The 213,200-nt window shown below is 64.6% G+C and carries 217 protein-coding genes, 6 tRNA genes and 2 pseudogenes (1 of these 225 only partly in view); 128 read left to right on the top strand and 97 right to left on the bottom strand.

Going from position 1 to position 213,200, the window contains the following annotated elements:
* The 19 genes from BLQ74_RS12595 to BLQ74_RS12505 all read left to right on the top strand — a co-directional run.
* On the top strand, window positions 1-156 hold a 156-nt coding region (locus tag BLQ74_RS12595; RefSeq protein ID WP_170842794.1), incomplete at its 5' end, for a phosphatidate cytidylyltransferase.
* Window positions 153-1,343, top strand: a complete 1,191-nt coding sequence (gene ispC, locus BLQ74_RS12590; protein ID WP_090262892.1) for a 1-deoxy-D-xylulose-5-phosphate reductoisomerase — start codon at window positions 153-155, stop codon at window positions 1,341-1,343. The genes BLQ74_RS12595 and ispC, both read left to right, overlap by 4 nt.
* A gap of 15 nt (window positions 1,344-1,358) precedes the next feature.
* Entirely contained in the window at window positions 1,359-2,711 is a 1,353-nt protein-coding gene (gene rseP, locus BLQ74_RS12585; RefSeq protein ID WP_090262891.1) for a sigma E protease regulator RseP, read from the top strand.
* Between the two features lie 72 nt (window positions 2,712-2,783).
* Complete coding sequence (gene bamA / locus BLQ74_RS12580; RefSeq protein WP_090262890.1) at window positions 2,784-5,147, top strand: outer membrane protein assembly factor BamA; 2,364 nt, start codon at window positions 2,784-2,786, stop codon at window positions 5,145-5,147.
* Between the two features lie 48 nt (window positions 5,148-5,195).
* On the top strand, window positions 5,196-5,699 hold the full coding sequence (locus tag BLQ74_RS12575) for an OmpH/Skp family outer membrane protein (protein WP_090262889.1): 504 nt from the start codon (window positions 5,196-5,198) through the stop codon (window positions 5,697-5,699).
* Entirely contained in the window at window positions 5,699-6,760 is a 1,062-nt protein-coding gene (gene lpxD, locus BLQ74_RS12570) for a UDP-3-O-(3-hydroxymyristoyl)glucosamine N-acyltransferase (RefSeq protein WP_090262888.1), read from the top strand. The genes BLQ74_RS12575 and lpxD overlap by 1 nt, the downstream gene beginning before the upstream one ends.
* 48 nt (window positions 6,761-6,808) lie before the next feature.
* Window positions 6,809-7,249, top strand: coding sequence for a 3-hydroxyacyl-ACP dehydratase FabZ (fabZ, locus tag BLQ74_RS12565; protein ID WP_015476269.1), 441 nt, complete (start codon window positions 6,809-6,811; stop codon window positions 7,247-7,249).
* Window positions 7,246-8,022 (top strand): acyl-ACP--UDP-N-acetylglucosamine O-acyltransferase, encoded by a 777-nt coding sequence (gene lpxA, locus BLQ74_RS12560; RefSeq protein WP_090262887.1) that lies wholly within the window; start codon window positions 7,246-7,248, stop codon window positions 8,020-8,022. The genes fabZ and lpxA overlap by 4 nt, the downstream gene beginning before the upstream one ends.
* Before the next feature lie 2 nt (window positions 8,023-8,024).
* Window positions 8,025-9,167, top strand: a complete 1,143-nt coding sequence (gene lpxB, locus BLQ74_RS12555) for a lipid-A-disaccharide synthase (protein ID WP_090262886.1) — start codon at window positions 8,025-8,027, stop codon at window positions 9,165-9,167.
* A complete protein-coding gene (gene rnhB / locus BLQ74_RS12550) occupies window positions 9,167-9,778 on the top strand; it encodes a ribonuclease HII (RefSeq protein WP_090262885.1) in 612 nt (203 codons plus the stop codon). The genes lpxB and rnhB overlap by 1 nt, the downstream gene beginning before the upstream one ends.
* 107 nt (window positions 9,779-9,885) lie before the next feature.
* Complete coding sequence (gene dnaE, locus BLQ74_RS12545) at window positions 9,886-13,413, top strand: DNA polymerase III subunit alpha (RefSeq protein WP_090262884.1); 3,528 nt, start codon at window positions 9,886-9,888, stop codon at window positions 13,411-13,413.
* A 116-nt stretch (window positions 13,414-13,529) separates the two neighbouring features.
* The gene (locus BLQ74_RS12540) at window positions 13,530-14,480 is read left to right on the top strand and encodes an acetyl-CoA carboxylase carboxyltransferase subunit alpha (RefSeq protein WP_090262883.1); all 951 of its coding nucleotides are present in this window, start codon (window positions 13,530-13,532) and stop codon (window positions 14,478-14,480) included.
* A gap of 82 nt (window positions 14,481-14,562) precedes the next feature.
* Window positions 14,563-15,876: a tRNA lysidine(34) synthetase TilS gene (gene tilS / locus BLQ74_RS12535; protein WP_090262882.1), complete on the top strand. Its 1,314-nt coding sequence runs from the start codon at window positions 14,563-14,565 to the stop codon at window positions 15,874-15,876.
* A gap of 169 nt (window positions 15,877-16,045) precedes the next feature.
* Window positions 16,046-17,674 (top strand): CTP synthase, encoded by a 1,629-nt coding sequence (locus BLQ74_RS12530; protein ID WP_090262881.1) that lies wholly within the window; start codon window positions 16,046-16,048, stop codon window positions 17,672-17,674.
* A 2-nt stretch (window positions 17,675-17,676) separates the two neighbouring features.
* Entirely contained in the window at window positions 17,677-18,522 is an 846-nt protein-coding gene (kdsA, locus tag BLQ74_RS12525; RefSeq protein WP_090262880.1) for a 3-deoxy-8-phosphooctulonate synthase, read from the top strand.
* Between the two features lie 47 nt (window positions 18,523-18,569).
* On the top strand, window positions 18,570-19,859 hold the full coding sequence (gene eno, locus BLQ74_RS12520; protein ID WP_090262879.1) for a phosphopyruvate hydratase: 1,290 nt from the start codon (window positions 18,570-18,572) through the stop codon (window positions 19,857-19,859).
* 60 nt (window positions 19,860-19,919) lie between these two features.
* Window positions 19,920-20,213 (top strand): cell division protein FtsB, encoded by a 294-nt coding sequence (gene ftsB / locus BLQ74_RS12515; RefSeq protein WP_090262878.1) that lies wholly within the window; start codon window positions 19,920-19,922, stop codon window positions 20,211-20,213.
* Entirely contained in the window at window positions 20,210-20,923 is a 714-nt protein-coding gene (ispD, locus tag BLQ74_RS12510) for a 2-C-methyl-D-erythritol 4-phosphate cytidylyltransferase (protein WP_090262877.1), read from the top strand. Before ftsB ends, ispD begins: the two co-directional genes overlap by 4 nt.
* A gap of 24 nt (window positions 20,924-20,947) precedes the next feature.
* Window positions 20,948-21,490 carry a hypothetical protein gene (locus BLQ74_RS12505; protein ID WP_090262876.1) on the top strand — a complete coding sequence of 181 codons (543 nt, stop codon included), beginning with the start codon at window positions 20,948-20,950 and terminating at the stop codon, window positions 21,488-21,490.
* A gap of 3 nt (window positions 21,491-21,493) precedes the next feature.
* Here the strand turns inward: BLQ74_RS12505 and yedF are convergent, their stop codons facing one another.
* The 3 genes from yedF to BLQ74_RS12490 form a co-directional block, all read right to left on the bottom strand.
* Window positions 21,494-21,742: a sulfurtransferase-like selenium metabolism protein YedF gene (yedF, locus tag BLQ74_RS12500; protein ID WP_090262875.1), complete on the bottom strand. Its 249-nt coding sequence runs from the start codon at window positions 21,740-21,742 to the stop codon at window positions 21,494-21,496.
* Window positions 21,696-22,934 (bottom strand): selenium metabolism membrane protein YedE/FdhT, encoded by a 1,239-nt coding sequence (gene yedE, locus BLQ74_RS12495; RefSeq protein WP_090262874.1) that lies wholly within the window; start codon window positions 22,932-22,934, stop codon window positions 21,696-21,698. Before yedE ends, yedF begins: the two co-directional genes overlap by 47 nt.
* Window positions 22,935-23,003: 69 nt before the next feature.
* Window positions 23,004-23,894, bottom strand: a complete 891-nt coding sequence (locus BLQ74_RS12490) for a LysR substrate-binding domain-containing protein (RefSeq protein WP_090262873.1) — start codon at window positions 23,892-23,894, stop codon at window positions 23,004-23,006.
* A 208-nt stretch (window positions 23,895-24,102) separates the two neighbouring features.
* On the opposite strand from BLQ74_RS12490, the gene BLQ74_RS12485 reads away from it, so the two are divergent.
* The 8 genes from BLQ74_RS12485 to rpoS all read left to right on the top strand — a co-directional run bounded on the left by BLQ74_RS12485 (window position 24,103) and on the right by rpoS (window position 31,157).
* Window positions 24,103-25,215 carry an S-(hydroxymethyl)glutathione dehydrogenase/class III alcohol dehydrogenase gene (locus BLQ74_RS12485; protein WP_090262872.1) on the top strand — a complete coding sequence of 371 codons (1,113 nt, stop codon included), beginning with the start codon at window positions 24,103-24,105 and terminating at the stop codon, window positions 25,213-25,215.
* A 48-nt stretch (window positions 25,216-25,263) separates the two neighbouring features.
* Window positions 25,264-26,121, top strand: coding sequence for an S-formylglutathione hydrolase (gene fghA / locus BLQ74_RS12480; RefSeq protein WP_090262871.1), 858 nt, complete (start codon window positions 25,264-25,266; stop codon window positions 26,119-26,121).
* A 59-nt stretch (window positions 26,122-26,180) separates the two neighbouring features.
* The gene (gene ispF / locus BLQ74_RS12475; protein WP_090262870.1) at window positions 26,181-26,654 is read left to right on the top strand and encodes a 2-C-methyl-D-erythritol 2,4-cyclodiphosphate synthase; all 474 of its coding nucleotides are present in this window, start codon (window positions 26,181-26,183) and stop codon (window positions 26,652-26,654) included.
* Window positions 26,651-27,709, top strand: coding sequence for a tRNA pseudouridine(13) synthase TruD (gene truD / locus BLQ74_RS12470; protein ID WP_090262869.1), 1,059 nt, complete (start codon window positions 26,651-26,653; stop codon window positions 27,707-27,709). The genes ispF and truD overlap by 4 nt, the downstream gene beginning before the upstream one ends.
* A complete protein-coding gene (gene surE, locus BLQ74_RS12465; protein WP_090262868.1) occupies window positions 27,697-28,455 on the top strand; it encodes a 5'/3'-nucleotidase SurE in 759 nt (252 codons plus the stop codon). The genes truD and surE overlap by 13 nt, the downstream gene beginning before the upstream one ends.
* Before the next feature lie 22 nt (window positions 28,456-28,477).
* Complete coding sequence (locus BLQ74_RS12460; RefSeq protein WP_090262919.1) at window positions 28,478-29,113, top strand: protein-L-isoaspartate(D-aspartate) O-methyltransferase; 636 nt, start codon at window positions 28,478-28,480, stop codon at window positions 29,111-29,113.
* 65 nt (window positions 29,114-29,178) lie between these two features.
* Window positions 29,179-30,057 carry a peptidoglycan DD-metalloendopeptidase family protein gene (locus BLQ74_RS12455; RefSeq protein WP_090262867.1) on the top strand — a complete coding sequence of 293 codons (879 nt, stop codon included), beginning with the start codon at window positions 29,179-29,181 and terminating at the stop codon, window positions 30,055-30,057.
* 95 nt (window positions 30,058-30,152) lie between these two features.
* Complete coding sequence (gene rpoS, locus BLQ74_RS12450) at window positions 30,153-31,157, top strand: RNA polymerase sigma factor RpoS (protein ID WP_090262866.1); 1,005 nt, start codon at window positions 30,153-30,155, stop codon at window positions 31,155-31,157.
* Window positions 31,158-31,585: 428 nt separating this feature from the next.
* Here the strand turns inward: rpoS and fdxA are convergent, their stop codons facing one another.
* Both fdxA and mutS read right to left on the bottom strand, forming a co-directional pair.
* Window positions 31,586-31,909 carry a ferredoxin FdxA gene (gene fdxA / locus BLQ74_RS12445; RefSeq protein WP_009616706.1) on the bottom strand — a complete coding sequence of 108 codons (324 nt, stop codon included), beginning with the start codon at window positions 31,907-31,909 and terminating at the stop codon, window positions 31,586-31,588.
* Window positions 31,910-31,975: 66 nt separating this feature from the next.
* The gene (gene mutS / locus BLQ74_RS12440; protein WP_170842793.1) at window positions 31,976-34,549 is read right to left on the bottom strand and encodes a DNA mismatch repair protein MutS; all 2,574 of its coding nucleotides are present in this window, start codon (window positions 34,547-34,549) and stop codon (window positions 31,976-31,978) included.
* Between the two features lie 85 nt (window positions 34,550-34,634).
* Here mutS and BLQ74_RS12435 point away from each other — a divergent pair, with 85 nt between their 5' ends.
* From BLQ74_RS12435 to recX, 3 genes are all read left to right on the top strand, one after another.
* Window positions 34,635-35,147, top strand: a complete 513-nt coding sequence (locus tag BLQ74_RS12435) for a CinA family protein (protein ID WP_090262865.1) — start codon at window positions 34,635-34,637, stop codon at window positions 35,145-35,147.
* Window positions 35,148-35,233: 86 nt separating this feature from the next.
* Window positions 35,234-36,295, top strand: coding sequence for a recombinase RecA (recA, locus tag BLQ74_RS12430; RefSeq protein WP_090262864.1), 1,062 nt, complete (start codon window positions 35,234-35,236; stop codon window positions 36,293-36,295).
* 8 nt (window positions 36,296-36,303) lie between these two features.
* Window positions 36,304-36,768: a recombination regulator RecX gene (gene recX, locus BLQ74_RS12425; RefSeq protein WP_090262863.1), complete on the top strand. Its 465-nt coding sequence runs from the start codon at window positions 36,304-36,306 to the stop codon at window positions 36,766-36,768.
* A gap of 211 nt (window positions 36,769-36,979) precedes the next feature.
* On the opposite strand, the gene BLQ74_RS12420 is transcribed toward recX, so the two are convergent.
* On the bottom strand, window positions 36,980-38,053 hold the full coding sequence (locus BLQ74_RS12420) for an LOG family protein (protein WP_090262862.1): 1,074 nt from the start codon (window positions 38,051-38,053) through the stop codon (window positions 36,980-36,982).
* Window positions 38,054-38,137: 84 nt separating this feature from the next.
* Complete coding sequence (locus tag BLQ74_RS12415; protein ID WP_090262861.1) at window positions 38,138-39,559, bottom strand: MBL fold metallo-hydrolase RNA specificity domain-containing protein; 1,422 nt, start codon at window positions 39,557-39,559, stop codon at window positions 38,138-38,140.
* Between the two features lie 122 nt (window positions 39,560-39,681).
* On the opposite strand from BLQ74_RS12415, the gene BLQ74_RS12410 reads away from it, so the two are divergent.
* Complete coding sequence (locus tag BLQ74_RS12410; protein ID WP_090262917.1) at window positions 39,682-42,087, top strand: phosphoketolase family protein; 2,406 nt, start codon at window positions 39,682-39,684, stop codon at window positions 42,085-42,087.
* A gap of 7 nt (window positions 42,088-42,094) precedes the next feature.
* On the opposite strand, the gene BLQ74_RS12405 is transcribed toward BLQ74_RS12410, so the two are convergent.
* Entirely contained in the window at window positions 42,095-42,310 is a 216-nt protein-coding gene (locus BLQ74_RS12405) for a DUF3820 family protein (RefSeq protein WP_090262860.1), read from the bottom strand.
* A 13-nt stretch (window positions 42,311-42,323) separates the two neighbouring features.
* Window positions 42,324-42,731, bottom strand: a complete 408-nt coding sequence (locus BLQ74_RS12400) for a quorum-sensing-regulated virulence factor family protein (protein WP_090262859.1) — start codon at window positions 42,729-42,731, stop codon at window positions 42,324-42,326.
* Window positions 42,732-42,938: 207 nt separating this feature from the next.
* On the opposite strand from BLQ74_RS12400, the gene BLQ74_RS12395 reads away from it, so the two are divergent.
* Window positions 42,939-43,655 (top strand): tRNA-uridine aminocarboxypropyltransferase, encoded by a 717-nt coding sequence (locus tag BLQ74_RS12395; RefSeq protein WP_090262858.1) that lies wholly within the window; start codon window positions 42,939-42,941, stop codon window positions 43,653-43,655.
* 3 nt (window positions 43,656-43,658) lie between these two features.
* On the opposite strand, the gene BLQ74_RS12390 is transcribed toward BLQ74_RS12395, so the two are convergent.
* The gene (locus BLQ74_RS12390) at window positions 43,659-44,549 is read right to left on the bottom strand and encodes a DMT family transporter (RefSeq protein ID WP_090262857.1); all 891 of its coding nucleotides are present in this window, start codon (window positions 44,547-44,549) and stop codon (window positions 43,659-43,661) included.
* Between the two features lie 235 nt (window positions 44,550-44,784).
* On the opposite strand from BLQ74_RS12390, the gene erdR reads away from it, so the two are divergent.
* Together erdR and BLQ74_RS12380 are read left to right on the top strand one after the other, a co-directional pair.
* Complete coding sequence (gene erdR, locus BLQ74_RS12385; protein ID WP_090262856.1) at window positions 44,785-45,435, top strand: response regulator transcription factor ErdR; 651 nt, start codon at window positions 44,785-44,787, stop codon at window positions 45,433-45,435.
* A gap of 83 nt (window positions 45,436-45,518) precedes the next feature.
* Window positions 45,519-45,890 carry a diacylglycerol kinase gene (locus BLQ74_RS12380; RefSeq protein ID WP_090262855.1) on the top strand — a complete coding sequence of 124 codons (372 nt, stop codon included), beginning with the start codon at window positions 45,519-45,521 and terminating at the stop codon, window positions 45,888-45,890.
* Window positions 45,891-45,911: 21 nt separating this feature from the next.
* On the opposite strand, the gene BLQ74_RS12375 is transcribed toward BLQ74_RS12380, so the two are convergent.
* The gene (locus BLQ74_RS12375; RefSeq protein ID WP_090262916.1) at window positions 45,912-46,838 is read right to left on the bottom strand and encodes a LysR family transcriptional regulator; all 927 of its coding nucleotides are present in this window, start codon (window positions 46,836-46,838) and stop codon (window positions 45,912-45,914) included.
* Between the two features lie 233 nt (window positions 46,839-47,071).
* Between BLQ74_RS12375 and fpr the strand changes: the two genes are divergently transcribed.
* Window positions 47,072-47,848: a ferredoxin-NADP reductase gene (gene fpr, locus BLQ74_RS12370; RefSeq protein WP_090262854.1), complete on the top strand. Its 777-nt coding sequence runs from the start codon at window positions 47,072-47,074 to the stop codon at window positions 47,846-47,848.
* Between the two features lie 813 nt (window positions 47,849-48,661).
* Here the strand turns inward: fpr and tsaA are convergent.
* Complete coding sequence (gene tsaA / locus BLQ74_RS12360) at window positions 48,662-49,363, bottom strand: tRNA (N6-threonylcarbamoyladenosine(37)-N6)-methyltransferase TrmO (RefSeq protein ID WP_090262852.1); 702 nt, start codon at window positions 49,361-49,363, stop codon at window positions 48,662-48,664.
* An 84-nt stretch (window positions 49,364-49,447) separates the two neighbouring features.
* Complete coding sequence (locus BLQ74_RS12355) at window positions 49,448-50,218, bottom strand: SDR family oxidoreductase (protein ID WP_090262851.1); 771 nt, start codon at window positions 50,216-50,218, stop codon at window positions 49,448-49,450.
* Between the two features lie 218 nt (window positions 50,219-50,436).
* On the opposite strand from BLQ74_RS12355, the gene BLQ74_RS12350 reads away from it, so the two are divergent.
* Window positions 50,437-52,035 (top strand): ArnT family glycosyltransferase, encoded by a 1,599-nt coding sequence (locus tag BLQ74_RS12350; protein WP_090262850.1) that lies wholly within the window; start codon window positions 50,437-50,439, stop codon window positions 52,033-52,035.
* Here the strand turns inward: BLQ74_RS12350 and BLQ74_RS12345 are convergent.
* Complete coding sequence (locus BLQ74_RS12345; protein WP_090262849.1) at window positions 51,988-52,449, bottom strand: YehS family protein; 462 nt, start codon at window positions 52,447-52,449, stop codon at window positions 51,988-51,990. The genes BLQ74_RS12350 and BLQ74_RS12345 overlap by 48 nt on opposite strands.
* A 65-nt stretch (window positions 52,450-52,514) precedes the next feature.
* Window positions 52,515-53,837: a 30S ribosomal protein S12 methylthiotransferase RimO gene (gene rimO, locus BLQ74_RS12340; protein WP_090262848.1), complete on the bottom strand. Its 1,323-nt coding sequence runs from the start codon at window positions 53,835-53,837 to the stop codon at window positions 52,515-52,517.
* A 245-nt stretch (window positions 53,838-54,082) separates the two neighbouring features.
* Here rimO and BLQ74_RS12335 point away from each other — a divergent pair, with 245 nt between their 5' ends.
* Entirely contained in the window at window positions 54,083-55,987 is a 1,905-nt protein-coding gene (locus tag BLQ74_RS12335; RefSeq protein ID WP_090262847.1) for a potassium transporter Kup, read from the top strand.
* Window positions 55,988-56,059: 72 nt separating this feature from the next.
* Here the strand turns inward: BLQ74_RS12335 and BLQ74_RS12330 are convergent, their stop codons facing one another.
* The 5 genes from BLQ74_RS12330 to BLQ74_RS12310 form a co-directional block, all read right to left on the bottom strand.
* The gene (locus tag BLQ74_RS12330; protein ID WP_090262846.1) at window positions 56,060-56,623 is read right to left on the bottom strand and encodes a cytochrome b; all 564 of its coding nucleotides are present in this window, start codon (window positions 56,621-56,623) and stop codon (window positions 56,060-56,062) included.
* Between the two features lie 145 nt (window positions 56,624-56,768).
* Window positions 56,769-58,043, bottom strand: a complete 1,275-nt coding sequence (locus BLQ74_RS12325) for a virulence factor family protein (RefSeq protein WP_090262845.1) — start codon at window positions 58,041-58,043, stop codon at window positions 56,769-56,771.
* A 1-nt stretch (window position 58,044) separates the two neighbouring features.
* Window positions 58,045-60,678, bottom strand: a complete 2,634-nt coding sequence (gene mprF / locus BLQ74_RS12320; RefSeq protein WP_090262844.1) for a bifunctional lysylphosphatidylglycerol flippase/synthetase MprF — start codon at window positions 60,676-60,678, stop codon at window positions 58,045-58,047.
* A 163-nt stretch (window positions 60,679-60,841) separates the two neighbouring features.
* Window positions 60,842-60,918: transfer RNA gene (locus BLQ74_RS12315), tRNA-Met, on the bottom strand.
* 115 nt (window positions 60,919-61,033) lie between these two features.
* Window positions 61,034-61,110 (bottom strand) — tRNA-Met (locus tag BLQ74_RS12310).
* A gap of 363 nt (window positions 61,111-61,473) precedes the next feature.
* Here BLQ74_RS12310 and dinB point away from each other — a divergent pair.
* A complete protein-coding gene (dinB, locus tag BLQ74_RS12305) occupies window positions 61,474-62,532 on the top strand; it encodes a DNA polymerase IV (protein WP_090262843.1) in 1,059 nt (352 codons plus the stop codon).
* A gap of 93 nt (window positions 62,533-62,625) precedes the next feature.
* On the opposite strand, the gene BLQ74_RS12300 is transcribed toward dinB, so the two are convergent.
* Genes BLQ74_RS12300 through BLQ74_RS12285 form a run of 4 tightly spaced genes read right to left on the bottom strand, consistent with a single transcriptional unit; the run spans window position 62,626 to window position 67,264 of the window.
* Window positions 62,626-63,027 carry an META domain-containing protein gene (locus BLQ74_RS12300; protein ID WP_090262842.1) on the bottom strand — a complete coding sequence of 134 codons (402 nt, stop codon included), beginning with the start codon at window positions 63,025-63,027 and terminating at the stop codon, window positions 62,626-62,628.
* The gene (locus BLQ74_RS12295) at window positions 63,024-63,464 is read right to left on the bottom strand and encodes a hypothetical protein (protein WP_090262841.1); all 441 of its coding nucleotides are present in this window, start codon (window positions 63,462-63,464) and stop codon (window positions 63,024-63,026) included. Before BLQ74_RS12295 ends, BLQ74_RS12300 begins: the two co-directional genes overlap by 4 nt.
* A gap of 36 nt (window positions 63,465-63,500) precedes the next feature.
* Complete coding sequence (locus BLQ74_RS12290; protein WP_090262840.1) at window positions 63,501-64,490, bottom strand: 2-hydroxyacid dehydrogenase; 990 nt, start codon at window positions 64,488-64,490, stop codon at window positions 63,501-63,503.
* Window positions 64,491-64,498: 8 nt separating this feature from the next.
* Window positions 64,499-67,264 carry an ATP-binding protein gene (locus BLQ74_RS12285; RefSeq protein WP_090262839.1) on the bottom strand — a complete coding sequence of 922 codons (2,766 nt, stop codon included), beginning with the start codon at window positions 67,262-67,264 and terminating at the stop codon, window positions 64,499-64,501.
* A gap of 142 nt (window positions 67,265-67,406) precedes the next feature.
* On the opposite strand from BLQ74_RS12285, the gene BLQ74_RS12280 reads away from it, so the two are divergent.
* From BLQ74_RS12280 to mazG, 6 genes are all read left to right on the top strand, one after another.
* Window positions 67,407-68,114 (top strand): response regulator transcription factor, encoded by a 708-nt coding sequence (locus BLQ74_RS12280; RefSeq protein WP_090262838.1) that lies wholly within the window; start codon window positions 67,407-67,409, stop codon window positions 68,112-68,114.
* Between the two features lie 6 nt (window positions 68,115-68,120).
* Window positions 68,121-69,500 carry a sensor histidine kinase gene (locus tag BLQ74_RS12275; RefSeq protein ID WP_090262837.1) on the top strand — a complete coding sequence of 460 codons (1,380 nt, stop codon included), beginning with the start codon at window positions 68,121-68,123 and terminating at the stop codon, window positions 69,498-69,500.
* Window positions 69,501-69,579: 79 nt separating this feature from the next.
* Complete coding sequence (gene cysM, locus BLQ74_RS12270; protein ID WP_090262836.1) at window positions 69,580-70,479, top strand: cysteine synthase CysM; 900 nt, start codon at window positions 69,580-69,582, stop codon at window positions 70,477-70,479.
* A 2-nt stretch (window positions 70,480-70,481) separates the two neighbouring features.
* Window positions 70,482-71,846 carry a 23S rRNA (uracil(1939)-C(5))-methyltransferase RlmD gene (gene rlmD, locus BLQ74_RS12265; protein WP_090262835.1) on the top strand — a complete coding sequence of 455 codons (1,365 nt, stop codon included), beginning with the start codon at window positions 70,482-70,484 and terminating at the stop codon, window positions 71,844-71,846.
* 94 nt (window positions 71,847-71,940) lie between these two features.
* Window positions 71,941-74,199: a GTP diphosphokinase gene (gene relA, locus BLQ74_RS12260; protein ID WP_090262834.1), complete on the top strand. Its 2,259-nt coding sequence runs from the start codon at window positions 71,941-71,943 to the stop codon at window positions 74,197-74,199.
* Complete coding sequence (mazG, locus tag BLQ74_RS12255; RefSeq protein WP_090262833.1) at window positions 74,192-75,025, top strand: nucleoside triphosphate pyrophosphohydrolase; 834 nt, start codon at window positions 74,192-74,194, stop codon at window positions 75,023-75,025. The genes relA and mazG overlap by 8 nt, the downstream gene beginning before the upstream one ends.
* Before the next feature lie 44 nt (window positions 75,026-75,069).
* On the opposite strand, the gene BLQ74_RS12250 is transcribed toward mazG, so the two are convergent.
* The 3 genes from BLQ74_RS12250 to BLQ74_RS12240 form a co-directional block, all read right to left on the bottom strand.
* Entirely contained in the window at window positions 75,070-76,038 is a 969-nt protein-coding gene (locus BLQ74_RS12250; protein WP_090262832.1) for a sulfotransferase family protein, read from the bottom strand.
* Entirely contained in the window at window positions 76,026-76,829 is an 804-nt protein-coding gene (locus BLQ74_RS12245) for an aspartyl/asparaginyl beta-hydroxylase domain-containing protein (protein WP_090262831.1), read from the bottom strand. Before BLQ74_RS12245 ends, BLQ74_RS12250 begins: the two co-directional genes overlap by 13 nt.
* 127 nt (window positions 76,830-76,956) lie before the next feature.
* Window positions 76,957-77,886, bottom strand: a complete 930-nt coding sequence (locus BLQ74_RS12240; RefSeq protein WP_090262830.1) for an aspartyl/asparaginyl beta-hydroxylase domain-containing protein — start codon at window positions 77,884-77,886, stop codon at window positions 76,957-76,959.
* 162 nt (window positions 77,887-78,048) lie between these two features.
* On the opposite strand from BLQ74_RS12240, the gene BLQ74_RS12235 reads away from it, so the two are divergent.
* Entirely contained in the window at window positions 78,049-78,588 is a 540-nt protein-coding gene (locus BLQ74_RS12235) for a DUF2058 domain-containing protein (RefSeq protein WP_090262829.1), read from the top strand.
* 60 nt (window positions 78,589-78,648) lie between these two features.
* Here BLQ74_RS12235 and BLQ74_RS12230 read toward each other — a convergent pair whose 3' ends face one another.
* Genes BLQ74_RS12230 through purM form a run of 3 tightly spaced genes read right to left on the bottom strand, consistent with a single transcriptional unit; the run spans window position 78,649 to window position 81,087 of the window.
* Window positions 78,649-79,365, bottom strand: a complete 717-nt coding sequence (locus BLQ74_RS12230) for a DUF3108 domain-containing protein (protein WP_090262828.1) — start codon at window positions 79,363-79,365, stop codon at window positions 78,649-78,651.
* Entirely contained in the window at window positions 79,358-80,026 is a 669-nt protein-coding gene (purN, locus tag BLQ74_RS12225) for a phosphoribosylglycinamide formyltransferase (protein ID WP_090262827.1), read from the bottom strand. The genes BLQ74_RS12230 and purN overlap by 8 nt, the downstream gene beginning before the upstream one ends.
* Window positions 80,026-81,087: a phosphoribosylformylglycinamidine cyclo-ligase gene (gene purM / locus BLQ74_RS12220; protein WP_090262826.1), complete on the bottom strand. Its 1,062-nt coding sequence runs from the start codon at window positions 81,085-81,087 to the stop codon at window positions 80,026-80,028. Before purM ends, purN begins: the two co-directional genes overlap by 1 nt.
* Window positions 81,088-81,303: 216 nt before the next feature.
* Between purM and BLQ74_RS12215 the strand changes: the two genes are divergently transcribed.
* Together BLQ74_RS12215 and hda are read left to right on the top strand one after the other, a co-directional pair.
* Complete coding sequence (locus tag BLQ74_RS12215; RefSeq protein WP_090262825.1) at window positions 81,304-82,341, top strand: DUF2066 domain-containing protein; 1,038 nt, start codon at window positions 81,304-81,306, stop codon at window positions 82,339-82,341.
* Window positions 82,342-82,633: 292 nt separating this feature from the next.
* Window positions 82,634-83,341, top strand: a complete 708-nt coding sequence (hda, locus tag BLQ74_RS12210) for a DnaA regulatory inactivator Hda (RefSeq protein ID WP_090262824.1) — start codon at window positions 82,634-82,636, stop codon at window positions 83,339-83,341.
* 44 nt (window positions 83,342-83,385) lie between these two features.
* Here hda and BLQ74_RS12205 read toward each other — a convergent pair whose 3' ends face one another.
* The 3 genes from BLQ74_RS12205 to arsC are packed head-to-tail and all read right to left on the bottom strand — an operon-like array spanning window position 83,386 to window position 84,752.
* Entirely contained in the window at window positions 83,386-83,805 is a 420-nt protein-coding gene (locus BLQ74_RS12205) for a DUF2069 domain-containing protein (RefSeq protein WP_090262823.1), read from the bottom strand.
* Entirely contained in the window at window positions 83,806-84,402 is a 597-nt protein-coding gene (gene wrbA, locus BLQ74_RS12200) for an NAD(P)H:quinone oxidoreductase (RefSeq protein ID WP_090262822.1), read from the bottom strand.
* A complete protein-coding gene (arsC, locus tag BLQ74_RS12195) occupies window positions 84,399-84,752 on the bottom strand; it encodes an arsenate reductase (glutaredoxin) (RefSeq protein ID WP_090262821.1) in 354 nt (117 codons plus the stop codon). The genes wrbA and arsC overlap by 4 nt, the downstream gene beginning before the upstream one ends.
* A gap of 123 nt (window positions 84,753-84,875) precedes the next feature.
* On the opposite strand from arsC, the gene BLQ74_RS12190 reads away from it, so the two are divergent.
* A complete protein-coding gene (locus BLQ74_RS12190; protein WP_090262820.1) occupies window positions 84,876-86,105 on the top strand; it encodes a YihY family inner membrane protein in 1,230 nt (409 codons plus the stop codon).
* A 159-nt stretch (window positions 86,106-86,264) separates the two neighbouring features.
* Window positions 86,265-86,465: a hypothetical protein gene (locus BLQ74_RS28025; protein WP_090262915.1), complete on the top strand. Its 201-nt coding sequence runs from the start codon at window positions 86,265-86,267 to the stop codon at window positions 86,463-86,465.
* A 3-nt stretch (window positions 86,466-86,468) separates the two neighbouring features.
* Here the strand turns inward: BLQ74_RS28025 and BLQ74_RS12180 are convergent, their stop codons facing one another.
* Together BLQ74_RS12180 and BLQ74_RS12175 are read right to left on the bottom strand one after the other, a co-directional pair.
* On the bottom strand, window positions 86,469-86,867 hold the full coding sequence (locus tag BLQ74_RS12180) for a hypothetical protein (protein WP_090262819.1): 399 nt from the start codon (window positions 86,865-86,867) through the stop codon (window positions 86,469-86,471).
* A 184-nt stretch (window positions 86,868-87,051) separates the two neighbouring features.
* Window positions 87,052-88,455, bottom strand: coding sequence for a PilZ domain-containing protein (locus BLQ74_RS12175; RefSeq protein ID WP_090262818.1), 1,404 nt, complete (start codon window positions 88,453-88,455; stop codon window positions 87,052-87,054).
* A gap of 33 nt (window positions 88,456-88,488) precedes the next feature.
* Here BLQ74_RS12175 and BLQ74_RS12170 point away from each other — a divergent pair, with 33 nt between their 5' ends.
* Window positions 88,489-88,959: a TlpA disulfide reductase family protein gene (locus BLQ74_RS12170; protein ID WP_090262817.1), complete on the top strand. Its 471-nt coding sequence runs from the start codon at window positions 88,489-88,491 to the stop codon at window positions 88,957-88,959.
* Window positions 88,959-89,234, top strand: coding sequence for an acylphosphatase (locus BLQ74_RS12165; protein ID WP_090262816.1), 276 nt, complete (start codon window positions 88,959-88,961; stop codon window positions 89,232-89,234). The genes BLQ74_RS12170 and BLQ74_RS12165 overlap by 1 nt, the downstream gene beginning before the upstream one ends.
* 31 nt (window positions 89,235-89,265) lie before the next feature.
* Here the strand turns inward: BLQ74_RS12165 and BLQ74_RS12160 are convergent, their stop codons facing one another.
* The gene (locus BLQ74_RS12160) at window positions 89,266-90,222 is read right to left on the bottom strand and encodes a hypothetical protein (protein ID WP_090262815.1); all 957 of its coding nucleotides are present in this window, start codon (window positions 90,220-90,222) and stop codon (window positions 89,266-89,268) included.
* A gap of 8 nt (window positions 90,223-90,230) precedes the next feature.
* Window positions 90,231-91,946, bottom strand: coding sequence for a proline--tRNA ligase (locus BLQ74_RS12155; RefSeq protein WP_090262814.1), 1,716 nt, complete (start codon window positions 91,944-91,946; stop codon window positions 90,231-90,233).
* 110 nt (window positions 91,947-92,056) lie between these two features.
* Between BLQ74_RS12155 and BLQ74_RS12150 the strand changes: the two genes are divergently transcribed.
* Window positions 92,057-92,464 carry a PaaI family thioesterase gene (locus BLQ74_RS12150; protein WP_090262914.1) on the top strand — a complete coding sequence of 136 codons (408 nt, stop codon included), beginning with the start codon at window positions 92,057-92,059 and terminating at the stop codon, window positions 92,462-92,464.
* A 72-nt stretch (window positions 92,465-92,536) separates the two neighbouring features.
* Here BLQ74_RS12150 and BLQ74_RS12145 read toward each other — a convergent pair whose 3' ends face one another.
* On the bottom strand, window positions 92,537-93,865 hold the full coding sequence (locus BLQ74_RS12145) for an OprD family porin (RefSeq protein ID WP_090262813.1): 1,329 nt from the start codon (window positions 93,863-93,865) through the stop codon (window positions 92,537-92,539).
* Between the two features lie 710 nt (window positions 93,866-94,575).
* Here BLQ74_RS12145 and BLQ74_RS12140 point away from each other — a divergent pair.
* Both BLQ74_RS12140 and BLQ74_RS12135 read left to right on the top strand, forming a co-directional pair.
* Window positions 94,576-95,001, top strand: coding sequence for an HIT family protein (locus BLQ74_RS12140; protein ID WP_090262812.1), 426 nt, complete (start codon window positions 94,576-94,578; stop codon window positions 94,999-95,001).
* Window positions 95,002-95,004: 3 nt separating this feature from the next.
* Window positions 95,005-95,211: a SlyX family protein gene (locus BLQ74_RS12135; RefSeq protein WP_090262811.1), complete on the top strand. Its 207-nt coding sequence runs from the start codon at window positions 95,005-95,007 to the stop codon at window positions 95,209-95,211.
* Between the two features lie 53 nt (window positions 95,212-95,264).
* Here the strand turns inward: BLQ74_RS12135 and BLQ74_RS27015 are convergent, their stop codons facing one another.
* Complete coding sequence (locus BLQ74_RS27015) at window positions 95,265-95,534, bottom strand: cold-shock protein (protein ID WP_139199059.1); 270 nt, start codon at window positions 95,532-95,534, stop codon at window positions 95,265-95,267.
* 66 nt (window positions 95,535-95,600) lie between these two features.
* Window positions 95,601-95,858, bottom strand: a pseudogene (locus BLQ74_RS27930) (cold shock domain-containing protein membrane protein); the annotation flags it as partial.
* A 467-nt stretch (window positions 95,859-96,325) separates the two neighbouring features.
* Here BLQ74_RS27930 and BLQ74_RS12125 point away from each other — a divergent pair.
* The 17 genes from BLQ74_RS12125 to nadA all read left to right on the top strand — a co-directional run bounded on the left by BLQ74_RS12125 (window position 96,326) and on the right by nadA (window position 109,975).
* Window positions 96,326-96,595 carry an FmdB family zinc ribbon protein gene (locus tag BLQ74_RS12125; RefSeq protein WP_090262809.1) on the top strand — a complete coding sequence of 90 codons (270 nt, stop codon included), beginning with the start codon at window positions 96,326-96,328 and terminating at the stop codon, window positions 96,593-96,595.
* A 43-nt stretch (window positions 96,596-96,638) separates the two neighbouring features.
* The gene (gene aspS, locus BLQ74_RS12120; protein WP_090262808.1) at window positions 96,639-98,414 is read left to right on the top strand and encodes an aspartate--tRNA ligase; all 1,776 of its coding nucleotides are present in this window, start codon (window positions 96,639-96,641) and stop codon (window positions 98,412-98,414) included.
* Between the two features lie 67 nt (window positions 98,415-98,481).
* Window positions 98,482-99,228, top strand: coding sequence for a YebC/PmpR family DNA-binding transcriptional regulator (locus BLQ74_RS12115; protein WP_090262807.1), 747 nt, complete (start codon window positions 98,482-98,484; stop codon window positions 99,226-99,228).
* Window positions 99,229-99,312: 84 nt separating this feature from the next.
* Complete coding sequence (ruvC, locus tag BLQ74_RS12110; protein WP_090262806.1) at window positions 99,313-99,837, top strand: crossover junction endodeoxyribonuclease RuvC; 525 nt, start codon at window positions 99,313-99,315, stop codon at window positions 99,835-99,837.
* 26 nt (window positions 99,838-99,863) lie between these two features.
* A complete protein-coding gene (ruvA, locus tag BLQ74_RS12105) occupies window positions 99,864-100,469 on the top strand; it encodes a Holliday junction branch migration protein RuvA (RefSeq protein ID WP_090262805.1) in 606 nt (201 codons plus the stop codon).
* 10 nt (window positions 100,470-100,479) lie between these two features.
* Window positions 100,480-101,538, top strand: a complete 1,059-nt coding sequence (gene ruvB, locus BLQ74_RS12100) for a Holliday junction branch migration DNA helicase RuvB (protein WP_090262804.1) — start codon at window positions 100,480-100,482, stop codon at window positions 101,536-101,538.
* A 52-nt stretch (window positions 101,539-101,590) separates the two neighbouring features.
* The gene (gene ybgC, locus BLQ74_RS12095; RefSeq protein WP_090262803.1) at window positions 101,591-102,037 is read left to right on the top strand and encodes a tol-pal system-associated acyl-CoA thioesterase; all 447 of its coding nucleotides are present in this window, start codon (window positions 101,591-101,593) and stop codon (window positions 102,035-102,037) included.
* A 1-nt stretch (window position 102,038) separates the two neighbouring features.
* On the top strand, window positions 102,039-102,734 hold the full coding sequence (gene tolQ, locus BLQ74_RS12090) for a protein TolQ (protein ID WP_090262802.1): 696 nt from the start codon (window positions 102,039-102,041) through the stop codon (window positions 102,732-102,734).
* Between the two features lie 23 nt (window positions 102,735-102,757).
* Window positions 102,758-103,222 carry a protein TolR gene (tolR, locus tag BLQ74_RS12085; protein WP_090262801.1) on the top strand — a complete coding sequence of 155 codons (465 nt, stop codon included), beginning with the start codon at window positions 102,758-102,760 and terminating at the stop codon, window positions 103,220-103,222.
* Window positions 103,222-104,286 (top strand): cell envelope integrity protein TolA, encoded by a 1,065-nt coding sequence (gene tolA, locus BLQ74_RS12080; protein ID WP_374441995.1) that lies wholly within the window; start codon window positions 103,222-103,224, stop codon window positions 104,284-104,286. Before tolR ends, tolA begins: the two co-directional genes overlap by 1 nt.
* Window positions 104,283-105,584, top strand: coding sequence for a Tol-Pal system beta propeller repeat protein TolB (gene tolB / locus BLQ74_RS12075; RefSeq protein ID WP_090262799.1), 1,302 nt, complete (start codon window positions 104,283-104,285; stop codon window positions 105,582-105,584). The genes tolA and tolB overlap by 4 nt, the downstream gene beginning before the upstream one ends.
* Before the next feature lie 52 nt (window positions 105,585-105,636).
* Window positions 105,637-106,143, top strand: coding sequence for a peptidoglycan-associated lipoprotein Pal (gene pal / locus BLQ74_RS12070; RefSeq protein ID WP_090262798.1), 507 nt, complete (start codon window positions 105,637-105,639; stop codon window positions 106,141-106,143).
* A 6-nt stretch (window positions 106,144-106,149) separates the two neighbouring features.
* Complete coding sequence (gene ybgF / locus BLQ74_RS12065; RefSeq protein ID WP_090262797.1) at window positions 106,150-106,989, top strand: tol-pal system protein YbgF; 840 nt, start codon at window positions 106,150-106,152, stop codon at window positions 106,987-106,989.
* Between the two features lie 202 nt (window positions 106,990-107,191).
* On the top strand, window positions 107,192-107,839 hold the full coding sequence (gene queE / locus BLQ74_RS12060; protein ID WP_090262913.1) for a 7-carboxy-7-deazaguanine synthase QueE: 648 nt from the start codon (window positions 107,192-107,194) through the stop codon (window positions 107,837-107,839).
* Window positions 107,840-107,873: 34 nt separating this feature from the next.
* Entirely contained in the window at window positions 107,874-108,548 is a 675-nt protein-coding gene (gene queC, locus BLQ74_RS12055; protein WP_090262796.1) for a 7-cyano-7-deazaguanine synthase QueC, read from the top strand.
* A gap of 59 nt (window positions 108,549-108,607) precedes the next feature.
* Window positions 108,608-108,683 (top strand) — tRNA-Lys (locus tag BLQ74_RS12050).
* Between the two features lie 233 nt (window positions 108,684-108,916).
* A complete protein-coding gene (gene nadA / locus BLQ74_RS12045; protein ID WP_090262795.1) occupies window positions 108,917-109,975 on the top strand; it encodes a quinolinate synthase NadA in 1,059 nt (352 codons plus the stop codon).
* Window positions 109,976-110,036: 61 nt separating this feature from the next.
* Here the strand turns inward: nadA and BLQ74_RS12040 are convergent, their stop codons facing one another.
* Window positions 110,037-111,473, bottom strand: coding sequence for a M48 family metalloprotease (locus BLQ74_RS12040; RefSeq protein WP_090262794.1), 1,437 nt, complete (start codon window positions 111,471-111,473; stop codon window positions 110,037-110,039).
* Between the two features lie 239 nt (window positions 111,474-111,712).
* Between BLQ74_RS12040 and BLQ74_RS12035 the strand changes: the two genes are divergently transcribed.
* Together BLQ74_RS12035 and BLQ74_RS12030 are read left to right on the top strand one after the other, a co-directional pair.
* Window positions 111,713-111,964, top strand: coding sequence for a sulfurtransferase TusA family protein (locus BLQ74_RS12035; protein ID WP_090262793.1), 252 nt, complete (start codon window positions 111,713-111,715; stop codon window positions 111,962-111,964).
* A gap of 51 nt (window positions 111,965-112,015) precedes the next feature.
* Window positions 112,016-113,089: an AI-2E family transporter gene (locus BLQ74_RS12030; RefSeq protein WP_090262792.1), complete on the top strand. Its 1,074-nt coding sequence runs from the start codon at window positions 112,016-112,018 to the stop codon at window positions 113,087-113,089.
* 58 nt (window positions 113,090-113,147) lie between these two features.
* On the opposite strand, the gene BLQ74_RS12025 is transcribed toward BLQ74_RS12030, so the two are convergent.
* Window positions 113,148-113,621 carry a peroxiredoxin gene (locus BLQ74_RS12025; protein WP_090262791.1) on the bottom strand — a complete coding sequence of 158 codons (474 nt, stop codon included), beginning with the start codon at window positions 113,619-113,621 and terminating at the stop codon, window positions 113,148-113,150.
* A gap of 10 nt (window positions 113,622-113,631) precedes the next feature.
* Entirely contained in the window at window positions 113,632-114,189 is a 558-nt protein-coding gene (locus BLQ74_RS12020) for a glycine cleavage system transcriptional repressor (protein WP_090262790.1), read from the bottom strand.
* Between the two features lie 173 nt (window positions 114,190-114,362).
* On the opposite strand from BLQ74_RS12020, the gene dapA reads away from it, so the two are divergent.
* From dapA to BLQ74_RS11990, 6 genes are all read left to right on the top strand, one after another.
* Window positions 114,363-115,241 carry a 4-hydroxy-tetrahydrodipicolinate synthase gene (gene dapA, locus BLQ74_RS12015; protein ID WP_090262789.1) on the top strand — a complete coding sequence of 293 codons (879 nt, stop codon included), beginning with the start codon at window positions 114,363-114,365 and terminating at the stop codon, window positions 115,239-115,241.
* Between the two features lie 16 nt (window positions 115,242-115,257).
* Window positions 115,258-116,454: an outer membrane protein assembly factor BamC gene (bamC, locus tag BLQ74_RS12010; protein ID WP_090262788.1), complete on the top strand. Its 1,197-nt coding sequence runs from the start codon at window positions 115,258-115,260 to the stop codon at window positions 116,452-116,454.
* The gene (locus tag BLQ74_RS12005; protein ID WP_090262787.1) at window positions 116,393-117,151 is read left to right on the top strand and encodes an MBL fold metallo-hydrolase; all 759 of its coding nucleotides are present in this window, start codon (window positions 116,393-116,395) and stop codon (window positions 117,149-117,151) included. The genes bamC and BLQ74_RS12005 overlap by 62 nt, the downstream gene beginning before the upstream one ends.
* Window positions 117,152-117,181: 30 nt before the next feature.
* Window positions 117,182-117,892, top strand: a complete 711-nt coding sequence (gene purC, locus BLQ74_RS12000) for a phosphoribosylaminoimidazolesuccinocarboxamide synthase (protein WP_090262786.1) — start codon at window positions 117,182-117,184, stop codon at window positions 117,890-117,892.
* Between the two features lie 94 nt (window positions 117,893-117,986).
* Window positions 117,987-118,076, top strand: a tRNA-Ser gene (locus BLQ74_RS11995).
* Between the two features lie 166 nt (window positions 118,077-118,242).
* On the top strand, window positions 118,243-118,929 hold the full coding sequence (locus BLQ74_RS11990; RefSeq protein WP_090262785.1) for a PIN domain-containing protein: 687 nt from the start codon (window positions 118,243-118,245) through the stop codon (window positions 118,927-118,929).
* Here the strand turns inward: BLQ74_RS11990 and BLQ74_RS11985 are convergent.
* From BLQ74_RS11985 to BLQ74_RS11930, 12 genes and pseudogenes are all read right to left on the bottom strand, one after another.
* The gene (locus tag BLQ74_RS11985) at window positions 118,909-119,907 is read right to left on the bottom strand and encodes a phage integrase (RefSeq protein ID WP_090262784.1); all 999 of its coding nucleotides are present in this window, start codon (window positions 119,905-119,907) and stop codon (window positions 118,909-118,911) included. The genes BLQ74_RS11990 and BLQ74_RS11985 overlap by 21 nt on opposite strands.
* Complete coding sequence (locus BLQ74_RS11980) at window positions 119,907-121,199, bottom strand: hypothetical protein (RefSeq protein ID WP_090262783.1); 1,293 nt, start codon at window positions 121,197-121,199, stop codon at window positions 119,907-119,909. Before BLQ74_RS11980 ends, BLQ74_RS11985 begins: the two co-directional genes overlap by 1 nt.
* Window positions 121,200-121,341: 142 nt before the next feature.
* Window positions 121,342-122,535, bottom strand: coding sequence for a zonular occludens toxin domain-containing protein (locus BLQ74_RS11975; RefSeq protein WP_090262782.1), 1,194 nt, complete (start codon window positions 122,533-122,535; stop codon window positions 121,342-121,344).
* Between the two features lie 12 nt (window positions 122,536-122,547).
* Window positions 122,548-122,874: a DUF2523 domain-containing protein gene (locus BLQ74_RS11970; protein ID WP_090262781.1), complete on the bottom strand. Its 327-nt coding sequence runs from the start codon at window positions 122,872-122,874 to the stop codon at window positions 122,548-122,550.
* The gene (locus BLQ74_RS27695) at window positions 122,874-124,298 is read right to left on the bottom strand and encodes a virulence factor TspB C-terminal domain-related protein (protein WP_244507184.1); all 1,425 of its coding nucleotides are present in this window, start codon (window positions 124,296-124,298) and stop codon (window positions 122,874-122,876) included. Before BLQ74_RS27695 ends, BLQ74_RS11970 begins: the two co-directional genes overlap by 1 nt.
* 145 nt (window positions 124,299-124,443) lie before the next feature.
* A complete protein-coding gene (locus BLQ74_RS11960; RefSeq protein ID WP_090262780.1) occupies window positions 124,444-124,674 on the bottom strand; it encodes a major capsid protein in 231 nt (76 codons plus the stop codon).
* Window positions 124,675-124,685: 11 nt separating this feature from the next.
* Window positions 124,686-124,901 (bottom strand): hypothetical protein, encoded by a 216-nt coding sequence (locus BLQ74_RS11955; RefSeq protein WP_090262779.1) that lies wholly within the window; start codon window positions 124,899-124,901, stop codon window positions 124,686-124,688.
* 98 nt (window positions 124,902-124,999) lie between these two features.
* Window positions 125,000-125,419 (bottom strand): DNA-binding protein, encoded by a 420-nt coding sequence (locus BLQ74_RS11945; RefSeq protein ID WP_425287489.1) that lies wholly within the window; start codon window positions 125,417-125,419, stop codon window positions 125,000-125,002.
* A 227-nt stretch (window positions 125,420-125,646) separates the two neighbouring features.
* Complete coding sequence (locus tag BLQ74_RS11940; RefSeq protein ID WP_090262777.1) at window positions 125,647-125,877, bottom strand: hypothetical protein; 231 nt, start codon at window positions 125,875-125,877, stop codon at window positions 125,647-125,649.
* Between the two features lie 3 nt (window positions 125,878-125,880).
* Window positions 125,881-126,213, bottom strand: a complete 333-nt coding sequence (gene pflM / locus BLQ74_RS11935) for a lysogeny maintenance protein PflM (RefSeq protein WP_244507183.1) — start codon at window positions 126,211-126,213, stop codon at window positions 125,881-125,883.
* 22 nt (window positions 126,214-126,235) lie between these two features.
* Window positions 126,236-126,361, bottom strand: a pseudogene (locus BLQ74_RS27925) (Arc family DNA-binding protein); the annotation flags it as partial.
* A complete protein-coding gene (locus BLQ74_RS11930) occupies window positions 126,358-126,573 on the bottom strand; it encodes a DNA-binding protein (protein ID WP_090262775.1) in 216 nt (71 codons plus the stop codon). The pseudogene BLQ74_RS27925 and the gene BLQ74_RS11930, both read right to left, overlap by 4 nt.
* 118 nt (window positions 126,574-126,691) lie before the next feature.
* Here BLQ74_RS11930 and BLQ74_RS11925 point away from each other — a divergent pair, with 118 nt between their 5' ends.
* Together BLQ74_RS11925 and BLQ74_RS11920 are read left to right on the top strand one after the other, a co-directional pair.
* On the top strand, window positions 126,692-126,958 hold the full coding sequence (locus BLQ74_RS11925) for a DNA-binding protein (RefSeq protein ID WP_090262774.1): 267 nt from the start codon (window positions 126,692-126,694) through the stop codon (window positions 126,956-126,958).
* A gap of 51 nt (window positions 126,959-127,009) precedes the next feature.
* The gene (locus tag BLQ74_RS11920) at window positions 127,010-127,582 is read left to right on the top strand and encodes a hypothetical protein (RefSeq protein WP_090262773.1); all 573 of its coding nucleotides are present in this window, start codon (window positions 127,010-127,012) and stop codon (window positions 127,580-127,582) included.
* A 724-nt stretch (window positions 127,583-128,306) separates the two neighbouring features.
* Here the strand turns inward: BLQ74_RS11920 and BLQ74_RS11915 are convergent.
* Entirely contained in the window at window positions 128,307-129,701 is a 1,395-nt protein-coding gene (locus tag BLQ74_RS11915) for a hypothetical protein (protein WP_139199058.1), read from the bottom strand.
* 1,319 nt (window positions 129,702-131,020) lie between these two features.
* Here BLQ74_RS11915 and BLQ74_RS11910 point away from each other — a divergent pair.
* From BLQ74_RS11910 to BLQ74_RS11895, 4 genes are all read left to right on the top strand, one after another.
* Window positions 131,021-131,302, top strand: coding sequence for a DUF3303 domain-containing protein (locus BLQ74_RS11910; RefSeq protein ID WP_090262771.1), 282 nt, complete (start codon window positions 131,021-131,023; stop codon window positions 131,300-131,302).
* A 267-nt stretch (window positions 131,303-131,569) separates the two neighbouring features.
* Window positions 131,570-132,271 carry a YoaK family protein gene (locus BLQ74_RS11905; protein ID WP_090262770.1) on the top strand — a complete coding sequence of 234 codons (702 nt, stop codon included), beginning with the start codon at window positions 131,570-131,572 and terminating at the stop codon, window positions 132,269-132,271.
* Window positions 132,272-132,406: 135 nt separating this feature from the next.
* Window positions 132,407-132,901: a DUF1543 domain-containing protein gene (locus BLQ74_RS11900; protein WP_090262769.1), complete on the top strand. Its 495-nt coding sequence runs from the start codon at window positions 132,407-132,409 to the stop codon at window positions 132,899-132,901.
* Window positions 132,902-133,040: 139 nt separating this feature from the next.
* Window positions 133,041-134,096 (top strand): diguanylate cyclase, encoded by a 1,056-nt coding sequence (locus BLQ74_RS11895; RefSeq protein ID WP_090262768.1) that lies wholly within the window; start codon window positions 133,041-133,043, stop codon window positions 134,094-134,096.
* Here BLQ74_RS11895 and BLQ74_RS11890 read toward each other — a convergent pair.
* Together BLQ74_RS11890 and BLQ74_RS11885 are read right to left on the bottom strand one after the other, a co-directional pair.
* Window positions 134,084-134,470 (bottom strand): hypothetical protein, encoded by a 387-nt coding sequence (locus tag BLQ74_RS11890; protein ID WP_090262767.1) that lies wholly within the window; start codon window positions 134,468-134,470, stop codon window positions 134,084-134,086. The genes BLQ74_RS11895 and BLQ74_RS11890 overlap by 13 nt on opposite strands.
* Before the next feature lie 68 nt (window positions 134,471-134,538).
* Entirely contained in the window at window positions 134,539-135,021 is a 483-nt protein-coding gene (locus BLQ74_RS11885) for a GreA/GreB family elongation factor (RefSeq protein WP_090262766.1), read from the bottom strand.
* A gap of 140 nt (window positions 135,022-135,161) precedes the next feature.
* On the opposite strand from BLQ74_RS11885, the gene BLQ74_RS11880 reads away from it, so the two are divergent.
* A complete protein-coding gene (locus BLQ74_RS11880) occupies window positions 135,162-135,632 on the top strand; it encodes a hypothetical protein (RefSeq protein ID WP_090262765.1) in 471 nt (156 codons plus the stop codon).
* Between the two features lie 33 nt (window positions 135,633-135,665).
* Here BLQ74_RS11880 and BLQ74_RS11875 read toward each other — a convergent pair whose 3' ends face one another.
* A complete protein-coding gene (locus BLQ74_RS11875) occupies window positions 135,666-136,100 on the bottom strand; it encodes an RcnB family protein (protein WP_090262764.1) in 435 nt (144 codons plus the stop codon).
* Between the two features lie 238 nt (window positions 136,101-136,338).
* Between BLQ74_RS11875 and codA the strand changes: the two genes are divergently transcribed.
* On the top strand, window positions 136,339-137,580 hold the full coding sequence (gene codA / locus BLQ74_RS11870) for a cytosine deaminase (protein ID WP_090262763.1): 1,242 nt from the start codon (window positions 136,339-136,341) through the stop codon (window positions 137,578-137,580).
* Window positions 137,581-137,708: 128 nt separating this feature from the next.
* Window positions 137,709-137,918 carry a hypothetical protein gene (locus BLQ74_RS11865; protein ID WP_090262762.1) on the top strand — a complete coding sequence of 70 codons (210 nt, stop codon included), beginning with the start codon at window positions 137,709-137,711 and terminating at the stop codon, window positions 137,916-137,918.
* 113 nt (window positions 137,919-138,031) lie between these two features.
* On the opposite strand, the gene BLQ74_RS27010 is transcribed toward BLQ74_RS11865, so the two are convergent.
* Entirely contained in the window at window positions 138,032-138,301 is a 270-nt protein-coding gene (locus BLQ74_RS27010; RefSeq protein ID WP_139199057.1) for a hypothetical protein, read from the bottom strand.
* Window positions 138,302-138,340: 39 nt separating this feature from the next.
* Here BLQ74_RS27010 and BLQ74_RS11860 point away from each other — a divergent pair, with 39 nt between their 5' ends.
* Entirely contained in the window at window positions 138,341-139,816 is a 1,476-nt protein-coding gene (locus BLQ74_RS11860; protein ID WP_090262761.1) for a DNA recombination protein RmuC, read from the top strand.
* 89 nt (window positions 139,817-139,905) lie between these two features.
* Here the strand turns inward: BLQ74_RS11860 and BLQ74_RS11855 are convergent, their stop codons facing one another.
* The 3 genes from BLQ74_RS11855 to BLQ74_RS11845 form a co-directional block, all read right to left on the bottom strand.
* Window positions 139,906-141,252: an NAD(P)/FAD-dependent oxidoreductase gene (locus tag BLQ74_RS11855; protein WP_090262760.1), complete on the bottom strand. Its 1,347-nt coding sequence runs from the start codon at window positions 141,250-141,252 to the stop codon at window positions 139,906-139,908.
* Window positions 141,253-141,340: 88 nt separating this feature from the next.
* On the bottom strand, window positions 141,341-142,297 hold the full coding sequence (locus tag BLQ74_RS11850; RefSeq protein ID WP_090262759.1) for an alpha/beta fold hydrolase: 957 nt from the start codon (window positions 142,295-142,297) through the stop codon (window positions 141,341-141,343).
* A gap of 353 nt (window positions 142,298-142,650) precedes the next feature.
* The gene (locus tag BLQ74_RS11845) at window positions 142,651-143,907 is read right to left on the bottom strand and encodes an MgtC/SapB family protein (protein ID WP_090262758.1); all 1,257 of its coding nucleotides are present in this window, start codon (window positions 143,905-143,907) and stop codon (window positions 142,651-142,653) included.
* Between the two features lie 135 nt (window positions 143,908-144,042).
* Here BLQ74_RS11845 and BLQ74_RS11840 point away from each other — a divergent pair, with 135 nt between their 5' ends.
* Both BLQ74_RS11840 and BLQ74_RS11835 read left to right on the top strand, forming a co-directional pair.
* On the top strand, window positions 144,043-144,798 hold the full coding sequence (locus BLQ74_RS11840; protein WP_244507182.1) for an AraC family transcriptional regulator: 756 nt from the start codon (window positions 144,043-144,045) through the stop codon (window positions 144,796-144,798).
* 112 nt (window positions 144,799-144,910) lie between these two features.
* Complete coding sequence (locus BLQ74_RS11835; protein WP_212633137.1) at window positions 144,911-145,819, top strand: alpha/beta hydrolase; 909 nt, start codon at window positions 144,911-144,913, stop codon at window positions 145,817-145,819.
* Between the two features lie 6 nt (window positions 145,820-145,825).
* Here the strand turns inward: BLQ74_RS11835 and BLQ74_RS11830 are convergent, their stop codons facing one another.
* Complete coding sequence (locus tag BLQ74_RS11830; RefSeq protein WP_090262756.1) at window positions 145,826-149,305, bottom strand: PAS domain-containing hybrid sensor histidine kinase/response regulator; 3,480 nt, start codon at window positions 149,303-149,305, stop codon at window positions 145,826-145,828.
* A gap of 259 nt (window positions 149,306-149,564) precedes the next feature.
* On the opposite strand from BLQ74_RS11830, the gene BLQ74_RS11825 reads away from it, so the two are divergent.
* The 3 genes from BLQ74_RS11825 (at window position 149,565) to BLQ74_RS11815 (ending at window position 153,030) form a co-directional block, all read left to right on the top strand.
* Window positions 149,565-150,134, top strand: coding sequence for a GNAT family N-acetyltransferase (locus BLQ74_RS11825; protein WP_090262755.1), 570 nt, complete (start codon window positions 149,565-149,567; stop codon window positions 150,132-150,134).
* A 7-nt stretch (window positions 150,135-150,141) separates the two neighbouring features.
* Window positions 150,142-150,984 carry an AraC family transcriptional regulator gene (locus BLQ74_RS11820; protein ID WP_090262910.1) on the top strand — a complete coding sequence of 281 codons (843 nt, stop codon included), beginning with the start codon at window positions 150,142-150,144 and terminating at the stop codon, window positions 150,982-150,984.
* Between the two features lie 171 nt (window positions 150,985-151,155).
* Window positions 151,156-153,030, top strand: a complete 1,875-nt coding sequence (locus BLQ74_RS11815) for an MFS transporter (RefSeq protein ID WP_090262754.1) — start codon at window positions 151,156-151,158, stop codon at window positions 153,028-153,030.
* Window positions 153,031-153,076: 46 nt separating this feature from the next.
* On the opposite strand, the gene BLQ74_RS11810 is transcribed toward BLQ74_RS11815, so the two are convergent.
* From BLQ74_RS11810 to rdgC, 4 genes are all read right to left on the bottom strand, one after another.
* Window positions 153,077-153,286, bottom strand: a complete 210-nt coding sequence (locus BLQ74_RS11810; protein WP_090262753.1) for a cold-shock protein — start codon at window positions 153,284-153,286, stop codon at window positions 153,077-153,079.
* A gap of 195 nt (window positions 153,287-153,481) precedes the next feature.
* On the bottom strand, window positions 153,482-153,796 hold the full coding sequence (gene sugE, locus BLQ74_RS11805; RefSeq protein WP_090262752.1) for a quaternary ammonium compound efflux SMR transporter SugE: 315 nt from the start codon (window positions 153,794-153,796) through the stop codon (window positions 153,482-153,484).
* Between the two features lie 146 nt (window positions 153,797-153,942).
* Window positions 153,943-154,893 (bottom strand): bile acid:sodium symporter family protein, encoded by a 951-nt coding sequence (locus BLQ74_RS11800; protein ID WP_090262751.1) that lies wholly within the window; start codon window positions 154,891-154,893, stop codon window positions 153,943-153,945.
* A 62-nt stretch (window positions 154,894-154,955) separates the two neighbouring features.
* Entirely contained in the window at window positions 154,956-155,876 is a 921-nt protein-coding gene (gene rdgC, locus BLQ74_RS11795) for a recombination-associated protein RdgC (protein WP_090262750.1), read from the bottom strand.
* Window positions 155,877-156,056: 180 nt separating this feature from the next.
* Here rdgC and BLQ74_RS11790 point away from each other — a divergent pair.
* From BLQ74_RS11790 to BLQ74_RS11760, 7 genes are all read left to right on the top strand, one after another.
* Window positions 156,057-156,132: transfer RNA gene (locus BLQ74_RS11790), tRNA-Val, on the top strand.
* A 20-nt stretch (window positions 156,133-156,152) separates the two neighbouring features.
* A tRNA-Asp gene (locus tag BLQ74_RS11785) sits at window positions 156,153-156,229 on the top strand.
* Window positions 156,230-156,462: 233 nt separating this feature from the next.
* The gene (gene bamJ / locus BLQ74_RS11780) at window positions 156,463-157,194 is read left to right on the top strand and encodes a BamJ family beta-barrel-assembly machinery protein (RefSeq protein ID WP_090262749.1); all 732 of its coding nucleotides are present in this window, start codon (window positions 156,463-156,465) and stop codon (window positions 157,192-157,194) included.
* A 369-nt stretch (window positions 157,195-157,563) separates the two neighbouring features.
* Window positions 157,564-157,989 (top strand): YkvA family protein, encoded by a 426-nt coding sequence (locus tag BLQ74_RS11775; protein WP_090262748.1) that lies wholly within the window; start codon window positions 157,564-157,566, stop codon window positions 157,987-157,989.
* Between the two features lie 188 nt (window positions 157,990-158,177).
* Entirely contained in the window at window positions 158,178-158,492 is a 315-nt protein-coding gene (locus BLQ74_RS11770) for a helix-turn-helix domain-containing protein (RefSeq protein ID WP_090262747.1), read from the top strand.
* Entirely contained in the window at window positions 158,489-158,854 is a 366-nt protein-coding gene (locus BLQ74_RS11765) for a hypothetical protein (protein ID WP_090262746.1), read from the top strand. Before BLQ74_RS11770 ends, BLQ74_RS11765 begins: the two co-directional genes overlap by 4 nt.
* 59 nt (window positions 158,855-158,913) lie before the next feature.
* Window positions 158,914-159,330 carry a sel1 repeat family protein gene (locus BLQ74_RS11760; RefSeq protein WP_244507186.1) on the top strand — a complete coding sequence of 139 codons (417 nt, stop codon included), beginning with the start codon at window positions 158,914-158,916 and terminating at the stop codon, window positions 159,328-159,330.
* A 1-nt stretch (window position 159,331) separates the two neighbouring features.
* Here the strand turns inward: BLQ74_RS11760 and BLQ74_RS11755 are convergent, their stop codons facing one another.
* Both BLQ74_RS11755 and BLQ74_RS11750 read right to left on the bottom strand, forming a co-directional pair.
* Window positions 159,332-161,080, bottom strand: coding sequence for a bifunctional diguanylate cyclase/phosphodiesterase (locus BLQ74_RS11755; RefSeq protein ID WP_090262744.1), 1,749 nt, complete (start codon window positions 161,078-161,080; stop codon window positions 159,332-159,334).
* Window positions 161,081-161,175: 95 nt separating this feature from the next.
* The gene (locus BLQ74_RS11750) at window positions 161,176-163,260 is read right to left on the bottom strand and encodes a carboxy terminal-processing peptidase (RefSeq protein WP_090262743.1); all 2,085 of its coding nucleotides are present in this window, start codon (window positions 163,258-163,260) and stop codon (window positions 161,176-161,178) included.
* A 151-nt stretch (window positions 163,261-163,411) separates the two neighbouring features.
* Between BLQ74_RS11750 and BLQ74_RS11745 the strand changes: the two genes are divergently transcribed.
* The gene (locus BLQ74_RS11745) at window positions 163,412-164,374 is read left to right on the top strand and encodes an NAD(P)H-quinone oxidoreductase (protein ID WP_090262742.1); all 963 of its coding nucleotides are present in this window, start codon (window positions 163,412-163,414) and stop codon (window positions 164,372-164,374) included.
* A 60-nt stretch (window positions 164,375-164,434) separates the two neighbouring features.
* Here the strand turns inward: BLQ74_RS11745 and BLQ74_RS11740 are convergent, their stop codons facing one another.
* The 6 genes from BLQ74_RS11740 to BLQ74_RS11715 are packed head-to-tail and all read right to left on the bottom strand — an operon-like array spanning window position 164,435 to window position 169,637.
* Complete coding sequence (locus BLQ74_RS11740) at window positions 164,435-165,088, bottom strand: HAD family hydrolase (RefSeq protein WP_090262741.1); 654 nt, start codon at window positions 165,086-165,088, stop codon at window positions 164,435-164,437.
* Entirely contained in the window at window positions 165,088-166,083 is a 996-nt protein-coding gene (locus BLQ74_RS11735) for an ABC transporter ATP-binding protein (protein WP_090262740.1), read from the bottom strand. Before BLQ74_RS11735 ends, BLQ74_RS11740 begins: the two co-directional genes overlap by 1 nt.
* Complete coding sequence (locus BLQ74_RS11730; RefSeq protein ID WP_090262739.1) at window positions 166,080-166,889, bottom strand: ABC transporter permease; 810 nt, start codon at window positions 166,887-166,889, stop codon at window positions 166,080-166,082. The genes BLQ74_RS11735 and BLQ74_RS11730 overlap by 4 nt, the downstream gene beginning before the upstream one ends.
* On the bottom strand, window positions 166,873-167,715 hold the full coding sequence (locus tag BLQ74_RS11725; protein WP_090262738.1) for an ABC transporter permease: 843 nt from the start codon (window positions 167,713-167,715) through the stop codon (window positions 166,873-166,875). The genes BLQ74_RS11730 and BLQ74_RS11725 overlap by 17 nt, the downstream gene beginning before the upstream one ends.
* Window positions 167,712-168,521, bottom strand: coding sequence for an alkaline phosphatase family protein (locus tag BLQ74_RS11720; RefSeq protein ID WP_090262737.1), 810 nt, complete (start codon window positions 168,519-168,521; stop codon window positions 167,712-167,714). Before BLQ74_RS11720 ends, BLQ74_RS11725 begins: the two co-directional genes overlap by 4 nt.
* Window positions 168,522-168,578: 57 nt before the next feature.
* Window positions 168,579-169,637, bottom strand: a complete 1,059-nt coding sequence (locus BLQ74_RS11715) for an ABC transporter substrate-binding protein (RefSeq protein ID WP_090262736.1) — start codon at window positions 169,635-169,637, stop codon at window positions 168,579-168,581.
* Between the two features lie 349 nt (window positions 169,638-169,986).
* On the opposite strand from BLQ74_RS11715, the gene BLQ74_RS11710 reads away from it, so the two are divergent.
* The gene (locus BLQ74_RS11710; protein WP_090262735.1) at window positions 169,987-170,703 is read left to right on the top strand and encodes a UTRA domain-containing protein; all 717 of its coding nucleotides are present in this window, start codon (window positions 169,987-169,989) and stop codon (window positions 170,701-170,703) included.
* A gap of 95 nt (window positions 170,704-170,798) precedes the next feature.
* Here the strand turns inward: BLQ74_RS11710 and BLQ74_RS11705 are convergent, their stop codons facing one another.
* The 6 genes from BLQ74_RS11705 to minC form a co-directional block, all read right to left on the bottom strand.
* Window positions 170,799-171,200 (bottom strand): GFA family protein, encoded by a 402-nt coding sequence (locus BLQ74_RS11705; RefSeq protein WP_090262734.1) that lies wholly within the window; start codon window positions 171,198-171,200, stop codon window positions 170,799-170,801.
* 24 nt (window positions 171,201-171,224) lie between these two features.
* Window positions 171,225-172,514 (bottom strand): M18 family aminopeptidase, encoded by a 1,290-nt coding sequence (locus tag BLQ74_RS11700; protein WP_090262733.1) that lies wholly within the window; start codon window positions 172,512-172,514, stop codon window positions 171,225-171,227.
* Window positions 172,515-172,585: 71 nt separating this feature from the next.
* Complete coding sequence (locus BLQ74_RS11695) at window positions 172,586-173,221, bottom strand: RluA family pseudouridine synthase (RefSeq protein ID WP_090262732.1); 636 nt, start codon at window positions 173,219-173,221, stop codon at window positions 172,586-172,588.
* A 66-nt stretch (window positions 173,222-173,287) separates the two neighbouring features.
* On the bottom strand, window positions 173,288-173,542 hold the full coding sequence (minE, locus tag BLQ74_RS11690; RefSeq protein ID WP_043253957.1) for a cell division topological specificity factor MinE: 255 nt from the start codon (window positions 173,540-173,542) through the stop codon (window positions 173,288-173,290).
* Window positions 173,539-174,354: a septum site-determining protein MinD gene (gene minD / locus BLQ74_RS11685; RefSeq protein WP_090262731.1), complete on the bottom strand. Its 816-nt coding sequence runs from the start codon at window positions 174,352-174,354 to the stop codon at window positions 173,539-173,541. The genes minE and minD overlap by 4 nt, the downstream gene beginning before the upstream one ends.
* 60 nt (window positions 174,355-174,414) lie before the next feature.
* The gene (gene minC / locus BLQ74_RS11680; RefSeq protein WP_090262730.1) at window positions 174,415-175,224 is read right to left on the bottom strand and encodes a septum site-determining protein MinC; all 810 of its coding nucleotides are present in this window, start codon (window positions 175,222-175,224) and stop codon (window positions 174,415-174,417) included.
* Between the two features lie 158 nt (window positions 175,225-175,382).
* Here minC and BLQ74_RS11675 point away from each other — a divergent pair, with 158 nt between their 5' ends.
* Together BLQ74_RS11675 and BLQ74_RS11670 are read left to right on the top strand one after the other, a co-directional pair.
* Window positions 175,383-176,312, top strand: coding sequence for a lipid A biosynthesis lauroyl acyltransferase (locus BLQ74_RS11675; protein ID WP_090262729.1), 930 nt, complete (start codon window positions 175,383-175,385; stop codon window positions 176,310-176,312).
* A 106-nt stretch (window positions 176,313-176,418) separates the two neighbouring features.
* Window positions 176,419-177,612: a patatin-like phospholipase family protein gene (locus BLQ74_RS11670; protein ID WP_090262909.1), complete on the top strand. Its 1,194-nt coding sequence runs from the start codon at window positions 176,419-176,421 to the stop codon at window positions 177,610-177,612.
* A 53-nt stretch (window positions 177,613-177,665) separates the two neighbouring features.
* Here the strand turns inward: BLQ74_RS11670 and BLQ74_RS11665 are convergent, their stop codons facing one another.
* From BLQ74_RS11665 to BLQ74_RS11645, 5 genes are all read right to left on the bottom strand, one after another.
* Window positions 177,666-178,523, bottom strand: a complete 858-nt coding sequence (locus BLQ74_RS11665) for a pirin family protein (RefSeq protein WP_090262908.1) — start codon at window positions 178,521-178,523, stop codon at window positions 177,666-177,668.
* Window positions 178,524-178,640: 117 nt separating this feature from the next.
* Window positions 178,641-179,462, bottom strand: a complete 822-nt coding sequence (locus BLQ74_RS11660) for an MlaA family lipoprotein (RefSeq protein WP_090262728.1) — start codon at window positions 179,460-179,462, stop codon at window positions 178,641-178,643.
* Complete coding sequence (locus tag BLQ74_RS11655) at window positions 179,463-180,809, bottom strand: alpha/beta fold hydrolase family protein (protein ID WP_090262727.1); 1,347 nt, start codon at window positions 180,807-180,809, stop codon at window positions 179,463-179,465.
* 146 nt (window positions 180,810-180,955) lie between these two features.
* Entirely contained in the window at window positions 180,956-181,441 is a 486-nt protein-coding gene (locus BLQ74_RS11650; protein ID WP_090262726.1) for a GNAT family N-acetyltransferase, read from the bottom strand.
* A gap of 65 nt (window positions 181,442-181,506) precedes the next feature.
* Entirely contained in the window at window positions 181,507-182,061 is a 555-nt protein-coding gene (locus BLQ74_RS11645) for a hypothetical protein (RefSeq protein ID WP_090262725.1), read from the bottom strand.
* A gap of 108 nt (window positions 182,062-182,169) precedes the next feature.
* Between BLQ74_RS11645 and BLQ74_RS11640 the strand changes: the two genes are divergently transcribed.
* The gene (locus BLQ74_RS11640; RefSeq protein WP_090262724.1) at window positions 182,170-182,538 is read left to right on the top strand and encodes a hypothetical protein; all 369 of its coding nucleotides are present in this window, start codon (window positions 182,170-182,172) and stop codon (window positions 182,536-182,538) included.
* On the opposite strand, the gene BLQ74_RS11635 is transcribed toward BLQ74_RS11640, so the two are convergent.
* Window positions 182,529-184,148, bottom strand: coding sequence for a glycoside hydrolase family 17 protein (locus BLQ74_RS11635; RefSeq protein WP_244507180.1), 1,620 nt, complete (start codon window positions 184,146-184,148; stop codon window positions 182,529-182,531). The two genes, BLQ74_RS11640 and BLQ74_RS11635, sit on opposite strands and share 10 nt — an antisense overlap.
* Window positions 184,149-184,423: 275 nt before the next feature.
* Between BLQ74_RS11635 and BLQ74_RS11630 the strand changes: the two genes are divergently transcribed.
* The 9 genes from BLQ74_RS11630 (at window position 184,424) to BLQ74_RS11590 (ending at window position 192,404) form a co-directional block, all read left to right on the top strand.
* Complete coding sequence (locus BLQ74_RS11630; protein WP_090262723.1) at window positions 184,424-185,281, top strand: glycine betaine ABC transporter substrate-binding protein; 858 nt, start codon at window positions 184,424-184,426, stop codon at window positions 185,279-185,281.
* Between the two features lie 194 nt (window positions 185,282-185,475).
* On the top strand, window positions 185,476-185,787 hold the full coding sequence (locus BLQ74_RS11625; protein WP_090262722.1) for a DUF485 domain-containing protein: 312 nt from the start codon (window positions 185,476-185,478) through the stop codon (window positions 185,785-185,787).
* Entirely contained in the window at window positions 185,784-187,439 is a 1,656-nt protein-coding gene (locus BLQ74_RS11620; RefSeq protein WP_090262721.1) for a cation acetate symporter, read from the top strand. The genes BLQ74_RS11625 and BLQ74_RS11620 overlap by 4 nt, the downstream gene beginning before the upstream one ends.
* Window positions 187,440-187,514: 75 nt before the next feature.
* Window positions 187,515-189,305 carry a DUF294 nucleotidyltransferase-like domain-containing protein gene (locus BLQ74_RS11615; protein ID WP_090262720.1) on the top strand — a complete coding sequence of 597 codons (1,791 nt, stop codon included), beginning with the start codon at window positions 187,515-187,517 and terminating at the stop codon, window positions 189,303-189,305.
* Window positions 189,302-189,928 carry a 3'-5' exonuclease gene (locus tag BLQ74_RS11610; RefSeq protein WP_090262719.1) on the top strand — a complete coding sequence of 209 codons (627 nt, stop codon included), beginning with the start codon at window positions 189,302-189,304 and terminating at the stop codon, window positions 189,926-189,928. Before BLQ74_RS11615 ends, BLQ74_RS11610 begins: the two co-directional genes overlap by 4 nt.
* A gap of 88 nt (window positions 189,929-190,016) precedes the next feature.
* Window positions 190,017-190,322 carry a hypothetical protein gene (locus tag BLQ74_RS11605; protein ID WP_090262718.1) on the top strand — a complete coding sequence of 102 codons (306 nt, stop codon included), beginning with the start codon at window positions 190,017-190,019 and terminating at the stop codon, window positions 190,320-190,322.
* A 128-nt stretch (window positions 190,323-190,450) separates the two neighbouring features.
* Window positions 190,451-191,263 carry an SDR family oxidoreductase gene (locus BLQ74_RS11600; protein ID WP_090262717.1) on the top strand — a complete coding sequence of 271 codons (813 nt, stop codon included), beginning with the start codon at window positions 190,451-190,453 and terminating at the stop codon, window positions 191,261-191,263.
* A gap of 350 nt (window positions 191,264-191,613) precedes the next feature.
* Entirely contained in the window at window positions 191,614-192,054 is a 441-nt protein-coding gene (locus BLQ74_RS11595) for a hypothetical protein (RefSeq protein WP_090262716.1), read from the top strand.
* A 20-nt stretch (window positions 192,055-192,074) separates the two neighbouring features.
* On the top strand, window positions 192,075-192,404 hold the full coding sequence (locus BLQ74_RS11590) for a YnfA family protein (RefSeq protein WP_090262715.1): 330 nt from the start codon (window positions 192,075-192,077) through the stop codon (window positions 192,402-192,404).
* Between the two features lie 34 nt (window positions 192,405-192,438).
* Here the strand turns inward: BLQ74_RS11590 and BLQ74_RS11585 are convergent, their stop codons facing one another.
* The 4 genes from BLQ74_RS11585 to BLQ74_RS11570 form a co-directional block, all read right to left on the bottom strand.
* A complete protein-coding gene (locus BLQ74_RS11585) occupies window positions 192,439-192,663 on the bottom strand; it encodes a YheU family protein (protein WP_090262714.1) in 225 nt (74 codons plus the stop codon).
* A 72-nt stretch (window positions 192,664-192,735) separates the two neighbouring features.
* A complete protein-coding gene (locus BLQ74_RS11580) occupies window positions 192,736-193,485 on the bottom strand; it encodes a sulfite exporter TauE/SafE family protein (RefSeq protein WP_090262713.1) in 750 nt (249 codons plus the stop codon).
* 45 nt (window positions 193,486-193,530) lie between these two features.
* On the bottom strand, window positions 193,531-195,495 hold the full coding sequence (mnmC, locus tag BLQ74_RS11575) for a bifunctional tRNA (5-methylaminomethyl-2-thiouridine)(34)-methyltransferase MnmC2/FAD-dependent 5-carboxymethylaminomethyl-2-thiouridine(34) oxidoreductase MnmC1 (protein WP_090262712.1): 1,965 nt from the start codon (window positions 195,493-195,495) through the stop codon (window positions 193,531-193,533).
* 96 nt (window positions 195,496-195,591) lie between these two features.
* Window positions 195,592-196,080, bottom strand: a complete 489-nt coding sequence (locus BLQ74_RS11570) for a DMT family transporter (protein ID WP_090262711.1) — start codon at window positions 196,078-196,080, stop codon at window positions 195,592-195,594.
* 94 nt (window positions 196,081-196,174) lie between these two features.
* On the opposite strand from BLQ74_RS11570, the gene BLQ74_RS11565 reads away from it, so the two are divergent.
* On the top strand, window positions 196,175-197,101 hold the full coding sequence (locus tag BLQ74_RS11565) for a LysR family transcriptional regulator (protein ID WP_090262710.1): 927 nt from the start codon (window positions 196,175-196,177) through the stop codon (window positions 197,099-197,101).
* An 87-nt stretch (window positions 197,102-197,188) separates the two neighbouring features.
* On the top strand, window positions 197,189-198,679 hold the full coding sequence (gene pap / locus BLQ74_RS11560; protein WP_090262709.1) for a polyphosphate:AMP phosphotransferase: 1,491 nt from the start codon (window positions 197,189-197,191) through the stop codon (window positions 198,677-198,679).
* A gap of 44 nt (window positions 198,680-198,723) precedes the next feature.
* Here pap and BLQ74_RS11555 read toward each other — a convergent pair whose 3' ends face one another.
* Together BLQ74_RS11555 and BLQ74_RS11550 are read right to left on the bottom strand one after the other, a co-directional pair.
* Window positions 198,724-199,125 (bottom strand): YbaN family protein, encoded by a 402-nt coding sequence (locus BLQ74_RS11555; RefSeq protein WP_090262708.1) that lies wholly within the window; start codon window positions 199,123-199,125, stop codon window positions 198,724-198,726.
* A 10-nt stretch (window positions 199,126-199,135) separates the two neighbouring features.
* On the bottom strand, window positions 199,136-199,723 hold the full coding sequence (locus BLQ74_RS11550) for a UPF0149 family protein (protein ID WP_090262707.1): 588 nt from the start codon (window positions 199,721-199,723) through the stop codon (window positions 199,136-199,138).
* 163 nt (window positions 199,724-199,886) lie between these two features.
* On the opposite strand from BLQ74_RS11550, the gene recQ reads away from it, so the two are divergent.
* The 9 genes from recQ to BLQ74_RS11505 all read left to right on the top strand — a co-directional run bounded on the left by recQ (window position 199,887) and on the right by BLQ74_RS11505 (window position 209,786).
* The gene (recQ, locus tag BLQ74_RS11545; protein WP_090262706.1) at window positions 199,887-202,025 is read left to right on the top strand and encodes a DNA helicase RecQ; all 2,139 of its coding nucleotides are present in this window, start codon (window positions 199,887-199,889) and stop codon (window positions 202,023-202,025) included.
* Between the two features lie 100 nt (window positions 202,026-202,125).
* Window positions 202,126-202,338: a hypothetical protein gene (locus BLQ74_RS11540; protein WP_090262705.1), complete on the top strand. Its 213-nt coding sequence runs from the start codon at window positions 202,126-202,128 to the stop codon at window positions 202,336-202,338.
* 119 nt (window positions 202,339-202,457) lie between these two features.
* A complete protein-coding gene (locus BLQ74_RS11535; protein WP_090262704.1) occupies window positions 202,458-203,615 on the top strand; it encodes a GGDEF domain-containing protein in 1,158 nt (385 codons plus the stop codon).
* A 95-nt stretch (window positions 203,616-203,710) separates the two neighbouring features.
* On the top strand, window positions 203,711-204,727 hold the full coding sequence (locus BLQ74_RS11530) for a DUF2804 domain-containing protein (protein ID WP_090262703.1): 1,017 nt from the start codon (window positions 203,711-203,713) through the stop codon (window positions 204,725-204,727).
* 90 nt (window positions 204,728-204,817) lie between these two features.
* Window positions 204,818-205,252 (top strand): transcriptional regulator SlyA, encoded by a 435-nt coding sequence (gene slyA, locus BLQ74_RS11525; protein WP_090262702.1) that lies wholly within the window; start codon window positions 204,818-204,820, stop codon window positions 205,250-205,252.
* A gap of 286 nt (window positions 205,253-205,538) precedes the next feature.
* On the top strand, window positions 205,539-207,632 hold the full coding sequence (locus tag BLQ74_RS11520; RefSeq protein ID WP_090262701.1) for a FimV/HubP family polar landmark protein: 2,094 nt from the start codon (window positions 205,539-205,541) through the stop codon (window positions 207,630-207,632).
* Between the two features lie 132 nt (window positions 207,633-207,764).
* On the top strand, window positions 207,765-208,049 hold the full coding sequence (locus BLQ74_RS11515) for an Rdx family protein (protein ID WP_090262700.1): 285 nt from the start codon (window positions 207,765-207,767) through the stop codon (window positions 208,047-208,049).
* Between the two features lie 112 nt (window positions 208,050-208,161).
* Complete coding sequence (gene rfaD / locus BLQ74_RS11510; protein ID WP_090262699.1) at window positions 208,162-209,157, top strand: ADP-glyceromanno-heptose 6-epimerase; 996 nt, start codon at window positions 208,162-208,164, stop codon at window positions 209,155-209,157.
* 125 nt (window positions 209,158-209,282) lie between these two features.
* The gene (locus BLQ74_RS11505) at window positions 209,283-209,786 is read left to right on the top strand and encodes a hypothetical protein (RefSeq protein ID WP_090262907.1); all 504 of its coding nucleotides are present in this window, start codon (window positions 209,283-209,285) and stop codon (window positions 209,784-209,786) included.
* A gap of 147 nt (window positions 209,787-209,933) precedes the next feature.
* Here BLQ74_RS11505 and BLQ74_RS11500 read toward each other — a convergent pair whose 3' ends face one another.
* The 3 genes from BLQ74_RS11500 to BLQ74_RS11490 all read right to left on the bottom strand — a co-directional run bounded on the left by BLQ74_RS11500 (window position 209,934) and on the right by BLQ74_RS11490 (window position 212,026).
* Window positions 209,934-210,797: a DMT family transporter gene (locus tag BLQ74_RS11500; protein ID WP_090262698.1), complete on the bottom strand. Its 864-nt coding sequence runs from the start codon at window positions 210,795-210,797 to the stop codon at window positions 209,934-209,936.
* Window positions 210,798-210,855: 58 nt separating this feature from the next.
* A complete protein-coding gene (locus tag BLQ74_RS11495) occupies window positions 210,856-211,197 on the bottom strand; it encodes a tRNA-binding protein (RefSeq protein WP_090262697.1) in 342 nt (113 codons plus the stop codon).
* 64 nt (window positions 211,198-211,261) lie between these two features.
* Window positions 211,262-212,026, bottom strand: a complete 765-nt coding sequence (locus BLQ74_RS11490) for an AraC family transcriptional regulator (RefSeq protein WP_090262696.1) — start codon at window positions 212,024-212,026, stop codon at window positions 211,262-211,264.
* 124 nt (window positions 212,027-212,150) lie between these two features.
* Here BLQ74_RS11490 and BLQ74_RS11485 point away from each other — a divergent pair, with 124 nt between their 5' ends.
* A complete protein-coding gene (locus BLQ74_RS11485) occupies window positions 212,151-212,963 on the top strand; it encodes a UDP-2,3-diacylglucosamine diphosphatase (RefSeq protein ID WP_090262695.1) in 813 nt (270 codons plus the stop codon).
* Window positions 212,960-213,200, top strand: partial view of a glycosyltransferase family 4 protein gene (locus tag BLQ74_RS11480; RefSeq protein ID WP_090262694.1) — the start only. The gene runs 791 nt beyond the window's last position; 241 of the gene's 1,032 nt are visible here — the first part of the coding sequence; its start codon is at window positions 212,960-212,962; its stop codon lies off the right edge, out of view. The genes BLQ74_RS11485 and BLQ74_RS11480 overlap by 4 nt, the downstream gene beginning before the upstream one ends.

Here is a 213,200-nt window from a genome sequence, read left to right as displayed (position 1 = left end):
CTGACCGAGAGCATGTTCAAGCGTGAGTCCGGCATGAAGGACAGCAGTCACCTGCTGCCGGGGCATGGCGGTGTTCTCGATCGCATCGATAGCCTCACCGCGGCCATCCCGGTATTTACTGTGCTGCTCTGGATGAGCGGTTGGGGGACGCCATGAGTCGTCCTCTGCAGGTGTGCGTATTGGGTGCGACCGGCTCCATCGGTCTCAGTACGCTGGATGTGCTTGCGCGACACCCGCAGCGCTATCAGGTGTTCGCCCTGACCGGACATTCGCGCCTCGCCGAGCTGGAAGCCTTGTGCCTGCGCCATCGTCCGCAGTTCGCCGTGGTGGCGACCGCTGAGCAGGCGCGCCATCTGCGCGGTGGTCTGCAGTCGGCTGGCCTGGCGACCCAGGTACTGGTTGGCGAGCCGGGCCTGTGCGAAGTGGCCGGGCACGCCGAGGTCGATGTGGTGATGGCGGCCATCGTCGGTGCCGCGGGCCTCAAGCCGACCCTGGCGGCGGTGCAGGCCGGCAAGCGCGTATTGCTGGCCAACAAGGAGGCGCTGGTGATGTCCGGCGCGCTCTTCATGCAGCAGGTGCAGGCCAGTGGCGCCCAATTGCTGCCGATCGATAGCGAGCACAACGCCATTTTCCAGTGCATGCCCGGCGATTACGCGCGCGGGCTGTCCAGTGTCGGTGTCCGGCGCATTCTGCTGACGGCCTCTGGCGGTCCGTTCCGCGAGACTCCTCCGGAGGCTCTGCACGACGTTTCGCCGGAGCAGGCCTGCGCGCACCCGAACTGGTCGATGGGGCGGAAGATTTCCGTCGACTCGGCGAGCATGATGAACAAGGGGCTGGAGCTGATCGAAGCCTGCTGGCTGTTCGATGCGACGCCGTCGAAGGTGGAAGTGGTCATCCACCCGCAGAGCGTGATCCATTCGCTGGTCGACTACATCGACGGCTCGGTGCTCGCGCAGTTGGGGAACCCCGACATGCGTACGCCCATCGCCCACGCCTTGGCCTGGCCGGAACGTATCGATTCCGGGGTGTCGCCGCTGGATCTGTTCAGTGTCGCGCGCCTCGACTTCCAGGCCCCCGACGAGCAGCGTTTCCCTTGTCTGCGCCTGGCGCGCCAGGCGGCGGAAGCGGGTGGCAGTGCGCCGGCCATGCTGAACGCGGCCAATGAAGTGGCGGTCGCGGCATTTCTCGAACGGCGGATTCGCTTCACCGAGATCGCGGTTATCATCGACGAGGTTCTGAACCGCGAGGCGGCGGCGCCTGTCGAAAGCCTCGATGCGGTGCTCGCGGCCGATCAGCGCGCGCGCGAGGCCGCTCAGGCCTGGTTGCGTGGGCGTGATCGATAAGCCCTGGAGGTAGCGATGAGTGCGCTTTATATGGTCGTCGGGCTGGTGGTTGCGCTTGGCGTCCTGGTGACGTTTCACGAGTTCGGCCACTTCTGGGTGGCTCGCCGTTGTGGCGTCAAGGTGCTGCGCTTTTCGGTTGGCTTCGGTACGTCGCTGCTGCGCTGGCATGATCGCCATGGCACCGAGTTCGTCGTAGCCGCCATCCCGCTGGGCGGCTACGTGAAAATGCTCGACGAGCGCGAGGGCGAGGTCCCTGCCGATCAGCTCCATCGTGCTTTCAATCGAAAACCGGTGTTCCAGCGCATTGCCATCGTCGCCGCCGGCCCGGTCGCGAACTTCCTCCTTGCCATCCTGTTCTTCTGGGTCCTTGCCATGCTGGGTGGCCAGCAAGTGCGTCCGGTCATCGGTTCGGTGCTCGCCGACAGTCCGGCTGCGCAAGGCGGCCTGGCCGCCGGCCAGGAGGTCGTCGCGGTGGATGGCGAGGCCGTGGACGGCTGGGGCGCGGTCAATCTGCGTCTGGTTCGGCGTCTGGGTGAGACCGGTGAACTCGCTATCGCGGTCCGTGAGCAGGGCTCCACTGCCCAGGTGCTGCACAAGGTACCGATCAAAGCCTGGTTGAAGAGTGTCGATAATCCCGATCCCATCGGTGGGTTGGGTATCCAGCCGTGGCGTCCGGCGCTGCCGCCGGTGATTGCCGAGCTGGACCCCGAGGGCCCGGCCAAGGCCGCTGGCCTGGCCGTTGGTGACCGCCTGCTGCGGGTTGACGGCCAGCCGGTGGATGACTGGCAGCAAGTGGTCGACAAGGTTCGGGCGCGGCCCGGGAAATCGGTACTTTTCGTCCTGCAGCGCGATGGCCAGGAACGGGAGCTGACGCTGACCCTGGCGGCGAAAGGCGAGGGCAAGGCGCGCACCGGCTACCTGGGCGCCGGTGTCGCAGGTGGCGAGTGGCCAGCGGACATGCTTCGTGAAGTTCGCTACGGGCCGGTGGCCGCGGTAGGTGAAGCGCTCTCCCGAACCTGGTCGATGAGCGTGCTAACCCTGGATTCTCTAAAGAAAATGGTGCTGGGCCAGCTCTCGGTAAAAAACTTGAGTGGGCCGATAACCATTGCTAAAGTGGCGGGCGCTTCGGCCCAGTCCGGCGTAGGGGATTTTCTGCACTTCCTCGCCTATCTGAGCATTAGTTTGGGGGTTCTCAACCTGTTGCCGATTCCTGTCCTCGATGGCGGGCATCTGCTGTTTTACCTGGTCGAGTGGGTGCGTGGTCGCCCATTATCCGAGCGGGTCCAGGCTTGGGGGATGCAGATCGGCATCAGCCTTGTCGTTGGGGTCATGTTGCTGGCCTTGATCAACGACCTGAGTCGACTGTAGCTGCCATTGGTTTTCGGATCTGCCGCCTTATGCGGCAGATTCTTTATTTGTCAGTTGGAATAAAAGGACTCCATGAAACGCTTTCTGCTACCCGCGGCAGTGTCCGCGCTGATGATCGCCCAGGTTCACGCCGAGTCCTTCACAGTTTCCGACATTCGCGTCAATGGCTTGCAGCGGGTCTCCGCCGGTAGCGTGTTCGCCGCGCTGCCGCTCAACGTTGGCGATCAGGCCGATGATCGCCGTCTGGTCGATGCGACCCGCTCGCTGTTCAAGACCGGTTTCTTCCAGGACATTCACCTCGGCCGCGACGGCAGCGTTCTGGTCATCGATGTAGTCGAGCGTCCTTCGATCTCCAGCATCGAGATCGAGGGTAACAAGGCAATTACCAAGGAAGACCTGATGAAGGGCCTGAAGCAGTCAGGCCTGGCGGAAGGCGAGATCTTCCAGCGGGCGACGCTGGAAGGCGTGCGCAACGAGTTGCAGCGTCAGTACGTGGCCCAGGGCCGCTACTCGGCGACCATCGAGACCCAGGTCGTGCCGCAGCCGCGCAACCGCGTCGCGCTGAAGATCACCATCAACGAAGGCACGGTCGCCGCCATTGCCCACGTCAACGTGGTCGGCAACACCGTGTTCTCCGACGAGACCCTTACCGGTCTGTTCGAGCTGAAGACTACCAACTGGCTGTCCTTCTTCAAGAACGACGACAAGTATTCCCGTGAAAAGCTGTCCGGTGACCTGGAGCGTCTGCGTTCCTACTACCTGGATCGTGGCTACATCCACATGGACATCGCCTCGACCCAGGTTTCCATCACCCCGGACAAGAAACACGTCTACATCACCGTCAACATCAACGAGGGTGAGAAGTACAAGGTTCGCGAGGTGAAACTGACCGGCGACCTCAAGGTGCCGGAAGAGGAAGTCAAGAAGCTCCTGCTGGTCGAGCCTGGCCAGGTCTTCTCGCGCAAGGTGATGACCTCCACCTCCGACCTGATCACCCGCCGTCTGGGTAACGAGGGTTACACCTTCGCCAACGTCAACGGCGTGCCGGAAGCCCATGACGACGACAAGACCGTGTCCATCACTTACGTGGTCGACCCGGGCAAGCGCGCATACGTCAATCGCATCAACTTCCGTGGCAACACCAAGACCGAAGACGAAGTGCTGCGCCGCGAGATGCGCCAGATGGAAGGCGGTTGGGCCTCCACCTACCTGATCGACCAGTCCAAGCAGCGCCTGGAGCGCCTGGGCTACTTCAAGACCGTCAACGTCGAGACCCCCGCAGTTCCCGGCACCGACGACCAGGTCGACGTCAACTACAGCGTGGAAGAGCAGCCTTCCGGCTCGATCACCGCCAGCGTCGGCTTCGCCCAGAGCGCGGGCTTGATCCTCGGCGGCTCGATCAGCCAGAACAACTTCCTCGGTACCGGTAACAAGGTCAGCATCGGTCTGACCCGCAGCGAATACCAGACCAGCTACAACTTCGGCTATGTCGATCCGTACTGGACCGTCGATGGCGTCAGCCTCGGCTACAACGTCTTCTACCGCAGCACCGACTACAGCAAGCTGTATAACAGCGACGTTTCCTATTACTCCGTCGACAGCCTCGGCACCGGCATCAGCATCGGTTACCCGATCAGCGAGACCTCGCGCCTGACCTATGGCCTGAGCGTCCAGCGCGACCAGATCAGCCCCGGCACCTACAGCGTCGACGAGATCTACGACTTCATCCAGCGCGAAGGCGAGAACTTCACCAACTTCAAGGCCTCCGCCGGTTGGTCCGAGTCGACGCTGAACAAGGGTGTCCTGGCGACGCGCGGCCACTCGCAAAGCCTGACCCTGGAAACCACGGTGCCGGGCAGTGACCTGTCCTTCTACAAGATCGACTATCGCGGGCAGATCTTTGCGCCGATGACCGACACCTACACCATGCGCTTCCACACCGAGCTGGGCTATGGCGATGGCTACGGTTCGACCGATGGCCTGCCGTTCTACGAGAACTACTACGCTGGTGGTTTCAACTCGGTGCGTGGCTTCAAGGACAACTCGCTGGGCCCGCGCAGTACGACGGCTACCGGCAAGTACGCGGCCCAAGGCCAGTTGCAGGATACGACCAACAGTCCCCAGGCCTTTGGCGGTAACGTCCTGATCACCGGTGGTGCGGAGTTGCTGTTCCCGATGCCGTTCGTCAAGGACCAGACCCAGTTGCGTACCGTGTTGTTCTGGGACGTGGGTAATGTCTTCGATACCAAGTGCCCGTTGTCCACTACCCAGGGTTGTAATGGTCTCAAGCTGAACGACATGGCGATGTCGGTGGGTGCCGGGCTGACCTGGATCACTGCGCTCGGTCCGCTGAGCTTCAGCCTGGGTACGCCGATCAAGAAGCCGACCAACTCCCAGTCTCAGATCTTCCAGTTCTCCCTGGGGCAGACTTTCTAAGTGCCCGTATCGTTGTCATGACAACCCAGTTTTCTGCAGGAGTGCATTGTGCGTAAGTTGACCCAGTTCGTCCTGATTGCCGCAGCCCTGATGGCGAGCCCCGCGTTCGCCGATACGAAGATCGCGGTGCTCAACTATCAGATGGCGCTGCTCGAGTCGGATGCCGCCAAACAGTACGCGGTCGACGCGGAGAAGAAGTTCGGACCGCAGCTGAGCAAGCTGCGCGCCCTGGAAAGCGATGCCAAGGCGCTGCAGGACAAGCTGGTCGATACCAGCAGCAAGATGTCCCAGGCCGATCGTGACAAGGCTGAGCTGGACTTCAAGCAGAAGGCCCGTGATTTCCAGTTCCAGTCCAAGGAGCTGAACGAGGCCAAGGCGTCCGCCGACCGCGAGATGCTCAAGAAGCTCAAGCCGAAGCTGGACCAGGCTGTCGAGGAAACCATCAAGAAGGGTGGTTACGACCTGGTGATCGAGCGTGGTGCCGTGGTTGACGTCAAGCCGCAATACGACATCACCCGCCAGGTCATCGAGCGGATGAACCAGCTGCGCTGATGATGAACCCGCTGTCTTTCACCCTCGCTGAACTGGCTGCGCAGCTCGATGCCGAGCTGCGTGGCGATCCGACTCTGGTCCTCCATGGCCTGGCCACGCTGCAGGATGCAGGACCGGGGCAACTGAGCTTCCTGGCCAATCCGCAGTACCGCAAGTTCCTCGGTGAGTGCAAGGCCGGAGCCGTGTTGCTCACGGCTGCCGACGCTGAGGGCTTCGCTGGCAATGCGCTGATCGTGCCCGATCCCTATCTGGCTTACGCCGGGCTGTCCCACCAGTTCGATCGCAAGCCCAAGGCCCCCGCCGGTATCCATCCGACCGCAGTGGTCGATCCAACCGCTCATGTCGATCCTTCGGCCAGCATCGGTCCCTACGTGGTGATCGAGGCGGGCGCGCAGATCGGCGCCAAGGTCGCGCTCGGCGCGCACTGCTTCGTCGGCGCGCGTAGCGTCATTGGCGAAGACGGCTGGCTGGCGCCGCGCGTGACCCTCTACCACGATGTGCGAATCGGCAAGCGCGTGGTGATTCAGTCCGGCGCCGTGCTGGGCGGCGAGGGCTTCGGTTTCGCCAACCAGAAGGGCGCCTGGCAGAAGATCGCGCAGATCGGCGGGGTGACCGTTGGCGATGATGTCGAAATCGGCGCCAACACCACCATCGATCGCGGCGCCTTGTCCGATACGCTGGTCGGCAACGGCGTCAAGCTGGATAACCAGATCATGATCGCGCACAACGTGCAGATCGGTGATCACACCGCCATGGCCGGCTGCTGCGGGATTTCCGGCAGCGCCAAGATCGGCAAGCATTGCATGCTCGCCGGCGGCGTCGGCCTGGTCGGGCATATCGAAATCTGCGACAACGTATTCGTCACCGGCATGACCATGGTGACCCGTTCGATTACCGAACCGGGTGCCTATTCATCCGGGACGGCCATGCAACCGGCGGCAGAGTGGAAAAAGAGCGCTGCACGTATTCGCCAGCTGGACGACATGGCTCGTCGTCTGCAGCAGCTGGAAAAGCGCCTGGCTGCCGTGACCTCGAGCGGAGACACTCCATCTGATGCGTGAGTCACGCATTTTTTGGCGTTTCCCTTTTCTGAACAGGCTCCCCTGAACATGATGGACATCAACGAGATTCGCGAATACCTGCCTCATCGCTACCCCTTCCTGCTGGTGGACCGGGTGGTAGAGCTGGACATCGAGGGCAAGCGCATTCGCGCCTACAAGAATGTCAGCATCAACGAGCCCTTCTTCAACGGCCACTTCCCGCAGCACCCGATCATGCCGGGCGTGCTGATCATCGAGGCGATGGCCCAGGCGGCCGGCATCCTTGGCTTCAAGATGCTCGACGTGAAGCCGGCCGACGGCACCCTTTACTACTTCGTCGGCTCCGACAAGCTGCGCTTCCGCCAGCCGGTGCTGCCGGGCGATCAGCTGCAGTTGCATGCCCAGTTCGTCAGCGTCAAGCGCGGCATCTGGAAGTTCGACTGCCACGCCACCGTCGATGACAAGCCGGTGTGCTCGGCTGAAATCATCTGTGCGGAACGCAAACTATGAGTTTGATCGATCCTCGCGCCATCATCGATCCGCGGGCAACGCTGGCTGACGACGTAGAGGTGGGCCCCTGGTCCATCGTCGGGCCGGATGTGGAAATCGGCGAAGGTACGGTGATCGGTCCGCATGTGGTGCTCAAGGGCCCCACCAAGATCGGCAGGCACAATCGGATTTTCCAGTTCTCCAGCGTCGGCGAAGACACGCCGGACCTGAAGTACAAGGGCGAGCCGACCCGCCTGGTGATCGGTGACCACAACGTGATCCGCGAAGGCGTGACCATCCACCGTGGCACCATTCAGGATCGCTCGGAAACCACCATCGGCGACCACAACCTGTTCATGGCCTACGTTCACGTCGGTCATGACAGCGTGATCGGCAACCACTGCATCCTGGTCAACAACACCGCCCTGGCCGGGCACGTGCATGTGGACGACTGGGCGATCCTGTCCGGTTACACCCTGGTGCATCAGTTCTGCCGTATCGGCGCGCACAGCTTCTCCGGCATGGGCAGCGCCATCGGCAAGGATGTGCCGGCTTACGTCACCGTCTTCGGCAACCCCGCCGAGGCGCGCAGCATGAACTTCGAAGGCCTGCGCCGTCGTGGCTTCAGCGCCGAGGCGATCCATGCCCTGCGCCGCGCCTACAAGGTGGTCTATCGCCAGGGGCTGACCGTGGAAGAGGCGCTGGCCGAACTGGCCGAGGCCGCCGAGCAGTTCCCCGAGGTTGCCATCTTCCGCGACTCGATTCAGAGCTCCACCCGCGGCATCACTCGCTGACCATGAACCTGGGCGCTGGCAAGCTGCGTGTGGCTCTGGTAGCAGGCGAGGCGTCGGGGGATATTCTCGGCGCCGGCCTGATGCAAGCACTGCGCGAGCGTCATCCAGACATCGAATTCATCGGCGTCGGCGGTCCGCGCATGCAGGCCCAGGGGCTGCGCTCCGAGTTCCCCATGGAGCGTCTTGCGGTCATGGGGCTGGTCGAGGTGCTTGGCCGTCTGCGCGAGTTGCTGCGCCGCCGCAAGCAGCTCATCCGCACCCTGATCGACGCCCGGCCTGATGTGTTCATCGGCATAGACGCGCCGGATTTCAACCTGGGCGTCGAGCTCAAGCTGCGCCAGGCCGGGATTCGCACCGTGCACTACGTCAGCCCCTCGGTCTGGGCCTGGCGGCAGAAGCGGGTGCTGAAAATTCGCGATGCCTGCAACCTGATGCTCGCGTTGTTCCCGTTCGAGGCGCGCTTCTACGAAGAGCATGGCGTGCCTGTGCGCTTCGTCGGTCATCCCTTGGCCAATACCATCCCGCTGGACGCCGATAAGGCGGCGGCGCGCGCGCATCTCGATCTGGCGCCGGATGCACAGGTGGTGGCGCTGCTGCCTGGCAGCCGTGGGGGGGAGGTGGCCAAGCTGGGCGCGCTTTTCCTCGATACCGCCGAGCGCCTGCTGCAACAGCGTCCCGCGCTGCGCTTCGTGTTGCCCTGCGCCAGTCCAGAGCGACGCGCGCAACTGGAGCAGATGCTGGTGGGGCGCCAACTGCCGCTGCAATTGCTCGACGGTCAGTCCCATGAGGCACTGGCTGCCTGCGATGCGGTGCTGATCGCATCCGGTACCGCGACCCTCGAAGCGCTGCTGTTCAAGCGTCCGATGGTGGTGGCCTACAAGGTGGCGCCGTTGACCTACCGGATTCTCAAGCATCTGGTGAAGAGCCCCTATATCTCGCTGCCGAACCTGCTCGCCGGCCGCCTGCTGGCGCCCGAGCTGATCCAGGACGCGGCGACGCCCGAGGCCCTGGCCCAGCAGTTGCTGCCGCTGCTCGATGACGCTAGCGAGCAAACCCGATCCTTCGATGCCATCCACCGTGCCTTGCGCCAGGACGCATCGGCTCAGGCGGCGGATGCCGTGCTCGCCCTGGTGGAGAAACGCTGATGCAGATGGGCCTGGATTTCACCCTGGTCGAGGAACTGGTCGCCGGTGTCGACGAAGTCGGGCGCGGGCCGCTCTGTGGTCCGGTGGTGACGGCCGCGGTGATCCTCGATCCGACCCGGCCAATCAAGGGGCTCAACGATTCCAAGAAGCTCAGCGAGGCGCGCCGTGAAGCCTTGTTCGACGAGATTCGCGAAAAGGCCCTGGCCTGGTGCATCGCCCGTGCCGAGGTGGACGAGATCGACCGCCTGAACATCCTGCATGCCACCATGCTGGCCATGCAGCGCGCGGTCGAAGGCCTGAGCGTGACGCCGAGGCTCGCGCTGATCGACGGCAACCGCTGCCCCAAGCTCAAGGTGCCCAGCGCACCGGTGGTCAAGGGCGACAGCCAGGTGCCGGCGATCGCCGCCGCCTCCATCCTGGCCAAGGTCTCGCGCGACCGCGAGATGCAGGAGATGGAGGCGCTGTACCCCGGCTATGGCATTGGCGGGCACAAGGGCTATCCGACCCCGGTGCACCTGGAAGCGCTCAAGCGCCTGGGACCGACAGCGATTCACCGGCGCTCCTTCGCGCCCGTGCGTGCCCTGCTCGACGAGACGTCCGGGATCTTCTGAGGGCCTCCCGGCGCCTGTCGCCGACGCTGGCGATTTGAAGCCTGTAGCTTTGCGATACGCCTCGGTACAATCCGCCGATTATCGTTTTCGCGTTGCATAGGACCCCCATGACCGCCACGTTCGTCCATCTGCGTCTGCATACCGAGTATTCCCTGGTCGATGGTCTGGTCCGGGTCAAGCCGCTGGTCAAGGCGGTCGGCGGTGCGGGGATGCCTGCCGTGGCGGTCACCGACCAGAGCAACATGTGCTCGCTGGTCAAGTTCTACAAAACCGCCATGGGCGCCGGGATCAAGCCGATCTGCGGCGCCGACATCTGGCTGGCCAGCCGCGACGAAGATGGTCCGCTCAGCCGCCTGACGCTGTTGGTGATGAACGCCAAGGGCTATCGGAATCTCACCGAGCTGATCTCCCGTGGCTGGTCCGATGGTCAGCGCAATGGCGAAATCATCATCGAGCGCGAATGGGTGAAAGAGGCCGCGGAAGGCCTGATCGCCCTGTCCGGCGCCAAGGAAGGTGAAATCGGCCACGCCCTGCTCAATGGCGAACCGGCGCTGGCCGAGGCGCTGCTCAACGAGTGGCTGGCGGTCTTCCCCGATCGCTTCTACCTGGAGGTGCAGCGCACCAGCCGGGTCAACGATGAAGAGCACCTGCATGCCGCGGTGGCCCTGGCGGAGCGTTGCGCCGCGCCGCTGGTGGCGACCAACGACGTGCGCTTCATCAAGCAGGCCGATTTCGAGGCCCACGAGACCCGCGTGTGCATCGGTGAAGGCCGCGCCCTGGATGACCCGCGCCGGTCGCGCAACTATTCCGACCAGCAATACCTGAAGAGCCCGGAGGAGATGGCCGAGCTGTTCAGCGATCTGCCCGAGGCCCTGGAAAACACCGTCGAGATCGCCCGTCGCTGCAATATCGAGGTGCAGTTGGGCAAGTACTTCCTGCCGAACTTCCCGATCCCCGAAGGCATGACCATCGACGACTACCTGCGCAAGGTGTCGTACGAAGGCCTGGAAGAGCGCCTCGCCGTGCTCTGGCCGAAGGAAACCACGCCGGATTACGAAGAGAAGCGGCAGCTCTACATCGATCGCCTCGAGTTCGAGCTGGGCACCATCATCCAGATGGGGTTCCCCGGCTACTTCCTGATCGTGATGGACTTCATCAAGTGGGCGAAGAACAACGGCGTGCCGGTGGGCCCCGGCCGGGGGTCGGGCGCCGGCTCGCTGGTCGCCTATGTCCTGAAGATCACCGACCTCGATCCGCTGGCCTATGACCTGCTGTTCGAGCGCTTCCTCAACCCCGAACGGATTTCCATGCCCGACTTCGACGTCGACTTCTGCATGGAAGGCCGCGACCGCGTCATCGACTACGTGGCCGGCGCCTACGGGCGTAACGCAGTGAGCCAGATCATCACCTTCGGCACCATGGCCGCGAAGGCCGTGGTGCGCGACGTGGCGCGGGTTCAGGGCAAGTCCTACGGCCTGGCTGACAAGCTGTCGAAGATGATCCCCTTCGAGGTCGGCATGACCCTGGAGAAGGCCTTCGAGCAGGAAGAGATGCTCCGCGACTTCCTCAAGTCCGACGAGGAAGCCCAGGAAATCTGGGACATGGCCCTCAAGCTGGAAGGCATCACCCGTGGCACCGGCAAGCACGCCGGGGGCGTAGTGATCGCGCCGACCAAGCTCACCGACTTCTCGCCGATCGCCTGTGACGAAGAGGGCGGCGGCCTGGTGACTCAGTTCGACAAGGACGACGTGGAGGCCGCCGGCCTGGTGAAGTTCGACTTCCTCGGCCTGCGTACCTTGACCATCATCAAGTGGGCGATGGAAATCATCCATCGCGTACAGCGCAAGAACGGCGAGGAAAACCTGGTCGACATCGACCGCATCCCGCTGGACGACAAGAAGACCTACGACCTGCTGCAGAAGGCCGAGACCACCGCGGTATTCCAGCTCGAATCGCGCGGCATGAAGGAGCTGATCAAGAAGCTCAAGCCGGACTGCCTGGAAGACCTGATCGCCCTGGTGGCGCTGTTCCGTCCCGGTCCGCTGCAGTCGGGCATGGTGGACGACTTCATCAACCGCAAGCACGGTCGCGCGGAAGTTTCCTACCCGCACCCGGACTACCAGTACGCCGGCCTCGAACCGGTGCTCAAGCCCACCTACGGCATCATCCTGTACCAGGAACAGGTCATGCAGATCGCCCAGGTGATGGCGGGCTACACCCTCGGTGGCGCCGACATGCTGCGCCGCGCCATGGGCAAGAAGAAGCCCGAGGAGATGGCCAAGCAGCGCGGTGGTTTCATCGAGGGTTGTGCCAACAACAACATCGACAAGGACCTCGCGGGGAACATCTTCGACCTGGTGGAGAAGTTCGCCGGCTACGGCTTCAACAAGTCGCACTCGGCTGCCTACGGCCTGGTCTCCTACCAGACCGCCTGGCTGAAGACCCACTATCCGGCGCCGTTCATGGCTGCGGTGCTCACCGCCGATATGCAGAACACTGACAAGGTGGTGACGCTGATCGAAGAATGCCGGCACATGAAGCTGCGCATCCTCGCCCCGGACGTGAACAACTCCGAGTTCCGCTTCACCGTCGATGACGAAGGTCAGATCGTCTACGGCCTGGGCGCGATCAAGGGCGTCGGCGAAGGCCCGGTGGAAGCCATCACCGAATGCCGCGCCGAGGGTGGGCCGTTCAACACCCTGTTCGACTTCTGCGACCGCGTCGACCTCAAGCGCATCAACAAGCGCACCCTCGATGCGCTGATCCGCTCCGGCGCGCTGGACCGCCTGGGGCCTTACTTCCACGAGGAGGTCAAGGCCTACCACGCCAACGTCGATCGCAACCGCGCGGTGCTGCTGGCGGCCATGGAAGAGGCGATCCAGGCTGCCGAGCAGACTGCGCGCAGCCACGACAGCGGGCACATGGACCTGTTCGGCGGCCTGTTCGCCGAGCCCGAGGCCGATGTCTACGCCAACCATCGCAAGGCCAAGGAGCTGAACCTCAAGGAACGCCTGAAGGGCGAGAAGGACACGCTCGGCCTGTACCTCACCGGCCACCCGATCGACGAGTACGAAGGCGAGGTGCGTCGTTTCGCGCGTCAGCGCATCGTCGAACTCAAGCCGGCGCGCGATACCCAGACGGTGGCCGGGCTGATCGTCAACCTGCGGGTGATGAAGAACAAGCGCGGCGACAAGATGGGCTTCGTCACCCTCGACGACCGTTCCGGGCGCATCGAGGCCTCGCTGTTCGCCGAGGCCTTCGCCGCCAACCAGGCGCTGCTGCAGACCGATTCGCTGGTGGTGATCGAAGGCGAAGTCAGCCAGGACGACTTCTCCGGCGGCCTGCGCCTGCGCGCCAAGCGCGTGATGGGCCTGGAGGAGGCGCGCACCGGGCTGGCGGAGAGCCTGCGCTTGAAGGTCCAGGCCGATGCCTTGAAGGGCGACCGCCTGCGCTGGCTGGGCGAACTCTGTGGGCGCCATCGCGGCAACTGTCCGGTCACCGTCGATTACAGCGGCAATGAGGCACGCGCCTTGCTGCAGTTCGGCGATGACTGGCGGATCGACCCGACCGATGCGCTTATTCAGGCATTGCGTGACCAGTTCGGGCGCGACAACGTCTTCCTCAACTACCGCTAGCGTGGTCGGGCGGCAAAACGCCGCCCACCCGCCAGTCTCGACCCTGAGCGCCCGATGCCGTAAGGTAGGGCGCCACACGGACCAGGCCCAGCCGCCATCAGCACGACGGATAGCCCATGAACCCGAACTTCCTCGATTTCGAACAGCCGATCGCCGACATGCAAGCCAAGATCGAAGAGCTGCGTCTGGTCGGAAACGACAACTCGATCAATATCAGCGATGAGATCTCCCGCCTGGAAGACAAGAGCCGGGCGCTGACCGAGAACATCTTCGGCAACCTGAGCAGCTGGCAGATCGCCCAGCTCGCCCGTCATCCACGCCGCCCCTATACCCTCGACTACATCGAGCACCTCTTCACCGAGTTCGAAGAGCTGCACGGCGACCGTCATTTCGCCGATGACGCCGCCATCGTCGGTGGCGTGGCGCGTCTGGACGACCAGCCGGTCATGGTCATCGGCCATCAGAAAGGCCGCGAAGTGCGCGAGAAAGTGCGCCGCAACTTCGGCATGCCGCGCCCGGAAGGTTACCGCAAGGCCTGCCGCCTGATGGAAATGGCCGAGCGCTTCAAGATGCCGATCCTGACCTTCATCGACACCCCCGGCGCCTATCCGGGGATCGACGCCGAAGAGCGCGGTCAGAGCGAAGCCATCGCCTGGAACCTGCGCGTCATGGCGCGCCTGAAGACGCCGATCATCGCTACCGTGATCGGTGAAGGCGGTTCCGGCGGCGCGCTGGCCATTGGCGTCTGCGACAACCTGAACATGCTGCAGTACTCCACCTACGCAGTGATCTCCCCGGAAGGCTGCGCCTCCATTCTCTGGCGTACCGCCGAGAAGGCTCCCGATGCCGCCGAGGCCATGGGCATCACCGCGGCGCGCCTGAAGGACCTGGGCATCGTCGATACCGTGATCCCGGAACCCCTGGGCAGCGCTCACCGCGATCCGGCGCTGGCGGCGCAGAACATTCGCAAGGCCCTGACGGCCCAACTGGCCATGCTCAAGGGGCTGAGCGTCGAAGCGCTGCTGGCGCGTCGCTACGAGCGCCTGATGAGCTACGGCATCGCCTGAGTTCGCCAGCGCCCGGCCGCAAGCGGTAAGCTGCAAGTCCTTTTCGTTCAGTGCTTGCAGCGCGCCGCTTGAGGTTTTCCCCATGTCCCTCGAATCCCGCCTGCTGACCGCGCTCGCGCCCTGGCGCCATGTTCCGGCCTGGCGGGTGGGGTTCTCCGGCGGCCTGGACTCCAGCGTCCTCCTGCACCTGCTCGCACGTCTCGCGCAGCGGGAGACGTTGCCAGCAATCTCCGCCATTCATGTCCACCATGGCTTGCAGGCTGCCGCCGATGCCTGGCCGGCACACTGCCAGGCATTCTGTCAGGCGTTGGGCATCCCGCTGTTGATCGAGCGGGTCGCGGTCGAGCCGGGTGCCAGTCTCGAACAGGCCGCCCGCTGCGCACGCTATGCGGCATTCGAACGCAACCTCGCTGTCGGCGACTGCCTGCTCACCGCCCAGCACTGTGATGACCAGGCCGAAACCTTGCTCTTCCGCCTGCTGCGCGGTGCCGGGGTGCGTGGCCTGGCGGGCATGCCGCAGTCGCGTCCCTTGGGGCGCGGGTTGCTCCTGCGCCCGTTGCTCGCGTTCTCCCGTGATGAGCTCGAACACTACGCCCGCCAAGAAGGGCTGCTGTGGGTGGAAGACCCGTCCAACGTCGATACCGGCTTCGCCCGCAACTACCTGCGCCAGCGTGTGATGCCGCTGCTCGTCGAGCGCTGGCCGCAGGCTGCGGCGAGCCTTGCGCGTAGCGCCGCGCACCTGGCCGAGGCGGAAACGCTGTTGGCCGAACTGGCCGAACTGGACCTGCAGGCGGCCGCGACACCCGCGGGCCACGCCTGGTTGCCCTTGCCGTCGCTGGCCGTCGAACCGCTGGCACGGTTAAGCGAAAGCCGCCAGCGCAACCTCCTGCGCCATTGGCTGGCGCCCTACACGCGGATGCCGGATAGCGCCCATTGGGCGGGCTGGCAGGCCCTGCGTGATGCGTCCGGCGATGCGGCCCCGGTTTGGCGCCTGGGCGACGGCGAAGTGCATCGAAGCGCCGGCCGGCTCTGGTGGCTGGCCGGTCCCTGGCTCCAGGCGGCGCAGGGCGAGCTGATCTGGTCCGAACCTCGGCAGCCCCTGTCGCTGCCCGGCAATGGCCGCTTGAGTCTGTGCGGCGAGCCGCCGGTCGGTCCGCTGCGGGTAGCCTACCGCCAGGGTGGCGAGCAGTTGCTCCTGGCCGGGCGCGGTCGGCGCGATCTCAAGCGTTTGCTCAACGAGGCTGCGCTGCCAACCTTTGCCCGCGCCCGTCTGCCGCTGCTGCTGCGAGCCGACGAACTGCTCGGTGTCGCCAATCTTCAAGGCTTTCGACGGGGTGGGGAGGGGGGGTGGAGCCTGCACTGGGAGCCGCCGACGAATGACTCGGGTTTGAGCTGAAAGGCCCTTTCGCGTAGACTACGCTCCCGTCTTATACCGCTCCCGCCGATTCCCCCGGAATCAGCGGGAGTTCGCTATTGAGCGCGGCATGTGCCGCGGTTTGGGCCGCGGCCCATTCTTCGCTTCCCCGGCGGCCGAGCCGCCTAAACACTGACATTCAGGGCTTTTCATGACGCGCTACATCTTCGTCACGGGTGGTGTTGTTTCTTCATTGGGGAAAGGCATCGCCTCGGCTTCCTTGGCTGCCATTCTGGAAGCGCGTGGCTTGAAGATCACGATGCTCAAGCTGGACCCGTACATCAACGTCGATCCGGGCACCATGAGCCCGTTCCAGCACGGTGAGGTCTTCGTCACTCAGGACGGCGCCGAAACCGACCTCGACCTGGGCCATTACGAGCGCTTCGTGCGCACCACCATGACCCAGAACAACAACTTCACCACCGGCCGCGTCTACATGGACGTGCTGCGCAAAGAGCGCCGTGGCGACTACCTGGGCGCCACCGTGCAGGTGATCCCGCACATCACCGACGAGATCAAGCGTCGCATCATCAAGGGCGCCGGCGATGCCGACGTGGCTCTGGTGGAGATCGGCGGCACCGTCGGCGACATCGAGTCGCAGCCGTTCCTCGAAGCGATCCGCCAACTGCGCGTGGAAATCGGCGCCAAGCGCGCCATGCTGATGCACCTGACCCTGGTCCCGTACATCGCCACCGCCGGTGAGACCAAGACCAAGCCGACCCAGCACTCGGTCAAGGAACTGCGTTCCATCGGCCTGCAGCCGGACGTGCTGATCTGCCGTTCCGACCATCCGGTGGACGTGTCTTCCCGGCGCAAGATCGCCCTCTTCACCAACGTCGAAGAGCGCGCGGTGATTTCCCTGGAAGACGTCGACACCATCTACCGCATTCCCTCCGTGCTGCATGCCCAGGGCCTGGACGACTTCGTCGTCGAGCGCTTTGGCCTGGAGTGCGGCCCGGCCGATCTGTCCGAGTGGGATCGTGTGGTCGACGCCAAGCTCAACCCCGAGCGTGAAGTCACCATCGCCATGGTCGGCAAGTACATGGAACTGCTCGACGCCTACAAGTCGCTGATCGAGGCCATGACCCACGCCGGCATCCAGAGCCGCACCAAGGTCAACCTGCGCTACATCGACTCGGAAGACATCGAGCAACAGGGCACCGGCCTGCTCGATGGCGCGGACGCCATCCTGGTGCCGGGCGGCTTCGGCCTGCGCGGCGTGGAAGGCAAGATCAGCGCCGTGCAGTACGCCCGCGAGAAGAAGATTCCCTACCTGGGCATCTGCCTGGGCATGCAGGTGGCGGTCATCGAGTACGCCCGCAACGTGCTGGGCTGGAAAGACGCCAACTCCACCGAGTTCGACAAGTCCAGCGGTCACCCGGTCGTCGGTCTGATCACCGAATGGCAGGACTCCACCGGCGCCACCGAAGTGCGCACCGAGACCTCCGACCTGGGCGGCACCATGCGCCTGGGCGCCCAGGAGTGCCAACTGCAGCAGGGCACCCTGGTGCACGATTGCTATGGCAAGGACGTCATCGTCGAGCGTCACCGCCACCGCTATGAAGTGAACAACAACCTGCTGCCGAAACTGCAGGAAGCCGGCCTGAAGATTTCCGGCCGCTCCGGCGACGGCGCCCTGGTCGAAGTGGTCGAGGCCCCGGATCACCCGTGGTTCGTCGCCTGCCAGTTCCACCCGGAATTCACCTCCACCCCGCGTGATGGCCACCCGTTGTTCAGCGGCTTCGTCAATGCCGCGCTGAAATACGCCGGGAAGGCCTGAGCATGGCCCAGAAGATCATTCGCGTAGGCGACATCCAGATCGGCAACGAACTGCCTTTCGTGCTGTTCGGCGGCATGAACGTTCTGGAGTCGCGCGACCTGGCCATGCAGGTCTGCGAAGAATACGTGCGGGTGACCGAGAAGCTCGGTATCCCCTATGTGTTCAAGGCCAGCTTCGACAAGGCCAACCGTTCCTCGGTCCACTCTTACCGTGGGCCGGGGATGGAAGAGGGGCTGAAGATCTTCGAGGAGATCAAGCGGACCTTCAAGGTGCCGGTCATCACCGACGTGCATGAGCCTTACCAGGCCGCTCCGGTGGCGGAAGTCTGCGACATCATCCAGCTGCCGGCCTTCCTTTCGCGGCAGACCGACCTGGTGGTGGCCATGGCCAGGACCGGCGCGGTGATCAACATCAAGAAGGCCCAGTTCCTCGCACCGCAGGAGATGAAACATATCCTGACCAAGTGCGAGGAGGCCGGTAACGACCAGTTGATCCTCTGCGAGCGCGGCTCGTCGTTCGGCTACAACAACCTGGTCGTCGACATGCTCGGCTTCGGCATCATGAAGCAGTTCGAATACCCGGTGTTCTTCGACGTCACCCATGCCCTGCAGATGCCGGGCGGGCGCGCCGATTCCGCCGGTGGCCGCCGCGCCCAGGTCACCGACCTGGCCAAGGCCGGTCTCAGCCAGGGCCTCGCCGGCCTGTTCCTGGAAGCCCACCCGGAGCCGGAGCACGCCAAGTGCGACGGCCCCTGTGCGCTGCGCCTGAACAAGCTCGAACCCTTCCTGTCCCAGCTCAAGCAACTGGACGAGCTGGTGAAGCGTTTCCCCGCCATCGAGACTGCCTGAGTCTCTCGCCGGCCCCGCTCAAACTACCCTCTGGAGTATCTACAAGAATGGCAAAGATCGTCGACATCAAGGGCCGTGAGGTCCTGGACTCCCGCGGCAACCCGACCGTCGAAGCGGACGTGATCCTGGACAACGGCATCGTCGGCAGCGCCTGCGCGCCGTCCGGTGCCTCCACCGGTTCGCGCGAAGCCCTGGAGCTGCGCGATGGCGACAAGAGCCGTTACCTGGGCAAGGGCGTGCTCAAGGCCGTGGCCAACATCAACGGTCCGATCCGTGACCTGCTGCTGGGCAAGGACCCGGCTGAGCAGAAGGCGCTGGACCGCGCGATGATCGAACTCGACGGCACCGAGAACAAGGCATCCCTGGGCGCCAACGCCATCCTCGCCGTCTCCCTGGCCGCCGCCAAGGCCGCTGCCCAGGCCAAGGGCGTGCCGCTCTACGCGCACATCGCCGACCTCAACGGCACGCCGGGCCAGTACTCGATGCCGGTTCCGATGATGAACATCATCAACGGCGGCGAACATGCCGACAACAACGTCGACATCCAGGAGTTCATGGTCCAGCCGGTTGGCGCCAAGACCTTCGCCGACGCGCTGCGCATGGGCGCCGAGATCTTCCACCACCTCAAGGCCGTGCTGAAGGCCCGTGGTCTGAACACTGCCGTGGGCGACGAAGGCGGTTTCGCGCCGAACCTGTCGTCCAACGAAGATGCTCTGGCCGCCATCGCCGAAGCCGTGGCCAATGCCGGCTACAAGCTGGGCACTGACGTGACCCTGGCCCTGGACTGCGCTTCCAGCGAGTTCTTCAAAGACGGCAAATACGACCTGGCCGGCGAAGGCAAGGTGTTCGATGCCGCCGGTTTCGCCGACTACCTGGCCGGTCTGACCCAGCGTTACCCGATCATCTCCATCGAAGACGGCATGGACGAGTCCGACTGGGCCGGCTGGAAAGGCCTGACCGAGAAGATCGGTGCCAAGGTGCAACTGGTCGGCGACGACCTGTTCGTGACCAACACCAAGATCCTCAAGGAAGGCATCGACAAGCACATCGCCAACTCGATCCTGATCAAGTTCAACCAGATCGGCTCGCTGACCGAGACCCTGGAAGCCATCCAGATGGCCAAGGCCGCCGGCTACACCGCGGTGATTTCGCACCGCTCCGGTGAAACCGAGGACTCGACCATCGCCGACCTGGCCGTAGGCACCGCCGCCGGCCAGATCAAGACCGGCTCGCTGTGCCGCTCCGACCGCGTGTCCAAGTACAACCAGCTGCTGCGCATCGAAGAGCAACTGGGCGCCAAGGCGCCGTACCGTGGCCGCGCGGAATTCCGCGGCTAACGCTAGTCTGGTACGGTGAAGGGGTGGCAGGAGCCACCCCTTCGCGTATGGAGCCTTGAATTGCGCCTAAGTCGCCTGCGTAGTCCTTACTGGCTGTTTCTCGTGCTGCTCCTCGCGCTGGCGGGGCTGCAATATCGCCTGTGGGTGGGCGAAGGCAGCCTGGCGCAGGTGCGCGAGCTGCAGAAGCAGATCGCCGATCAGCAGGGTGAGAACGAGCGACTGCTCGAGCGCAATCGTATCCTCGAGGCCGAAGTGGCCGAACTGAAGAAAGGTACCGAGACCGTCGAGGAACGTGCCCGCCACGAACTCGGCATGGTCAAGGACAAGGAAACCCTCTACCAGTTGGCGCAATGAGTTCTTCCTCCCCAAGTACCCCTGCTTTCTGGGTCGTGATCCCGGCCGCCGGCATCGGTTCCCGGATGCGCGCCGACCGTCCCAAGCAGTACCTCGATCTCGCCGGTCGCAGCATCCTCGAACGCACCCTCGATTGTTTCCTCGGGCATCCCGGCCTCAAGGGGCTGGTGGTTTGCCTGGCCACCGACGATCCCTGGTGGCCATCCCTGTCCTGTGCCAGCGACCCACGCATCCAGCGTGCCGAGGGCGGCAAGGAGCGCGCCGACTCGGTGCTCAGCGGTCTGCTGCGCTTGAACGAACTGGGCGCCGCCAGCGACGACTGGGTGCTGGTGCATGATGCGGCGCGCCCGAACCTGAGCCGCGGCGATCTCGATCATCTGCTCGCGGAACTGGCGCTGGACCCGGTGGGCGGCCTGCTTGGCGTGCCGGCTCGGGACACCCTCAAGCGTGTCGGCGCCGATGGCCGGATCGAGGAAACGGTGGATCGCCGTGTGGTCTGGCTGGCCTATACGCCTCAGATGTTCCGCCTGGGAGCCTTGCACCGTGCCCTGGCCGATGCGCTGGTGGCCGACGCGGCCATCACCGACGAGGCGTCGGCGATGGAGTGGGCGGGGTTCGCGCCGCGGATGATCGAGGGCCGCGCGGACAACCTGAAGGTTACGACGCCGGAAGACCTGCTGCGCTTGCAGCGGGCCTTCTCTGCTCACTGAGTCTGGCCGGTGACTCGTCTTTCGATGTTCCTACCCCGCCTGGAAGGTGCCTTGCATAGTGCGCTGCGCTGGGCCGGCACGGGTTGGCGGCTATCCTGGCTGTGTCTGGGCCTGGCTCTGCTGGGCACGCTGTTCGCGGCCTATCCGATCACCTCTGTGGTGGTTCCGGCGGTGCTGCTGGTGCCGCGTCGCTGGCGCAGCATTGCGGTGTTTTCCGCGCTCGGCAGCAGCTTCGGCGCCCTGGCCTTGATGATCGTCTCCCACCATATGGGCTGGGCCAGTCTCTATGAGCGGTTTCCCGAGCTGCTCAGTGATCCGACCTGGCTCCGCATCATCGACTGGACCGACAGCTACGGCCTGCTGGCGCTGTTCCTGGTGGCCGTCTCGCCGCTGCCGCAAACGCCATCGCTGATCGTTCTGTCCATGGCGCCGATGCACTATCCCGGCGTGTTCCTCGCCATTCTGGGCGGCAAGTTGCTCAAGTACCTGGGGTTCGCCTGGGTCAGCTCGCGTTTTCCCGGGCGTATTCATGATTTCCTCCACCGCCATGGTCGCGCAGCCCCATAGCCGTCACCCCGCCAGCGGCACCTCGATGAGGAAGCGGAACAGCGCGCCGTGCTGCTCCACCGTCAGGCAGTGGTAGCCATGGCGTTGGCTGTCCTCGGGAATGCCATGCACCGACTGCGAGCAGTCGGTGACCACTTCGAGTAACTCGCCTGGTTTCATGGTGCGCAGGGTTTCCAGCGTGGCGATAGCGTTGTACGGGCAGTGCTCACCGCGCAGGTCCAGGGACAGCGTCGGGGTTTTCTTGGCGGACATCGGTGCGATTCCTCGAACGAGTGAAACGGTTTGCGTTGAGCTGTACCAGCAGCATGCACAAGCCCAGGCCGGCGAAGGTCAGTAACAGGCCGCCGCCGGGGCCGAAGCTCTGCAGCAGGTTGAGTTTGGGGTAGGGCAGGGCGAGCAGGCCGCCGAGCGAGTCCCAGAAAACCGCCACCAGGGTGCCGCCGATGACGTTGCCGACGCCGACCACCCAGAAGTGCACCTGGCCCTCCATGGCGCGGTACATCCAGCCGGTTTCACAGCCACCGGCGAGTACGATGCCGATACCGAAGAGAACGCCACCGATCACCGCGTTGGGGCCCATCCAGAACACCTTGGGCGACACCCCCAGGCGGATGGCGGCGAAGGTTCCGATACAGGCCGCGGCCATGCCCAGCAGGATGCCGAAGGCCGCCTGGGTCCGCCCGGTGGTCCAGAGGTCGCGGGCGGCACTGGTGAAGCAGATCTGCGCGCGTTCGATCAGGCCGCCGAAGAGCAGACCGAACAGCGTGGCCATGCCCAGTACCAGCGACACGTCGAAACGCCAGGCGGCGAAGGCCACGGCGAGCGCCAGGACCAGCAGCCCCAGGCGCCACTGCTGGCGCGCGCGGCGCGCCAGCGCTTCCGGGGCCGGTAGCTGGGCGGCCTTGCCGGTGATCTTCAGTGGGATGCGCAGAAAGGGCAGCAGGCTCAGCTTCACCCCGATCCAGGCGCCGATCACGGTGGACAGCATGAAGGCCCAGGCATGCAGCGAGAACATCGGGATGCCGGTGAAGAACGCCGCCAGGTTGCAGCCCATGGCCAGGCGGGCGCCGAAGCCGGCGATGATCCCGCCGATCAGCCCCTGCAACAGACGGCGTCGGCTGGTCGGCCAGCGCAGCGCGACGTTGCCGGCCCAGAGCGCACAACCGAGCGCGCCGAGGAACATGCCGATGATCATCACCCCGTCGATGCGATCCAGTGGCGTGCCCTGTAGGCCAATGATCTTGAAGTAGCTCCATTCCTGCGGCTGCAGGCCGAACCAGGACAGGACATGGCCGCCCCAGCGGGTGAATTCGCCGGTGACCGCCCAGAAGGTGCCCGTCAGGGCGAAGTAGTAGGCCGAGGCGACGCCGAGCGCCACCAGGGTCGGCAGCGGCGACCAGAAGCGCAGCAGATAGCGTTCTCGGAAGCTGGAGAAGACGGACATGGCAGGCATCCTTGACGAGGGCGGGGCGTGGCCGCTGATTCTAACCGGGCGATATGACGCAATGCTGCCTCAGGACAAGCCGGGATGTGCCCTTTGCAGACCGTCCTTGAGGAAATCCACCAATTGCCGAACCTTGGGCGACAGGTGCCGTTGCTGCGGATACAGCGCCCAGACCGCGGTATTCGGCGGTTGGTGTCGCTCCAGCAGGGAGACCAGGCGGCCGCTGTGCAGATGTTCGAGCACGTAATAGTCCGGTAGCTGGCAGAGTCCGAAGCCCCGCAACGCGGCGTCCAGCACCGCCTGGCCGCTATTGCAGCGCCAGTTGCCCTGGACCCGGTGCTGCGTTTCGCGGCCGTCCTCGAGAAAGCTCCAGACGTCGCTACTGCCGACCAGGCAGTTGTGCTGCGCGAGGTCCGCGGGCGAGTTCGGGGCGGCGTGCCGTTGCAGGTAATCCGGGGTGGCGCAGAGGTACATGACGCGCGGCGCCAGGCGCGTAGCGACGAGGCGCGAGTCGCTCAGCCGGCCGAGACGGATGGCCAGGTCGAAGCCCTCGTGCAGCAGATCGAGCTGGCGGTTGGACAGTTCGATGTCGACGCGCAACTGCGGGTAGTCGGCCATGAAGGCGTTCACCAAGGGCACCACGAAGCGCTCGCCATAGGCCACCGCGCAGGTCATGCGCAGCAGGCCCTTGGGTTCGGCGGAGAGGTCGCTGACCGCGCGCAGCGCTTCGTCGCGGGCGTCCTGCAAACGCTGGCAGTGCTGCAGGAAGGTCTGCCCGGCTTCGCTCAGCGACACGCGACGGGTGCTGCGGTAGAGCAGGCGGGTCTGCAGGCGTTCTTCCAGGCGGGCGATCTGCCGGCTGATATGCGAGGAGGAGACGCCCAGGCGTTCGGCGGCAGCGGTGAACTGCCCGGTTTCCGCCACCGCGACGAATTCGTCGAGGCCTTCCCAGCGATTCATCTGGATTGTCCCTGAATGGCAATAATATTTTGATTATTGCCTGATTATTCCCACTCATGCACTTTCCTACACTTCCAAGGCTGTGCGGAGCGGGTTTGGCCCGTGCCGCCCGGCTGCCTGGAGCAGCCCCGTTTCCCGGCCGGCGCTTGACGCCGGCCCGCCTCCGCCTGCGGCGGGGGCTTCGCAATCACCGTTCAGGAGTTCCGAGATGATCAAGTCCCGTGCCGCTGTCGCTTTCGCACCCAACCAGCCGCTGCAAATCGTCGAGGTCGACGTGGCGCCGCCGAAGAAGGGCGAAGTACTGGTCCGCATCGTCGCTACCGGGGTCTGCCATACCGACGCCTACACCCTGTCCGGCCAGGATTCCGAAGGCGTCTTCCCGTGCATCCTCGGCCACGAGGGCGGTGGCATCGTCGAAGCGGTGGGCGAGGGCGTGACCTCGCTGCAGGTCGGCGATCATGTGATCCCGCTGTACACCGCCGAGTGTCGCGAGTGCAAATTCTGCAAATCCGGCAAGACCAACCTCTGCCAGGCGGTGCGCGCCACCCAGGGCAAGGGCCTGATGCCCGACGGCACCACGCGCTTCTCCTACAACGGTCAGCCGATCTACCACTACATGGGCTGCTCGACCTTCTCCGAGTACACCGTGCTGCCGGAAATCTCCCTGGCCAAGATTCCCAAGGACGCGCCGCTGGAAAAGGTCTGCCTGCTCGGTTGTGGCGTGACCACCGGCATCGGCGCGGTACTCAACACCGCCAAGGTCACCGAGGGCTCCACCGTGGCCATCTTCGGCCTCGGCGGCATCGGCCTGGCGGCGATCATCGGCGCCAAGATGGCCAAGGCCTCGCGGATCATCGCCATCGACATCAACCCGGCCAAGTTCGAGATCGCCAAGCAACTGGGCGCGACCGACTTCGTCAACCCGAAGGACCATGACAAGCCGATCCAGGACGTCATCGTCGAACTGACCGACGGCGGCGTGGACTACTCCTTCGAGTGCGTCGGCAACGTGCAACTGATGCGTGCGGCGCTGGAGTGCTGCCACAAGGGCTGGGGTGAGTCGACCATCATCGGCGTCGCCGGCGCTGGCCAGGAAATCAGCACCCGTCCGTTCCAACTGGTGACCGGCCGCGTCTGGCGCGGCAGCGCCTTCGGCGGCGTGCGTGGGCGTACCGAGTTGCCCAGCTACGTGGAGAAGGCGCAGAAGGGCGAAATCCCGCTGGACACCTTCATCACCCACACCATGGGCCTGGAAAAGATCAACGAGGCCTTCGACCTGATGCACGAAGGCAAGAGCATCCGCTCCGTCATCCATTACTGATCGAACCAGCGGGGCGCCATGGGCGCCCCGGCCTCACAGGAGGGTTCCATGACGGACTCCATCGAATTGATCAGCAGCCAGAAGACCTTCGGCGGCTGGCACCAGCGTTATCGCCATCGCTCCCAGGTGCTGGGCTGCGACATGGTCTTCGCCGTTTATCTGCCGCCACAGGCCGAGCCCGAAGCCGGGCTGCCGGTGCTCTACTGGCTTTCCGGGCTGACCTGCACCGACGAGAACTTCATGCAGAAGGCCGGCGCCCAGCGCATGGCCGCCGAGTTGGGGCTGGTGCTGGTGGCGCCGGATACCAGCCCGCGCGGCGCCGATGTGCCGGGTGATCCGGACGGTGCCTGGGACTTCGGACTGGGCGCAGGCTTCTACCTCAACGCCACCCAGGCGCCCTGGGCGCGGCATTACCGCATGCACGACTATGTGGTGCACGAACTGCCGGCGCTGATCGAAGCGAACTTCCCGGTGTCTTCGCGGCGTGGCATCAGCGGCCATTCCATGGGCGGCCATGGCGCCCTGGTCTGCGCCTTGCGCAACCCCGGACGCTACCAGTCGCTGTCGGCGTTCGCGCCGATCAGCCAGCCGAGCGACTGCCCCTGGGGACAGAAAGCCTTCAGCCGCTACCTCGGCGAGGATCGGCAGGCCTGGGCGGAATGGGATGCCTGCGCGTTGCTGGCCAAGGCTAGTGAGCGTTTGCCGATCCTGGTCGACCAGGGCGAGCGCGACGACTTCCTGGTCAACCAGCTCAAGCCGGAAGCGCTGCGCCAGGCCGCGGAAGCGGCGGGACACCCGCTGACGTTGCGTCTACAGCCAGGTTACGACCACAGCTACTATTTCATCGCCAGTTTCATCGAGGACCATCTGCGGCACCATGCGCGCGTTCTCTGCGCTCCCGTGTGAAGCTGGCCTTGCGCCTTTCCGGTAGAATCGACGCCCTGACTGACTCAGGGCGTTTTCTTATGCGTATCGGCCACGGCTACGACGTACACCGCTTCGGCGAGGGCGACTTCATCACCCTCGGCGGCGTGCGCATTCCCCACACATTCGGGCTGGTCGCCCATTCCGATGGCGACGTGCTGCTGCATGCCCTGGCCGACGCGTTGCTTGGCGCCTGTGCGCTGGGCGATATCGGCCGGCACTTCCCGGATACCGACCCGCAGTTCAAGGGCGCCGACAGTCGCGCGCTGCTGCGCCATGTGGTCGCGCTGGTTCAGGCCAAGGGCTGGCAAGTCGGCAACGTCGACGCCACCATCGTCGCGCAGGCACCGAAGATGGCGCCGCACATCGACCGCATGCGCGGCCATATCGCCGCCGACCTGCAGGTCGAACTCGATCAGGTCAACGTCAAGGCCACTACCACCGAGAAACTCGGTTTCACCGGTCGTGAAGAGGGTATCGCGGTACACGCCGTGGCCCTGCTGGTTCGCCCATGACCGAGCTGGAGCTGCTGGGTCCCCGCGCCCATGGCGAGCCTTGCGGTAGCGCGGTGCTCAAGGCGGTGGCGGAAGATTTCCAGGTCGACGAAGTGCTGGACATTCCCCTCAGTGGCGAAGGCGAGCACCTCTGGCTGTGGGTCGAGAAGCGCGACCTGAACACCGAGGAGGCCGCCCGTCGCCTGGCGCGCGCCGCTGGCGTGCCGATGAAGATGATCAGCTACGCCGGACTCAAGGATCGCCAGGCGCTGACTCGCCAGTGGTTCAGCCTGCACCTGCCGGGCAAGGCCGATCCTGACTTGGCGGCTGCCGAGGACGGCAGTCTGCGTGTGCTCAAGCGCACTCGCCACAGCCGCAAGCTGCAGCGTGGCGCCCATTCCGCCAACGGCTTCACCCTGCGCCTGACGCAGTTGCGCGCCGACAGCGCGGCGCTGGAGCAGCGCCTGCAACGCATCGCCGCCCAAGGCGTGCCCAATTATTTCGGCACTCAGCGCTTCGGTCATGCCGGGGGCAACCTGGTGGACGCCCGCAGTTGCGCCGAGCGCAACATTCTTCCAGGGCAGCGCAACCTGCGTTCGCGCCTGCTGTCGACGGCGCGCAGCTACCTGTTCAATCGCGTGCTGGCGGCGCGGGTGGCCGACGGCAGCTGGAACAGGGCACAGGTCGGCGATCTGTTGGCCTTCTCCGACAGCCGTAGCTTCTTTCCTGCCGGCGAGGCGGAATGTGCCGACCCGCGGCTGGACGCTCTGGACGTGCATCCCACCGGCCCGCTGTGGGGCAAGGGCGATTCGCCAGTGGGCGGCGCCGCGGCGGTAATCGAAGGCGCCCTGCAGGCGGATGAGCTGGCCCTGTGCCAGTGGTTGGGTGGTGCGGACCTGGCGCACGAACGGCGCATTCTGCGCCTCCCCATCCAGGGGCTGGCATGGCATTATCCCGCCCCTGACATTCTGCAACTGGAATTCGTCCTGCCGGCAGGCTGCTTCGCCACCGTCGTCGTGCGCGAGCTCGTCGAACTTGTACCGGCAGGGCAGACGGAAAACCCATGCGCATATTGATTGCCAACGACGACGGGGTTAACGCACCCGGCATCGCCGCGCTTTACGATGCGCTCTGCGAACATGCCGAGTGCGTTGTGATCGCACCTGAACAGGACCGCAGCGGCGCCAGCAGCTCGCTGACCCTGGACCGGCCGCTGCACGCGCAGCGGTTGAGCAATGGTTTCATCGGCATCGACGGCACGCCGACCGACTGCGTGCACCTGGGCCTGAACGGTCTGCTGGACACGCTGCCGGACATGGTCGTCTCGGGCATCAACCTGGGAGCGAACCTGGGTGACGACGTGCTTTATTCCGGCACCGTGGCCGCGGCCATCGAGGGGCGTTTCCTCGATCGTCCGGCGTTCGCCTTCTCGCTGCTATCACGTCAGCCGGACAATCTGTTCACCGCCATGCATTTCGCCCGCCTGCTGGTACAGTCCCACGAAGGGCTCGACCTGCCGCCGCGCACCGTGCTCAACGTCAACGTGCCGAACCTGCCGCTGGAACGCATCCGCGGCGTCCAGTTGACCCGCCTCGGCCACCGCAAGCGCGCCGCCGCGCCGGTCAAGGTGGTCAATCCACGGGGCCGCGAAGGGTACTGGATCGCCGCCGCGGGCGATGTCGAGGATGGCGGTGAAGGCACCGATTTCCATGCGGTCATGCAGGGCTACGTATCGGTCACGCCGTTGCAACTGGATCGCACCTTCCATGAAGCATTCGGTGGGCTGAAAGACTGGATCGGGGGGCTGGACCATGGCAGATGAACTGACGCGTCGTGGCATCGGCATGACCTCCCAGCGTACACGCGAGCGCTTGATTCAGCGCCTGTACGAGGAGGGCCTGTCCAACGCCCATGTGCTCGAAGTGATTCGCCGCACGCCGCGCCATCTGTTCGTCGACGAGGCCCTGGCGCATCGCGCTTACGAAGACACCGCCTTGCCGATCGGGCACAACCAGACCATCTCGCAACCTTTCATGGTGGCGCGGATGACCGAGTTGCTGCTGGCCGCCGGCCCGCTGGACAAGGTACTGGAGATCGGCACCGGTTCCGGCTACCAGACCGCGGTACTGGCGCAACTGGTCGAGCGCGTGTTCTCGGTCGAGCGCATCCAGTCACTGCAGGACCGCGCCAAGGAGCGCCTGGCGGAGCTAAACCTGAGAAATGTGGTCTTTCGCTGGGGCGATGGCTGGGAAGGTTGGTCGGCGCTGGCGCCGTACAACGGTATTATCGTCACCGCCGCGGCCGCTGAAGTGCCCCAGGCCTTGCTGGACCAGCTCGCGCCGGGGGGGCGCCTGGTGATTCCGGTGGGCAGCGGTGAAGTGCAGCAGCTCATGCTCATCGTGCGTACCGATAGCGGCTTTGAGCGGCGTACCCTGGATTCAGTGCGTTTCGTTCCCCTGCTCAACGGCCCGCTAGGCTGAAGCTCAGCGGGGCAGTCGAGCTCTCGACAGTGGATAACAGCCGGCGACCTGCCGGGCATATTTCGATGGATAAGGGGGAAGGGGTGAGCCTGATCGCAGCCCTGCAGCAACGGAACTGGATCAAAAGCGCATGTCAGCTGCTGCTGACGGCGGCCCTCTGCTCCCTTCTCGCCGCCTGCGCCTCCTCATCGGGAAACAAGGCCAAGGTGGTCGACCGCAACGACAGTGGCGCCGAGCACTCGCCTGCGGTCACCAGCGGGCAGTACGTGGTGCACCGTGGCGACACCCTGTACTCCATTGCCTTCCGCTATGGCTGGGACTGGAAAGCCCTGGCCGCGCACAACAACATCCCGGCGCCCTACACCATCCGTCCCGGCCAGGCGATCCGCTTTGGCGGCAGCGCATCGTCCGAGCCGTCGGTCGTCACGAAAAATGCGCCGCCTGTCGCACCTGTGGTGGTCAGCAAGGCCAATGCCACGCCGCAGACGCCCGCCAAGCCAGCTCCGGCAGCCGTTGCGAGCACTCCGCCAGCCCCCGTCAGCAGTGCGCCTTCCCAGTCCGCGGGGCGGGGTGTCGACGGTTGGATGTGGCCGACCAGCGGCACTTTGATAGGGCGCTTTGCATCAAACGGGAGTTTGAATAAAGGGATTGATATAGCCGGACAATTGGGCCAGCCTGTTTTGGCTGCGTCCAATGGCACGGTCGTGTACGCCGGTAGTGGTTTGCGGGGCTACGGTGAACTCGTGATCATCAAGCACAGCGATACCTACGTGAGCGCCTATGGTCACAACCGCAGGCTGCTCGTTCGGGAAGGGCAACAGGTCAAAGTCGGGCAGAATATTGCCGAGATGGGATCTACAGGCACGGACCGGGTGAAGCTGCACTTCGAGATTCGCCGCCAGGGTAAACCCGTGGACCCCTTGCAATACCTGCCATCTCGCTGATCGCTGTCGTTTCCCTACGTGGGTGAGCGGGCTCGGGCGTCCTAAGGATATGGACCCGTCTGGGCTTGTGGCCGAACTCAGCAAGGGATAACGACATGGCACTCAAAAAAGAAGGGCCGGAGTTTGACGTTGATGACGAGCTGCTCCTGCTGGAGCCTGGCATCATTTTCGAAGAGTCACTTGCCGAAGAGCAGGTCTCGCTTCAGGTCACTCCCAAAGCTACCTCTCTCTCCTCACTCAAGCAGCACAAACACATCGACTACAGCCGGGCTCTGGATGCCACACAGCTGTACCTGAATGAAATCGGCTTTTCCCCTCTGCTCACGCCAGAAGAGGAAGTCCATTTTGCCCGTCTGGCACAGAAGGGCGACCCCGCCGGCCGACGGCGGATGATCGAAAGTAACCTGCGTCTGGTCGTGAAGATCGCCCGGCGCTATGTCAATCGGGGACTTTCGCTGCTGGATCTGATCGAAGAGGGCAACCTCGGCTTGATCCGCGCGGTCGAGAAGTTCGACCCGGAGCGGGGCTTCCGCTTCTCCACCTATGCGACCTGGTGGATTCGTCAGACCATCGAACGGGCCATCATGAATCAGACCCGCACCATTCGCCTGCCGATCCATGTGGTCAAAGAGCTGAATGTCTACCTGCGCGCGGCTCGGGAACTGACGCACAAGCTGGACCACGAACCTTCCCCCGAGGAAATCGCCAATCTGTTGGAGAAGCCGGTGGATGAGGTCAAGCGTATGCTCGGCCTCAACGAGCGGGTGACGTCGGTGGACGTGTCCCTGGGGCCGGACTCCGACAAGACGCTGCTCGATACCCTGACGGACGATCGACCGACCGATCCTTGCGAACTGCTGCAGGATGACGATCTGAGCGAGAGCATCGATCAGTGGCTGTCCGAGCTGACCGACAAGCAGCGCGAAGTGGTCATTCGCCGCTTTGGCCTGCGCGGCCACGAGAGCAGCACGCTGGAGGAGGTTGGCCAGGAAATCGGCCTGACTCGCGAGCGGGTGCGGCAGATCCAGGTCGAGGCGCTCAAGCGCTTGCGGGAGATCCTCGAAAAGAATGGGCTGTCGAGCGATGCGCTCTTCCAGTAATTCTTAAGCGCGTATGAAGAAGCCCGGATGATTCCGGGCTTTTTTTATACGCGCTATGTAAGCGATCGCTTACATGTGGTGTAAGTGATCGCAGGCGTTGAGTGCCAGCAAGCGCGGATTTAGTCCGGGGCTGTTTTGATAACTGTATGTTTTTTATTGATTTTTTGTTTTGAAAGCGACATCCGGACGGCTCTGAATCGGGCTCGTCATCAGCTTGCGGCGCGGCGCCGGATCGCTAATATCACTCCTGCGTCCAGGGAAAGACGCAGGTCGATAAGGACATCGATCAGGAAATCGCGGGATGCGATTCATCAGGATGATGAGTAAGGAAGGGAGCGGGCGGGTAAATCCCGCCCCTTTTTTTGTCTGCGAAAAAGTGTCCCGCCAGAAACTCGAAGGCCCGCACTCGGCGGGCCTTGAGGGAGCGATCAGCGCTCCAGGTGCTTCAGCTTGTCGGCGACACCATCCCACTCTTCGGCGTCCGGCAGCGGATCTTTCTTCTCGGTGATGTTCGGCCAAACCTCGGCCAGATCCTTGTTCAGCTCGATGAACTCCTGCATGTTCTCCGGCACTTCGTCTTCGGAGAAGATCGCCTGAGCCGGGCATTCAGGCTCGCAAAGTGCACAGTCGATGCACTCGTCCGGGTGAATGACCAGGAAGTTCGGGCCTTCGTAGAAGCAGTCCACCGGGCAGACTTCCACGCAGTCGGTGTATTTGCACTTGATGCAGTTGTCGGTGACGACGAAGGTCATTTTCTAATTCTCTCCTCAGGCGGGCGGCACAGCGCGCGCGATTCTAGCAGCTTGTTCGGTGTCGCGTCAGATTCGCGTCTTCCATGCATATAACAAATCCAGCGCCTGGCGGGGCGTCAGATCATCGGGTTGGATGCGCGACAATTCATCGATCAGTGGGTGCGGCAGGCTGGCGAACAGGTCGCTTTGCATGGGCGCCGCAGGCTTGCCGTCGTTCTTGCGCGGCGCTTCGTGCGGCAGGCTGGTGGTCTCCAGACGAGCCAGATGCTCGCGGGCGCGCTGAATGACCGCACCAGGGACGCCGGCCAGTTGCGCCACCGCCAGGCCGTAGCTCTGGCTGGCCGGACCGGGCAGTACGTGGTGCAGGAAAACGATGCGCTCGTTGTGCTCGGTAGCGTTGAGATGCACGTTAGCCACCGCCGGCTCGCTTTCCGGCAGCACGGTCAGCTCGAAATAGTGGGTGGCGAACAGGGTGAAGGCACGCAGCCGGGCCAGGTGTTCCGCCGCGGCCCAGGCCAGTGACAAGCCGTCGAAGGTGCTGGTGCCACGGCCGACTTCGTCCATCAGCACCAGGCTGCGATCGGTGGCGTTGTGCAGGATATTGGCGGTTTCGCTCATTTCCACCATGAAAGTGGAGCGGCCGCCGGCGAGGTCATCGGAAGAGCCGATGCGGGTGAAGATGCGATCGACCAGGGACAGCTCGCACTTGGCTGCCGGAACGAAGCTGCCGATGTGGGCCAGCAGCACGATCAGCGCGGTTTGCCGCATGTAGGTCGATTTACCCCCCATGTTCGGGCCGGTGATCACCAGCATGCGGGTGTCTTCGTCGAGCGCCAGGTCGTTGGCCACGAAGGGCGTCTCCAGCACTTGCTCGACCACCGGGTGGCGTCCCTGTTCGATATGAATTCCGGACTCTTCGACGAACTGCGGACGATTGAGATCGAGGTTCAGCGCGCGCTCGGCGAGGTTGGCCAGCACATCCAGTTCGGCCAGTGCCGCAGCCGTGTCCTGCAGCGGCGCCAACTGCGCAATCAGCAGTTCCAGCAGTTCCTCGTACAGCTGCTTCTCGCGCGCCAGCGCCCGGCTCTGGGCGGACAGCGCCTTGTCTTCGAAGGCCTTCAGTTCCGGGGTGATGAAGCGCTCGGCGCCTTTCAGCGTCTGTCGGCGGATGTAGTCGGCTGGCGCCTGTTCGGCCTGCACGCGGGGCAGCTCGATGAAATAGCCGTGGATGCGGTTATAGCCGACCTTCAGATTGGGCAGACCGGTGCGGGCCTTCTCGCGGGTTTCCAGGTCCATGAGGAACTGCCCGGCGTTTTCGCTGAGGGTCTGCAATTCGTCCAGTTCCGCATCGTAGCCGCGCTTGATCACGCCACCGTCACGGATCACTGCCGGTGGGTTGTCGATGATCGCTTTCGCCAGCAGCTCCGCGAGCTCCGGATAGGTGCGGATGCTGGCTGCCAGTTCGCCCAGGTGCGGGGCTTCCAGCTCGGTCATGCCGCGCTGCAGTTCCGGCAGCGCCGCCAGGGCGTCGCGCAGGCGCGCCAGGTCGCGTGGACGGGCGTTGCGCAGGCCGATGCGGGCGAGGATGCGCTCGACGTCGCCGATTTCCTTGAGCTGGGGCTGCAGGTTCTCGAAACGGTAGCGCTCGAGCAGGCAGGCGATCGACTCCTGGCGGGCCTCCAGCACCGCGCGGTCGCGCAGCGGACGGTTCAGCCAGCGGGTCAGCAGGCGGCTGCCCATGGCAGTCTGGCAGCGATCGACCACCGACTGCAGGGTGTTGTCGCGGCCACCGCCGAGGTTGGTGTCCAGTTCCAGATTGCGGCGGCTGGCGCCATCGAGGATGACGGTGTCGTCCAGGCGCTCATGGCGCAGGCTGCGCAGGTGCGGCAGGGCGGTGCGCTGGGTTTCCTTGGCATAGCCCAGCAGGCAGCCGGCGGCGCCGATGGCCAGGGTCAGCTCCTGGCAACCGAAGCCCTTCAGGTCCTGGGTGCCGAATTGCTGGCAGAGACTCTTGTGCGCGGAGTCGCGGTCGAAGTCCCAGGGCGCGCGGCGGCGCACGCCGCGGCGTTTCTCCGCCGGCAGTCCGGCAGGCCAGTCGTCGGGAATCAGCAGTTCGGCGGGGTTCAGGCGTTCCAGTTCGGCCAGCAGGGTTTCCCAGCCGCGAATCTCCTGGACGCTGAAGCGGCCGCTGGTGATATCCAGCACGGCCAGGCCGAACAGCCGCTCGTCGCCGAGTACGGCGCCGAGCAGATTGTCGCGGCGCTCGTCGAGCAGTGCTTCGTCACTCACCGTGCCGGGGGTGATGATCCGCACGACCTGACGGTCGACCGGGCCTTTGCTGGTGGCCGGATCACCGATCTGCTCGCAGATCACCACCGACTCGCCGAGCTTGACCAGCTTGGCCAGGTAACCTTCGGCGGAGTGGAAGGGGATGCCCGCCATGGGAATGGCGTTGCCGGCCGATTGACCGCGCGCGGTCAGGGTGATGTCGAGCAACTTGGCGGCTTTCTTGGCGTCCTCGTAGAACAGCTCGTAGAAGTCGCCCATGCGGTAGAACATCAGCTGGTCCGGGTGCTGGTTCTTCAGCTTCCAGTATTGCTGCATCATCGGGGTGTGGGCGGAAAGGTCGCTCTGGCTCATGAGGTATCGGCTGTCCGGCTTCTATATATGCAAAAGCGCCTAGTGTACGGTATCCGCCCAACCTGCTTCAGCACCGGAGTACCTCATGCCCGTTACCGATGAAGGCATCACCGAGCTGGCCGCGCGGCTCGGCGTCGAACTGCAACGCTTGCAGGTCAAGGTGACTACCGCCGAGTCCTGCACCGGTGGTGGAATCGCCGAGGCCATTACCCGTATCGCCGGAAGTTCCGCCTGGTTCGAGGCGGGCTACGTGACTTATTCCAACGCACAGAAGACCGCCCAGCTGGGGGTTCCCGCGACGCTGTTCCCACAGGTCGGCGCGGTCAGCCGGGAGGTGGTCGAAGCCATGGCGGCAGGCGCCCAGGTACGCAGCGGTGCGCGCTTCGCCGTAGCCGTCAGTGGTATCGCCGGGCCGGATGGCGGATCGCCGACAAAGCCGGTAGGAACCGTCTGGTTGTGCTGGGCCGACGGCGAGCGCTATCTGCCTCGGCGCTTCCATTTCCAAGGTGACCGGGCCGCTGTGCGTCGCCAGGCGGTGGCGACGGCTCTGGATGGCCTGCTGCGACTGGTCGTCGGGGAAAATCCCCCGCAGGGGTAGGCGAGCGACTTGCCCTGTGGAATAATACTGTCTACTTATACAGTTGTTCGTGGCCGTCCGGCCGCCCTGACTTCGCGAGGACTTCAATGGACGAGAACAAGAAGCGCGCCCTGGCCGCGGCCCTGGGACAGATCGAGCGCCAATTCGGCAAAGGCGCGGTCATGCGCATGGGCGATCATGATCGCCAGGCCATCCCGGCCATCTCCACCGGCTCGCTGGGCCTGGACATCGCCCTTGGCATCGGCGGTCTGCCCAAAGGTCGTATCGTCGAAATCTATGGCCCGGAATCCTCGGGTAAGACCACACTGACCCTGTCGGTCATCGCCGAAGCCCAGAAGCAGGGCGCCACCTGTGCCTTCGTCGATGCCGAGCACGCCCTGGACCCGGATTATGCCGGCAAGCTGGGCGTGAACGTCGATGACTTGCTGGTTTCGCAGCCGGATACCGGCGAACAGGCCCTGGAAATCACCGATATGCTGGTGCGCTCCAATGCCGTCGACGTGATCATCGTCGACTCGGTGGCGGCCCTGGTGCCCAAGGCCGAGATCGAAGGTGAGATGGGCGACCAGCACGTTGGCCTGCAGGCCCGTCTGATGTCCCAGGCGCTGCGCAAGATCACCGGTAACATCAAGAATGCCAACTGCCTGGTCATCTTCATCAACCAGATTCGTATGAAGATCGGTGTGATGTTCGGCAACCCGGAAACCACCACCGGCGGTAACGCCCTGAAGTTCTATTCCTCCGTGCGCCTGGATATTCGCCGCACCGGTGCGGTGAAGGAGGGCGACGAAGTGGTCGGCAGCGAAACCCGCGTCAAAGTGGTGAAGAACAAGGTGGCGCCGCCGTTCCGTCAGGCGGAGTTCCAGATTCTCTATGGCAAGGGTATCTACCGCACTGGCGAGATCATCGACCTGGGCGTGCAACTGGGCCTGGTCGAGAAATCCGGTGCCTGGTACAGCTACCAAGGCAGCAAGATCGGCCAGGGCAAAGCCAATGCCGCCAAGTACCTGGAAGAGAACGCGGAAATCTGCGCGGTGCTGGACAAGGCCATCCGCGAACAGCTGCTGACCAACCAGCCTGCGCCGAGCAAGGCCGAACTGGCCGCTGCCGAAGCGGCTGAGGCGGCTGAAGCCGATCTCGACTACTGATCGCGCCCATGCCGACCGTGCTCGATACGCCCGCCGCTGTTCGGCGGGCCGCCATGGACCTCCTGGCACGACGCGAGCACGGTCGCGCTGAGTTATCCCGCAAGTTGCGCCAGCGCGGCGCCGCGCAGGAACTCATCGATCCCGCCCTCGAACGCCTGGCCGAGGAGGGGTTGCTCAACGAATCACGCTACCTGGAAAGCTACATTGCCAGTCGCGCCCGCAGTGGCTACGGTCCCCTGCGTATTCGAGAGGAACTTTCGCAACGGGGCTTGCCACGTGGCGAAATCGAGCAGGCGCTTGCCGCTGCGGACATCGACTGGCGAGGCCAGTTGCAGGAAGTCTGGCGGCGCAAGTTCCCGGCGTTGCCGAAGGACGCCCGTGAACGTGCCCAGCAGGGGCGTTTCCTCAGTTACCGCGGTTACTCCATGGAGGCGATCAATCGCCTGTTCAGTGGACGCGCTTTCGACGACTGATCCCGCTCTCCGCGCCCCGCTTTTGGTTTGCACCTCTGCACCTCTGCACCGAACGCTGCATTATCCGTGCGGCTTCGTTCCTTGTTCTGTAACGGTGGATACCCGTTGCCGTCGGCCAGCTCAGGCCGAGCGCTCGATCTGCCACGCGCCAATCCGCACCGGCTGGGCCGGGCGGCTGGTTTCGTGGCGTGCGGACGAGGTCGAGCGGGCGTTATTCGACCCAGTTTTCCGGCAGGTTGATGTAGTTCACCAATTCCCGCAGACGGCCATGGTCGCGACCATTGAAGGCAAAGGCCAGGCGCGTGAGCTTGGTGAATTCCGGCTCGTCCTGCTCCAGTTCACTGTAGGGCTGCTGGTGGAATCCATCGCGCAGGCAGAGGTCGGAGAATGCCTCGTGCAGATGCGCGAGGGCCTGCTCATTGAGGCGGTGGTTGAGACGGATGACGAAGTTGTCCTTGAGCCAGCGACTGGAGTGGAAGTTGCTGTAGAAGCGGGCGATTTCCTCCACCGCGTCTTCCACTGAATAGACCAGCCGCATCAGGTTCATGTCGCTGGGGAGGATGTAGTGGTTGTCCGCCAACTGTTCCTCGATGAATTGCAGTCCCTGTTCCCAGTAGCGGCCGCCCGGTTGATCGAGCAGTACGACCGGCACCAGGGGGCTCTTGCCGGTCTGGATCAGCGTCAGAACCTCCAGGGCCTCATCCAGGGTGCCGAAGCCGCCAGGGCAGAGCACCAGGGCGTCTGCTTCCTTGACGAAGAACAGTTTGCGCAGGAAGAAGAAGTGGAACGACAGCAGGTTGCTGCTCCCGTCCACCGTCCGGTTCGCGTGCTGCTCGAATGGCAGGGTGATATTGAAGCCCAGGCTGTTTTCCAGGCCGGCGCCTTCGTGGGCGGCCGCCATGATGCCGCCGCCAGCGCCGGTGATGACCATCAGGTCGTAGCGCGCCAAGGTCTTGCCCAGCTCGCGGGCCTGCGCATAGAGCGGATGATTGGCCGGGGTGCGCGCGGAGCCGAACACCGTGACCTTGCGCCGGCGCTTGAACTGCTCGAGGGTGCAGAAGGCGTGCTCCATCTCGCGCAGGGTCTGCAGCATGATCTTGGCGTCCCAGCGGTTACGGTCGGCCTGGGCCATGCGGGCCACGGTGAAGAGCATTTCACGGTACAGCGGCAGGTTCGGACTGCCACCGGGGACGGCCAGCGTCGCCAGTTCCTCGACTTTCTGCGTGAGGTCGGTTCCGCTGGTCTGGAAGTGTCTGGAGAGATAGTCGTCGGGTTCATACGGCATAGGGATACTCCTTGTTCATCAACCCCTTGGGGCTGGCCGCGCCAGTCTGAGGTGCTGGCTACGGCAGCCTCTGATGACCCTGTTTCAGATAGCGATGCGATCCCCCGGTTCCGGAATGTTGGCTTTCCAGTCGAGGCGTTCGAGCAGGGTGCGTTGCAGCACGTCCATTTTCGCTCGTTCACCATGTATTAGGTATAGCTCGGGTTTGTGCTCGAAGTGGCTAACCCACTGAATCAACTGTGATTGCCCCGCATGGGCGGAGAACCCGCCGAGGGTGTGGATCTTCGCCCGCACGGCGATGCGCTGGCGCAACACCCGCACGCTCTCCGCGCCTTCGACGATGGCTCGGCCCAGGGTGCCCTGGGCCTGGAAGCCGGGGAACACCACATGACACTCTTCGCGCCAGAGGTTGTGCTTGAAGTGATGGACGATGCGGCCACCGGTGCACATGCCGCTGCCGGCGATGATGATGGCGCCGCTCTTGATGCGATTGATCGCCATGGATTCATCCGGCGTCTGGGTGGTGCGCAGCACGGGTAGCCACTCCGATAGCTTCACGGTTCCGGTGCCGCGGATGTACTCGCGATCGGTATCGGAAAACTCCCCGGTGTGACGCAGGTAGATATCGTTGGCGCGGGCGGCCATCGGGCTGTCGAGGAAGACCATCTGCTGCGGCAGGCGGCCCTCCTGATAGAAGCGGCCCAGGTAGTAGATCAGATCCTGGGTGCGGCCGACGGCGAAGGCCGGGATGAGCACGTTGCCACCGTCTTTCTGCGCCTGTTCGAGTATCTCTGCCAGTTCCTGCAGGGTTTCGTGATTGTCGCGGTGATCGCGGTCGCCGTAGGTGGATTCGAGCAGCACCACATCGGCACGGCTCAGAGGGGTAGGCGTGCGCATCAGCGGCGAGCAGGTATTGCCGAGGTCGCCGGAGAACACCAGGCGGCGGGTCAGGCCCTGCTCGTGGATCTCGATCTCGACGATGGCCGAGCCGAGGATATGGCCGGCGTTATGGAAGGTGACGCGCACGCCGTGGGCCACTTCCACGGTGCTGCCATAGCTTATGCCGCGGCGCAGGGTCAGGGCCTTCTCGGCATCGTCCTGGGTGTAGATGGGGCTGATTGGCGGACGCCCCAAACGCGCGCGCCACTTGTTTTCCCACTCGGCGTCCTTTTCCTGGATGTTCGCCGAGTCCATCAGCATCAGTTCCAGCAGCTCACAACAGGATTCCGTCGCATAGATCGGTCCCTTGTAGCCTTCCTTCGCCAGGCGCGGCAGCAGACCGCTGTGGTCGATATGGGCGTGGGAGATGACGACTGCCTTCAGTGACTTGGGGTCGAAAGGGAAGGCCGCGCGGTTGCTGGCTTCGTTGTCGCGGCTGCCCTGGCGCTCGTTACGTCCCTGACGCATGCCGCATTCGAGCAGAACCCGATCGCCATTGTGGGTCTCCAGCAGGTAGCAGGAGCCGGTAACTTCCTGGATTGCGCCGATGAAAGTAAGTAAAGCCATGGAGCCTCCTCTGCAAAATGGACTTCAGACTCGCGTAGTCGGACGGAAATGGCGTTGATGCAAATCAGCGCCCTTCCGATCTGGCGACCTAGACTTCCCCCATTACCCTAGGAGATTCGATGATGCCCCAGATACTGCCCAGCCCCGACGAGCTGGCCGCGCACGCAGCGGCGGAGCCTACATTCGCCGACTGGTTACGCGGGCGCGGTCCGCTTGAGCATAGCGCGCAGACCCAGGCCGCGGTTTTCCGAATGGCTCATCAATTGGTCCAAGCGGGCCTGCAACCCGATCTGGCCAGCGTCTATCGGCTGTTCCATGCCTTGGACCGCCTGACTTGCGCCGGCCTCTGGCTGGTGGTGCACATGACCTATGCCCGCCGGGTACGGATGGATGGCCAGGCGTTGCTGGCCGAGGACTTCAAGCCGAGTCCCGAGGGCCACACCGGTGGCGCGCTGAACATGGTGCCGGCCTACGCCGGCTACCTCGCCCTGAATGCCCTGACCGGGCAGACCCGCGGTTGGCTCATGGGGCAAGGGCACTGTGTGGCGGCGATCGAGGCGCTCAATGTGCTGACCGGCAATCTGCAGCCGGAGCAGGCGCAGGTCTACGCTGGCGGCGCCGCCGGTTTCGATCGCCTGGTGCAGGATTTCTACAGTTATGCGCAAAGCGCCGATGGCAGCGTCGCCGCGCCCCTGGGCAGCCACGTCAACCCGCACACCGCCGGGGGCATAGCGGAGGGTGGTTATCTCGGTTTCGCCGAACTGCAGTACGCGCATATGCCGTTGCCGGGCGAGACCTTGGTGACCTTCCTCTCCGACGGCGCCGCCGAGGAGCAGCGTGGCAGTGACTGGATTCCGCGCTGGTGGCGCGCCGAGGACTGCGGTGTGGCGCTACCGGTGATGATCGCCAACGGTCGGCGTATCGAGCAACGTACCCAGCTCGGTACCCATGAGGGGCTGGAGGGCTTCAAACAGCACTTGCGTGGGTGTGGCTTCGATCCCTTGACCTTCGACGGTCGCGACCCGGCGGCCTTCGTCTGCGCCCTGTGGGAGATGGAGCAACGCCTGAGCCACCGGGTCAACGAGAAAAACTGCGGAATTCTGCATTACCCGCTGCCGATTCCTTACGGCATCGCCGAAACGGTGAAGGGCTTCGGCTTCTATGGCGCCGGTAGCAATGCGGCACACAACCTGCCATTGCCGGGCAACCCGCATGTGGATGCGAATGCCCGTGAGTTGTTCAATCAGCATGTCGCACCGCTCTGGGTGGGGGAGGAGGAGTTGGACGCGGCTTGCGCGCGCTTCGCCGCCTCGCGCCAGGGGCGTCTGTTGGAGCGGGATAACCCGTTGGCGTTGCGCCGGCCGATAGAGCCGATGATTCCCGCGCTGCTCTATCGCGCTGACCAGTGCTCACCGATGGCGGCTCTGGACCGTTTCTTCGTCGAGCTTTGCCAGGCCAATCCCGACTTGCGTGCCCGCGTCGGTAACCCCGACGAGTTGGCCAGCAATCGCCTGGGCGGGGTGCTCAAGGCCCTCAAACATCGGGTTTGCCAAGCGGAAAGCGAGCTGGAAGCGCTCGATGGGCGGATCATCACTGCGCTCAACGAGGAGGCGGTGGTCTCTGCCTGCCTGGGCAACCAGGGTGGGCTCAACCTGGTCGCCAGCTATGAGGCGTTCTGCGTGAAGATGCTCGGTGCGGTACGCCAGACCCTGATTTTCGCCCGCTTGCAGAAGGAAGCCGGGCGGCCGGCCGGTTGGCTGGGCTGGCCGCTGGTGGCGACTTCGCATACCTGGGAGAACGGCAAGAACCAGCAGTCGCACCAGGACACCACCTTCTGCGAAAGTCTGCTTGGCGAGATGAGCGACATGGTCCGGGTGCTTTTCCCGGCCGACCACAACAGCGTTCTTGCCTTGCTGCCCGACATCTACCGTAGCCGCGGGCAACTGGCGTGCATGGTCATTCCCAAGCGTGAACGACCGAATCTGTTCGATCAGGCCCAGGCGGAGCAACTGGCGCGTGACGGCGCCATCGTGGTGGAAGAGCATCCGGGCAGCGAGCCGCTGTTGCTGATTGCCAATGGCAGTTATCAACTGGCGGAAATGCGCAGGGCCGCCGATCGCCTGAGCGAAGCCGGCTACCCCTATCGCCTGGTCTACCTGCAGGAGCCGGGACGCTTCCGCGCGCCGCGTGACAACTGGGAGCTGCAGGCGGTGGCCGACGAGGCGGTGACCGAACGGCTATTTCCCGATCATTACGAGCGGCGTGTACTGCTGACCCACATGCGCCCGGAAGTGGCGCGTGGGCATCTCTGGCCGATCCTGCCGGATGCGCTGAAAACCTCGGTGCTGGGGTATCGCAATCGCGGTGGGACGCTGGACGAGGCCGGCATGCTGTTCGCCAACCGCGCCTGCTGGGGGAACGTGCTTGCAGCCTGCGCACGTCTGCTGGAAGTGCCGCGTACGGCGCTGCTCACCGCCGAAGAAGCCGCCGCGGTGGCGGGCAAGGGCGATCCGCGGGCGCTGCGCTGAGCGTCGGTCAGCGCTTGAGCGGTTTGAGCAGGCCGTCGAGGCCGTCGATCTTCAGTTCCAGGGTGAGCTGCATCAGTTGCCCCAGCTCACCCGGCGGGAAGCCGCCTTTCTTGTAGAACCACAGCAGGTACTCTTCCGGCAGGTCGACCAGCATGCGCCCCTGGTACTTGCCGAAGGGCATGGGCGTGGGGGCGATCTTCAGCAACTGCTGTTTGTCGAGCATGGCGGTCGCCGGCTCACTTCTGCAGTTTGATGTGGCAGCTACCGGCGTCGAAGCGCTCGACGGCGACCGGCTTGTTGGTTTTGTACTCGGTGAACGAGTAGGTCAGGATGGCGCCCTTGGCCAGCAATTGGCGGTAGCCGGTATTGCTGCAGACGCTGTCACCCAACTGGCTGCGCACGCTGTCCGGGTTGGCGCGCATTCTTTCGGCATGGCTGGCGCGCACGCTGAGGTGGTTGATCAGTTGGTTACCCTCAACGGTGTAGCCTTGATCGAGGATGTCTTCGTTGATCGCGCGGGGCGTGCCTTCGCTGCTTTCCTTGGCGACTTTCTGCAGTGTCTTGCTCAGCTCGTAGTCTTTCAGTGACGCGGCATGGGCCGCCGGTAGGACGAGGCAGAGGGCGAGGGCGGTGAGGCGCAGCATGGACTTCTCCTGACAATGGTGCCGATTCGACCGTGCGGACCCCATCGGGTTCGCCGGTTGTTCAGGGGCGCTATTGTCCCTGAAAACAGTGCGCCTGCCGAGGCGCCGTTGCCGCAGAGCGCTCTGCTACAATCGCCGCCCCGCATTGTTGTCCTGGTTCGCACGCTCGATGTCCCGAAAGCCCCGTTACCGCCTGGTGGCGCGACCATGAGTCACGCCGTTGCCCGTTTGCGCGCCGAGCGCCTGGCCCGCTGCGTGAAGCCCTTTATCGCGCGCGGCTCGCGTTCACCACGCTGCCCGGGGTGCCGCCTGCGTCCGAACTATTGCATGTGCGCCTGGCGGCCACAGGTGGAAAGCCATTCCGCCATGTGCCTGCTGATGTTCGATACCGAGCCCTTGAAACCCAGCAATACCGGCTGGCTGATCGCCGAGACGGTGCCGCAGACCTGGGCCTTCGGCTGGTCGCGGACCAGCGTCGATCCGGCATTGCTGGCGCTGCTCGACGACCCTCAGTGGCAGCCCTATGTGGTTTTCCCCGGCGAATACGTGGCGGCGGAGCGGGTGCGGGATAGCGTCGAACCGACGACGGGCAAGCGCCCACTGTTCATCCTGCTCGATGCCACCTGGACCGAAGCTCGCAAGATGTTTCGCAAGAGTCCCTATCTGGATCGCTTCCCGATTCTCAGCCTGACGCCGGAGCAGCTTTCGCGCTATCGCCTGCGCCGCTCCACCCGTGGCGAGCACCTCTGCACCGCCGAGGTCGCCGCGCTCTGCCTGGGGCTGGCCGGTGACCAGCGCGCAGGGGATGCGCTGGACGCCTACCTGGATGTCTTCAGCGAGCGCTACCTGGAAGCCAAGCGGCAGCAGCCGCTGGACGAGCAGAGCCCGGCGCACCTGGCCCTGCGGCCTTTCACCGCGCTCTGATACTCAGGCGGGCCTGGCCTCCGTCACGGCTTTCTGCGGCCACAACTGCGCCACCAGCATGCCGGCCAGCATCAGCGCGCAGCCCAGATAGCCGCGCGGGTGCAGGCTCTCGTCGAGGAACAGCGCGCCGGCGATGGCGGCGAATACCGCTTCCAGCGAAAGGATGATGGCGGCATGGGAAGCAATGGCGTGCTTCTGCGCCACCACCTGCAGGGTGTAGCCGATAGCCACCGCGACAATGCCGCCGTAGAGCAGGGCAGGGCCGGCCTTGAGAATCGCTGCCAGATGCACTTCCTCGACGATCAGCGCGGTGACCAGGCTGATCACCCCGCACACGGCGAACTGCAGGCAGGCCAGGCGTACCGGGTCGTAGCGGCTGGCGAAATAGCCCACCAGCAGCACGTGCACGCCCCAGACCAGCGCGCCGGCCAGTTGCAGCCAGTCGCCCGAGGCGACCTGGAAGTTGTCGCCGACGCTGAGCAGGAACATGCCGATCACCGCCAGGCAGGCGCCCAGCCAGGTGCCCAGGCCGGTGCGGTGGCCGAACAGCAGGCCGAGCAGCGGCACGATGATCACGTAGAGGCCGGTGATGAACCCGGAATTGGTCACGCTGGTGAACAGCAGGCCGACCTGCTGCAGGTTGATGCCGATGGTCAGCGCCAGGCCCAGCGCCGCGCCGCCCAGCAGCAGGCCGCGATTGAACGGTTGCGGTGCCGTCTGGCCGCGGCGCAGTACCAGCGGCAGCAGCACCAGGGCACCGATGCAGAAGCGCAGGCCGGAAAACAGGAAGGGGCCGATGGCATCCATGCCCAGGCGCTGGGCGACGAAGGCGGCGCCCCAGATCATCGCGGTAATCAGCATCAGGATGTCGGCGCGCAGGGCTTGGCTCTTCATGGCATTCTCGGCAGGTAAAAGAGCGCAACTCTGCCGCAAGGTCCATGCTTTGAAAAGACGCTCGGCGTCTCTGCGGGAGCGCCAGGAAAAACACTATTGATGGCGCAATGGTGCATTCTCGACAGGCATCCGCGGCTGTCTTTGCGTACAATGCGCCAACGATGCTCAGACATTTCCTGCGCTGGTCCGGCTGTTACCCACGGCCGGGATCGAGCTCGGCCATAAAGGACCGTTCATGGCTTCCTACGAAATCCTGATCGCTGACGATCATCCGCTGTTCCGCAGTGCTCTGCATCAAGCCCTGACCTTGGGCCTGGGTCCCGAAGCGAAGCTGGTGGAGGCGGCGAGCATCGCCGAGCTGGAGGCCAGGCTCAATGACAAGGCGGACTGGGATCTAGTCCTGCTCGACCTGAACATGCCTGGCGCCTATGGCTTCTCCGGCTTGGTCCTGTTGCGTGGACAATACCCGCAGATTCCCGTTGTGATGATCTCCGCCCAGGAAGATGCCGCGGTGGTGCAGCGTTCGCGCGAGTTCGGCGCCAGCGGTTTCATTCCCAAGTCCAGCGACATGGCCACCTTGCAGCAGGCGGTGCGCGCGGTGCTCGATGGGGATGTCTGGTGGCCGCCGCAGGTCGACTCGGTGACCGAACTGAGCGATGAGGTCCGCGCCGCCAGCGCCGGTCTCGCCAGCCTGACGCCGCAGCAATTCCGTGTTCTGACGATGGTCTGCGAAGGCCTGCTGAACAAGCAGATCGCCTTCGAGCTGAACGTCTCGGAGGCGACCGTGAAGGCCCATGTCACGGCGATCTTCCGCAAGCTCAACGTGCGTACCCGCACGCAAGCGGCCCTGCTGCTGCAACAGATGGAAACGGTTCCCTCGTCCTGAACCGCGGGAACTGCCATTTCGCGCCATCCTTTTTCGCTGCGCCTGGTTTAGAGTGCCGCGTCTTTTTTTGTAGAGATTCCGCAGTGTCATCCTCTCCCTTCAAAGGCCAGACAGGCCTGAAACGCGTCCTCAATGCCACCGGCTATTCCCTTGCCGGCTTTTCCGCCGCCTTCCGCGGTGAAGCAGCGTTCCGCCAGTTGGTGCTGATCAATGCGGTACTGATTCCGCTGTCGTTCTTCTGCCACGTCAGTCGCGGCGAGCGCGCACTGATGATCGCCGTGTGCCTGCTCGCCCTGATCGTCGAGCTGCTCAATTCCGCGGTAGAGGCGGTGGTCGATCGCGTTTCGCTGGAGCGCCATCCGCTGTCGAAGAACGCCAAGGATATGGGCAGCGCCGCGCAGTTCGTCGCCTTGACCATCATCACCGTGGTCTGGGCGGTGATCCTGCTGGGTTGATTGCCCTCCTGGCGCGCCGCGTCAGGGAATCATCGGCAGGACGATTTCGTCGCTGCGGCTGATCCCGGCGGTTTCGCTGCGACAGAGTTCGAGGAAGTCGCGCATGGTCGCGGTCTGGTACTTCTGCCGGTGCCAGATGAAATAGAACTGCCGACGCAGGTCCAGATCCGGGGTCTCCACCGGCACCAGGCTGCCGCGGCGGAAGGCGTCGCGCAGCGCCAGGCGTGAGATGCAGCCGATGCCCAGGCCGGATTCGACGGCGCGCTTGATGGCTTCGGTGTGCTCCAGTTCCAGGCGGATATTCAGGGGCTCCCGGTGGTGACGCATGGCCTGGTCGAAGGTCAGGCGGGTGCCCGAGCCTTGTTCGCGAAGAATCCACGCCTCGCTGTTCAGACGCTCCAGATCGATCGGGCCGGCGTTGGCCAGGGGGTGCTGCGGGGCGCAGAACACCACGAGTTCGTCTTCCATCCAGGGCTGCACCTCGATGTCCGTATGCTGGCAGTCGCCTTCGATCAAGCCCAGGTCGAGTTCGTAGTGGGCGACGCGCTGTACCACATGGGCGGTGTTGTGAACGTGCAGGCGCACCCGGCAATCCGGCTGGCGCTGCATGAACGCACCGATCAACAGAGTCGCCAGGTAGTTACCGATGGTCAGCGTGGCGCCCAGGTCCAGCGAACCGAAGGCACTCTTGCCATTGAGCAGGCTTTCTATCTCGCCGCCGCGGTCGAGCAGGGCGACCGCTTGTGGCAGCAACTGACGGCCGAGTGCATTGAGCGTCAGGCGTTTGCCGGCGCGGTCGAACAGTTTGCAGTCGAATTGCCGCTCCAGTTCACCGAGCGCGGTACTGGTGGCTGACTGCGACATGGACAGGGCTTCGGCGGCGCGCGACACGCTTTCCTGCTGGGCCACGGCGACGAAGACTTCCAGCTGGCGCAGGGTGAATTTCATGCTGATCGGTGGCTCCGGCAGGGGCATTTGGCGCGACATTTGGTCGCCCGTAAGCGCTGGAAGCTGGCGTTATGCTGGCGCGCACCCGCTGTGCTTCGGGCCTTATCTGCGTTTTGGATTAGCAATATCCAGATAATTTATTTTGCGGATATTGTGGCCCCCTATAAAATGTCGCGCAATCGCGCTACATCCGGATTCTGCTGGGGTGCGCCACGATTCTCTAGGAGTCCTTGATGAGCAACCTGTACACCGAGCGCGTTCTCAGCGTGCACCACTGGAACGACACCCTGTTCAGCTTCAAGACCACCCGTAACCCGGGGTTGCGCTTCAAGACCGGTCAGTTCGTGATGATCGGCCTGGAAGTCAACGGTCGCCCGCTGATGCGCGCCTACAGTATTGCCAGCCCGAACTACGAAGAGCACCTGGAGTTCTTCAGCATCAAGGTGCCGGACGGTCCGCTGACGTCGCGTCTGCAGCACCTCAAGGAGGGCGACGAGCTGATGGTCAGCCGCAAGCCCACCGGCACCCTGGTGCTGGACGACCTCAAGCCGGGCAAGCACCTCTACCTGCTGAGCACCGGCACCGGCATGGCGCCGTTCCTCAGCGTCATCCAGGATCCGGAAGTCTACGAGAAGTTCGACAAGGTCATCCTGGTTCACGGCGTGCGCTGGGTCAGTGAGCTGGCCTATGCCGACTTCATCACCAAGGTCCTGCCGGAGCACGAGTATTTCGGCGAGATGGTGAAAGAGAAGCTGATCTACTACCCCCTGGTGACCCGCGAAGAGTTCCGCAACATGGGCCGCCAGACCGACTTGATGCGCAGTGGCAAGCTGTTCGCCGACATCGGCCTGCCGCCGATGAACCCGCAGGACGATCGCGCGATGATCTGCGGCAGCCCGAGCATGCTCGACGAGACCAGCGCGGTGCTGGACGGTTTCGGCCTGCAGATTTCCCCGCGCATGGGCGAGCCGGGCGATTACTTGATCGAGCGTGCGTTCGTCGAGAAGTAAGCGCAGCCTTCTGGAAAAGCCCGCCAGATGGCGGGCTTTTTCATTTCAGTCGAAAACCATTGATCAAGTTTTCTTGTTTCGCTTCTTGTTAAGTTCTTGAGGCGAAGTCATTGCATGGTGGTGGCAGCCTTGCGGGAGTTCGTGTGGGCTCGATTACGCTGATATATATCGTATGTGACTCTGTTTTCTCACTATTATTTAGTAAGTGTGGTGTTTTCACATTCTGCCGATGAATTGCTGCTCATAAGTCCATGCCGGTGTTTGTAGGGCTGAGGGAGACTTTTTTCGCAATCATTGACGTCAAACGGAGCATCGCACGGGCCGCCATTGCCAATAGTAAAAGGCGGATTCTCACTTTTTCCCGGTTTGGAAAATTTCCTAAATACTCAATATGACCAGCCGTTCACAGTAGTCGTTCAATATTTCTGCTTATGTCATTGCTGACGCAGTAGTCAGCATATAGCCCCTATCGTTGCATGTCGGGTGTTAATCCTGCATGCGCTAATGGAACTTTAGAGGTAGGAGAGAGTGGAAGACATAAGCAAGTTCTCACTGAGTAAGGGTGACGAACTGAGGAAGGTTCTTGCCAAAGTCAGGGATGGCCAACAGAGTCTGCTGCATCCGACACTCATCGAGTTGCTCGCGTATCTCGGCTACTTGAGCAGCGCTAACGGCTGTTCGCAGTTGACGCTCAAGAGTTATCGGCTGTTGCGCACGAGACGCCGCTGTTTTCTGTCCTGGCGCTGTTTCTAACCCAGATGATTGCAGGTCGCTGGTCGCCGCCGAGCGGATTGTCAGCGGCTACCTCGATGCTCAGCCATCTGTGCCCGGTTGCACGTCGAGCACGCGGATCACGCCAGGTTCAGGGTAGTGCCAGTGCACGTCGAGATCCCACAGGCGAGCGCCGTAGCGCCGTTCCGGGGTGGGTTTTTGGTAGGCCGGGCGCGGGTCCTGGGCCAGGCACTGTTCGATCAACTCGACCACCGGCTCGCCCAGGCGCAGCGCCTGTTCACCTGCCTGGATCAGCGCGCTCTCGCTCCATTGCACAGGAATAGGCGCCGGCGGTGCATCGGCGATGCCGTTATGGGCGTCGGCAACCGCGTCGGCATAGGGCACATAGGGCTTGATGTCGATGACCGGCGTGCCGTCCAGCAGGTCGATGCCGGATAGCCAGAGTCGTCCTGGCTCGACCCGATCCAGTTTCACCACCGATTGGCCGATGCCGTTCGGGCGGTGCGTGGCGCGGGTGGCGAATACGCCCAGCGAGCGGTTTCCACCCAGGCGCGGTGGCCGTACTTTCAAGCGGGGCTTGTCTTCCAGGGCTTGATGGAAGAGGAACAGCAACCAGACGTGGCTGATCCGTTCCAGCCCTTCGACTGCTTCGCCCTGGTCGAAGGGCGGCAATAGCTCCAGCACGCCGCGCGCGGCGGGCGCCAGTTGGGGCTGGCGCGGTATGGCGAATTTCTCCTTGAAACAGGAGCGGATATGGCCGATGGGGCTGATGGCGTAGGACATGGCGGATGGACGCTGGCGCAAAGAGCGCCATGGTAGCCGATTTGCCCCGGTCCGAGACTTCGCGGCCGGGGCAGCCCTCGCCGATCAGAGGTGGAAGCCCCCATCGATGGGAATGATGTTGCCGGTCATGTAGGCGCCGGCGGTGCTCGCCAGGCTGATCGCCAGGGCGGCCATTTCCGCTTCGCGGCCCCAACGGCCCATCGGGATGTAGGCATTGTCTTCGGCCAGCGCTTCCGGGTCGTTGGCGATATGCCGGGTCATTTTGCTCGGGAAGCGTCCGGGAGCGATCACGTTGACGTTGATGTGCTGCCCCACCAGCTCGCGGGCCAGCATGCGCGACAGTTGATGCAGGGCGGCCTTGCTCGGTCCGTAGGCGTAGGCCTGTTCGCCGAGGCTGGCGATGCCCGCCACCGAGCCGATGTTGATGACCCGCGCCGGACTTTCCGCCGAGCCTGCCTGACGCAGCAGCGGCAGCAGTTGCTGGATGCAGCCGAAAACCGCGGTGACGTTGAGCTGCATGACCTTGTCCCAGCCCGCCGCCGGATAGCTTTCCAGTGGCGCGCCCCAGGTGGTGCCGGCGTTGTTCACCAGAATGTCGAGCCGATCGATCCGCCGTTGCAGATCGGCGGCCATGGCGCGAACGCCTTCCTCGCCGGACAGGTTGGCGGGCAGGCCATGGCATTCGCCGTAGGCCGACAGTTCGTCGGCGGTCTGTGCGCAGGCATCGCCATCGCGGGCGCAGATGAACACGCGGGCGCCGGCTTCGAGGAAACCTTGGGCAATCATCCGGCCGATACCACGGGTACCGCCGGTGACCAGCGCGGTGCGGCCGGCCAGGCTGAAGTAGGGATGCATAGTGGGCTCCGAGTTGTTCTTGTGCGCCCACCCTAGCGCCAAGCGACGGGCCGGGCCGATCACTATCCAGGTCGAAAATGGTGGGTCATCGCGAGCCCCGCGGCGTCACATCGGTTCTACGCTTCCTTAACCTGCGCGTAACGAACCGCTGGCTACTGTTTGCGCGCCGCGGCATTGCTGCGCGCAAAGGGTCGTCGGAACTGGCGTGGAGAGGCTGGATGAATTTCTTGAGAACGGATCGCGGGGCCCTGGTGTTTCTGCTCGTCGCGAGCGCCGTGATTCTGCTGTTGGGACTGGGCATGCGCGAGGTCTGGGGACCGGAGATCCGCTGGGGAGTGATCACCCTGCGCATGCTGCAGTCGGGCGATTACCTGGACCCTTACCTGGCTGGTACGGCCTATTACGACAAGCCGCTGCTGACCTACTGGCTGATCGCCGCGCCGGCGAAGCTGTTCGGGCTGAACAACTGGACGCTGCGCTGGAGTTCGGTGTTCGCCGGCTGGGGCAGTGTCTGGCTGATCTATCTGCTCGGCGAGCGCCTGTTCCGCAAGGGCACCGGGCTGGTGGCCGGCTGGCTGCTGGCGACGACCTTTTATTTCGCCTTCTGGTCGCGTGTCGCCACCGCCGACATCCTGACCGTGTTCGGCTTGCTCGGCGCCCTCTACTGGTACTGGCGCGGGCCCGAGGACACGCGCTTCGGCCGTTATCTGGTGTTCTGCCTGATCCTGACGCTGACGTCGCTGTGCAAGGGCCTGATCGGCTTCGTCCTGCCGGCGCTGGCGCTGCTGCCCCATCTGATTCCCCAGGGACGCTGGAAACGCCACCTGAACCTGCGTCTGCTGGCAGCGCTTGCCGTCTCCGCGCTGGTCTACATGATTCCCTTCCTGCTCTCCCACCTGTATGGCGCGCCCAGCTATGGCGAGAGCGGCCTGGCGCTGGTGTTCCGCGAGAACGTGGTGCGGTTCTTCCGGCCGTTCGACCACATGGGACCGATCTACACCTATCTGATCTACTTGCCGGTCTACACCTTGCCCTGGGCGCCGCTGTGGATCGCCGGGTTGTGGCTGGCGCTGCGCAACTGGAAAACCCTGGACGGCAACGAGCGCTGGCTGCTCTGGGCGCTAGGTCTGCTGTTCCTGTTCTTCACCGCCAGTGGCAGCCGGCGGAGCTACTATGTGTTGCCCCTGGTGCCCTTTGCCCAACTTCTCGCGGCCTGGTGGCTGATGCGCCGCCGCGAGGCGCGCCAGCGTGCCGGTCTGCCCGCCGGCAAGGTCTGGAGCCGGACGGTCGCGGTCGTGGCGGCGCTGCTCCTGCTGGTGCTCGGTGTCGTCTATCCGTGGAGCAATAGCGGTGGCGGCGTCATGGGCCTGGCCGAGGATCTGCACACTGAGGCCGCGCGCGTCGCGCCCTGGTCGCAGTGGCGGGTGGTGATGCTCGGCGATATCGACCGCAAGCTACCGCTCTACCTGGAGCTACATGGGCAGCCGCAGGCCGAACCCTTCCTCTACGTGCCCGAGAGCGCGGATTACCCGCGCAACGGTGACAGTGCCGCCTTGTTCGCCTGGCTGCAGCGCTACACCGGACATGCCTGGGACCCGCAGCGCAGTGTGCTGATCGTCAATGTGCGGGGCAAAGGCGAGATTCCGCTGGCCTACCTGAGCGCAGACCACCGGCAGATCGAAGAACGCCAGAACAATGGCCAGCGTTTCGCCAAGAAGCGCCAGGGCGAGCACAGCCTGGCGTATCTTCCGCAGGCCGGCGCGACGCCCTCAGCCACGCAGACGGAGCGTCAGCCCGCGGAGAAGGTTGCGCAGTAGCTGGTCGCCGCACGGCCGGTAGTTGGCGTGCTCCGGCTTGCGGAAGAGGGCGCTGAGTTCGGCCTTGGACAAGGGCAAGCCGGCGTCGGCGAGGATCGCATGGAGGTCCTCGTCGCGCAGCTCGAAGGCCACGCGCAGCTTCTTCAGCACCTGATTGTTGTTCAGCGGCAGCTCCAGCGCCGGCAGCGGTCGGCTGTCGTCGCGGCCGCGGCGATGCACGACCAGGCCGTCGAGGAAGCGCGCCAATTCGGCGTCCGAGCAGGCGCGATAGTCGGCCTCATCCTCGCGCAGGAGCATGCTCGCGATCTCCGCTGCGCTTAGCTCCAGGCCGGCCAGGCGGGCGATGTCCGCCATCTCGGCGTCGCTGATGTCGAGGGTGTAGCGCAGGCTGCGCAGAATGTCGTTGTTGAGCACGGGTGCCTCCAGGCGCAAAGAGAAAGCCCCGCGAGGCGGGGCTTTCGGTGGACTCCAGGTGGTTCTCAGGCCAGTTCGGCCCAGAGGTCGTACTCGTCGGCGTCGGTGATGCGCACGCGCACCTTGTCACCGGGCTTGACGTCGAAGCTGTCGATGTAGATCGCGCCGTCGATTTCCGGGGCATCGGCCCAGGAGCGGCCGACCGCGCCCTGATCGTCCACTTCGTCGATCAGTACCTCGATTTCCTTGCCGATCTTCAGTTGCAGGCGCGCGGCGGAGATGGCCTGCTGGTGCGCCATGAAGCGCTCCCAGCGCTCCTGCTTGATGTCATCCGGCACCGGCTCCAGACCCAGATCGTTGGCGGGCGCGCCTTCCACCGGCGAGTACTGGAAGCAGCCGACGCGGTCGAGCTGGGCTTCGGTCAGCCAGTCGAGCAAATACTGGAAGTCTTCTTCGGTCTCGCCGGGGAAGCCGACGATAAAGGTCGAGCGGATGGTCAGTTCCGGGCAGATTTCGCGCCACTGCTTGATACGGGCCAGGGTCTTGTCTTCGAAGGCTGGGCGTTTCATGGCCTTGAGCACTTTCGGGCTGGCGTGCTGGAAGGGGATATCCAGGTAGGGCAGCAGCTTGCCTTCGGCCATCAGCGGGATGACCTCGTCGACGTTGGGGTACGGGTAGACGTAATGCAGACGCACCCACACGCCCATGCTCGACAGCGCCTGACACAGCTCCAGCATGCGGGTCTTCACCGGCTGGCCGTCCCAGAAGTCCAGCTTGTACTTCAGGTCGACGCCGTAGGCGCTGGTGTCCTGGGAGATCACCAGCAGCTCCTTGACCCCAGCCTTGACCAGGCGCTGGGCCTCGCTGAGCACGTCGCCGACCGGACGGCTGACCAGCTTGCCGCGCATCGACGGGATGATGCAGAAGCTGCAGCTGTGGTTGCAGCCTTCGGAAATCTTCAGGTAGGCGTAGTGGCGCGGGGTCAGCTTGATGCCCTGCGGCGGGACCAGGTCGATCAGCGGGTTGTGCTCGGCCTTCGGCGGTACCACCTCGTGCACGGCGCTGACCACCTGCTCGTACTGCTGCGGGCCGGTGACGGCCAGGACGCTGGGGTGCACGTCACGGATACTGTCTTCGGAGACGCCCATGCAGCCGGTAACGATGACCTTGCCGTTCTCGGCGATGGCTTCGCCAATGGCATCCAGGGATTCGGCCTTGGCGCTGTCGATGAAACCGCAGGTGTTGACCACCACGACGTCGGCGTCCTCGTAGGTGGGCACGATTTCGTAGCCCTCCATGCGCAATTGGGTGAGGATGCGCTCGGAATCGACGGTCGCTTTCGGGCAACCCAGGGAGACGAATCCGACTTTCGGCGTAGCGGTGGACATGTGCGGCTAACCTCGAAGGGCGCGCTGATGGCGCCTCTGATCAAAAAGTGCGCAATTCTACCGGCAGCCCGCGTGCTTGACCAGCCTCCGTGAGGCAACCTGTCGCAGGTGGCCGGATTGCGTGTAGAACAGGGTAATCCGCCGCATCTCCCTCTATAGTCATTCAAATCAAGACTTCGCGACTCTTGCATCGCCGAGTGTGTCGGAGCAGGATGCGCCGAATTTTTTCAGAGGAATTCTGTTACATGTCGCATGCCCGCGCTGGAATCGCAGAGGACCAGGAGCGCCACTCCAGCTCTCCCCTAGGCATGATGGTGGCCGCTATCGGCGTGGTGTACGGGGATATCGGCACTAGCCCGCTGTACACCCTCAAGGAAGTCTTCGTCGGAGGTTATGGGGTGGAGGTCGGCCACGACGCCATCCTCGGCATTCTCTCGCTGATCTTCTGGTCGTTGATCTGGGTCGTGTCGATCAAGTACGTGCTCTTCGTTCTGCGCGCCGACAACCAGGGCGAGGGCGGGGTGATGGCGTTGACCGCCCTGGCGCGCCGCGCCGCGCATGAGCATCCGCGGCTGAGCTCGATCCTGGTGGTGCTCGGCCTGTTCGGCGCCTCGCTGTTCTACGGCGACAGCATGATCACCCCGGCGATCTCGGTGCTCTCGGCGATCGAGGGCCTGGAGATCGCCTTCGCCGGCCTGGAACACTGGGTGGTGCCGCTTTCGCTGATCGTGCTGGTCGGCCTGTTCCTCATCCAGCGCCATGGCACCGCGCGCATCGGCATCCTGTTCGGTCCGGTGATGGTGCTCTGGTTCGTCGTCCTGGGGGTGCTGGGCATCTATGGCATCTACCAGCACCCGGTAGTGCTGCAGGCGATGAACCCTTATTGGGCCGTGCATTTCTTCATCATTCACCCGGGCATCGGCGTGGCCATCCTGGGCGCCACCGTGCTGGCGCTGACCGGCGCCGAGGCGCTCTACGCCGACATGGGACACTTCGGCCGCAAGCCGATTGCCCGCGCCTGGTTCGCCCTGGTGCTGCCGGCGCTGGTGCTGAACTACTTCGGCCAGGGCGCGATGATCCTGTTCGACCCGGAGTCCGCGCGTAATCCCTTCTACCTGCTGGCGCCTTCCTGGGCCTTGCTGCCGATGGTGGCGCTGTCCACCGTGGCCACGGTGATCGCGTCCCAGGCCGTGATTTCCGGCGCCTTCTCGCTGACCCGCCAGGCCATCCAGCTCGGCTTCGTGCCGCGCATGTTCGTCCAGCACACCTCCAGCCACGAGCAGGGGCAGATCTACATCTCCGGGGTCAACTGGGCGCTGATGGTCGGCGTGGTCCTGCTGGTGCTCGGTTTCGAGTCCTCCGCGGCCCTGGCCTCGGCCTACGGCGTGGCGGTGACCGGGACCATGCTGGTGACCACCCTGCTGATGGGCGTGGTGTTCTGGCTGCACTGGAAATGGCCGCTGTGGCTGGCCATCCCGTTCTTCTGCCTGATGCTGCTGGTGGATTCGCTGTTCTTCTCGGCGAACCTGCCGAAGATGGTCCAGGGCGGCGCCTTCCCGGTGGTCGCCGGGGTCGCGCTGTTCATCCTCATGACCACCTGGAAGCGTGGCCGTCAGTTGCTCTGGGATCGCCTCGACGAGGGTTCGCTGCCGCTGCCGCTGTTCATCGCCAGTATCCGTTCGCAGCCGCCGCACCGGGTACAGGGCACGGCCGTGTTCCTCACCGCGCGCACCGACGCCGTGCCCCACGCGCTGTTGCACAACCTGCTGCACAACCAGGTGCTGCACGAGCAGGTGGTGCTGCTCACTGTGGTCAACGAAGACAGCCCGCGCGTGGCGCCGGATCGTCGCTTCGAGGTGGATGCCTATGGCGAGGGCTTCTTCCGCGTGGTGCTGCACTTCGGCTTCATGGAGGACCCGGACATCCCGTCGGCGCTGAAGTACTGCCACCTCAACGAACTCGACTTCAGTCCCATGCGCACCACCTACTTCCTCAGCCGCGAGACGGTGATTCCGTCGAAACGCATCGGCATGGCGCGCTGGCGCGAGGGGCTGTTCGCATTCCTGCTGAAGAATGCCAACAGCAACCTGCGCTACTTCAATCTGCCGTTGAACCGGGTGATCGAGCTGGGTACCCAGGTCGAGATCTGACCGGCGATACAATCCGACGGGCAATAAAAAAGGCGCGCTTGAATCAAGCGCGCCTTTTCTTTTCTGCTCGGCTTATTCCGGCTTGGCTTCGCCGGGTCCCGGCATCATCCGCACCAGGGTGTTGTCTCGGCTGACGTAATGGTGGAACAGTCCGGCCGCGGCGTGCAGGCCGATCAGCCAGTAGCCGATGTTGGCCAGGGTTTCATGCCATTCCTTGGCCTGCTTGGCCAGGCCCGGGTTTTCGCTGACCAGCGGCGGCAGCTCGATGCCCCAGAACGGGATCGGTTTGCCGGCGGCGCTGAGGATCAGCCAGCCGGCGAAGGGCGCGCCAATCATCAGGACGTAGAGTGCCAGGTGCATCAGTTTCGACGCGCCCGCCTGCCAGGCTGGCGGTGCCGGAACGATCGGCGGCGTCGGGTAGATCAGGCGGCCGATCAGGCGTAGCCAGACCAGGGCGAAGACGCTCAAGCCCAGCATGAAGTGCCATTGCTTGAACAGCTCGCGGGTTTCACTGCCTTTCGGGAAGTTGCCTTTCAACTCGATGGCGGCGTAGACGCCAGCGATCAATACGAGCATCAGCCAGTGCATGGCGATGGTCAGGCCGCCATAGCGGCGGGGGGGATTCAACGATTTCATCAGGGCTCCTTGCGTTCTTAGACTTTCCCGCAGGGTGGAGGCGGGGGCTGACGCTACTCTGCAGCGGCAGGCTTAAGCCAGCCTGAAGATAGACTGGCGGCCTGCAGTTTAGCGCGCAAGGGGCAGTGAGGCGCCATGCGCCAGGTCAGGTTGCGTTGGGTGGGACCTGGCGGGAGCGGATGGCGTTGACCAGGCGTTTGGCCAGCGCCGGGTAGTTTTCGTCGAAGTGGTGGCCGCCGGGCAGTTCGAGGTTTTCGCCGACCGCCTGGGGCTGGGTGCAGCCGCTCTCGTCCTTTTCGTCGATGCCGTACACGCAGAACACCTTGGGTGCCGGCAAGCGTGCCAGTTCGGGACCCGTGGCGGCTTCCTTGCCGGCCTTGCCGAGCCAGCCTTGCACTTCGATCTCGAAGCTGCCGCTGCGCGCCAGGGCCAGCAGCAGGACGGTGCTGATCTGCTGCTTGTCTTCTTCCGGCAGGCGGTTGTAGATCGCCGGCAGCACGTCGGCGCCGAACGAGTAACCGGCCAGGACGAAGTGCTTGGCGCCCCATTTCTCCCGGTAGTGCTGCATCAGCAGGGCAAGGTCGGCGGCGCTCTGCTCCGGGCTCTTGTGCTCCCAGAAATAGCGCAGCGCATCGACCCCGACCACGGGGTAGCCCAGTTCGGCCATCTGCCCGGCGACGTCGCGGTCGAGGTCGCGCCAGCCACCATCGCCGGAATAGAACAGGGTCACGGTTTCCGAGGGCTTGGCGGCGGGTACTTCGACCACCGGGAAGCTGTCTCCGCTGCCCTGGATGAGGCGCTTGAGCTGGTCGTTGAGCACTACCGGCAGGCTGTCGTAGTAGTTGGCGATGACGGTTTCGGCGTTTTGCTGGTCGCGGGTGAAGGCCGCGCTGGCGTCGTCCGGGTTGTCGTTCCAGGCGGCGACCCAGTGGCCGTGGGCCGCGCTCTTCGGCAGCGGCGGGGTGTCGCAGTCGGGCTTGGATAGGGCAAAGCCCACCGACAGCGCTTTGGCCTTGTCGTTGCTCTGTCCGGCGAGCCAGCGCCAGGCGTAGGCGCTGCCCGGGCCGATGCCGGCGACCAGCGTCGGTTGGCCGTCGAGCAGTTTCAGGCCGGCCTGGGCGCGGGCCTGCTGGGCGGCGCAGTCCTTTTCCGGGAATACGAACTGCACGACCCGGGCGCCGTTGTCATGGGCCAGGGCGAGCAGCTGAGCGTCGTCGAGTTTCTGTTCCTGGGTCACGGCGAGCAGCACCAGGGCGCTGGGTTGCTTGCTGGGAATGGCCAGGGTCGCGGGGCTGCCATCGGGGAGCTGGCTGTGTGCCAGGCGAGCCGGCGACGGGGTGAGGAACCAGTACAGCAGTCCACCGATGGAGGCGAGCAGTAGAAGAGCGATGGCCAGAAGGCGCCAACGACGTTTCAGCATTTCAGCGTTTCACCAATCCAGTCAGGCCGCCTGCGATCAGGGCGGCGGTGTCGGCCAGGGCTACCAGCGGATCCAGTCCGGCGGGCACGGCCAGGTAACGGGGCTCCCAGTCGGGCTGGAACTTGTCCTTGAAGCGGCGCAGCCCCTGGAAGTTGTAGAACTGCTCGCCACGGTGGAACACCAGGGCGCCCAGGCGTTGGGTCAGGGGCGCGCCGCGGCGTGGCTGCAGACCGGACAGCGGCACCATGCCGAGGCTGAAGCGCGCGTAGCCGTGTTCCTTGTAGTGCAGGATCAGGCCGATCATGAGGAATTCCATGGTCATCTTCGGTGCATCCGGCAGGGCCCGCATCAGGTCCAGGCTGGACAGTTCCTTGCTGTGGGTCTCCAGCAGGTTGGCGAAGGCCACCGCACGGCCCTGGTGACGTACCACGGCGACTCGGAAATAGCGTAGATACTCCGGGGTGAAACGGCCCAGGGAGAAGCCCTTTTCGCGGACGTTCTTGCCACCCAGCCAGGCATCGGAAATGGCTTTCAGTTCATCCATCGGCGCTTGCCCGGCATCGTAGAACTCGACGGCCAGGCCGTCGCGCTGGCCGCGGTTCCAGGTATAGCGCAGGTCCTTCATGTCCTTGCCCTTGCTTTCCAGGTCGAAGCGGCGCAGGTCGACGCGGGCTTCTTCACCGAGCTTCAGGGCGGTCAGGCCGATATCCATGTAGAACGGCAGGTTTTCCGCGCGTACCTGGTAGAACACCGGGCGGGCATGGTGCAGGTCGCAGAGATCGCGGAATTGCCAGATCAGCTCGGCGCGGGCCTGGGTCGGGCCAATCGGGTCATACAGCGCCACCAGGCTGCGGCCGCGCCGGGCATACATGAGGAATGCCTCGTTGGCGGGGTGGAACAGCAGCGCCTTGTCGCCGGAAAGCGCCAGGCCGCCATCCGGTTGTTCGGATTGCGCGAGGATGCGGGCCGCGTTGTCCAGGTCCTCGGGGCTCGGCTCGTGGATCGCCGGGGGCTTGGTGCGTAGCAGCCAGGCCAGGCTGACGGCGGTCAACAGCAGGCAACTGCCGAGGGCGGCGCGCAGGCCGCGGGGCGCGTCGGCATCGAGGGCGAACTGCCACCAGAGCTCCTGGCTATAGGGCACGTCCTGGTAGGCGAAGAGGAACAGCCAGATGGACGCCGCCACCACGCAGGCGCTGGCGGCCAGGTAAAGCGGCGAGAAAGGCACGTCCATCAGACGGCTGCGGCGATAGAAGGAGCGGCGGAACACCAGCAGAAGCAGGGCGGTGGAGCCCAGTTCGCTGGCTTCTTCCCAGTCCATCCCCTTGAGCAGCGAGAGCACCGCGCCGGTCACCAGCAGTACCAGGGTCAGCGCCCAGGCCGCCGACAGGCGCCGGCGCAGGCCGTGGGCCAGGAGCAGGCAAAGCACGCCGATCAGGCTGGCGGCGAAGTGCGAGGCATCGACCAGGCGGTGCGGGATCAGGAAGTCGAGCAACTCCAGGCGCGAGTCGATGGAGGGGGTGACGCCGGAGAACAGCAGAACGACGCCGGAAATGAACACCAGCACCGCCAGCACCGGCGCCGCCAGACCCGAAGCCACACGCATGGCCTGGCGCGTCACCAGCAAGCGTCGGGCCTCGACCGTCAGCAGCAGCAGGCAGGCCACCAGCAATGGCAGCACGACATAGATCAGGCGATAGAGCAGCAGCGCAGCGGCGAGCGGGGCGGCGCCCAGTTGACCGGCGAAGGCGGCCAGGAGGATGGCCTCGAACACACCGACGCCGCCGGGCACGTGACTGAGCACACCGGCGGCCAGGGCGATCATGTAGATCAACAGGAAGGCGCCGAAGGGCGGCGCCTCCGGCAGCAACAGGTAGAGCACCGTGGCGGCGGCGGCGACGTCCAGCGCGGTTATCACCAGTTGCAGCAGCGACAGGCGCAGGCTCGGCAGGCGCACGGAGCGGTGGCCGACGCGGATCAGTTGGCTGTCCGGCGAGGGCTGCTCGGGCAGGCGCCGACGCTCCATGCCGATCACCAGCAAGACGCAGAACACCAGGATGGCCGCGGCCAGTACCCCGACCAGCCACGGCGGCAGGTGCAGTGCCAGGGAGGCATCGGGCAGATCGCTCAGCGCGGCCATGGCGGCGAGGATCGGCAGTGCGCAGCCCAGCGAGAGGCTGGCGAAGAGGGTCATGCGCGCCACTTCGATGGCGTTCAGGCCGACCCGTGCATAGAGGCGGTAGCGCACCGAGCCGCCGGACAGCATCGACAGGCCCACCGCGTTGCCGATGGCGAACGCGGTGAAACCGCCGGTCAGCAGGCTCGGCAGTGGCAGCTTCACGCCGGCGAAGTGGGTGGCCGACCATTCATAGCCGAGGAGAATGATGAAGCCGGCGACGGTTGCGCCGAAGGCGCCGAGCAAGGATTGGGTGGGGACGTCGAGGATGGCGTCGTGCAGGGAGTAGGGGTCGATGTCGCGCAGCAGGTGATAACAGGCAATCAACGCCAGGCTGAACAGCAGCAGCGTGACGCCGATGCCGAATTGCTGGCGATGGGCGCTGACCCACTCCAGTAGGCGATGCCGGGGGACGGCGCTGGGCGTTACGGGTGTATCGGGCGCAGTAGGGTTGGCGCGCATCGGGCACCTCAGTGGTTTCTGCGCGACAGAATGGGGGTGCCGTCGCGGTTTCCCAAGTCCATGGGGCGAATTATCTTCATTATGAACAGCGAGCGCCTGATATAGCTCGGTTTTCTCAATACAACGAAAAAGGCCACTCGAGAGAGTGGCCTTTTTCTGTGTTTGGTTGCGGGAGCTGGATTTGAACCAACGACCTTCGGGTTATGAGCCCGACGAGCTACCAGACTGCTCCATCCCGCGCCGGCCATTCTACGGAAATGAAAGCTGCTGTCAATCGATTTCTTCTTTTGGATCAATAATTTAAATCGAGGCGCAAATGAAAAAGGCCACTCCGAAGAGTGGCCTTTTCTGTAATTGGTTGCGGGAGCTGGATTTGAACCAACGACCTTCGGGTTATGAGCCCGACGAGCTACCAGACTGCTCCATCCCGCGCCGGCCATTCTACTCAGGATGACTACCCTGTCAATCTAAAGTTTGGAAAAAGTGGTTTTTCTTCAGATGCTTAGCGAACTGGAACGGTTTCCTTTGCGGTCCCGGGCCTTGCCGCCAGGGGCTATGCGGCGATTTGTCGGTGCGTCCGGCGACCGAGGCCACAGGTCGGCCGCTCGCTGCGCCGGATCTGGTCGAGCCCTTCGATTGCCAGGGCGTGCGGGACTATATAAGAGAAGAGGCTCCGACAGGCGCCGTCTGCGGGCGAGCCAAGCCGGTCGGGCAGCGGTATCATGCGCCGCTGGCTGGCCGCCCCGCGGATGCCATGACCAGTCGTCCCCGCATTGACCCTGTCCGTCCGCCGCCATGCCGCAACGAAAGATCATCCACATCGACTGCGACTGCTTCTATGCCGCCATCGAGATGCGCGACGACCCTAGCCTGGTGGGCAAACCGCTGGCGGTGGGCGGTTCGCCGGACAAGCGTGGCGTGGTCGCGACCTGCAATTACGAGGCGCGCGCCTACGGCCTGCATTCGGCCATGGCCATGCGCACGGCGGTCAAGCTGTGCCCCGACCTGACCATCGTTCGGCCGCGCATGGATGTGTACAAGAGCGTCTCCCGGGAGATCCAGGCGATCTTCCGCGACTACACCGATCTGATCGAGCCGCTGTCGCTGGATGAGGCCTATCTCGATGTCAGCGATTGCCCGCACTTTGCCGGAAGCGCCACGCGCATTGCCCAGGACATCCGCCGACGCGTCTGGACCTCGCTGCGTATCACGGTTTCGGCGGGCGTGGCGCCGAACAAGTTTCTCGCCAAGATCGCCAGCGACTGGCGCAAGCCCGATGGCTTGTTCGTCATTACCCCGGATCAGGTCGAGGCCTTCGTCGCCGAACTACCGGTGAAGAAACTGCATGGGGTGGGCAAGGTCACCGCCGAGAAGCTGGCGCGCCTGGGCATCCAGAACTGCCTGCAACTGCGCGACTGGTCGCGCCTGGCGCTGGTCCGTGAGTTCGGCAGTTTCGGCGAGCGCTTGTGGAACCTGGCCCATGGCATCGACGAGCGCCCGGTGGAGGTGGACAGCCGGCGGCAGTCGATCAGCGTAGAGAACACCTTCGACCGCGACCTGCCGGACATGGATGCCTGTCAGGCGGAATTGCCGGGGCTGCTCGATGAGTTGGCCAGGCGCATGCAGCGCCTGGACGCCAGCTACCAGCCGGGCAAGCCGTTCGTGAAGTTGAAATTCCACGATTTCACCCAGACCACCCTGGAGCAGTCCGGGGCCACGCGCGATCTGGACAGCTACCGGCAACTGCTGGCTCTGGCCTTCCAGCGAGGCGCCAAGCCGGTACGGCTGATTGGCGTCGGGGTCAGGTTGATCGACCTGCGCAGCGGAGACCATGCGCAGTTGAGCCTGTTCTAGCCGGGGGCTCGGGGCTCCCGGCGCGTCCGCGGACTGCCGGCCGGCCGCGCCGGTTCGTGTCGGCAGGGTGGCGGGCCGCGAGGCTACTGCCGGTCAGCTCTCCGGCCACAGGCGGATGGAGCGGCCCGTGGCCGGCCACAGGCGCAGTTGGCCCTGGTCGGTGATTTCCCAGCGTTGAACGTCGCCGAGGGCCTTGATGAAGCGCTGTTCCTGCTCCATCAGTGCGGGCGCGCAGGCCTTCATGGTGCTGCCGGCTTGGCCGAAGCTGAGCTTGTCGCCGTCCAGCTGGTAGCTGGCGAACCAATGGTTGCAGCCGGCGCTGCCGTAGGCCCGGCCCTGGCCATCGAGGGTCAGGGTCAGGTAGCTCCGATCCATCAGCGGGCGTTCGCCAATCCATTCGACCCGGTAGGTCTGGCCACTTTCCGGTTGCGCGGCGTGGTTGGCGCAACCCGCCAGCAGCAGGGCGCCGAGGCCCAGGGCGAGCAATGGCTTCATGCGGGCTCCTTGGCCTGGCAGGCCGGGCAGAGATGGCGGTCGGCCAGCGCGCTCCAGCCGAGTTCGGCGATCCGCGCGCTGGCTGCCGGTGCCTGGGCGCTCTTGCCGAGGCCGGCATCGACGGCGAACTCGAAGTCCAGCATGGTCCCGCAGCCGTCGCACTTGACCTGCCAATTGAGGATGGACAGTTCCTTGAACACCGGGCCCTTGGCCACTGCGGTCCATTGCCCGGGGGGATTGATCAGGTGGCGGACCTTTTCCACCGTCAGGGTCATGCTCAGGTCGCGGCTGCCCTTGAGGCTGACCAGCAGTGTGTCGCCATTCTGCAGCGAGCCGCCGTTGCCGGTGACCTGGTAAAGCCCCGGCGCGAGCGCGCGGCACTCGTTGAGGGTGTGTTGGGGGTTGAGCAGGTTGTAGCGGAAATCGTGTTGAGCCATGAATCCTCCAGAAGACGCCGGCATGCTAGCACGCCATCAGCGATCGACCTGGTTGACGGGGGCGCCGGCTTGCCAGGCGGCGACATTGTTCAGGGTAGTTGCGGCGATGGCCGCCAGCGCTTCGCGGGTGAGGAACGCCTGGTGGGCGGTGATGATGACGTTGGGGAACGTCAGCAGGCGTGCCAGCACGTCGTCCTGCAGGGGCTGGTCGGAGCGGTCGGCGAAGAAGATCTCCGCTTCTTCTTCATAGACGTCCAGCCCCAGGTAGCCAAGCTGGCCGCTCTTCAGCGCCTCGATCAGCGCCGGGGCATCGACCAGCGCGCCACGGCCGGTATTGATCAGCATGGCGCCGCGCTTCATGCGCTGCAGGCTGTGCTCGTCGATCAGGTGCCAGGTGGCGTCGTTGAGCGGACAGTGCAGGCTGATGATGTCGGCGCCGCCGAGCAGTTCGTCGAGCGCGACGAAGCGCCCGCCCAGGGCTTCGATGGCGGGATTCGGGTAGGGGTCGTAGGCCAGCAGCGTGCAGCCGAAACCTTGCATGATCCGGGCGAAGACCGCGCCGATCTGGCCGCTACCGATCACGCCGACGGTCTTGCCATAGAGGTCGAAGCCGGTCAGTCCGTGTAGCGAGAAGTCGCCCTCGCGGGTGCGGTTGTAGGCACGGTTGAGGCGGCGGTTGAGCGCCAGCACCAGGCCCACGGCGTGCTCGGCCACCGCATGCGGCGAATAGGCTGGCACCCGCACCACGGTCAGGCCCAGTTCGCGCGCGGCTTGCAGGTCGACGTGGTTGTAGCCGGCCGAGCGCAGGGCGATCAGCCGCGTGCCGCCGGCCGCCAGGTGTTCCAGCACCGGGCGCGAGAGTTCGTCGTTGACGAAGGGGCAGACCACCTCGAAGCCCATGGCCAGTGCCGCGGTGTCGGTGCGCAGCGCGGTCTGCTGGAAGTGCAGCTCGAAGCCGTGCGGCGGGTTGGCGCCGAGGAAGCTGTCACGGTCGTAGTTCTGGCTGCTGAACAGGATGATGCGCATGGTCGCTCTCAAAGGCTGTCTTGGGGCGTTTTCTGCTCGCTGTGGTTGCCGGCGGCACGGGCCAGTTCGGCAATGGCTCGGTCGAGCTCGTCCAGCGCCGCCGGGGCGTTCGGGTCGTTCTGCTTGAGCAGGGTCTCGCTGCGCTGGCAGGCGGCGCGCAGTTGCGGCACCCCGCAATAGCGGGTAGCGCCGTGCAGGCGATGCACGCGTTCGATCAGGCCGGCGCGGTCGTTGCGTTCGCGGGCCAGGCGGATCGCCTGGCGGTCGGCGGCCAGGGAGGCGAGCAGCATGGCCAGCATGTCGGCGGCGAGGTCGGCCTTGCCGGCCGCCAGGCGCAGCCCCTCGTCGGGGTCGAGCACGCAGAGGCTGGTCGCGGCGGATTGCTCGACGCTGGCCGCGCGGTTGACCAGCGACAGCCCGGTCCACTTGAGCACCACCTGCGCCAGTTGGCGTTCGTCGATCGGCTTGGTCAGGTAGTCATCCATGCCGCCTTGCAGCAGGGCGCGCTTCTCGTTGGCCAGCGCGTGGGCGGTCAGCGCCACGATCGGCACCGGGCTGACCTCGCGCTTGGCCTCCCAGTGGCGAATCGCCGCGGTGGCCTGGCGGCCGTCCATGCCGGGCATCTGCACATCCATGAACAGCATGTCGAAGCGCTCGCGCTGCACCGCGTCGACGGCCGCCGGGCCGTTATCCACCGCCACCACCTCGGCGCCCAGGTCGCTGAGCAGGGTCTGCACCAGCAGCAGGTTGGCCGGGTTGTCGTCGACGCAGAGCAGGCGCGGCACGGCTCGCTCCTCCAGCGGCGACGGCTTGTCCTTGCGCGTCGGGCGCAGGTGCAGCAAGTCATTCAAGGCTTGTTGCAGCTTGCGCGTGCAGGCCGGCTTGCTCTGTACCTGGCCGTCGGGCAGCACGGTGTTGTACAGCGCCTGTTCGACCGTGGGGCAGAGCACCAGGGTCTTGCAGCCGCGTTGCTCGAATTCGCGGATGGTCTGGCGCAGGGCGTCGGGCGTGTGCGTCTGCAGGTTGACCCCGAGCACGGCGAGGGCGATGGGCGATACGCCTTCGACCGGCGTCTCCAGGGCCATGCGCAAGCTGGACAGGTCGCTGAATTCGCTGACCTCCAGGCCGCAATCCTGCAACTGATGGTGCAGCGCGCTGCGGGTCAGTTCGTGCGGCTCGCATAGCGCCACGCGATGCCCGCTGGGCGGCGCCGGGATGCTGTCGTCGCTGTCGTCGCGGGCTTTCGGCAGGGTCAGGCTGATCCAGAATTCGGAGCCTTCGCCGTTGCTGCTGTCGACGCCGATCTCGCCGCCCATCTGCTCGATCAGGCGCTTCGAAATCACCAGCCCCAACCCGGTGCCGCCGGCCTGGCGCGACAGCGAGTTGTCGGCCTGGCTGAAGGCCTGGAACAGGGCGCGCAGGTCGGCGTTGGTCAGGCCGATGCCGGTGTCCTGGACGCTGATGCGCAGTTGCGCGCTGTCTTCGCTCTCGTCCTCGAGCATGGCGCGCACGACGATGCTGCCTTCCTGGGTGAACTTGATCGCGTTGCTCACCAGGTTGGTCAGCACCTGCTTCAGGCGCAGCGGGTCGCCCACCAAGTTGAGCGGGGTGTCGCGGTAGATCAGGCTGACCAGCTCCAGGCTTTTTTCGTGGGCCGCCGGGGCGAGGATGGTGAGGGTGTCCTGAACCAGTTCGCGGAGGTTGAAGGGAATGTTCTCGAGGATCAGCTTGCCGGCCTCGATCTTCGAGAAGTCGAGAATCTCGCTGATGATCCCCAGCAGGCTCTCCGCGGACTTCTGGATGGTCCCCAGGTAGTCCTGCTGGCGCGAGGTCAGCTCACTCTTCTGCAGCAGGTTGGTGAAGCCGATGATGCCGTTCAGCGGTGTGCGGATCTCATGGCTCATGTTGGCGAGGAATTCCGACTTGATGCGGCTGGCCTCCAGGGCTTCCTTGCGCGCCAGGTCCAGTTCGATGTTCTGGATCTCGATGGTCTCCAGGTTCTGCCGCACGTCCTCGGTGGCCTGGTCGATGTTGTGCTGCATTTCTTCCTGGGCGCTCTGCAGCGCCTCGGCCATGCGGTTGATACCGGAGGCGAGTTCGTCCAGCTCATGGCTGCCCAAGGCCGGCAGACGGGTTTCCAGGCGGCCTTCCTTGAGTTGCGCGACACCCTGGGCGATTTCCCTGAGCGGCGCGCTGATCGCCCGGCTCATGCGCAGGGCGAGCAGTGCGGTGACGGCCAGCCCGGTGACGATCAGCAGCAGGCTGGTGAACAGGCTGCGGTAGCCGCGCAGCAGGGTGCCATGGTGCGACAGCTCCAGCTCGACCCAGCCCAGCAGGCGGTCGGCGTCTTCTTCCGGGGTGCCGGAGAGGCTGCGATGGTGCCCCAGGACCGGGAGCAGGAAGTGCGTGGTATCCAAGCTACTGACCATGCTCAGGTGGCTGCCGTCGCCGGCCGGCATGGGCGTAAGGATGCTCGGCCCGGCGTGGGCCAGGCGCAGGCGCTCGGGATTGAGGAAGGTCACCGCGCGCACATCGGGTTGGTCGAGGGCGTCGTTGGCGATGCGCTCCAGCAGCGCCGTATCGCCGAGGGCCAGGGCCGGGGCGGACAAGGGCGCCAGTTGTTCGGCGATCAGTTGGCCGCGCTCGATCAGTTGCGAGCGCATGTCCGACAGCTGCACCCAGGTGAAATAGCCACCGAGCACCATCGCCAGCAGGCTGGTGGGCAGCAGGGTGAGCAGCAACACCCGTCCCTTGATGCCGAGTTCCTTGAACACGCGAGTCCTCCGGTGCGGTTTTTCCCGGCAGTGTAGCGGGTTGGGCGATGGGAATCTCGGCCGTTGCCCGGCAGACGCCCTGGGTTGCCGGATGCGGCGCTATTCAGGAATACTTGGCGTTCGCTAATAACTCTTATTTCCTATGAGTCAGTTACTGCCCGCGTCTGTTCGCCTGCTCACCATCGAGGACGATCCCATTCTCGGTGCCCATCTGTCCGGCCATTTGCGTGAGCGCGGCTTTGCCGTGACCTGGTGCCGGGATGGCCACGAAGGGCTCGAACAGGCGCTGCGCGAGCCCTTCGATCTGGTCCTGCTGGACGTCATGCTGCCCAGCTGCGATGGCCTCGAGGCGCTACGTCGGTTGCGCCGCGAACAGCCCGTGCCGGTGATCCTGATGTCGGCGCTGGGCGCCGAGCAGGATCGCATCAGCGGATTTTCCCAGGGCGCCGATGACTACCTGCCCAAGCCGTTCAGCCTGGCCGAGCTGAATGTGCGCATCGACGCCATCCTGCGCCGCGTCGCCCTGGAGCGCGGCAGCCTGCGAGCGAACGCCGACCTCGGCGACCTGCGCCTGGACGAGGCCGCCAGCGAAATGCACCTCGACGGGCGGGTCGCCAGCCTCACCGCCACGGAGTACCGGCTGCTGGAAACCTTCCTTGCGCATGCCGACGAAACCCTCAGCAAAGCCTTCCTTTATCAACAGGTGCTGCACCGTGGCTACACCGCCCATGATCGCAGCCTGGACATGCACGTCAGCCACTTGCGCCGCAAACTGCAGGCCATCGGTTATCTCCGTCATCAGCTGCGCGCGGTCTGGGGCCGGGGCTATGTCTTCGCTTCCGCGGACTAGCCGCTGATGGGCCTGCCGCCGCCGGGGCGCTGTTCATTGTTCTGGCGCCTCGCCATACCGGTGGTGGCGCTCTGCCTGGCGCTGATCTGGCTCTCCTGGGTCTGGGGACGGCAGCTCGAACGCGAGGGGCAATTTCTCTCCCGCGAGGCGCGCGAGGTGCTGACGGCTTATGCGCGGGAGCTGGAGCAGAACTGGCGCGCCTCGGGCGCGGCCGGCGTGGATGCCTGGCTCGCGGCCATGCGTGCCCGCGAAGACACCTGGCTGGCGGCGGTCGACGGTCGCTTGCAGGCCCTCGGCAGCCAGCCCTTGAGCCAGGAGGAGGCGAGTCGCCTGACCTTCCTGCGCGGCCTGGACTGGCCAGTCAGCGAGCGCAGCCGGCAACTGCCGTATATCGGCATTCCCTTTCCGACGCATCCCGCCGAGGGGCGCCTGGTCCTGCAATTGCCGGAGCGCTTCAAGCCGGCCGGCATTTCCATGCTGCATCGCCTGCTGAGCCATGGTCTGGTGCCGGGTGCACTGGCCTTGCTGCTGTGCATGCTGCTCTACCGGCAGTTGATCCATCCGCTGGCCTGCATGCGCGAGCGGGCCAGCACGCTCTGTGCGGAGGATCTGGAGTCCATCGCCGCTTGCGAAGTCGGCCCGCGGCGCGACGACCAGGGGGCGTTGGCGCGGGCTTTCGACCCTACGGGCGCGCGCCTCACTGGCCATGTGGCCTTCCAGCGGCAATTGCTGCGCGATCTTTCCCATGAACTGCGCACGCCGCTCAGCCGCTTGCGCGTGGCGGCGGAAGGTCCGCTGCCGGAGGGCGCGTTGCGGTCACGCCTGGAGCGCGAGGTCGAGGTCATGCAGCGACTGCTGCAGCACACCCTGGAGCTGGCCTGGATGGACACCGAGCAGCCACCCGTGGTGCTGGAAGACATCGCCGTGCGGCCGCTCTGGGAGCTATTGGTGGAGGATGCCTGTTTCGAATCCGGCTGGGACGCCTCGCGCTTCCAGTGCGAGTTGCCGGCGGACTGTCTCGTGCATGGCCAGCTCAATGGGCTGGCCCAGGCCCTGGAGAATCTGCTGCGCAACGCCATCCGCCATTCCCCGCCAGACGGCTGCATCCGCCTGCGCGGAGAGCGCCAGGGCGAGCGCTGGCTGCTGTGCCTGGAGGATCAGGGGAGCGGGGTGGCGGAGGCGGACCTGGAACGGATCTTCCGGCCCTTCACCCGGCTTTCCAGCGCGCGCAGCGGCGAAGGCTTCGGCCTCGGCCTGAGTATCGCCCGTGGCGCCATTCGCCTGCAGGGCGGCGAACTCTGGGCCGAGCCCGGCAATCCCGGCTTGCGCCTGTGTCTGCGCTTGCCCTGCGGAGGCCGCGGAACGGCCCCGGTTACGACTGGTTAGGAACTTTCTTATGGTGCGCCGCGTTTGCCGCTATCATAGGAGGCCTTTCCCACCGTCGTACCGGATTCCGAGTAGCTCCATGACCGTGCAGTACCCGACTATCGCCGAGTGTGTCGGCAACACTCCGCTGGTGCGCTTGCAGCGCCTGCCCGGGGATACCTCCAATACCCTGCTGGTAAAGCTTGAGGGCAACAACCCCGCGGGCTCCGTGAAGGACCGCCCAGCGCTGTCGATGATCACCCGCGCCGAGCTGCGCGGCGACATTCATCCCGGCGATACCTTGATCGAGGCGACCTCCGGCAACACCGGCATCGCCCTGGCCATGGCGGCGGCGATCAAGGGCTACCGGATGATCCTGATCATGCCGGACAACTCCACCGCCGAACGCAAGGCCGCCATGACCGCCTATGGCGCCGAGCTGATTCTGGTGAGCAAGGAGCAGGGCATGGAAGGTGCCCGCGACCTCGCCGACCAGATGCAGCGCGACGGCAAGGGCAAGGTCCTCGACCAGTTCGCCAATGGCGATAACCCGATTGCCCACTACGCCAGTACCGGCCCGGAAATCTGGCGTCAGACCGGTGGCGAAATCACCCATTTCATCAGCTCCATGGGCACCACCGGCACCATCATGGGCGTGTCGCGCTACCTCAAGGAGCAGAACCCGGCGGTGCAGATCGTCGGTCTGCAGCCCATGGAAGGTTCGGCCATTCCCGGTATCCGCCGCTGGCCCCAGGAATACCTGCCGAAGATCTTCGACGCCAGCCGCGTCGACCGCATCGTGGACATGCAGCAGAGCGAGGCCGAGGACGTGATGCGTCGTCTGGCCCGCGAAGAAGGCATTTTCTGCGGCGTGTCCTCCGGTGGCGCGGTGGCCGCCATGCTGCGCCTGTCCCGCGAGGTCGAGAACGCCGTGATGGTGGCGATCATCTGCGACCGTGGCGACCGCTACCTGTCCTCTGGCGTGTATGACCCGCGCTGACCATGGCTAAGCAAAGAACCGGGCTGCGTTTCCAGCCCAGCGGTGGCGCGCGCGCCAGCGGCGTGCCGGTGGGCAAGAAGCAGCGCCTGCAGATCGAGCGCCTGGCCCATGACGGCCGTGGCATCGCTCACCTCGACGGGCGTACCTGGTTCGTCTCCGGCGCCTTGCCGGGCGAGAGCGTCGAGGCCCGTGTGCTGGCGGCGCGCAGCCAGGTGGTGGACGCTCGCGCGGAGCGCATTCTCGATGCGGCCGAGCTGCGCCGCCAGGCCCCCTGCGCGGTGGCTGGGCAGTGTGGCGGCTGCACCCTGCAGCACCTGCCCCACAGCGAACAATTGGCGCTCAAGCAGCGCACCTTGGCCGAGCAACTGCAACGATTCGGCGACATCGCCCCGCAGCAGTGGGCGGCGCCGCTGGCCGGCCCCGAATTCGGCTACCGTCGTCGCGCACGTATCGCCGTGCGCTGGGAGCACAAGGCGCGGCGTCTGGACGTGGGTTTCCGCGCCGCTGCCAGCCAAGCGATCGTCGCCTTCGACGACTGCCTGGTATTGGTGCCGCCGCTGCAGGCCCTGGCCCGCGCCTTGCCCGATTTGCTGCGAGGGTTTGCCCGGCCGCAGGCCATCGGCCATGTCGAGCTGTTCCACGGCACCGCCAGCGCCATGCTGCTGCGACATACCGAACCCCTGGCCGACGTCGATCTCGAACGCCTTCGCGGCTTCTGTTCGGCACGGGATGTGCAGTTGTGGTTGCAGGGCGACGGTGAACCGACGCCTGCCGATGGCAATGGGCACCTGGGCTACCGCCTGGATGCCTGGGACTTGACCCTGGCCTACCGGCCCGGCGATTTCGTCCAGGTCAACGAACCGGTCAACGCCGCCATGGTCGAGCAGGCGCTCGATTGGCTGGCTCCCGGTCCGAGCGAACGGGTGCTAGACCTGTTCTGTGGCCTGGGCAATTTCGCCCTGCCGCTGGCCCGCCGCGCCGCCGAAGTGGTGGGCGTGGAGGGCGTGCAGAGCATGGTCGCGCGCGCCGCGGCCAATGCCCGGGCCAATGGCCTGGAGAATGCCGTGTTCCACCAGGCCGACCTGGCACAACCGTTGAACGCGGCGCCCTGGTTCGCCAAGGGCGCGGCACAAGGATTCAGCGCCGTACTGCTCGACCCGCCGCGTGACGGCGCTTTCGAAGCGGTACGCAGCATGCGCGCGCTGGGCGCCGAGCGGGTACTCTATGTGTCCTGCAACCCGGCGACCCTGGCGCGCGACGCTGGCGAACTGGCCCGACAGGGCTATCGCCTGAAGCGTGCCGGAATCCTCGACATGTTCCCGCAGACGGCACATGTGGAGGCGATGGCGTTGTTCGAGGCGGACTAGGACTGTCCGCGCAATCCGACCGGCCCGTGCAAGACCAGAAAGGCCGGCGCTGTGAGCGGTGCGCTATGGCACACCGTGGGGAAGGGTAGACACGATGGTACAGGTGAGAGCGCACCAGCCGGTCAACACCGACGGCAGCATCAACCTCGAGGCCTGGCTGGACCATGTCCAGACCCTGGTCCCGGTCCTGGATCGCAAGGTCCTGCTGGAGGCCTGCGAGTTCGCCCGCGAGGCCGAGCACAAGGCGGTCAGCAAGGCTGACAACTCCTGGGCGGAAGGCACCTCGAGCTTCCAGACCGGCCTCGAGATCGCCGAGATTCTCGCTGACCTCAAGCTCGACCAGGAGTCCCTGGTCGCCGCGGTCATCTACCGTGGCGTGCGCGAGGGCAAGATCAAGCTGGAAGACGTCCAGCAACGCTTCGGCTCGGTGGTGGCCAAGCTGATCGAAGGCGTGCTGCGCATGGCGGCGATCAGCGCCAGCCTCAACCCGCGGCAATCCATGGTGCTCGGCACCCAGGCGCAGGTCGAGAACCTGCGCAAGATGCTGGTGGCCATGGTCGACGACGTGCGCGTGGCGCTGATCAAGCTGGCCGAGCGTACCTGTGCCATCCGCGCGGTGAAGAACGCCGACGAGGAGAAGCGTCACCGCGTCGCCCGCGAAGTCTTCGACATCTATGCACCCTTGGCCCACCGCCTGGGCATCGGTCACATCAAGTGGGAGCTGGAGGACCTGTCCTTCCGCTACCTGGAGCCCGAGCAGTACAAGCAGATCGCCAAGCTGCTGCACGAGCGGCGCCTGGATCGCGAGCAGTACATCGCCACCGTGATGGGCCAGCTCAAGGAGGCCCTGGCCGCCACCGGCATCAAGGCCGACCTCAGCGGCCGCGCCAAGCACATCTACTCGATCTGGCGGAAGATGCAGCGCAAGGGCCTGGACTTCAGCCAGATCTACGACGTCCGCGCGGTGCGCGTGCTGGTTCCGGAAATGCGCGACTGCTATACCGCGCTGGGGATCGTGCACACCCTCTGGCGGCACATTCCCAAGGAATTCGACGACTACATCGCCAACCCCAAGGAAAACGGCTACCGCTCGCTGCACACCGCGGTGATCGGACCCGAGGGCAAGGTGCTGGAGGTGCAGATCCGCACCCACGCCATGCACGAAGAGGCCGAGCTGGGCGTCTGCGCGCACTGGCGCTACAAGGGCACCGACGTCAAATCCGGCTCCAACCATTACGAAGAGAAAATCTCCTGGCTGCGCCAGGTTCTCGAATGGCATGAGGAACTGGGCGATATCGGCGGCTTGGCCGAGCAGCTGCGCGTCGATATCGAGCCGGACCGGGTCTACGTCTTCACCCCCGACGGCCACGCCATCGACCTGCCCAAGGGCGCCACGCCGCTGGACTTCGCCTACCGCGTGCACACCGAGGTCGGGCACAACTGCCGCGGCGCCAAGATCAACGGCCGCATCGTGCCGCTGAACTACAGCCTGCAGACCGGCGAGCAGGTGGAGATCATCACCGGCAAGCACAGCGGTCCGAGCCGTGACTGGCTGAACCAGAACCTCGGCTACGTCACCACCTCGCGGGCGCGGGCGAAGATCGTCCACTGGTTCAAGCTGCAGGCGCGCGACCAGAACGTCGCGGCCGGCAAGACCATGCTCGAACGCGAGCTGGCGCGCCTGGCCTTGCCCTCGGTGGACTTCGAGAAACTGGCGGAGAAAGCCAACTACAAGACCGCCGAGGACATGTTCGCCGCCCTCGGCGCCGGCGACCTGCGCCAGGCCCATGTGGTGGGCTACGCGCAGCAACTGGTCGAGCCGGAACGCGGCAACGAGCAGTTGGAACTCATCCCGCGCAAGCCGAGCAAGGTCGGCCAAGGCCGTCGTGGCGACATCCAGATCCAGGGCGTGGGCAACCTGCTGACGCAGATGGCCGGCTGCTGCCAGCCGTTGCCGGGCGATCCGATCGTCGGCTACATCACCCTCGGCCGTGGCGTCACCATCCACCGCCAGGACTGCGCCACCGCGCTGCAACTGGCTGGCCGCGAGCCGGAGCGGATCATCCAGGTCAGCTGGGGGCCGGTACCGGTGCAGACCTACCCGGTGGACATCGCCATCCGCGCCTACGACCGCTCCGGTCTGCTGCGCGACGTGTCCCAGGTGCTGCTCAACGAGCGCATCAACGTGCTCGCGGTGAACACCCGGTCGAACAAGGACGACAACACCGCGACCATGCGCCTGACCATTGAAATCCCTGGCCTGGAGTCCCTGGGCCGGCTGCTGGCGCGCATCTCGCAACTGCCCAACATCATCGAGGCGCGGCGCGACCGCGCGGGTGGCAAGGATGTATAAGCTCGACGATCTGCTGCACCTGATGGCCCGGCTGCGCGACCCGCGGCACGGCTGCCCGTGGGATCTCAAGCAGAGCTATGCGAGCATCGTCCCTTACACCTTGGAAGAGGCCTACGAAGTCGCCGATGCCATCGAGCGCGGCGATTTCGGCCACCTTCGCGAGGAACTCGGCGACCTGCTGTTCCAGGTGGTCTATTACAGCCAGTTGGCGCAGGAGGAGCAGCGCTTCGCCTTCGCCGAGGTGGTCGATGGCATCACCGCCAAGCTGATCCGCCGTCATCCCCACGTGTTCCCCGACGGCGACCTGTACGGCGCGCCGGACCCGGCGAAGCTGGAAGAAGCCGCGGTCAAGCAGCGCTGGGAAGAACTCAAGGCGGAAGAGCGCGCGGCCAAGGCCGCCGAGCCGGTGCAACTGTCGCTATTGGACGATGTGCCGACCGCGCTGCCGGCGCTCAGTCGCGCGGCCAAGCTGCAGAAGCGCGCGGCGCAGGTCGGCTTCGACTGGCCGGAAGCCCTGCCGGTGGTGGATAAGCTGCGTGAGGAGCTGGACGAAGTCCTCGAAGCCATGGCCGACGGCGACGCCGAGGCCCAGGCGGAGGAAGTCGGCGACCTGCTGTTCGTGGTGGTCAATCTCGCGCGGCACTTGAAGGTCGATCCAGAAACCGCGTTGCGTGCGGCCAATACCAAGTTCGAACGGCGTTTCCGTTATATCGAAGGCGCCCTTCGAGACCAGGGTCGCAAGGCCGAAGAGTGCAGCCTGGACGAGCTGGACGCGCTCTGGGGGGAGGCCAAGCGCGAAGAGAAGAACCCGCTGGGCTGCGGCTGAAGCCGAAGAGACCAGGCAAAAAGGGGCGACATATCGCCCCTTTTTCATTGCCCGCTCAGGCGCAGGCGCTCCAAGGCCAGATAGGGCGCGCGGGCCCAGCGCTCGACCTGTTCGCGACTGGCGGCGTCGAGGCTGGCGCGCTTGCTTTCACCATCCGGGCGAAACGCCATGCCCGCGTGCTTGCTGTCGAAGCCGGCGCTGTCGCGCAGGCGTGGCAGGTCGGCAGCCGATATCCCCAGCACATCGGCCAGGCGGCCCCAGCAGGCGCCCGGCAGCTCGTTGTAGTTGAGCGGAATGCCGCCCAGGCGACGGCATTCCTCCAGGCCTCGCTGAAGGATTGCGCCGGTGCAGCGGGCGACATAACTGGCACGGCTCTCGCCCGCCGCGTCGCCCAGCCATTGGTCCAGCCCGGATGGGCCGATCAATCCGGGCACCATGTGCCGGCCGGGCTGGCGCAGGTGCGAGGCGACGATTTCCAGCGGTTCGCGGTAGACGAACAGCCAGGGTGTCTGTGGATAGATCGCCCGTAGCCATTCGGCCTCGAAGATGTTCCAGGCATCCAGCTTGATCACCAGCGCCTGCTCGCCGCGCCGCGGCTGGCCGTAGGCACTGAGCAGCGCGGCCAGCCAGTCGCGCTGTTGCGCCGCGCTGGCGCTGCTGAGCCGCTGGGCGCGCAGCAGGCTATCGAGCGGCGGTGGCTCGGACAGCACCAGATGGCTGTCGAGGCTGGCGAGCATCTGTGCCAGCAGGGTCGAGCCGCAGCGCGAGGCATGCTGAATGAACGCGCGTGGCGCCAGGCCGGGGCTGCTGCGTTGCCAGTCGAGCAGGGCGGCTATCGGCGTTTCGCGGCGCAGGGCCTGATTGACCGGCAGGCGCAGGGCGTTCTGCACGCTGTCCTGAAAGAAAGCTTCACGCAGGGGCCGGTCGGCGAACCAGCACCAGTCGATGCGCCAGTCGTCGTCTTGGTGCCAGGCGCGGATCGGTAGCCATTGCCGCAGGTTCAGGCCTTCCATTGGGTGCTCCAGCTATTGCGGCCCGCGCGCATGGCGCTGCGTACATCATCCAGGCTGAAGTCGAGGCCCAGCTCTGCGCCAAGGCGTACTGCCTCCTCGGCGAACGCCTGCGCATCGCTGTGCCTGGCGAGGCGGGCGAACAACTGCGGGTCGGCGTGTGCCCGCGCACGGAAGTCGGCGAAGGCCCGGGTGGAACGGGCCGGGGTCACCGTCGGGGTATCGGCCAGGCCGGCGGCGATCTGTTCGCGCAGCCAGGCGTTGCGGGCTACATCGAGGACCAGATGGATGCGCGCTCGCTCGCTGCGGTTGTCCACGCGATGCGGGCGTGACAGGTCGAGGAACCAGAACTCTCCGGGCTGCATGGGGATCGCCTGGCCGTCGAGAACGAACTCCACCGCCGGATGAGTGAGGATCGGGATATGCAGGCGTACGTCGCCCTGTGGGTCGCCCAGGTCCGGGTCGCGATGCTCGCGGATGCAGGCGCCGGGGCCCAGGCGCAGCAAGCGCGCGCTGCTGATCGGGCTGGCGATCGACGCCAGCAGCGCGGGCCAGAACGGCGTATGCCAGCGGCTGGGGATGCTCGGGCGGACACTCTGCCCCTGGGCGGGAACCAGTGCGCCATGGGCCTCGGCCGGGCCGAGCAGGCTGACGCCACTCCAGTCGCCGTCGTAGAAGCTGCCGTTGAAATGCGCCGACCAGGCCTCCGTGGGCAGCTCGTTCAGCGCCGCCAGCAGGGGCTCGATGGCGAAGCGTTGGGGCAGGCGGGCATAGGCGGGCAGAGCTTCGGACATGGCGCGGACTCGGCGGGTGGCCGCATCCGTTGTCGGCCAGTCGGCGGATTCTACGCAAGCGCGGCCAGGCTGAGTATTGGCCGCGAAGAGAAGCGGCGCGCGGGGACTGGCCCGCGCGCCGCCTGGATCAGAAGATCCAGCGGATCAGCAATACCAGCAGGGCCACGGCGACGATCGGCCGGCCGATGCGGTAAGCCTTGGGATAGCGGCGTTTGAACTTCTTCACCTGGCCGCCGACGGCATTGCCGATGCGGATCAGTACCGAGTAGGCCTGGTTGATCCCACCGACCCGTTCGCCTTCGACGTTCTGCGGTGCGGTGGCGCGGCCGAGGAAGGCGCTGACCCGGCGATTGATGCGGGTCAGCAGCGAGGACTTCAACGGGCGCTCGATGTCGCAGAACAGGATCAGGCGCGATTCGTCGGTTTCGTTCTTCACCCAGTGCACATAGGTCTCGTCGAACATCACGTCCTGGCCGTCGCGCCAGGCGTAGGGCTGGCCATCGACGAAAATGCGGCAATTCTCGGAGTTCGGCGTGGCCAGGCCCAGGTGATAGCGCAGCGAACCGGCATAGGGGTCGCGGTGCTTGTTCAGGTGGCTGTTCGGCGGCAGGCGGGTGAACATCGCGCCCTTGACGTTGGGAATCTTGCTGACCAGTTCGACGGTCTTCGGGCAGAGTTTCTGCGCGGAGGGCAGGGGGCCGTCGTACCAGGTCAGGTAGAAACGCGTCCAGCCCTTCTTGAAGAAGGAGCCGAAGCCGGCTTCGTTGTTGTTCAGGGCATCGCGGATATAGCCCTCGTCGAACAGCTTCATGGCTTCGTCGCGGATGGTTTCCCAGTTGCTGCGCAACTCGTCCAGCTCCGGGAAGCGCTCGCGGTCCAGGTAGGGCTTGGAGGGCACTTCGGAGTTCAGGTACATCAGCGAGTTGTAGGGGGCGAACCAGGCGGAATGGTTGACCACCTGGCGCAGGAACGGCAGGCGCACGCGGCCACGCAGATGAACGAAGAGGATGCTGACGAGGAATACGGCAAGGATCGCGAGAACGATGAACTTGATCATAGGTGTGGCGAGTCCGCCCTGAATGGATGAAATACCGCCGGACACTTGCGCTATGCCGGCACAGGCCCGAGGATTATACCCTCAGCGTGCGCCGCCGCTGAATGTTCCGCCGTGGAAGAATTGCCCTGCGTCAATTGCGGGCTACCGGAGAGTCATTAGCGAATGAGCATGTCATTGCGTGACCAGCTGCTGAAAGCCGGGCTGGTCAACGAGAAACAGGCCAAACAGGCCACCAAGCAGAAGCAGAAACAGCAGCGTCTGGAGCACAAGGGCCAGGTCGAGAAGGACGACAGCCAGCGCCAGGCGGCCTTGCAGGCGCAGGCCGAGAAGCTGGCGCGCGACCAGGAGCTGAACCGTCAGCAGCAGGAAAAGGCCGAGAAAAAGGCCAAGGCCGCGCAGATCAAGCAGTTGATCGAAGGTACGCGCCTGCCCAAGCTCGATGGCGACGATTACTACAACTTCGTCGATGCCAAGAAGGTTAAGCGTATCCCGGTGAACAACCTGATCCGCGATAAGCTCAGCCGTGGCAGCCTGGCCATCGTCAGCTACGACGGGCGTTACGAGATCGTCCCGCGGGATGCCGCATTGCGCATTCAGGAGCGCGACGAGCGCCGCGTGGTGCTGCTCAACGAGTCCAGCGGCGAGCCGGACGAGGACGATCCGTACAAGGATTACGTGGTGCCCGACGACCTCATGTGGTGAGGTGGCGGTGCAAAGAAAAAGCCGGGCGGATGCCCGGCTTTTTCATGTCGTGGGGTCGGCTCAGGAACCTTTCACCGCTTTGCCGTCGACCGTGCCTTCCTTGAGCATGATCTGGTACTCCTTGCCGTCGGTTTCCTGCTGATACAGGCGCACCAGCAGGTAGTCCCAATCCTTGGCGAACCAGAGGATGGTCTTGCGGTTGCTCTTGGTGGGATCACGCACGCGCTCGACCTTGATCGCATCGATCTGGCCGGCCTGGGTCTTGACCTTTTCCTCGCCGAGCACGCGGAAGTCGTAGGTGTCGGTATCGGTTCCCTCGATCACCTGGTAGCTCATGCTCTTCTTGCCGACGGCGACGTCATGCTGCAGCGCGAGCTGGTAGGTGGACTTGTCGAGTTGGCCACGGTTCAGCGGTTGGCGAACCTGGTCGCCACGGTCGGTGCCGAGCACCTGCTTCTGCGCCCAGTCGAAGTCCAGTTCGGTGGACTTGTTCTTGCCCAGCCCCTCGCGGGACCAATGGTAGGTCTGCGGCAGGAAGGTGTCGCCTTCGAGTTTGAAGGTGCTGTTTTCCTTGAGGCTGGCGAGCAGCATCGAGGCCTGGAAGTCGAGTTCCCAGCGGCCGCCGTCGCCCTGTTTCAGGCTGCGGGAGGCAGTGCCGCTGAGGGGCATCTGTTTCCAGTCGGCGGTGTAGCTGGCCTCGAACGGCTTGAGCTGGAACGAGCCAGCGTAGGCCGGCAGAGTCAGCAGGGCCATGAGGAACAGCAGGGCTCTACGCATCACGAATCTCCTTGGTACGGAACGGATAGCCGGTAGCCGGCAGCGCCTGGCCATCCAGCATGGCGCCGTGTTCGCCCAGACGCAAACGGCCTTCGGCGAACCAACGCATGGCCAGCGGGTAGATCAGGTGTTCCTGAGCATGCACCCGCGCGGCCAGCGTTTCCGGCGTGTCCTCCGACTCTACCGGGATTGCCGCCTGTACGACCAGAGGGCCGCCATCAAGTTCCTCGGTGACGAAGTGCACGCTGCAGCCATGCTCGGCGTCGCCGCCCTCCAGCGCACGCTGATGGGTATGCAGGCCCTTGTACTTGGGCAGCAGGGACGGATGGATGTTCAGCAGGCGGCCATGGTAGTGGCGGACGAAGCCCGGGCTGAGGATACGCATGAAGCCGGCGAGGATCACCAGGTCCGGCGCGAAGGCGTCGATACGGCGAATCAGTTCGGCGTCGAAGCGCTCGCGGTCGGCGAAGCCTTTGTGGTCGAGGACTTCGGTAGCGATGCCGGCATTGCGTGCCCGTTGCAGGCCGTAGGCCTCCGCGCGGTTGGAAATCACCGCGCGGATCGCCGCCGGCGAAGTGCCGTCGGCGAGGCTGTCGATCAGTGCTTGCAGGTTGCTGCCGGAGCCGGAAATCAGCACCACGACATTGCAAGGACGGGACATCAGTGGCCTTTCAGGTTGTTCAGTACCACGCGCTCGGCATCCGCGGCGCAGCTGTCGATGCGGCCGATCACCCAGGGTTGTTCGCCAGCGTCACGCAGCGCCTTGAGCGAGGCGTCGACCTGTTCCTGGGCGACGCAGATGACCATGCCGACGCCGCAGTTGAGGACGCGGTGCATCTCGGTCTCGTCGACGTTGCCTTTTTCCTGCAGCCAGTCGAACACCGCCGGACGCTTCCAGCTCGCCACGTCGATCACTGCCTGGGCGTTGTCCGGCAGCACGCGCGGGATGTTGTCGAGCAGGCCGCCGCCGGTGATGTGGGCCATGGCCTTGACCGCGCCGGTCTGCTTGATCAGTTGCAGCAGCGGCTTGACATAGATGCGCGTCGGCGCCATCAGCAGGTCTGCCAGGGGCTTGCCGTCGAGCTGGGTGTTTTCGATGTCGGCGCCGGCGACTTCGATGATCTTGCGGATCAGCGAGTAGCCGTTGGAGTGCGGGCCGGAGGAGGGCAGGGCGATCAGTGCGTCGCCGGCGAGCACCTTGGAGCCATCGATGATTTCGGCTTTTTCCACCACGCCGACGCAGAAGCCGGCCAGGTCATAGTCCTCGCCCTCGTACATGCCGGGCATTTCGGCGGTTTCGCCGCCGACCAGGGAGCAGCCGGCCAGTTCGCAGCCGGCGCCGATGCCGGTCACCACGGTGGCGGCGACGTCGACATTCAGCTTGCCGGTGGCGTAGTAGTCGAGGAAGAACAGCGGCTCGGCGCCACAGACCACTAGGTCGTTGACGCACATGGCGACCAGGTCCTGGCCGATGCTGTCGTGTTTGTTCAGGTTCAGCGCCAGGCGCAGTTTGGTGCCGACGCCGTCGGTACCGGATACCAGCACCGGCTGCTTGTAGCCGGCCGGGATTTCGCAGAGCGCGCCGAAACCGCCCAGGCCGCCCATCACCTCCGGACGCGCGGTGCGCTTGGCGACGCCTTTGATGCGTTCCACCAGGGCTTCGCCGGCGTCGATGTCCACACCGGCGTCCTTGTAGCTCAACGAGGGTTGCTTGCTGCTCATAAATCCAGGCCTGTAGATAGGGAGTGATTCGTCTGCCGGCCGCCGCGCGGATGGCGCGGCCCGGCTGCGCGGGAGGCGCGGGATTTTATCAGGCTTGCCCGGCAGCGGCCATCTCGCGCTGTTGCCGCTGGCCGGGCGGCTGTTTAAGGTATAGGCCTTCCGGAGGGTCTCGCCATGTGCCGGGCCCGTCCTCCTTCCGTTCGTCGAGAGCCTGTCATGCGACTTATCGCCCGTCTGTTGATCCTCTGCCTGTCGTTGCTCAGCCTGCCGTCCTTCGCCGCGACGCAGGGCAACCTCTACCAGGTTCACGAGCCGGTCGCCTCGCAAACGCCGGACGAGCGGAGCGCAGGCCTGACCCGCGCCCTGCAGACCCTGGTGTTGCGCCTGACCGGCGATCCCAAGTCGACCCAGAGCAGTGCCCTGGCCGGTTACTTCAAGGACCCGCAGCAACTGATCAGCCAGTATGGCTACGAGAACGGTCCGCCGCTGGCGCTGGTGGTGGATTTCGATCCGGCATCGGTGGATAAGGCGCTGCGCCAGGCCGGCCTGCCGGTCTGGGGCGCCAGCCGCCCGACGCTGGTGGCCTGGTGGCTGAATCAGAGCAGCCAGGGCAGCACCCTGGTGGGCGACAACCAGGACAGCGCCGCACCGCTCAATCGCGCCGCGCAGCGCCGTGGCTTGCCGCTGCGCCTGCCGCTGGCGGACCTTAGCGAACAAGGCGTGGGCACCGTGCAGAACATCACCGCCGCGCAACCCGACGCACTGCGCGCTGCCTCCGAGCGTTATTCCGCCGATGGCCTGCTGGCTGTCGCCGCCAAGGAAGACGCCGGCAAATGGCAGGCACAATGGCGCCTGTGGCTCGGCGACCGCAGCGAGCAGGGGCAGGCTCAAGGCGACAATCCCGATGCCCTGGCCGACGCGGTGATGCTGGCTGTCAGTGAGCGCCTGGCGACGCGTTTCGTCGCGACTCCAGGCGCTTCCAGTGCGCTGACCCTGCAGGTGCAGGGTGCGACCCTCGAGCGTTACGCCGAACTGCAACGCCTGCTTGAGCCGATGAACGCCAAATTGCTGATGGCGCGGGGCGATACCCTGGTCTACCGCGTCAATGCCAATCCCGACCAATTGCGCGCACAGCTGGCTCTGGCGCATCTGCAGGAAGCACCGGCGTCCGACGCCGCGCAACCGGTGGATGCCAATGCCCAGCCCGCGGTATCGCAGCCGGCCAACCGCAACGTGCTGAATTTCCGCTGGTGATGAGCTGTCGGCGCGTCCTCGGCGCAGCACGCAAGGCCGATTGAAATATTGCCTTCGCGGTAGCTGGAGGCCGCGCCGCCAGGCGCCTGCGCGGGTGCGGCTGTCCAGTTGGCGACGTCACATCGCGGATCATGAGCGGGCTTCGGGTGGGCGGCGCGTCGGATTCGCAGTATGCTGCGCCTCCGGCGCGCGCCCCGGGTGACCCCGATGCTGCGCCATCTTGATGATTTGGTTACACTTTTGATCCGTACGGCTTCACAGTAAGCGACTTCGACGAAAAGCCCCGCCCGGCATGAAACAACCAATGCAGCTTCCCCTTGGCATTCGCCTGCGTGACGATGCCACGTTCGCCAACTACTACCCCGGCGCCAATGCCGCGGCGCTCGGCTATGTCGAGCGTTTGTGCGACGCGGAAGCCGGCTGGGCGGAAAGCCTGATCTACCTCTGGGGTGTCGAAGGCGTTGGCCGCAGCCACCTGTTGCAAGCGGCCTGCTTGCGCTTCGAGCAGTACGGCGAGTCGTCGGTGTATCTGCCGATGGCCGATCTGGTGCAGTACGGCCCGGCGATCTTCGACGATCTCGAGCAGCTCGAACTGGTCTGCCTTGATGACCTGGAAGCCCTGGCCGGGCTGCCGGAGTGGGAAGAGGCGCTGTTCCACCTGTTCAACCGACTGCGCGATGCCGGTCGTCGTCTCTTGCTGGCAGCCTCGATGCCGCCGCGGGAATTGCCGGTCAAGCTGCCCGACCTGAAGTCGCGCCTGACGCTATCGCTGATCTTCCAGTTGCATCCGCTGACCGACGAGGAAAAACTGCGCGCCTTGCAATTGCGTGCCTCGCGCCGCGGCTTGCACCTGACCGACGAGGTCGGGCGCTTCATCCTCACCCGCGGTGCGCGCAGCATGGAGTTCCTCTTCGACCTGCTGGACGAACTGGACAAGGCCTCGCTGCAGGCGCAGCGCAAGCTGACCATTCCCTTCCTCAAGGAAACCCTCGGCTGGTGAGCGTCCCCGGCGCCGTCAGGTGCCGGGGGCGAGCCATGCTCCGATCAGTCTTCGCCGGCCAGTTTGCGGTCGTACTGGAAGCGCCAGCGCGTATAGAGCAACGCCGAGCAGAACAGGCTGACGCTGAGCAGCAGTTCGGCCCAGCCGTAGATGCGCTGGTTCGGCTCGAAGGCATTGAGTACGCCGAGAATGAAGTACAGGTTGACTACGTAGCAGGCCCAGGCATGGCCGCGCGCGCTGCCGATCAACAGGCCGGGGGCGATGATCGCCAAGGGTAGCAGCTTGACGCCGAGGATCAGCCACGGCACCCAGTTCGCCGCGCCGCGTGAGTCCGCGAAGAGCAGATCCCAGATCGCAATCAGCAGCACCAGGGCGAGGAAGCTGCCGAGGCACACTGCGCGGCTGGCGGCCATACGTGGCTTGAGCCGCTCCAGGGAAGGCAGGGGTTTCTTCTTGCGGGCCATTCAGCGCTCCAGTTTTCCGGCGACTTCCGCAAGGCGTTTGCCCAGCGCGCGACACAGGGTGATCTCATGTTCGTCGAGGCTGCGCTTGCCGTCGGCACCGGCGAAATGGCTGGCGCCATAGGGCGTTCCGCCGCCTCGGGTTTCCAGCAGCGCTGGTTCGCTGTAGGGCAGGCCGGTGACCAGCATGCCGTGGTGCAGGAGCGGCAGCAGCATGGACAGCAGGGTGGTTTCCTGGCCGCCGTGGAGGCTGGCGGTGGAGGTGAACACCGCCGCCGGCTTGCCGACCAGGCCGCCGGTCAGCCACAGGCTGCTGGTGCCGTCGAGGAAATACTTCAGCGGTGCGGCCATGTTGCCGAAGCGTGTCGGGCTGCCGAGAGCCAGGCCGGCGCAGTCCTTGAGGTCGTCGAGGCTGGCATAGGGCGCGCCCTCGGTGGGGATGTCGGGCGCCACCGCTTCGCATTCCGTGGAGACCGCCGGTACCGTGCGCAGGCGCGCCTCCATGCCGCCTTGTTCGATGCCGCGGGCGATCTGCCGGGCCATCTCGGCGGTGGCGCCGTGGCGGCTGTAATACAGCACCAGGATGTAGGCAGTGCTCAAGGCAGGATCTCCAGGACTTTCTCCGGCGGCCGGCCGATCACCGCCTTGTCGCCGACCACCAGGATGGGCCGTTCGATCAGCTTGGGATGCTCGACCATGGCGCGGATCAGCGCGTCTTCGCTCAGTTCAGGGTTGTCCAGGCCGAGGGTCTTGTATTCCTCTTCGCCGCTGCGCAGCAGTTGCCGGGCGCTGATTCCCAGTTTGCCGAGCAACGCTTTGAGTTCGGCGGCGCTGGGCGGGGTTTCCAGGTAGCGGACGATCTCCGGCGCCAGGCCGCGTGCTTCCAGCAGTTCGAGAGCGCCACGGGATTTCGAGCAGCGCGGGTTGTGGAAAAGTGTCAGTTGGCTCATATCCAGGGGCTCGCTGGGCCGTTAAAGTGGCGGCTATTCTAACCGCCTCCTCCGGGTTGGCTGAACCGCTCTCGCTCGGCGGGTATCGCAGGGACGGAGGTTACGCGACATCAAGGACTCAGCATGCACGAGCGTCTTCAGGGCCTGATCGAATTCTGGCGTTACCTGATCCATCGTTTCCGCGCCGACAAGGCCTCCGGTCACGCCGCCGCCCTGACCTACACCACGCTGTTCGCCGTGGTTCCGATGATGACCGTGAGCTTCGCCATGCTGTCGGCTATTCCTGCCTTCGAGGGCATGGGCGAGCGCATCCAGTTGTTCGTCTTCCACAACTTCGTGCCCTCGACGGGGGAGGCGGTGGAGGCCTATCTGCGCAATTTCATCGTCCAGGCGCGGCACCTGACCTGGCTCGGCGTGGCCTTCCTGGCCGTGACCGCATTCAGCATGCTGGTGACCATCGAGCGGGTGTTCAACGAGATCTGGCGGGTACGCAAGCCGCGCCGTGGGGTCACCCGCTTTCTGCTTTACTGGGCGATTCTCAGCCTGGGGCCTTTGTTGCTCGGCACCGGATTCGCGGTTTCCACGTACATCACCTCGCTGGCGTTGCTCTCCGGTCCCCATGCCCTGCCGGGCGCCGGCGCGGTGCTGAAGTTCATGCCGCTGCTGTTCAGCGTGGCGGCGTTCACCTTGATCTATTCGGCGGTGCCCAATGCCCGGGTTCCACCACGTCACGCCCTGGTCGGAGGTGCCTTCACGGCGATCCTGTTCGAGGCGGCGAAGTCGCTGTTCGGCCTGTATGTCGGTCTGTTCCCCGGCTACAAACTGATCTATGGCGCCTTCGCCACCGTGCCGCTGTTCCTGCTGTGGATCTACCTGTCCTGGCTGATTGTGCTGTTCGGCGCCGAGTTGGTGTGCAACCTGTCCTCCACCCGTCTCTGGCGCCGCAAGGCGATGCCCCGCTTGCTGGTGCTGCTCGGCGTGCTGCGGGTCATGTACGAACGCCAGCGCAAGGGAGAAGCGACCCGCCTGGTGCATCTGCACAGTGCCGGCTGGCTGCTGCCTGAGGATGAATGGGAGGAGCTCCTGGCGTTCCTCGAACGAGAGCAGATGGTTTGCCGCTCCGGCGCCAGCGACGAGGCCTGGGTGCTCTGCCGCGATCTGGGCAGCTACAGCCTGCATCGGCTGCTCAATCGCTGTCCCTGGCCACTGCCATGCCCGGATAGCCTGCCTGCGACGCTGGATGAGGTGTGGTATGCGCCCTTGCGGGAAGCGCTGCTGCGTTATCAAGCCGAGCGCGAGGTGCTCTTCGGTGCCAGCCTGGCGGAATGGTTGAAGCCGTCACATTTCGAGTGACGTAAATGGTCAGTTTGCGGCGAAACGTATAGCCGGCGAAGCGCAGTGCACGGTGGAGTCCAGGCGTTTTCAGGGGCTGGCCGATTGGCACGCTTCTGGCTAAAGGGGAACTCAAGGACATCGACGTCCAATTGAAGTTCCATGGGGCCTCGCATCTACATGAACAAAGACCAGAAGAAAGTCGTACACCTGCATCAGCGTGACCCCCTGAACGCCCTGGAGCGGTTGAATAGAATCACCGGCCTGCAGTTCAGCAGTTGGCCCGAGTCGCTGATTCCCTGCGTGGATCAGGAAGAGGAGACGCGGCGCCAGGCTCAGCCTGAGCAGGGTCAGGATGAGGGCTGCCGTCAGCTCGGCTGAAACTCAAGGGATAAGGCTGCTGGCCAGCGTCCGGCTGTCCGTGACCTGTTCCACGGCCTGGACGAAGATTTCTTCCACTGTGAACCGCGACAGGCCGACGGCGGTTCGCATCCTGACCTGCATTTCCTCGATCTTCTGCCGGTAAGGCAGTCGGGCAATGCCCGAGAGCAGTACCTTGCCGTGGGCGTTCAGCGTGCCGTGGTCGATGAGCACCTCACGCTGTTGTCCCCCATCGCGATAGCTGGCCAGCAGGGTCACCGGTAAATCGGCCATTCCCGGCGCATGCAGCCAGGCGGCGATGTTGTAGTCGCAGATGCGCCCACCGTTGGCGGCGCTGGCCGGTCTGGCATTGGCGACGATGTGCGCGGGCACCTTGCTGACGATCTGATCCGTGGCGGGCATCTGGCATTTCCATGTCGAGAGTTCTGGCTGGCGTTCGTTGCGCCGGCTCTTCTGTCGCGGTCTTCCCCTGCGCAGGGCTTACGCAAGGCGCACTCCGCGCGCCCGGGCATTATAGGAAGGGGTGGGCGGGCTAAAACGTGCGTTTTACCGATCTTGACTGTGATATCTGTCCCAATTCACCGCATCAGGGCAACCGCAACGGATGGCGGCTGACCAGCGGGGTGCTCAGGTTGGCCGAGGGCAGCGGCAGGATGGTCTGGTTGTCGAAGCTGGCCAGTTGCAGCCAGAGATTCTCGCCTTCGACGAAATGCCCTTGCGGCAGCCAGATACCGTGGTACCAGCCATTGCCAGGCTCGGGAGTGCTCTGCAGGACCGCCGGGTGACGCTGGGCGTCAGGCGTGCGGCGCAACCACACCGGCCTTGGCAGGCCTTTCAGGTAGCGCAGGCCCAGGTGCAGGCCATCGCTGTTGATATGCCGCCAGCGCACGATGGCCAGCGTGGGAGTGCCCTGGTTGCCGAGAATCAGCAGCAGTTGGCCGATGGGCAGGTTCTGCGCCTGGGTGTTGCGACAGATGATGCGTGCGCCCCCTGGGCTGGTGTCGGCGAGCGTCGCCTCGCAGGCGCTCGGCCCAGTGACCAGTAGGTGGGCCTGGATGGCGGGCAGCCCGATGATCAGTTGGCAACTGCCGTTCTGTTCGGCGCGCTGGTGGCGTCGTTGCTGGTGACCGAGCCAGTGTGGCCTTACCCGCTCCAGCAGCAGGGCTTCTTCGACGCCGCGCAGGGGCGCTGGGTCGTGCAGGGCGATCAGCAGGGCGCCGAGTTCAAGGCGGCGCAACTGTTCGGCGGATGCTTCGCTCTTCTGCTCGTAGCCCAGGCAAGGTTGCTCTTCGCCAAGGTCGACCACATAGCCTTCCTGCTCCTCGTCATCCCAGGCTTGTAGCCGGGCAAGGCCGGCCAGGGGGGCGAGGGCGCTGAACAGGCGGGGCGTTTCCCCTTCGGCGAGGTGGAAGGGGTTGCTCAAGGCCAGTAGCAGCGACTGCTGGTAGAGGCCGCGCAGCGTGCCGGCAGGCGTGGGTTCGAAGGCGGCGGCGATGGGTTCGTCGAGGCAGCCCTGATGCTCGCCGATCCAGTACAGCAGGTGACTGTCGCGCCAGAGCGAGCCCGGCGGTTGCTGGTATTGCTGGTAATGCCGCAACAGCGCCTGGGCGAGGAAGTGCTCGGCCATGTACAGGCACCAGGCCAGGTGCGGTCGCGAGGGTTTGTGACCGTTGATGATTTGCAGCAACAAACGCTTGAAGCCGGCGGCCAGCTCGCTGCAAAAGTGCACGAAGAGCGCCGGTGGGGCCTTTGCGCCACGGATCAGATGGGCATAGTGGCGGTATTCTTCGACCAGGCTTTGCAGGGCGCGTTGCCTTTCCAGTAAGGTCAGGGCGCAACGGTTGAGCCTGAAGAGGACGCCCACGCAGTGTTGCAGGCCTTCGTTCAGTGGCAGCCGACGGGCTTCGGCCAGTCCCGCGGCCAGGTTGCTCGACGCTTCGGCACTCTCTTCGAGAATGTCCGGCACCTCAAGGCGCAGGGCATCCAGCATTACAACCACCCCGCATACACGAGGATTGAAGGCATGGGAGTGCGGCTCCGTATCATAAGTGGATTTTTCGTCGGCCTGATCCTGGCTGGCTGTTCGGCGGATTACGGCGTTGATCAGTATGGACGAAAAGTACCGGCTGCAAGCCTGGATGGCCAGTGGCTAGTCATCAATTACTGGGCTGATTGGTGCGCACCCTGCCGCAAAGAGGTTCCCGAGTTCAATCGCCTGTCCAAGGACAGCGAAGGCAAGGGGGTGCGGGTACTCGGGGTTAACTATGACGGACTGCGTGACGCCGAGCTGGCGAGTGCCGCCCATGGGCTGGATATCCAGTACCTGGTGCTGGCGGATGATCCGGCGCAGCGCTTCGAGCTGCCGCGCAGCGACGTATTGCCGGTAACCTTTATCGTCGATGCTCAAGGTCGATTGCGTGAGCGCCTGGTGGGTGAACAGACCGCCAGCGGCGTCCAGGCACGTCTCTTGGCACTGCAGGAGGAGAAGCGCTGATGGCGAGAATCTGTTTGCACGGTTACGTCAGCGGCCGTGTTCAGGGGGTGTACTACCGCCAGAGTACCCAGCAGCAGGCCGAACGGTTGGGTATCGATGGCTGGGTGCGCAACCTGGCGGACGGGCGGGTGGAGGTGTTGCTCGAGGGCGATGAGGCAGTGGTGCGCGAGCTGCAGGTTTGGCTGCATGAGGGACCGCCGGATGCCGAGGTGACGACGGTGGAGCTGCAACTGATGCCGGCCCAGTGCATCACAGGGTTCATCGTCAGGCGCTGACGAGCGGGGCCTGAGCGCCTGGCGCCAGTTCCTACTGGTTGGCGCCAGGGTCCGCAGCCAGTCGGCCGGCGTCGGTCAGCAGGCTGTGGATAAACTCTTTCTGTAGTTCCGGATCGTTGCGGGTCAGCTCGATCAGGCCTTGCTCCAACTCGCTGGCTTCTTCTTCCAGGCCGAGATCGGAAAGGCGTTTGACCCGATGCACCCAGTGCTGCACGTCTTCGCCTTCCAGGTCGTCATAGATCAACTGGTGCGCCTCGCGCAGCTTGCCACGCAGGCTCGGGCTGACCAGCAGGCTGGCGTCGCCGCGGGCCTTGTCCTGCGGGTCCTGCACGCTCAATTGCAGACGGCCGATGCGGCTGATCTCTTCATCCTTGAACGGGCTGTCCAGCAGGTTCAGGCGCAGGATGCCATGGCGGTCCGTCAGCAGTTCCTGAGTGTCCTTGCCGACGCTGATCGCCACCGGGCGCTCAGACCAGGGCAGGCTGGAGTACTCGGTGTGCTTGTTGCTCTGTTTTTCATCGATGCCAGAGAGATTCTGTTCGGCGCGACCGTTGGACTGCACGTTCATGAACGGGTTGATGCCGTCGATGCCGTAGCCGATCCAGCCATGGGTGACGCTTTCCGGCAGGTTGCCCAGGGCGAACACGTTCACTACGTTGGCGCCCACCCCAGCGACGATGGCGACCGCTCCCAAGGGAACTTCATAGAGTTCGCGCCACGCCTGGTAAGGCGTGTAGCGGTCATAGCGACGGGTGACTTCGATCTCGGTGACTTCGAAGGTCTTCTGCTCCTGAACCCGGACGCGCCGCTGTGGCAGTTGCAGGACGCCGGGTTCGCCGACGTCGATCTGCAGGCTATGGTCCAGCAGCTTCCGTTCGACGCGCTCTTCGTGCTCGCTACGCTGGGACATCTGATTGGCGCAGCCGCTCAGCACAAGGCTGCCGCATAGCGCGGCAGCCTTGAGGCGGGTGGTGCTTCGGGGGGACATCGTTGTGCTCAGTTACCGATCTTCGCCATCAGGAAGGACTTCAGATCGTCCAGGGCGATGTTCTGCGACTCGGTGTCACGGCGTCCCTTGTATTCCAGGGTGCCTTCGGCCAGGCCGCGATCGCTGACCACGATGCGGTGCGGGATGCCGATCAGCTCCATGTCGGCGAACTTGACGCCCGGGCTGGTCTTCTTGTCGCGGTCGTCCAGCAGCACTTCGAAGCCGGCCGCGGTGAGTTCCGCGTACAGTTTGTCGGTGGCCGCGCGCACGCTCTCGGTTTCGTATTTCAGCGGCACGATGGCGATCTGGAAGGGGGCCAGGGCCGCCGGCCAGAGAATGCCGCGCTCGTCGTAGTTCTGCTCGATGGCCGCAGCAACCACGCGGGATACGCCGATGCCATAGCAGCCCATGATCAGGGTGACGGGCTTGCCCTGCTCGTTGAGCACGGTGAGGTTCATCGCCTCGCTGTACTTGGTGCCGAGCTGGAAGATGTGCCCGACTTCGATGCCGCGGCGGATGACCAGGGTGCCTTGGCCATCCGGGCTCGGGTCGCCAGCCACGACATTGCGCAGGTCGGCGACTTCCGGCAGCGGCAGGTCGCGCTCCCAGTTGACGCCGAAGTAGTGCTTGTCATCGATGTTGGCGCCGATGGCGAAGTCGCTCATCAGGGCGACGGAGCGATCGACGATGCACGGCAGCGGCAGGTTCAGTGGGCCGAGGGAGCCGGGGGCGGCGCCGATGGCGGCCTTGATCTCGGCTTCGCTGGCCATCTGCAGCGGGCTTGCCACCTGCGGCAGGTTGGCAGCCTTGATTTCGTTCAGTTCGTGGTCGCCGCGGATGATCAGGGCGATCAGCTTGCCTTCTTCCGAACCATGCACGACCAGGGTCTTGATGGTCTTTTCGATGGCCAGGCCGAATTTCTCCACCAGGTCCGCGATGGTCTTGGTCGCGGGGGTATCGACCAGGCGCAGTTCCTCGCTGGCCGCTGCGCGAACGGTTTCCCGCGGCAGGGCTTCGGCTTTTTCGATGTTGGCGGCGTAGTCGGAACTGTCGCTGAAGACGATGTCGTCTTCGCCGGAGTTGGCCAGCACATGGAATTCGTGGGAGCCACTGCCACCGATGGAGCCGTTGTCCGCCTGCACCGGGCGGAAGTCCAGGCCGAGGCGGGTAAAGACCTTGCAATAGGCGTCGTACATGCCGTCATAGGTCTGCTGCAGCGAATCCTGGCTGAGGTGGAAGGAGTAGGCGTCCTTCATGATGAATTCGCGGCCGCGCATCAGGCCGAAGCGCGGACGGATCTCGTCGCGGAACTTGGTCTGGATCTGGTACATGTTGATCGGCAGCTGCTTGTAGCTGTTCAGCTCGTTGCGCGCCAGATCGGTGATCACTTCTTCGTGGGTCGGACCGACGCAGAATTCCCGCTCATGGCGGTCCTTCAGGCGCAGCAGCTCCGGGCCGTACTGTTCCCAGCGGCCGGACTCCTGCCAGAGCTCGGCAGGCTGGATGGCCGGCATCAGCACTTCCAGGGCGCCAGCGGCGTTCATTTCCTCGCGGACGATGGCTTCAGCCTTGCGCAGCACCCGCAAGCCCATCGGCAGCCAGGTATAGAGGCCGGATGCCAGCTTGCGGATCATGCCGGCGCGCAGCAGCAACTGATGGCTGATGACCACAGCATCGGAAGGGGTTTCTTTCAGGGTGGACAGCAGGTACTTACTGGTACGCATCTTTGGCCGTTATATCGGTTGCGAGGGGGAGGTAGGCTGGGCATTGTACGGCGCAGGTCCAGCCGCGTACAGGGCGCGGCATGCACAGAAGGAGGTGCCCGGTGAGTCGTCTGAGTGCAGCGCAGGTTCAGTCTTTCATCCGCTCCGGACTGCCCATGGCGGAGGAGTTGGATTTTCGTGTCGACGCTTTGCACGAACGTAGCGCCCTGACCCGAATGCCGTTCCATGGCCGGATGCTGCGTCCGGGGGGAACCATCTCCGGGCCGACCATCATGGCACTCGCCGATGCGGCCATGTATGCGGTGATACTCGGGCATCTGGAAGGCGTGGAAATGGCGGTGACGTCCAACCTCAATATCAATTTCCTTAGTAAGCCCAGGCCGGAAGATCTGCTGGCGGAGGCTCGGATACTGAAAATAGGACGGCGGCAGGTGGTTTGCGAAGTCTCTGTTTCCTCGCAGGGCAAGCGCGACGAACTGGTTGCCCATGTCACGGGTACCTATGTGCTGCCTGGCTGAAAGGATCTCGAAGCGCAATGAAAAAGCCCGGCAGATGCCGGGCTTTTTCATGTCGCATGAGTAGCGTATCGATTACAGAATCGACAGCGGGTACTCGGCGATCAGGCGGAACTCGTTGACGCTGCCGCCAGTGGAAGCGCTGCCGCCGTGCCATGCTTGACGCACGCGCAGGGACAGGTCCTTGGCCGGGCCGTCCTGCAGGACGTACTTGGCTTCGAGGTTGGTCTCGTGTTCCTTGTCGTCGCTACCGTAGAAGCCTTCGTAAGCGCTGCCAGCGCCAACCTTGGTGCCGTCGATGTCTTTACCGTAGACGTAACGGGTCATGAAGGTCAGGCCAGGAACGCCGTACTCTTTCATGTTCAGGTCGTAGCGAGCCTGCAGGGACTTCTCACCCGGGCCGTTGAAGTCGGACCACTGGATGGAGTTGGCGAGGAAGATGGAGTCGCCGCCATCGCCCGGGCCGTTCTTGCCGAAGCCAACGTAGTCGAACGGCTGATCGCTATCGACTTGCTGGTAGGCCAGGGTCAGGGTGTGAGCAGTCAGGAAGGTGTAAGCGGCGGCCAACGACCAGGTGGTGTTGTTGATGCTGCCGGCTTTCGCGCTGCCTTCATCCAGGGTGCGGTAGATGTTGAAGTCGAAGCCCAGGGACTGGCCTTCGCTGATCGGCAGGGTGTAGTTGGCGTTGCCGTAGTACTGGCGCCATACGTCTTCGAACTCGGAGCCGTACAGGGAGACGCTGGCATTGTCGGTGATGGCGTATTTGCCGCCGACGAAGCTGGCTGCGCGGGTGGTGACACCGGCGTAGGTGGCGAAGATTTCGCCGTCATGGTTGACGTCGCTGACGCCAGTGGCGCTGGTGAAGCGACCGGCTTCCACGTCCAGGCCGGTGATTTCACTGCTCTGCAGGTTGAAACCATTGGCGGTTTGCGGAACCAGGCGGGTGCCGCCAGCAGCGAAGACCGGAGCGGTCGGCTGCATGGTACCGACTTTCAGCTCGGTCTTGGAAACGCGGACTTTGACTGCCGCGCCAGCGCGGGAGAAGTCCTTCTGCATTTCGCCGTTGTTGTCGACCTGGGTGTAGCCGCTGCCAATGTGGCCGTCGCTACCATCCAGTTTGATGTCCAGGTAACCGAAGGCGTCAACGCCGAAACCGACGGTGCCTTGGGTGAAGCCGGACTGGAAGTTGCCCAGCAGCGCGTAAGTCCAGTCACGCGGATCCGGCGCATCGCCGTTGTTACGCTGACGGTTGAAATAGGCGCTCTTGTTGGTCAGCACGAGGCTGCTGTCTTCGACAAAGCCTTTGGCATCGGCTTGGCTGCTGACGAAAGCGTCGGCCATTGCCAGTTGCGTGCTGCCTGCAGAAACCGCCAAGGCGATGGCGCTCCACTTCATCACTTTCATTGTGATTGCTCCTTTGGTTTTGAAGTTATCTGCCATCACACTGCCGCAGTGACGGCTTGTTCTTTTTGTCGGCGCTAACTTATAGCACGCGTGTTCTCTTGGCGATAGTTGCAGGAAACTTCAGACGAAATCTTTGTGAGGCTGTCGCAAACATGCATGCAGAATGTCGCATCTGGGCAGGTCATCATCTTCAGGACTCTGTACCGAGATGGCGCCGCTTTGGGCGAAGTGCTGCATTTCCTCAGGTTCGATACGTCGTTGGTTATTTTTTATTCAGTTTCCTGGGCTGCTGTTAATTCCCTTTTGCCGGGTGAAGTGCTTCTAGCAACAAGTGTGCACAAAAGCACTTCGTAGTCCCTGTTACGCATCTGGCATGTGTTTAAGCGGTTAGGTCGAAAATTTCAAGAACTTGCGCGCCTGTTTGTGATGGTCGTGCAAAAGAGCGTAGTCGCTCGTAGCGCGTCTGTTCGCATGAGAAGTCGACCTGTTCCGTGCCGTTGCCTGACAGAAGTCTGACAGAGCGTTCATTCGCCCTGTTGTCGGAAAATTGATTCGGGCGCGTTTGCACGAATACGGGGCTGGTCGCGGGCCGGTGCTCCGTGCTGGGGCGGGATGTGTCTGTGCCCTACCTTTAGTATCCTGCGTGGCCGTTGTTCCCGGTCCGGGGGCTAAGCTTTCTTTGAGTGAGTAGTCGAACAGGAGAAGTTGCGATGTTCGTCCTGGATTCCCGTCTTCAGCAGGACACAGTAGCGCTGGGAGATTTCCCGCTGAGCCGGCTGTTGCTGATGAATGATGCGCAGTATCCCTGGTTCATCCTGGTGCCGCGGCGTGAGGATGTCAGTGAGATTTTCCAGTTGGCTCCTGATGATCAGCAGCAGTTGTGGCATGAGGCGGCCGGCCTGGCTGAGGTCCTCAAGGACACGTTCCAGGCTGACAAGATGAATGTTGCCAATCTCGGCAATGTCGTCAGCCAGTTGCACGTCCATGTCATCGTGCGTCGACGTGACGATGCGGCTTGGCCAGGGCCGGTGTGGGGCAAGCATCCGCCGCAGCCATACTCCGCGGACGCACTGCAAGCGTTGCGTGGGAAGCTGCGTATGGTGCTGGGCGATGATTTTCGCTTCGAGCAGGAGTGAGCGATGGGACTGGAAGAGCGTGTGGCCGATCTGGAAAGTCGTCTGGCATTTCAGGATGACGCCATGCAGACGCTGAGTGATGTGGTGTACGAGCAGGAGCGGGTGATCGAGCGCCTGCGTCTGCAGATGCAGGTGCTGATCAAGCGTCTGGAAGAGTTGCAGGGGGAGGTGGGCGTCGCTGACGACGAGGCGCCGCCGCCACATTATTGAGTGCGTAAAGAAAAAGCCCGCCGAATTGGCGGGCTTTTTCATGCCGTTGGCGCTTAGCGACGGCCGGGCAGGGCGGCGATCACGTCTTCCGCCTGCAGGCCTTTGTCGCGTTGCACGACGGAGAACTCCACGCGCTGGCCTTCGATCAGGATGCGGTGGCCCTCGCCGCGGATGGCGCGGAAGTGCACGAAAATGTCTTCGCCGCTGTCCCGGGAAATGAAGCCGAAGCCCTTGGAGGTGTTGAACCATTTCACGGTGCCGGTTTCCCGGTCTTCTGCGCTTGCTTGCGGCTGTTGCGCGGCCTGTGGTTGGCTTTTGTTCAGCTTGCCGACCAGTTGCAGGGCTGCGGCGACGGCGAGAATCAGCAGTGGTAGCAGGATGGCGGGCTGGTCGCCGATGGCGGGCAGCGGCGCCAGGAGAATCAGGATCTGCAGGACTACCGCCAGAACGATGAGTGCGGATACCAGGCTTTGTACTTGCTGGGTTTTGCTGCTGGTGGGGGTGAGCAGCAGGCTGGTCAGGCCGAGCAGTGCCAGGTAAACGGCATCGGCGTTCTGCAGGTACGGGATGGCATCGGCACGCAGTGTCGGGATGAAGGACAGTAAGAGCGCGATGGCGCCCGTCAGTAGATGGACGATTTTCAGCATGGTTATGGATTCACCTTGAGCGGGTAACGAAGAAGCAGCCGTTCGGCAAGGCAGCCCGGAACGATAAAAGAGGGCTGGCGAAGACCGGCGGCCTATGCGCGAGGCGCACGGCGGGTATTTAACAGCAAACCGGTAGCCTTCTCAAATCAACTGCTTAGCGCATTTGGATGTGTGCCGGAGAGTGGCGGGATAGATGGCTGGCAAGCCTTTTGAGGGCGATCTCCGGCTGGTCTTGTCCTGCGCTGGCTGGTTTGCCGGTAGCGGGGCGTGCCGGGGCGGGTCTTCACTGCGTCGGTGGTTTCGTTACGCAGGGCTTCTTCTATTTATACGGGTACAGGCAAATGTGGCTGAGGGTCTGATCGGCGCTCCCGGGCTGGCGGCTGCAAGCCTTGGTTTTTTCAGGCTATAATCCGCGCCTTTGCCGCGGGATGCGGGCCCGCGGTGTGACCGTCAGTCAAGGTGTCCCGATGCCGATTTACGAATACCAGTGCCGCTCCTGCAGCCATCAGCTGGAAGCCATTCAGAAATTCAGCGATGCGCCGTTGGTCGATTGTCCGGCCTGCAAGGCCCCCGAATTGAAGAAGATGTTGTCCGTCCCCGGTTTCCGCCTCAGCGGTGGTGGCTGGTACGAGACTGATTTCAAGACCGGCGCGAAGAAGAACCTGGCGTCTTCCGATGCGCAGCCGGCCTGCCCCGCCACGGGGTGCGGCGCTGGCACCTGTGCTGCCGGCGAATGAGCGGTTCCACCGAATCCAAGACTTGCGAGAAGCGAAACACACCATGATGCGCAGCCACTATTGCGGCCAATTGAACGAGAGCCTGGACGGCCAGGAAGTCACGCTTTGCGGTTGGGTGCACCGCCGCCGCGACCACGGCGGGGTGATCTTCCTCGACGTGCGCGACCGCGAAGGTCTGGCTCAGGTGGTATTCGACCCGGATCGCGCCGAGACCTTCGCCAAGGCCGACCGCGTGCGCAGCGAGTACGTGGTGAAGGTCACCGGCAAGGTGCGTCTGCGCCCGGCTGGCGCGGTGAACACGAACATGGCCTCCGGTGCCATCGAAGTCCTGGGTTATGAGCTGGAAGTACTGAACCAGGCTGAGACGCCGCCGTTCCCGCTGGACGAATACTCCGATGTGGGCGAGGAAACCCGCCTGCGCTATCGCTTCATCGACCTGCGTCGCCCGGAAATGGCCGCCAAGCTGAAGTTGCGTGCACGCATCACCAGCAGCATCCGCCGTTACCTGGACGAGAACGGCTTCCTCGACGTCGAGACGCCGATCCTCGGTCGTCCGACCCCGGAAGGCGCCCGTGACTATCTGGTGCCGAGCCGTACCTATCCGGGCCACTTCTTCGCCCTGCCGCAGTCGCCCCAGCTGTTCAAGCAACTGCTGATGGTTGCCGGCTTCGACCGCTACTACCAGATCGCCAAGTGCTTCCGCGACGAAGACCTGCGCGCCGATCGCCAGCCGGAATTCACCCAGATCGACATCGAGACCAGCTTCCTCGATGAAAGCGACATCATGGGCATCACCGAGAAGATGATCCGCCAGCTGTTCAAGGAAGTGCTGGATCTGGAGTTCGACGAATTCCCCCACATGACCTTCGAAGAAGCCATGCGTCGCTACGGTTCGGACAAGCCGGACCTGCGCATTCCGCTGGAGCTGGTCGACGTCGCCGACCAACTGAAAGAGGTCGAGTTCAAGGTCTTCAGCGGCCCGGCCAACGATGCCAAGGGGCGCGTCGCCGCCCTGCGCGTACCGGGCGCCGCTTCCATGCCGCGTAGCCAGATCGACGATTACACCAAGTTCGTCGGCATCTACGGCGCCAAGGGCCTGGCTTACATCAAGGTCAACGAGCGCGCCAAGGGCGTCGAAGGCCTGCAGTCGCCCATCGTCAAGTTCATCCCCGAGGCCAACCTGAACGTGATCCTCGATCGCGTCGGTGCGGTGGATGGCGACATCGTGTTCTTCGGCGCCGACAAGGCGAAGATCGTGTGCGATGCCCTGGGTGCTCTGCGCATCAAGGTCGGCCACGATCTCAAGCTGCTCACCAAAGAGTGGGCACCGATGTGGGTCGTCGACTTCCCGATGTTCGAAGAGAACGACGACGGCAGCCTGACCTCGCTGCACCACCCGTTCACTTCGCCGAAGTGCACTCCGCAAGAACTCGAAGCCAACCCGGCTGCCGCGTTGTCCCGCGCCTACGACATGGTGCTCAACGGTACCGAGCTGGGCGGCGGTTCCATCCGTATCCACGACAAGGCGATGCAGCAGGCGGTATTCCGCGTGCTGGGCATCGACGAGGCCGAGCAGGAAGAGAAGTTCGGTTTCCTCCTCGATGCCCTGAAGTTCGGTGCGCCGCCGCATGGTGGCCTGGCCTTCGGCCTGGATCGCCTGGTGATGCTGATGACCGGTGCCGCGTCGATCCGCGAAGTGATCGCCTTCCCGAAAACCCAGAGCGCCGGCGATGTCATGACCCAGGCTCCGGGCACCGTGGATGGCAAGGCGCTGCGCGAGCTGCACATCCGCCTGCGCGAGCAGCAGAAGGCCGAGTAAACCGATTCAACCCGCAGCGGCGCCCCGAGCGGCGCCGCTCGCTGCAACACGAGATACGGAGTGAGTTATGGCTGGTCATTCCAAATGGGCCAACATCAAGCACCGCAAAGAGCGCCAGGATGCCAAGAAAGGCAAGATCTTCACCAAGCTGATCCGCGAGCTGACGGTCGCGGCCAAGCAGGGTGGCGGCAGTCCGGCTGACAATCCGCGTCTGCGCCTGGCTGTGGACAAGGCGCTGACCGCCAACATGACCCGCGACACCATCGACCGCGCCATCGCTCGCGGTGTGGGCTCCAACGACGCGGACAACATGGAAGAGCTGACTTATGAAGGTTACGCGCCGAGCGGCGTGGCCATCATCGTCGAAGCGATGACCGACAACCGCAACCGGACCGCGGCGGAGGTGCGTCATGCCTTCAGCAAGTGCGGTGGCAACCTTGGCACCGATGGGTCGGTGGCCTACATGTTCGATCGCAAGGGACAGATCAGCTTCGCTCCCGGCGTCAACGAAGACGCCCTGATGGAAGCCGCTCTGGAAGCTGGCGCCGATGACGTGGTGACCAACGATGACGGTTCCATCGACGTCTTCACCAGTTTCACCGACTTCATCGCGGTCAACGAAGCCTTGAATGCCGCCGGCTTCAAGGGTGAGGAAGCGGAGATCTCGATGATCCCCTCGACCACCGCTACCCTGGACCTGGAAACCGCGCAGAAAGTGCTCAAGCTGATCGATATGCTCGAGGACCTGGATGACGTGCAGAACGTCTATTCCAATGCGGATATCCCTGACGAGGTGATGGCTCAGCTTGGCTGATCCAATCGCAATCAGGGGCAACGAGCCGGAAGTTGGAGGCGCCATACCTGGCTGCTCCGGCTTCCGGTTTTTAGTGTCCGGCTCATGACATTGATTCTGGGTATCGACCCCGGCTCGCGAATCACCGGCTTCGGCGTGGTGCGCGATACCGGCCGTGGCTGCGAGTACGTCGCTTCCGGTTGCATCCGTACCGGCGCCGGTCCTTTGCACGAGCGCCTGCAGATCGTCTTTCGCGGTGTGCGCGAGGTGATTCAGACCTATCGGCCGACCATGATGGGCATCGAGCAGGTGTTCATGGCGCGCAACGCCGATTCGGCGCTGAAGCTCGGTCAGGCCCGTGGCGCGGCCATAGTGGCGGCGGCGGAAGAGGGGCTGGAAATCGCCGAATACACCGCCAGCCAAGTCAAACAGGCCATCGCCGGCACCGGCGGCGCAGACAAGCAGCAGGTGCAGATGATGGTCATGCACTTGCTGAAACTGACCCAGAAGCCGCAGATCGATGCCTCCGACGCCCTGGCCATCGCCCTGTGCCATGCCCATACCCGCCAGAGCCTGGTGCCGCACGGCCTGGCGACGGCGCGGCGCCGTGGCGGGCGCTTGCGCCTGTGACCCTACTTTCTTAAGGACGCTTACCCGTGATCGGACTTCTGCGTGGCACCCTGGCGGAAAAACAGCCGCCGCACCTGATTCTCGACGTCAACGGCGTCGGCTATGAGCTGGAGGTCCCGATGACCACGCTCTACCGCCTGCCCGCCCTTGGCGAGCCGGTGATGCTGCATACGCACCTGGTGGTGCGCGAGGATGCGCACTTGCTGTACGGCTTTGCCGAAAAGCGCGAGCGCGAGCTGTTCCGCGAACTGATCCGCCTCAATGGGGTCGGTCCGAAGCTGGCTCTGGCGCTGATGTCCGGATTGGAGGTCGATGAACTGGTGCGTTGCGTGCAGGCCCAGGACACCTCCACGCTGGTGAAGATCCCCGGTGTCGGCAAGAAGACCGCCGAGCGCTTGCTGGTCGAACTCAAGGACCGCTTCAAGGCTTGGGAAAATATACCGTCGATCGCACCGCTGGTGGCTGAACCGAAACTCGTCGCGGCAGTCTCAAGCGCCGAAGCGGATGCCGTCAGCGCGTTGATTGCGCTAGGCTTCAAGCCGCAAGAAGCGAGCCGCGCCGTGGCCGCCGTGGAGGAACAAGGTTTGTCCAGCGAAGAACTCATCCGTCGTTCGCTCAAAGGCATGGTCTAGGTAGCCGCGCATGATCGAGACCGATCGTCTGATTTCCGCCGCCGGCAGCCGCGAGCGCGATGAGCAGTTGGATCGTGCCATCCGCCCGCTGAGTCTTTCCGACTACATTGGCCAGCCCGTCGTGCGCGAACAGATGGAGCTGTTCATTCGGGCCGCCCAGGGGCGCAAGGAAGCACTCGACCATACCCTGATCTTCGGTCCTCCAGGGCTGGGCAAGACCACCCTGGCGAACATCATTGCCCAGGAAATGGGCGTGTCGATCAAGAGCACTTCCGGCCCGGTGCTGGAGCGCCCGGGGGATCTGGCGGCGCTGCTGACCAATCTCGAACCTGGCGATGTGCTCTTCGTCGACGAGATCCATCGGCTTTCACCGATCGTCGAGGAAGTGCTTTATCCGGCGATGGAAGATTTCCAGCTGGACATCATGATTGGTGAAGGACCGGCCGCGCGCTCGATCAAGCTCGATCTGCCGCCATTCACCCTGGTTGGCGCCACCACGCGTGCCGGCATGCTGACCAACCCGCTGCGCGATCGTTTCGGTATCGTCCAGCGCCTGGAGTTCTACAGCGTCGACGACCTCGCCACCATCGTCGGCCGCTCAGCCAGCATTCTTGGTCTGAGCATGGACCCGGCCGGGGCGTTCGAAATCGCCCGGCGCGCCCGCGGCACTCCGCGTATTGCCAATCGCCTGTTGCGCCGTGTGCGGGATTTCGCCGAAGTGCGCGGTACCGGCGCCATCAGCAGCGATGTCGCCGACAAGGCGTTGAACCTGCTGGACGTGGATGAACGGGGCTTCGACCATCAGGACAGGCGCCTGCTGCTGACCATGATCGACAAGTTCGACGGGGGACCGGTGGGGCTGGACAACATCGCCGCAGCCATCGGTGAAGAAAAACATACGATTGAGGATGTGCTGGAGCCCTATTTGATCCAGCAAGGCTATATCATGCGCACGCCGCGTGGACGGGTCGTCACCCGTCACGCGTATCTGCATTTCGGCCTGAAGTTGCCGAAGCGGATGGGCGAGGGGCCGGTTGCGGATCTTTTCTCGCATGAAGATGGTAATTAATTGCATTTGTGGGCGATTGCCGATTGGCAAAGCCCCGACTTGGTTCTAGAGTATGCGCGCGCAACACGGGGATCAGCCGTTCGAGCATCGCTTCCGGGTCTATTACGAAGACACTGATGCGGGCGGCATCGTCTACTACGTCAACTACCTCAAGTTCATGGAGCGGGCTCGTACCGAGCGGCTGCGCGCCTTGGGCTTTGCCCAATCGCAGCTGGTGGGGGAAAACCTGCTTTTCGTCGTGCATTCGGCCGAGGCGCGCTATCACGCGCCGGCGCGTCTGGACGACGAGCTGATCGTCAGCGCCGAGGTCGAGGAGTTGAACCGTGCGAGCCTGCGATTCCGTCAACAGGTTCGCCGAGCGACGGATTCGGCCTTGTTATGCGAAGGTCGATTCCTGGTGGCATGCGTGCGAGCCGATAATCTGAAGCCTCGCGCCATCCCCGAAGTGTTGCGTGCGGCATTTGCCGGCAGTCCGGACACCCTTTCAGCAGGAGATTAATGTGGAACCGAACGTCGTTGACCATACCTCCATGTGGAGCCTGATCAGCAACGCCAGTCTGGTGGTGCAACTGGTCATGCTGATCCTCGTGGCCGCCTCGGTCACTTCTTGGATCATGATTTTCCAGCGCAGCAATATGATGCGCTCGGCGAAGAAGGCCCTGGATGGCTTCGAGGAGCGCTTCTGGTCGGGCATCGACCTGTCCAAGCTCTATCGCCAGGCCGGCAGCAACCCCGACCCGGATTCCGGCGTCGAGCAGATCTTCCGCGCCGGCTTCAAGGAGTTCTCCCGCCTGCGCCAGCAGTCCGGTGTCGATCCGGACGCCGTGATGGAAGGTGTGGCGCGTGCCATGCGCGTGGCCATCTCGCGTGAGGAAGAGAAGCTGGAAACCAGCCTGCCGTTCCTCGCTACCGTGGGTTCCACCAGCCCCTACGTCGGCCTGTTCGGCACCGTCTGGGGGATCATGAACTCCTTCCGCGGCCTGGCCGCTGTACAGCAGGCCACCCTGGCCACCGTCGCCCCGGGTATCGCCGAGGCCCTGGTCGCCACCGCCATCGGTCTGTTCGCCGCGATTCCGGCGGTTATCGCCTACAACCGTTTCGCCGCGCGGGCGGAATTGCTGATCGGCCGCTACTACACCTTCGCTGACGAGTTCCAGGCCATCCTGCACCGCAAAGTGCACACCAGCGACGATTGAGACGACGTAAGAGGTAAGCCGATATGGCAAGGGTCCGTCACAAACGCAAGCCGGTCGCTGAAATGAACGTGGTGCCATACATCGACGTGATGCTGGTACTGCTGGTGATTTTCATGGTGACCGCGCCAATGCTGAACCAGGGGGTCAAAGTCGACCTGCCCAAGGTATCCAGCGAAGCGCTCCCGCAGGACAACGATTCGCGGGTGCTGACCATCTCGATCAAGGCTGACAAGACTTACTACTGGAACATGGGCTCGGAAGTCGACCCGGACCAGGGCAAGAAGACTCAGACCGCGGTATCCCTCGATCAACTGGTGAGCGCTGCCAGCGCCATCATGCGCGAGAACAGCAGCCAGGGTAAGAAAGTGCAGGTCTTCGTCCGTGGTGACAAGGCTGTCGACTACGGTGCCGTCATGGCCGTCATGGGCGGCCTGCAGAAGGCTGGCGTAGGTAATGTCGGGCTGATTACCGAGGCGCCCGGATCTTGATGCAACTCGAACGCTCTCCGTCGGAAAGCTACTTCTGGCCGGTAGTCCTGGCCGTAGCGCTGCACGTCCTGATTTTCGCCATGCTCTTCGTCAGCTGGGCTATGACGCCCGAGCTGCCGCCTGCGAAACCGATCGTGCAGGCTACGTTGTACCAGCTGAAATCCAAGAGCCAGGCAACCCAGCAGACTAACCAGAAGATTGCCGGGGAGGCGAAGAAGACCTCAGCCAAGCAATACGAGCAGGAACAGCTGGAGCAAAAGAAGGTCGAGCAAGAAGCTGTAGCCGCCAAGGCGGAACAAAAGAAAGCCGACGACGCTCGAAAGGCGGCTGAAGCGGAAAAAGCGGCCGAAGCAGCCAAGGCTGCCGAGGCGAAGAAGGCCGAAGAGGTGGCGAAGAAGGCGGAAGAGTCCGCCAAGAAAGCTGCCGAAGCCAAGGCCGCGGAAGAGAAGAAGCAGGCGGATATCGCCAAGAAGAAGGCTGAGGAAGAGGCCAAGAAAGAGGCCGCTGAGGAAGCCAAGAAGCAGGCTGCCGAGGAGGCCAAGAAGAAGGCCGCCGAGGAAGCCAAGAAAAAGGCGGAGGAAGAAGCCAAGAAGCTGGCTGCCGCCGAAGAGGCCAAGAAAAAAGCCGCTGCGGAAGCCGCCAAGAAGAAGGCTGCTGCCCAGGCTGCGGCGAAAAAGGCTCAAGAGGACAAGAAGGCCCAGGCCCTTGCCGAGTTGTTGTCGGATGACACGCAACGGCAGCAGGCGCTGGCCGATGAACAGGGCAACGAGGTGGCTGGAAACTTCGATGACCTGATTCGCTCGCGGGTTTCCGAGGGGTGGTCGCGTCCGCCATCGGCCCGTAAAGGGATGAGTGTTACCGTGCAGATCAGCATGCTGCCCGATGGCACCATCACCAATGCGACCGTCGTACACTCCAGCGGTGACAAACCGTTCGATAACTCCGCCGTCAGTGCGGTGAAGAACGTCGGTCGAATTACTGAAATGCAGGGTCTGAGTCCGAAGGACTTCAATCCCTACCGTTCGTTCAAGATGACCTTCACGCCTGAGGACCTCGCGCCGTGATCAAGATTTTCAGAGGATTGCTGGTGGCCCTGCTCTGTGTAGCGGGAGTCGCGCTGGCAGATGAGAAGAACATTCTGGTGACCAGCGGCTCCGATCGTGCCGTACCGATCGCTGTCGTACCCTTCGGTTGGCAGGGCGGCAGTGTCCTTCCCGAGGACATTTCCACCATCGTTGGCAATGACCTGCGCAATTCCGGCTACTTCGAGCCGATTCCGCGGCAGAACATGATCAGCCTGCCGGCCCAGCCCGGCGAGGTGATCTACCGCGACTGGCAGGCCCTTGGCGCGCAGTACGTGCTGATCGGTAATATCGTGCCGGCCGGCGGTCGCTTGCAGGTGCAGTACGGCCTGTTCAACGTCGCCACCCAGCAGCAGATCCTCACCGGTAGCGTCGGCGGTAGCACCGACCAACTGCGTGACATGTCGCACTACATCGCCGACCAGGCCTTCGAGAAACTCACCGGCATCAAGGGCGCCTTCGCCACTCGCCTGCTGTACGTCACCGCGGAGCGTTTCTCGGCCGACAACACCCGTTACACCCTGCAGCGCTCCGACTATGACGGTGCGCGCCCGGTGACCCTGCTGCAGTCGCGCGAGCCCATCCTGTCGCCGCGCTTCTCCCCGGATGGCCGTCGCATCGCCTATGTGTCCTTCGAGCAGAAGCGTCCGCGTATCTTCATGCAGTACGTCGACACTGGTCGTCGCGAGCAGCTGACGAACTTCGAAGGCCTCAACGGCGCCCCTGCCTTCTCTCCTGATGGCAATCGCCTGGCGATGGTGCTGTCGCGCGACGGCAACCCGGAGATCTATGTGATGGACCTGGGGTCGCGCCAGCTGCGTCGACTGACCAACAATGCGGCGATCGACACCGAACCCTTCTGGGGTAAGGATGGTTCGACCCTGTACTTCACTTCGGACCGTGGCGGCAAGCCGCAGATCTACAAGATGAACGTCAACAGCGGTGCGACCGATCGAGTGACCTTCGTGGGTAACTACAACGCCAACCCGAAACTGTCGGCGGACGAGAAGACCCTGGTGATGGTGCATCGTCAGGACGGCTTCACCAACTTCCAGATCGCTGCCCAGGACCTTCAGCGCGGCAGTCTGCGCGTGCTCTCCAACACCACGCTGGACGACTCGCCCACTGTCGCGCCCAATGGCACCATGCTAATCTACGCCACCCGCCAGCAGGACCGGGGCGTGTTGATGCTCGTCTCCATCAACGGACGTGTTCGGTTGCCGCTACCCACCGCCCAGGGCGACGTGCGCGAGCCTTCCTGGTCCCCTTACCTGAACTGACGGTTGCCAACTGTTTAAAATTTATACACTGGGGTTCATTAGGAGTTACATGATGGAAATGCTGAAATTCGGCAAATTTGCTGCGCTGGCTCTGGCCATGGCGGTGGCTGTGGGCTGCTCCTCCAAGGGCGGCAACGCTTCTGGTCAAGGCGCCAACGGTGGTGTCGACCCGAACGCTGGCTATGGCGCAAACAGCGGTGCCGTTGACGGCAGCCTGAGCGACGAAGCCGCTCTGCGTGCAATCACCACCTTCTACTTCGAGTACGACAGCTCCGACCTGAAGCCGGAAGCCATGCGCGCTCTGGACGTACACGCCAAAGACCTGAAAGGTAGCGGCCAGCACGTTGTCCTGGAAGGCCACACCGACGAACGCGGCACCCGCGAGTACAACATGGCTCTGGGTGAGCGTCGTGCCAAGGCCGTTCAACGCTACCTGGTTCTGCAGGGCGTTTCCCCGGCTCAGCTGGAGCTGGTTTCCTACGGTAAAGAGCGTCCGGTTGCCACTGGCCATGACGAGCAGTCCTGGGCTCAGAACCGTCGCGTTGAGCTGAAGAAGTAAGACCCTATGCGCTTGCGATTCCTCACCTTGATGGTCTGCGGCCTGCCCCTGGTGGCGGCCGCCGCGGTTCCAGTAGTGGATGGTAACGATGGCGGCTACGCCAGCGCGCCGCCCTCGGGGTACGGCACCGCAGGCGCCGATGGTGCTTATGCCGGAGGCGGGGCGGCGACTGCCGCTCCCGTCTCCGGGCAAGCCCAGCTGTTCATGCAGTTGCAGCAGATGCAGGATGAGTTGTCCCGCCTGCGCGGCACGCTGGAAGAACAGCAGAACCAGATCCAGCAGTTGAAGCAGGAGAGCCTTGAGCGTTATCAAGACCTCGACCGGCGTATCTCCAGTGGCGCCGCAGGCGCTGCTCCTCAGAATCCATCCGCCGACGGTAGCGCTGCTGCCGCGGGCGGTGCAGCGGCTGGTGCGGCCGCTGCCCAGCAACAGCAGCAGGCTCAGCCTGCCAGCAGTGAGCCGGGCGATCCCGCCAAAGAAAAGCTCTACTACGACGCTGCGTTCGACCTGATCAAGGCCAAGGACTTCGACAAGGCCAGCCAGGCCTTCGGGGCGTTTCTGCGCAAATACCCGAACAGTCAGTATGCAGGCAATGCCCAGTACTGGCTGGGTGAGGTGAACCTCGCCAAGGGAGACCTGCAGGGTGCCGGCCAGGCATTCGCCAAGGTCAGCCAGGGCTACCCGGGCAGTCCCAAGGTGCCTGACTCGCTGTACAAGCTGGCCGACGTAGAGCGCCGTCTGGGTAACAACGACAAGGCCCGTGGCATTCTTCAGCAGGTGGTCGCTCAGTATCCGGGCAGTTCCGCAGCGCAGCTGGCCCAGCGTGATCTGAAGAGCCTCAAGTAACGGCTCTTCTCCGCTAGCCGAAAAGCCCGCGCCAGTCGCGGGTTTTTTCGTTAGAATCGCCGCTGCTCGGGGCTTTGGCGTGGTTTCAGCTCGGCTGATGTCCACGACCGCCGCCGAGTCCATCGAACGTCGCTCTGCCGCGTTCCCCTATTCAACGCAACGGAGGCGGATGGCCTGTTTCGCCGTCATGCCCGTGGCTGATATGCAACAAACCCTGCGAATCACCGAGATTTTCTACTCGTTGCAGGGGGAAGCGCGCACCGTCGGTTTGCCGACTGTGTTCGTACGCCTGACCGGCTGTCCCCTGCGCTGCCAGTACTGCGACTCCGCCTATGCCTTCAGTGGCGGCGACATCATCGCCCTGGATGCCATCCTCGAGCGCGTGGCGGCTTACCGGCCTCGCTATGTCTGCGTCACCGGTGGCGAACCCCTGGCTCAGCCCAACTGCATCCCGCTGCTGCAGCGCTTGTGCGATGCTGGCTATTCAGTCTCCCTGGAAACCAGCGGTGCGCTGGATATCTCCGCGACCGATCGGCGTGTCAGTCGAATCCTTGATCTGAAAACGCCGGGCTCTGGTGAGGTTGCGCGCAACCGCTATGAAAACATTGCCGAGCTGACGCCGAACGACCAGGTGAAGTTCGTCATCTGCTCACGGGAAGACTACGACTGGGCGGTTTCCAAGTTGATCGAGTACCGCTTGCAGGAGCGTGCCGGCGAGGTGCTGTTTTCACCGAGCTACCAGCAGGTAGAGGGTAGGACCCTGGCCGACTGGATCGTTGCCGACAATCTGCCGGTACGCTTCCAGTTGCAGTTGCACAAGATTCTCTGGAACGATGAGCCTGGCCGTTGAGCCTTCAGCTTCCTGCTTGGAAAGGGCAGCAGACATGAATGAGAAGAAAGCGGTAATCCTGCTCTCGGGTGGTCTCGATTCCGCCACCGTGGTCGCCATGGCCAAGGCCGAGGGCTATGCCTGTTACACCATGAGTTTCGATTATGGCCAGCGCCATCGCGCCGAACTCCAGGCTGCCGAGCGCGTGGCTCGGCAACTCGGCGTGGTCGAGCACAAGGTGATCGGTCTCAATCTGAACGGCATCGGCGGCTCGGCCCTGACCGATAGTAGTATCGCCGTGCCCGAGGCGCCCAGCGCGGGCATCCCGGTAACCTACGTGCCGGCTCGCAATACCGTGTTCCTCTCCCTGGCTTTGGGCTGGGCCGAGGTACTCGGTGCGCGCGATATCTTTATCGGGGTGAATGCTGTGGATTACTCCGGTTACCCGGATTGCCGTCCGGAGTTCGTCGAGGCCTTCGAGCGCATGGCCAACCTGGCGACCAAGGCTGGGGTGGAGGGCGATGGCTTCCGCATTCAGGCGCCGCTGCAATTCCTCTCCAAGGCCCAGATCATCGAGGCTGGCATGGCGCGCGGGGTGGATTACGCGCTGACGGTTTCCTGCTATCAGGCAGACGATCAGGGGCAGGCTTGTGGGAAATGTGACAGCTGCCGACTGCGCGCTGAAGGCTTCGCCGCGGCCGGTGTTCAGGACCCGACGCGATATTTTTAAAAAAAGTTTTCGAGGGGTGTTGTTTTTACGTTAGAAATCAGTATTATACGCCTCGCGTTGGGTCGTTAGCTCAGTCGGTAGAGCAGTTGGCTTTTAACCAATTGGTCGTAGGTTCGAATCCTACACGACCCACCAACTTCCAAAGCCCGTGATCTCTGATCACGGGCTTTTTTGCATTCGCGGTCCAGATTTGATCAGTGCTGTGCCGGCGATATCTCTGCCGGAGCCAGCGAGGTGTGCGTGCCCGTTGTCTCTGAACGCTTGCTGGCTTGTCGTTCAGTGCCTTTGTCAGCAGGATCGCGTCTTGCCCAGAGGGCGGTGTAAAATTTTCCCGACTCGCAGTCGTCCCCCGCAGGTGTAGTGAAGACATGACGCATATATCCGAACGCCTCCTGGTCCAGGCTCATCTCGCCGCCAAGCAGCCCAAGCCGCTGACGCCGCAGCAGGAAGCCGAGTACCGCGCGGCCATCGCCGCCGAACTGAAGGCGCAGAATGCCGTGCTGGTGGCGCATTACTATTGCGATCCGGTGATCCAGGCGCTGGCCGAGGAAACTGGCGGCTGCGTTTCCGACTCCCTTGAGATGGCCCGTTTCGGTAACCAGCATCCGGCACAGACCGTGGTGGTCGCCGGCGTACGCTTCATGGGCGAGACGGCGAAGATCCTCAATCCCGAGAAGCGCGTGCTGATGCCGACCCTGGAGGCGACCTGCTCGCTCGATCTGGGCTGTCCGATAGAGGAGTTTTCGGCTTTCTGTGACAAGCACCCGGAGCGCACCGTGGTGGTCTACGCCAATACCTCGGCGGCGGTCAAGGCGCGTGCCGACTGGGTGGTGACCTCCAGTTGCGCGGTGGAGATCGTTGAACACCTGATGGATAACGGTGAGCCCATTCTCTGGGCGCCGGACCAGCATCTGGGCCGCTATATCCAGCGTGAGACCGGCGCCGATATGCTGCTCTGGGATGGTTCCTGCATCGTCCATGAAGAGTTCAAGGCCAAGCAGTTGGAGGACCTCAAGGCGCTTTATCCAGACGCCGCCGTGCTGGTTCACCCGGAGTCTCCGGAAGCCGTGGTCGAACTGGCCGATGCCGTGGGCTCGACCAGTCAGTTGATCAAGGCCGCGCAGACGCTGCCGAACAAGCGCTTCATCGTCGCCACTGACCGCGGCATCTTCTACAAGATGCAGCAGCTGTGCCCGGACAAGGAGTTCATCGAGGCGCCGACCGCCGGTAATGGCGCCACCTGCCGGAGTTGTGCGCATTGCCCCTGGATGGCCATGAACACTCTGGAGCGAGTCCTGGCTTGCCTGAAAGAGGGTAGTGGGGAAATCTTCGTCGACCCGGCGCTGATCCCCAAGGCAATCAAACCGCTCAAGCGCATGCTCGACTTCACCCAGGCCGCGCGGCTCAAGGTGACGGGCAATGCCTGATTGCTCGCGATGAGAAGGAAAAAGCCCGGCAATGCCGGGCTTTTTCGTTTCTGCTGGCGTCTCAGCCGCGCATCATTTCCTTGAGGATTTTCTCCTGGTCGCGGAACTCCTGCTGCCGCGCATCCAGTTTGGCCGCGAGCTGGAAGTTGCCGCCGGCGCGGCGCTTGGCGTAGTCCAGTTGTTCGATGGCGTGCTTGTAATCGCCGGTCAGCGCCATGTATTCGGCGCGGGCCTGGTGTACGCCAATGGCGTTGCCGCTGACCGTGCGGGCATCAGCCAGGCGGCCCCAGACGTCCGGATCCAGCGGGCGTTCCTGGGAGAGCTTGGCCAGGATCTTCTCGGCTTCGGCGGCTTTGTTGAGCTTGAGCAGTACATCCGTCTGGGTCTGGATCAGCGGGTAGCTGTTGGGGTACTGGTTCAGCAGTCGTTGAATCCGACTCAGGGCGTCATTGGGTTTGTTGGCGGTGATGTCGATGTCGACCTGGGCCAGGTTGTAGACAATGTCATTGGGCGCCTTGCTCAACAGCGGCTGCAGCGTCGAGCGGGCCTCGTTGAGCTGGCCGATGCGTGTCTGCGACAGGGCCAGGCCATAGCGCGCGGCATCCAGCTTGGGGTTGTCGTCGAGCATGGCGCGGAAGCGTTTGCCGGCGATTCCTGGACTTTCCTCGAAGATCAGTTGCACACGAGCGCGCATTTGCTGGTAGTACAGCGAGTCTTCCTTGCCGTTCTGTGGATACTGCTCCGCGCGGTTGCGGGTGTCGGCGATACGCGAATCGGTCACCGGGTGAGTCAGCAGGAATTCTGGCGGTTTGGCGTCGTAGCGATACTGGCGCGCCAGTCGTTCGAACATGTCGGGCATCGAGCGCGGGTCGTAGCCGGCGCGGACCAGGTTGACCACGCCAACGCGGTCGGCCTCTTGTTCGTTCTCTCGGGAGAAATGCAATTGGCTCTGGATTGCGGCGGCCTGGGTCGAGGCGATGGTGGCGATACCGGCGTCGCCGGCACCCGCCGCGGCGGCGACGATGCCGGCCAGCATGGCGGCCATCACCGGAATCTGCATGCGCTGTTGGGCTTCCACGCCGCGGGCGAAGTGGCGCTGGATCAGGTGGCCGAGTTCGTGGGCGAGGACCGCGGCGTACTCGCCTTCGGTCTGGGCATAGAGGAACAGGCCGCCGTTGACCCCGATGACCCCGCCGGGAGCGGCGAAGGCGTTGATCTGCGCGTCCTTGATGAGAATGAAGGCCAGGCGGTGATCTTGCAGGTCGCTGGTTTCCGCCAGGCGATAGACGCTGGATTCGACGAAGTCCTTGAGCAGCGGGTCGCTGATCGAGTCGACCTGGTTGCGCAGCATGCTCAGCCAGGCGCGACCGAGCTGGAATTCCTGCTCAGGGGAGACGATGGCCGAGCTGGAGTCTCCCAGGGCGGGCAGATCGTCCGCCATCAGTGGCGTGGCCAGCAGACAGGCGAGTGACAACAGAGCGGGGCGCAGTACTTTCATGTACAAGGGGCTCGTTCCGAGAAAGACACTACTTTAGCCGCAGGCCCGCGCCACTGCCTAGGTTCCGTGCGAAGTCGCCGCTGCTGGCGGGGGATGTGGGCCGGGAATCGATCGCTGTGTCTTATAGGGGCTCACCCTGAAGGTTCTCTTAATGCCCGCGAGCATGGCCGTATGGCTGTCGGCAGGTGAGTTTTTCCGACGATTCGGTATCCTTGAGCGCCTTGTCCGGAGAGTTCGCAATGCCTTCTGTCCCATCGTCCGACCTCCCGTGTGACGCGGAGCTGGACGCCAGCGGTCTGAATTGTCCCCTGCCTCTTTTGAAGGCCAAGCTGGAGCTGAATCGTCTGCCCAGTGGCGCCGTGCTCAAGGTCACGGCCACCGACGCCGGTTCGCAACGCGATTTTCGCGTGTTCGCCGATCTGGCCGGTCACCAGCTGTTGCGCGAAGAGGCTGAAGAGGGCGTTTACCGTTATTGGCTGCGCAAGAAATAGCCTTTTCTTTCCTGGCGCCCGCGCGTGCGCTGAGTCTCCGCAGGAATCCCGATGCTCAAAGTTCTACAAGACTGGATGCAGCGTTACTTCTCCGATGAGGAGGCGGTGGTGCTGGCGGTCATCCTGGTGCTTGGCTTCACCGTCATTCTGGCGTTCGGCCGCATGCTCGCGCCGGTGCTTGCGGCCGTGGTCATCGCTTTCCTGATCCAGGGCTTGCAAGGTTTCCTCGAGCGCCGGCGAGTGCCGCATCTGTTCGCCGTATGGCTGGTGTATGCGCTCTTCCTGGGGATCTTGGCGTTGTTCCTGCTGGTGCTGGTACCGCTCCTCTGGAAGCAGTTGTTCACCCTGTTCAATGAGTTGCCGCGCATGCTCGGCGAGTGGCAGACGGTGCTGTTGATGCTGCCGGAGCGCTATCCGGAGATGATCACCGAGGAGCAGGTGCTGAAGATCATCGAGGCATCGCGCAACGAGCTTGGCCAGTTGGGGCAGTGGGCGTTGACCTTCTCCCTCTCCGGGCTGCCGGTGCTGGTCAATGTGATGATCTACCTGGTGCTGGTGCCGATCCTGGTGTTCTTCTTCCTCAAGGACCGCCGCCGCTTCTACTTCTGGTTCCGTGCCTACCTGCCGCGTGAGCGTGGCTTGATGAAGCAGGTCTGGGCGGAGATGAACAAGCAGATCGCCAATTATATCCACGGCAAGGTCGTCGAGATTTTCATTACCGGCGTGGCGACCTATATCGCCTTCGTCGTGCTCGGGCTCAACTATGCCGCGCTCCTGGCTCTGCTGGTCGGACTGTCGGTGGTGGTGCCCTATATCGGCGCGGTGGTGGTCACGGTGCCGGTGGCGCTGATCGGGCTCTTCCAGTGGGGCTGGAGCGATCAGTTCATCTACCTGATGGTCGCCCACGCGATCATCCAGGGGTTGGACGGTAATGTGCTGGTGCCGTTGTTGTTTTCCGAGGCGGTCAACCTGCACCCGGTGGCGATCATTTGCGCGGTGCTGCTGTTCGGCGGGCTCTGGGGTTTCTGGGGGGTGTTCTTCGCGATCCCGCTGGCAACGCTGGTGAAGGCCGTGCTGGACGCCTGGCCGCGCGAGCCGGACGTCAAGGTCAGCCCGCTGATGTGATGCCCGTGGGCATGAAAAAGGCCGCTGATCAGCGGCCTTTTTTCGTTCCTGGCGGGCTTCAGCCTTTGTTCAGCGCCTGCGCGGCGGCAAGCACGGCAGCGACGTGGCCGGGAACCTTCACGCCGCGCCATTCCTGGCGTAGCACGCCGTTGGCATCGATCAGGAAGGTGCTGCGGTCGACGCCCAGGTATTCCTTGCCGTAGAGCTTCTTCAGCTTGATCACGTCGAACAGCTGGCAGAGCGCTTCGTCCTTGTCGCTGATCAGCTCGAAGGGGAGTTCCTGCTTGGCCTTGAAGTTCTCGTGGGACTTCAGGCTGTCACGGGAGACGCCGAACACCAGGGTGTTGGCTTGCTGGAAGGCGGCGTACTGGTCGCGGAAGTCCTGGCCCTCGGTGGTGCAGCCTGGGGTGCTGTCCTTCGGGTAGAAGTACAGCACGACCTGCTTGCCCTTGAGTGCGGACAGTCGTACCTGCTGGCCGCTGGTGGCGTCCGCCTGGAAGTCGGCGACGGCTTTCTCGAGTTCAACTGCCATGGAGGGCTCCTTACGGGTGCTGCGGGCGCCAGGGTTCGATCAGGGCGTCCAGGTTCAGGGCATCGGCGAAGTCGAGGAACTGGTCGCGCAGCCAACTGATCTGGGTGCCGGCCGGCAGGGTCACGGTGATGGTGGCGTTGAGCATGCTGGTGCCGGTATGCGGCGCCTGGTAGGTGTCGCAGGTGAAGTTCTCCAGTTCGATATTGTGGTCGATGAAGAACTGGCACAGCTCGTTGAGGATGTCCGGGCGGTATACCGCGCTCACGTAAGCCACGTAGGGCAAGGCCTGGGCACGAGTGACGTGGGCATTGCTGCGGGTGACGCTGAGGGTGAAACCATGGCGCTTGGCCAGCGCCGGCAGGCCGCCTTCGAGGCGGGCCAGGGCGTCCCAACTGCCGGAAACCTGCAGCACCAGGGCGCTGAATTCGCCGTGGCGGGTCAGGCGGCTGCTGATCACCGAGCAGCGGTTATCGATACAGGTGCGGCAGAGCACGCTGGTCAGCTCCATGGGGTTGGGGCCCAATGCGCTGATCAGAAGGAATTGTTCACGGGGGTGAGAGGCGGACATGCAGCTTTCCTGGGAGTGGCGGCCAAAGGGGCCGCATCGACAAAGGGAAGAGGGTAGCGAAAAGCGGCCGCCAGGGGAATGTCCGACACATGTGCCGGACGCCGCACTCTGCTTGTGCAAGGCAGGTGGCGACAGTACCATTACGGCTTTCTTTTTCCGGCAGGAGCGGTTGCATGATTGCGGGCAGTATGGTGGCGCTGGTCACCCCCTTCGATGCTCAGGGTCGACTGGACTGGGACAGCCTCGCTAAGCTGGTGGATTTCCACCTGCAAGAAGGCACCAATGCCATCGTCGCGGTCGGCACCACGGGGGAGTCGGCGACTCTCGACGTGAGCGAGCACCTCGAAGTCATTCGCCGTGTGGTCGATCAGGTCAAAGGCCGTATCCCGGTGATCGCCGGAACCGGCGCCAATTCCACCCGCGAGGCCGTGGAGTTGACCGAAGCCGCGAAGCGCGGCGGCGCCGACGCCTGTCTGCTGGTGACTCCGTACTACAACAAGCCGACCCAGGAAGGCCTGTACCAGCATTTCCGCCACATCGCCGAATCCGTGGCCATTCCACAGATTCTCTACAACGTGCCGGGGCGCACCGCCTGCGACATGCTGCCCGAGACCGTCGAGCGCCTGTCCAAGGTGCCGAACATCATCGGCATCAAGGAAGCCACCGGCGACCTGCAACGCGGCAAGGAAGTGCTCGACCGCGTCGGCAAGGATTTCCTGGTCTATTCCGGCGATGACGCCACCGCCGTCGAGCTGATGCTGATGGGCGGCAAGGGCAACATCTCGGTGACCGCCAACGTTGCCCCGCGCGCCATGAGCGACCTGTGCGCCGCCGCGATGCGCGGCGACGCCGCCACCGCGCGTGCCATCAACGATCGCCTGATGCCTCTGCACAAAGCACTGTTCATCGAATCCAACCCGATCCCGGTGAAGTGGGCCCTGCACGAAATGGGTCTGATTCCCGAAGGTATTCGCCTGCCACTGACCTGGCTCAGCCCGCGTTGCCAAGAGCCGCTGCGTCAGGCCATGCGCCAGACCGGCATCCTGGCCTGATCGAGGAGCATCGCGCATGAAGCGATTGGCAGGACTGACCGCGCTCGCCCTGGTCATCGGCAACACCACCGGCTGTAGCTGGTTGTGGGGCAAGGACGGCTATTTCCGTGACCGCGGCACCGATTACCTGAACTCTCACGAAACCGCACCGATGAAGGTGCCGGAAGGTCTGCAGAGCAAACCGCTCGACTCCTTGTTGCCGATTCCGATGAGCGTGGCCAACAGCCACGACAAGGACGGCGAGTTCGAGGTGCCGCGCCCGCTGCCGCTGGCCAATGCCGGCAGTTCCAGTGATTTCAGTCTGCAGAAGAGCGGTGACTCGCGCTGGCTGATCGCCCAGCGCCCGCCGGCCGAAGTCTGGCCGCTCGCTCACCAGTTCTTCCAGGACAGCGGCTTCGCCTTCGCTGATGAAAAGCCGCAGACCGGCGAGTTCACCACCCGTTGGCAGACGCTCACGCAACTCTCGGCACCCCTGGCGCGTCGCCTGAGTGGCCGCGTGGCCGGCATCGACCCGACCAGCGAGGCGCGCGTGCGCGTTCGCATCGAGCCGGGCGTGCAGACCAACACCAGCGAAGTCTACGTGCTCAGCGAAACCCGTCCGGCCGGCAGCAGCGCCAGTCAGGACTGGCCGAGCAAGCCGGTGGTCCCGGCGCTCGACGCCGCGCTGCTCGACGAGATGCTCGCCAACATGGCGACCACCACCGAGAAGGGTGGTTCGGTATCGCTGCTCGCCGCGCACTCCACCTACGACACGCCCGGCAGCGTGACCCTGGACAAGGACGGCAACGGCAACCCGATGCTGACGCTGGACTCGGACTTCGATCGCGCCTGGGTCAGCATCGGTCGTGCCCTCGACAAGGCCGATATCCGCGTCGATGACATCAACCGCAGCCTCGGCGTCTACTACGTCAACATCGCCGAAGGGGCGAAGAAGTCCGACGACGACAAGCAGCCCGGGTTCTTCAGCCGCATGCTCGGCGGCACCGCCGAGAAGGCCAAGGCCGAAGAAGATGCCAAGGCGAAGCGCTACCAGGTGCGCCTGACCAGCGTGAACAGTACGGTCCAGGTCACCCTCGATAAGGACATCAACACCTCCGCGCCGGTCGACATCGCGCAGAGCGTGCTGGAAAAACTCGAAGAGAGCTTGCGCCATGCGTTTCGCGGTCCTGGGGAGCGGGAGCCGGGGCAATTCGGCCTTGGTGAGAAGTTCTGACACCCGGATACTGATCGACTGCGGCTTCCCGCTGCGTGAAACCCTCAAACGTCTGGCTCGCCTGGGTGTGGAACCCGGCGAGCTGGACGCGATTCTGGTCACGCACGAACATGCCGATCATGTCCATGGCGTCGAACTGCTCGCACGGCACCACGCTATTCCCGTCTACCTGAGCGACGGCACCCTGCAAGGCATGCGCAAACCAGTGCAGCCGGCAGGGTTGCTCAAAGCCGGTGACCGACTGCTACTGCGCGACCTGGAAATCACCGCCGTCGGGGTCGCCCACGATGCCCGTGAACCCTTGCAATACGTGCTTTCCGATGGTCGGCGGCGCTTCGGTCTGTTGACCGACCTGGGAAGCGCAACCGCCACCGTGCTGGAGTGCTATCGTGGCGTCGATGCACTGATAGTCGAGGCCAACCACGATAGCGAGATGTTGGCCCGTGGTCCGTATCCCTACCCGCTGAAAGCCCGCGTGGGCGGCCAGTGGGGACACTTGAACAACCAGCAGTCCGCCGAACTGGTGGCCGAGCTGGGCTGGGAGACGCTGCAGCACTTGGTGCTGGCGCATCTCAGCGAAAAGAACAACACGCCGCAACTGGCCCGGCAATGCTTCGTCGACACCCTCGGGTGCGACCCGGACTGGTTGCAGGTAGCCGATCAGCATTCGGGGCTCGACTGGCGCGAAATCGCCTGACCCCATCCAACCTAGCAAGCGGAGCCCATCATGGAAAAACGCGAAGAACTCTATCGCGGCAAGGCCAAATCGGTTTACACCACCGACGACGCCGACCGCCTCGTCCTGCTGTTCCGCAACGACACCTCGGCGTTCGACGGCAAGCGCATCGAACAACTCGACCGCAAAGGCATGGTGAACAACAAGTTCAACGCCTTCATCATGCAGAAGCTCGAAGCTGCCGGCATTCCGACCCAGTTCGACAAGCTGCTGTCGGACAACGAAGTGCTGGTCAAGAAGCTCGCCATGATTCCGGTCGAGTGCGTGGTGCGTAACTACGCCGCCGGCAGCCTGGTGCGCCGCCTCGGCGTGGAAGAGGGCCTGCAGCTCAACCCGCCGACTTTCGAGCTGTTCCTGAAGAACGACGCCCTGGGTGATCCCTTCATTAACGAATCCCATGTACAGGCTTTCGGCTGGGCGACCCTGGAACAGCTGGCACAGATGAAGGCTTACTCCCTCAAGGTCAACGAAGTGCTGAGCAAGCTGTTCGACGACGCCGGTCTGCTGCTGGTCGACTTCAAGCTGGAGTTCGGCGTGTTCCACGGCCAGATCGTCCTCGGCGACGAATTCAGCCCGGATGGCTGCCGCCTGTGGGACAAGGAAACCCGCAAGAAGATGGACAAGGACCGCTTCCGCCAGGGCCTCGGTGGTGTAATCGAAGCCTACGAAGAAGTGGCGCAACGCCTGGGCGTGCCGCTGTAAACCGGCGAGTTCACGCAAGCGCCTGATAGCACGCGAAAAATTCGAAAAGAAGGCTTCGCGTTCGGCACTCAAGCTGCTATCATGCGCGCCGCACGGAGAGATGCCGGAGTGGTCGAACGGGACGGATTCGAAATCCGTTGAGTCAGCAATGGCTCCTAGGGTTCAAATCCCTATCTCTCCGCCATTACATATGGCCGAAGCCCCTGAAATGCCTAGCGTTTCGGGGGCTTTGTCTTTTCAGGGCCGGACGAGTGTCGAAAAAGTGTCGAAAACCCGCTCCGCAACCTCCTTTCGTTCTGCCGCGTCCTACAGCAAAATGCCCTGAGCACGGATAGCCCAGGAAGCACGGGATGCGCACGAACTACGTTCTGATCGACTACGAAAACATTCCGGTTAAGTCGCTCGACCTCTTGCAGGACTCGCATTTTCGATTGCGCGTGTTCCTTGGTCCCAATAACTCCAAGCTTCCCACTGAGTTGGTGGTTGCCATCCAGCGCTTGGGAGAGCGAGCTGACTACATCCAGCTTGAGACATCCAGTCCCAACGCGCTCGACTTCCATATTGCCTACTACCTTGGAAGGCTAGCTCTTGAGGACCCAACCGCATTCTTCCATGTAATTTCCGCCGACAAAGGCTTTGACCCATTGCTCAAACACCTAAAGAGCAAGGGTATCTTTGCCATGCGATCCGCAAGTATCGAGGCAATGCCTTGCTTTAAAGAGTTGCCAGCATTGCAGGCGACAATTGCCGCCAGTGCCTCGAATGCAGGCACTAATCAGCCTGTGAACGGGTTACCCGTAAACGCTCCCTCTCAAAGCGATGCATACATCAACACAGCAATCGTCGATTTGATCCGGCGTAGGGGGGCGAAACCGGCCACGGTCAGCAAGCTGATTAACACAATCCACTCGACTCTCGGTAAGCGGAAGGGAGTCAAGCTTGCAGACGCTGAAGATGTGTATCAGCAGCTTCAGAAACGCGGTTATGTGAAAGTCAAGGGTGATAAGGTCTCCTACTCATTGCCAGAGAGTATTTAGCTTCCTCATCGGATTGAAGCGTACAGCGTCCTGCAAGTGATCCGGCGATAGATGCGCATATCGCATAGTCATGGCCAATGACGTATGGCCCAGGATTTTCTGTAGCGTCAGGATATTCCCGCCGTTCATCATGAAGTGCGATGCAAAGGTATGGCGAAGCACATGTGAAGCTTGGCCAGGGGGGAGGGCGATACACCCCTTGATGGTCTGATCGAAGCTATTTCGACAGTTCGAGAACATCCCATGTTTGATGAAGTGGTCTTTGAGCGCCGCTTCTAGGTCGCTATCGATGGGGACCGATCTTGCCCGCTTCGACTTGGTATTCACGAACGTCACGCAACCACCACGAATCCGAGTCGGGCTCAATCCCTCAGCCTCGCCCCAACGGGCACCAGTAGCGAGACAGACGCGCGCCACCATTTCGACATGCGGTGTCTTGCAACGCTTGCGGATCGCACCGAACAACGTCCGAATCTGCTCCTCAGTCAACCACGTCAGCTCACGCTCTTGCAGCTTCAACGGTTTCACCCGCTGGAGCGGATTGGCGAAGTCGATATCCCCGAGCTGTAACAGCTCATTGAACACAGCTCGCAAGTAGCCAAGGCGGTTATTGAGCGTCTTGCCGTTTGCCCCTTTGGAAATCTGCTGGGCGCGATACTCGGCGTACATATGACCTGTCAATTGGCTTGCAACAGGGTCGCCAAGGTCTTTGGCCAGTTGGATTAGTAAGCGCTTGCGGTTTTCTCCGTCAGATAGCGCATGGCCATGTAAAACAGCCCAACGGTCAACTAATTCAGACAGGCGCCTCCGATCCTTTGGCTTGGGGCTCCAATCAGGGTTCTCGATGCACTTCTGACGCACCGTAGCCTCGAATCGCTGGGCCTCGGTCTTGGTCTTGAAACGCTTGCGGAAGCGCTTGCCCTTGATCGGTTCGACGTCAACGAACCAGAGGCCATCGGGGAGCTTGGTAATACTCATCAGATGGCATAGCCCTTCTTCAAGTAGCGGTCACACATGAGCCGGTGTATGTGGCGTTCGAATTCCTTCCGAGTCCAACCCTTGGCGAAGTAGTGGTCTTCGATCACATGCCAGAACTCCAGCCTACGAGCGGACTCGATGGCCTTTTTTGCCGGTATCCGCTCCCGTGCGATGAGGCTGATGAATTGGCCGAGGAACATCTCGCAGTTCCGGCCCGAGAAGCCCTGGGCGGTCTTGTAGTAACGCCGGTATTCCGTGCGTTCGATGAGCGGATCGGCCTCCACCTGGACCTTCACGTCCTGGGACATCAGCGACCAGAACGGATCGAAGGTGGTACGCGATTCCAGCAGGCGGAAATTCTCGCAGGCGTATTGCCAGAGGCCTTGGAGGTGCGGGCACAGGCCTTCATAGGTACGGCAACCGATCACCTCACCAGAGGACAGCGTGGAGCCCTGAGCGAACTGTTCCACCACCGAATGGTGGAAGCGAAACTCTAGGCGCCACACCGTTTCCAGCGGGTTATAGGCGGGTTCGCCATCACCGAAAGGATCGCCATTCAGAGTGGCCCACACGCTCTGCCAGTAGTCGAGCTTATCGGTCGCCCGAGCCTGGAGCGTCTTGTTGTAGATGCAAAGCTGTACGCCCGTGGTCGAGCCGAACATGAAGGTTTCCCCACGACCATACACCGAGGCGCTGCCATCGAACTCGATGCGCTGAATCCCGCTGATCTGGCGCACGCGATGGGCGCGGCAGTGCATCATATCGACCAGCTCGGCGGGAGGTGTCCAGCCCTGCACATCCAGGGCGATATGCACGGCGCACTGGTTCGTTTCGCAGGCGCTCAGGACACCTGCGGCCAGGTCATCGAGCACCCCTTGGAGAATCTTCGGATCGGCGCCATCCAGGGCGTGTGGCGAGACTTCGATTTTCAGATGCGGGCCGATGTTCTCGGCTTTCACGTTGTGGTTTTTGATCAGCAGGATCAGGCCCATGTCGGCGTTTTGAAGCCGGTACTGATAGCCAGAGTCCCGCCCGATGCGACCCTTGATCCACTCATAGCCGGCGAACTCTACGAGGTCATCTTTCTGCTCGAAAATGGCCAGCACTTCGGGACGGATCAACCCGTTGTACAACTGGCGAACCGTGTCCACGCCACAGCGCAGGAAGCGCACGCCGGACAAATCGGTCCACTTCACCGTCTTGTCGTTGAAGAACAAGCGCCCTTCGGGCGACTCAAAAACTTGGCCGTCCGGTTTCATCACGACGCGGATTTGATGGGTCGGTTTACTCATTTTTCAAACACTCCAAATAGCAACGAATCGAAACGGTGATCTACTAGCTTTCTGACGTGTTACAGGGACGTCGACCGCGCCGGCCGGGCGGTTTGCGGTGGGGCTCCTCCGTCGCCTCCAGCCGCAAAACGGACCCGGCCGGCTACCACAGGAATTCCCCTTTCTGATGCGGAATGACCGTCACCCTCGGCCCGCCGTAGTCCTCGGCGTTGGCCTGCTGGCTGGTGTTCTCAGGGAGGGGTTGGGCCGGCGTCTGCGGCTGCGCTAGGCGCTGATCCAGGGCGTTGTTGCGGTCCGGGAGGGTCGGGTCGAAATAGCCGTCTCTAGCCACGCTCAAGCAGAAGTCGAAGCTGGTTCCGAACTTGCTGCCCTGCTGCGTGTAGCACTGGCAGGAAACGCCATCCTTCACCGTGGACGGTGGTCGCCGGGCGACGAGGCGCGGGTCAGTGGTGGACAGGCAGTACACGCGGGGATGGCTCACCGGCTGCGTGAGCTGGTCATACACCGGAGCCGACGAAGGCAGATCGGGCACCCTCGGCTTGCGGCGCTCAAGGTACTGCTCCGGCGTGAGCGGCTTGCCTTCGCCCGTGCCACCCGTGGGGCTGATCAACGAGCCCACCGTGGACTTCACCTGATCGACCACGCCCTTGTCTTCGCTAGCCTTGGTGCTGCTCGCCTCTGCTGTGGCCGCTGGCTTGCTGCCCTCGGCATAGCGCTCATAGGCGCGGTACACCATGAACGCCGCGCCGAGGATCACGGCGATCGCCAAGATCATTTTCTTCGGCGGGTTGAACTTGAAGTGGTGCTTGGCCTGGGTGCTGGTGTAGACGCCGAAGTACTTCTTATCGAGCTTGAGGACCGTCTTGTCCGCGTCCTTGAAGCTGGTCTTCTTCTCGACAGCCTCGATGACGACTTCCGACTCGAAGCGCAGCAGTTGCTGTGACTTGAACACCCGCCAGTAGTGGATATGCCCGTTGCACAGGCGGCGCAGGTGCACGTCGATATAACGCGGATCCTGGGTGACGAGGTGTACCTCATGGCCCTGGTGGCGCATGGTCTCGAAGCGGGTGATGTGCTCCGGTGGCCGGTTGCGCGGATCGCGGGCACCGAACCAGCCCTGGGCCTCATCCACTACGACGATTGCGTCATTGGGCAGTTCGTACCACTTGAGCGGGTCATCGAACTCGAACCACGCCGCCTCCAGCTTCTCCGGCTTGAGCCCGGCGACGTTGTGGAAGTAGACCACCCGGCCCTCGGCCTTCGCCTTGGCATCGACTTCGCGGATGGTGTTGAGGGTCTTGCCGTGGCCGGGTTTGCCGGTGCGGATATAGAGCATGGCCGTTCCCCCTTAGGCGTCGATGTAATCGCGGCCCGGGGGATTCCAGACCTGTTTGCGACGGCGGTCGCTGATCTTGTCCAGACCACTGAGCACCATGCGGGTGGTGACGGCGGCGAGGAACATGTTGATGCAGACGTCGATATTGGCGAGGCCGAGGATCTGCTGAATCACGATGGAGCCAGCACCGAAGCGCCCAGTGATGTAGCTGCGCACCTGATCGAGCAGCAGATTCGACCCGGTGTACGTGATGAAGCCAATGCCGATCACCTTGAAGACCAACCGCACCAGCGGCCCGATGATCATGAACACCAGTTGAGCCAAGTAGACGAATTGCATCATTCACCTCCGAAAGCGCGCCCGACGTAGAGGGCGCAAAAGACGCTGGTACCGATGAGGAAGAGGACTCCGAGGTCGCTGGCGGCGGCGCACAGCGGCTCGTAGCTGAGCTGGAAGGTCCGCCCGCCGTTGGTTTGCAACGAGAACGACTTGGCGGCAGGACAGGTAGCCGGCAGGAAGCGGCTGCCCTGGTTGAGGAAGGAAGGGGCTTCGATTTGGCCGTCTTCTTCCTGGGCGAACTGGCTGCCAGAGATGAGGCCTTTGACCTCATCCTTGTGCTTGGGAAAATCGCCCTGATCCTTCACCTCGCAGCGCAGTTGCTTCTGCTGGCGGACCATGGCGCAGTCGATAGCGTCCCCTTCACAGGCCAAGGCGGCGGCGCAGTCGGTGTCGCCGGACGCGGTGCGCTCGGGCTCTTCGTCGTCCTGCTGTTCGTCGCTGGTATCGTCTTTGCTGCCGTTCTTGCAGCCGGCGCCGGTGCAGTTGGATGAACTGCCGCCACTGGTGCCATCAGCGTTGGTCTTGCTGGTGCTGTTGTTCACCGTGGTGGTGGACGTGCAGGCATTGGTGCCGGTGCAGTTGGTCACCGTGGTGGTGGTAGTGGTGTTGGTGGTGCTGGAGCCGTCCAAGGCGGTGGTCTCGGTGACCTCGGTTTTGGTCTGGGTGTCCTTTTTGCTCGGGCTTGGCTTGCCGGTGGTGCAGACCAATTCGCCGTTGGCGGTGCCGCATTTCAGGTTGCCCGGCTCGGTGGCGGAGTCGGTAGAGAGGCAGGAGTAGTGCACCCGGCCTTCGGCGTCCTCGACCTTGTTGGTGCATTCATTGGACTTCGAGCTGGTCGGCTTGCGGTCGGCCGGCGTGGACGGCTCGGGAGTATCGGTACTGGCGGTGCAACTGGCGCCAGTGCCGAGATAGGAATAGTTCTGCCAGATGCCGGCAGGATCACCCGAAACGAATCGATAAGCATCGGTGGTGGTGGCGGGTGATGAGTAAAGGCAGGAGCCGGCACACATTGCAGCCGGTGGTTCAGACGGGTTTACGAAGTGGCCGTCTTTGATATCGCCCACCTTGTGGGCGTGGGCAATCGACTGCCCCTTGGTCGCTTCGCACTTGTCCGGTTCAGGCGCATTGCACTGCCCCGTCTCTGCATCGTATGTGTAGTTTTGCGGGCACGAGTCTCCAACGCGGAGGACTCTGTTGTCATAACTCTTACCCTGAACGCCGAAGACCCAAACCGTTTCCGCTTTGGATTGCCAGTAATACGCCTGAGAGGCACCCCACGTCGCAGTGACATAGGCACGCGCAACTGCATCAGGCGAGACGCCTTGGGTAGTCCCAAAGTGCCAGTAATACTCAGTGGCGCTGGCAACAGAGGTGCAGAGTAAAAGCAGGTACGCCGCCAGCAGAGCACGGACAGTCTTGCTCATGATCACACCCGCCCGAACAGCACCACGGCAAACGCCAGGGTGGTGACGATGAGGACGAACCATTGAACGGTCATGAGCGTGTCTCCAGAAAAAAGAACCCCGCCGGAGCGGGGTTCGGTGCTTCGGCTGTGAGGCCGGGTGGGGGTTACAGGGCGCGGCGCATGTACTTGAAGGCCGCGGCGGCGACCAGCACGGCGAACACGGCCCAGCCGATGGTGTTGGTGTCGGTGCCCGCGGTGGTCAGCGCGGTGGTGGCACTGGCCGGCACATCGGCCATGGAGACGCCGACGACGCCGAGGGACAGCGCACTGACAGCGGCGGCCTTACGACCGAACGCGAAGGCGCGGTTTTGCAGGTGGGTTTTCAGTTGTTTCATGGCGAGTTTCCTCATTGCTTCAGGAGTCGTTTCAGGACCAGGAAGCCGAACGCGATGCAGAAGAGGCCGAGCACTTCGCCGCGCAGTTCGTCCACCTGTTCCCAGGTGAGTGCAGAGCCGAGCTGGCTCTGCATTTCCTCGCTCGTGTAGGTGTGCAAGGTGCCGGTGCAGATGGCCGCGCCGTCTGCGTTCACAGCCCAGGCACCGTCACAGGCGAGGAAATTCACAGGAGGCGCGCCATACCGTCAGCCCAGCCCCAGACGTAGCCCGTGGCGAGTCCAACGGCGAAGAGGGTCAGGTAGCGATACATGGCGCCCTCCTAGACTCAGGACTTGGCCGGATCGGCCGGCTTGTCCTGGGCGGGTTGTTGGGCTTGGCGGGCGGCGGGCTGGCTCGGTGCCGGGCGACTGACCGGAGCGGTGGCGTACACCTCTTTGCCCACGCTCAGCAGTTCGACGAGCACCTGCGTATTGGTGATGTTGCCGAAGCGGTCCTTGGTCGGGCGGACGACGCTGGCGAACTTGCACAGCAGCGGCTCGCCCTGGAAGACGATGCCGTCGAGCAGGGTCGGCTCGATGCTGTACTCGCTGATCTCGAAGCCCTTGGCGTTGCCGCGAGCGCCTTCGGGGATCGGGGCGATCGACTGGACGGTGGCGTAAATCTCGCCCGTGGTCTTGGAGGTGTAGTGGTCGGTCTTGGTGACCCACAGCTCAACAACGCCGCCAGCGGATGCAAACATGTTCATTGGTCGTTCTCCTTTTGCCTTTTTCGGGCATGAGTTGGCCCGCTGCTGCAAATTGGGCGCATTGGTGGCCGTCTTTCAGCGGGTGGGGTGGTGCTCGGTTTTTGCGGTGGTGCGGGTGGCGAGTGGGGTAAACACCAAGGGCTCTGCCCTTGTCATCCCGCTCTCGCCGCCGAGGGCTCAGGAGCGCGGGGCGGTGAAGCTGCCCCTCACTCCCGAGCGGAGGCTATTCAGGGCGGGGCGCGGTCAAGGGTGCGCTTCGCCCGGCGCTCCGTTTGTCCGAACGGGAAAGCGCGTTCGGACAAGCCGGGGCGGCGGCCCTGGACCGGCTTGGCCTGGGTGCAGTTGTGGCGGTCAGCCCAAAGCGAAATCTCATGGGCCACGCAGATCAGCGGCAGGCCGACGCAGATGAAGAGGAAGAACAGCCAACCGGCGATGAAGGTGAGCGCGTCAGTGGGCATGGCTCAGGCCTCCAGCTCGAAGGGTTCGCGGATCGGCACGAAAGGCACTGGCTTGCCGATGTTCGCGCACTCGTACCAGTACTGCGGCGGACGGCGCGCGGGCATGTGTTTCGCGCAGGTAAAGCCCGGTTCCACCCGGTACGTTGAGTGGATCGAGCGCCACACACCCCGAACGAGCGCCATCGTAGTAACGACCGTGAAGACCCGCGTAGGGCGGCACTCGGTGCAGGGTGTGGACTGGGAGAGAGCGGGCTTGGCCAGTTCGCGACGGGACCAGCAGACAGAGCAGTTGCAGGCCTCGGAATGTGGTTGATGCAGGTACTTGCTCGACAGCATCGGCGGGTACCTCCCCAGCGAAGCTCTGTTGAAGGCGGAAGACCAGCTCAGCGTTCAGGGAGCGGAGGGAAGCCTCGGCGGCTTGCTCTACCTGAGTGCGAAGCGCTGGAGGCATGCGGAGCTTGAATTGCGAGTCAGTGCGGCTCATGCGGTCCACTCCTGCTCCAGCAACCAAGTGCGGAGCAGTGCGCTGTTCACCATGCGCAACTTGCCGAGCTTTACGGACGGGAGGACGCCCCGGTAAACCCAGGCGCGGGCGGTGCCGAAAGTGACGCCGTTGCGCTCCGCCCACTTCTCGATGGGTTCGACATCCTGTTGTGGCCCTACAAGGGCGCTGGGGTTCAGCTCTTCCAGTTCCATGCTCGTTCCGTCACTATTCGTTTCATTAGCCATGAGCGGCTAGAGAAATAATTGCTCGGAGAAATTATTTCCCTATAAGACAGCTTGGGGCAACTATTTCCCTGGAATTATTTTCTATATGAGCACGACAGCCGATAGAGCAAGGCTATTAATCAAGAAGATCGGCCCAAAGAAGGTCAGCCTTCACGGAGGCGACTACGAGCGCTGGAAGAGCGTTAGCAAGGGAGCCATCCGAGTAAGCACGGAAGAAATCGACGTGTTGGTGAAAATCTATCCTCAGTACGCACTCTGGCTGGCCAGCGGAAATACAGCACCAGAGATAGGTCAGACCAGCCCTGACTACGACGCAGCGCAATCAAACTTGCCAACTCAAAACGCGGGATAGCGATCACTCAAGAAGCAGCTAGGCGATGGTATGCCCGTAGGAGAAATGCAAATGGATGAGCAGCTGAAAAACTTGAAATTCGACATGGATGAGGAAGTCGCTGAACGCGAGCGGCACTTTGCCCAACGCCGTCGGGCGCAGCCCCTGGACATCAGTCACGCCATCATCTTGGGCGCCATCATCATCGTGGTAGGTATTTGGGGCGGGAAGATCTACTACGACTACCTTCAAGAACAACGCGCCAAAGCAGCCCTCGAATACCTAGCCCGTAGCCTGAACCCTCCCATGCAGGAATCCACTCCACCCCCTGCGCAAGATCCCACGCCTCGATACCAGCCACCAGCAAAGCCAATCGCCACGCAAGCCGCAGAGGCTCTCCAGCCAGCCGCGAAGGCTTTTAGTCATGCAGTCAGCCAAACCGGCCTCGAGTTCATGGCCGGTACTGATGGACCTATGGGCGATGGTGCACGGGCAGCCCTGAAACAACAGGCAAGAATCGAACAACGCGACCAAATCGGTAATACCAATATTGTCCGAAGCCTCAAAGAGTGCATGAAGCCTGGTAACGTCGTGGATAACGAAGTGAAAGCCTGCACAGAGGGGCGCTTGGAGAAAACATGGTAGTTAAGGGCGGAACGCCAAGGAACGACAGATGGGATTAATGGACAGGGAGTGGTTCAGGGATGAAAGCCGCAAACGTGATGGCTTGCCGCCAAAGAACGACAGCGGAAGCGGAAATGGCACGAGACGCCCGAACAAGGCTCACTGGTCCACCACCCCCGAAGACGTAGCAAAAGCCAACAACGTACCGCCAGCGCACGCTGTATTAGCTGCACGCTATGAAATGGCAATCAGAGCAAGGACGAAGAAGACCTTCGCGCTTGGATTCATCTGCGGCGCAGCTACATGCGGTATAGCTCTCGCGCTTTTCTACCTGTAAACGCTTCGAGCCCATGTCGAAAAAGTGTCGAAATCAACGAAACGCAAAGGCACGATTCGCAGCGTCGGAACGACGAGAGCGTAGACAATAGGACGTATTGGTACGCTTTGAAATGCCCCTCGATTCCCTAGTTATGAAAGGGCGGCTTTCGACCCGGGGCGGCTAGTCACGACAGGCAGGAAGCGGCCAATAGTGGTCAATTCGCGTTTGGGATGCTGGGCCGGAGGAGACGTCGAGCGGCGTCTAAGCTTGAGGGTAGGTTTTCCACTCGCCTCGAAGCACTTACCCTCTATTACGACGGTTGCGCATGCGCCTTACCACATCCGAAAGCAACCGCTGATCTGAGCATGCAGTGCACTACCAGTAGACAAGGAAGGTAGCCTTCAGGCCATGGAGAGCGTGATGAGATTATGGCTCATCGAACTCCATATTCATAAGCCGCCTCAAATGAATTTCACGTCGCAGCTGCATCGGGCCATTCGCGCCTGGCGGCATGTGAAATTTCTTCATGACATCAGGGTCTTGTGCCAAATAATCAAGCTCGCTACATTCATCATACATATTTTCCCAGTGAGACACTACATTAGCTCTTATTCGAGACGGCGCACGAATTTTAGAGTGATCATCAAGAATAATGTCTGGCAGCTTAAGTCTCCGAAATGCTCTACTAGTAAAGCACTCAGTGCCAAGGAGCTTTCTATTGAAAGCTGCGGCCCTTAACGTGCCGGGCAGTATGAACTTGCCGCGCTTCTGCCTCAGGAGTTTTAAATAAGTGTCAAACTCAAGATCGCTAATTGCCTGAGATGGTGGGCTCTCAAATCCTCGATGTGACAGCATTGCATCAACTAACTGGGGAAGGGATTCATCAATATTTTGAGCGACTAACTCCGTAGTCAAGCCAATCTCTTCAATGTACTCATAAAGCATAAGCACGAGATAGAAGGCCACCACCTGTCGCGACATCCCTCGACACAGGTCGTTGCAAAGCGCGTCACCTAAATACTGGTTCAAAATTCTGTCACTGATTATGTTTGCGAATATGGCCAAGTCCATACTCGACATGTTCAGCGCTATGCGGCAGAGCGTAGCAACCACTTTAAGCCTGTGGCGGAGGGATTGCGTCGGAAAATGAATTGCAACAAGAATATGGATGATATTGTATTCAAGCCTGCTGCTATCTTCGAGCAACTGCGTAAACTTCGCATCTATCCTGCCGTGCTGAATATTATCTACCCCCCCTTTCGTGCAGGCTACCCATTTATATTCTCCCTCATACTCATGGGCAACCGCATTGGCTTCGAGTATTGAGAGCATGCTGATAGATGTTTCAGCAACAAGAGTATCATTTATGTACAAGTGTACAATGATGACTGTGCCATGCCTTTCTGAGTAGGTGAGTCCGTGCTTTGTCACCAAATCCCCCAGCCTTACCTGGCGATGCACACGATTGAAATCATTATGCATCTTAATTTCTGCAGCGTTCAGCATGGCGACTGAAAGGGCCGATTTCCCCTGAGCAATAATTTTCGAAAGCGCGACACTCCTACGGTAGAGAAACTCCATCCCCCACGCTGTGGTTGTCAAGTCGAGATAATGTGTGTATTCATGAATGCAGAGGTTGTAGGCATTTATTTCATTAGGGATCAATTTGTTCTTGCGGATGCTGGGGTTTAGCGCTGATCGAATAAGTTTTTTGTTAGAGGCCGTATATGAATTAAATAAAATTACGCTAGTAGTGAAGTCAAGGCTTCCCTCGTCATCCGGCGAGCGTAGCGTGAACCTTACACCTGGCTTAATCTTCATAAGTTACCTTGAAATTTTTATTTGAAAGCATAAGTTTATTATACACCCTGATACTCAATTAGTGATCCAGAGACATAAGAGCATTCAGCTTGTTCGTGCGAATTAGAAAAGAAGGCTGCGATAGCGATTTTGCATGTAAGGTACCATTTAGCGTTCGGGATAGATACTGAACGCCACCATCACGGGGTGACTGCTTTTGGCCGATTGCTGCCCGTTGAATCTGTCGAAAAAGTGTCGAAATCAACGAAACGCAAAGGCACGATTTGCAACATCGGAACGACGAGAGCGTAGACAATAGAACGCATTGGAACGCTTTGAAATGCCGCTCTAGAGGGTTCAAATCCCTATCTCTCCGCCATTACATATGGCCAGAACCCCTGAAATGCTTAGCGTTTCAGGGGTTTTGTCTTTTCTGGGGTAGGCCTGCAAGGCAGGTTCCCAATCCTGGCGCTGCTCAGGGAATCCCATCGTTTGCTGCGGCGGCTGGCCATGCGCTTGGTTTCCGCTGGAATCCATCGACCGGAGTGCTTGCGTACCCGTGTTGCGTCGATGTGAACCAAGTGGCGTGCCGCCGACGCCATGGGGATCTGTGCGGAGAGCTTCGAGAACGCCGCTCATCTCGCTGCCGGATGCACAGTCGTTACCAGGGGCGTTGCGCAGCGTGGCTGGAAAGGTTGTAGCGGCATTGGCTTTCCGTTCCGCGGCGACGTTGGGTTAGCAGGTACACGACGGGCGATAGTCATTTCCCGTCCTGTCCCTCGTTCCTCAGAAGGAAAACAATCTAAAAAGCCCGGCTCGCGCGTCGGGCTTTTTGCTACGCTGAAAATGTAGGTGAAAACGCAGACTGATGCGCAAGTGGATAGCAAGGAGACGTGGGGCACGTTCCCAAGGGTACACGGTTAGATAAGCAAGATATGTCCCTTATGCCGTGTGAAGTGGGAGAGCTGATGACTCTTCTGCCAGATGCCTGATAAAACCTTGTAAGCCGGAGACCAGCGCCGGCCACCTACTTGAATCCCAAAGCCCGGCCAATGCGCCGGGCTTTCTCGTTTCCGGCCGGGTGTGCGCTGTTTCTGCGCGACTGCGGCGTTCTCCGCGGCATAAACCGGCTCTTGGTCTTTTGCCTCGCGAGCCGGACATATCCGCTGGGCGGTCGAGGATGAACGGCCGCGCCGACTCCTCGGTAGCTGCTATGCCTTAGGGTGAGATACCGCTCCAAGCCCCTCGCTGTAACGCTTGGCTAACACCGGCGTGCCATGGCTGCGGTGCCGCATCGGGCACGCGAACACTCGTTGTCCATTCTGGGCAGGAGGTGGCAGATGTTATTCATCATCAGTTGGACGATCAGCACTGACAAACGCAACAGCGCCATCACGCGCTTCCTCAAGACCGGTGCGAAACCGCCGGCGGGCGTGACCATGAAGGGACGTTGGCATACCGTGGGCCGCTCAGGTGGATTCGGCCTGGCGGAAACCGATGACCCGCTCCGGCTGCAGCAGTGGATGCTCGAGTGGAGCGACTTGATGCAGATGGAAGCCTATCCGGCGCTCACCGACGAGCAGGCGGCGCCCTTGTTGGCAGCGGTGGCCGCCACCTTCTAGCGATCGTCGGGCGCCGCGCGCAGGCGCCCTCTCGAAGGGGGCTGGTCAGGGCACTGAATCCGCCCCCCTTTCAGGCGCTGCCAGGGACTTGGCGCGGCTGATCTTCGCCGCCTTCGTCGTCCAGTTGTGGTGAATCCCCGTTGATTTGAGCCGAAGCCCGGACATGGCTCCGGGTTTTTTGTGCCGCGCATACCAATGTATGGCTCACATCTCCCTTGGCATGTGCTATAGAGCGGCCTCCAGTCGATTTGAACGGTAGCCGTCCGCATGCTTCCCCACCCTGGTAATCGCACCAGCGCAAAGCGTTTGCACCTGCACAGAGTTCGCGGGCGGGTTGGATTGTGGCTGGTTGGGGGCCTCTCGGTGCTCGCTGGAATGACCGACGCCATCGGCTTTCTTGCGACCGGCGACTTCGTTTCCTTCATGAGCGGTAATACCACCCGGCTGGCAGTGGCCATGAGCGAAGGGGAGGTGGTGTCGGTGGTTCGTCTGTCGATGGCCATCGTCAGCTTCGTCATCGGCAACGCCCTGGGAGTGATCCTGGCGCGGCATACCCGTCGCCGTGCTGCCCCGGTGCTGCTGATCGTCGCCATCCTGTTGGCGGCGTCTTCTGCCTGGCCGTTCGAGTGGCATGCGCCGGCCCTGGTCATGTCCATCCTCTCGATGGGCATGCTCAATGCGGTGGTCGAGCAGGTCAACGGCTTGCCGATTGGACTGACCTATGTCACGGGCGCGCTCTCCCGGTTTGGCCGTGGCCTCGGGCGTTGGATGCTCGGGGAGCGGCGGCCGGGCTGGCGCGTGCAGCTCGTGCCTTGGTCAGGCATGTTGCTGGGGGCGGCCTTTGGCGCATTTCTGGAGCATCGACTGGGACTGTCGGCGATGGCGGCCAGTGCCATGCTGGCCTCCATTCTCGGGGTGGCTTCGTTGTTCATTCCGCGGCCATGGCAGTTGGGCTACATGCCGCGCTAGAGGACAGAAGTTGGCGGCGCTTTGACCACGGACTGCCTCTGGCGACGTTGCCGCAGGCCCGCTGTCGCTGTGCGGCGTCGCGGGGGCGTATAGACTGCCGCAGGTTTCCCCTCTGATCCGTGTTTCAGGACTGTCATGCTTTTCGTCGTTATGCTGGGTGGCCGACACCCGCGCGCCAGTATCGAGGTTCACGATGTGGTCTTCGCCCTGGCCGATTCCCTGGAAGAAACCCACGCGCAATTGCGTAACGCCTGGTTCGGCAGCCCGAAGGGTTTGCATATCGATTCCTGGCTGGAGGTCGATGGCGTCGACGGCTATCGCTTGGAGATGGCCGCCACGCCCCAGCCGCCCGGTGCGCCACGGCTGTTCTTCATCAACCTCGGTGGCTACGAGCCGCATGCCTTTGGCGAGGCGCACCAGTACTTGCTGGTAGTGGCGCGGGACAAGGCGGAAGCCAAGGCCAAGGGCAAGCGGCGCCTGGCCGCGCACTGGGACAAGGCGCATACCGATGCGCTGCATGAGGTGGATGACTGCATCCCCATCGACCATGTGGCTGGTCGCTATATCCGCCTGGTGCAGGGCGAGAGCCGCGGCATGCTGCAACGCAGCGATTACATTCTGCTGTCCTGAGTGTGCAACGCCTGCGCTGTGTAACAAGCGACGCGGCTGACTGGATATGATGTCGTGACCTTTATTGCTGCCCGTGCGGTGGGCGGGTTCATGGCAATCTGCTAGCTTCCTTGCTGTGCAGTCTGCATCTGGGCGATGTATGGGAGCAGCAGTGGGTAAGGGACTATCGTTCGCCAAGCGTATCTACTGGCCGCGGATAATCGGGCTGGGGATCGGATTCTTCTGCGTCGCCGCCGGGCTGCAGCCATTGCAACCCGCAGGCTGGCTCTGGCTGCTGCTGGTGGCGAACGGCTTTCTCTGGCCGCACCTGGCCTACCAGTTGGCGCGGCTCGCCAAGGCGCCCTATCAGGCGGAGCGCCGCAATCTGTTGCTGGATTCCTTGTTCGGCGGTTTCTGGGCTGGCGCCATGCAACTGAACCCGCTGCCCAGCGTGACCATTCTGTCGATGATGGCCATGGACAACATTGCCGGCGGTGGCCTGCGCTTCTTCTTCATGGGGTTGTTGGCACAGCTCGCCGGCGTGCTGCTGGCGATGCTGCTCCTGGGCTTCGCCTTCACCCCACTGACGACGCCGCTGCAGGTCTATGCCTGCCTGCCCATGCTGGTCATCTATCCGCTGGCGGTGGGCTGGGTGAGTTTCAGCCTGGCGCGGCGGCTGGCCGAGCACAAACAGGTGCTGCGCGCGGTCAGTCGCACCGATAGCCTGAGCGGTCTGCTCAATCATGGTTCGTGGATGGACCAGTTGGAAAGCGAGTTCCAGAAATGCCGGCAGCAGCAAGCGCGGGCGAGCGTGGTGCTGATCGATATCGACTGTTTCAAGGACATCAACGACCGCTTCGGTCATGTCCTCGGCGACATGGTGATCACCGAGCTGAGCAAGGTGCTGACCCATTCGCTGCGTGACAGTGACATTCCCGGCCGCTATGGCGGCGACGAGTTCTGCGTGATCCTGCCTGGGACCACCCAGGGGCTGGCGGTGGAGATCATGCGGCGGCTACGGGAGAACTTCGCCAGGCTGCGCTATGACTTGGCGCCGGAGCTGACCGCCAGCCTGAGCATCGGGGTGGCCTGCTACAGCCCCTACCAGATCGACGCCTGTGCCTGGTTGAACGAGGCGGACAGGGCGCTCTACCAGGCCAAGAGCCAGGGGCGCGATCGGGTGGTGGCGCTGTCTCCGGCGCCTCAGCCGCAATAGCTGTCCATCTTCTGCCGATTCTTTTCGCTGGGATCGGCCTGGTACTGCTGGCGCCAGAACTGGCAGGGCGCGCTGTTGAAGCGTTTGTCCTGCTCGCTCTGCTCGACCTGACGGTTCTGCTGGGCCTGGATCTGCCGCTGATTCTCCAGGAAGCGCTGGAACATCGCTTCACTGCCATCGCCGGTTGCTGCCGGTTGGGCCGGCGCCGCCGGCGGCGTGGCGCTGGCCGGTGTACCGAGTGCTTTGGGGAATCCGGGGAGCCAGTGATAGAGCAGGGCGCCACTCACGGCCACGGCGGCGCAGCCGAGCCAGATACCGGCGGCGATGCCGAGGATGAGCTTCCAGGTGCTGATGCGGAGGGTGGGTTCTGGCATGACATTCACTGCACGGTTGCGAGCCCCTGTGATAGCGCAAATCGGTTGCCGCCGGAAGCCGGCCGCTATCAGAGGATCTGGGTGATTTCGTAAGTCTGGCGCGCGCTGCCGCTGCCGACTTCCAACTCATCGCCTGCTTGGCGATTGAGCAGGGCGCCGCCCAGCGGCGAGCGTGGCGTGATGACCAGGACTTCCTGGCCATCCAGTTCGATTTTCAGGCCTGCGGCGTCCGGTCCGAGGAACAGCCATTTGCTGCGACCGTCCGCGTCGGCCAGTTCCACCAGGGCGCTGGTCTGGATGCCCTGTTCGGCATCGAAGTTGCGCAGCACCAGATTCTGGAACAGCGCCAGCGACTGGCGGATTTCTTCCACGCGACGCGCCTGGCCGGCGGCCAGATAGGAGGCCTCCAGGCCGAGGGTGTCGTATTTGTTCTCGGCGATGCTTTCTTCGTGCGTCGCCGCTTCGTGGGCGGTTCGCGCGGCGCGCAGGGCCACCTCCAGATCTTCTTCGAGCTTGGCGAGGATGCGTTGGTAGGCGTGTCGCTTGTTCATCGGGCGGGGATCGTCGGCTGGCGGGCGACGCCTATGCTAGAGGCTTTGCGGACTGGCTGCGAATTTTCTGGCGAGTATCTTCAAGATTTCCATCGATAGGTCGATAGCCCGGCTGGACCCCATGGAGCTAGGGCAGCGGGATGAACATTTCTTTCTCTTCGAGCGCGTCGACGGCATCGCTGAATGTTCGCCTGCCGGCGTCTGCCTCGACCGCGACGACAGATACCAGCGCCGACGCAGCGGCGAGCGGCACGAGCGATACGGCAGCGGCCGGGCAAAGCAATGCCGGCCAGAAGGGCCAGGCCGGTGGTGCTGGCGCGGCAGGCGGGGCGGCGGGTGGTTCGAGCAGTAGCAGCAGTAGCGAAATCATCGCCAAGCTGCAGAAGCAATTGCAGGAATTGCAAAAGCAGTTGCAGCAGCAACAACAGGAGTTGTCAGCCGCGCAGTCCCGCCAATATTCCTCGGATGCGGAGCGCACGGCCGCGGTGATGGCCTTGCAGACCCAGGTCGCGAACACCTCGGCGGCCATGCAGGCGGTAGTCGCGGCGCTGGCCGAGGCGATCCGCAACCAGGGCGGCAGTTCCGGCTCGCTGATCAGCACCAGCGCCTGAGGAACGCCCCGCGGCGAGGCGGGGCGCTCAGGTTCAATAGCCGGCGAGGATGTTCACGATCACGCCGGTAGCGACGGCGATCAGCACGTAGTCGCCATTGATGTACAGCCAGCGGTGGTCACGCGGCGGCGCGTACAGATGGCGCGCGTGCCAGTCGGTCACCCAGTAGCGATCGCCGCGGAACCTGGGCTCGACCACCACGCCGCTGCGCCATTCCCGATGCGGCACCGGCATCCCGGCTTGTGGGCGATAGCCCGGATTGCGGTAGGCATGCGGGTCGGCGTGTGGCGGCCGCGCCTGGTCGCGCCCTTGCTGCCCATGCTCGTCGTGCTGCGGCTGGCCGTCCGGGTGCGGACGCTTGTCCGGCCCGTGCTGATCGTAGTCACGCTCCGGGCCGGGCTGGGCGAAACTGGCCAGCGGGGCGCTCATCATCAGCGCCGCGCAGAGCAGGGCGACGGTTTTCTTCATGGTTTTCTCCTTGCGGCGTCCGGCTTGGGCGGACGCACTGACGGCATCGATTCGCCGAATCGACAGGGACTCGAATCGGCTACCTCCTCAGACCGCCGTAACGCGCGCCGGGTCGCCGTTGCCGGGTAAAGGTCCGGTAAAGAATCGCGGTGTTTTGTAAGGCCTCTCATACATGCCCGCGACAGACGCGCATGGCCTATGGTTAAGGCGTTGCCAAGACCTGGGAGGATGGCCGTTCATGAAAATCGTCAATGCCCGCCTGCGCAATCGCGCAGGGCTGCACTGCCTGATCCTCGATGGCGCCCTGATCGATGGCATAGAGGCGCAGCCACGCACCCTGGTGGCCGAAGGGGACGAGGTGGATGCCGCCGGCAACCTGGTGATCCCGCCGTTCGTCGAACCGCATATCCATCTGGATGCGGTGCTCACCGCCGGCCAGCCGCGCTGGAACATGAGTGGCACCCTGTTCGAGGGCATCGAGTGCTGGGCCGAGCGCAAGGCCAGCATCACCCGGGAGGACACCAAGGCGCGCGCCCGGCGTGCCCTCGACATGCTGGTGGCGCACGGCATCCAGCATGTGCGCACCCACGTCGATGTCACCGATCCCAGCCTGGCCGCGCTGCATGCCTTGCTCGAACTGCGGGAAGAAACCCGCCACTTGCTGGACATGCAGATAGTCGCCTTCCCGCAGGAGGGCATCGAGTCGTTCGGCAAGGGCCGTGAGCTGATGGCGGAGGCGGTGCGCCTGGGCGCCGATGTGGTCGGCGGCATCCCGCACTTCGAGAACACCCGCGAGCAGGGCGTCAGCTCGCTGAAGTTCCTCATGGACCTGGCCGAGCGCAATGGCTGCCTGGTCGATGTGCACTGCGACGAGACCGATGACCCGCACTCGCGTTTCCTCGAAGTGCTCGCCGAAGAGGCGCGCAGCCGCGGCATGGGCTACCGGGTCACGGCCAGCCACACCACGGCCATGGGCTCCTACGACAATGCCTATTGCTCCAAGCTGTTCCGCCTGCTGGCGCGGGCGGACCTGAATTTCGTCTCCTGCCCGACGGAAAGCATCCACCTGCAGGGGCGTTTCGATAGCTATCCGAAGCGGCGAGGCGTCACCCGCGTCGCGGAGCTGCTGGAGGCGGGTCTGAATGTCTGCTTCGGTCAGGATTCCATCGTCGATCCCTGGTACCCGCTGGGTAACGGCAACATCCTGCGAGTGCTGGAAGCGGGCCTGCATATCTGCCACATGCTCGGCTATCGCAACCTGCAGAACGCCCTCGACCTGGTCACCGACAACAGCGCCCGCGCCCTCTGCCTGGGCGAGGGCTATGGCCTGGAGGTCGGTCGCCCGGCCAATCTGCTGTTGCTGCCGGTGGCGAGCGACCACGAGCTGATTCGCAGCCAGGGCTTGCCGCTGCTGTCGATCCGCCATGGCCGGGTGCTGATGCGCCGGCAGCCGGCGAGCGTGGCTATCCACAGCGAATGACCCCGGCAGGCCCGCGCGGTGGGGGGGCTTGCGCCCCCCCGGCCTGACCGTCCGTCGTCATCCACTCCTCGATCGCGTTCGGCGCGCTAGGTTTATGCGCTGGCCAAGCAACGGAGTGCCCGACCGCCATGGATATCCGCCTGGAAGCCCATCCCCATGACCGCCGCCAGTGGCGCGTCTATCTCAATCAATACTTCTTCCAGTACCCGAGCAAGAGCGCCGCACGGCAGATGTACGAGCGAGTGCTGCTCTCCCTCGGCCAGGGCGCCGCGCCCTCGGCGCATCTTCCCCTGAGCGAGCGCGGCGAACGCCGTCGCCGCGCCCGCCAGCCGGTCTGATCGACAGGATCCGGCGCCCCTCGGCGCCCTCCCGATAGCCCTTGCAGCTGCCCCGAAATGAGGCGGCTCGCGCTCAGCCGCGAAGCACTTGTGCACAATGAGTGCAGCCAATGTCAATAGCCTGAAACATTCTCCCGTAAGCTCTTGTTTTTTCTTCTGGACTTTATAAATAATTGATTAATAAGGATTTTTTCTATTGGTGAAAAAAGCATCAATCTGAGCCGCGGCCGCATAGGGCAAGGCGCATAAGACCTTTTCATCATCTTTTCCACTAGGTTATCCACAGCTTCTGTGGATTGTCCCAAGCGCTTGCTTCGATGGGCATTTGTCAATGCCTTTCGCTGCGGCGCAGTGCCTCCGCCGGCGATCAGGGCTGCTACCATGGCGCGGCTTTTTCCACCGAACCTCTGCCCGGAGCCGTCATGCCCCTCGACCTGCCCAACCTGCTGATCGGCGTATTCGCCGGGGCGCTGCCCCTGGCGTATCTCGCCTGGCGCCTGCGTGAGCGCCTGGCGGAACAGGAACGCGAGCTGGCGCTCTGCCAGGAGCGCCTGGCCACCGCGCAACTGGCCCAGGATGGCCTGGGGGCCCGTTTGGACGGCGACCGCGAGGCCTTCCAGCGCCTCAGTGCGCGGCACGGCGAGCTGGCGGCGGAAGCGGCGGGGCTGCGCCGGGAAGTCGAACTGGCGCGCGCGGAGCGCGAGCGCCTCGGGCAAACGGAGAAGGCCTGGCAGGGCGAGCGTGAGAGCAAGGAAGAAGAGCTGCGCCGGCTGGCCGCCGAATGCGCGTCCCTGGGGGCGGAGCTGCGTGAGCAGCAGGACAGCCACCAGCGGCGCCTGGATGACATGCAGGCGGCGCGCGATGAGCTGCGGGCGCAATTCGCCGAACTGGCCGGGAAGATCTTCGAGGAGCGTGAGCAGCGTTTCGCCGAAGCCAGCCAGCAACGCCTGGGGCAATTGCTCGACCCGTTGAAGGAGCGCATCCAGTCCTTCGAGAAGCGCGTCGAGGAAAGTTACCAACAGGAAGCCCGCGAACGCTTTTCCCTGGCCAAGGAGCTGGAGCGCCTGCAGCAGCTCAACCTGCGCCTGGGCGAGGAGGCGACCAACCTGACCCGCGCGCTCAAGGGGCAGAAGACCCAGGGCAACTGGGGCGAGCTGGTGCTGGAGCGGGTGCTGGAGCATGCCGGCCTGGAGAAGGGCCGCGAATACGAGACCCAGGTCAGCCTGCGCGCCGCCGATGGCGAGCGCTTCCAGCCGGACGTGCTGATCCGCCTGCCCGGCGACAAGCAGGTGGTGGTCGATGCCAAGGTCAGCCTGACCGCCTACCAGCAGTTCGTCGCCGCCGACGACGAGGTGATCCGCCAGCAGGCGCTGAAGCAGCACGTGCAATCCCTGCGCAACCATGTGAAGGGCCTCTCCGGCAAGGACTACAAGCGCCTGGAAGGGCTGCACAGCCTGGATTTCGTGTTGCTCTTCATGCCGGTCGAAGCGGCCTTCTCGGCGGCCCTGCAGGCCGAACCGAACCTGTTCCAGGAGGCGTTCGAGCGTAATATCGTGATCGTCAGCCCGACCACCCTGTTGGCCACCCTACGGGTGATCGACAGCCTCTGGCGCCAGGAGCGGCAGAACCAGAACGCCCGCGAGATCGCCGAGCGCGCCGGGGCGCTGTACGACAAGTTCGTGCTCTTCGTGCAGGACCTGGACGAGATGGGCGTGCGGCTGCAGCAACTGGACAAGTCTTATGCGGCGGCGCGCAACAAACTCTGCGAGGGGCGCGGCAACCTGATCAGCCGCGCCGAGCAGGTCAAGTTGCTCGGCGCCCGCGCCAGCAAGAGCCTGCCCAACGACTGGCTGGAGCGCGCCCTGAGCGACGATCCGCAGCCGGTGGACGGCGAGTAGCCGCCGCCGCGGCGGCTCACGCCGGCGTTCCCGGCCAAGTGGATCAGGCGTCGCGCCTGGTCCGCCGGATGAGGCGGCGCCGATCCCGCTCAGAACAGCGAATACGGCTTGCCCGCCGTGCCATCGGCGAAGCGGCGCAGGCGGAAGGCGCGCAGGTCCATCCCCGGTTGGCCGTCGAGCAGCCATTGGCTCATCAGTTGACCGACGATCGGCCCCAGGGCGAAACCGTGGCCGCAGAAACCGCTGGCCAGCAGTAGCCCCGGCACCTCGCTGGGCGCATCCAGGACCGGGATGCCATCGGGCAGCACATCGATCATGCCCGCCCAGCTTTCCACCACCCGCACGTCGCGCAGGGCCGGGAAGGCCTGGCCCAGCGACCGCTGCGCGCGTTGCACGCGGGCCTGGTTCACCGCCACCTGTGGATCGCGCTCGCCGAGCACGGCACCGTTGCGCTGGCTTTCCGAGCCTGGCAGGCGCTGGCGCAGGTCGTGCAGCAGGGCGCCGTTGAGGTGCAGGGAGAAGCTCGCGCGGTTCTCCGGCAGCACTGGCAGGTACCACCTGGCCGCGCGCAGATGATCGAGGCTGAGGTCGATGTCGGCCTGGGTTTCGTCGGCCAGATTGAGGCTGCCATCGGCTCGCTGGCGAATGCCGATACCGTGGCCGATGAAACTCTGCGCACCGATATCCGGCCCCGGGCTGGTGCGCGAGACCGTGCAGCGCACGGCTTGTTGCGGCAGGTCCAGGCCGATGCCGCGCAGCAGGCGCCAACTGCTGGCGCCGGCCGCCACCAGCACCTGGCGGGTTTTCACGTAGCCGCGTTCGGTCTGTACGCCACACACCCGTCCGCCGGCCAGGTCGATGCCGCTCACCCCGCAGCCTTCGACGAACAGGGCGCCGCGCTCGCGGGCGCGCAGGGCGAAGGCAGGGGCTACCCGGCGCGGTTCGGCCTGACCGTCGTTGGCCGTGTAGAGCCCGCCGAGGCCGGCATCGGCGAGGCCCGGCATGAGCGTCGAGACCTGCCTGGCCGAGAGCAGCCGGGTATCCAGGCCGCAGTCCGCCGCGACCTTCAGCCAGGCCTGGTAATGCGCCCGCCGCTGCTCGTTCTCCGCTAGGTACAGGCAGCCGCCCTGGCGCCACTCCAGCGGCGCTTGCAGGGTTTCTTCGAGGCGTTCCCAGAGCGGGATGGCGGCCATCATCAGCGGCACTTCGGCGGGATCGCGGCCCTGCTGGCGGACGAAGCCCCAGGCGCGGGTGGACTGCTGGCTGGCCAGCCCGGCCTTGTCGCAGACCAGGACGCGCAGGCCGCGCCCGGCGAGTTGCCAGGCGCTGGCGCAGCCCATGATGCCGCTGCCGGCGATGACCACGTCGACCGCGTCCGGCAAGCGCGCTTCGCGGTCGGCGAGGGCGGGGTACAGCGGATAGGTTCCCAGCGGCATGAGCGATCCCTGTATGGCCAGTGGCGGGAAGCGCAGTATGCCGGCGCCTCGTTGCCGCCGGCCATGGGCTGCGGGTCCGCAGGCAGGCTCAGTGCGCCGGCTGGCGGGCCAGGCGCAGGGAGTCGGAGGCGGCGGCGCCGTCGATGTGGCTGACGAACTGGTCGATCCAGCCGGCCAGTTGCTGCGGCTCGGCGAGCAATTGCCAGTGGCCGGCCTGGGCCTCGCGCCGCCACAGCCGTGGAGCCCACTGCGGCAGTCGCTGGAACAGTGGCGCGCCGACGAAGTGATCGCGGGTCGGCACGATCAACTGCACCGGCACCTCGGTGTAGCGCTGGCGCGGCGAGAAGATCGCGCCGATGAAGTTGGCTCGGTAGAGCTTTACGCCATGGCGCCCATCGCTGGCCTGGTGCGGATTCGGCGCGGGCGCGCGCAGGCCTTCGACGCGGCGCAGGAATTGCGGCCAGAGCCGCGCGCCGCCCAGGCGCCAGCCCAGTTCGGGCAATAGCGGCAGGTGGAAGTAGTAGATGTACCAGGAGTGCAGCAACTGCGTGAACAGTTCCAGCAATGCGCGCGGTTGCCGGGAGCGCAGGCGCTCGCGCATCCAGCAGCCGACGTGATCCAGGCAGGGGCCGGAGATGCTGGTGTAGGAAGCGATGCGTGCGCGCAAGCGCGGATCGGTGACGCTTTCCCAGGTCTGGATCGAGCCCCAGTCGTGGGCGACCAGGTGCACCGGTTGCTCCGGGCTGACCGCGTCGAGCACCGCTTGCAGGTCCTGGCTGAGCAGTTCCAGGCGGTAATCGCCGGTCCTGCTCGGCTTGTCCGACTCTCCGGCGCCGCGCACGTCGTAGGCGACCAGGTGGAAACGCCCGGCCAGGCGCTGGATCAGCGGCAGCCAGACGGCGTGGTTGTCCGGATAGCCATGCACCAGCAGCAGGGTCGGCAACTGCGGGTCGCCCCACTGGTAGACCGCCAGGCGCAGCGAACCGGAAACCACGAAGCGTCGCACGGCGGGAGCCGGGGCGAGACTGTCGAGCCTGGCGTTCATGTCGTCGCTCCAGGGCGGGCCGCGCCACTCGGGCGCAGCGATGAGCGAAGGCGGCGGGTGCGCGCTGAGGGGGCGGGGGCTGTTGTGCCACAGGTCATGGGCTGCTCCAGGGGCAGATTGGCGGGCGCCGAGATGGCCGAAGGTCGATCTCGATGCTGACCGATCCCTCCGCGGCCTGCCATGCCCCGGTGCGCTGTTACCGTCCCGCGCGAACGGCGCCGGCTCAGGCGCCACGGGCGTTTCCCCGGCGCACGCGGAAATCCGCGCTGGGCAAGTCCCGCCTTTGGTTAGGCCGGGCGGGCAGCGCGCAAGGCGCTGTCCGTTGGCTACCGCACGCGCCGCGTCGAGGGGCTTTACAGCAGCAGCGTCAGGGAGCCGCAGGCGAGGCCGGCGAGCATCACCGGCAGGCAGCGCAGGGCCAGTTGGCGGCCGCCGATCAGGGCGATGAGGGTGGCTTTGACGACGTTGTTGCTGATCACCGCGAGGACGATGCCGTGGCTGGCCACCGAGGCTTCCAGGCCATTCTGGCTATGGCTGGCCAGGGACAGGGTGATGGCATCGACATCGGCCAGGCCGGAGAGCAACGCCACCAGGTACACGCCAACGTCGCCGAGGTAGCGCCGGCTGGCTTCGACGAGGAACAGGATCAACGCCAGCAGCACGGCGAAGCGCAGCGCCGGTCCCAGCTCGAAGGGGTTTTTCAGCGGTGGCTCGCTGGACGCCTGGCCGTCCTGGCTTTCCGCCCGGAACCAGAAGACCAGGGCGCCGCCGGCATACACCAGGGCGGCCAGCAGCAGCGCCGGCAGCAGGCGCGGCAACAGCGCCGGGCTGACCGCGCCGACTTCCAGCAGTACGCGCGGGAACATCAGCGCCGAGGTCGCCAGCAGGCTGGCGGCCAGCAGCGCGTGCAGGCGGCGATCCTGATGCAGGCGAGCCAGGGTCAGGGTCATCGCGGTGGACGACACCAGGCCACCGAGCACAGCGGTGATCAACAGGCCGTAGCGCGTACCGGTGAGGCGCACGGCGACGTAGGCGGCGAAGCCCAGGCCGGCGATCAGCACCACCATCCACCAGGTCGAATAGGGGTTGAACACCTGCCAGGGACCATAACCCTGGTTCGGCAGCACCGGCAGCATCACCACCGAAATGAACAGCAGCTTGAAGGCCGCGGACAGCTCCTTGGCGTCCAGGTGCTTGAGTGCGGCATGCAGGGATTCCTTCAGGCTCAGCAGCAGGGCGACCACCACACCGCCGGCGGTGGCCAGCAGGCGGCTGTCGGCCACCGCCAGGCTGCCGAGGAGGAAGGTGGCGAGCAGGGCGATTTCGCTGGTCATGCCCTGGTCGCCGCTGCGGCGCACGTCGGCGAGGTAGCCGGCTACCGCCAGCAGGCCGACCAGCAGGGCCATGATCGCCCAGGCCCAGACGCCGAAATGGCTGGCAAGCAGGGCACTGAAACCGCCGAGCATGCCGGTCAGGGTGAAGGTGCGGATGCCGGCGATCTGCCGAATGTCTTCGCTGTCCCGGGTGCGCCAACCGCGCTCGGTCCCGACCAACAGGCCGATGGCCAGGGCGGTGGTCAGGTCGAGAACGATCTCCATGTTTTCCTGCATCGGCGGCCTCCGGGCGTCTGTCCCGGCAGTCTAATGGCTGCGCCGGGCTTTGGCTTGCGGTGAATCAAGGCAGGCTTGGCGGGCCGCCGAGGCGGCCGGCAGAATAGGCGCCCCGGCCTGCCAGCGGAGCCCTTCATGCAGTTGATCGCCTTTCCAGAGCCCGAGCAGTCCTTGCGTGCCCTGAGCCGCGAGTACCCCGACGGCCATTGCCTAGCGGAGCACTGGCACGAGGGCGCGCAGCTGATCTATGCGGTCAGTGGCGTGATGGAGCTGAGTTGCGCCGATGGCCTCTGGCTGATTTCGCCGCAGCAGGCGCTGTGGATGCCGCCGCGCCTGCGCCATCGCTTGCGTGCGCGCGGCCCGGTGAGCCTGCGCAGTCTCTATCTGCGCGACCCGGCCTGTCCGCCCGGATTGCCGGCCGTCCCGACCAGCCTTGGGGTGACGCCGCTGTTGCGCGAACTGCTCTGCCGCGCCTGCAGCCTGCCGCCGGCGGCCGCCTGGAGTGTGCGCGAACGCCGGCTGCTGCAGGTGCTGCTGGATGAGATCGCCTGGGCCCAGGCTTGCCCGCTGCGCCTGCCGATGCCCCGCGACCCGCGCCTGCAGCGGCTCTGCCTCGGGCTCCTGGCGCAGCCCGGCGACCCGCGCGGCCTGGAGCAGTGGGGGCGGCAGGTGGGCGCCTCCAGCCGGACCCTGGCGCGCCTGTTCCAGGCCGAGCTGGGCATGGGCTTCATGCTCTGGCGCCAGCAGGCGCGGGTGTTCGCCGCGCTGCCGCGACTCTCCGCCGGCGAGCCGGTGACGCGCATCGCCACCGAGCTGGGCTACGAAACGGCCGGGGCCTTCTCGGCGGCTTTCCGCAAGTTGATGGGCTGCGCGCCGCGCGACTACCGCTGACGTGTCTGGCCGATGCGCCGTAGAAACTGGCCGGCGCGGCGCGGTGAGCGGGTGCCGGCCTGCCTATCCTGGCGACTCCCGCGCGTTTGCGCCTTCGCCCAGGAGAATGCCGATGTCCGCCATTGCCGCCCAGCGTCAGAGCCTGCGTATCGTCCTGCCCGAGGTCGAGCTGGACGCCTGGCTGTTCCGCCCCGCCCAGGCTGACGACGAGCCCCTGCCATGCATTGTCATGAGCCCCGGCTTCGCCGCGCTCAAGGCCATGCACCTGGACCGCCTGGCCGAGCGCTTCGCCGCCGCCGGTTTCGCCGTGCTGCTCTACGACCATCGCAATTTCGGCGCCAGCGGCGGCGAGCGGCGCGGCGAGATCGATCCGTGGCGGCAGGTGGAGGACATGCGCGAGCTGATCACCTGGCTCGCCACCCAGGCTTGGGCCGACGCCACGCGCATCGGCCTCTGGGGTTCCAGTTACAGCGGCGGCCATGCGATTACCCTGGGCGCCCTGGATCGGCGCTTGCGCTGCGTGGTGGCGCAGGTGCCGACGATCAGCGGCTACCAGAGCTTCCTGCGCCGCGCCGGCGAGCAGGTCCAGGCGTTGCGCGCGGCCTTTCAGGCGGATCGCCTGGCGCGTCTGCGCGGTGCGGCGCCGGCCTACCGTCGGGTAATCGCCGAAGCGGGCGAGGCGGGGATCTATCCGGGAGCGGATGCCGAGGCCTTCTACGGCTTTGCGCGAGGCCTGCCGGTGCGCTGGGAAAACCGCGTGACCCTGCGCTCCAGCGAGCGCGCCAGCGAGTACGAGCCCGGCCTGCTGATCGAAAGGGTCAGCCCGACGCCGCTGCTGATGCTGGTCGCCGAGCATGACACGGTGACGCCCACTGACCTGGCGCTGGCCGCCTATCAGCGGGCCTTGCAGCCCAAGCGCCTGGTCCTGCTGCCGGGCGGACACTTCGATCCCTACACGGTCGGCGCCGCCCAGGCCGGCGCCGAGGCGCTGGCCTGGTTCGAGCGCCATCTGCGCCCTTGAGGGCGATCAGTTGAGGCTCAGGTGCCGGCTCAGCAGGGCGCGCAGGGCTGCCGGCTTGACCGGCTTGGCGAGGAACTCCAGGCCGGCCGCGTGGATCTGCGCGACCAGTTCGGGGCGCGCGTCGGCGCTGATGACCACGCCGGGGATCGGCTCGCCCAGGCGCGCGCGCAGCCAGGCCATCAGTTCGGCGCCGGTTTCGCCGTTGTCCAGGTGATAGTCGATCAGCGCCAGTTCCGGGCGAGCTTCCTGGGCCAGCAACTGCTCGCAATCGCTCTTGTTGCGCGCGGTGAGCACGCGGCAGCCCCAGCGGCTGAGCAGGCTGTTCATGCCGACCAGGATGCTGTCTTCGTTGTCCACGCAGAGCACCTGGGCACCGTTGAGTTCGGCCGGCACCTCGGCCTTGTGCCCGTTCAACTCCGCCGGCGCCGGCTGCCGCGCCAGCGGCACGCGGACGCTGAACACGCTGCCCTTGCCCAGCCAGGAACGCACTTCGAGTTTGTGGTCGAGCACCTTGCACAGCCGGTCGGCGATCGCCAGGCCGAGGCCGAGGCCCTTTTCGGCGCGGGTCTGGTGGCTGTCGAGGCGCTTGAACTCCTCGAAGATCACGCTGAGCTTGTCCGGCGGGATGCCCGGCCCGCGGTCCCAGACCTCCACGCGCAGGTAGCCGGCTTCGCGGCGCACGCCGAGCAGCACATGCCCCTTGGCATAGCGGAAGGCGTTGGTGAGGAAGTTCTGCAGCACCCGGCGCAGCAGCTTGATGTCGCTTTCCACGCGCAGCTTGCTGCCGCGCACATGGAAATCGATGCCTTGCTCCTGGGCCAGGACCTTGAACTCCACGCCGAGGGTGTCGATCAGGTTGTTCAGCGGGAAGGCCGCGCGCTCGGCGCTGACCCGGCCGCTTTCCAGGCGCGAGATGTCCAGCAGGTCGGTGATCAGGTCTTCCGCCGAGCGCAACGAGGAGTCCAGGTGGCGCACCAGGTCGGTGGCTTCGCCGGACAAGCCGCTCTGGTGGCCGAGGGCGGCGGAGAACAGGCGCGCGGCGTTGAGCGGCTGCATCAGGTCGTGGCTGACCGCGGCGAGGAAGCGCGTCTTCGATTGGTTGGCGGCTTCGGCGGTGCCCTTGGCCTCGATCAGCGCCTGGTTCAACTGCGACAGTTCGTGGGTCCGCTCCTGCACCCGCTGCTCCAGCCCCTCGTTGGCGTCCTTGAGGCCCTGCTCGGCGTCGCGGAAGGCGGTAATGTCGGTGAAGCTCATGACGAAGCCGCCGCCGGGCATGGGGTTGCCGATCAGTTCGATGACCCGGCCGTTGGGGAACAGCCGCTCGGAGGTGTGCGGGGTGCCCTGGCGCATCCAGTACAGGCGCTTGGCCACGTGCAGGTCGGGGTCGCCGGGGCCGCAGAGGCCGCGCTCTGCGTTGTAGCGGATGATGTCGGCGATCGGCCGGCCGACCTGGATCAGTCCATCGGGGTAACCGAACAGCTCGATGTAGCGATGGTTCCAGGCCACCAGGCGCAGCGACTGGTCGACCACGCTGATGCCCTGGGTGATGTTCTCGATCGCGCCTTGCAGCAGGGCGCGGTTGAACTGCAGCACTTCGGAGGCTTCGTCGGCGATTTTCACCACGTCCTCGACCTGCATCTCGCGGCCTTCGATGGCGGCCTTCACCACCGCGCGCGCGGAGGAGGCGCCGAGCACGCCGGCGAGCAGGCGTTCGGTGTGGGCGATCCACTCGTCGTTGGCGTTCTGGCTGGGGGTGAAGCCTTTGCCCTGGCGGTAGGCGAAGCGGATGAAGCTCTGCCGCGCGCGTTCCTCGCCGACGAAGCGGGCGGCGAGCATCAGCAGGTCCTCCAGTTGCACCGCGAGCATCGAGCGCGAGCTGACGCGCTGGGAAATCTCCTGGCCGATGAAGCGGCTGGCCTGCCAGTGCTCGGACACGCGCGTGCGGGAGAACACCGAGACCAGGCCGAACAGGGCGAAGTTGCCGATCAGCGAAAGCAGCACGCCGAGGGTCAGCGGTTCGATCAGCAGGCCGAAGGGGCGCCCGTCCAGCCAGGCGAGCCCGGGGAAATGCGCCAGCGGCCAGCCCAGGCTCTTGGCGATCACCGGCAACACCAGGGTGTACCCCCATAGCGCAGCGCCGGCGGCGAGGCCGGCGAACACGCCACGGCGGTTGGCCTGCTTCCAGTACAGCGCGCCGATCAGCGCCGGGCCCAGTTGGGCGATGGCGGCGAAGGCGATCTGGCCGATGGTCGCCAGGCTCGCGGTGGAGCCGAGCAGGCGGTAGCTGACGTAGGCCAGCAGCAGGATCAGCGCGATGCTGACCCGGCGCACGGTGAGCAGCCAGTGGCGGAACACTTCGAACGGCTGCTCGTCGTTACCACCGCGGCGGCGCAGCAGCCAGGGCAGCAGCATGTCGTTGGAGACCATGGTGGACAGCGCCACGCTGGCGACGATGACCATGCCGGTGGCCGCCGAGGCGCCGCCGATGAAGGCCAGCAGGGCCAGGGCCGGGTGCGCTTCGGCGAGCGGCAGGCTGATCACGAAGGAGTCGGGGATGACGCCGCCGGGCAGGTGCATCTGTCCGGCCAGGGCGATGGGCACCACGAACAGCGCGGCCAGCACCAGGTAGATGGGGAACACCCAGCGCGCCTGGTTGAGGTCGCGCGGTTCGATGTTTTCCACCACCAGCACGTGGAACTGCCGGGGCAGGCACATGAACGCGGTCATGGCCACGCCGGTCTGCAGCAGCATGGCCGGCCAGTGCACGGTCTCCTGCCAGTACTCGGCCAGTTGCGGGGCGCTGCGCGCTTTTTGCAGCAGGTCGTCGAAGCCGTCGTAGAGGCCGAAGGTGACGAAGATGCCGACCGCGAGGAAGGCAGTGAGCTTGACCAGGGATTCGAAGGCGATGGCCAGGACCATGCCGCGGTGGTGCTCGGTGACGTCCAGGCTGCGGGTGCCGAAGACGATGGTGAACAACGCCAGGATCAGCGAGACGATCAGCGCGGTGTCCTGCGCGCGGCTGCCGCCGGAGTCGGGGCCGGCGCCGATCAGCAGGTTCACGCCGAGGACGATGCCCTTGAGCTGCAGGGCGATGTACGGCAGCACGCAGACCACGCAGATCAGCGCCACCACCACCGCCAGGGCCTGCGACTTGCCGTAGCGCGCGGCGATGAAGTCGGCGATCGAGGTGATGTTCTCCTGCTTGCTGATCATGATCATCTTCTGCAGCACCCAGGGGGCGAGCAGCATCAGCAGCACGGGGCCTAGGTAGATCGGCAGGAACGACCAGAGCTGGCCGGCGGCCTGGCCGACCGCGCCGAAGAATGTCCAGCTGCTGCAGTAGACCGCCAGCGACAGGCTGTAGACCCAGGCGCGCAGGCGCGGCGACAGCGGCGCGCGGCGGCGGTCGCCATAGAAAGCGATGGCGAACAGGACGGCCATGTAGAGGAGGGCGACCGTGGCGATCAGCCCGCTGGACAACGACATGCGAACTCCGAAAATAACCCATGCTCCGCGTTACCTGCGGAGCCTAGCGCGTACCGGCAGTTTCTCATCAAAGCGCCGTACTGTCAGAACCTTGCTACGAAGGTATCAGAGGCTTCTTGCCGCATCTCGGGCTGGCTGGTAGCGTGCCGCCCCCTTGCGGTAGCCCCGTCCGTCGAGCCCGGCGCGGCGGAGGGCACTTACCATGGCCGCAAGGCTCTGATTGGGAGCCGGATTGAGAGTCGATGTGCGAGGAGGGTCCATGTTCAGACCGCTACCGATAACCCTGCAACGCGGCGCCCTGCGCCTGGAGCCGATGGTCGAGGCCGACGTGCCCGAGCTGGTGGCCCTGGCCGAGGCCAATCGCGAAGCGCTCAAATTCATGAGCGCGCCGCAGCGGCCGGACTGGTATCGCCACGGGCTCGCCGAACAGCGCGAGGGCCGCGCGCTGCCGCTGGTCGTGCGCCTGGGCAACCAACTGGTGGGGACCACCCGCTTCATGGATTTCCTGCCAGCCTTGCCGGCCTGCGAGATTGGCGGCACCTGGCTGGATGCCTCGCAACACGGCCGCGGCCTGAACGCCAGCATCAAGTACCTGATGCTGCGCCATGCGTTCGACAGTTGGAAGATGGTTCGCGTGCAACTGAAGACCGCCGCCAGCAACCTGCGCGCGCAACGGGCCATCGAAAAGCTCGGCGCGGTCCGCGAGGGCGTGCTGCGCAATCACCGCCGGCTGGCCGGTGGACGCCTCGACGACACCGTCATCTACAGCATCACCGACCTCGAATGGCCGCAGGTCAAGGCCGCGCTGGAAGCCGGCTTCAACGGCTGAAATGGCCATGCAGGGCGGCAACGGCGAACAGACGCGCTTCTGGCGCGCCCCCGAGCTGGGTGGCCTGGAACTGCTGCGGGCGCGATTCATCGAGCAGCGTTTCGCCCCACACGTGCACGAAGGCTTCGCCCTGGTCTTGATCGAGCAGGGCGCCCAGCGCTTCCGCCATCGCGGCGCGGAGCACCTGGCGCCGGCCGGCAGCCTGGTGCTGATCAATCCCGATGAGGTGCACACCGGCTCCAAGGCGCACGAAGCCGGCTGGCGCTACCGTGGCTTCTATCCAGAGGTCGGCCAGGTGGCCGCGGTGCTCGACGAGCTGGCGCTGGGACGCACGGGGCTGCCGTCGTTCGATGCCAGCGTGTTGCAGGACAGCCGGGTGATCCAGTCCTGCCTCGACGTGCATCGTTTGCTCGAGTCCCACGCCGACACGCTGGAATGCCAGACGCGTTGGCGCGAAGCCTTACTGTTGTTGTTCCAGCGTTACGCGCGGGTGCCCGAGGCGCCGCCGCCCGGGCGGGAACCGCTGGCGGTGGCGCGGGCCCGTGAATTGCTGGCCGCGCGCCTGTGCGAGCCGCCGTCGCTGGAGGAGCTGGCGGCGGCGGTGAACCTGTCGCCCTTCCATTTCGCTCGGGTCTTCCGCAAGGCCACCGGTCTGCCGCCCCACGCCTGGCTCAAGCAGCGCCGCCTGGAGCAGGCCCGGGCGTTGCTGAAGAGCGGTTGCCAGCCGGCCAGCGTCGCGGCGCAGCTCGGCTTCGCCGACCAGAGCCACCTCAGCCGCCAGTTCAAGCAGGCTTACGGCGTGGCGCCCGGCGAGTACCGCCAGGCCTGCGCGCGTTCCTTGCCGCGCTGAGCGGGCGCGGCGGCAGCGTGCCGTCAGTGGCGACGAAGGTGGGTCGGCACGCAGCTTTTTTCGCCGGAAGATGTGGCCAGATAGCCGCCGATTGCAGTCAAATCAGCGACGGGCCGCAGTGCCCTTCTCCTGGCCCGCCTCGCGGGTCGACTGACCAGGTACACACGGACGATGAGCCAACATTCGCAATTCGCTCTGCTGGGCAACAAACGCTTCCTGCCGTTCTTCATCACCCAGTTGCTCGGTGCGTTCAACGACAACGTGTTCAAGCAGTCGCTGATTCTGGCGATCCTCTACCACCTGACCATCGGCGGCGACCGCAGTCTGCTGGTCAACCTGTGCGCCTTGCTGTTCATCCTGCCGTTCTTCCTGTTCTCCGCCCTCGGCGGACAGTTCGGCGAGAAGTTCAACAAGGATGCGCTGATGCGCGCGCTGAAGCTGGCAGAGATCGTCATCATGCTGATCGGCGCGGCGGGCTTCCTGTTCGGTAGCCTGACCCTGCTGTTCATCGCCCTGTTCGCCATGGGGACCCATTCGGCGCTGTTCGGGCCGGTGAAGTACTCGATCCTGCCGCAGCACCTGCACGAGGACGAACTGGTCGGCGGTAACGCGCTGGTCGAGATGGGCACCTTCCTCGCCATCCTCGCCGGCACCATCGGTGCCGGCATGCTCATGTCGCGGCAGTCCTATGCGCCGGCGGTGGGCATCGCCGTGGTGCTGGTCGCCAGCTGTGGCTACCTGGCCAGCCGTGGCATTCCGCGCGCGGCGGCGGCGCTGCCGTCGCTGCAACTGGACTGGAACATCTTCAAGCAGTCCTGGAGCATCCTGCGCCTGGGCCTGACGCAGCGACCGGCGGTGTCCCGCTCGCTGGTCGGTAACTCCTGGTTCTGGTTCCTCGGCGCGGTCTACCTGACGCAGATCCCGACCTATGCCAAGGAGCTGCTGCACGGCGACGAAAGCGTGGTGACGCTGATCCTCACCGTGTTCTCGGTGGGCATCGCCCTGGGCTCGATGCTCTGCGAGAAGTTGTCCGGCAAGAAGGTGGAGATCGGCCTGGTGCCGTTCGGCTCCATCGGCCTGAGCCTGTTCGGCATCCTCCTCTGGTGGCACAGCGGTGGTCTGCCCGAGGCCGCGCAGCCCTACGGCTGGCTGCAGGTGCTCGAACAGCCGCAGTCCTGGGCGGTGTTGAGCGACATCCTCGGCATCGGCATCTTCGGCGGCTTCTACATCGTGCCGCTGTACGCGCTGATCCAGGCGCGCACCGAAGAGGACAAGCGGGCGCGGGTGATCGCCGCCAACAACATCCTCAACGCGTTGTTCATGGTCGCGGCGGCCATCGTTTCGATCCTGCTGCTCTCCGTGGCCAAATTGAGCATCCCGCAGCTGTTCCTGGTGCTGTCGCTGCTGAACGTCGGCGTCAACGTCTACATCTTCAAGATCGTGCCCGAGTTCACCATGCGCTTCCTGGTCTGGCTGCTCAGCCATTCCATGTACCGCGTCGATCACCAGAATCTCGAAGCCATTCCCGATGAAGGCCCGGCGGTGCTGGTCTGCAACCACGTATCCTTCGTCGACGCGCTGCTCATCGCCGGCTCCATCCGCCGCCCGGTGCGCTTCGTCATGTACTACAAGATCTTCCAGATCCCGCTGCTCAACTTCATCTTCCGCACCGCCGGCGCCGTGCCCATCGCCGCACGCCACGAGGACGAGACGATCTACGAAGAGGCGTTCCGCAAGGTCGCCGAGTACCTGCGCGATGGCGAGGTGGTGTGCATCTTCCCCGAGGGCAAGCTGACCAGCGATGGCGAGATGAACGAATTCCGCGGCGGGGTCGAGCGGATCATCGCGGAAACCCCGGTGCCGGTGATTCCCATGGCCCTGCAGGGGCTGTGGGGCAGCTTCTTCAGCCGCGATCCGCGGAAGGGCTTCTTCAAGCGCTTGTGGTCGCGGGTGCGCTTGGTGGCGGGGCAGCCGCTGCTGCCGCAGGACGCCGCGCGGCAGCACTTGCAGGTGCAGGTCGCGCTCTTGCGTGGAGACGCCCGCTGAAATGAAAAAGCCCCGGTCGATGCCGGGGCTTTTTCTGGGACAGGGTTCAGATGATCTGAACTTCGTCCGCCTGCAGGCCTTTCTGGCCTTCAACCACGATGAAGGAGACCTTCTGGCCTTCCTGCAGCGATTTGAAGCCGTTGCCTTGAATGGAGCGGAAGTGCACGAACAGGTCGTTGCCGCTTTCCGGAGTGATGAAGCCAAAACCTTTGGCATCGTTGAACCATTTAACGGTGCCGTTTTGACGATTCGACATTGTTTTACACCTTGAACGAAGTGGATGGCAGCGCGGTTCGGCCGCGCTTTTTTTCTGAGTTGCAAGGAGTAAGCCGAGCCGGGCGATGGGGGCGGAGCCGCCACATCAGGTCACGAGCCGTAGTGACCCAAGCAAGCACAGTGGGGGCAGCATACCGGGAGTTTTCCACGAAAGCGACAGTAGCGATGCGTGCACTCAATGGCTGAGTTTCAGGCCGACCAGGCCGCAGAGGATCAGCGCGATGCTGAGCAGCCGCAGCGGCGCGATGGATTCGCCGAACAGCAGGATACCGGCGATCACCGTGCCGACCGCGCCGATGCCGGTCCAGATGGCATAGGCGGTGCCCAGCGGCAGGTTCTTCATGGCCAGGCCGAGGAGGCCCAGGCTGGCTGCCATGGCGAGTGCGGTGAGCAGGCTGGGCCACAGGCGGGTGAAGCCTTCGGTGTACTTCAGACCAACGGCCCAGGCGACTTCGAACAGGCCGGCGAAGAACAGAACGATCCAGGACATGGCTACCTCAGAGGATGGATTGCGGGTGCAGGGCCGTCCCCATCGAAGCACCGGATCGGTGGTGAGGTCGTCCTCACGATGTGCATTATTCTGCACGTGTTCGTCGCCGTGGCAACCCGGCGGCGCGTATTGCCGACGCGAAATCCTTAAGGATTCAGCTCGTCGGCGCCCTTCTCGGGGAGGCGCCGGAACCAACTGGCCAGACTCGCCCCGGAAATGTTGTGCCAGACGCTGAACAAGGCGCTGGGAACCGCCGCCAGCGGCGAAAAGTGGGCGCTGGCGAGTGCCGCACCGAGCCCGGAGTTCTGCATGCCGACCTCCAGGGCCAGCGATTTGCGCTGTGCCAGGGGCAGGCCGAAGAGGCGTCCGGTGAAGTAGCCGAGGAGGAAGCCGAAGCCGTTGTGCAGGATCACCACGGCCATGATCAGCAGGCCGGACTCGGCGATCTTCGCCTGGCTGGCTGCCACCACGGCGGCAATGATCACCACGATGCACAGCACCGAGACCAGCGGCAGCGCTTCGACGAGATGGCGGACCCGCGCGCCGAGCAGCCGTTGGGCGAGAAGGCCGAGGGCGATGGGCACCAGCACCACTTGCAGAATCGACCAGAACAGCGCGCCGAAAGACACCGGCAGCCAGGCCGAGGCCAGCAGCCAGATCAATGCCGGGGTCAGCAGCGGGGCGAGCAGGGTGGTCACTGCGGCGATGGCCACCGACAGCGCCAGGTCACCGCGCGCCAGCCAGGTCATGACATTGGAGGCGGTGCCGCTGGGGCAGCAGCCGACCAGGATCACGCCCACGGCGATATCCGCCGGCAGGCGCAGCACCTGGCAAAGCAGCCAGGCCATGCCCGGCATGATCAGGAAATGGGCGACCACGCCGAGTGCCACGCGCCAGGGATGGCGGGCCACCTCGGCGAAGTCCTCGACTTTCAGCGTCAGCCCCATGCCGAACATCACCACCCCGAGCAGCGGCACGATGGCCGGTGCCAGTGGGCGGAACCACTCTGGCGCGACGAACGCCAGCACGGCGAACAGCAGCACCCAGACGGCGAAGGTATTGCCGACGAAGCGGCTCAGCAGGGCAAGGGCACGCATGGGGGGCCTTCTTCTTTTTTATGCTGATGGCCGGCGCCAGGTGGCGCCGGCCGGAGGCGGGGTCAGATGCCCTGAGGGATCTCTTCGCCACCGAGGGCTTCGAACAGCGCCGGGAGGAACTCGCCGAAGGTCAGCATCATCAGGGTGAAGCTGGCGTCCAACTGGCCGAGAGCGTCTTCGCCACCGTCCTGTTCAGCCTGTTCCTGCAGCAGGTCCTCGAAACGCAGGCGCTTGATCGCCAGCTTGTCGTCGAGGACGAAGGACAGCTTGTCCGACCAGGCCAGGGCCAACTGGGTGACCAGTTTGCCGGACGACAGGTGCAGCTGGATTTCGTCGCTGGTCAGGTCCTGGCGCTTGCAACGCACCACGCCGCCATCCTCGTGGGTGTCGCGCAGCTCGCATTCGTCCAGCACATGGAAGTCACCGGCGGCCTGCTGGGTCTTGACCCAGTCGGTGAGGGTGGCGCTCGGGGCGATCTTGACGCTCAGCGGACGCACCGGCAGCGAGCCGATGGCTTCGCGCAGGGTGGAGAGCAGGTCCTCGGCCTTTTTCGCGCTGGACGAATCGACCAGGATCAGGCCCAGGCTCGGGGCGATCGCGGCGAAGGTCGAGGAGCGGCGAATGAAGGCACGCGGCAGCAGGCTCTGGACGATCTCGTCCTTGAGCTGGTCGCGCTCCTTCTTATAGACCTTGCGCATCTGCGCGGTCTCGATTTCGTCGACCTTGTCCTTCAGCGCATCGCGCACCACGCTGCCGGGGAGGATGCGTTCCTCCTTGCGCGCGCTGATCAGGAAAAAGCCCTGGCTGGAATGCGCCAGGGGCGCATCGGGGCCTTTGCCGAAGGGGGCGGTGAACCCGTAGGTGGTGAGTTCCTGGCTGGCGCAGGGGCGCGCCGGCTTGCTGGCCAGGGCTTTCTCGAGGGAATCGGCATCGATCTGCAGATCCTGGGTAAGGCGGTAGACGAGCAGGTTACGGAACCACATGAGGATCAAACTCCCGGGACACAAAGGTCCGCATTATTCCGCTAGCGGCTCTCCAGGCCAACCCCGTCGCCGACTTCGTGGAGATTTCCTAAGCCTTTGGAACATCTGAAATTTTTTTTCGCTCAGGGGCTTGCCAGGGGGGCGATGGCTCCGTAGAATGCGCCCCACTTCGAGAGTGAAGGGTGATTAGCTCAGCTGGGAGAGCATCTGCCTTACAAGCAGAGGGTCGGCGGTTCGATCCCGTCATCACCCACCAATCTCGCTCCGAGGTCCGACGCAGCGGTAGTTCAGTCGGTTAGAATACCGGCCTGTCACGCCGGGGGTCGCGGGTTCGAGTCCCGTCCGCTGCGCCATATCCAAGCCCTCAGGCCGAAATGCCTGGGGGCTTTTTCATTGCCTGCGAAAAACGCCCTGGCCTTCCAGGCATCCTTCCCAGCCTCCTATCTTGTTAATTTATATATAAGTTTGAAGTGGGAACTTATCTCCCGGCAGTGGTTCCTATTGGCCATAGCCATTGGTCGCGGCGCCCTGCTAAGCTCGCGGCTTCATCGAACATGCCAGCACGGCGAATAGACAAGGAATCAGCATGAAACAACATCGGTTGGCGGCGGCGATCGCACTGGTCGGCCTGGTTCTCGCAGGTTGCGATAAGCAAGCGGCCAATGTGGAACTCAAGACGCCGGCGCAGAAAGCCTCTTACGGTATCGGCCTGAACATGGGCAAGAGCCTGGCGCAAGAAGGCATGGATGATCTGGATTCCAAGGCTGTCGCCCAAGGTATCGAAGATGCGATCGGCAAGAAGAAGCAGAAGCTGACCGATGAAGAGCTGACCGAAGCCTTCAGCTTCCTGCAGAAGCGTTCCGAAGAGCGCATGACCAAGCTGAGCGATGAAACCCTCAAGGCTGGCAAGAAGTTCCTCGAGGACAACGCCAAGCGTCAAGGCGTGATCACCACCAAGTCCGGCCTGCAATACGAAGTCGTGAAGAAGGCCGATGGTCCGCAGCCGAAGGCGACCGACGTGGTGACCGTTCACTATGAAGGCAAGCTGACCGATGGCACTGTGTTCGACAGCTCCATCCAGCGTGGCAGCCCCATCGATCTGCCGGTCAATGGTGTGATTCCGGGTTGGGTCGAAGCCCTGCAACTGATGCATGTCGGCGAGAAGATCAAGCTGTACATCCCCAGCGAACTGGCCTACGGCGCGCAGAGCCCGAGCCCGACCATTCCGGCCAACTCGGTGCTGGTATTCGATCTGGAACTGCTGGGCATCAAGGACCAGAACCAGGCGGGTGGCGACCAGGCACAGCCGCAGAACTGAGTACTTTGGTACCAGGTGAAACGCCCCGCCATTCGCGGGGCGTTTGCATTTTCTGTCGCGAATGCGAAAGGCTCGCGGCTGACCGGTCGGTCGCAAAAGGCTTGCGCCAAAGGTGGGTGTCACCCTTATGCACACTTATGTCGCAGACGGAGTTACCGCTGGCGCTTGACATGATTGTTTCGATCGTTTAGCTGCAAATGCATGATTTTTAAAGATTTTCCAGGTCTGGATAAAAAATCGCCGATCTGTCTGGAAGCCCCTGGCGACGGGCCTCATGGCGATGCGTGAAGATACTTTCAACAGAGTTATCCACAGGAAAGGTGGATAACCCGCGAACCGCCGGCAGCAAGAGCCGGGAAGAGGTGACCGATGAAAAAACCAGTCGGATTCGATCGCTATCTCGCCTTGGCCGAACGCTTTCTGGCCCGTGGCCGAGTTCCGGCGCTTCTCTTCGCGGTGGCGCGCAAAAGCTCACGGTTGAAGCTGGTGAAATCCGATCTGCGTCTGTTGCAAGAGCTGGCCCTGGCCGCGGTTCGTGGACAGTACCGGCAAGTGAATCCAAAGGCGCTGCTGGCCGTGGTGGCGGCCCTGTTGTACTTCCTCTCGCCGGTGGATCTGATTCCCGATTGGCTGCCTGGCGTGGGCTTGCTCGATGATCTGGCGGTGCTGGCCTGGGTGGTGCGTCATTGGCAATCGGAGTTGGACGCCTTCAAGGTCTGGCGCGATGGGCAGAGTGCGGAAACCCGGCAATCCCTGGCGCTGCTGCCCGCGCCAGAGGCGTCGCGGCGCTGCTGATATGCCTTCGCGATGCGACGGGCAAGGTGCGTCGGCGCGTGGTGGCGGCTCCCAGTGTTCGCGAACCCAATGATGGAGAGGCCGATGGGCGTTTCATGGACGATACTTTCGTTATTGGACATGCCGAACAGGCGGCGCATCTCGCGGTCGGTGCCTGTTAAGATGGCGGCATGCAAGGAGTGTTGTCCATGAACGTGCAAGTGATCATGCGCGACGGTGAAGCGGAATACGCCGTCGTTCCCTGGGCGGAATACCAGGCTTTGCTGGCAGCGGCCGGCGCCAATGCCGCCCGACCATCCATCCCCGCGGTCGAGTCCAGCGTCCAGGCTTCCTGGCGCGAATTGCGCGAAGCGCGTGGCCTGGCCCTTGAGGTCGTGGCCCGCGAGGTGGGGATAAGTCCTTCTTACCTTGGGTTGATCGAAAGCGGCGAGCGCGAGGCCAGCGAAGCCATTGAGCATGGTTTGCGCCGCGCGCTGGGTGTGAAGCTGGAGACCGGATCTTGAGCGTGCAGATCAGCCGCAAGCACTGGCAGGGCTTGCTGGATGAACTGGAGGATGCTCGCCGGCAGCGCCACTTGCTGACCTATCGGGCGTTGATCGAACGCCTGCAGCTTCCGACTCCCGCCATGACGACCCTGACCGCTGCCCTGGAGTACCTGGCTGCCCTGGATGCGCAGGCAGGGCGCCCATTGCGCAGCTCGTTGGTGATCAGTCAGGGCGCCAGCCGTCTGCCGCGCACGGGATTCTTCGAATGCGTGGAGCGCCTTGGGCGTTTCGCTGGCGCGCCGGACGGTCCGGCTGCCGCTGGCTGGCACGCCGCCGAGGTGGTCCGGGTGTTCGAGTTCGACTATCCGGAAGAACTGTGAGCGGGACACTCTTCTGGCGTCTGCGGGCGCACCTCGGCTACGCGGTCGCGCGGCGCCTGATGGGCTGGCCCTGGTTGGTCCGGCAGCCGCGCGCCTGGCAGTGGATGCAGGGCCAGTTCGCGCGCATGGCCAACCTCGGCCATCGGCCGGCGCAGAGTTTCTACGGTCATGTCCTGCTGTTTCGCGGCCAGGGATTCGGTGCTCGTGAGGAAGGCCTGCGCCTGCTGCGCCTTGCCGCCGACGCCGGGGACGCCAAGGCAGCCTACCAGTTGGGTGTGCAAGCGCTGCAGGGGAGTGCCCAGGCGGCCGCCGATGCCGTGGCAGCCGCGCGTTATTGGGCGCAGGCCGCCGACGCCGGCCATCCTCTGGCTGCCCAGCGCCTGGCTGCACTGTATCGCGAGGGCGCGCCGGGACTGCCGGTGGATACCGGGCTGGCCGCCCGTTACGCCGAGCGAGCAGCTCAGTTGGGACTCTGAATCAGTCCAGGTTGATGATGTGCAGGCTGTAGCCCGGCACTTCCTTGGCATGCCGCTTGGCTTCCGAGGCGATGCTGGCCAGTTGCGCGGCATCCAGGCGTTCGCAGGCTTCGGTCTTCAAGTGCACCACCCCTACCGATAGCGAGAGCAGCGGGAATTCCTGGCGTTGCCCCTGGCGGTTATGCGCGACGAAACAGCCGGCTTGCAGGTGCTCCGGGCTGTAGAAGCGCCGGCACTGGCCCTGGAAGTCTTCCAGCAACTGGTTGATGCGGTTGCGCCAGTCGGCGGAGGACAGCACCAGCATGAAGTCGTCGCCGCCGATATGGCCGACGAAATCGCTGCCGGGATCGACGCGATCGCTCAGGCACTGCGCCAAGCAGAGCAGCACTTCATCGCCACGGGCGTAGCCGTAGAGATCGTTGAAGGGTTTGAAGCTGTCGATGTCGACATAGCAGATAGCCGCCTCGCGGTTCTGCTGCAGCAGACGGCTGAGGCACTGCTGAATGGGCACGTTGCCGGGCAACAAGGTCAGCGGGTTGGCATAACGGGCCTGGCGAATCTTCAGCTCGGTGATCAGTTTCAACACGTCTATCACCCGGCCCAGGCCTTGGTAGCAGCCGCCTTGGGTGATGATGAAGTCTTCTTCGATCCGCTGCCGGGCGCGGCTGGTGAGTAGGCGGCTGACTTGTTGCAGTGATTGACTCAGTTCGACGGCGAGGAAGTCGTCGCTCATCAGCCGGCTGATCGGCTTGCGCGCGAACAGATCGGTGGCGAAGGGCTTCAGCAGCGCCTCGGAAAGCGCATGGCGATGCACGATTCCAACCGGCTGGAACTGCTCGTCGAGCACCGCCAGGGTGTTCAGATTGGCTTGGGCGCGGAAGGCTTCGAGCACCTCGAAGATCGGTGTGTTGTGGGCCACGGCCGGTTGTTCCATCAGCAGCGGGCGCAGGTCCGCCTGCTCTTCGCTGTGCAGGATGTCGCTCCTGTCCAGCTCCGGCAGCAGGCCGCGCGCTTCCCGTGGCGGCTGTTCCTGGGGGCGGCCGAACAGGTAGCCCTGGACCAGGTCCACGCCCATCTCCGAGAGCACCGCCAGTTCTTCCGGCAATTCGATGCCCTCGGCGATGACCTGCGCGCGGGAGGCGTGGGCCATCTTCAGGATGGAGCCGACGAACTCGCGCTTGACCCCGTCCTGGTGGATGCCGTCGATGAAGTGGCGGTCGATCTTCACGTAATCCGGACGCAGCTCCGACCACAGGCGCAGGCTGGAATAGCCGGCGCCGAGGTCGTCGAGGGCGATGCAGAAGCCCATGGCGCGGTAGTGGTGCAGGGCGGTGTCGAGCAGGGTGAAGTCTTCGATCGGCGCCTGCTCGGTCAGTTCGATGACCACGTCGCTGGGCGAGATGCCCAGCGTTTGCAGCATTTGCAGGGTGCGCCCCGGTTGGTGGCTTGGTTCCAGCAGGGATTCGGGGGATACGTTGAGGAATAGCTTGCCGTTGAGCCGGAGGTCGCGAAAGCGTTGGCACGCCTGGCGTCGGCAGAGCACGTCGAGTTCGCTGAGGCGGCCGGCGTGCCGGGCCACGCTGAACAGCGCTATCGGTGAGTGCAGTGGACTGTTGGAGGGGCCGCGGGTGAGCGCTTCGTAGCCAACCAGGCGTCGCTCGGACAGCGACAGGATGGGTTGGAACAGGCAGTGCAGGTCGCCGTGAGCGAGGATCTGGCCTAGGGCGCTCAACTGCTCGGTGACGGTCATGACGGTTCTCGATGGAGTGGAAATGCAGAGGGCCGGTTTCCCGGCCCTCTGCATTTCACTACGGAGTCATGACCCTTTTATGACGACTCGTTATATCAGTGCTTGGCTACCGCCGAGCTGAGCGTCAGGTAATCCAAGAGTATGTGCCCGGACTCGGTCAGGTAGGCGTCGTCCTGCGGCTTGGTTTTCTTGTCGTCGTCCGCTGGGGCGGCGTCGTCTTCCTGCTTGAGCACCTTCAGCGGCTCCTGTCCCTTGGCCTTGCGCAGATCGTTTTCCATGGCCAGCTGGCGGTTCTCGATGCTGGTCTGCTGGGCGCGGCGCTTGGCTTCGTTGAGGCTGACGGTCTTCTCTTTCATCAGCTCCTGGGCGAGGGCCAGGCGCTGGCGAGCGTAGACGAAGTCGGCGTTATGCTCGGTACGTGCCTCGTGCTGGGTTTTCAGCTGATCGAGGAATGGCTTGAAGGGGTCGCTCTGCACTTGCAGCACTGGACGGATGGTGTCCCAGGGCATGGAGTCGGGCAGGGCGCTCTCGCCGATTTCCTTGTCGTCGACGATGGACGGATAGCTGATGTCCGGAATCACCCCCTGATGCTGGGTGCTCTGCCCGGAAACCCGGTAGAACTTGGCCAGGGTCAGCTTCAGTTCGCCGTGGTTGAGCGGCTGGATGGTCTGCACGGTGCCTTTGCCGAAGGTCTGTCCACCGACGATGAGCGCGCGGTGGTAGTCCTGCATGGCGCCGGCGAAGATTTCCGAGGCCGAGGCCGAGAGGCGGTTCACCAGGACGGTCATCGGGCCGTTGTAGAAGGCCTTGCCTTCGTCGTCGTTGAGCACGTCGACGCGGCCGTCGCTGTTGCGCACCAGAACGGTGGGGCCCTGGTCGATGAACAGGCCGGTCAGCTCGGTGGCTTCCTGCAGGGAGCCGCCGCCGTTGTTGCGCAGGTCGATGACGATGCCGTCGACCTTGTCCTTCTGCAGCTCGTCGATGAGCCGCTTCACGTCGCGCGTGGTGCTCTTGTAGTTCGGATCGCCGGCACGGTAGGCCTTGAAGTCCAGGTAGAAGGCCGGCACGTCGATCACGCCGAGCTTGTAGCTGCGGCCATCGTGGTCGAGGGTGATCTCGGATTTCTTCGCCGCCTGGTCTTCCAGCTTCACCGCCTCGCGGGTGATGGTGACGATCTTGCTGGTCTGGTCGTTCGGCGCGTTGCTCGCCGGGATGACTTCCAGGCGCACCTGCGAGCCTTTCGGACCGCGGATCAGTTTGACCACCTCGTCCAGGCGCCAGCCGACCACGTCGACCATTTCGCCCTTGCCCTGGGCCACGCCGATGATCTTGTCGGAAGTGGAGATCTGCTTGCTCTTCTCCGCCGGGCCGGCCGGTACCAGGCGCACGACCTTGACGTAGTCGTTGTCGCTCTGCAGCACGGCGCCGATGCCTTCCAGCGACAGGCTCATGTTGATGTCGAAGTTTTCCGCGCTGTCCGGCGACAGGTATTGGGTGTGCGGGTCATAGGACTGCGCGAAGGCGTTGATGTAGGCCTGGAAGATGTCCTCGCTGCGGGTCTGCTCCAGACGCATCAGCTGGTTCTTGTAGCGCTTGGTCAGCTGGTCCTGGATGGCCTTGTCGTCCTTGCCGGCGATCTTCAGGCGCAGTACCTCGTCCTTGACCTTCTTGCGCCAGAGGTCGTCCAGTTCGGCGCTGTTCTTCGCCCAGGCGGCATTCTCGCGGTCGATGGTCAGGCTTTCTTCAGCTTTGAAGTCGATCTTGTCGACGCCCTTGCCGAGCATGGCCAGGGCGTAGTCCAGGCGCTCCTTCAGGCGGTCTAGATGACGCTTGTAGATGGTGAAGCCGGGGTCAAGTTCACCGCTTTTGAGGAAGTCGTCGAACTGCGTGCGCCAGGGCGTGAACTGCTGGATGTCGGCGGCGGTGAAGTACATCCGCGACGGGTCCAGAGCCTTGATGTAGGCGTCATAGACTTTTGCCGAGCGCTCGTCGTTCAGCGGCGGTTTGCTGTAGTGGTGACGCTTGAGCAGCTCGACGATGTTGAGGCTGGCGATCACCTGATCACGGTCCGGTTGCAGTCCATCCCAGACATTCGGGCCGGCGGAGGGCGCGGCGAAGGATGTCAGGGCGCTGGCGCCGAGGACCAACAACAGGGCGGTGCGGGGCAAAAATCGCTTCATGCTTGTTCGACTGGGGGCGGAGTTATGACGCATATTAGGCCGTATCTGGCGGCTCCGGGGTCCCGCGGTGTGACTATTGGGGCCCGGCGCGATGAGCGAAGAAAAGGCCCGACCGTCTGGTGCGGGCCCGTAGAAGCACTATGGAGGTAGCGTGAACGCATTGCAAGGTATCGAAGGGCGGGTGGAGTGGGCTGAGCGCCAGGCGCCGACCTGTGGCGCGGGGCAGATTCGTATCCGTGTCGCCGCCGCTGGTCTGAACCGCGCCGATCTGCTGCAGAAGGCCGGCCTTTATCCGCCGCCGCCCGGCGCCAGCGACATCCTTGGCCTGGAGTGCGCCGGGGTGGTCAGCGAGGTGGGGGCCGGAGCGAGCTGGCAAATCGGCGACCGGGTCTGCGCCCTGTTGGCCGGTGGCGGCATGGCCGAGGAAGTGGTGGTGGATGCGCGTCATGCGCTGCCGGCTCCCGCTGGCCTGTCGCTGGCCGAGGCGGCGGCGCTGCCCGAGGTCTATGCCACGGCCTGGCTCAACCTGTTCCAGTTGGGTGGGCTGAAGGCTGGCGAGAAGGTTCTGCTGCATGCCGGCGCCAGTGGCGTGGGCTCCGCCGCTATCCAGCTGTGCAAGGCCTTTGGCAGTCCTTGCTGGGTCAGCGTCGGCTCCGCCGAGCGCCTGGCCTATTGCGAAGCTCTCGGCGCCGAGGGCGGCGTGCTGCGCGGCGAGGATCTGGCGTCGTTGCGCGATTTCGCGCCCTTTGACCTGATTCTCGATCCGGTGGGCGCCAACTATGCCGCGCTCAACCTGCAGTTGCTGCGCCAGGACGGGCGCTGGGTGGTGATTGGCCTGATGGGCGGGCGCAAGGCCGAACTGGACCTGGCGCTGCTGCTCGGCAAGCGCATCCAGTTGATCGGCTCGACCCTGCGCAGCCGCGATGCCGACTTCAAGGCGCAGCTCATCGCCGAACTCGGTCAGAAGGTCTGGCCACTGTTCTCCGCCGGACAGCTCAAGCCCCAGCTGGAGCGCCGGTTCGCCGCCAAGGATGCCGAACTGGCGTTCGAAACCCTGGCCAGCAACGAGGTGCAGGGCAAGGTGGTGTTGCTGCTCGACGAAAGCCTGGCCTGAAGCCGCTCTGCACGCAGGGCGGATCAGGCGCAACGCATGGCACGCCCTGCGTGTTGCCGGTCATTTCCAGGCGAGGATGTCCCAGCCAGCCTTTTTCGCGTGTTCGCGCAGCACCGGGTCGGGGTTGACCGTGTGCGGCTGGCCGACCCGCTTGAGCAGTGGCAGGTCGTTGCGCGAGTCGGAGTAGAAGTGCGCGCTGTCCAACTGGCTGGCGTCTCCGTCCAGCCAGTCGAGCAGGCGCAGGACCTTGCCTTCGCGGTAGGTGAGCACGCCGCGGGTCCGGCCGCTGTAGTGGCCGCCGATGACTTCCAGGTCGATGGCCAGCACCTCGTCGATGCCGATGCGTTCGGCGATCGGCTGCACCAGGTGCGCGCCGGAGGCGGAAATCACCAGCGGTCGGTCGCCGGCGCCGCGATGGCGCGCCAGGGTGGTGCAGGCATCGTTGTAGATCAAGGGTTCGATGACGTCCTCGACATAAGCCGCGACTTCCCGTTCGACCTCCTCGACGCTGCGCCCGGCCAGCGGCTCCAGGCTGAAGGCCATGTAGTCCTCCATCGACAGCTCACCGAGGGCGTAGCGCGCCATCAGTTCGGTGTCGCGCCTGAGGAAGGACTCGCCGTCGACCCAGCCGAGGTCAGCCATGCGCTGGCTCCACAGGCTCGCGCAGTCGCCGTCGATAAGGGTTTCGTCGAGGTCGAAGATCACCAGGGCCATCAGGCCACCTCCCGGATGCTGTCGTGGTCGATTGTCAGGGCCAGGCGGCTGCCGGCGGGGTAGAGGCGGTCGGCACTGCGGTTGAGCACGTCCACCGTGAGTTCCACGCCGTCGGCCTCGACACGGTAGCGGATGACGTTGCCCAGCAGGCTGTGGGCAAGCACCTGCACGGCGATGCCGTCCGCCGGGTCCTGGCTCAGGCGCAGGGATTCCGGGCGGATCGCCACCTGCCCGGAGAAGCTGCGGCCGAGCAGCTTGCCGGCCTGTTGCGCGTCGAGCAAGTTGTAGTTGCCGATGAAGCCGGCCGCGAAGGCGTCGCGCGGCGCCGTGTAGAGGGTCTCGGCATCGCCGCTCTGGACGATGCGCCCGGCGTTCATCAGGACGATACGGTCGGACAGGGTCAGGGCTTCTTCCTGGTCGTGGGTGACGAACACCGTGGTCAGTTGCAGTTCCTGCTGGATGCGCCGGATCTGCTCGCGCAGGTGCTTGCGGATGCGCGCGTCGAGGGCCGACAGCGGCTCGTCGAGCAGCAGCAGGCGCGGCCGCGTGACCAGCGAGCGGGCCAGCGCCACGCGCTGGCACTGGCCGCCGGAGAGCTGGTGCGGGTAGCGCTCGGCGAAGCCGCTCAGTTCGACCATCTGCAGCACTTCATCGACCCGTTGGCGGGCCTCGGCGCTCGGCACCTTCTGCATGCGCAGGCCGAAGGCGACGTTCTGCTCGACGGTCATGTTGGGGAACAGCGCGTAGCTCTGGAAGACCATGGCGATGCCGCGCTTCTGGGGCGACAGCGGCACCAGATCCTCGCCGTCGAGCATGACGCGCCCACTGTCCACCGAGGTGAGTCCGGCGATGCAGCGCAGCAGGGTGGATTTGCCGCAGCCGCTGGGGCCGAGCAGGGTGACGAACTCGCCGCGTTCGGCGGCGAAGTCGATGTCGTGGAACACCCGGGTGTCCCCGAAGCTCTTGTTCAAGCGTTCGACGCTGAGGAAGCTCATGTGCGGTCCTTGTCCTTGTTCAAGCGGTTCGCCGCCCAGGTGAGCAGCAGGACGAAGAGGAAATAGGAAACCACCACCGCGCTGGTGTAGTGGCCGCTGCTGTTGCGCATGTTGTTGAGGAACACCTGCAAGGTCTCGTAGCGGGTGCCGACCAGCAGGTTGGCGAAGACGAATTCGCCGATGAGGAAACTGAAGGAGAGGAACAGCGCGACCATCAGGCCCTTGCGCAGGTTCGGCAGGACCACCAGCAGCGCCGCCTGCCAGGTGCTGGCGCCGAGCAGGTGGGCGGCGTCCATCAGGTCGTGCAGGTTGATCGCCTGCAGGTTGTTGCCGATGGCGCGGTACATGAACGGCAGGGCGATGCTGAAGTAGCAGCCGATGAGAATCCAGGGCGTGCCCACCAGTGGCAGCGGGCCGGCGGCGTAGAGCTGCAGCAGGCCGACCGAGGAGACCACCGGCGGCACCGCGAAAGGCAGCAGGATGAGTACGTTCATCAGAGCGTCGAGGCGCGGGAAGTAGTAATGCACGACGAACATCAGTGGCAGGACCAGCAGCACGCTGAGCAGCAGCGCGCCGAAGCACACCAGCAGCGATTGGCCGAAGGCGGTGAGGAAGCGCGGATCGCTCCACAGCGTCAGGTACCACTTCAGGGTTAGGCCGTCGGGCAGCACGCTGGCCGACCACTGGGTGGCCAGCGAGTAGAGCAGGGTGGCCGCCAACGGCAGCAGCAGGATCAGGAACAGACCGTAGACCACCAGGTGGTGGTAGAGCGCGCCCTTGGCGCCGGTACTAGCGTTTCTGCGCATGGTAGCTCCGACGCAGCAGCCATTGATGGACGAGGGTGATCAGGCTCATCAGGCCGACCAGCAGCATGGCCAGGGCGCTGGCCATGTCCGGGTCGAGGAAGATGTCCCCGGAGACCAGTCCGGCGATGCGGATCGGCAGCACGTTGAAGTTGCCGGTGGTCAGTGAGTAGACGGTGGCGTAGGCGCCCAGGGCGTTGGCCAGGAGGATGACGAAGGTGCCGAGCAGCGCCGGGGTCAGTACCGGGATGCCGATGTGCCGCCAGAACTGCCAGCCGCTGGCGCCGAGCAGGGCCGCCGATTCGCGCCAGTCCTCGCGCAGGGCGTCGAAGGCTGGGTAGAGCAGCATCACCCCCAGGGGAATCTGGAAGTAGGTGTAGAGGATGATCAGCCCGGTCTTGGAGTAAAGGTTGAAGTCGTGGATCAGTCCGGCTTGCTTGAGCAGCAGGGTGATGGCGCCGTTGAAGCCGAGGATGATGATGAAGGCGAACGCCAGCGGTACCCCGGCGAAGTTGCTGGTCATGTTGGCGAAGGCCATGACGAAGTCGCGCAGGCGACTGTTCACCTGGCGCAGCGAATAGCTGCCGAGTATGGCTATCAGCAGGCCGATCAGGCTCGACCAGAGGGAAATGTCCAGGCTGTTGCCGATGGCCTGGCGGTAGAAGGGCGAGGCGAAGATTTCGCGGAAGTTGCCCAGGCCCCAGGCGCCGGAGGCTTGCACGCTGTGCAGGGCGATCCACAGCAGCGGCGCCAGTTGGAAGGCGGCGAAGAACAGCGCGAAGGGCAGCAGGCAGAGCAGGGCGACGAGCTTGCCGGTGCGCGATTTCATGATTGCAGCAGCTCCCGGCAGGCCGGTTTGTCATGGGCGACGCCGAGGATCTCGCAGAGGGTGCCGCACAGCTCGACCTGGCGCGGCTGCGCGTCGGCCTGCAGGTCGAAGGCTGCGCCGAAGACGAACAGCGGGACTTCGCGTTCTTCGGCGAGCAGGCCGCCGTGGCTGCGGTCGTCGTTCATGCCGTGGTCGGCGGTGACCATCACCTGGTAGCCGGCATCGAGCCACTGGCGCAGGTACTCGGAGAGCAGCACGTCGGCGCGCCGCGCGCTGTTGCGGTACTGCGGGCTGTTCAGGCCGTACTGGTGTCCGGCGTCGTCGATGTTCATCGGGTGCACCAGCAACACCTCGGGCGCGTAGCGCCGGCGCAGGTTCTCGGCATCGGCGAAGAGGTGCGAATCGGGGTAGTGATCGGTCCAGTAGAAGTGGCCGTGCTGGATCGGCAGGGCCGGGTCTTCGGTGTGGCGGTCCAGCGCCTGGTCGAAGGGCGAGCGGTTGTACAGCTCGCTGATCCAGTGATAGGCAGCCGCCGCCGTGCGCAGGCCGGCATCGCGGGCGTAGTGGAACAGGCTGCGCTGGGTGGACAGGCGCGATACTCCGTTGTGCAGGATGCCGCTATCGATCGGCGCCACCCCGGTGAGGATGCACTCGTAGAGCGGACGCGACAGCGACGGCAGTTCGCATTCGAGACGGTAGAGGCGGCCGCGACCGGCGTGGCAGAGGGCCTGCAGGTGGCCCATGCAGTCGTGGGCGACGCGGTAGTTCAGGCCATCGAGGATGACCAGGATGACGGGGTGGGACATCGGTTACTGCCTATGCGAACGGAGCGATGCGCCGCCCCGAGGGGCGGCGCGCGGCGGTCATTGCATGTTGATGATGACGTTCTCTTGCCACAGGCGCGGCAGGCGCTTGGAGGTTTCTTCCCAGGCCTTGGCGTCCTTGATCGGCTGGACCTTGGCATACTGCTCGTTGGGCAGCAGCTTGGCCTTGACCTCGGCCGGCAGGGTCAGGTGCTCGGCGCGGATCGGCCGGGCATTGCCCTTGGCCAGGTTGATCTGTCCGGCATCGCTGAAGATGTACTCGCGGGCCAGCTTGGCCGCGTTGGGGTGCTTGGCGTACTTGTTGATGATGGTGCTGTAGCCGGAGATCACCGAACCGTCGCTGGGGATCAGCACTTCGAAGCGGCTCGGGTCGATCTGCTGGGCGTAGCTCAGGCCGTTGAAGTCCCAGACGATGCCGACTTCCACCTCACCCTTTTCCAGGGTGTTGATCACCGGGTTGGTCAGCGACAGGCGCCCCTGCTTGGCCAGCTTGGCGAAGAACTCCAGCCCGGGCTGGATGTTCTTCTCGTCGCCGCCGCTGGCGATGGCCGCGGCGAGCACGCCGTTGACCGCCTGGGCGGCAGTGCTGACGTCGCCGATGGTGACTTTGTACTTGCCGTTGAGCAGGTCGGCCCAGCTATGCGGCGCTTCCTTGACCAACTGTTTGTTGACGATGAAGGCGATGCTGCCGGTGTAGGCCAGTGCCCAGTGGCCGTCCTTGTCCTTGGCCCAGTCCGGGACCTGCTCCCAGGTGCTCGGCTTGTAGGGCAGGCTCAGGCCTTGCTGCGCGGCGATGGGACCGAAGGCGGCGCCGACGTCGCCGATATCGGCGCTGGCGTTCTCGCCCTCGGCCTTGAACTTGGCCAGCTCCTGGGCCGAACTCATGTCGGTGTCCATGTGCTTGAGGCCGTACTTGCTCTCCAGGTCCTTCCAGGTGTCCTTCCAGTTCGCCCAGCTGTCGGGCATGCCCACGCTGTTCACCTGGCCCTCCTGGCGGGCGGCCTGTTCCAGGGCTTGCAGGTCGGCATCGGCGGCCATGGCCGTGGCGCCGCCCAGGGCGATCGCTGTTCCCAGCAGTGAAGCAAGCAAACGTTTCATTCGGTGCTCCTTCGGTCATCGATTGGATTGCAGGTCCGCGTCGCAGCGCACTGGAGGCGGAAAAATCTGGTCTAGATCAGCAAGACCCAGGCCAATCTAAGAGCCAGCGATGACAGTTTCGTGTCGGCCGGCCGCCGCGCCCGTTCCGGGGTGCTGGCCCGTTACAGCCTAGACCATGTGCAAACCGTTGATCCCTCTGGACTAAACTTGTCCGTGGAACTGGCATGCGCTCTGCTTGCCATGGCTCTGTCATGGGATGTTCACGGGACTGTCCTAGGATTCCCGGGCGTGCCCGGTGTGGCGAGGTGCCCCGTCTTGGGGCTGGACTAGTCCAAAAAGAGGAAACGGCATGCGCGATGCAGCGCTACCGACGGTGACGGCGATCTGCCGCGCCCTGGTCGAACAGATCGACAGCGGGTTGCTGCCCGCCGCTGGCAAGCTGCCGGCCGAGCGCCGTCTCAGCGAGTTGTTCGATACCACGCGCATCACCCTGCGCGAGGCGCTGACGCAGCTGGAGGCGCAGGGGCTGATCTACCGCGAAGAACGTCGCGGCTGGTTCGTCTCGCCGCCACGCCTGCTCTACAACCCGCTGGTGCGCAGCCACTTCCATGCGATGGTCGCCGGGCAGCATCGGCTCCCGGCCACCGAGGTGCTCTCGGCGCGCCAGATGCCAGCCAGCCCGGCGATCTGCGAACTGCTCGAACTGCCGGCGCTGTCCAGCGTCTATCAGATCCGCCGGGCCCGGCGGGTGGATGGGCGCCTGGTGCTGTATGTCGAGCATTACCTGAATCCGGCGTATTTCCCCGGTCTTCTCGAATACGACCTGCGCCAGTCGCTCACCGAGCTTTACGCCAGCCGCTATGACATCCACTACGGGCGGGTGCGCTTCGATATGGTGCCCACCGCGCTGCATGGCGAGGCGGCTGCCGCGCTGCGGGTGGCCGAGGGCAGCCCGGCGCTGCGCATCACACGCATCAACCGCGACCAGCACGGGCGGGTGATCGATTGCGACCTGGAGTTCTGGCGCCACGACGCCATCCACATCAGCGTCGAAGTGCCGGATTGAGCGCAAGCACCCCGGCTGCGGGGCTGCCGCAGGGTGGCGTGGAGCCGTGCGCGTTGGTGCTCATCGTTCACACCGGTACGGCGCTGTAGCCCCGATCAGCGCTCCGGGTTCCACTCCGGGTAGGCGGGGATGCCGTCCTGGGCCAGCCACGGGCGGTCATGGGAGGTCCAGATATGCCGCGCCGGGCGCAGCCCGGGATCGTCGTCCAGGGTGGCCACGCGCAGGATCACGTGCGGCTGTCCGGCGCGCTCGGCGATCAACTGGCTACCGCAGCGCGGGCAGAAGCGGCGTAGCTTGCCCGGCGAGGATTGGTAGGCGGCCAGCAGCTCCTCGCCACGGGTCCAGCGGAAATGCTCGCGCATCACCCCGGCCGTGGTGGCGAAGGCCGCCGAGTGGGCTTTCTGGCAGGTATGGCAGTGGCAGTGGCCGATCGGCATGTCGAGGCCATCGACCTCATAAGCGATGGCACCGCACAGGCAGCTTCCCTTCAGGCTCATGCCGAGTCCCTCATGTCCGGCGATTCAAGGCAGCTCGATGCTGTCGTAGAAAGCACGCATGACCTTGGCCAGGTAGCGCAGGTCCTGACTGCCGGCCAGTTCGCGAATGGAGTGCATGGCGAAGGTCGGCAGGCCGATATCGACGGTGCGCACGCCCAACTGGCTGGCGGTGATCGGGCCGATGGTGGAGCCGCAGCCCATGTCGCTGCGGGTGACGAAGCTCTGCACCGGCACTTCGTTCTCCAGGCACAGGTGGCGGAAGAAGCCGGCGGTTTCGCTGCTGGTGGCGTAGCGCTGGTTGCTGTTGACCTTGATCACCGGGCCGCCGTTGAGCAATGGGCCGTGGTTGCCGTCGTGCTTGTCGGCATAGTTCGGGTGCACGCCATGGGCGTTGTCGGCGGAAACCAGCAGCGAGCGCTGGATGACGCGGGTGAAGACTTCGCCGTCGGGCAGCAGGCGGCGCAGCACTTGTTCGAGGAAGGGGCCGTCGGCGCCGCAGGCGGAGCAGGAGCCGACTTCCTCGTGGTCGGTGCAGACCAGCACGCCGCTTTGCTCGTCGCCGCTGGCCAGCAGGGCTTCCAGGCCGGCATAGCAGGACAGCAGATTGTCCAGGCGCGCGCCGGCGAGGAACTCGCCGCCGAGGCCCACCACTGCCGCGCGTTGGGTGTCGTAGAAGCTCAGTTCGTAGTCGAGGATGGCGTCGGCGCCGATGCCGTGTTCGTTCTGCAGTTGCTCGGCGAGCAGGTCGCGGAAGTCGCGGACTTCGCCGGCGGCCAGTTGCGCGAGGATCGGCGGCAGCTCGTTCTGCGCGTTGATCGCCCAGCCCTGGTTGGCTTCGCGGTTGAGGTGGATGGCCAGGTTGGGGATCACGGCGATGGGTGCGCCGAAGTCGATCAGGCGGCTTTCTACCTTGCCGGCGAGGCGGAAGGTCACGCGCCCGGCGAGCGACAGGTCGCGGTCGAACCAGGGAGCGAAGAGGGCGCCGCCGTAGACTTCGACGCCCAGCTGCCAGTAGCCCTTGCGCGACAGTTCGGGGTTCGGCTTGACCCGCAGGCAGGGGCTGTCGGTATGCGCGCCGACCAGACGCAGGCCGGCGTCGAGCAGGGCGTTGCGGCCGAGCTTGAAGGCGATCAGCGAGGAGTCGTTACGGGTCACGTAGTAGCGGCCACCGGTCTCGGTACGCCAGGCGTCGCGCTCGTCGAGGCGCTGGTAGCCGGCCTCTTCGAGGCGACGGGCGAGGCTCTGGGTGGCGTGGAAGGGGGTCGGCGAGGCCGCGAGGAAATCGATCAGGCCCTGGTTGAGATCTGCGCGCATGGGAAACTCCGGACAGCGATGGGCCGAAGTTTAACGTAAATGCGCCAGCGCGGGCTCGCCGCGACGGCGCCTCAGAACGGCGCCGGGCTCTCGAAACGCAGGCGTTCGCCGCTCTGCGGATGGCTCAGGCAGAGCAGGCTGGCGTGTAGGCACAGGCGGTCGCGCAGGGCCAGGGCCTCGGGGTTGGCGTAGAGGCGGTCACCCAGCAGTGGATGGCCGATGGATAGCATGTGCACGCGCAGTTGGTGAGAGCGTCCGGTGATGGGGGTCAGTTCCACCCGCGCGTAGTTGCCATGGCGTTCGACGACGCGCCAGAAGGTCAGGGCGTGGCGACCTTGTTCGAGGTCGACGATATGCCGCGGCTTGTTGTCCGGGGCGTAGCGCAGGGGCAATTCGATGCGCCCGCTGTCCAGCTCCGGTTCGCCCCAGCACAGTGCGGCATAGGCTTTCTCGGTCTCGCGGTCGTGGAACTGGCGGGACAGTTCGCGGTGGCTGTCGGCGTCGCGCGCCAGCACCATGAGGCCGGAGGTTTCCCAGTCCAGGCGGTGGACGATGCGCGCCTCCGGGTAGCCATTCTCCTGCAGCCGGGTCACCAGGCAGTCTTTGTTGTCGTCCGCGCGGCCGGGCACCGACAGCAGCAGGGTGGGCTTGTTCACCACCAGCAGGGCGGCATCCTGGTAGACGATCTGGATATTCGACAGCGGCATGGGCACTCGTTGTAGCGCTGGAAACGACAACGGCGGCCGAAGCCGCCGCGGTGTCCCTGTCCGGAATCAGCGTTCCGGCAGGGTGATGTTGAGCTCGAGGATGGAACAGCTGCCCTGGTTGGCCAACTCCACCTGCACCTGCTCCTGGTCGATGGGCACGTATTTGCGGATCACTTCCAGCAGGTCTTTCTGCAACTGCGGGAGATAGTCCGGTTGCGAACGGTTGCCGCGCTCATGGGCGACGATGATCTGGAGTCTTTCCTTCGCGATGGAAGCGCTGCTTTGCGCTTTCCGGCTGCGAAAGAAGTCTAAAAGGCTCATTCACGTCCTCCGAACAGTCGTTGCAGGAATCCTTTCTTCTGCACATCGAGGAACCGATGTGGCATCTCTTTGCCCAGCAGGCGATCGACCGCGTCGCTATAGGCCTGGCCAGCATCGCTCTGGTCATCGAGGATGACCGGTACGCCCTGGTTCGAGGCCTTGAGCACCGCTTGCGATTCGGGGATCACGCCGAGCAGGCGGATCGCCAGGATTTCCTCGACGTCTTCCACGCCGAGCATCTCGCCCTTGGTGACACGCTCCGGATTGTAGCGGGTCAGCAGCAGGTGTTCCTTGATCGGCTCCTCGCCTTTCTCGGAACGCTGCGATTTGCTCGCCAGCAGGCCGAGCATGCGGTCGGAGTCGCGTACCGAGGAGACTTCCGGGTTGGTCACGACGATCGCCTCGTCGGCGAAGTACATGGCCAGGTGGGCACCCTTTTCGATGCCGGCCGGGGAGTCGCAGATGATGTATTCGAAGGACTGCTTGAGTTCCTCCATGACCCGGCCTACGCCTTCCTGGGTCAGGGCGTCCTTGTCGCGGGTCTGGCTGGCGGCCAGGACGAACAGGTTCTCGAGGCGTTTGTCCTTGATCAGCGCCTGGGTCAGCGTGGCTTCGTTGTTGATGACGTTGACGAAGTCATACACCACGCGACGTTCGCAGCCCATGATCAGGTCGAGGTTACGCAGGCCCACGTCGAAGTCGACGATGACGGTCTTGTGGCCACGCAGGGCCAGGCCGGTGCCGATGGCGGCGCTGGTGGTAGTTTTACCGACGCCACCCTTACCGGAAGTGACTACGAGGATCTTGGCCAAGGTGATTCACCCCAATGAAAAACGAAGAGTTCTGGTCCCTGAAATTCGCGGCAGTATCCGTTAAAGGCGGGTGATGTTCAACACGTCTCCCGACAGGCTGACGTGCACCGCCTGGCCCCATTGCGGACTGCGTCGCAGGTCTTCGGCAACCTTGTAATTTCCAGCGATGGAGACGAGTTCGGCCCCCAGTTGCTGGCAGAAAATTCGTGCGCTGGTGTCGCCTTTCACGCCAGCCAGAGCGCGGCCGCGCATCGGACCGTAGACATGGATGTTGCCGTCGGCGAGGAGTTCCGCGCCGGGGCTGACCGGCGCCAGGACGATCAGGTCGCCGCCGGCGGCATAGATCTGCACACCGCCCCGCACCGGCGTGGTCACCAGCTTGGTCGGACGGGCTTCGGCAACGGCGGGCTCGGCCTTCTTCTCGACGGCCTTCTCTACCACCTGTTCGGCCAGCTTCTCGCCACGCGGGCGGCGCACCACCGCTTCGGCGCTCGGCGCGGCGGCGTTGTCCTTGGGTTCCAGCGGGCGCTCGCGCGAGCCGGAGGGCGGCAGCACCGGAATGTCGAGCATGGTCGCCAGGCGCAGGTCTTCCTCGCGGTTGGCGCGGATCGCCAGGGTGCGCAGGCCGTGACGTCGGCAGATGTCCAGCACGCCTTGCAGGTCGAGCTGGCCTTCGCCGTCGGGCAGCTTGTCCAGCGCCAGCACCAGCGGGGTGTCGCGGAAGAAGTTCGGAGCCTGGGCGACCTTGTCGGCGAGCTGCCGGTCCAGCCGCGGCAGATCGTTGTGCGCCAGCTCCAGCACGGTGACGGCGAGCATGCTGCCTTTGAGCTGGAATACGGGATCTTGGTCGAGGAGGTCGGCTTGGCTCATGTTCGGACTGCATCGTTAAATGGCCTCGACTTATAGCGGACCCTCCGGACGCCCGCAAGCCTGGCGCGGCGCCAGCTGCGATAGTGGCAACGGCCGGCGCTGCAAAGCCCGGTCCTCGGGTAGAATGCCGGGCTTTGACCGTCTTTCCGGAATCGTTCATGGACCGTCCTCGCTTTCGTGCCGCTTTCCTCCATCCACGCCACTGGCCATTGTGGCTGGGCCTCGGCGTGCTCTGGCTGGTGGTGCAATTGCCCTATCCGCTGCTGTTGAGCCTGGGCCGCGCGCTGGGCGCGGTCATGTACCGGGTGGTCGGCGGACGCCGGGAGATCGCCGCGCGCAACCTCGAACTGTGCTTCCCGGAGCTGTCCGCCGCCGAGCGCACGCGCCTGCTCAAGGAGAACTTCGCCTCCACCGGCATCGCCTTCTTCGAGATGGCCATGAGCTGGTGGTGGTCGAAGCCGCGCCTGGCCCGCCTCGCTCACATCGAAGGGCTGGAGCACCTGCGCAAGGCGCAGGCCGAGGGCCAGGGCGTGATTCTCATGGCCATGCATTTCACCACCCTGGAAATAGGCGCGGCGTTGCTCGGCCAGGTACAGACCATCGACGGCATGTACCGCGAGCACGACAACCCGCTGTTCGACTATGTGCAGCGCCGCGGCCGCGAGCGGCATAACCTGGACGCCACCGCAATCGAGCGCGAGGACGTGCGCGCCATGCTCAAGGTGCTGCGTGCCGGCCGGGCCATCTGGTACGCGCCGGACCAGGATTACGGCGCCAAGCAGAGCCTGTTCGTGCCGTTGTTCGGCATCCCCGCGGCGACCGTTACCGCCACCAGCAAGTTCGCCCGTCTCGGCCGCGCCCTGGTGATGCCGTTCACCCAGAGTCGCCTGGCCGACGGTTCCGGCTACCGCCTGGTGATCCATCCGCCGCTGGAGGATTTCCCCGGCGAGAGCGAAGAGGCCGATTGCCTGCGCATCAACCAGTGGGTGGAGCAGCAGATTCGTCGCCAGCCGGAGCAGTACCTGTGGGCGCACCGGCGCTTCAAGAGCCGCCCCGAGGGCGCGGCCAAGCTGTACGACAAGCGCTGAAGCCTGTAGGACCCGTCGGGCGCTGCGCGTTGCCGGCGCTCCTGGCTTTACCCGGCGCCGCCTGGCGGCATACTGGTGGCAGGATGCCTCAAGGACACCCGTTGTGATTGACACTGCCGCTCATGCCCATGTCGTTGCCCATCGCCCGCCGGTCACCGGCCTGATCCTTTCCGGCGGCGGTGCGCGCGCCGCCTACCAGGTCGGGGTGCTGGCGGCCATCGCGGAATTGCTGCCCGAAGGCGCCGCCAACCCGTTCCCGGTGATCGTCGGCACCTCGGCCGGGGCCATCAATGCGGTCGGTCTGGCCTGCGGCGCGCTGTCCTTTCGCGAGGCCATCCATAGCCTGACGCGGGTGTGGAAGGGCTTTCATATCGGGCAGGTCTACCGTGGCGATTTCACTGGGGTGGTCGGCCAGGCGCTGCGCTTCCTCGGCCATAGCCTGCTGGGGCTGGGCAAGCACCAGCCGGTGGCCTTGCTCGATCGTTCGCCATTGCGCCACCTGCTGCAGCGCGAATTGGATTTCTCCGGCATTTCCGCGGCCTTGCAGCAGCGCAAGCTGCGCGCCGTGGCGGTTACCGCGTTCGGCTACGAGTCCGGGCAGGCGGTGACCTTCTACCAGGGCCGCGAAACCATCGAGCCCTGGCTGCGCCATCGGCGTATCGGCGTGCCGACGCGCCTGTGCCTGGAACACCTGTTGGCCAGCTCGGCGATTCCCCTGCTGTTCGCTCCGGTGCGCATCCACCGCGAGTACTTCGGCGACGGCGCCGTGCGTCTGCAGGCGCCGATCAGCCCGGCGTTGCACTTGGGCGCCAATCGCGTGCTGGTGATCGGGGTGAGCGGCAATCCGGCCGAAGGCAATCCCAACGAGACGGTCGGCCGGGAGCAGACCGGCAAGCCGCCGAGCTTGGCGCAGATGGGGATTCATTTGCTCAACAGCACCTTCATCGACAGTCTCGAAGGGGATATCGAGGTGCTGCAGCGGGTCAACTACCTCAGCTCGCTGGTGCCGGAGGAGCGCCGCCGGCATGAGGCCGGCCTGCGCCAGGTGGAGGTACTGCTGGTCTCACCGAGCCGTCCATTGGACGAGATCGCCGCGCAGTACCTGCATGAGCTGCCCTGGGCCTTGCGCCTGTTCCTGCGTGGCCCGGGGGCGACGCGGGTGAGCGGCGCGGGCGTGCTCAGCTACCTGCTGTTCGAACGTGGCTATTGCAACGAGTTGATCCGCCTTGGCTACAAGGACGCCATGGACAAGCGCGCCGAGCTGAAGCGCTTTCTCGGCTTGGAGGAGATGAGCCTGTGAGGGCATTGCGGCTGGGCGGATAGCGCCGCGGACGCTATCCGCCATTGGCGGTTTCAGACCGCCAGCACGCCATCGCGGTAGTCGCGCAGCGCCTGCTCGATCTCTTCGCGGCTGTTCATCACGAAGGGCCCGTACTGCACGATGGGCTCGTTCAGCGGTTTGCCGGCCAGCAACAGGACGCGGCCGCCATTGGCGCTGCTCAGCTTCACGGCGTCGCCCTCGCCGAGGCGCGCCAGACGGTTGTTGCCGACCTCACCGCCACGCTCGCCCTCGACGCGCAGGGCGCCTTCGTAGACATACAGCATGACGCGGTGGCCGCGCGGCGTGTGCACGCTGATCTCGCTACCGGCGGGCAGGCGCAGGTCGTAGTAGTGCGGCTCGGTATCCGGCCGCTGCACGGCGCCGTCCAGCGCCAACTCGCCGTCGTCGAAGCGTCCGGCGATCACCGTAACCTCGACGCCGCCGGCAGTGGTGGCGCGCGGCACGTCGGCCGGCTCGATATCACGGTAGCCGGCGGGCGCCAGTTTGTTCTTCGCCGGCAGGTTCAGCCAGAGCTGGAAACCGCGCATGGCGCCTTCCTGCTGTTCCGGCATTTCGCTGTGGATGATGCCGTGGGCGGCGGTCATCCATTGCACGCCGCCGGGTTTGAGCAGGCCTTCGTTGCCCAGGTGGTCACGGTGACGCATGCGCCCTTCGAGCATATAGGTGACGGTTTCGAAGCCACGGTGCGGATGGTCGGGGAAGCCGGCGATGTAGTCGTCGGGGTCCTGGGTATCGAACTGGTCGAGCATCAGGAAGGGGTCGAAGCGCTCGATACCCGGTCCGCCAATCACGCGGGTCAGGCGCACGCCGGCGCCGTCGGAGGCGGGGCGGCCGATGTGCAGGTCGATCAGATTGCGCAGTTGGGTCATGGGAACCTCCTCGATCAGGTATGGCGGCATCCTAGTCCTGATCGTTGGATGGATGGTTGCGAATTGTTCGGCGTATCTATCGATTAAGTCGATTCGTTTCCCGGTGTCACCCAGGCCTCATTCCTTGATCAACAGCTTCCGCGACTCGGTGTAGAAGTAGCGCAGCTTCTCGTACTCGAACGGCGTGTTCATCTGCCCATAGCGGAAGTCGGTGCTGTAGCGCTTGTCGATGACTTGCAGCGCGGTGATTTCCCAGTGGTCGCTGCTGGCGCTGGCGACGCCCAGGTAGTCGATGTCCTGGCCGACCATGAAGTCGCTGACCAGGCCGCCGGTATCGCGCAGGTTGGAGGGGCCGAGGATCGGCAGCACCACGTAGGGACCGGCGGGGACGCCATAGAAGCCCAGGGTCTGGCCGAAGTCCTCGCTCTGCTTGGGCAGGCCCATGCGGGTCGCCGGGTCCCACACGCCGAGCACGCCGAAGGTGGTGTTGAACAGCAGCCGTGCGGTGGTGTTCATGGCGCGCTTGCCCTTGAACTGCAACAGGCTGTTGACCAGGCTCGGTACCTCGCCGAGGTTGCTGAAGAAGTTGCTCACGCCGCTGCGCACGAAGCGCGGCGTGATGTACTCGTAGCCATGCAGCACGGGCAGGAAGACCCAGTCGTCGAAGCGGTAGTTGAAGTGATAGACGCGGCGGTTCCAGGACTCCCACGGGTCGTAGACGTCCAGCGCGTCGAGGCTGGCGCGCTCGAATTCGCGCTGGTCCAGGCCGGGATTGAATTTCAGGCTATCCAGGGGGTGCTTGAAGCCATCCGCGTCCGGCTGCTGGTCCACCGGCTTGGCCGCGGAGGGCGGGATCAGCGGGACGACCGCGGCGGTTTCGGCTTGGGCTGCGCCGCAGCCCAGCAGCAGGGCGAGCAGCCAGTGGTGGCGAGGAGTCATCTAGCGGTTCCCTGATTGCGCGGCGGCCTGGAGCGGCTCGGGCTGGCCACGGAAGAAGTTCAGCATGTCCTGGGCATTGACCCGGTAGTTGAGGTTGCCGCAATGGCCGCCCAGCGGGTACAGGGTCAGGCGGTCGCCGAAGGTGCGGCGCAGGAAGCCGAGGTCGCCGGGGCCGAGAATGACGTCGTCGGCGTTGTGCATCAAGGCGATCTTCGGGCTGTCGTGCAGGTAGTCGCGCAAGGCATAGAGGCTGGACTTCTCGACCAGTTGCGGCAGGCTGCCGCCGTTGTAGCGTTTGCGCCACATGGGGATCAGTTGTTCGGTCATGTAGCAGTCGAAGTCGCATTGCAGCGCGCGGGAGAAGAAGGGTTCGAGGCTGGTGCCTTCATGGATCGGGTAGTTCGGCGGGGTGATCAGCCCGCGATGGTTGATCAGGTCCGAGGTAAAGGCGATGTCCGCCGAGGAGAAGCGGAAGGTCGCGCCGATCAGCATGGCCATCTCTTCGTTGGTCAGGTGCTGCTTGGAGTTCTGGAAGTCATAGAGGAAGGCATCGTTGAGGTCGATGTAGCCTTTCTTCTGGAAGTAGCGCGTCAGCTTGCCGAGGATCAGTTGGTAGAAGGTCTTGGAGTCGGTGATGCCCTTGACCCGGGTCTGCACCAGCTTGTCCAGGTTGCTCACCGAGGTATAGAGATTCACCGGCGGGTTGAGCAACAGCACGCGTTTGAAGTTGAAGCTGCGACGGGTTTCGTCGAGCTTGCTGACGAAGGCCGCGTGCAGGGCTCCGAGGCTGTAGCCGGTGAGGTAGAAATCGGTCACCGGCAGGTCCGGGTGGCGCGCGCGCACGGCTTGCATGACCCGGTACAGGTCGTCGGCGTCCTCGCTGCTGTAGCCGGGCGTGGCGATGCGCGAGGCCCCGGCCATGAAGTCCCAGCTGGTCGGCGAGGAAATCTGCACCACGTGGTAACCGGCCCCGTAGAACAGGCGCTTGAGGTACTCAGGGGTGCTGCTGGCGTAGTGGGCGCCGGTGCCGGCGATGATGAACACCAGCGGCGCCGGGTGGTCCTGCCGTGCCAGGCGGTAGTGCAGATCCTTCACCGGCCAGAAGTTGTCGGGCAGGACGAACTCACGCTCCGGGCGCAGCTTGACGGCATAGTCGTGCTGGTCGATGTCGGCGATGTCCGGCAGCTTGGGGCGCAGTTCCATCGGCGTCGTGGCGATGGTCGCCTCGAACGGGTTGGTCAGCGGATAGCCATAGCTGGCCACGTCGACGTCTCTGGCCAGCGCGGGGCCGACGAAGCCCAGGACGAGGCTGCCGAGCAGGGCGGCCGCGCGCGAAAGCAATCTCATGGCATGGAGTCCTTTGAATAGAGCTCGGATGGAGTGAAACCGAGCCATATGACAAGCGCAAGCCGCGCAAGTGCGCCACGGGCGACGTATGGGACGCCAGCGGCGCTGCTCGTGCCTGGGGGCTGGACTGCGTGCCGGGAGTGGACTCAGGTGCGCCGGCCGAGGTTGGCCAGGGCCTCGCCGGTGAGACGGTAGACGGTCCAGTCGTCCAGCGGACGCGCGCCGAGGCGGCGGTAGAAACCGATGGCCGGCTCGTTCCAGTCCAGCACCGACCATTCCAGGCGGCCGCAACCGCGCTCCAGCGCCAGGCGCGCCAGCTCGGTCAGCAGGGCTTTGCCCAGGCCCACGCCGCGCGCGCTGGGGCGCACGTACAGGTCTTCCAGATAGATGCCGGGCTGGCTGAGGAAGGTCGAATAGTTGTGGAAGAACAGGGCGAAGCCGGATGCCTCGCCATCGACTTCGCCAATCAGCACCTCGGCATAGGGGCGCGGGCCGAACAGGTGTTCGTGCATGCGTGCCGCGTCGGTTTTCACCTCGTGTGCCAGGTGCTCGTAGTCGGCCAGTTCGGCGATCAGCGTGAGGATCAGCGGGACATCGTCGGGGCGGGCGGGGCGAAGCTGAAGGTGCGGCATGGAGGGTTCCTCTGCAAGCGATGGGGGAGCATGCCGCGATCCTGATGGCGCTGGCAACCGTGCGTTCAGCGTGTTTCCAGGCGTTCCACCCAGATCAGTTCGCAGGCGCCGGCGCCGGTGTCCTCGCGGCTCAGCGAACTGCGCCACTGCCAGCCGTCGTCGCCAACCACCTGCACCAGTTCGCCGGCCAGATGAATCTGCTGGCCGGCGCGGACCGCCGACAACGCCTGGGCGATCTGGGGGTCGGCCGGGATCAGGTGCATGTTGGCGCTGTGGGTTTCGATTTCCCGGCGTGGCAGCGGCAGCGGATCGGCCTGCCAGTGGTACCAGCGGCCGCCCTGGCTGAACTGGATGCGCGCGGCCAACTGCGGATCGGCCAGCGGCCCCCAGCCCAGGGCCAGGTCGGTGGGCGAGAGTTCCGCTTCGCGGTCGAAGGCATAGTCTTCGCGGCCCAGCACCAGGGCGTCGATCTGGAATTCCTGCAGCGGCTCGATGCGGTAATGGGCCAGGCGCAGGCTGCCGTCGCCGAGCGCTTGCGCGGCCTCCCGCGGGTGCTTGGGCCAGAGCCACCAGAAGCTGATGGCCAGGCAGACCAGGAAGAAGCGGGTGGCGCGCGACATGGCGGGTTCCTGCGAGAGGGTCCGGTCAGTCTAACCAGCGGTCGGCAGGCTTGCATCGGCATCGACGCTGGCTATGCTGGGCGCCGGTTATCCCTCCGGAGTGGCGCCATGCCCCGTCGTTCGTCGTTGATTCTGTTGCTGAGCCTCACCGTCTTGTGGGTGGCGGCCTGCTATGGCGTGCGTTTCGGTTTGCTGGAGAACGGCCAGTGGGTGGATGTCTGCGCCGATAACGACGCGCAACTGGCCTGCCAGTTGCGCTCCGGGCTCGGCCTGCTGATTCATTTTGGCGTGCTCGGCCAGGCCGCGCTGGTGGCTGCGCTGCTGGGCTTCTTCGTCCCCGGCCGGATCGGCTGGTGGCTGGCGGCCCTGGCACTGTTCATCGGCTTGCCGGCGCTGGTCTTCTATAGCGTCAGCATGGCGGTGTTCGCGGTGGTGCTGGCGGGACTGCGCCTGGTGCGCCAGGCCGCTCAGGCCTGAGCGGCGGGGTCGGGCACGGGCCGTGCCGGTGCGCTGTCGATGGCAGCCTTGGCGGCCGCCTCGCGGGGCAGGCGCAGGCCACGCCAGAGGGCCCCGGTGAGCAGGCTGGCGACGCCGGCCCAGCCCAGCGCCTGCAGGTTGTTCAAGCCCTCCAGGGCCAGTTGCGGAACGATTCCCACGGCGATCAGCAGCGCCAGCAGGGTGGCCTCGCGGCGCGGGGCGCGCAGTGGCCGGCACAGGTAGACCACGGCAGGGAACAGCAGCGCCGCGTTGGGGAAGTTGCGGTAACGCGCGTCGAACACCAGCGCCAGCATCCACACCGCGCCGGCGAAGCCGCTGGCCAGCAGCAGCCAGCCGTCGTGCGCCGCTGCCCAGGCCTTGAGCCTGGCGCGCCAGCCGCCGCTGGCCGACAAGGCCAGGGCCAGGTGCGCCAGCACCAGCAGGTTGAGCAGCATCAGGTAGGCGGCCCACAGCCATTCGTCGAGGAAGGTGGAAATCACCAGCGCCTGGGCCCCCCACAGCCCGCTGCAGGTCGCGCCGAGTGCCACGCCCAGCGGTAGCAGCAGCGCCGCGCGCGCATTCGCCGGGCGCCCGGCGAGCAGCAGCGCGGCGGCCCACAACAGGACGGACAGCGCCAGCCAGCGTGGCCAGTCGGGCTGGTTGGAGACCGGGCCGGCGAGCACGTCCTTTTCCTGGCGGTCGGCGTCGAACAATCCCCAGTAGCCTCCCACCGCGCCCTCGATGCGGCGCTTCCACGGTTGGTCGAAGGCCTCGATCAGGTTGTAGTGCCAGCCGCGCGCCTCGGCCATGCGCACGAAGTCGCGAATGTAGCGCGCCTCGTTGACCCGGCTGGGGAGCGCGGTCTGCCGCTGGCGGCCCTCGCTGGGCCAGCCGGTTTCGCCGATCAGCACGTCCTTGCCGGGAAAACTCTGGTCGAAGCGCTGGCGAATCTCGGCGACACGGGCCAGGGCGCCGTCGATACCGCTGGGCTGGTTGTCCCAGTAAGGCAGCAGGTGCAGGGTGATGAAGTCGACCTTGTCCGCCAGTTGCGGGTGCTTGAGCCAGTACTCCCAGACCTCGGCGTAGGACACCGGCTGGCGCACCTGGCTCTTCACCCGCGCCAGCAGGCCATCGAGGTATTTGCCGGTGACTTCCTGGCGCAGCAGCGTCTCGTTGCCGACGATCACCGCCTGGACCACGTCGGGATAGGCATTGGCCGCCGCGATCAGTTTCTCCACCTCACGCTCGCTGTCCGCCGGAATGGCGTTGATCCAGGCGCCGAGGATCAGCTTCAGGCCATGCTTGCGCGCCAGCGCCGGGATGCCTTCCAGGCCGCTCATGGAGTAGGTGCGGACACAGGTGAAGCGGGTTGCCAGCAGCGCCAGGTCGGCGTCCATCTGCGCCGGACGCAAGGCGAAGGGCTGGTCGAACGGCGACTGGTCCTTGCCGAACGGGCTGTAGGACGCGCATTGCAGGCGGTGCGTGGCGCTAGCGGCGTCGGGCAGTTGCACCGCGCGGCCCTGCAGGTACCAGATCGCGGCCATGGCGAGGACGCTCAGGAGCAGGGCGATGCAGTAGGGCAGGGCGGGAAAGCGCGAGGTTCGGGGCATGGGGGCGGCGCGTGGGGGCGGGCTGGCATCTTAGCAATGCCGGCGGCCGGCGTCAGCGCCCGGGGCGGCGGGCATGGCCCGGTGCCAGCGCGGCACTCGGCGAGGCTGTCGCAAACGCATGCGAGGCGTCGTTTCTGGATACTGGCTGTCGTGTAAAGACAGGTTATGCGTCGCTCTCGGAGCAGCCCGCCCAGCCCTCAGGCCGATGATGGAAGCGCGGCTAAGACCGCCCCGGGGCGTTGGTTCCGGTGAACCTAGAATGAGGGGAGAAATCCATGCGAATGATGCGACGTCTGTTGTGCCTGAGCGCTGGGCTGGCGCTGTCGGCGGCAGCAGGGCTGGCCGCCGCGGCGGCCAAGCCTGAGATCACCATCGGCTACGTCGATGGCTGGTCGGACAGTGTGGCCACTACCCATGTGGCCGCCGAGGTGATCCGCGAGAAACTCGGCTACCCGGTCAAGCTGATGCCGGTGGCGGCCGGCATCATGTGGCAGGGCGTGGCGCGCGGCAAACTGGATGCCATGCTCTCGGCCTGGCTGCCGGCGACCCATGGTGCCTATTACTCGAAGATGAAAGACCAGGTGGTCGACCTGGGCGTCAACTACCCGGGGGCGAAGATCGGTCTGATCGTGCCGGAGTACGTCAAAGCCAACAGCATCGAGGATCTCAAGGCGCAGAAGGATGAATACGACGGGCGCATCGTCGGCATCGACGCCGGCGCCGGCGTGATGCTCAAGACCGAGCAGGCGATCAAGGACTACGGCCTGGACTACAAACTGGTGGCCAGCTCGGGCAGCGGCATGATCGCCGAACTGACCCGTGCCGAGAACGACAAGAAGGCAGTGGCGGTGACCGGCTGGATTCCGCACTGGATGTTCGCCAAGTGGAAGCTGAAGTTCCTCGAGGATCCGAAGAAGGTCTACGGCGACGAGGAGCATGTCGACAGCGTGGCCAACCCGGCGTTGGAGAAGAAGGCTCCCGAGGTCTGGGCGCTGCTGAAGAAGCTCAAGTGGAACGACGGTCAGGAGATCGGCGAGGTCATGCTCGCGGTGCAGAACGGCACCAAGCCGGAAGACGCCGCCAAGCAGTGGGTCGCCAGCCACCCGGAGCGCGTCAAACAGTGGACTGAATAAGCGCAGGAGGCATCCTGCGAACCCGTCGTCTCCTTCCGGGAGAGGGCGGGTTTTTTCATTGCGGACGCTCTATTTCGCAGGTCTTCGTCAGGAGGGGGAGGCGCTACGACTAAAGTCGTCTGGAGCCCTTGCAGCAGAGCCCTAGAGTAGGGCTGGACGACATCCGCGTCATCCCCGCTGTGAGGACAACAACAATGAACGACAGCATTTACCAGCGGATTGATAACAATCCGCGCTTCAAAGAATTGGTGGCCAAGCGCGAGCGATTCGCCGGGCTGCTATCCGTGATCATGCTGGGCCTGTATGCGGCCTTCATCCTGCTCATCGCCTTCGAACCCCACCTGCTGGGCACCAAGATAAGCGCCGATTCCTCGGTCACCTGGGGCATTCCCCTGGGCGTCGGAATTATCGTCGCCGCCTTCGTGCTGACCGGCGTCTATGTGCGCCGCGCCAATGGTGAGTTCGACCGCCTGAACCAGGAAATCCTCAAGGAGGTCCAGCAATGATCGCCCGCCTGCTCGCGGCCCTTGGCCTCGCTGCCTTTGCTCCTGCCCTCTGGGCCGACGCGCTGACCGGCGACGTGCAGCGTCAACCGCTGAACGTTTCCGCCATCGTGATGTTCGTCGGTTTCGTCGGTCTCACCCTGTGCATCACCTACTGGGCCTCCAAGCGCAACCGCTCGGCAGCCGACTACTATGCCGCTGGCGGCCGCATCACCGGTTTCCAGAACGGCCTGGCGATCGCGGGTGACTACATGTCCGCGGCCTCCTTCCTGGGGATCTCCGCGCTGGTGTACACCTCCGGCTACGACGGCCTGATCTACTCCATCGGCTTCCTGGTCGGCTGGCCGATCATTCTCTTCCTGATCGCCGAACGCCTGCGCAACCTCGGCAAGTACACCTTCGCCGACGTCGCCTCCTACCGTCTGAAGCAGCGGGACATCCGCACCCTGTCCGCCAGCGGTTCGCTGGTGGTGGTGGCGCTGTACCTGATCGCGCAGATGGTCGGTGCCGGCAAGCTGATCCAGTTGCTGTTCGGCCTGAACTACCATGTCGCCGTGGTCATGGTCGGCATCCTGATGGTGTTCTACGTGCTCTTCGGCGGCATGCTGGCCACCACCTGGGTACAGATCATCAAGGCCGTGCTGCTGCTGTCCGGCGCCACCTTCATGGCCATCATGGTGCTCAAGCACGTCAACTTCGACGTCAGCGCGCTGTTCTCCGAAGCCATCAAGGTGCACCCGAAAGGCGAGGCCATCATGAGCCCCGGCGGTCTGGTGAAGGATCCGATCTCGGCCTTCTCCCTCGGCCTGGCGCTGATGTTCGGTACCGCCGGCCTGCCGCACATCCTGATGCGCTTCTTCACCGTCAGCGATGCCAAGGAAGCGCGCAAGAGCGTGTTCTTCGCCACTGGCTTCATCGGCTACTTCTATATCCTGACCTTCATCATCGGCTTCGGCGCCATCCTGCTGGTCAGCACCAACCCGGCCTTCAAGGATGCCACTGGCGCGCTGATCGGCGGCACCAACATGGCCGCCGTGCACCTGGCCAATGCCGTGGGCGGCAGCCTGTTCCTCGGCTTCATCTCGGCCGTGGCCTTCGCCACCATCCTCGCGGTGGTCGCCGGTCTGACCCTGGCCGGGGCCTCGGCGGTGTCCCATGACCTGTACGCCAGCGTGATCAAGGGCGGCAAGGCCAACGAGAAGGACGAGCTGCGCGTGTCCAAGATCACCACCATCACCCTCGGTGTGGTGGCCATCATCCTGGGCATCCTCTTCGAGAAGCAGAACATCGCCTTCATGGTCGGCCTGGCCTTCTCCATCGCCGCCAGCTGCAACTTCCCGGTACTGCTGCTCTCGATGTACTGGAAGAAGCTGACCACCCGTGGCGCCATGATCGGCGGCTGGCTGGGCCTGATCACCGCGGTGGCGCTGATGATCCTCGGCCCGACCATCTGGGTTCAGATCCTCGGCCACGAGAAAGCCATCTACCCGTACGAGTACCCGGCACTGTTCTCCATGGCCGTGGCCTTCGTCGGTATCTGGTTCTTCTCCATCACCGACAAGTCCAGTGCTGCCGATGAAGAACGCGCACGCTTCTTCCCGCAGTTCATCCGTTCCCAGACCGGCCTGGGCGCCAGTGGCGCGGTAGCCCACTGAGTCGCGGCTGACAACGCCAGACCGGGGGCATGCGCCCCCGGTCTGGTCTTGCGATGTTCCGCACGGCGGCTGACCATGCCCGAGAACTTCAATTTTTCCTCCCCTCCCTTCGATCTGCTGCGCCCCACCGAGCGCGCGCAGTTGAGCGAAGCGCTGAGCGTCGGTTACTACGCCGCCGGTGAAACCCTCCTGGAAGCCGGCGCCGCAGTGCCCTGCCTGTTCATCATGCTCAAGGGCGTGGTCGAAGAGCGCGGCGAAGACGGCAAACTGTTCGCCCAGTACGCGGGCGAGGACCTTTTCGATATTCGCGGACTCTTCTCCGGCAGCAGCAAGCACGCCTATCGCGCGGTGGAAGAGAGCATCACCTACGAACTGCCGGCCAGCGTCTTCCACCAACTGTGCGGCGCCAATTCCGCCTTTGCCCGCTTCTTCCAGGCCGACCTGGCCGCCAAGCGCCAACTGGCGCGGCGCGAAGGGCAGAACCTGGCCGAATTCATCCTGACCCGCATCGCCCGTGAGCACTTGCTGCCGGCCATCGAGGTGAGCGCCGATCTGCCCCTGGGCGATGCCGCGCGCCTGCAGTTGAGCCGCGGCGCCGATGCCTTGCTGGTGCGCCAGGAGAGCGGCCTGGGCATCGTGACCCGCACTGACCTGATGCGTGCGCACTTCCGCGACGGTCTGGCCGAGGAGCACGCCATAGGCCCATTGGCCCACGGACCGCTGGCCTGCGTCGCACTCGGCGATTTTCTCTTCGATGCGATGATCCTGATGACCCGCCAGCGCATCGAGCGCGTCGCCGTCCAGGAGGACGGCGAGATCATCGGCCTGCTGCACCTGACCCAGGTGCTCAGCCTGTTCTCCACCCATTCCCATGTGCTGGCCCTGCGTATCGCCCGCGCCGAGACCGAAGAGGAGTTGCGTGCTGCCGCCGAAACGCTGCACACGCTGATCGCCACCCTGTCCGGCAATGGCATCCGCCTGCGCTTCATCATGCAACTGGTCAGTACCCTCAACGAGCAACTACTCGAACGCCTGTTCGAGTTGCAGGTGCCGCTGGCCCTGCGCAGCCATTGCTGCCTGATCGTGATGGGCAGTGAAGGGCGCGCCGAGCAGTTGCTGAAGACCGACCAGGACAATGCCCTGATCCTCGCCGAGGGCTTTCCGCTGGAGCAGGGCTTGGCGCTGATGGAGCGCTTCAGCGAGGCGCTGCTGAGCTTCGGCTACCCGCCCTGTCCCGGTGGCGTCATGGCCAGCCGGCCGGAATGGTGCAAGTCGCTGGCGGCGTGGCAGCGAGAGCTGACGCAGACCCAGTTGGAAGGCAACCCCGAACAATTGCTGCGTCTGTCGATCCTCGCCGACGCCTGGCCGGTGGCCGGCAATCGTCAACTGTTCGATGCCCTGCGCCAGGGCCTGAATCGCTTCGTCGAGGATGGCGAGCGTTGGCTCGACGATGTGGCCGCCGCTGCCCTGCAATTCGACACCCCGCTGACCTTCCTCGGCCAGTTGAAAACCCAGGAGGAGCGCCTCGACGTCAAGCGTGGCGGCATCTTCCCCATCGTCCATGGCTGTCGCGTGCTGGCCCTGCGCGAGGGCCTGGAGGCGCGTGGCACCCTGGCTCGGCTGGAAGCGCTGAAAGCGCGCGGGGTGCTGGACGAGAACCTGGCGGACAACCTCGCCGAATCCTTCGAGCTGTTCCTCCAGCTACGCTTGGTACAACAGCTGGCCGGTAATCGCGATGGCCGTGAGCAAGGGCTGGATGTGACCCGCCTCAGCCGCCATGAGCGCGACATGCTGCGTTTCGGCTTGCACGCGGTGAAGAAGTTCAAGCAGAGCCTGGCCCGGCAGTTCCATCTGGAGACCCGATGAACGCCTTGGTGAAAATCCCCGATCATCATTGGTCCGGCTGGCGTCGCCGCCTCTACTGGTGCCTGCATGCGCCGGACGAAGCCGAGGAAATCGTTTCGATCGATCTGGAAACCACCAGCCTCGATCCGCGTAAGGCGGACATCCTGAGCATCGGCGCGGTGATGATCCGCCGCGGCAAACTGGTCCTCGGCGAGCGCCTGGAATTGCTGGTGGAGCCGCCGGCGAGCCTGGATGGCACCTCCATCCGCATCCACAAGCTGCGGCGCGCCGATCTCGAAGGGCAACTCCCGCTGGCCGATGCGCTGCGCCGCCTGCTCGCCTTCATCGGCGATCGACCGCTGCTCGGCTATTACCTGTCCTTCGATGTCGCCGTGCTCAAGCGCCACCTGCGCGCGCAACTGGGGGCGTCGCTGAACAATCCGCGCATCGAAGTCTCCGCGCTGTACCAGCGCAAAGTCAGCCGGCGTTATCCCGATCTGCACCTGGACCTGCGCTTCGACACCCTGGCGCGCACCCTGGATATTCCCGTGGAAGGCCGGCATACCGCGCTGGGCGATGCGCGCAGCGTGGCGCTGATGTTCCTGCGCCTGCGCAAGGGATCGCTGCCCCAGGATCTGCACTGAGTCGCGCAGGCGGCCGCACAGTGACCCAGGACACAGTCCGCTGCGCGCCAAGGCTCTACCATGGCGGTTTTCCGCAGGGAGTAACGGAATGCTTGGGCTTGTACTGGTCGCTCTGGGTAGCCTTTGGCTGCTCGGCCAGTTGATCATCGGCGTGGCGCCGCTGCCGCCAGTGGACTGGCTGGCGCGGGATGCCGATCCGCAACGCTTCTGGCAATTCGTCTACCTGGCGCCGTCCTTGCTCCTCGCGCTTGGCGTCTTCCTGATGCGCTACCGCGTCCATTCGATTGCCGGGCTGCGTCGCGAGCGGGTCAACTGCGCGGCCTTCCTGCTGATCAGCGCTGGCGTCGCGCTGGTCCTCGGCAAGCTTTCCTGCCTGCTCCTTGCGTCCCTCTGAAAGCCCCGTCTGACGTGGCTGTGGCGCGGGTTTGCCAGGGCCATTCAGCAGCCTGATGGATGCCCTGCGAGGCAGGCCCCTTGGCTACACTGCCGGTCAATTCCCCGGACAAGACAAGGCACCTCCCTATGCAAAACCGCATGATGATCACCGGAGCCGGTTCCGGCCTGGGTCGTGAAATCGCCCTGCGCTGGGCCCGAGATGGCTGGAAGCTGGCGCTGGCCGATGTCAATGAAACTGGCCTGGCGGAGACCCTCAAGCTGGTGCGCGAGGCCGGTGGCGATGGTTTCACCCAGCGTTGCGACGTGCGCGATTACAGCCAGCTCACCGCCCTGGCCCAGGCCTGTGAAGAGAAGTTCGGAGGCATCGATGTCATCGTCAACAATGCCGGCGTCGCTTCCGGCGGCTTCTTCAACGAACTGTCCCTGGAAGACTGGGACTGGCAGATCTCGATCAACCTGATGGGCGTGGTCAAGGGCTGCAAGGCCTTCCTGCCGCTGCTCGAACAGAGCAAGGGACGCATCATCAACATCGCCTCCATGGCCGCCATCATGCAGGGCCCGGCGATGAGCAACTACAACGTGGCCAAGGCCGGCGTGCTGGCACTCTCGGAAAGCCTGCTGGCCGAGTTGAGTCTGGTCGACGTCAAGGTCCACGTGGTCTGCCCGTCGTTCTTCCAGACCAACCTGCTGGATTCCTTCCGCGGCCCCAGTCCGGAAATGAAGGCCCAGGTCGGCAAGTTGCTGGAAGGCTCGCCGATCAGCGCCGCCGACATCGCCGACTACATCCACCAGGAAGTCGCCCGCGACAGCTTCATGATCCTGCCCCACGAGCAGGGCCGCATGGCCTGGAAGATCAAGCAACAGAACCCGCAGATGATCTACGACGAGATGGCCAAGATGGCCGAGAAGATGCAGGCCAAGCGCCGTAGCCTGAGCTGATTGCGGCGCGCGTTCTGCACCTGTTCGGTGCAGTGCAAGACAGGGCTTGCCCAGCCCGGTGCAAAGGGTTAGCTTAAGTCACCGGCCTGCCTGCCGATGTATGTTGGACCCCAGTGAAAGCCCCGCCTCGTTCGCGGGGCTTTTGCTTTCTGGAGGCGCCGATGGCGGGCGCGCGATGCGCTGCGCATCTTCGCGGCGGCCGGCTTTTCCATCCCGCCGGCCTGTGTTAGAAGGCTGCCTTTTGTGTCTGGAGTTCGAGGCGTGTCGCCAATCCTTGCACCGCTCCATTGTCGGCCGCGCGAGCGGACCCGCGTTCCATTGCTTCGTCCCGCCTGTCCGGGGAGCCCCGCATGACTCGCTCCACCTCGTCCGCCGAATCCATCGTCTATGGCTGCATCCGCGACTGGCCCGGCGACTCGATGGAGCGCCGCATGCGCCGCGCGGCCAATCGCAAGGTGCTGGACAGTCTGCCGATGGGCGAGTCATGGCCGTTCCTCGGTCGCGAGATGTTCAGCCGCTGCGAGCAGGAGGGGGCCGGCCTCTACCAGTCGCAGGTGATCCACTTCGGCGCCAGCTATCAGGCGGTGGAATACGAATGGAACCTCTGGGTGACGCAGTTCGAGGCGTTGCTGCGGCGCCTGTACTGGGCCAGCGCGGTGGTTCACCTGGAAACCGAACTCAATGGCAGCCACACCTTCCGCTGGGAGTCCGAACTCGGCTTCCACAGCCCCCAGGAGGGCGAACTGCGGGTGCGCTGCGCCTGGGAGCGCGAAGGCGGCGTGCGCGGCTGACAGGGGAATAGGGACGCCCGATGCTCAATTACCTCTGGTTCTTCCTTGCGGCGCTTTGCGAGATTGCCGGCTGCTACGCCTTCTGGCTCTGGCTGCGCCTGGATCGCAGCCCGCTGTGGACGCTTCCCGGGCTGTTCAGCCTGGTCTGTTTCGCGCTGCTGCTGACACGCGTCGAGGCGAGCTATGCCGGGCGCGCCTATGCGGCCTACGGCGGTATCTACGTGGCGGCTTCGCTGTTCTGGCTGGCCTTCGTCGAAAAGAGCCGGCCGCTGTGGAGCGATTGGGTCGGCGTGGCCCTGTGCATCGCCGGGGCGAGCGTGGTGCTGCTGGGGCCGAAGCTGGCGCCCTGAACGGCCGCCGGCAGTCCTCGCGGCGTCCGCGCGGTTACAGCCAGTCCTTGGGCACTTCGCTTTTCAGCATCAATTGGCATTGCTGACTTTCCGGCTCGAAGACGATCACCGCCTCGCCGCGCTGCAAGGCGTGCCTGGCCCGTTCCACGCGGGTCTGCAAGGGGGTGTCGTCGCCGTTGTCGGTGCCATCGCGGGTGACGAAGTCTTCCAGCAGGTTGTTGAGGGTCTCGGCTTCGATCAGGTCGTAGGGGATCAGCATGGCGGCTACTCGGAAGGGCTGGCGGCGATTGTAGTGTCGCGCCGGGGCTTGAGCGAGCCCGACGCCGCGGGCTCAGCCCAGCAGCTTCTGCAGTGCCAGCGACAGACTCACCGCTACCAGCATCAGGGCGAACAGGCGTTGCAGGGTCACACCGCCGAGGCGCATCGCCAGGCGATTGCCCGTCAGCACGCCGAGGGCGCCGCCGGCCGCCAGGGCGCTGAGTTGCGCCATCGGCGGTTGCGCACCACTCAGGTACAGCAGGAAGCCGCCGCCGGAGACCAGGGCGATCACCGCCATCGAGGTCGCCGTGGCCGCCAGCATCGACAGCGGGGTGAACCACAGCAGCCCCGGCACGATGAGAAAACCACCGCCCACGCCCATCAACCCGGAGAGCAGCCCCACTGCCAGGCCGACCCCGAGCAGCGGCCCATTGCGGGTGGCCTGGCCGGTCTGGCGCGGTTGGCTGGAGCCGCGCCACATGCGCCAGGCCGACCAGAGCACCAGCAGGCAGAAACCGATGATCAACACCGCCTCGGGGACGAAGCGGCCGAGCCACTGGCCCACCGCGTTCCCCGGCCAGCCGGTGAGCGTCAGCCAGAACAGCGGGCGCCAGGCCACCATGCCCTGACGGGCGCGCGGAATGGCGCCGATCAGCGCCGACAGCGCCACCGCGCCAAGACTGACGCCGATGGCGTCGCGCAGCGGCAGGTGCAGGCTGAGCAGCAGCGGCAGGGCCACCAGCGAACCGCCCGCGCCGGTCAGACCGAGCAGCAGGCCGAGGATCAGGCCGATGGCCGAATATTCCGCGAGCAGGATATCCATCAGGGGTGTGCGCTCCGGCGGTCCGGTGGCTGCGGCATGGGCCGCTCAGTGCTTCTGTCCGCGTACCCGCTCGCGGAGGAAGAAACGGTTGGGGTGGCAGGCCTCGGCCACCTCACGAGGCAAGGGTAGCGGTTCGTTGTCCAGCCAGGCGGCCAGCAACTCGCCGGACAGCGGCGCGCTGATCAGTCCGCGTGAGCCATGGGCGCTGTTCAGATACAGGCCGTCGAGCCAGGGGCAGGGGATCTCCGGCACCTGCCGCGCGTCCTTGGCGAGCACCGCGTAGGCGCTGGCGAAGGCCTCGCGCTCGGCCAGTGGACCGATCAAGGGCAGGTAGTCGGGGGTGGTGCAGCGGAAGGCCGCGCGCCCGGCAAGGCTGGCCGTGTCGAGCGAATCGGCGTGCAGCCGGACGAGCAGGTCGGGAGAGATTTCCCGCAGCAGGTCAAGGTTGCCCAGGTGCTCCGCGAGCGTCGGTTGCAGGTCGTCGCTGTGGAAATCGAAACTGGCGCCCAGGGTGTGCTCACCATTGCGCGGCGGGGCGACATAGCCCTCGGCGCAGACTACGGTGGCCAGCGCCGCGCTTTCCGCTGTCGCCGGCAGCCGGGTGATCTGCCCGCGGATGCGCTTCAACGGTAGTCCGGCGGCGCCGGGGAAGGCGCGGACCTTGGCGGCGGTGGCGAGAATGGCGACCGGCGCCTGGGCCAGCCGCTGGTCGCCGCAGTATGCGCTCCAACCCTCGGCGTCACGTTGCAGTTGCACGTCTTGGCGGAAGATAAGCTCGATGTTCGGATGCGTCGCCAGGCAACGGCACAGCGCTGGCGGATGCACCCAGCCAGCCTCGGCGAAGAAGAGCCCGCCGGCGGGCAGCTCGATTCCGGCGACAGCCTCGGCCTGTTCGCGCGATAAAGGTTGCAGCAGGTCCGCCGGGAACGCCGCGGCCAATTGCGCCTGGCGCTTGTCCTCGGCCTCGTCGAAAGCCAGTTGCAGCACCCCGCAGGCATCCCACTCCTGGCCGCGCTGCAAGCGTTCGAGCAGGCGCCGGGTGTAGCCGAAGCCGCTCACCACCAAGCGCGACAAGGCCGTGCCGTGGGCCGACAGCTTGAGATAGAGCACGCCCTGGGGATTGCCCGAGGCTTCCTCGGCCAGCCCAGCGTGGCGTTCGATCAAGGTCACCCGCCAGCCGCGCGCGGCCAGGCTGGCGGCGCTGGCACAGCCGGCCAGGCCGCCGCCGATGACCAGCGCCCGGCGCTCGCCCGTGTGGGCCGGCGGTCGTGCGTACCATGGCTTGGCGGCGGTTTGCGGCGGACCTTGGAAGGCCCCGCTGAGCATCTCGCGCTTCTGCCCGAAACCCTTGACCCGTTGCATGGCGAAGCCCGCTTCGATCAAGCCGCGACGGACGAAACCGGCGCTGGTGAAGGTGGCCAGGGTGGCGCCGGGAGCGGATAGCCGGGCCAGTTGGGCGAAGAGGTCGGCAGTCCACATTTCCGGGTTCTTCGCCGGCGAGAAGCCATCGAGGAACCAGGCGTCGATCGAGGCGTCGAGCTGCGGCAGCATGTCCAGCACATCGCCCACCAGCAGGGTGAGGACGATCCGGCCGCCAGCGAAGAGCAGGCGCTGGAAGCCCGGATGGATGGCCTGGTACTGCGCCAGCAGCGGCTCGCTCCAGGGCCGCAGGTCGCCCCACAGGGCAAGGGCGCGGTGCAGGTCGTCGCGGCGCAGCGGGAATTTTTCCACGCTGACGAAATGCAGGCGCGCATCGGCTGGCGCCAGCGCCTCGAACTCACGCCAGGCGCAGAGGAAGTTCAGGCCGGTGCCGAAGCCGGTCTCGCCGATGCACAGCTGTGCGCCGGCGGGCAGGGCTGCGAAGCGTTGCGCCAGGCGGTTGCCATCGAGGAAGACATGCTGGGTCTCGTCGACGCCGGAGGCGCGGGAGAAGTACACATCGCCGTAGGCGCGCGAGCTGGGCTGGCCATTGTCGTCCCAGTCGAGCTGGGCATGCTGGAAATCGGGCATGGGAAGACCTGGAAAAGCGGATGGCGCATTCTACGGGCCCTTGAGCGCCGGCGGGAGGGGATCGCCGGTCGCACCTCGATGCGCCCTGCGCCGCCTTCAACCTGGAGGGGCGCTGGTGGGAGTGAACCATTGCACCAGCAGCATGCCGGCGAAGATCAGTGCTACACCGGCGATGCGTCCGGGGTTGGCAGCCTTGGTCGGCAGGCCCATGAGGCCGAAGTGATCGATCAACAGCGAGATCAGCAATTGTCCGGCGATGACGCAGACGATGAAGCCGCTCGCGCCAAGGCGAGGGGTCAGCAACAGCGCCGAGGTGATGTAGACGACCCCGGCGATGCCGCCGAACCAGGCCCAGACCGGTAATTGCGTGGCCTGGGCGAACTGCGCCGAGGGGACGCGCGCGGCCAGCAGCAACGGCAGCAGCACCAACAGGCTGACCAGCAGAGAGGTGGCCGAGGCCCATAGCGGGTGGCCAAGGGCGCGGCCGAGCGCGGCGTTGCTGCTCGCTTGCAGTGGCACCAGTGCCCCGGCGATCAGGGCCGTGCCAGCCAGGCTGGCGGAAGACATCGAGAGGGAATAGCTCATCGGATCGCTCCAGAGGGTGGTTGTGTCTGGAGACAGCTTTGGCTATTAGCTATCTGGATGGAAATTCGTAATTGGCCATTATGGTATTCGTGATTTGAATAATCTTCGGCGAATCGATCTGAACCTGCTGCTCACGCTGCATGCCCTGTTGCTGGAAAAACATGTGTCACGGGCCGCCTTGCGCCTGCACAAGAGCCAGCCCGCGGTCAGCCATGCCTTGGCCCATCTGCGCGTGCTGTTCGACGACCCACTGCTGGTGCGGCGAGCAGGAGGAATGGAGTTGACCGCCAGGGCCAGCGCACTGCTGCAACCGCTGGCGGATGCCCTCGGGCAACTGGGGGCATTGCTCGATCCGCCGCGGTTCGATGCAGCGCATACCCAGCGGACCTTTCGTCTGGGCATGTCGGACTATGGTGCTCGGCTCCTCCTGCCGGGCTTGGTGCGGCGTTTGCGCAGCGTCGCGCCGGGCGTTGATCTACTGGTCAGCCAGGCGAGTCGCGAGTCGATGCTGGCCGATGTTCTGGATGGGGAACTCGACGTGGCGCTTGGGGTTTTCGCCGAGCGGCCGGTGCATGAGCTGCGCCAGCACAGTCTGTTCGTCGAGCGCTTCGTCTGCCTGGCGGACGCTTCCAGCCTGCCGGCGTCGGGGATTCTCGACCTGCCGGCCTGGCTGGCTCGGCCGCATGTACTGGTGGCGATGCGTGCCAGTCATGACAACGAAATCGAACGGGCTTTGCAGCGGCAGGGGCTGGAGCGTCGGGTGACGGTGCTGTTGCCGCATTGGAGCCTGGCTCCTGAGCTGATCGCCGGCACCGACCTGATCCTTACCGTGGCCCGACGCAGTGTCGCCGGCCTGGGCGACGATGCCCGACTGCGGATATTCGAGCCACCGCTGGCGATCGACCCGTTCGATTTCCGCATGATCTGGCATGCGCGCCGCGAGCGCGACCCGGCGCACAGGTGGTTGCGTCAGCTCATTGGCGAGGTGACCGAAGTGCCCGCGCCGGTTCCGTCCAGTTGAGGTCCGGAGCCAATTCCAGACCCTTCCGACACAGACAGATGTCGACCGATCCGCTACTTTGAGGAGCATCGGAAGAAGGGGATGTCCATGTTCGAATCCGCAGAAGTCGGTCACCGCATCGACAAGGCAACTTACGAGAAGGAAGTCATCGCGCTGCGCGAGGCGTTGCTCGATGCGCAGTACGAGCTCAAGCAGCAGGCGCGCTTTCCGGTGATCATCCTGATCAACGGCATCGAGGGCGCCGGCAAGGGCGAGACGGTCAAGCTGCTCAACGAGTGGATGGACCCGCGCCTGATCCAGGTGGAGAGCTTCCTCATGCCGTCCGACGAGGAACTCGCGCGGCCGGCGCAGTGGCGTTTCTGGCGCCGCTTGCCGCCCAAGGGACGGATCGCCATCTTCTTCGGCAACTGGTACAGCCAGATGCTCTACGCGCGGGTCAACGGCGATATCAAGGACAGCCGCCTGGACATCGCCATCGACTCCGCCGAGCGCTTCGAGCGCATGCTGTGCGACGAGGGGGCGCTGATCTTCAAGTTCTGGTTCCACCTGTCCAAGCGGCAGCTCAAGGCGCGCCTGAAGACCCTGGAGAGCGATCCACAGCGCTCCTGGCAACTGAGCCAGGTGGATTGGCTGCAGAATCAGGTCTACGACAAGTTCGTGCGCTACGGTGAGCGCGTGTTGCGGCGCACCAGTCGCGACTATGCGCCCTGGTACGTCGTCGAGGGCGTGGACGAGCGCTACCGCAGCCTGACCGTCGGCCGCACCCTGCTAGAAGGGCTGCAGGCCGCGCTCAAGCTCCAGGAACGCCCCAGGCGGCATCCCCACGCCGCGCCGCTGGTGGCCAGCCTGGACAACCGCGGATTGCTCGACAGCCTCGACCTGACCCAGGCCCTGAGCAGGGATCAGTACAAGACCCAGATGACTCGGGAGGAGGCGCGCCTGGCCATGCTGCTGCGCGACAAACGCTTCCGCCAGCACGCGCTGGTCGCGGTGTTCGAGGGTAACGACGCGGCCGGCAAGGGCGGCGCCATTCGCCGCGTCACCGGCGCCCTGGACCCACGCCAGTACCACATAGTGCCGATCGCCGCGCCCACCGAGGAAGAGCGCGCCCAGCCCTATCTGTGGCGCTTCTGGCGGCACATGCCGGCGCGCCGGCAATTCACCATGTTCGACCGCTCCTGGTACGGCCGCGTGCTGGTCGAGCGCGTCGAGGAACTCACCGCGCCGGCCGACTGGCTGCGTGCCTATTCGGAGATCAATGACTTCGAGGAGCAGTTGGTCGATTTCGGCATCGTGGTGGTGAAGTTCTGGCTGGCCATCGACAAGGACACCCAGGAGCAGCGTTTCAAGGAGCGCGAGGCGATTCCCTTCAAGCGCTACAAGATCACCGACGAGGATTGGCGCAACCGCGACAAGTGGGACCAGTACGCCGACGCCGTGGGCGACATGGTCGACCGCACCAGCACCGAGATCGCTCCCTGGACCCTGATCGAGGCCAACGACAAGCGCTTCGCCCGGGTCAAGGTCCTGCGCACCATCAACGATGCGCTGGAGGCGGCGTACAAGAAGGACAAGTGAGCCGGTTGTCCGCGGGCGCCCGTGGCGTGCCGGGCGCCGGCGTTTCAGACGATGCGGCGGGTCTTCAGGCGCAGGATGTAGATCGATACCAGTAGCGCACTGGCGAGCAGGAACAGTCGAGCGGCGGCGTGCGGCAGCAGATAGCAGGACAGGCCGATGCTGGCCCACATCAACGCCAGGGTGTAGAGCTTGCCCTTGAGCGGGATGCCCTTGCCGTCCAGGTGGTCGCCGATCCAGGGACCGAGCGTGGGGTGATACACCAGCCAGGCATGGAAGCGCGGCGAGCTGCGCATGAAGCAGGCGGCGGCGAGGAGCAGGAAGGGGGTGGTCGGCAGCAGAGGGAGGAAGATGCCGGCGACGCCCAGGGCCACGCTCAACCAGCCAAGGGCCAGCAGGGCGTAGCGCACCCAGGCGTGAGGGCTACGGCGGATCGGCCGTTGCGCCATTGCCCGCCGATCAGTGCTGGCGGGGCTTCAGTAGCGCTGGCTTCTCTTCCGGGGCCTGGCAGAGCAGGAACAGGTTGGTCAGCAACTCGGGGATCTGCGCGACCATGTCGTCGACCAAGTGGCGGTCGCGGGCGATCTCGTCGAACTCCGGCTGCTCGTCGAACAGACCCGAGCCGACCATGATCGGCAGCAGCAGCTCGCTGACTTCCTCTTCGGCCTGCTCGAACCACACCGCTTCACGGAGGAACACGCCTTCCATGAAACCGATGCACCAGCCGCGGATATCGGAATCGTCCGGCTCGTCGCCCAGATAGGGCTCGCAGGGCAGTTCCACTTCCTCGTCGCTGGCGAGCATGCGGGTGATCTGGGCCTTGAGTTGCTCCAGGGTGCCCTCGATCTCGCTGCGTTCTTCCTCGCTGCGATAGTGCGGCGGCTCGGCGAACAGGGCATCGATCCACTCGCGGGCCGGTACCTCGTCCGGGCAGATCGCCAAGGCGGTCAGGTAACCGTGGGCCGCGATATAGTCCAAGGCTTCCTCGTGCAGGTCATCGGCATCGAGAAAGGCTTGCAGGCGGGCCAGTTGGTCGGCGAAGGACATCGGTTACTACCTCGGCGGGAATGCGGAGCTGAATTGTAGTCTTTCCGCGCCCTGCGGGCCAGCCGCGGGCGCTGGCGGCGGCTTTTCCGGCCTCTTGCGCGACGGCTGACCGGGCAGCTCGGGGCGGCTTGCGTATAATGCCCGCCTCGAAACGGAGTCCCCCATGCTCGACCAGGCCCAGCGCATCCTCAAAGACGTTTTCGGTTACGACGCCTTCCGTGGCAATCAGGCGCGGATCATCGAACGCGTGGCCGGCGGCGGCGACGCCCTGGTGCTGATGCCCACCGGCGGCGGCAAGTCGCTGTGTTTCCAGGTTCCGGCGCTGCTGCGCGACGGCCTGACCGTGGTGGTGTCACCGCTGATCGCCTTGATGGAAGACCAGGTCGCCACCCTTGATGAGCTGGGCGTGCCGGTGGCGGCGCTGAACTCTTCCTTGTCGCCGGATGCGCAGCGGGAGATCGCCGAGCGCCTCCAGCGTGGCGAGATCAAGCTGCTCTACCTGGCCCCCGAGCGCCTGGTGCAGCCGCGTATGCTGAATTTCCTGCAGCGCCTGAACGTCAGCCTGTTCGCCATCGACGAGGCGCACTGCGTGTCGCAGTGGGGCCATGACTTCCGTCCGGAATACCTGCAACTGGGCCAGCTCGCGGAACTGTTCCCGCAGGTGCCGCGCATTGCCCTGACCGCCACCGCCGACATGCGCACCCGCGAGGAAATGATCCAGCGCCTGCATTTGCAGAACGCCGAGCAGTTCCTCTCCAGCTTCGATCGGCCGAACATCTTTTACCGCATCGTGCCCAAGGAGCAGCCGCGCAAGCAGTTGCTCGGCTTCCTTGCCGAACGCCGCGGCGATGCCGGCATCGTCTACTGCCTGTCGCGCAAGAAGGTCGAGGAGGTCGCCGAGTTCCTCTCCAACCAGGGCTACCCGGCATTGCCCTACCACGCCGGTTTGTCCAACGAATTGCGTGCGTTCCACCAGCGCCGCTTCCTCAACGAGGAAGGCCTGATCATGGTGGCGACCATTGCGTTCGGCATGGGCATCGACAAGCCCAACGTGCGCTTCGTCGCTCACCTCGATCTGCCCAAGAGCCTGGAGGCCTACTACCAGGAAACCGGCCGCGCCGGGCGTGACGGCCTGCCGGCGGACGCCTGGATGGCCTACGGCCTGCAGGACGTGCTGCTGCTGCGGCAGATGATGCAGAACTCCGAGGGCGACGAGCGCCACAAGCGCATCGAGCGGCACAAGCTGGAAGCCATGCTGGCGCTGTGCGAGGAAACCCGCTGCCGCCGCCAGGCATTGCTGGCCTATTTCGACGAGGAACTGGCGAACCCCTGCGGGCACTGCGACAACTGCGTCGACGGCGTCGAGACCTGGGACGCCACCGAACCGGCGCGCCAGGCCCTGTCGGCCATCTACCGCAGTGGCCAGCGCTACGGTGTCGGCCACCTGGTGGACATCCTCCTCGGCAAGGACACGGAAAAGGTGCGCAGCCTCGGCCATCAGCACCTGGCGGTGTTCGGCATCGGCAAGGCCCGCGCCGAGGACGAGTGGCGCACCCTGTTCCGTCAGTTGGTGGCGCGCGGTCTGGCCGACGTCGACCTCGACGGTTTCGGCAGCCTGCGCCTGACCGAAGCCTGCCGGCCGCTGTTGCGGGGCGAGGAAACCCTGGCCCTGCGCCGCGATCCGAAACCGCAGCGCAGCAAATCCTCTTCTTCCTCCGGCGGCAGCCCGGCCAGCCAACTGGTGCGCCAGGAGGAGCGCGAACTCTGGGAAGCCCTGCGCGCGCTGCGGCGCAAGCTGGCCGAGGAGCACGCCGTGCCGCCCTACGTCATCTTCCCCGACGCCACCTTGCTGGAGATGCTGCGCAGCCAGCCGCGTTCGCTGTCGGACATGGCCCAGGTCAGCGGCGTGGGGGCGCGCAAGCTGGAGCGCTACGGCCAGGCCTTCCTCGATGTCCTCACCGACTCTCCGGCGGCGCCTGCCGCGCCAGCCGTGGACCTGCGCCATGAACTGGTCAGCCTGGCCCGCGCGGGGATGACCCCGGCGCAGATCGCCCGCCAGCTCGATTGCACCGAAAAGAACGTCTATGCCTTGCTCGCCGAGGCCATCGCCCAGCAGCAACTGAGCCTGGAACAGGCCCTGGATCTACCGGACGACCTGTTGGGCGAAGTGCAGGATGCCTTCCTCGAGGAGGACGGCGAACTGCCGCCGGTGGCGGCCCTGGCCGAACGCTTCAGCGGTCGCGTTCCGCAAGGCGTGCTGCATTGCGTGCGGGCGGCCTTGCAGGCGGAACTGCAAGCCTGAGCGGCGCTTCGCGTCGCGGTGGTTTTTCAGGTGGCGTCTGATTTCCGCGGGCGCCGATCGGCAGCAGAGTATCTCCAGGGACACAGGAGGCATGGCTGTCATGAAACGCGTGGTCGGTATGCTGATGTTGGCGGGAGGGCTGCTCTGGCTATTGGCCGGCGGCCATCTCGAGGGCAGTGGCGAGGCTGAGGTGCAGTCGTTGCTGGCCGGTTTGACCTTCGTCACCCTCTGCGAAGGATTGTTGTTGCTGATCACCATGGAAAACCCGGCGAACGGGGGCGACGAGAAGGGCGAAACCGGCCTGAACCGATAGCGCGCCAAGTAATGGCCATCTGATTGCTGACAGAGAAGTGACGCGTGAAAACGACAAACTTGTGACGCGCGTCGCGAACGGCTAAGGTGTGGGCAAAACCTCCGAAAGAAGAGGTAAACGTGCAAAATCACGCCTGGTTGTGCGATGTTCGTTCCAACCCCTACGCCGAACAGCTTGCCCGAGGCTTTCGCCGTTTGCGCTTTCCCGCCGATCTGGAAAGCGAATACCGCGCCTACCGCCTGGAAGACAGTTTCGAACTCAAGTGCACCGCGCTCGGTTTCGCCGTGCTGGCCTGGCTGGCGCTCGCCGCGGTCGATTTCCTGCTGATACCTGGTGCCGAGCACTGGACCATGCTCGCCGTGCGCGGGGTGGTGCTGGTGCTGCTGGTGATCTGCGCCGCGCTCATCCTGCAACGCCGCTTCGCGCCCCTGATGGTGCCGTTGAGCATCGCCTGCATCCTTGCCGTGGGGATCGGCGCGGCGCTGGTGGTGGGCATCGCCCACCGCGTCGACCATGGTTACCCGTACGAAGGGCTGCTGCTGGTCAGCATGGCCGCCTATTTCCTGGTCGGCCTGCGGTTCTCCGAAGCCCTGGCCTCGGCTGTGCTGATTCTGCTCGCCTACCTTGGCTGCGAACTCTATGCCGGCCTGACGCTGGCCAAGCTGGTCAACAACCTGGTGTTCCTGCTGCTGGGCAATCTGGTCGGCGCGGTGGGCTGCTACCTGCTGGAATACAAGTCGCGCGAGTACTTCCTCAGCAGCCAGCTGCTGCGGCAGATGGCCGAGCACGATGCGCTCACCGGGCTGCGCAACCGGCGCAGTTTCGACCGGCAACTGGAGCGCCTGTGGCGCCAGGCGCAGCGCGATGATGCCCCGCTGGCGCTGCTGCTGTGCGACGTCGATCACTTCAAGGCCTACAACGACCGCTATGGCCACCAGGCCGGCGACAGCGTGTTGCAACGCATCGCACAGGCCTTGCAGGAGAGCGCGCGGCGGCCGCTGGACATGGCCGTGCGCCTGGGCGGGGAAGAGTTCGCGGTGCTGCTCTACGGCGCCGACGCCGAGGAAGCGCGGCAGCGTGCCCAGGTGCTGTGCGCGGCAGTGCAGGCCTTGGGGATTCGCCATGAAGGCTCGACCACGGCGGAAGAGGTGACACTGTCGATCGGTGTGTCCTGCCTACGGCCGGGCGCGCAGATCGCCTGGCCGGTCATTTACGCGCACGCCGATCGCGCCCTGTACGAGGCCAAGGCGTTCGGTCGCAACCAAGTGGTGGTCTGACCGATTCGGTCCCTCGTGCTGGCGCCGCTGGTGACTGCGGCCAGTGGTACGCCGGTGCTAGGATTCAGCCCGACCACGGAGCCGAGCGCGCGCCCATGCAGCAACTCATTCAGGCCAACGGCCAGCCTCTCTACGGGGTGTTCGAGCAGACCCCGCAGCGGATCAACTTCCGCGATTTCGACTTCCGCTCGCCCATGGGCCGCAAGTTGGGCGCCCTCAGCAAGTGGCGCAATTTCCACCAGTTCCAGTACTTCGGCCTGATCAGCCCGACGTTGATCGGCGGTTGCGCGCTGGCCGAGCTGAGCTTGGTGGCGGTGGCTTTCGTCTATCTCTACCACCCACCGAGCGGGCGCATGCTGGAGCGCCGCTTCAAGTGCCCGCTGGGGCTGGGAGCGCGCTTTTCGCAGACCCCTGACGAGGGCGTCTGCGAGTTGCGCCAGGGGCGCAACCGGCTGCGCCTGGAGAATACCGCGACGCCATTGGAGAAGCGCCTGCTGGTGCAGCTGGACGACGGCACCTGTATCGACGCCCGCTTCAGCGAAGCGCAGCCGGCCTTCCAGCCGATGAGCCTGTGTACCCCCAGCGCGGTGAACGGCTGGGTCTATGCGCGCAAGGTCGCCGGGGTGCGTTGCAGCGGCCAGGTGCAGAGTGCGTTGGGCGATTTCGACCTGCGCGCCATAGACGCCTTCGCCCACCACGATTGGTCGGCCGGCTACATGCGCCGCGAAACCTTCTGGAACTGGGCCTGCCTGTCCGGCGAGGTGCAGGGGCAGCGGGTCGGGCTGAACCTCTCGTGCGGGGTCAACGAAACCAGCTTCACCGAAAACTGCTTCTGGCTGGATGGCGAACTGCTCAAGGTGGACAGTGTGCGTTTCGAGTTCGATCGCGATCATCCATTGCGGCCATGGACCATCCGCTCCTACGACGGTCAGGTGTCGTTGCGTTTCGAGGGGCAGGGATTGCACCAGGAGCGTCTCGACCTGGGGCTGCTGGCGAGCAACTTCAAACAGCTGTTCGGCCGCTTCAGCGGCACGCTGCGCCCCCATGGCGGGACGCCGCTGCATATCGAGAATTCGTGGGGGTTCGTCGAGGATCAGTACGCCAAATGGTGAGGCGTTCGCCCTGCGACAAAATGTCATTGTACGGCCTTGATTAGCTGACTAATAATTAGCCAAATCAATTAGCCCGAACCTTGCGACATAATGCCCGATAACGATAAGCACTATTTCGGTACTCAACTGGCCCAGGCCTCCCGCGCCTGGCGTGCCGAACTTGATCGCCGGCTCAGCCACCTCGGCCTTTCCCAGGCCCGCTGGCTGGTCCTGCTGCACTTGGCGCGCAACGCCGGAATCCCCACTCAGCGCGAACTGGCGCAATCGGTGGGCGTCGAAGGGCCGACCCTGGCGCGCCTGCTCGATGGTCTCGAAGCCCAGGGGCTGGTGCGACGCCAGGCGGTCGCGGAGGATCGCCGGGCGAAGCGTATCTGCCTGACGCCCAAGGCCGATGTGTTGATCGCGGACATCGAGAACATCGCTGCCAGCGTGCGCAACGATGTGTTGTCGGGCATCGATGAGGCCGACATCGCGACCTGTCAGAAAATCCTCTCGCGCATCCTGGCCAATCTGGAAAAGTCCTGAGCGCTCGTTCACATTTTTTCGGGTAACATGGTCAAACTTCTGACGGCTCCTGTAGGAGCCGTTTGTCGTTTGGGCTGTCACACACATCATTTGCCGGTTTTCCGACGAGTCGTCTTGACCCAGGCCGTGTCAGCACCTAAATCGTGATAGCAACGGGCCGTTATTGTGACGGTGAGATGTCCGGGCTATGCCCTGGATCGGCGCTTCGAATGCACGGATCGCACCGCCACCATTCTCGGGTGGTCAGGGACGGCCTGCAGACCTGGAGATAACTGGGATGGGGAATATGGCTCGACTCAACCGCTTGCCGCTGGCAATGGCCGTTCTCTCGGCCCTCATGGCCTCCCAGGCGAATGCCTTGGGACTCGGTGACATCACCCTGCATTCGTCGCTCAACCAGCCCCTCGACGCGGAAATCGAGTTGCTGCAGGTCGGTGATCTCAGCGCCGACGAACTCATCGCCCACTTGGCCAATGCCTCGACCTTCGAGCGCATGGGTGTCGAACGCTCGATGTTCCTCCAGGACCTGCGCTTCACCCCGGTGATCCGTGGCGGCCGCAGCTACATCCGGGTGGTGTCGAACCATCCCGTGCGCGAACCCTATCTGAATTTCCTTCTCGAACTGGAGCGGCCCAGCGGCCGCCTGTTGCGGGAATACACGGTACTGCTCGACCCTCCGGGCTATGGCGCCGCTGGCGCGGGAAGCTACGGCAGCAATGCCTATGCCCCGGCGAAGCAGGGCAGCCGTGCGGCCAGCGAGCGTGCCCCGCGTCCGCGCGCGACGCCGCCACGCCCGGCTGCCGCGCCCATCGCCGCAGGGGAGGGGCGCTACACCACGGTGAGCGGCGATACCTTGTGGAGCATTGCCGGCCGCCTCGCCAGCGACGCTTCCGAGCGCCAGACGCTGATGGCGCAACTGCAGCAGCTCAATCCGCAAGCCTTCGTCGCTGGCAATCCGCACCGCCTGAAGCGTGGCCAGACCCTGGTCCTGCCCGCCGGCAAGGGCGCATCGGCCCCGGCTCCAGCCCCGGTTGCCGCGCCCGCCGCCAATAGCCTGGCGAATGCCCCGGCGACGAAGCCGGCGGCTGCCGGCGCGCCACTGCCGGTCGATACGGCGGCGACGCTCAACCAGGCGGAAGGCCAGCTCGCCGGCGCGACCGCCGAACGCGAGCAGCTCAACCAGCGCATGGACAATCTGCAGCAGCAACTGACCTCGCTGCAGCAGGCCCTGGCCCAGCGTGATCAGCAGGTGCAGAGCCTGCAGGCCGAGCTGAGTCGGCGCCAGGCCGCCGAGCAAGCGGCAGCGCCGGCGCCGGCCGCCGCCACCCAGCCGGCCAAACCGGCGGAGCCGGTCGCTGCGCCGCCAGCGGCCAGCCCGGTTGCTGCACCCGAGGCGGCCAACGGCAGTCGGCAATGGCCCTGGATGGCTGGCGCCGGTGTCTTGCTGGTGCTGCTCGGTGGGCTGTTCTACAAGCGTCGCCGCCCCCTGCCGGTGGAAGAGCCGCCGCGGGTCCAGCCGCCAGTGACGGCGCGCCCGTCGGAGCCGGTTGTCGCAGCGGTGCGTGCGCCGGTAGTGGCCAAACCGACCGTGGTGGCGGTGCCCGCCGCCGATGCCTCCCTGGCCAAGTTGCCGGCTGCCAGCAGTGACAGCCTGGAGGGCGCCAACATCTACATCGCCTATGGCCGCTTCGGCCAGGCGCGCGACATGTTGCTCAAGTCCATCGCCGCCGAACCGCAGCGCCGCGATCTGCGCATGAAGCTGCTGCTGGTGCTCGCCGAATTGGGCGAGTCCGCTGCCTTCCACGAGCAGGAAAAGGCCCTGTTGGAGATGGGGGGTGAACAGAAGCAGATCGACCAGCTCAAGGGGCGCTACCCGGCGATGCTCGAGCGGCCCAGCGAAGTGCCCAGCAGCGATGACCTGGGGGAATGGGAAGGGCTGGAACTGGGCGAGGTGCTCGAATCGTCATCGCCGAGCGAACAGCAGCCCATGCTCGGTGATGCTGAGCTGAACCTCGGCGAGCTGTCGCTGGATCTCGACTGGAGCAGCCTCGATGCCTTCGATTCGGCACGCGGCCAGTCCGCCAAAGCCGAGCCGCAGACCGAGCGCCTGGAAGACTTCCGCAGCAACCTGCGCGAGTTGCCGGAAGTCACCGAGTTCGACCTCGACGGCGAGCACGCCGATGCCTTTGGGCTGCCGGGCCGGCATAACGCCGCCGCTTCCGTCGAGCACGACAAGTTGCTCGCCAGCCTCGACCAGGCGCGCGCCTGCATCGATCGTGGCGATCTCGATCAGGCCTACAGCATTCTCAAACGTGTTCTTCAGGACGGTGATTCCGAGGAGCGCGCGGAAGCTCGCGAACTGCTCGCGCGAATCGCCTGATAACGGTTGGATGTTCCCCAAGCCCGGCTTCGCGCCGGGCTTTTTTTGCCTTCGTTTCCGCTGCATGAGCAGGATGCGCGACCATCCGGGCCAGCTATCATTGGCGCCTCTCATTTGCCCGAGCCATGCCCCATGCCGTCAGCCAAAGCGGAAATCGTCATCACCTATTGCACCCAGTGCCAGTGGCTGCTGCGCGCGGCCTGGCTTGCCCAGGAACTGCTGAGCACCTTCGCCGACGACCTGGCCAGGGTCGCCCTGGAACCGGCTACCGGCGGCGTGTTCCGCATCACCTGCAATGGCGAGCAGATCTGGGAGCGCAAGGCCGACGGAGGTTTTCCCGAGGCCAAGGAACTCAAGCAGCGGGTGCGCGATCGCATCGATCCGCAACGAGACCTGGGGCACAACGACCGGCCCTGAGCGTCGGAGGCTGATGCTTAGCAAGCTAACTTTCATGCCATATGTCAACGGCCGGCGTTCGCTCGTTGCATAGGCTGTGGGCACTCCATTCTCCACAGGGGAGTGCTCCCACATGAGCATCATCGTTACCGGCGCCGCCGGCTTCATTGGCAGTAACCTGGTCAAGGCGCTCAACCTGCGCGGCGAGACCGACATCATCGCGGTCGACGACCTGACCGACGGCGACAAGATCCGCAACCTGGCGGACTGCGACATCAGCGATTACCTGGACAAGCGGGACTTCGTCGCGCGTTACGCCCGGGGCGACTTCGGCGTGGTGCGCGCGCTGTTTCACCAGGGCGCCTGCTCCAGCACCCTGGAGGGCGACGGGCGCTACCTGATGGACAACAACTACCGCTACAGCTGTGATCTGCTGGAAGCCAGCCTGGCCCTGGGCGTGGCCTTTCTCTACGCCTCATCGGCGGCGGTCTATGGCGCTGGGCGCGACTTCCGCGAGATGCGCGAGTACGAGCGGCCGTTGAACGCCTACGGCTATTCCAAGTTCCTTTTCGATCAGCGGGTGCGCCGCGTGTTGCCGCAGGCGCGCAGCCAGGTGGTCGGTCTGCGCTACTTCAACGTCTACGGACCGCGCGAGCAGCACAAGGGGCGTATGGCGTCCGTGGCATGGCATTGCTTCCGGCAGTACCGCGAGCACGGCAAGGTGCAGTTGTTCGGCGAGTACGACGGCTATCCCGCTGGCGGCCATCTGCGCGACTTCGTTTCGGTGGAGGATGTGGCCCGGGTCAACCTGCATTTCCTCGATCATCCGGAACGCAATGGCATCTTCAACCTTGGCAGCGGCCGCGCGCAGCCGTTCAACGATGTCGCGCTGGCGGTCATCAACGCCCTGCGCGCGCAGCAGGACGTGCAGCCGCTGACGCTGGACGCCGCCGTGCGCGCCGGGGTGCTGGAGTACACCGGGTTCCCCGATGGCTTGCGCGGCAAGTACCAGAGTTACACCTGCGCGGATATCTCCTTCCTCCGCGAGGCCGGCTATCGCGCACCCATGCTCGGCGTCGCCGAGGGCGTCGAACGCTATTGCCGCTGGCTGCTAGGGCAGACCGGCTGAGGCCGTGTATCCCGGCTTTTACCAAGTCTTTACCAAAGCCTGACAGCCAGGGGGCGGTGGACGCGCGATCATTTGCGCCATGACGGGCGCTGCTTTGCCGCCCAGTGGAGGTGCAATTGAACGCGTTGTCGTCTGCTGCGTCGCGCTGTATCGCCGCGGCACTGGCTCTGAGTCTTTCCGGCACGGCCCTGGCCGGTCCGCCCGGGGGGCCGGGTTACGGTCCCGGCCCTGGTCCGCAGTACTACCACGGTGGCGGGCCCGGCCCGGGGCATGGCCATGGTCTGCCCGACTTCGCCCGGGAGATGTGGATCGGCAGCGTGCTCTACTTCGTCGCCGCCGGCACTTACTACCTGTGGAACGCCGACCGCCGCCAGTACGTCGTCGTCGCGCCGCCGCCGGCCGTGCAGTCGGCCGGCGGCGGCACCGGCTACGACGTGATCGCTTACCCGGCCCGCGGGCAGACGCCCGATCAGCAGAGCCGCGACCGTTACGAATGCCATGGTTGGGCCGTCAGCCAGAGTGGGTTCGACCCGGCCAACGCGACCCAGGCCCCGCCGGCCGCTATCGCGGACACCTATCGACGAGCGCTGGGAGCCTGCCTGAGCGGGCGTGGCTACAGCGTGAACTGATCCCGGCCGAGATCCGGGAACCTTGCAGGCCGCCACGTCGGGGCCATGCGGGAAGCCAGCGGCAATCCCTCCCCAGGGCGTCTGGTTTCGCTGTCCGCATGGTCACGGCGCGGCGGCCTCTTTTTTGGCGCGCGCTCAGGCGGTTGGCTACTGCGCCGCGCGCGCGCTGAGGAAGGTGGCGAAGAGGATCAAGGCGCCGCCGGCGAGCATGCGCAGACTGGGCTGCTCACCGAACAGCAGCGCGGCGAAGGCGATGCCGTAGACCGGCTCCAGGGCGAAGATCACGGCCGCCGTGCGCGCCTTGATCAGGCGCAGGCTGGCGACGAACAGGCTGTGCGCGACGCCGGTGCAGAACACCCCGAGCAGGACCAGCCACAGCCAGTCGAGGGCGCGCACCCGGGGCAGTTCGGCGAGCGCCAGGGGCAGCAGGCAGAGGATGATCGTCAGGTTCTGCGCGAGCGCCGCCAGTATCGGATCGAGACCGCGCACGCTGACGCGGTTGGCCAGCGACAGCAGGGCGAACAACAGGCCCGAGAGCACGCCCCAGAGCAGCCCGGCGGTGGCGCCCTGGGCGAGATCCAGACTGGGCGTGACCATCACCAGGCCGATGCAGACCAGCCCCACCACCCGGTATTCGCTGGCGCGGATGCGTTCGCCGAAGAGCAGCCCTTCGAGCAATACGGTGAAGGCCGGGAAACTGGCGAAGCCGAGGGTCGCCACGGCGACGTTGCCGACCTTCACCGCGAGGAAGAAGGTCAGCCAATGGGCGCAGAGCAAGAGCCCGCTGCCGACCAGCAGCGCCAGTTGCCGAAGGCTGGGGCGCGGTTGCCCCGCCAGGTGTCCGGGGAAGGCGCCGCCCAGGGCCAGCGCGCCGAACAGCGCGCGGCCGAAGACGATCACCAGCGGCCCGGCGAGGATGAGTTTGCCGAAGATGCCGGTGAGGCCGAACATCAGCGCGCCAATGTGCAGGCCGAGCAAGGCCGAGCGGGGAGTGAGCCGGGGAATACGCATGTCAACCTGGAGTAGCGGCCAGCGGACTGGCGAGCGGTGGTGCGCTGGGCGGGGGCCCTCAGGCCAGGCGCGAGCCATTGGGCAGCGGCTTGTCGAAGCCGGCCAGGACCACTCGCTCATCGCTGTCGTAGACACCGGTCACCAGGACCTCGGAGCGCACGCCAGCGATGGATTTCGGGGCGAAGTTGCAGACGCAGAGGACCTGCTTGCCGAGCAACTCGTCGATGCCGTAGTGCGCGGTGATCTGGGCGCTGGAGGTCTTCACGCCCAGCGGGCCGAGATCGACCCGGAGGATATAGGCGGGTTTGCGCGCCTTGGCGTTGGGTTCGACGTGGACGATGGTGCCCACGCGCAGATCGACGCGCTCGAAATCCTGCCACTCGATGGTGTTTGCCGACATCGCTGATCTCCTTGTGCAATGGCCGCGAGTCTATGCCGTGCTGGCGCCTTTGTCTGTCGACGGGCTAGCGGGATTTGTCGCGCGCCTCGCGGCGCAATTGGCGTGGGGTACAGCCGAACTGGCGCACCAGGGCGGCGGTGAAGGCGCTCTGCGAGGCATAGCCGACCCGCGCGGCGATCTCACCGACCGCCAGTTGGCTAGAGCAGAGCAGCTCGCGGCCCAGTTGCAGGCGGCGCAGGCGCACGTAATCCATCGGCGTCTGCCCGGTTTCGGCGAGGAAGCGGGCGTGGAAGCGCGCCGCCGACAGGCCGGCCAGGCGAGCCAGGTCGGCGACCTGCAACGGGTGGCCGGCGTGGCGTTCGATGAAGGCGTCCAGGCCGGCCAGCGGCAGGCGCATCGGTTCGGCCGCCGGGGTGTCGGCATTGGCCAGGCTGGCGAGCAGCAGCAGGGCGCCCTGGCGCGCGATCACCGGGTCCTGCAGGGGGCTGGCGGCGAGCCAGTGGACCAGTTGGTCCTGCGCCGGGTTGAGGGTCAGCGCGGCGGGCCGTTCGAGCAGCCGGCGCAGGGTATCGGCGTGCCCGCCCAGCATGCCCAGCAGGCTGTCTTCATCGTCCAGGTCGAACACCAGGCAACGGCTGCCCTGCGGGCTGGCGCAGGCGTGGTGGGCGCCGGCGGGGACCACCGCGAAGCGCTGCCGGGTGACCCGGCTGCCGAGCCCGGCGACTTCGAAGTCGAGGTCGCCGGACAGCCCCAGCACCAGTTGCGCATGGTCGTGGCTGTGGGCGATGTGGTCGTGGCTGTAATGGCGCAGGGAGAGGATCTGGCTCATCGCGGACTCCTGGGGCAGGTCGCCAGTCTAGCGCGACCGGCGCTGTCACGGGACTGTCGCCTGGCGGTCATGAGCGGGTCACCGCTGCCGCCGAGAATCCGCTAAACCCCGCCGGAGGCCGTTCATGAGCAGTGCACAACGCCTGGTGCCGACCAAGAAACAACGGGTGCGCACCCTGTGGATATCCGATGTCCACCTGGGCACCCGCGACTGCCAGGCCGAGCGCCTGGCGGAGTTCCTCAAGCGCTACCACGCCGAGCGTATCTACCTGGTCGGCGACATCATCGATGGCTGGAAGCTGCGCGGCGGCTTCTACTGGCCGCAGGCGCACAGCAACGTGATCCGCCGCCTGCTGACCATGAGCAAGCGCGGCACCGAGGTGGTCTACGTCACCGGCAACCACGACGAGTTCCTGCGCCGCTATTCCAGCCTGTTGCTGGGCAATATCCGTCTGGTCGACGAGATCGAGCACACCACGCTGGACGGCCGGCGCCTGCTGGTGATCCACGGCGACCAGTTCGACGTGATCACCCGCTACCACAAGTGGCTGGCGTTCCTCGGCGACTCCGCCTACGAACTGACCCTGACCCTCAACCGCTGGTTGAATCATTGGCGCAGCCGCTGGGGCTATGGCTACTGGTCGCTGTCGGCCTACCTCAAGCACAAGGTGAAGAGCGCGGTGAACTTCATCAGCGACTTCGAGGAGGCCATCGCCCACGAGTGCCACAAACGCGGCCTCAACGGGGTGATCTGCGGACACATCCACCATGCCGAGATCCGCCGCATCGGCGAGGTCGAGTACCTCAACTGCGGCGATTGGGTGGAGTCCTGCACGGCGCTGATCGAACACTGGGACGGCAGCATCCAGCTCTACCGCCTGGCCGAGGAGCAGGCACAACGCGCCGCCGCGCCGGTCGCGGCCGAGCCGGTGGCATGAGGATACTGATCGTCAGCGATGCCTGGTCGCCGCAGGTCAACGGCGTGGTCACCTGCTTGCGCGCGCTGGTGAGCGAGTTGGAGGCGCTGGGCCATGAAGTGTGCCTGTTGTCGCCGGCCGACTTCCGCAGCCGACCCTGCCCGACCTACCCGGAAATCCGTCTGTCCTGGGACCTCTGGCGGGTCGGCGGGAAGATCCGCGCCTTCGCCCCCGATTGCGTGCACCTGGCCACCGAAG

Origin of the sequence: Pseudomonas panipatensis (assembly GCF_900099785.1) — a bacterium.
Taxonomy (GTDB): domain Bacteria; phylum Pseudomonadota; class Gammaproteobacteria; order Pseudomonadales; family Pseudomonadaceae; genus Pseudomonas; species Pseudomonas panipatensis.
This window is presented reverse-complemented; position numbering and strand designations above follow the sequence as displayed.

What these genes read in the sequence shown, in the direction of transcription:
- ispC (WP_090262892.1), top strand. Translation starts at nt 153, where the DNA reads ATGAGTCGTCCTCTGCAGGTGTGCGTATTGGGTGCGACCGGCTCCATC.
- rseP (WP_090262891.1), top strand. Translation starts at nt 1,359, where the DNA reads ATGAGTGCGCTTTATATGGTCGTCGGGCTGGTGGTTGCGCTTGGCGTC.
- bamA (WP_090262890.1), top strand. Translation starts at nt 2,784, where the DNA reads ATGAAACGCTTTCTGCTACCCGCGGCAGTGTCCGCGCTGATGATCGCC.
- lpxD (WP_090262888.1), top strand. Translation starts at nt 5,699, where the DNA reads ATGATGAACCCGCTGTCTTTCACCCTCGCTGAACTGGCTGCGCAGCTC.
- fabZ (WP_015476269.1), top strand. Translation starts at nt 6,809, where the DNA reads ATGATGGACATCAACGAGATTCGCGAATACCTGCCTCATCGCTACCCC.
- lpxA (WP_090262887.1), top strand. Translation starts at nt 7,246, where the DNA reads ATGAGTTTGATCGATCCTCGCGCCATCATCGATCCGCGGGCAACGCTG.
- lpxB (WP_090262886.1), top strand. Translation starts at nt 8,025, where the DNA reads ATGAACCTGGGCGCTGGCAAGCTGCGTGTGGCTCTGGTAGCAGGCGAG.
- rnhB (WP_090262885.1), top strand. Translation starts at nt 9,167, where the DNA reads ATGCAGATGGGCCTGGATTTCACCCTGGTCGAGGAACTGGTCGCCGGT.
- dnaE (WP_090262884.1), top strand. Translation starts at nt 9,886, where the DNA reads ATGACCGCCACGTTCGTCCATCTGCGTCTGCATACCGAGTATTCCCTG.
- BLQ74_RS12540 (WP_090262883.1), top strand. Translation starts at nt 13,530, where the DNA reads ATGAACCCGAACTTCCTCGATTTCGAACAGCCGATCGCCGACATGCAA.
- tilS (WP_090262882.1), top strand. Translation starts at nt 14,563, where the DNA reads ATGTCCCTCGAATCCCGCCTGCTGACCGCGCTCGCGCCCTGGCGCCAT.
- BLQ74_RS12530 (WP_090262881.1), top strand. Translation starts at nt 16,046, where the DNA reads ATGACGCGCTACATCTTCGTCACGGGTGGTGTTGTTTCTTCATTGGGG.
- kdsA (WP_090262880.1), top strand. Translation starts at nt 17,677, where the DNA reads ATGGCCCAGAAGATCATTCGCGTAGGCGACATCCAGATCGGCAACGAA.
- eno (WP_090262879.1), top strand. Translation starts at nt 18,570, where the DNA reads ATGGCAAAGATCGTCGACATCAAGGGCCGTGAGGTCCTGGACTCCCGC.
- ispD (WP_090262877.1), top strand. Translation starts at nt 20,210, where the DNA reads ATGAGTTCTTCCTCCCCAAGTACCCCTGCTTTCTGGGTCGTGATCCCG.
- BLQ74_RS12505 (WP_090262876.1), top strand. Translation starts at nt 20,948, where the DNA reads ATGTTCCTACCCCGCCTGGAAGGTGCCTTGCATAGTGCGCTGCGCTGG.
- yedF (WP_090262875.1), bottom strand. Translation starts at nt 21,742, where the DNA reads ATGTCCGCCAAGAAAACCCCGACGCTGTCCCTGGACCTGCGCGGTGAG.
- yedE (WP_090262874.1), bottom strand. Translation starts at nt 22,934, where the DNA reads ATGTCCGTCTTCTCCAGCTTCCGAGAACGCTATCTGCTGCGCTTCTGG.
- BLQ74_RS12490 (WP_090262873.1), bottom strand. Translation starts at nt 23,894, where the DNA reads ATGAATCGCTGGGAAGGCCTCGACGAATTCGTCGCGGTGGCGGAAACC.
- BLQ74_RS12485 (WP_090262872.1), top strand. Translation starts at nt 24,103, where the DNA reads ATGATCAAGTCCCGTGCCGCTGTCGCTTTCGCACCCAACCAGCCGCTG.
- fghA (WP_090262871.1), top strand. Translation starts at nt 25,264, where the DNA reads ATGACGGACTCCATCGAATTGATCAGCAGCCAGAAGACCTTCGGCGGC.
- ispF (WP_090262870.1), top strand. Translation starts at nt 26,181, where the DNA reads ATGCGTATCGGCCACGGCTACGACGTACACCGCTTCGGCGAGGGCGAC.
- truD (WP_090262869.1), top strand. Translation starts at nt 26,651, where the DNA reads ATGACCGAGCTGGAGCTGCTGGGTCCCCGCGCCCATGGCGAGCCTTGC.
- surE (WP_090262868.1), top strand. Translation starts at nt 27,697, where the DNA reads ATGCGCATATTGATTGCCAACGACGACGGGGTTAACGCACCCGGCATC.
- BLQ74_RS12460 (WP_090262919.1), top strand. Translation starts at nt 28,478, where the DNA reads ATGACCTCCCAGCGTACACGCGAGCGCTTGATTCAGCGCCTGTACGAG.
- BLQ74_RS12455 (WP_090262867.1), top strand. Translation starts at nt 29,179, where the DNA reads ATGGATAAGGGGGAAGGGGTGAGCCTGATCGCAGCCCTGCAGCAACGG.
- rpoS (WP_090262866.1), top strand. Translation starts at nt 30,153, where the DNA reads ATGGCACTCAAAAAAGAAGGGCCGGAGTTTGACGTTGATGACGAGCTG.
- fdxA (WP_009616706.1), bottom strand. Translation starts at nt 31,909, where the DNA reads ATGACCTTCGTCGTCACCGACAACTGCATCAAGTGCAAATACACCGAC.
- mutS (WP_170842793.1), bottom strand. Translation starts at nt 34,549, where the DNA reads ATGAGCCAGAGCGACCTTTCCGCCCACACCCCGATGATGCAGCAATAC.
- BLQ74_RS12435 (WP_090262865.1), top strand. Translation starts at nt 34,635, where the DNA reads ATGCCCGTTACCGATGAAGGCATCACCGAGCTGGCCGCGCGGCTCGGC.
- recA (WP_090262864.1), top strand. Translation starts at nt 35,234, where the DNA reads ATGGACGAGAACAAGAAGCGCGCCCTGGCCGCGGCCCTGGGACAGATC.
- recX (WP_090262863.1), top strand. Translation starts at nt 36,304, where the DNA reads ATGCCGACCGTGCTCGATACGCCCGCCGCTGTTCGGCGGGCCGCCATG.
- BLQ74_RS12420 (WP_090262862.1), bottom strand. Translation starts at nt 38,053, where the DNA reads ATGCCGTATGAACCCGACGACTATCTCTCCAGACACTTCCAGACCAGC.
- BLQ74_RS12415 (WP_090262861.1), bottom strand. Translation starts at nt 39,559, where the DNA reads ATGGCTTTACTTACTTTCATCGGCGCAATCCAGGAAGTTACCGGCTCC.
- BLQ74_RS12410 (WP_090262917.1), top strand. Translation starts at nt 39,682, where the DNA reads ATGCCCCAGATACTGCCCAGCCCCGACGAGCTGGCCGCGCACGCAGCG.
- BLQ74_RS12405 (WP_090262860.1), bottom strand. Translation starts at nt 42,310, where the DNA reads ATGCTCGACAAACAGCAGTTGCTGAAGATCGCCCCCACGCCCATGCCC.
- BLQ74_RS12400 (WP_090262859.1), bottom strand. Translation starts at nt 42,731, where the DNA reads ATGCTGCGCCTCACCGCCCTCGCCCTCTGCCTCGTCCTACCGGCGGCC.
- BLQ74_RS12395 (WP_090262858.1), top strand. Translation starts at nt 42,939, where the DNA reads ATGAGTCACGCCGTTGCCCGTTTGCGCGCCGAGCGCCTGGCCCGCTGC.
- BLQ74_RS12390 (WP_090262857.1), bottom strand. Translation starts at nt 44,549, where the DNA reads ATGAAGAGCCAAGCCCTGCGCGCCGACATCCTGATGCTGATTACCGCG.
- erdR (WP_090262856.1), top strand. Translation starts at nt 44,785, where the DNA reads ATGGCTTCCTACGAAATCCTGATCGCTGACGATCATCCGCTGTTCCGC.
- BLQ74_RS12375 (WP_090262916.1), bottom strand. Translation starts at nt 46,838, where the DNA reads ATGAAATTCACCCTGCGCCAGCTGGAAGTCTTCGTCGCCGTGGCCCAG.
- fpr (WP_090262854.1), top strand. Translation starts at nt 47,072, where the DNA reads ATGAGCAACCTGTACACCGAGCGCGTTCTCAGCGTGCACCACTGGAAC.
- tsaA (WP_090262852.1), bottom strand. Translation starts at nt 49,363, where the DNA reads ATGTCCTACGCCATCAGCCCCATCGGCCATATCCGCTCCTGTTTCAAG.
- BLQ74_RS12355 (WP_090262851.1), bottom strand. Translation starts at nt 50,218, where the DNA reads ATGCATCCCTACTTCAGCCTGGCCGGCCGCACCGCGCTGGTCACCGGC.
- BLQ74_RS12350 (WP_090262850.1), top strand. Translation starts at nt 50,437, where the DNA reads ATGAATTTCTTGAGAACGGATCGCGGGGCCCTGGTGTTTCTGCTCGTC.
- rimO (WP_090262848.1), bottom strand. Translation starts at nt 53,837, where the DNA reads ATGTCCACCGCTACGCCGAAAGTCGGATTCGTCTCCCTGGGTTGCCCG.
- BLQ74_RS12335 (WP_090262847.1), top strand. Translation starts at nt 54,083, where the DNA reads ATGTCGCATGCCCGCGCTGGAATCGCAGAGGACCAGGAGCGCCACTCC.
- BLQ74_RS12330 (WP_090262846.1), bottom strand. Translation starts at nt 56,623, where the DNA reads ATGAAATCGTTGAATCCCCCCCGCCGCTATGGCGGCCTGACCATCGCC.
- BLQ74_RS12325 (WP_090262845.1), bottom strand. Translation starts at nt 58,043, where the DNA reads ATGCTGAAACGTCGTTGGCGCCTTCTGGCCATCGCTCTTCTACTGCTC.
- mprF (WP_090262844.1), bottom strand. Translation starts at nt 60,678, where the DNA reads ATGCGCGCCAACCCTACTGCGCCCGATACACCCGTAACGCCCAGCGCC.
- dinB (WP_090262843.1), top strand. Translation starts at nt 61,474, where the DNA reads ATGCCGCAACGAAAGATCATCCACATCGACTGCGACTGCTTCTATGCC.
- BLQ74_RS12300 (WP_090262842.1), bottom strand. Translation starts at nt 63,027, where the DNA reads ATGAAGCCATTGCTCGCCCTGGGCCTCGGCGCCCTGCTGCTGGCGGGT.
- BLQ74_RS12295 (WP_090262841.1), bottom strand. Translation starts at nt 63,464, where the DNA reads ATGGCTCAACACGATTTCCGCTACAACCTGCTCAACCCCCAACACACC.
- BLQ74_RS12290 (WP_090262840.1), bottom strand. Translation starts at nt 64,490, where the DNA reads ATGCGCATCATCCTGTTCAGCAGCCAGAACTACGACCGTGACAGCTTC.
- BLQ74_RS12280 (WP_090262838.1), top strand. Translation starts at nt 67,407, where the DNA reads ATGAGTCAGTTACTGCCCGCGTCTGTTCGCCTGCTCACCATCGAGGAC.
- BLQ74_RS12275 (WP_090262837.1), top strand. Translation starts at nt 68,121, where the DNA reads ATGGGCCTGCCGCCGCCGGGGCGCTGTTCATTGTTCTGGCGCCTCGCC.
- cysM (WP_090262836.1), top strand. Translation starts at nt 69,580, where the DNA reads ATGACCGTGCAGTACCCGACTATCGCCGAGTGTGTCGGCAACACTCCG.
- rlmD (WP_090262835.1), top strand. Translation starts at nt 70,482, where the DNA reads ATGGCTAAGCAAAGAACCGGGCTGCGTTTCCAGCCCAGCGGTGGCGCG.
- relA (WP_090262834.1), top strand. Translation starts at nt 71,941, where the DNA reads ATGGTACAGGTGAGAGCGCACCAGCCGGTCAACACCGACGGCAGCATC.
- mazG (WP_090262833.1), top strand. Translation starts at nt 74,192, where the DNA reads ATGTATAAGCTCGACGATCTGCTGCACCTGATGGCCCGGCTGCGCGAC.
- BLQ74_RS12250 (WP_090262832.1), bottom strand. Translation starts at nt 76,038, where the DNA reads ATGGAAGGCCTGAACCTGCGGCAATGGCTACCGATCCGCGCCTGGCAC.
- BLQ74_RS12245 (WP_090262831.1), bottom strand. Translation starts at nt 76,829, where the DNA reads ATGTCCGAAGCTCTGCCCGCCTATGCCCGCCTGCCCCAACGCTTCGCC.
- BLQ74_RS12240 (WP_090262830.1), bottom strand. Translation starts at nt 77,886, where the DNA reads ATGATCAAGTTCATCGTTCTCGCGATCCTTGCCGTATTCCTCGTCAGC.
- BLQ74_RS12235 (WP_090262829.1), top strand. Translation starts at nt 78,049, where the DNA reads ATGAGCATGTCATTGCGTGACCAGCTGCTGAAAGCCGGGCTGGTCAAC.
- BLQ74_RS12230 (WP_090262828.1), bottom strand. Translation starts at nt 79,365, where the DNA reads ATGCGTAGAGCCCTGCTGTTCCTCATGGCCCTGCTGACTCTGCCGGCC.
- purN (WP_090262827.1), bottom strand. Translation starts at nt 80,026, where the DNA reads ATGTCCCGTCCTTGCAATGTCGTGGTGCTGATTTCCGGCTCCGGCAGC.
- purM (WP_090262826.1), bottom strand. Translation starts at nt 81,087, where the DNA reads ATGAGCAGCAAGCAACCCTCGTTGAGCTACAAGGACGCCGGTGTGGAC.
- BLQ74_RS12215 (WP_090262825.1), top strand. Translation starts at nt 81,304, where the DNA reads ATGCGACTTATCGCCCGTCTGTTGATCCTCTGCCTGTCGTTGCTCAGC.
- hda (WP_090262824.1), top strand. Translation starts at nt 82,634, where the DNA reads ATGAAACAACCAATGCAGCTTCCCCTTGGCATTCGCCTGCGTGACGAT.
- BLQ74_RS12205 (WP_090262823.1), bottom strand. Translation starts at nt 83,805, where the DNA reads ATGGCCCGCAAGAAGAAACCCCTGCCTTCCCTGGAGCGGCTCAAGCCA.
- arsC (WP_090262821.1), bottom strand. Translation starts at nt 84,752, where the DNA reads ATGAGCCAACTGACACTTTTCCACAACCCGCGCTGCTCGAAATCCCGT.
- BLQ74_RS12190 (WP_090262820.1), top strand. Translation starts at nt 84,876, where the DNA reads ATGCACGAGCGTCTTCAGGGCCTGATCGAATTCTGGCGTTACCTGATC.
- BLQ74_RS28025 (WP_090262915.1), top strand. Translation starts at nt 86,265, where the DNA reads ATGAACAAAGACCAGAAGAAAGTCGTACACCTGCATCAGCGTGACCCC.
- BLQ74_RS12180 (WP_090262819.1), bottom strand. Translation starts at nt 86,867, where the DNA reads ATGCCCGCCACGGATCAGATCGTCAGCAAGGTGCCCGCGCACATCGTC.
- BLQ74_RS12175 (WP_090262818.1), bottom strand. Translation starts at nt 88,455, where the DNA reads ATGCTGGATGCCCTGCGCCTTGAGGTGCCGGACATTCTCGAAGAGAGT.
- BLQ74_RS12170 (WP_090262817.1), top strand. Translation starts at nt 88,489, where the DNA reads ATGGGAGTGCGGCTCCGTATCATAAGTGGATTTTTCGTCGGCCTGATC.
- BLQ74_RS12165 (WP_090262816.1), top strand. Translation starts at nt 88,959, where the DNA reads ATGGCGAGAATCTGTTTGCACGGTTACGTCAGCGGCCGTGTTCAGGGG.
- BLQ74_RS12160 (WP_090262815.1), bottom strand. Translation starts at nt 90,222, where the DNA reads ATGTCCCCCCGAAGCACCACCCGCCTCAAGGCTGCCGCGCTATGCGGC.
- BLQ74_RS12155 (WP_090262814.1), bottom strand. Translation starts at nt 91,946, where the DNA reads ATGCGTACCAGTAAGTACCTGCTGTCCACCCTGAAAGAAACCCCTTCC.
- BLQ74_RS12145 (WP_090262813.1), bottom strand. Translation starts at nt 93,865, where the DNA reads ATGAAAGTGATGAAGTGGAGCGCCATCGCCTTGGCGGTTTCTGCAGGC.
- BLQ74_RS12140 (WP_090262812.1), top strand. Translation starts at nt 94,576, where the DNA reads ATGTTCGTCCTGGATTCCCGTCTTCAGCAGGACACAGTAGCGCTGGGA.
- BLQ74_RS12135 (WP_090262811.1), top strand. Translation starts at nt 95,005, where the DNA reads ATGGGACTGGAAGAGCGTGTGGCCGATCTGGAAAGTCGTCTGGCATTT.
- BLQ74_RS12125 (WP_090262809.1), top strand. Translation starts at nt 96,326, where the DNA reads ATGCCGATTTACGAATACCAGTGCCGCTCCTGCAGCCATCAGCTGGAA.
- aspS (WP_090262808.1), top strand. Translation starts at nt 96,639, where the DNA reads ATGATGCGCAGCCACTATTGCGGCCAATTGAACGAGAGCCTGGACGGC.
- BLQ74_RS12115 (WP_090262807.1), top strand. Translation starts at nt 98,482, where the DNA reads ATGGCTGGTCATTCCAAATGGGCCAACATCAAGCACCGCAAAGAGCGC.
- ruvC (WP_090262806.1), top strand. Translation starts at nt 99,313, where the DNA reads ATGACATTGATTCTGGGTATCGACCCCGGCTCGCGAATCACCGGCTTC.
- ruvB (WP_090262804.1), top strand. Translation starts at nt 100,480, where the DNA reads ATGATCGAGACCGATCGTCTGATTTCCGCCGCCGGCAGCCGCGAGCGC.
- ybgC (WP_090262803.1), top strand. Translation starts at nt 101,591, where the DNA reads ATGCGCGCGCAACACGGGGATCAGCCGTTCGAGCATCGCTTCCGGGTC.
- tolR (WP_090262801.1), top strand. Translation starts at nt 102,758, where the DNA reads ATGGCAAGGGTCCGTCACAAACGCAAGCCGGTCGCTGAAATGAACGTG.
- tolA (WP_374441995.1), top strand. Translation starts at nt 103,222, where the DNA reads ATGCAACTCGAACGCTCTCCGTCGGAAAGCTACTTCTGGCCGGTAGTC.
- pal (WP_090262798.1), top strand. Translation starts at nt 105,637, where the DNA reads ATGGAAATGCTGAAATTCGGCAAATTTGCTGCGCTGGCTCTGGCCATG.
- ybgF (WP_090262797.1), top strand. Translation starts at nt 106,150, where the DNA reads ATGCGCTTGCGATTCCTCACCTTGATGGTCTGCGGCCTGCCCCTGGTG.
- queE (WP_090262913.1), top strand. Translation starts at nt 107,192, where the DNA reads ATGCAACAAACCCTGCGAATCACCGAGATTTTCTACTCGTTGCAGGGG.
- queC (WP_090262796.1), top strand. Translation starts at nt 107,874, where the DNA reads ATGAATGAGAAGAAAGCGGTAATCCTGCTCTCGGGTGGTCTCGATTCC.
- nadA (WP_090262795.1), top strand. Translation starts at nt 108,917, where the DNA reads ATGACGCATATATCCGAACGCCTCCTGGTCCAGGCTCATCTCGCCGCC.
- BLQ74_RS12040 (WP_090262794.1), bottom strand. Translation starts at nt 111,473, where the DNA reads ATGAAAGTACTGCGCCCCGCTCTGTTGTCACTCGCCTGTCTGCTGGCC.
- BLQ74_RS12035 (WP_090262793.1), top strand. Translation starts at nt 111,713, where the DNA reads ATGCCTTCTGTCCCATCGTCCGACCTCCCGTGTGACGCGGAGCTGGAC.
- BLQ74_RS12030 (WP_090262792.1), top strand. Translation starts at nt 112,016, where the DNA reads ATGCTCAAAGTTCTACAAGACTGGATGCAGCGTTACTTCTCCGATGAG.
- BLQ74_RS12025 (WP_090262791.1), bottom strand. Translation starts at nt 113,621, where the DNA reads ATGGCAGTTGAACTCGAGAAAGCCGTCGCCGACTTCCAGGCGGACGCC.
- BLQ74_RS12020 (WP_090262790.1), bottom strand. Translation starts at nt 114,189, where the DNA reads ATGTCCGCCTCTCACCCCCGTGAACAATTCCTTCTGATCAGCGCATTG.
- dapA (WP_090262789.1), top strand. Translation starts at nt 114,363, where the DNA reads ATGATTGCGGGCAGTATGGTGGCGCTGGTCACCCCCTTCGATGCTCAG.
- bamC (WP_090262788.1), top strand. Translation starts at nt 115,258, where the DNA reads ATGAAGCGATTGGCAGGACTGACCGCGCTCGCCCTGGTCATCGGCAAC.
- BLQ74_RS12005 (WP_090262787.1), top strand. Translation starts at nt 116,393, where the DNA reads ATGCGTTTCGCGGTCCTGGGGAGCGGGAGCCGGGGCAATTCGGCCTTG.
- purC (WP_090262786.1), top strand. Translation starts at nt 117,182, where the DNA reads ATGGAAAAACGCGAAGAACTCTATCGCGGCAAGGCCAAATCGGTTTAC.
- BLQ74_RS11990 (WP_090262785.1), top strand. Translation starts at nt 118,243, where the DNA reads ATGCGCACGAACTACGTTCTGATCGACTACGAAAACATTCCGGTTAAG.
- BLQ74_RS11985 (WP_090262784.1), bottom strand. Translation starts at nt 119,907, where the DNA reads ATGAGTATTACCAAGCTCCCCGATGGCCTCTGGTTCGTTGACGTCGAA.
- BLQ74_RS11980 (WP_090262783.1), bottom strand. Translation starts at nt 121,199, where the DNA reads ATGAGTAAACCGACCCATCAAATCCGCGTCGTGATGAAACCGGACGGC.
- BLQ74_RS11975 (WP_090262782.1), bottom strand. Translation starts at nt 122,535, where the DNA reads ATGCTCTATATCCGCACCGGCAAACCCGGCCACGGCAAGACCCTCAAC.
- BLQ74_RS11970 (WP_090262781.1), bottom strand. Translation starts at nt 122,874, where the DNA reads ATGCAATTCGTCTACTTGGCTCAACTGGTGTTCATGATCATCGGGCCG.
- BLQ74_RS27695 (WP_244507184.1), bottom strand. Translation starts at nt 124,298, where the DNA reads ATGAGCAAGACTGTCCGTGCTCTGCTGGCGGCGTACCTGCTTTTACTC.
- BLQ74_RS11960 (WP_090262780.1), bottom strand. Translation starts at nt 124,674, where the DNA reads ATGAAACAACTGAAAACCCACCTGCAAAACCGCGCCTTCGCGTTCGGT.
- BLQ74_RS11945 (WP_425287489.1), bottom strand. Translation starts at nt 125,419, where the DNA reads ATGAACATGTTTGCATCCGCTGGCGGCGTTGTTGAGCTGTGGGTCACC.
- BLQ74_RS11940 (WP_090262777.1), bottom strand. Translation starts at nt 125,877, where the DNA reads ATGCCCACTGACGCGCTCACCTTCATCGCCGGTTGGCTGTTCTTCCTC.
- pflM (WP_244507183.1), bottom strand. Translation starts at nt 126,213, where the DNA reads ATGCTGTCGAGCAAGTACCTGCATCAACCACATTCCGAGGCCTGCAAC.
- BLQ74_RS11930 (WP_090262775.1), bottom strand. Translation starts at nt 126,573, where the DNA reads ATGGAACTGGAAGAGCTGAACCCCAGCGCCCTTGTAGGGCCACAACAG.
- BLQ74_RS11925 (WP_090262774.1), top strand. Translation starts at nt 126,692, where the DNA reads ATGAGCACGACAGCCGATAGAGCAAGGCTATTAATCAAGAAGATCGGC.
- BLQ74_RS11920 (WP_090262773.1), top strand. Translation starts at nt 127,010, where the DNA reads ATGGATGAGCAGCTGAAAAACTTGAAATTCGACATGGATGAGGAAGTC.
- BLQ74_RS11915 (WP_139199058.1), bottom strand. Translation starts at nt 129,701, where the DNA reads ATGAAGATTAAGCCAGGTGTAAGGTTCACGCTACGCTCGCCGGATGAC.
- BLQ74_RS11910 (WP_090262771.1), top strand. Translation starts at nt 131,021, where the DNA reads ATGTTATTCATCATCAGTTGGACGATCAGCACTGACAAACGCAACAGC.
- BLQ74_RS11905 (WP_090262770.1), top strand. Translation starts at nt 131,570, where the DNA reads ATGCTTCCCCACCCTGGTAATCGCACCAGCGCAAAGCGTTTGCACCTG.
- BLQ74_RS11900 (WP_090262769.1), top strand. Translation starts at nt 132,407, where the DNA reads ATGCTTTTCGTCGTTATGCTGGGTGGCCGACACCCGCGCGCCAGTATC.
- BLQ74_RS11895 (WP_090262768.1), top strand. Translation starts at nt 133,041, where the DNA reads ATGGGAGCAGCAGTGGGTAAGGGACTATCGTTCGCCAAGCGTATCTAC.
- BLQ74_RS11890 (WP_090262767.1), bottom strand. Translation starts at nt 134,470, where the DNA reads ATGCCAGAACCCACCCTCCGCATCAGCACCTGGAAGCTCATCCTCGGC.
- BLQ74_RS11885 (WP_090262766.1), bottom strand. Translation starts at nt 135,021, where the DNA reads ATGAACAAGCGACACGCCTACCAACGCATCCTCGCCAAGCTCGAAGAA.
- BLQ74_RS11880 (WP_090262765.1), top strand. Translation starts at nt 135,162, where the DNA reads ATGAACATTTCTTTCTCTTCGAGCGCGTCGACGGCATCGCTGAATGTT.
- BLQ74_RS11875 (WP_090262764.1), bottom strand. Translation starts at nt 136,100, where the DNA reads ATGAAGAAAACCGTCGCCCTGCTCTGCGCGGCGCTGATGATGAGCGCC.
- codA (WP_090262763.1), top strand. Translation starts at nt 136,339, where the DNA reads ATGAAAATCGTCAATGCCCGCCTGCGCAATCGCGCAGGGCTGCACTGC.
- BLQ74_RS11865 (WP_090262762.1), top strand. Translation starts at nt 137,709, where the DNA reads ATGGATATCCGCCTGGAAGCCCATCCCCATGACCGCCGCCAGTGGCGC.
- BLQ74_RS27010 (WP_139199057.1), bottom strand. Translation starts at nt 138,301, where the DNA reads ATGGTAGCAGCCCTGATCGCCGGCGGAGGCACTGCGCCGCAGCGAAAG.
- BLQ74_RS11860 (WP_090262761.1), top strand. Translation starts at nt 138,341, where the DNA reads ATGCCCCTCGACCTGCCCAACCTGCTGATCGGCGTATTCGCCGGGGCG.
- BLQ74_RS11855 (WP_090262760.1), bottom strand. Translation starts at nt 141,252, where the DNA reads ATGCCGCTGGGAACCTATCCGCTGTACCCCGCCCTCGCCGACCGCGAA.
- BLQ74_RS11850 (WP_090262759.1), bottom strand. Translation starts at nt 142,297, where the DNA reads ATGAACGCCAGGCTCGACAGTCTCGCCCCGGCTCCCGCCGTGCGACGC.
- BLQ74_RS11845 (WP_090262758.1), bottom strand. Translation starts at nt 143,907, where the DNA reads ATGCAGGAAAACATGGAGATCGTTCTCGACCTGACCACCGCCCTGGCC.
- BLQ74_RS11840 (WP_244507182.1), top strand. Translation starts at nt 144,043, where the DNA reads ATGCAGTTGATCGCCTTTCCAGAGCCCGAGCAGTCCTTGCGTGCCCTG.
- BLQ74_RS11835 (WP_212633137.1), top strand. Translation starts at nt 144,911, where the DNA reads ATGTCCGCCATTGCCGCCCAGCGTCAGAGCCTGCGTATCGTCCTGCCC.
- BLQ74_RS11830 (WP_090262756.1), bottom strand. Translation starts at nt 149,305, where the DNA reads ATGTCGTTGTCCAGCGGGCTGATCGCCACGGTCGCCCTCCTCTACATG.
- BLQ74_RS11825 (WP_090262755.1), top strand. Translation starts at nt 149,565, where the DNA reads ATGTTCAGACCGCTACCGATAACCCTGCAACGCGGCGCCCTGCGCCTG.
- BLQ74_RS11820 (WP_090262910.1), top strand. Translation starts at nt 150,142, where the DNA reads ATGCAGGGCGGCAACGGCGAACAGACGCGCTTCTGGCGCGCCCCCGAG.
- BLQ74_RS11815 (WP_090262754.1), top strand. Translation starts at nt 151,156, where the DNA reads ATGAGCCAACATTCGCAATTCGCTCTGCTGGGCAACAAACGCTTCCTG.
- BLQ74_RS11810 (WP_090262753.1), bottom strand. Translation starts at nt 153,286, where the DNA reads ATGTCGAATCGTCAAAACGGCACCGTTAAATGGTTCAACGATGCCAAA.
- sugE (WP_090262752.1), bottom strand. Translation starts at nt 153,796, where the DNA reads ATGTCCTGGATCGTTCTGTTCTTCGCCGGCCTGTTCGAAGTCGCCTGG.
- BLQ74_RS11800 (WP_090262751.1), bottom strand. Translation starts at nt 154,893, where the DNA reads ATGCGTGCCCTTGCCCTGCTGAGCCGCTTCGTCGGCAATACCTTCGCC.
- rdgC (WP_090262750.1), bottom strand. Translation starts at nt 155,876, where the DNA reads ATGTGGTTCCGTAACCTGCTCGTCTACCGCCTTACCCAGGATCTGCAG.
- bamJ (WP_090262749.1), top strand. Translation starts at nt 156,463, where the DNA reads ATGAAACAACATCGGTTGGCGGCGGCGATCGCACTGGTCGGCCTGGTT.
- BLQ74_RS11775 (WP_090262748.1), top strand. Translation starts at nt 157,564, where the DNA reads ATGAAAAAACCAGTCGGATTCGATCGCTATCTCGCCTTGGCCGAACGC.
- BLQ74_RS11770 (WP_090262747.1), top strand. Translation starts at nt 158,178, where the DNA reads ATGAACGTGCAAGTGATCATGCGCGACGGTGAAGCGGAATACGCCGTC.
- BLQ74_RS11760 (WP_244507186.1), top strand. Translation starts at nt 158,914, where the DNA reads ATGGGCTGGCCCTGGTTGGTCCGGCAGCCGCGCGCCTGGCAGTGGATG.
- BLQ74_RS11755 (WP_090262744.1), bottom strand. Translation starts at nt 161,080, where the DNA reads ATGACCGTCACCGAGCAGTTGAGCGCCCTAGGCCAGATCCTCGCTCAC.
- BLQ74_RS11750 (WP_090262743.1), bottom strand. Translation starts at nt 163,260, where the DNA reads ATGAAGCGATTTTTGCCCCGCACCGCCCTGTTGTTGGTCCTCGGCGCC.
- BLQ74_RS11740 (WP_090262741.1), bottom strand. Translation starts at nt 165,088, where the DNA reads ATGGCCCTGGTGATCTTCGACCTCGACGAAACCCTTATCGACGGCGAC.
- BLQ74_RS11735 (WP_090262740.1), bottom strand. Translation starts at nt 166,083, where the DNA reads ATGAGCTTCCTCAGCGTCGAACGCTTGAACAAGAGCTTCGGGGACACC.
- BLQ74_RS11730 (WP_090262739.1), bottom strand. Translation starts at nt 166,889, where the DNA reads ATGCGCAGAAACGCTAGTACCGGCGCCAAGGGCGCGCTCTACCACCAC.
- BLQ74_RS11725 (WP_090262738.1), bottom strand. Translation starts at nt 167,715, where the DNA reads ATGAAATCGCGCACCGGCAAGCTCGTCGCCCTGCTCTGCCTGCTGCCC.
- BLQ74_RS11720 (WP_090262737.1), bottom strand. Translation starts at nt 168,521, where the DNA reads ATGTCCCACCCCGTCATCCTGGTCATCCTCGATGGCCTGAACTACCGC.
- BLQ74_RS11715 (WP_090262736.1), bottom strand. Translation starts at nt 169,637, where the DNA reads ATGAAACGTTTGCTTGCTTCACTGCTGGGAACAGCGATCGCCCTGGGC.
- BLQ74_RS11710 (WP_090262735.1), top strand. Translation starts at nt 169,987, where the DNA reads ATGCGCGATGCAGCGCTACCGACGGTGACGGCGATCTGCCGCGCCCTG.
- BLQ74_RS11705 (WP_090262734.1), bottom strand. Translation starts at nt 171,200, where the DNA reads ATGAGCCTGAAGGGAAGCTGCCTGTGCGGTGCCATCGCTTATGAGGTC.
- BLQ74_RS11700 (WP_090262733.1), bottom strand. Translation starts at nt 172,514, where the DNA reads ATGCGCGCAGATCTCAACCAGGGCCTGATCGATTTCCTCGCGGCCTCG.
- BLQ74_RS11695 (WP_090262732.1), bottom strand. Translation starts at nt 173,221, where the DNA reads ATGCCGCTGTCGAATATCCAGATCGTCTACCAGGATGCCGCCCTGCTG.
- minE (WP_043253957.1), bottom strand. Translation starts at nt 173,542, where the DNA reads ATGAGCCTTTTAGACTTCTTTCGCAGCCGGAAAGCGCAAAGCAGCGCT.
- minC (WP_090262730.1), bottom strand. Translation starts at nt 175,224, where the DNA reads ATGAGCCAAGCCGACCTCCTCGACCAAGATCCCGTATTCCAGCTCAAA.
- BLQ74_RS11675 (WP_090262729.1), top strand. Translation starts at nt 175,383, where the DNA reads ATGGACCGTCCTCGCTTTCGTGCCGCTTTCCTCCATCCACGCCACTGG.
- BLQ74_RS11665 (WP_090262908.1), bottom strand. Translation starts at nt 178,523, where the DNA reads ATGACCCAACTGCGCAATCTGATCGACCTGCACATCGGCCGCCCCGCC.
- BLQ74_RS11660 (WP_090262728.1), bottom strand. Translation starts at nt 179,462, where the DNA reads ATGACTCCTCGCCACCACTGGCTGCTCGCCCTGCTGCTGGGCTGCGGC.
- BLQ74_RS11655 (WP_090262727.1), bottom strand. Translation starts at nt 180,809, where the DNA reads ATGAGATTGCTTTCGCGCGCGGCCGCCCTGCTCGGCAGCCTCGTCCTG.
- BLQ74_RS11650 (WP_090262726.1), bottom strand. Translation starts at nt 181,441, where the DNA reads ATGCCGCACCTTCAGCTTCGCCCCGCCCGCCCCGACGATGTCCCGCTG.
- BLQ74_RS11645 (WP_090262725.1), bottom strand. Translation starts at nt 182,061, where the DNA reads ATGTCGCGCGCCACCCGCTTCTTCCTGGTCTGCCTGGCCATCAGCTTC.
- BLQ74_RS11640 (WP_090262724.1), top strand. Translation starts at nt 182,170, where the DNA reads ATGCCCCGTCGTTCGTCGTTGATTCTGTTGCTGAGCCTCACCGTCTTG.
- BLQ74_RS11635 (WP_244507180.1), bottom strand. Translation starts at nt 184,148, where the DNA reads ATGCCCCGAACCTCGCGCTTTCCCGCCCTGCCCTACTGCATCGCCCTG.
- BLQ74_RS11630 (WP_090262723.1), top strand. Translation starts at nt 184,424, where the DNA reads ATGCGAATGATGCGACGTCTGTTGTGCCTGAGCGCTGGGCTGGCGCTG.
- BLQ74_RS11625 (WP_090262722.1), top strand. Translation starts at nt 185,476, where the DNA reads ATGAACGACAGCATTTACCAGCGGATTGATAACAATCCGCGCTTCAAA.
- BLQ74_RS11620 (WP_090262721.1), top strand. Translation starts at nt 185,784, where the DNA reads ATGATCGCCCGCCTGCTCGCGGCCCTTGGCCTCGCTGCCTTTGCTCCT.
- BLQ74_RS11615 (WP_090262720.1), top strand. Translation starts at nt 187,515, where the DNA reads ATGCCCGAGAACTTCAATTTTTCCTCCCCTCCCTTCGATCTGCTGCGC.
- BLQ74_RS11610 (WP_090262719.1), top strand. Translation starts at nt 189,302, where the DNA reads ATGAACGCCTTGGTGAAAATCCCCGATCATCATTGGTCCGGCTGGCGT.
- BLQ74_RS11605 (WP_090262718.1), top strand. Translation starts at nt 190,017, where the DNA reads ATGCTTGGGCTTGTACTGGTCGCTCTGGGTAGCCTTTGGCTGCTCGGC.
- BLQ74_RS11600 (WP_090262717.1), top strand. Translation starts at nt 190,451, where the DNA reads ATGCAAAACCGCATGATGATCACCGGAGCCGGTTCCGGCCTGGGTCGT.
- BLQ74_RS11595 (WP_090262716.1), top strand. Translation starts at nt 191,614, where the DNA reads ATGACTCGCTCCACCTCGTCCGCCGAATCCATCGTCTATGGCTGCATC.
- BLQ74_RS11590 (WP_090262715.1), top strand. Translation starts at nt 192,075, where the DNA reads ATGCTCAATTACCTCTGGTTCTTCCTTGCGGCGCTTTGCGAGATTGCC.
- BLQ74_RS11585 (WP_090262714.1), bottom strand. Translation starts at nt 192,663, where the DNA reads ATGCTGATCCCCTACGACCTGATCGAAGCCGAGACCCTCAACAACCTG.
- BLQ74_RS11580 (WP_090262713.1), bottom strand. Translation starts at nt 193,485, where the DNA reads ATGGATATCCTGCTCGCGGAATATTCGGCCATCGGCCTGATCCTCGGC.
- mnmC (WP_090262712.1), bottom strand. Translation starts at nt 195,495, where the DNA reads ATGCCCGATTTCCAGCATGCCCAGCTCGACTGGGACGACAATGGCCAG.
- BLQ74_RS11570 (WP_090262711.1), bottom strand. Translation starts at nt 196,080, where the DNA reads ATGAGCTATTCCCTCTCGATGTCTTCCGCCAGCCTGGCTGGCACGGCC.
- pap (WP_090262709.1), top strand. Translation starts at nt 197,189, where the DNA reads ATGTTCGAATCCGCAGAAGTCGGTCACCGCATCGACAAGGCAACTTAC.
- BLQ74_RS11555 (WP_090262708.1), bottom strand. Translation starts at nt 199,125, where the DNA reads ATGGCGCAACGGCCGATCCGCCGTAGCCCTCACGCCTGGGTGCGCTAC.
- BLQ74_RS11550 (WP_090262707.1), bottom strand. Translation starts at nt 199,723, where the DNA reads ATGTCCTTCGCCGACCAACTGGCCCGCCTGCAAGCCTTTCTCGATGCC.
- recQ (WP_090262706.1), top strand. Translation starts at nt 199,887, where the DNA reads ATGCTCGACCAGGCCCAGCGCATCCTCAAAGACGTTTTCGGTTACGAC.
- BLQ74_RS11540 (WP_090262705.1), top strand. Translation starts at nt 202,126, where the DNA reads ATGAAACGCGTGGTCGGTATGCTGATGTTGGCGGGAGGGCTGCTCTGG.
- BLQ74_RS11530 (WP_090262703.1), top strand. Translation starts at nt 203,711, where the DNA reads ATGCAGCAACTCATTCAGGCCAACGGCCAGCCTCTCTACGGGGTGTTC.
- slyA (WP_090262702.1), top strand. Translation starts at nt 204,818, where the DNA reads ATGCCCGATAACGATAAGCACTATTTCGGTACTCAACTGGCCCAGGCC.
- BLQ74_RS11520 (WP_090262701.1), top strand. Translation starts at nt 205,539, where the DNA reads ATGGCTCGACTCAACCGCTTGCCGCTGGCAATGGCCGTTCTCTCGGCC.
- BLQ74_RS11515 (WP_090262700.1), top strand. Translation starts at nt 207,765, where the DNA reads ATGCCGTCAGCCAAAGCGGAAATCGTCATCACCTATTGCACCCAGTGC.
- rfaD (WP_090262699.1), top strand. Translation starts at nt 208,162, where the DNA reads ATGAGCATCATCGTTACCGGCGCCGCCGGCTTCATTGGCAGTAACCTG.
- BLQ74_RS11500 (WP_090262698.1), bottom strand. Translation starts at nt 210,797, where the DNA reads ATGCGTATTCCCCGGCTCACTCCCCGCTCGGCCTTGCTCGGCCTGCAC.
- BLQ74_RS11495 (WP_090262697.1), bottom strand. Translation starts at nt 211,197, where the DNA reads ATGTCGGCAAACACCATCGAGTGGCAGGATTTCGAGCGCGTCGATCTG.
- BLQ74_RS11490 (WP_090262696.1), bottom strand. Translation starts at nt 212,026, where the DNA reads ATGAGCCAGATCCTCTCCCTGCGCCATTACAGCCACGACCACATCGCC.
- BLQ74_RS11485 (WP_090262695.1), top strand. Translation starts at nt 212,151, where the DNA reads ATGAGCAGTGCACAACGCCTGGTGCCGACCAAGAAACAACGGGTGCGC.